Origin of the sequence: Chroogloeocystis siderophila 5.2 s.c.1 (assembly GCF_001904655.1) — a bacterium.
GTDB classification, from domain to species: Bacteria; Cyanobacteriota; Cyanobacteriia; order Cyanobacteriales; family Chroococcidiopsidaceae; genus Chroogloeocystis; species Chroogloeocystis siderophila.
In genome coordinates, this window is the sequence record NZ_MRCC01000009.1 from 1 (window position 1) to 226,564 (window position 226,564).

At 42.5% G+C, this 226,564-nt stretch carries 212 protein-coding genes, 2 tRNA genes, 1 other RNA gene, 8 pseudogenes and 1 riboswitch; of the genes and pseudogenes, 114 read left to right on the forward strand and 109 right to left on the reverse strand.

What is annotated here, in order from left to right:
• Positions 1 to 546: 546 nt before the first annotated feature.
• Positions 547 to 620: transfer RNA gene (locus NIES1031_RS11985), tRNA-Val, on the reverse strand.
• A gap of 212 nt (positions 621 to 832) precedes the next feature.
• On the opposite strand from NIES1031_RS11985, the gene NIES1031_RS11990 reads away from it, so the two are divergent.
• Positions 833 to 1,684, forward strand: a complete 852-nt coding sequence (locus tag NIES1031_RS11990; protein WP_073549610.1) for a sulfotransferase family 2 domain-containing protein — start codon at positions 833 to 835, stop codon at positions 1,682 to 1,684.
• Between the two features lie 210 nt (positions 1,685 to 1,894).
• Here NIES1031_RS11990 and NIES1031_RS11995 read toward each other — a convergent pair whose 3' ends face one another.
• Together NIES1031_RS11995 and NIES1031_RS12000 are read right to left on the reverse strand one after the other, a co-directional pair.
• Entirely contained in the window at positions 1,895 to 2,323 is a 429-nt protein-coding gene (locus NIES1031_RS11995; RefSeq protein ID WP_073549611.1) for a universal stress protein, read from the reverse strand.
• Between the two features lie 165 nt (positions 2,324 to 2,488).
• Positions 2,489 to 4,012, reverse strand: a complete 1,524-nt coding sequence (locus NIES1031_RS12000; RefSeq protein WP_073549612.1) for an alanine/glycine:cation symporter family protein — start codon at positions 4,010 to 4,012, stop codon at positions 2,489 to 2,491.
• A 204-nt stretch (positions 4,013 to 4,216) separates the two neighbouring features.
• On the opposite strand from NIES1031_RS12000, the gene NIES1031_RS12005 reads away from it, so the two are divergent.
• Complete coding sequence (locus NIES1031_RS12005) at positions 4,217 to 5,002, forward strand: SDR family NAD(P)-dependent oxidoreductase (RefSeq protein ID WP_073549613.1); 786 nt, start codon at positions 4,217 to 4,219, stop codon at positions 5,000 to 5,002.
• A 277-nt stretch (positions 5,003 to 5,279) separates the two neighbouring features.
• Here NIES1031_RS12005 and NIES1031_RS12010 read toward each other — a convergent pair whose 3' ends face one another.
• Both NIES1031_RS12010 and NIES1031_RS12015 read right to left on the reverse strand, forming a co-directional pair.
• Positions 5,280 to 6,059 carry a photosystem II electron transport protein, Sll1252 family gene (locus tag NIES1031_RS12010; RefSeq protein WP_073549614.1) on the reverse strand — a complete coding sequence of 260 codons (780 nt, stop codon included), beginning with the start codon at positions 6,057 to 6,059 and terminating at the stop codon, positions 5,280 to 5,282.
• A gap of 145 nt (positions 6,060 to 6,204) precedes the next feature.
• A complete protein-coding gene (locus NIES1031_RS12015) occupies positions 6,205 to 6,720 on the reverse strand; it encodes a hypothetical protein (protein WP_073549615.1) in 516 nt (171 codons plus the stop codon).
• Positions 6,721 to 7,074: 354 nt separating this feature from the next.
• On the opposite strand from NIES1031_RS12015, the gene serA reads away from it, so the two are divergent.
• Together serA and prmA are read left to right on the forward strand one after the other, a co-directional pair.
• A complete protein-coding gene (serA, locus tag NIES1031_RS12020; protein ID WP_073549616.1) occupies positions 7,075 to 8,655 on the forward strand; it encodes a phosphoglycerate dehydrogenase in 1,581 nt (526 codons plus the stop codon).
• A 65-nt stretch (positions 8,656 to 8,720) separates the two neighbouring features.
• Positions 8,721 to 9,599, forward strand: coding sequence for a 50S ribosomal protein L11 methyltransferase (prmA, locus tag NIES1031_RS12025; RefSeq protein ID WP_073549617.1), 879 nt, complete (start codon positions 8,721 to 8,723; stop codon positions 9,597 to 9,599).
• Between the two features lie 11 nt (positions 9,600 to 9,610).
• Here prmA and trxA read toward each other — a convergent pair whose 3' ends face one another.
• Positions 9,611 to 9,928 carry a thioredoxin gene (gene trxA / locus NIES1031_RS12030; RefSeq protein ID WP_015186722.1) on the reverse strand — a complete coding sequence of 106 codons (318 nt, stop codon included), beginning with the start codon at positions 9,926 to 9,928 and terminating at the stop codon, positions 9,611 to 9,613.
• Between the two features lie 307 nt (positions 9,929 to 10,235).
• Between trxA and fabG the strand changes: the two genes are divergently transcribed.
• The 5 genes from fabG to rnc all read left to right on the forward strand — a co-directional run bounded on the left by fabG (position 10,236) and on the right by rnc (position 15,945).
• Entirely contained in the window at positions 10,236 to 11,003 is a 768-nt protein-coding gene (gene fabG / locus NIES1031_RS12035; protein ID WP_073549618.1) for a 3-oxoacyl-[acyl-carrier-protein] reductase, read from the forward strand.
• Between the two features lie 480 nt (positions 11,004 to 11,483).
• A complete protein-coding gene (groL, locus tag NIES1031_RS12040; protein WP_073549619.1) occupies positions 11,484 to 13,142 on the forward strand; it encodes a chaperonin GroEL in 1,659 nt (552 codons plus the stop codon).
• A gap of 257 nt (positions 13,143 to 13,399) precedes the next feature.
• Positions 13,400 to 14,602, forward strand: a complete 1,203-nt coding sequence (corA, locus tag NIES1031_RS12045) for a magnesium/cobalt transporter CorA (RefSeq protein WP_073549620.1) — start codon at positions 13,400 to 13,402, stop codon at positions 14,600 to 14,602.
• Between the two features lie 35 nt (positions 14,603 to 14,637).
• Positions 14,638 to 15,057, forward strand: an RNA gene (gene rnpB / locus NIES1031_RS12050) — RNase P RNA component class A.
• A 156-nt stretch (positions 15,058 to 15,213) separates the two neighbouring features.
• Positions 15,214 to 15,945, forward strand: coding sequence for a ribonuclease III (rnc, locus tag NIES1031_RS12055; protein WP_073549621.1), 732 nt, complete (start codon positions 15,214 to 15,216; stop codon positions 15,943 to 15,945).
• On the opposite strand, the gene NIES1031_RS12060 is transcribed toward rnc, so the two are convergent.
• Positions 15,935 to 17,905: an ATP-binding protein gene (locus NIES1031_RS12060; RefSeq protein ID WP_073549622.1), complete on the reverse strand. Its 1,971-nt coding sequence runs from the start codon at positions 17,903 to 17,905 to the stop codon at positions 15,935 to 15,937. The genes rnc and NIES1031_RS12060 overlap by 11 nt on opposite strands.
• 379 nt (positions 17,906 to 18,284) lie before the next feature.
• Here NIES1031_RS12060 and NIES1031_RS12065 point away from each other — a divergent pair, with 379 nt between their 5' ends.
• Together NIES1031_RS12065 and NIES1031_RS12070 are read left to right on the forward strand one after the other, a co-directional pair.
• On the forward strand, positions 18,285 to 18,992 hold the full coding sequence (locus tag NIES1031_RS12065) for a RibD family protein (protein WP_073549623.1): 708 nt from the start codon (positions 18,285 to 18,287) through the stop codon (positions 18,990 to 18,992).
• Positions 18,993 to 19,155: 163 nt separating this feature from the next.
• Complete coding sequence (locus tag NIES1031_RS12070) at positions 19,156 to 20,349, forward strand: GNAT family N-acetyltransferase (protein ID WP_073549624.1); 1,194 nt, start codon at positions 19,156 to 19,158, stop codon at positions 20,347 to 20,349.
• A gap of 84 nt (positions 20,350 to 20,433) precedes the next feature.
• Here the strand turns inward: NIES1031_RS12070 and NIES1031_RS12075 are convergent, their stop codons facing one another.
• The 3 genes from NIES1031_RS12075 to NIES1031_RS12085 all read right to left on the reverse strand — a co-directional run bounded on the left by NIES1031_RS12075 (position 20,434) and on the right by NIES1031_RS12085 (position 22,430).
• Complete coding sequence (locus NIES1031_RS12075; protein WP_073549625.1) at positions 20,434 to 21,066, reverse strand: hypothetical protein; 633 nt, start codon at positions 21,064 to 21,066, stop codon at positions 20,434 to 20,436.
• A gap of 73 nt (positions 21,067 to 21,139) precedes the next feature.
• A complete protein-coding gene (locus NIES1031_RS12080) occupies positions 21,140 to 21,625 on the reverse strand; it encodes a tetratricopeptide repeat protein (protein ID WP_073549626.1) in 486 nt (161 codons plus the stop codon).
• Positions 21,626 to 21,722: 97 nt separating this feature from the next.
• Positions 21,723 to 22,430, reverse strand: a complete 708-nt coding sequence (locus NIES1031_RS12085) for a hypothetical protein (RefSeq protein WP_073549627.1) — start codon at positions 22,428 to 22,430, stop codon at positions 21,723 to 21,725.
• A gap of 236 nt (positions 22,431 to 22,666) precedes the next feature.
• Between NIES1031_RS12085 and NIES1031_RS12090 the strand changes: the two genes are divergently transcribed.
• Positions 22,667 to 23,383 carry a Uma2 family endonuclease gene (locus tag NIES1031_RS12090; protein WP_073549629.1) on the forward strand — a complete coding sequence of 239 codons (717 nt, stop codon included), beginning with the start codon at positions 22,667 to 22,669 and terminating at the stop codon, positions 23,381 to 23,383.
• Positions 23,384 to 23,418: 35 nt separating this feature from the next.
• Here NIES1031_RS12090 and NIES1031_RS26375 read toward each other — a convergent pair.
• Positions 23,419 to 23,913 (reverse strand): annotated as a pseudogene (locus tag NIES1031_RS26375) (ABC transporter substrate-binding protein); the annotation flags it as partial.
• 36 nt (positions 23,914 to 23,949) lie between these two features.
• Entirely contained in the window at positions 23,950 to 24,537 is a 588-nt protein-coding gene (locus NIES1031_RS23800; RefSeq protein ID WP_073549632.1) for a TonB-dependent siderophore receptor, read from the reverse strand.
• A 437-nt stretch (positions 24,538 to 24,974) separates the two neighbouring features.
• Between NIES1031_RS23800 and NIES1031_RS12110 the strand changes: the two genes are divergently transcribed.
• Positions 24,975 to 25,358 (forward strand): DUF4346 domain-containing protein, encoded by a 384-nt coding sequence (locus NIES1031_RS12110; protein ID WP_073549634.1) that lies wholly within the window; start codon positions 24,975 to 24,977, stop codon positions 25,356 to 25,358.
• 14 nt (positions 25,359 to 25,372) lie between these two features.
• Here NIES1031_RS12110 and psb32 read toward each other — a convergent pair whose 3' ends face one another.
• Positions 25,373 to 26,086, reverse strand: coding sequence for a photosystem II repair protein Psb32 (psb32, locus tag NIES1031_RS12115; protein WP_073549636.1), 714 nt, complete (start codon positions 26,084 to 26,086; stop codon positions 25,373 to 25,375).
• Positions 26,087 to 26,391: 305 nt separating this feature from the next.
• Here psb32 and surE point away from each other — a divergent pair, with 305 nt between their 5' ends.
• From surE to cobT, 4 genes are all read left to right on the forward strand, one after another.
• Complete coding sequence (gene surE / locus NIES1031_RS12120) at positions 26,392 to 27,069, forward strand: 5'/3'-nucleotidase SurE (RefSeq protein WP_073549637.1); 678 nt, start codon at positions 26,392 to 26,394, stop codon at positions 27,067 to 27,069.
• 52 nt (positions 27,070 to 27,121) lie between these two features.
• A complete protein-coding gene (locus NIES1031_RS12125; protein WP_218596789.1) occupies positions 27,122 to 27,829 on the forward strand; it encodes a Crp/Fnr family transcriptional regulator in 708 nt (235 codons plus the stop codon).
• Positions 27,830 to 28,047: 218 nt separating this feature from the next.
• A complete protein-coding gene (locus tag NIES1031_RS12130) occupies positions 28,048 to 28,761 on the forward strand; it encodes a DUF2232 domain-containing protein (protein WP_073549639.1) in 714 nt (237 codons plus the stop codon).
• Positions 28,762 to 28,811: 50 nt separating this feature from the next.
• A complete protein-coding gene (cobT, locus tag NIES1031_RS12135; protein ID WP_073549640.1) occupies positions 28,812 to 29,915 on the forward strand; it encodes a nicotinate mononucleotide-dependent phosphoribosyltransferase CobT in 1,104 nt (367 codons plus the stop codon).
• A 123-nt stretch (positions 29,916 to 30,038) separates the two neighbouring features.
• Here the strand turns inward: cobT and NIES1031_RS12140 are convergent, their stop codons facing one another.
• Complete coding sequence (locus tag NIES1031_RS12140) at positions 30,039 to 30,461, reverse strand: hypothetical protein (RefSeq protein ID WP_236738813.1); 423 nt, start codon at positions 30,459 to 30,461, stop codon at positions 30,039 to 30,041.
• A 415-nt stretch (positions 30,462 to 30,876) separates the two neighbouring features.
• On the opposite strand from NIES1031_RS12140, the gene NIES1031_RS12145 reads away from it, so the two are divergent.
• The 6 genes from NIES1031_RS12145 (at position 30,877) to NIES1031_RS12170 (ending at position 36,410) form a co-directional block, all read left to right on the forward strand.
• A complete protein-coding gene (locus NIES1031_RS12145) occupies positions 30,877 to 31,518 on the forward strand; it encodes a phycobiliprotein lyase (protein WP_073549643.1) in 642 nt (213 codons plus the stop codon).
• Between the two features lie 10 nt (positions 31,519 to 31,528).
• Positions 31,529 to 32,665: an extracellular solute-binding protein gene (locus tag NIES1031_RS12150; protein WP_073549644.1), complete on the forward strand. Its 1,137-nt coding sequence runs from the start codon at positions 31,529 to 31,531 to the stop codon at positions 32,663 to 32,665.
• A 199-nt stretch (positions 32,666 to 32,864) separates the two neighbouring features.
• Complete coding sequence (locus NIES1031_RS12155) at positions 32,865 to 33,665, forward strand: DUF4394 domain-containing protein (protein WP_073549646.1); 801 nt, start codon at positions 32,865 to 32,867, stop codon at positions 33,663 to 33,665.
• A 1,160-nt stretch (positions 33,666 to 34,825) separates the two neighbouring features.
• Positions 34,826 to 35,050 (forward strand): hypothetical protein, encoded by a 225-nt coding sequence (locus NIES1031_RS12160; protein ID WP_143167765.1) that lies wholly within the window; start codon positions 34,826 to 34,828, stop codon positions 35,048 to 35,050.
• 23 nt (positions 35,051 to 35,073) lie between these two features.
• Positions 35,074 to 35,658, forward strand: a complete 585-nt coding sequence (locus NIES1031_RS12165; protein ID WP_073549649.1) for a sigma-70 family RNA polymerase sigma factor — start codon at positions 35,074 to 35,076, stop codon at positions 35,656 to 35,658.
• 8 nt (positions 35,659 to 35,666) lie between these two features.
• A complete protein-coding gene (locus tag NIES1031_RS12170; protein WP_073549650.1) occupies positions 35,667 to 36,410 on the forward strand; it encodes an anti-sigma factor in 744 nt (247 codons plus the stop codon).
• A 39-nt stretch (positions 36,411 to 36,449) separates the two neighbouring features.
• Here NIES1031_RS12170 and NIES1031_RS12175 read toward each other — a convergent pair whose 3' ends face one another.
• The 3 genes from NIES1031_RS12175 to NIES1031_RS12185 all read right to left on the reverse strand — a co-directional run bounded on the left by NIES1031_RS12175 (position 36,450) and on the right by NIES1031_RS12185 (position 39,471).
• A complete protein-coding gene (locus tag NIES1031_RS12175; RefSeq protein ID WP_236738814.1) occupies positions 36,450 to 36,965 on the reverse strand; it encodes a hypothetical protein in 516 nt (171 codons plus the stop codon).
• Positions 36,966 to 37,306: 341 nt separating this feature from the next.
• The gene (locus NIES1031_RS12180; RefSeq protein ID WP_073549653.1) at positions 37,307 to 38,713 is read right to left on the reverse strand and encodes a hemolysin family protein; all 1,407 of its coding nucleotides are present in this window, start codon (positions 38,711 to 38,713) and stop codon (positions 37,307 to 37,309) included.
• Between the two features lie 65 nt (positions 38,714 to 38,778).
• Positions 38,779 to 39,471 (reverse strand): hypothetical protein, encoded by a 693-nt coding sequence (locus NIES1031_RS12185; RefSeq protein ID WP_073549654.1) that lies wholly within the window; start codon positions 39,469 to 39,471, stop codon positions 38,779 to 38,781.
• A gap of 209 nt (positions 39,472 to 39,680) precedes the next feature.
• Here NIES1031_RS12185 and NIES1031_RS12190 point away from each other — a divergent pair.
• Positions 39,681 to 39,753: transfer RNA gene (locus tag NIES1031_RS12190), tRNA-Ile, on the forward strand.
• 13 nt (positions 39,754 to 39,766) lie between these two features.
• Here the strand turns inward: NIES1031_RS12190 and NIES1031_RS12195 are convergent.
• Entirely contained in the window at positions 39,767 to 40,291 is a 525-nt protein-coding gene (locus NIES1031_RS12195) for a hypothetical protein (RefSeq protein ID WP_143167766.1), read from the reverse strand.
• A 96-nt stretch (positions 40,292 to 40,387) separates the two neighbouring features.
• Here NIES1031_RS12195 and pyrE point away from each other — a divergent pair, with 96 nt between their 5' ends.
• Positions 40,388 to 41,005, forward strand: a complete 618-nt coding sequence (gene pyrE, locus NIES1031_RS12200; protein ID WP_073549657.1) for an orotate phosphoribosyltransferase — start codon at positions 40,388 to 40,390, stop codon at positions 41,003 to 41,005.
• Between the two features lie 153 nt (positions 41,006 to 41,158).
• On the opposite strand, the gene thiC is transcribed toward pyrE, so the two are convergent.
• On the reverse strand, positions 41,159 to 42,532 hold the full coding sequence (thiC, locus tag NIES1031_RS12205; protein ID WP_073549659.1) for a phosphomethylpyrimidine synthase: 1,374 nt from the start codon (positions 42,530 to 42,532) through the stop codon (positions 41,159 to 41,161).
• Positions 42,533 to 42,539: 7 nt separating this feature from the next.
• Positions 42,540 to 42,636, reverse strand: a riboswitch (TPP riboswitch).
• Between the two features lie 104 nt (positions 42,637 to 42,740).
• Here thiC and NIES1031_RS12210 point away from each other — a divergent pair.
• Positions 42,741 to 42,986, forward strand: a complete 246-nt coding sequence (locus NIES1031_RS12210; protein ID WP_073549660.1) for a ribbon-helix-helix domain-containing protein — start codon at positions 42,741 to 42,743, stop codon at positions 42,984 to 42,986.
• On the opposite strand, the gene NIES1031_RS12215 is transcribed toward NIES1031_RS12210, so the two are convergent.
• The 5 genes from NIES1031_RS12215 to NIES1031_RS12235 all read right to left on the reverse strand — a co-directional run bounded on the left by NIES1031_RS12215 (position 42,940) and on the right by NIES1031_RS12235 (position 51,102).
• Positions 42,940 to 45,756, reverse strand: coding sequence for a hybrid sensor histidine kinase/response regulator (locus NIES1031_RS12215; protein WP_073549662.1), 2,817 nt, complete (start codon positions 45,754 to 45,756; stop codon positions 42,940 to 42,942). The genes NIES1031_RS12210 and NIES1031_RS12215 overlap by 47 nt on opposite strands.
• Before the next feature lie 118 nt (positions 45,757 to 45,874).
• Positions 45,875 to 48,754, reverse strand: coding sequence for a methyl-accepting chemotaxis protein (locus NIES1031_RS12220; protein ID WP_073549838.1), 2,880 nt, complete (start codon positions 48,752 to 48,754; stop codon positions 45,875 to 45,877).
• 37 nt (positions 48,755 to 48,791) lie between these two features.
• Positions 48,792 to 49,283 (reverse strand): chemotaxis protein CheW, encoded by a 492-nt coding sequence (locus NIES1031_RS12225; RefSeq protein ID WP_073549663.1) that lies wholly within the window; start codon positions 49,281 to 49,283, stop codon positions 48,792 to 48,794.
• A 5-nt stretch (positions 49,284 to 49,288) separates the two neighbouring features.
• Complete coding sequence (locus tag NIES1031_RS12230) at positions 49,289 to 49,651, reverse strand: response regulator transcription factor (protein WP_073549664.1); 363 nt, start codon at positions 49,649 to 49,651, stop codon at positions 49,289 to 49,291.
• A 56-nt stretch (positions 49,652 to 49,707) separates the two neighbouring features.
• On the reverse strand, positions 49,708 to 51,102 hold the full coding sequence (locus NIES1031_RS12235; protein ID WP_073549666.1) for a response regulator: 1,395 nt from the start codon (positions 51,100 to 51,102) through the stop codon (positions 49,708 to 49,710).
• 863 nt (positions 51,103 to 51,965) lie between these two features.
• Here NIES1031_RS12235 and NIES1031_RS12240 point away from each other — a divergent pair.
• A complete protein-coding gene (locus NIES1031_RS12240) occupies positions 51,966 to 52,766 on the forward strand; it encodes a PP2C family serine/threonine-protein phosphatase (RefSeq protein ID WP_073549667.1) in 801 nt (266 codons plus the stop codon).
• 9 nt (positions 52,767 to 52,775) lie between these two features.
• Entirely contained in the window at positions 52,776 to 54,887 is a 2,112-nt protein-coding gene (locus NIES1031_RS12245; RefSeq protein WP_073549668.1) for a tetratricopeptide repeat protein, read from the forward strand.
• Positions 54,888 to 55,042: 155 nt separating this feature from the next.
• Here the strand turns inward: NIES1031_RS12245 and NIES1031_RS12250 are convergent, their stop codons facing one another.
• Positions 55,043 to 56,698: a TolC family protein gene (locus tag NIES1031_RS12250; protein WP_073549670.1), complete on the reverse strand. Its 1,656-nt coding sequence runs from the start codon at positions 56,696 to 56,698 to the stop codon at positions 55,043 to 55,045.
• A gap of 574 nt (positions 56,699 to 57,272) precedes the next feature.
• Between NIES1031_RS12250 and NIES1031_RS12255 the strand changes: the two genes are divergently transcribed.
• The 4 genes from NIES1031_RS12255 to NIES1031_RS26040 all read left to right on the forward strand — a co-directional run bounded on the left by NIES1031_RS12255 (position 57,273) and on the right by NIES1031_RS26040 (position 60,984).
• Positions 57,273 to 58,613: a pentapeptide repeat-containing protein gene (locus NIES1031_RS12255; protein ID WP_073549671.1), complete on the forward strand. Its 1,341-nt coding sequence runs from the start codon at positions 57,273 to 57,275 to the stop codon at positions 58,611 to 58,613.
• A gap of 192 nt (positions 58,614 to 58,805) precedes the next feature.
• Positions 58,806 to 59,798, forward strand: coding sequence for a glycosyltransferase family 2 protein (locus NIES1031_RS12260; protein WP_073549673.1), 993 nt, complete (start codon positions 58,806 to 58,808; stop codon positions 59,796 to 59,798).
• Between the two features lie 124 nt (positions 59,799 to 59,922).
• Complete coding sequence (locus NIES1031_RS26035) at positions 59,923 to 60,405, forward strand: helix-turn-helix domain-containing protein (protein WP_269086010.1); 483 nt, start codon at positions 59,923 to 59,925, stop codon at positions 60,403 to 60,405.
• 99 nt (positions 60,406 to 60,504) lie between these two features.
• Positions 60,505 to 60,984, forward strand: coding sequence for a transposase (locus NIES1031_RS26040; RefSeq protein ID WP_407919498.1), 480 nt, complete (start codon positions 60,505 to 60,507; stop codon positions 60,982 to 60,984).
• Between the two features lie 163 nt (positions 60,985 to 61,147).
• Here NIES1031_RS26040 and NIES1031_RS12275 read toward each other — a convergent pair whose 3' ends face one another.
• Positions 61,148 to 61,990, reverse strand: a complete 843-nt coding sequence (locus NIES1031_RS12275; protein ID WP_073549674.1) for an acyl-CoA desaturase — start codon at positions 61,988 to 61,990, stop codon at positions 61,148 to 61,150.
• A 164-nt stretch (positions 61,991 to 62,154) separates the two neighbouring features.
• Between NIES1031_RS12275 and NIES1031_RS12280 the strand changes: the two genes are divergently transcribed.
• Entirely contained in the window at positions 62,155 to 63,390 is a 1,236-nt protein-coding gene (locus tag NIES1031_RS12280) for a TetR family transcriptional regulator (RefSeq protein ID WP_178378123.1), read from the forward strand.
• Between the two features lie 3 nt (positions 63,391 to 63,393).
• A complete protein-coding gene (locus NIES1031_RS26045; protein WP_269086011.1) occupies positions 63,394 to 63,519 on the forward strand; it encodes a hypothetical protein in 126 nt (41 codons plus the stop codon).
• Between the two features lie 566 nt (positions 63,520 to 64,085).
• Here NIES1031_RS26045 and NIES1031_RS12290 read toward each other — a convergent pair.
• The 6 genes from NIES1031_RS12290 to kdpA form a co-directional block, all read right to left on the reverse strand.
• Positions 64,086 to 65,282, reverse strand: coding sequence for an anhydro-N-acetylmuramic acid kinase (locus NIES1031_RS12290; RefSeq protein ID WP_073549842.1), 1,197 nt, complete (start codon positions 65,280 to 65,282; stop codon positions 64,086 to 64,088).
• Positions 65,283 to 65,405: 123 nt separating this feature from the next.
• Positions 65,406 to 66,584 (reverse strand): universal stress protein, encoded by a 1,179-nt coding sequence (locus NIES1031_RS12295; RefSeq protein ID WP_073549675.1) that lies wholly within the window; start codon positions 66,582 to 66,584, stop codon positions 65,406 to 65,408.
• A 40-nt stretch (positions 66,585 to 66,624) separates the two neighbouring features.
• A complete protein-coding gene (kdpC, locus tag NIES1031_RS12300; RefSeq protein ID WP_178378124.1) occupies positions 66,625 to 67,242 on the reverse strand; it encodes a K(+)-transporting ATPase subunit C in 618 nt (205 codons plus the stop codon).
• Between the two features lie 2 nt (positions 67,243 to 67,244).
• On the reverse strand, positions 67,245 to 67,466 hold the full coding sequence (locus NIES1031_RS12305; protein ID WP_073549677.1) for a potassium-transporting ATPase subunit F: 222 nt from the start codon (positions 67,464 to 67,466) through the stop codon (positions 67,245 to 67,247).
• Between the two features lie 93 nt (positions 67,467 to 67,559).
• The gene (gene kdpB / locus NIES1031_RS12310) at positions 67,560 to 69,656 is read right to left on the reverse strand and encodes a potassium-transporting ATPase subunit KdpB (protein ID WP_073549678.1); all 2,097 of its coding nucleotides are present in this window, start codon (positions 69,654 to 69,656) and stop codon (positions 67,560 to 67,562) included.
• Positions 69,657 to 69,726: 70 nt separating this feature from the next.
• The gene (kdpA, locus tag NIES1031_RS12315) at positions 69,727 to 71,412 is read right to left on the reverse strand and encodes a potassium-transporting ATPase subunit KdpA (protein ID WP_073549680.1); all 1,686 of its coding nucleotides are present in this window, start codon (positions 71,410 to 71,412) and stop codon (positions 69,727 to 69,729) included.
• A gap of 281 nt (positions 71,413 to 71,693) precedes the next feature.
• Between kdpA and NIES1031_RS12320 the strand changes: the two genes are divergently transcribed.
• Positions 71,694 to 72,854, forward strand: a complete 1,161-nt coding sequence (locus NIES1031_RS12320; protein WP_236738815.1) for a sensor histidine kinase — start codon at positions 71,694 to 71,696, stop codon at positions 72,852 to 72,854.
• Between the two features lies 1 nt (position 72,855).
• Positions 72,856 to 73,551, forward strand: a complete 696-nt coding sequence (locus NIES1031_RS12325) for a response regulator transcription factor (protein WP_073549681.1) — start codon at positions 72,856 to 72,858, stop codon at positions 73,549 to 73,551.
• Positions 73,552 to 73,563: 12 nt separating this feature from the next.
• Here NIES1031_RS12325 and NIES1031_RS12330 read toward each other — a convergent pair whose 3' ends face one another.
• The 3 genes from NIES1031_RS12330 to cysS form a co-directional block, all read right to left on the reverse strand.
• Positions 73,564 to 74,094 (reverse strand): pentapeptide repeat-containing protein, encoded by a 531-nt coding sequence (locus NIES1031_RS12330; protein WP_218596790.1) that lies wholly within the window; start codon positions 74,092 to 74,094, stop codon positions 73,564 to 73,566.
• A 382-nt stretch (positions 74,095 to 74,476) separates the two neighbouring features.
• Entirely contained in the window at positions 74,477 to 75,571 is a 1,095-nt protein-coding gene (locus tag NIES1031_RS12335; protein ID WP_073549682.1) for an AI-2E family transporter, read from the reverse strand.
• Positions 75,556 to 77,001, reverse strand: a complete 1,446-nt coding sequence (cysS, locus tag NIES1031_RS12340; RefSeq protein WP_073549684.1) for a cysteine--tRNA ligase — start codon at positions 76,999 to 77,001, stop codon at positions 75,556 to 75,558. The genes NIES1031_RS12335 and cysS overlap by 16 nt, the downstream gene beginning before the upstream one ends.
• A 135-nt stretch (positions 77,002 to 77,136) precedes the next feature.
• Here cysS and NIES1031_RS12345 point away from each other — a divergent pair, with 135 nt between their 5' ends.
• Positions 77,137 to 78,213 (forward strand): CobW family GTP-binding protein, encoded by a 1,077-nt coding sequence (locus tag NIES1031_RS12345; protein ID WP_073549685.1) that lies wholly within the window; start codon positions 77,137 to 77,139, stop codon positions 78,211 to 78,213.
• A 116-nt stretch (positions 78,214 to 78,329) separates the two neighbouring features.
• Here NIES1031_RS12345 and NIES1031_RS12350 read toward each other — a convergent pair.
• Positions 78,330 to 78,477, reverse strand: a pseudogene (locus NIES1031_RS12350) (Rpn family recombination-promoting nuclease/putative transposase); the annotation flags it as partial.
• A gap of 83 nt (positions 78,478 to 78,560) precedes the next feature.
• Here NIES1031_RS12350 and dtd point away from each other — a divergent pair.
• From dtd to NIES1031_RS12365, 3 genes are all read left to right on the forward strand, one after another.
• Entirely contained in the window at positions 78,561 to 79,019 is a 459-nt protein-coding gene (dtd, locus tag NIES1031_RS12355; protein ID WP_073549687.1) for a D-aminoacyl-tRNA deacylase, read from the forward strand.
• A gap of 140 nt (positions 79,020 to 79,159) precedes the next feature.
• Positions 79,160 to 79,495, forward strand: coding sequence for a photosystem II reaction center protein Psb28 (gene psb28 / locus NIES1031_RS12360; protein ID WP_015186511.1), 336 nt, complete (start codon positions 79,160 to 79,162; stop codon positions 79,493 to 79,495).
• A 158-nt stretch (positions 79,496 to 79,653) separates the two neighbouring features.
• Entirely contained in the window at positions 79,654 to 80,166 is a 513-nt protein-coding gene (locus NIES1031_RS12365; RefSeq protein ID WP_073549688.1) for a MogA/MoaB family molybdenum cofactor biosynthesis protein, read from the forward strand.
• A gap of 29 nt (positions 80,167 to 80,195) precedes the next feature.
• On the opposite strand, the gene mraY is transcribed toward NIES1031_RS12365, so the two are convergent.
• The gene (gene mraY, locus NIES1031_RS12370) at positions 80,196 to 81,290 is read right to left on the reverse strand and encodes a phospho-N-acetylmuramoyl-pentapeptide-transferase (RefSeq protein WP_073549689.1); all 1,095 of its coding nucleotides are present in this window, start codon (positions 81,288 to 81,290) and stop codon (positions 80,196 to 80,198) included.
• A gap of 312 nt (positions 81,291 to 81,602) precedes the next feature.
• Positions 81,603 to 81,836 (reverse strand): DUF3134 domain-containing protein, encoded by a 234-nt coding sequence (locus NIES1031_RS12375; RefSeq protein WP_073549690.1) that lies wholly within the window; start codon positions 81,834 to 81,836, stop codon positions 81,603 to 81,605.
• A gap of 268 nt (positions 81,837 to 82,104) precedes the next feature.
• Here NIES1031_RS12375 and NIES1031_RS12380 point away from each other — a divergent pair, with 268 nt between their 5' ends.
• Positions 82,105 to 82,686: a PAP/fibrillin family protein gene (locus tag NIES1031_RS12380; RefSeq protein WP_073549846.1), complete on the forward strand. Its 582-nt coding sequence runs from the start codon at positions 82,105 to 82,107 to the stop codon at positions 82,684 to 82,686.
• 21 nt (positions 82,687 to 82,707) lie between these two features.
• On the opposite strand, the gene NIES1031_RS12385 is transcribed toward NIES1031_RS12380, so the two are convergent.
• Together NIES1031_RS12385 and NIES1031_RS12390 are read right to left on the reverse strand one after the other, a co-directional pair.
• Positions 82,708 to 84,573: a putative bifunctional diguanylate cyclase/phosphodiesterase gene (locus NIES1031_RS12385; RefSeq protein ID WP_073549691.1), complete on the reverse strand. Its 1,866-nt coding sequence runs from the start codon at positions 84,571 to 84,573 to the stop codon at positions 82,708 to 82,710.
• 271 nt (positions 84,574 to 84,844) lie between these two features.
• The gene (locus tag NIES1031_RS12390) at positions 84,845 to 85,675 is read right to left on the reverse strand and encodes a 2OG-Fe(II) oxygenase (protein ID WP_073549692.1); all 831 of its coding nucleotides are present in this window, start codon (positions 85,673 to 85,675) and stop codon (positions 84,845 to 84,847) included.
• A 351-nt stretch (positions 85,676 to 86,026) separates the two neighbouring features.
• Here NIES1031_RS12390 and NIES1031_RS12395 point away from each other — a divergent pair, with 351 nt between their 5' ends.
• From NIES1031_RS12395 to NIES1031_RS12415, 5 genes are all read left to right on the forward strand, one after another.
• Positions 86,027 to 86,809, forward strand: a complete 783-nt coding sequence (locus NIES1031_RS12395) for a PD-(D/E)XK nuclease family protein (protein WP_073549693.1) — start codon at positions 86,027 to 86,029, stop codon at positions 86,807 to 86,809.
• Positions 86,810 to 86,831: 22 nt separating this feature from the next.
• Positions 86,832 to 87,467, forward strand: a complete 636-nt coding sequence (locus NIES1031_RS12400) for a GNAT family N-acetyltransferase (RefSeq protein ID WP_015186503.1) — start codon at positions 86,832 to 86,834, stop codon at positions 87,465 to 87,467.
• Positions 87,468 to 87,544: 77 nt separating this feature from the next.
• Positions 87,545 to 89,911 (forward strand): single-stranded-DNA-specific exonuclease RecJ, encoded by a 2,367-nt coding sequence (gene recJ / locus NIES1031_RS12405; RefSeq protein WP_073549694.1) that lies wholly within the window; start codon positions 87,545 to 87,547, stop codon positions 89,909 to 89,911.
• A 262-nt stretch (positions 89,912 to 90,173) separates the two neighbouring features.
• Complete coding sequence (ctpB, locus tag NIES1031_RS12410) at positions 90,174 to 91,484, forward strand: carboxyl-terminal processing protease CtpB (RefSeq protein WP_073549695.1); 1,311 nt, start codon at positions 90,174 to 90,176, stop codon at positions 91,482 to 91,484.
• Positions 91,485 to 91,640: 156 nt separating this feature from the next.
• Positions 91,641 to 92,330: a response regulator transcription factor gene (locus tag NIES1031_RS12415; protein ID WP_073549696.1), complete on the forward strand. Its 690-nt coding sequence runs from the start codon at positions 91,641 to 91,643 to the stop codon at positions 92,328 to 92,330.
• Between the two features lie 394 nt (positions 92,331 to 92,724).
• On the opposite strand, the gene NIES1031_RS12420 is transcribed toward NIES1031_RS12415, so the two are convergent.
• The 4 genes from NIES1031_RS12420 to dnaA all read right to left on the reverse strand — a co-directional run bounded on the left by NIES1031_RS12420 (position 92,725) and on the right by dnaA (position 96,374).
• Positions 92,725 to 93,417, reverse strand: a complete 693-nt coding sequence (locus tag NIES1031_RS12420) for a PHP domain-containing protein (protein WP_073549697.1) — start codon at positions 93,415 to 93,417, stop codon at positions 92,725 to 92,727.
• A 360-nt stretch (positions 93,418 to 93,777) separates the two neighbouring features.
• Positions 93,778 to 94,425 (reverse strand): hypothetical protein, encoded by a 648-nt coding sequence (locus tag NIES1031_RS12425; protein WP_073549702.1) that lies wholly within the window; start codon positions 94,423 to 94,425, stop codon positions 93,778 to 93,780.
• Complete coding sequence (coaD, locus tag NIES1031_RS12430; RefSeq protein WP_073549704.1) at positions 94,404 to 94,886, reverse strand: pantetheine-phosphate adenylyltransferase; 483 nt, start codon at positions 94,884 to 94,886, stop codon at positions 94,404 to 94,406. Before coaD ends, NIES1031_RS12425 begins: the two co-directional genes overlap by 22 nt.
• 117 nt (positions 94,887 to 95,003) lie before the next feature.
• Complete coding sequence (gene dnaA / locus NIES1031_RS12435; RefSeq protein ID WP_073549705.1) at positions 95,004 to 96,374, reverse strand: chromosomal replication initiator protein DnaA; 1,371 nt, start codon at positions 96,372 to 96,374, stop codon at positions 95,004 to 95,006.
• Between the two features lie 299 nt (positions 96,375 to 96,673).
• Between dnaA and NIES1031_RS12440 the strand changes: the two genes are divergently transcribed.
• The 7 genes from NIES1031_RS12440 (at position 96,674) to NIES1031_RS12475 (ending at position 104,222) form a co-directional block, all read left to right on the forward strand.
• Complete coding sequence (locus tag NIES1031_RS12440; protein WP_407919500.1) at positions 96,674 to 97,969, forward strand: HhoA/HhoB/HtrA family serine endopeptidase; 1,296 nt, start codon at positions 96,674 to 96,676, stop codon at positions 97,967 to 97,969.
• A gap of 11 nt (positions 97,970 to 97,980) precedes the next feature.
• Positions 97,981 to 98,517, forward strand: a complete 537-nt coding sequence (gene def / locus NIES1031_RS12445; RefSeq protein ID WP_073549707.1) for a peptide deformylase — start codon at positions 97,981 to 97,983, stop codon at positions 98,515 to 98,517.
• Positions 98,518 to 98,601: 84 nt separating this feature from the next.
• Positions 98,602 to 99,204 (forward strand): IS607 family transposase, encoded by a 603-nt coding sequence (locus NIES1031_RS12450; RefSeq protein WP_073549708.1) that lies wholly within the window; start codon positions 98,602 to 98,604, stop codon positions 99,202 to 99,204.
• A complete protein-coding gene (locus NIES1031_RS12455; protein WP_073549709.1) occupies positions 99,185 to 100,375 on the forward strand; it encodes an RNA-guided endonuclease InsQ/TnpB family protein in 1,191 nt (396 codons plus the stop codon). The genes NIES1031_RS12450 and NIES1031_RS12455 overlap by 20 nt, the downstream gene beginning before the upstream one ends.
• 17 nt (positions 100,376 to 100,392) lie before the next feature.
• Complete coding sequence (locus NIES1031_RS12460; RefSeq protein ID WP_269086013.1) at positions 100,393 to 101,463, forward strand: amidohydrolase; 1,071 nt, start codon at positions 100,393 to 100,395, stop codon at positions 101,461 to 101,463.
• A gap of 1,103 nt (positions 101,464 to 102,566) precedes the next feature.
• Positions 102,567 to 103,298: a DUF1995 family protein gene (locus NIES1031_RS12470; RefSeq protein ID WP_073549710.1), complete on the forward strand. Its 732-nt coding sequence runs from the start codon at positions 102,567 to 102,569 to the stop codon at positions 103,296 to 103,298.
• 228 nt (positions 103,299 to 103,526) lie between these two features.
• Positions 103,527 to 104,222 (forward strand): gamma-glutamylcyclotransferase, encoded by a 696-nt coding sequence (locus NIES1031_RS12475; RefSeq protein ID WP_178378125.1) that lies wholly within the window; start codon positions 103,527 to 103,529, stop codon positions 104,220 to 104,222.
• A gap of 41 nt (positions 104,223 to 104,263) precedes the next feature.
• On the opposite strand, the gene NIES1031_RS12480 is transcribed toward NIES1031_RS12475, so the two are convergent.
• The 6 genes from NIES1031_RS12480 to NIES1031_RS12505 all read right to left on the reverse strand — a co-directional run bounded on the left by NIES1031_RS12480 (position 104,264) and on the right by NIES1031_RS12505 (position 108,802).
• Complete coding sequence (locus NIES1031_RS12480; RefSeq protein WP_178378126.1) at positions 104,264 to 104,962, reverse strand: FkbM family methyltransferase; 699 nt, start codon at positions 104,960 to 104,962, stop codon at positions 104,264 to 104,266.
• Positions 104,963 to 105,236: 274 nt separating this feature from the next.
• Positions 105,237 to 105,611, reverse strand: a complete 375-nt coding sequence (locus tag NIES1031_RS12485) for a hypothetical protein (RefSeq protein WP_073549713.1) — start codon at positions 105,609 to 105,611, stop codon at positions 105,237 to 105,239.
• A 176-nt stretch (positions 105,612 to 105,787) separates the two neighbouring features.
• On the reverse strand, positions 105,788 to 106,156 hold the full coding sequence (locus tag NIES1031_RS12490; protein ID WP_236738818.1) for a hypothetical protein: 369 nt from the start codon (positions 106,154 to 106,156) through the stop codon (positions 105,788 to 105,790).
• 37 nt (positions 106,157 to 106,193) lie between these two features.
• Positions 106,194 to 106,463: a hypothetical protein gene (locus tag NIES1031_RS12495; protein WP_073549714.1), complete on the reverse strand. Its 270-nt coding sequence runs from the start codon at positions 106,461 to 106,463 to the stop codon at positions 106,194 to 106,196.
• A 191-nt stretch (positions 106,464 to 106,654) separates the two neighbouring features.
• Positions 106,655 to 108,220 carry a phytoene desaturase family protein gene (locus NIES1031_RS12500; protein WP_073549715.1) on the reverse strand — a complete coding sequence of 522 codons (1,566 nt, stop codon included), beginning with the start codon at positions 108,218 to 108,220 and terminating at the stop codon, positions 106,655 to 106,657.
• A gap of 399 nt (positions 108,221 to 108,619) precedes the next feature.
• Positions 108,620 to 108,802, reverse strand: a complete 183-nt coding sequence (locus NIES1031_RS12505) for a hypothetical protein (RefSeq protein WP_084544328.1) — start codon at positions 108,800 to 108,802, stop codon at positions 108,620 to 108,622.
• 176 nt (positions 108,803 to 108,978) lie between these two features.
• On the opposite strand from NIES1031_RS12505, the gene NIES1031_RS12510 reads away from it, so the two are divergent.
• Positions 108,979 to 109,974, forward strand: a complete 996-nt coding sequence (locus NIES1031_RS12510) for an L-lactate dehydrogenase (RefSeq protein ID WP_073549717.1) — start codon at positions 108,979 to 108,981, stop codon at positions 109,972 to 109,974.
• A 12-nt stretch (positions 109,975 to 109,986) separates the two neighbouring features.
• Here the strand turns inward: NIES1031_RS12510 and NIES1031_RS25655 are convergent.
• From NIES1031_RS25655 to NIES1031_RS26385, 4 genes and pseudogenes are all read right to left on the reverse strand, one after another.
• Positions 109,987 to 110,694 (reverse strand): annotated as a pseudogene (locus NIES1031_RS25655) (IS701 family transposase); the annotation flags it as partial.
• Between the two features lie 27 nt (positions 110,695 to 110,721).
• Positions 110,722 to 111,195: pseudogene (locus tag NIES1031_RS26050) on the reverse strand (pentapeptide repeat-containing protein); the annotation flags it as partial.
• Positions 111,196 to 111,502: 307 nt separating this feature from the next.
• A complete protein-coding gene (locus tag NIES1031_RS25660; protein WP_236738819.1) occupies positions 111,503 to 112,273 on the reverse strand; it encodes a hypothetical protein in 771 nt (256 codons plus the stop codon).
• 80 nt (positions 112,274 to 112,353) lie between these two features.
• Positions 112,354 to 112,788 (reverse strand): annotated as a pseudogene (locus tag NIES1031_RS26385) (pentapeptide repeat-containing protein); the annotation flags it as partial.
• Between NIES1031_RS26385 and NIES1031_RS25665 the strand changes: the two are divergent.
• Positions 112,739 to 113,068, forward strand: a complete 330-nt coding sequence (locus NIES1031_RS25665; RefSeq protein ID WP_073549720.1) for a hypothetical protein — start codon at positions 112,739 to 112,741, stop codon at positions 113,066 to 113,068. The pseudogene NIES1031_RS26385 and the gene NIES1031_RS25665 sit on opposite strands and share 50 nt — an antisense overlap.
• A 29-nt stretch (positions 113,069 to 113,097) precedes the next feature.
• Here NIES1031_RS25665 and NIES1031_RS26390 read toward each other — a convergent pair.
• Positions 113,098 to 113,163 (reverse strand): annotated as a pseudogene (locus NIES1031_RS26390) (pentapeptide repeat-containing protein); the annotation flags it as partial.
• A gap of 309 nt (positions 113,164 to 113,472) precedes the next feature.
• On the opposite strand from NIES1031_RS26390, the gene atpD reads away from it, so the two are divergent.
• Positions 113,473 to 114,921 carry a F0F1 ATP synthase subunit beta gene (gene atpD, locus NIES1031_RS12555; protein ID WP_073549721.1) on the forward strand — a complete coding sequence of 483 codons (1,449 nt, stop codon included), beginning with the start codon at positions 113,473 to 113,475 and terminating at the stop codon, positions 114,919 to 114,921.
• 88 nt (positions 114,922 to 115,009) lie between these two features.
• Positions 115,010 to 115,423, forward strand: coding sequence for an ATP synthase F1 subunit epsilon (atpC, locus tag NIES1031_RS12560; protein WP_073549854.1), 414 nt, complete (start codon positions 115,010 to 115,012; stop codon positions 115,421 to 115,423).
• Between the two features lie 22 nt (positions 115,424 to 115,445).
• Here atpC and NIES1031_RS23350 read toward each other — a convergent pair whose 3' ends face one another.
• Together NIES1031_RS23350 and NIES1031_RS12570 are read right to left on the reverse strand one after the other, a co-directional pair.
• Positions 115,446 to 115,940, reverse strand: a complete 495-nt coding sequence (locus NIES1031_RS23350; protein WP_084544330.1) for a hypothetical protein — start codon at positions 115,938 to 115,940, stop codon at positions 115,446 to 115,448.
• A gap of 127 nt (positions 115,941 to 116,067) precedes the next feature.
• Positions 116,068 to 117,381, reverse strand: a complete 1,314-nt coding sequence (locus NIES1031_RS12570; RefSeq protein ID WP_073549722.1) for a M28 family peptidase — start codon at positions 117,379 to 117,381, stop codon at positions 116,068 to 116,070.
• Positions 117,382 to 117,978: 597 nt separating this feature from the next.
• Here NIES1031_RS12570 and NIES1031_RS12575 point away from each other — a divergent pair.
• On the forward strand, positions 117,979 to 118,785 hold the full coding sequence (locus NIES1031_RS12575; RefSeq protein WP_073549723.1) for a hypothetical protein: 807 nt from the start codon (positions 117,979 to 117,981) through the stop codon (positions 118,783 to 118,785).
• A gap of 196 nt (positions 118,786 to 118,981) precedes the next feature.
• Here NIES1031_RS12575 and NIES1031_RS12580 read toward each other — a convergent pair whose 3' ends face one another.
• The 4 genes from NIES1031_RS12580 to minC form a co-directional block, all read right to left on the reverse strand.
• Positions 118,982 to 119,305, reverse strand: a complete 324-nt coding sequence (locus tag NIES1031_RS12580; protein ID WP_073549724.1) for a hypothetical protein — start codon at positions 119,303 to 119,305, stop codon at positions 118,982 to 118,984.
• A gap of 71 nt (positions 119,306 to 119,376) precedes the next feature.
• The gene (gene minE / locus NIES1031_RS12585) at positions 119,377 to 119,655 is read right to left on the reverse strand and encodes a cell division topological specificity factor MinE (protein ID WP_073549725.1); all 279 of its coding nucleotides are present in this window, start codon (positions 119,653 to 119,655) and stop codon (positions 119,377 to 119,379) included.
• A gap of 27 nt (positions 119,656 to 119,682) precedes the next feature.
• Positions 119,683 to 120,486 carry a septum site-determining protein MinD gene (minD, locus tag NIES1031_RS12590; RefSeq protein ID WP_015191143.1) on the reverse strand — a complete coding sequence of 268 codons (804 nt, stop codon included), beginning with the start codon at positions 120,484 to 120,486 and terminating at the stop codon, positions 119,683 to 119,685.
• Positions 120,483 to 121,274, reverse strand: a complete 792-nt coding sequence (minC, locus tag NIES1031_RS12595; RefSeq protein ID WP_073549726.1) for a septum site-determining protein MinC — start codon at positions 121,272 to 121,274, stop codon at positions 120,483 to 120,485. The genes minD and minC overlap by 4 nt, the downstream gene beginning before the upstream one ends.
• A gap of 262 nt (positions 121,275 to 121,536) precedes the next feature.
• Here minC and NIES1031_RS12600 point away from each other — a divergent pair, with 262 nt between their 5' ends.
• Positions 121,537 to 122,646, forward strand: coding sequence for an AI-2E family transporter (locus NIES1031_RS12600; RefSeq protein ID WP_143167767.1), 1,110 nt, complete (start codon positions 121,537 to 121,539; stop codon positions 122,644 to 122,646).
• 4 nt (positions 122,647 to 122,650) lie between these two features.
• Here NIES1031_RS12600 and NIES1031_RS12605 read toward each other — a convergent pair whose 3' ends face one another.
• The 18 genes from NIES1031_RS12605 to NIES1031_RS12685 form a co-directional block, all read right to left on the reverse strand.
• Entirely contained in the window at positions 122,651 to 124,000 is a 1,350-nt protein-coding gene (locus NIES1031_RS12605; RefSeq protein WP_073549727.1) for a four-carbon acid sugar kinase family protein, read from the reverse strand.
• Positions 124,001 to 124,105: 105 nt separating this feature from the next.
• Entirely contained in the window at positions 124,106 to 124,696 is a 591-nt protein-coding gene (locus tag NIES1031_RS12610; protein WP_143167768.1) for a hypothetical protein, read from the reverse strand.
• Between the two features lie 192 nt (positions 124,697 to 124,888).
• Entirely contained in the window at positions 124,889 to 125,539 is a 651-nt protein-coding gene (locus NIES1031_RS12615) for a sugar transferase (RefSeq protein WP_073549729.1), read from the reverse strand.
• 320 nt (positions 125,540 to 125,859) lie between these two features.
• Positions 125,860 to 127,215, reverse strand: coding sequence for a cytochrome P450 (locus NIES1031_RS12620; protein WP_073549730.1), 1,356 nt, complete (start codon positions 127,213 to 127,215; stop codon positions 125,860 to 125,862).
• An 18-nt stretch (positions 127,216 to 127,233) separates the two neighbouring features.
• Positions 127,234 to 128,274: a methyltransferase gene (locus tag NIES1031_RS12625; protein WP_073549732.1), complete on the reverse strand. Its 1,041-nt coding sequence runs from the start codon at positions 128,272 to 128,274 to the stop codon at positions 127,234 to 127,236.
• A 15-nt stretch (positions 128,275 to 128,289) separates the two neighbouring features.
• Positions 128,290 to 129,399 (reverse strand): methyltransferase, encoded by a 1,110-nt coding sequence (locus NIES1031_RS12630; protein WP_084544331.1) that lies wholly within the window; start codon positions 129,397 to 129,399, stop codon positions 128,290 to 128,292.
• 94 nt (positions 129,400 to 129,493) lie between these two features.
• On the reverse strand, positions 129,494 to 129,841 hold the full coding sequence (locus tag NIES1031_RS12635) for an antibiotic biosynthesis monooxygenase family protein (RefSeq protein ID WP_073549733.1): 348 nt from the start codon (positions 129,839 to 129,841) through the stop codon (positions 129,494 to 129,496).
• A 61-nt stretch (positions 129,842 to 129,902) separates the two neighbouring features.
• A complete protein-coding gene (locus NIES1031_RS12640; protein WP_073549734.1) occupies positions 129,903 to 130,976 on the reverse strand; it encodes a methyltransferase in 1,074 nt (357 codons plus the stop codon).
• A gap of 14 nt (positions 130,977 to 130,990) precedes the next feature.
• Positions 130,991 to 131,527, reverse strand: coding sequence for a type ISP restriction/modification enzyme (locus NIES1031_RS23355; RefSeq protein WP_084544332.1), 537 nt, complete (start codon positions 131,525 to 131,527; stop codon positions 130,991 to 130,993).
• 574 nt (positions 131,528 to 132,101) lie between these two features.
• Positions 132,102 to 132,827, reverse strand: a complete 726-nt coding sequence (locus NIES1031_RS12650) for a DevA family ABC transporter ATP-binding protein (protein WP_073549736.1) — start codon at positions 132,825 to 132,827, stop codon at positions 132,102 to 132,104.
• Positions 132,828 to 132,837: 10 nt separating this feature from the next.
• The gene (gene devC / locus NIES1031_RS12655) at positions 132,838 to 134,004 is read right to left on the reverse strand and encodes an ABC transporter permease DevC (RefSeq protein WP_073549737.1); all 1,167 of its coding nucleotides are present in this window, start codon (positions 134,002 to 134,004) and stop codon (positions 132,838 to 132,840) included.
• Positions 134,005 to 134,038: 34 nt separating this feature from the next.
• On the reverse strand, positions 134,039 to 135,238 hold the full coding sequence (locus tag NIES1031_RS12660) for an ABC exporter membrane fusion protein (RefSeq protein WP_073549738.1): 1,200 nt from the start codon (positions 135,236 to 135,238) through the stop codon (positions 134,039 to 134,041).
• Positions 135,239 to 135,683: 445 nt separating this feature from the next.
• Positions 135,684 to 135,821 (reverse strand): hypothetical protein, encoded by a 138-nt coding sequence (locus NIES1031_RS24370; RefSeq protein WP_178378128.1) that lies wholly within the window; start codon positions 135,819 to 135,821, stop codon positions 135,684 to 135,686.
• Positions 135,822 to 135,842: 21 nt separating this feature from the next.
• Positions 135,843 to 137,171, reverse strand: a complete 1,329-nt coding sequence (locus NIES1031_RS12665) for a ferredoxin reductase family protein (RefSeq protein WP_073549740.1) — start codon at positions 137,169 to 137,171, stop codon at positions 135,843 to 135,845.
• Between the two features lie 402 nt (positions 137,172 to 137,573).
• Positions 137,574 to 138,716 (reverse strand): DUF7453 family protein, encoded by a 1,143-nt coding sequence (locus NIES1031_RS12670; protein ID WP_073549741.1) that lies wholly within the window; start codon positions 138,714 to 138,716, stop codon positions 137,574 to 137,576.
• A gap of 262 nt (positions 138,717 to 138,978) precedes the next feature.
• Positions 138,979 to 140,046 (reverse strand): glycoside hydrolase family 5 protein, encoded by a 1,068-nt coding sequence (locus tag NIES1031_RS12675; RefSeq protein ID WP_236738820.1) that lies wholly within the window; start codon positions 140,044 to 140,046, stop codon positions 138,979 to 138,981.
• A 66-nt stretch (positions 140,047 to 140,112) separates the two neighbouring features.
• On the reverse strand, positions 140,113 to 141,111 hold the full coding sequence (locus NIES1031_RS12680) for a glycosyltransferase family 2 protein (RefSeq protein ID WP_073549743.1): 999 nt from the start codon (positions 141,109 to 141,111) through the stop codon (positions 140,113 to 140,115).
• Between the two features lie 9 nt (positions 141,112 to 141,120).
• Entirely contained in the window at positions 141,121 to 142,140 is a 1,020-nt protein-coding gene (locus NIES1031_RS12685; RefSeq protein WP_073549744.1) for a glycosyltransferase family 2 protein, read from the reverse strand.
• A gap of 423 nt (positions 142,141 to 142,563) precedes the next feature.
• On the opposite strand from NIES1031_RS12685, the gene NIES1031_RS12695 reads away from it, so the two are divergent.
• Complete coding sequence (locus NIES1031_RS12695; protein WP_073549862.1) at positions 142,564 to 142,974, forward strand: YjdF family protein; 411 nt, start codon at positions 142,564 to 142,566, stop codon at positions 142,972 to 142,974.
• Positions 142,975 to 142,984: 10 nt separating this feature from the next.
• Here NIES1031_RS12695 and NIES1031_RS25670 read toward each other — a convergent pair.
• From NIES1031_RS25670 to NIES1031_RS12710, 4 genes and pseudogenes are all read right to left on the reverse strand, one after another.
• A pseudogene (locus NIES1031_RS25670) lies at positions 142,985 to 143,350 on the reverse strand (pentapeptide repeat-containing protein).
• Between the two features lie 12 nt (positions 143,351 to 143,362).
• On the reverse strand, positions 143,363 to 143,680 hold the full coding sequence (locus NIES1031_RS25675) for a hypothetical protein (RefSeq protein ID WP_178378129.1): 318 nt from the start codon (positions 143,678 to 143,680) through the stop codon (positions 143,363 to 143,365).
• A 154-nt stretch (positions 143,681 to 143,834) separates the two neighbouring features.
• The gene (locus NIES1031_RS12705; protein ID WP_073549746.1) at positions 143,835 to 144,731 is read right to left on the reverse strand and encodes a tetratricopeptide repeat protein; all 897 of its coding nucleotides are present in this window, start codon (positions 144,729 to 144,731) and stop codon (positions 143,835 to 143,837) included.
• Positions 144,732 to 144,754: 23 nt separating this feature from the next.
• Complete coding sequence (locus tag NIES1031_RS12710) at positions 144,755 to 147,118, reverse strand: NACHT domain-containing protein (protein WP_073549747.1); 2,364 nt, start codon at positions 147,116 to 147,118, stop codon at positions 144,755 to 144,757.
• A gap of 1,030 nt (positions 147,119 to 148,148) precedes the next feature.
• Here NIES1031_RS12710 and NIES1031_RS12715 point away from each other — a divergent pair.
• The 20 genes from NIES1031_RS12715 (at position 148,149) to NIES1031_RS12810 (ending at position 168,291) form a co-directional block, all read left to right on the forward strand.
• A complete protein-coding gene (locus NIES1031_RS12715; protein WP_073549748.1) occupies positions 148,149 to 149,057 on the forward strand; it encodes a methylenetetrahydrofolate reductase in 909 nt (302 codons plus the stop codon).
• 203 nt (positions 149,058 to 149,260) lie between these two features.
• The gene (locus tag NIES1031_RS12720) at positions 149,261 to 150,535 is read left to right on the forward strand and encodes a beta-ketoacyl-[acyl-carrier-protein] synthase family protein (RefSeq protein WP_073549750.1); all 1,275 of its coding nucleotides are present in this window, start codon (positions 149,261 to 149,263) and stop codon (positions 150,533 to 150,535) included.
• The gene (locus NIES1031_RS12725) at positions 150,528 to 151,736 is read left to right on the forward strand and encodes a beta-ketoacyl-[acyl-carrier-protein] synthase family protein (protein ID WP_073549752.1); all 1,209 of its coding nucleotides are present in this window, start codon (positions 150,528 to 150,530) and stop codon (positions 151,734 to 151,736) included. Before NIES1031_RS12720 ends, NIES1031_RS12725 begins: the two co-directional genes overlap by 8 nt.
• 73 nt (positions 151,737 to 151,809) lie before the next feature.
• The gene (locus tag NIES1031_RS12730) at positions 151,810 to 152,046 is read left to right on the forward strand and encodes an acyl carrier protein (RefSeq protein ID WP_073549753.1); all 237 of its coding nucleotides are present in this window, start codon (positions 151,810 to 151,812) and stop codon (positions 152,044 to 152,046) included.
• Between the two features lie 29 nt (positions 152,047 to 152,075).
• The gene (locus NIES1031_RS12735; protein WP_236738821.1) at positions 152,076 to 152,489 is read left to right on the forward strand and encodes a holo-ACP synthase; all 414 of its coding nucleotides are present in this window, start codon (positions 152,076 to 152,078) and stop codon (positions 152,487 to 152,489) included.
• Entirely contained in the window at positions 152,486 to 154,033 is a 1,548-nt protein-coding gene (locus NIES1031_RS12740) for a benzoate-CoA ligase family protein (RefSeq protein WP_073549755.1), read from the forward strand. Before NIES1031_RS12735 ends, NIES1031_RS12740 begins: the two co-directional genes overlap by 4 nt.
• 15 nt (positions 154,034 to 154,048) lie before the next feature.
• On the forward strand, positions 154,049 to 154,447 hold the full coding sequence (locus tag NIES1031_RS12745) for a cupin domain-containing protein (RefSeq protein ID WP_015191113.1): 399 nt from the start codon (positions 154,049 to 154,051) through the stop codon (positions 154,445 to 154,447).
• 1 nt (position 154,448) lies between these two features.
• A complete protein-coding gene (locus NIES1031_RS12750; protein ID WP_073549756.1) occupies positions 154,449 to 154,778 on the forward strand; it encodes a carboxymuconolactone decarboxylase family protein in 330 nt (109 codons plus the stop codon).
• Positions 154,762 to 155,556 carry a cyclase family protein gene (locus NIES1031_RS12755; protein ID WP_073549758.1) on the forward strand — a complete coding sequence of 265 codons (795 nt, stop codon included), beginning with the start codon at positions 154,762 to 154,764 and terminating at the stop codon, positions 155,554 to 155,556. The genes NIES1031_RS12750 and NIES1031_RS12755 overlap by 17 nt, the downstream gene beginning before the upstream one ends.
• Before the next feature lie 55 nt (positions 155,557 to 155,611).
• Positions 155,612 to 156,094 (forward strand): SRPBCC family protein, encoded by a 483-nt coding sequence (locus NIES1031_RS12760; RefSeq protein WP_073549759.1) that lies wholly within the window; start codon positions 155,612 to 155,614, stop codon positions 156,092 to 156,094.
• A 33-nt stretch (positions 156,095 to 156,127) separates the two neighbouring features.
• Positions 156,128 to 157,450 carry a salicylate synthase gene (locus NIES1031_RS12765; RefSeq protein WP_073549760.1) on the forward strand — a complete coding sequence of 441 codons (1,323 nt, stop codon included), beginning with the start codon at positions 156,128 to 156,130 and terminating at the stop codon, positions 157,448 to 157,450.
• Between the two features lie 41 nt (positions 157,451 to 157,491).
• Positions 157,492 to 158,292, forward strand: a complete 801-nt coding sequence (locus NIES1031_RS12770) for an alpha/beta fold hydrolase (RefSeq protein WP_073549762.1) — start codon at positions 157,492 to 157,494, stop codon at positions 158,290 to 158,292.
• Positions 158,293 to 158,448: 156 nt separating this feature from the next.
• Positions 158,449 to 159,465 carry a putative 2-dehydropantoate 2-reductase gene (locus NIES1031_RS12775; protein ID WP_073549763.1) on the forward strand — a complete coding sequence of 339 codons (1,017 nt, stop codon included), beginning with the start codon at positions 158,449 to 158,451 and terminating at the stop codon, positions 159,463 to 159,465.
• 204 nt (positions 159,466 to 159,669) lie between these two features.
• A complete protein-coding gene (locus NIES1031_RS12780; RefSeq protein ID WP_073549764.1) occupies positions 159,670 to 160,638 on the forward strand; it encodes a WecB/TagA/CpsF family glycosyltransferase in 969 nt (322 codons plus the stop codon).
• Between the two features lie 50 nt (positions 160,639 to 160,688).
• Positions 160,689 to 162,116 carry a GumC family protein gene (locus tag NIES1031_RS12785; protein ID WP_073549768.1) on the forward strand — a complete coding sequence of 476 codons (1,428 nt, stop codon included), beginning with the start codon at positions 160,689 to 160,691 and terminating at the stop codon, positions 162,114 to 162,116.
• Positions 162,117 to 162,351: 235 nt separating this feature from the next.
• On the forward strand, positions 162,352 to 163,377 hold the full coding sequence (locus NIES1031_RS12790) for an O-antigen ligase family protein (RefSeq protein WP_236738822.1): 1,026 nt from the start codon (positions 162,352 to 162,354) through the stop codon (positions 163,375 to 163,377).
• A gap of 84 nt (positions 163,378 to 163,461) precedes the next feature.
• Positions 163,462 to 164,601, forward strand: a complete 1,140-nt coding sequence (locus NIES1031_RS12795) for a glycosyltransferase family 4 protein (protein ID WP_073549772.1) — start codon at positions 163,462 to 163,464, stop codon at positions 164,599 to 164,601.
• Between the two features lie 80 nt (positions 164,602 to 164,681).
• A complete protein-coding gene (locus NIES1031_RS12800) occupies positions 164,682 to 165,650 on the forward strand; it encodes a glycosyltransferase family 2 protein (RefSeq protein WP_073549773.1) in 969 nt (322 codons plus the stop codon).
• Positions 165,651 to 165,687: 37 nt separating this feature from the next.
• Complete coding sequence (locus tag NIES1031_RS12805) at positions 165,688 to 166,917, forward strand: glycosyltransferase family 61 protein (RefSeq protein WP_218596791.1); 1,230 nt, start codon at positions 165,688 to 165,690, stop codon at positions 166,915 to 166,917.
• A gap of 105 nt (positions 166,918 to 167,022) precedes the next feature.
• Complete coding sequence (locus NIES1031_RS12810; RefSeq protein ID WP_073549774.1) at positions 167,023 to 168,291, forward strand: lipopolysaccharide biosynthesis protein; 1,269 nt, start codon at positions 167,023 to 167,025, stop codon at positions 168,289 to 168,291.
• Between the two features lie 7 nt (positions 168,292 to 168,298).
• On the opposite strand, the gene NIES1031_RS12815 is transcribed toward NIES1031_RS12810, so the two are convergent.
• The 13 genes from NIES1031_RS12815 to NIES1031_RS12875 all read right to left on the reverse strand — a co-directional run bounded on the left by NIES1031_RS12815 (position 168,299) and on the right by NIES1031_RS12875 (position 179,391).
• Positions 168,299 to 168,775, reverse strand: a complete 477-nt coding sequence (locus NIES1031_RS12815) for a 2TM domain-containing protein (protein ID WP_218596792.1) — start codon at positions 168,773 to 168,775, stop codon at positions 168,299 to 168,301.
• 55 nt (positions 168,776 to 168,830) lie between these two features.
• Positions 168,831 to 169,655 (reverse strand): creatininase family protein, encoded by an 825-nt coding sequence (locus NIES1031_RS12820; protein ID WP_218596793.1) that lies wholly within the window; start codon positions 169,653 to 169,655, stop codon positions 168,831 to 168,833.
• A gap of 9 nt (positions 169,656 to 169,664) precedes the next feature.
• Positions 169,665 to 170,180, reverse strand: coding sequence for a 2'-5' RNA ligase family protein (locus NIES1031_RS12825; RefSeq protein ID WP_073549776.1), 516 nt, complete (start codon positions 170,178 to 170,180; stop codon positions 169,665 to 169,667).
• Positions 170,181 to 170,305: 125 nt separating this feature from the next.
• Positions 170,306 to 170,455, reverse strand: a complete 150-nt coding sequence (locus NIES1031_RS24975; protein WP_218596794.1) for a hypothetical protein — start codon at positions 170,453 to 170,455, stop codon at positions 170,306 to 170,308.
• 2 nt (positions 170,456 to 170,457) lie between these two features.
• Positions 170,458 to 170,649 (reverse strand): hypothetical protein, encoded by a 192-nt coding sequence (locus NIES1031_RS26395; RefSeq protein ID WP_218596797.1) that lies wholly within the window; start codon positions 170,647 to 170,649, stop codon positions 170,458 to 170,460.
• Between the two features lie 84 nt (positions 170,650 to 170,733).
• Positions 170,734 to 172,086 (reverse strand): FAD-binding oxidoreductase, encoded by a 1,353-nt coding sequence (locus NIES1031_RS12840; RefSeq protein ID WP_073549777.1) that lies wholly within the window; start codon positions 172,084 to 172,086, stop codon positions 170,734 to 170,736.
• Positions 172,087 to 172,129: 43 nt separating this feature from the next.
• Complete coding sequence (locus tag NIES1031_RS12845; protein WP_073549778.1) at positions 172,130 to 172,960, reverse strand: ABC transporter permease; 831 nt, start codon at positions 172,958 to 172,960, stop codon at positions 172,130 to 172,132.
• Positions 172,957 to 173,751, reverse strand: a complete 795-nt coding sequence (locus NIES1031_RS12850; RefSeq protein WP_073549779.1) for an ABC transporter ATP-binding protein — start codon at positions 173,749 to 173,751, stop codon at positions 172,957 to 172,959. The genes NIES1031_RS12845 and NIES1031_RS12850 overlap by 4 nt, the downstream gene beginning before the upstream one ends.
• A gap of 127 nt (positions 173,752 to 173,878) precedes the next feature.
• Positions 173,879 to 174,943 (reverse strand): ABC transporter substrate-binding protein, encoded by a 1,065-nt coding sequence (locus NIES1031_RS12855; RefSeq protein ID WP_073549780.1) that lies wholly within the window; start codon positions 174,941 to 174,943, stop codon positions 173,879 to 173,881.
• A complete protein-coding gene (locus tag NIES1031_RS12860) occupies positions 174,922 to 175,395 on the reverse strand; it encodes a tetratricopeptide repeat protein (RefSeq protein ID WP_073549781.1) in 474 nt (157 codons plus the stop codon). The genes NIES1031_RS12855 and NIES1031_RS12860 overlap by 22 nt, the downstream gene beginning before the upstream one ends.
• Before the next feature lie 764 nt (positions 175,396 to 176,159).
• The gene (locus tag NIES1031_RS12865) at positions 176,160 to 177,725 is read right to left on the reverse strand and encodes an alpha/beta hydrolase (protein WP_236738824.1); all 1,566 of its coding nucleotides are present in this window, start codon (positions 177,723 to 177,725) and stop codon (positions 176,160 to 176,162) included.
• Between the two features lie 186 nt (positions 177,726 to 177,911).
• Positions 177,912 to 178,802 (reverse strand): alpha/beta fold hydrolase, encoded by an 891-nt coding sequence (locus NIES1031_RS12870; protein ID WP_073549783.1) that lies wholly within the window; start codon positions 178,800 to 178,802, stop codon positions 177,912 to 177,914.
• Between the two features lie 313 nt (positions 178,803 to 179,115).
• Positions 179,116 to 179,391, reverse strand: coding sequence for a Calvin cycle protein CP12 (locus NIES1031_RS12875; RefSeq protein ID WP_073549785.1), 276 nt, complete (start codon positions 179,389 to 179,391; stop codon positions 179,116 to 179,118).
• 410 nt (positions 179,392 to 179,801) lie between these two features.
• On the opposite strand from NIES1031_RS12875, the gene NIES1031_RS12880 reads away from it, so the two are divergent.
• From NIES1031_RS12880 to NIES1031_RS12905, 6 genes are all read left to right on the forward strand, one after another.
• Complete coding sequence (locus NIES1031_RS12880; protein ID WP_073549787.1) at positions 179,802 to 180,299, forward strand: DUF2231 domain-containing protein; 498 nt, start codon at positions 179,802 to 179,804, stop codon at positions 180,297 to 180,299.
• The gene (locus NIES1031_RS12885) at positions 180,296 to 180,892 is read left to right on the forward strand and encodes a DUF2231 domain-containing protein (protein ID WP_073549789.1); all 597 of its coding nucleotides are present in this window, start codon (positions 180,296 to 180,298) and stop codon (positions 180,890 to 180,892) included. The genes NIES1031_RS12880 and NIES1031_RS12885 overlap by 4 nt, the downstream gene beginning before the upstream one ends.
• An 82-nt stretch (positions 180,893 to 180,974) precedes the next feature.
• Positions 180,975 to 181,961 carry a cytochrome c oxidase subunit II gene (locus NIES1031_RS12890; RefSeq protein WP_073549868.1) on the forward strand — a complete coding sequence of 329 codons (987 nt, stop codon included), beginning with the start codon at positions 180,975 to 180,977 and terminating at the stop codon, positions 181,959 to 181,961.
• A 43-nt stretch (positions 181,962 to 182,004) separates the two neighbouring features.
• Positions 182,005 to 183,714: a cytochrome c oxidase subunit I gene (ctaD, locus tag NIES1031_RS12895; RefSeq protein ID WP_073549790.1), complete on the forward strand. Its 1,710-nt coding sequence runs from the start codon at positions 182,005 to 182,007 to the stop codon at positions 183,712 to 183,714.
• Positions 183,711 to 184,340, forward strand: coding sequence for a cytochrome c oxidase subunit 3 (locus NIES1031_RS12900; RefSeq protein ID WP_073549791.1), 630 nt, complete (start codon positions 183,711 to 183,713; stop codon positions 184,338 to 184,340). Before ctaD ends, NIES1031_RS12900 begins: the two co-directional genes overlap by 4 nt.
• Positions 184,341 to 184,349: 9 nt before the next feature.
• Complete coding sequence (locus tag NIES1031_RS12905) at positions 184,350 to 185,852, forward strand: GMC oxidoreductase (protein ID WP_073549792.1); 1,503 nt, start codon at positions 184,350 to 184,352, stop codon at positions 185,850 to 185,852.
• Between the two features lie 219 nt (positions 185,853 to 186,071).
• On the opposite strand, the gene NIES1031_RS12910 is transcribed toward NIES1031_RS12905, so the two are convergent.
• Positions 186,072 to 186,254 carry a hypothetical protein gene (locus tag NIES1031_RS12910; protein WP_073549793.1) on the reverse strand — a complete coding sequence of 61 codons (183 nt, stop codon included), beginning with the start codon at positions 186,252 to 186,254 and terminating at the stop codon, positions 186,072 to 186,074.
• Positions 186,244 to 186,441, reverse strand: coding sequence for a hypothetical protein (locus tag NIES1031_RS12915; RefSeq protein WP_073549794.1), 198 nt, complete (start codon positions 186,439 to 186,441; stop codon positions 186,244 to 186,246). Before NIES1031_RS12915 ends, NIES1031_RS12910 begins: the two co-directional genes overlap by 11 nt.
• Before the next feature lie 310 nt (positions 186,442 to 186,751).
• Here NIES1031_RS12915 and NIES1031_RS12920 point away from each other — a divergent pair, with 310 nt between their 5' ends.
• Complete coding sequence (locus tag NIES1031_RS12920; RefSeq protein ID WP_073549795.1) at positions 186,752 to 187,660, forward strand: DMT family transporter; 909 nt, start codon at positions 186,752 to 186,754, stop codon at positions 187,658 to 187,660.
• A gap of 446 nt (positions 187,661 to 188,106) precedes the next feature.
• Positions 188,107 to 188,907 (forward strand): hypothetical protein, encoded by an 801-nt coding sequence (locus tag NIES1031_RS12925; protein WP_084544336.1) that lies wholly within the window; start codon positions 188,107 to 188,109, stop codon positions 188,905 to 188,907.
• Here NIES1031_RS12925 and NIES1031_RS12930 read toward each other — a convergent pair.
• The gene (locus NIES1031_RS12930) at positions 188,904 to 189,815 is read right to left on the reverse strand and encodes a LysR family transcriptional regulator (protein ID WP_073549797.1); all 912 of its coding nucleotides are present in this window, start codon (positions 189,813 to 189,815) and stop codon (positions 188,904 to 188,906) included. The two genes, NIES1031_RS12925 and NIES1031_RS12930, sit on opposite strands and share 4 nt — an antisense overlap.
• Before the next feature lie 178 nt (positions 189,816 to 189,993).
• On the opposite strand from NIES1031_RS12930, the gene NIES1031_RS12935 reads away from it, so the two are divergent.
• The 7 genes from NIES1031_RS12935 to NIES1031_RS12960 all read left to right on the forward strand — a co-directional run bounded on the left by NIES1031_RS12935 (position 189,994) and on the right by NIES1031_RS12960 (position 196,606).
• Entirely contained in the window at positions 189,994 to 190,278 is a 285-nt protein-coding gene (locus NIES1031_RS12935; protein WP_073549798.1) for a hypothetical protein, read from the forward strand.
• A 23-nt stretch (positions 190,279 to 190,301) separates the two neighbouring features.
• Positions 190,302 to 190,451, forward strand: a complete 150-nt coding sequence (locus NIES1031_RS24390) for a hypothetical protein (RefSeq protein ID WP_178378131.1) — start codon at positions 190,302 to 190,304, stop codon at positions 190,449 to 190,451.
• Positions 190,452 to 190,976: 525 nt separating this feature from the next.
• Complete coding sequence (locus NIES1031_RS12940; protein ID WP_073549800.1) at positions 190,977 to 191,795, forward strand: N-formylglutamate amidohydrolase; 819 nt, start codon at positions 190,977 to 190,979, stop codon at positions 191,793 to 191,795.
• A 119-nt stretch (positions 191,796 to 191,914) separates the two neighbouring features.
• Positions 191,915 to 193,231, forward strand: a complete 1,317-nt coding sequence (locus tag NIES1031_RS12945) for a glutamate-cysteine ligase family protein (protein ID WP_073549801.1) — start codon at positions 191,915 to 191,917, stop codon at positions 193,229 to 193,231.
• A 76-nt stretch (positions 193,232 to 193,307) separates the two neighbouring features.
• The gene (locus NIES1031_RS12950; RefSeq protein ID WP_073549803.1) at positions 193,308 to 193,700 is read left to right on the forward strand and encodes a hypothetical protein; all 393 of its coding nucleotides are present in this window, start codon (positions 193,308 to 193,310) and stop codon (positions 193,698 to 193,700) included.
• Between the two features lie 73 nt (positions 193,701 to 193,773).
• Positions 193,774 to 195,705, forward strand: a complete 1,932-nt coding sequence (dnaG, locus tag NIES1031_RS12955) for a DNA primase (protein ID WP_073549804.1) — start codon at positions 193,774 to 193,776, stop codon at positions 195,703 to 195,705.
• A gap of 163 nt (positions 195,706 to 195,868) precedes the next feature.
• Positions 195,869 to 196,606, forward strand: coding sequence for a calcium-binding protein (locus tag NIES1031_RS12960; protein WP_236738825.1), 738 nt, complete (start codon positions 195,869 to 195,871; stop codon positions 196,604 to 196,606).
• A gap of 261 nt (positions 196,607 to 196,867) precedes the next feature.
• Here the strand turns inward: NIES1031_RS12960 and NIES1031_RS12965 are convergent, their stop codons facing one another.
• Positions 196,868 to 197,374 (reverse strand): pentapeptide repeat-containing protein, encoded by a 507-nt coding sequence (locus NIES1031_RS12965; RefSeq protein WP_073549806.1) that lies wholly within the window; start codon positions 197,372 to 197,374, stop codon positions 196,868 to 196,870.
• 38 nt (positions 197,375 to 197,412) lie between these two features.
• Between NIES1031_RS12965 and NIES1031_RS12970 the strand changes: the two genes are divergently transcribed.
• Positions 197,413 to 197,895, forward strand: a complete 483-nt coding sequence (locus tag NIES1031_RS12970) for a YraN family protein (protein ID WP_073549807.1) — start codon at positions 197,413 to 197,415, stop codon at positions 197,893 to 197,895.
• 50 nt (positions 197,896 to 197,945) lie between these two features.
• Here NIES1031_RS12970 and NIES1031_RS12975 read toward each other — a convergent pair whose 3' ends face one another.
• On the reverse strand, positions 197,946 to 198,335 hold the full coding sequence (locus tag NIES1031_RS12975) for a hypothetical protein (protein ID WP_041918745.1): 390 nt from the start codon (positions 198,333 to 198,335) through the stop codon (positions 197,946 to 197,948).
• 285 nt (positions 198,336 to 198,620) lie between these two features.
• Here NIES1031_RS12975 and queA point away from each other — a divergent pair, with 285 nt between their 5' ends.
• From queA to NIES1031_RS12990, 3 genes are all read left to right on the forward strand, one after another.
• Entirely contained in the window at positions 198,621 to 199,706 is a 1,086-nt protein-coding gene (queA, locus tag NIES1031_RS12980) for a tRNA preQ1(34) S-adenosylmethionine ribosyltransferase-isomerase QueA (RefSeq protein ID WP_073549808.1), read from the forward strand.
• A 108-nt stretch (positions 199,707 to 199,814) separates the two neighbouring features.
• The gene (locus NIES1031_RS12985) at positions 199,815 to 202,883 is read left to right on the forward strand and encodes a tetratricopeptide repeat protein (RefSeq protein WP_073549809.1); all 3,069 of its coding nucleotides are present in this window, start codon (positions 199,815 to 199,817) and stop codon (positions 202,881 to 202,883) included.
• 141 nt (positions 202,884 to 203,024) lie between these two features.
• On the forward strand, positions 203,025 to 203,246 hold the full coding sequence (locus tag NIES1031_RS12990; RefSeq protein ID WP_073549810.1) for a hypothetical protein: 222 nt from the start codon (positions 203,025 to 203,027) through the stop codon (positions 203,244 to 203,246).
• Between the two features lie 9 nt (positions 203,247 to 203,255).
• On the opposite strand, the gene NIES1031_RS12995 is transcribed toward NIES1031_RS12990, so the two are convergent.
• Positions 203,256 to 204,326, reverse strand: a complete 1,071-nt coding sequence (locus tag NIES1031_RS12995; RefSeq protein WP_073549869.1) for a spore photoproduct lyase family protein — start codon at positions 204,324 to 204,326, stop codon at positions 203,256 to 203,258.
• A 175-nt stretch (positions 204,327 to 204,501) separates the two neighbouring features.
• Between NIES1031_RS12995 and NIES1031_RS13000 the strand changes: the two genes are divergently transcribed.
• Positions 204,502 to 206,061: a phytoene desaturase family protein gene (locus NIES1031_RS13000; RefSeq protein ID WP_073549811.1), complete on the forward strand. Its 1,560-nt coding sequence runs from the start codon at positions 204,502 to 204,504 to the stop codon at positions 206,059 to 206,061.
• A gap of 36 nt (positions 206,062 to 206,097) precedes the next feature.
• Positions 206,098 to 206,733, forward strand: coding sequence for a transaldolase family protein (locus NIES1031_RS13005; protein ID WP_073549812.1), 636 nt, complete (start codon positions 206,098 to 206,100; stop codon positions 206,731 to 206,733).
• Positions 206,734 to 206,824: 91 nt separating this feature from the next.
• On the opposite strand, the gene NIES1031_RS13010 is transcribed toward NIES1031_RS13005, so the two are convergent.
• Both NIES1031_RS13010 and NIES1031_RS13015 read right to left on the reverse strand, forming a co-directional pair.
• Positions 206,825 to 207,520, reverse strand: coding sequence for a potassium channel family protein (locus NIES1031_RS13010; RefSeq protein WP_073549813.1), 696 nt, complete (start codon positions 207,518 to 207,520; stop codon positions 206,825 to 206,827).
• Between the two features lie 118 nt (positions 207,521 to 207,638).
• Positions 207,639 to 208,973 (reverse strand): TrkH family potassium uptake protein, encoded by a 1,335-nt coding sequence (locus NIES1031_RS13015; RefSeq protein ID WP_073549814.1) that lies wholly within the window; start codon positions 208,971 to 208,973, stop codon positions 207,639 to 207,641.
• A gap of 107 nt (positions 208,974 to 209,080) precedes the next feature.
• On the opposite strand from NIES1031_RS13015, the gene NIES1031_RS13020 reads away from it, so the two are divergent.
• From NIES1031_RS13020 to coaE, 5 genes are all read left to right on the forward strand, one after another.
• Positions 209,081 to 209,959 (forward strand): methyltransferase domain-containing protein, encoded by an 879-nt coding sequence (locus tag NIES1031_RS13020; protein WP_073549815.1) that lies wholly within the window; start codon positions 209,081 to 209,083, stop codon positions 209,957 to 209,959.
• 3 nt (positions 209,960 to 209,962) lie between these two features.
• Positions 209,963 to 210,895: a homogentisate phytyltransferase gene (locus tag NIES1031_RS13025; protein ID WP_073549816.1), complete on the forward strand. Its 933-nt coding sequence runs from the start codon at positions 209,963 to 209,965 to the stop codon at positions 210,893 to 210,895.
• Between the two features lie 24 nt (positions 210,896 to 210,919).
• Entirely contained in the window at positions 210,920 to 211,411 is a 492-nt protein-coding gene (locus tag NIES1031_RS13030) for a tetratricopeptide repeat protein (protein ID WP_073549817.1), read from the forward strand.
• 70 nt (positions 211,412 to 211,481) lie between these two features.
• Positions 211,482 to 213,014, forward strand: coding sequence for a uroporphyrinogen-III C-methyltransferase (cobA, locus tag NIES1031_RS13035; protein ID WP_073549818.1), 1,533 nt, complete (start codon positions 211,482 to 211,484; stop codon positions 213,012 to 213,014).
• Positions 213,011 to 213,637: a dephospho-CoA kinase gene (coaE, locus tag NIES1031_RS13040; protein ID WP_218596795.1), complete on the forward strand. Its 627-nt coding sequence runs from the start codon at positions 213,011 to 213,013 to the stop codon at positions 213,635 to 213,637. Before cobA ends, coaE begins: the two co-directional genes overlap by 4 nt.
• A 192-nt stretch (positions 213,638 to 213,829) precedes the next feature.
• Here coaE and NIES1031_RS13045 read toward each other — a convergent pair.
• Positions 213,830 to 214,561, reverse strand: a pseudogene (locus NIES1031_RS13045) (Uma2 family endonuclease).
• A gap of 29 nt (positions 214,562 to 214,590) precedes the next feature.
• The gene (locus tag NIES1031_RS13050; protein WP_073549820.1) at positions 214,591 to 215,988 is read right to left on the reverse strand and encodes a TldD/PmbA family protein; all 1,398 of its coding nucleotides are present in this window, start codon (positions 215,986 to 215,988) and stop codon (positions 214,591 to 214,593) included.
• 263 nt (positions 215,989 to 216,251) lie between these two features.
• On the opposite strand from NIES1031_RS13050, the gene NIES1031_RS24395 reads away from it, so the two are divergent.
• The 6 genes from NIES1031_RS24395 (at position 216,252) to NIES1031_RS13070 (ending at position 221,293) form a co-directional block, all read left to right on the forward strand.
• Positions 216,252 to 216,395 carry a hypothetical protein gene (locus NIES1031_RS24395; RefSeq protein ID WP_178378132.1) on the forward strand — a complete coding sequence of 48 codons (144 nt, stop codon included), beginning with the start codon at positions 216,252 to 216,254 and terminating at the stop codon, positions 216,393 to 216,395.
• A 409-nt stretch (positions 216,396 to 216,804) separates the two neighbouring features.
• Positions 216,805 to 218,379 carry a DUF2079 domain-containing protein gene (locus NIES1031_RS13055; protein ID WP_236738826.1) on the forward strand — a complete coding sequence of 525 codons (1,575 nt, stop codon included), beginning with the start codon at positions 216,805 to 216,807 and terminating at the stop codon, positions 218,377 to 218,379.
• A 270-nt stretch (positions 218,380 to 218,649) separates the two neighbouring features.
• Positions 218,650 to 218,844: a hypothetical protein gene (locus NIES1031_RS24400; RefSeq protein ID WP_178378121.1), complete on the forward strand. Its 195-nt coding sequence runs from the start codon at positions 218,650 to 218,652 to the stop codon at positions 218,842 to 218,844.
• The gene (locus NIES1031_RS13060; protein ID WP_073549824.1) at positions 218,819 to 219,112 is read left to right on the forward strand and encodes a response regulator; all 294 of its coding nucleotides are present in this window, start codon (positions 218,819 to 218,821) and stop codon (positions 219,110 to 219,112) included. Before NIES1031_RS24400 ends, NIES1031_RS13060 begins: the two co-directional genes overlap by 26 nt.
• A gap of 243 nt (positions 219,113 to 219,355) precedes the next feature.
• Positions 219,356 to 220,543 carry a glycosyltransferase family 4 protein gene (locus NIES1031_RS13065; protein WP_073549826.1) on the forward strand — a complete coding sequence of 396 codons (1,188 nt, stop codon included), beginning with the start codon at positions 219,356 to 219,358 and terminating at the stop codon, positions 220,541 to 220,543.
• Positions 220,544 to 220,750: 207 nt separating this feature from the next.
• On the forward strand, positions 220,751 to 221,293 hold the full coding sequence (locus NIES1031_RS13070; RefSeq protein ID WP_073549828.1) for an alpha/beta hydrolase: 543 nt from the start codon (positions 220,751 to 220,753) through the stop codon (positions 221,291 to 221,293).
• Positions 221,294 to 221,356: 63 nt separating this feature from the next.
• Here NIES1031_RS13070 and NIES1031_RS13075 read toward each other — a convergent pair whose 3' ends face one another.
• Both NIES1031_RS13075 and NIES1031_RS13080 read right to left on the reverse strand, forming a co-directional pair.
• Positions 221,357 to 222,577: a hypothetical protein gene (locus NIES1031_RS13075; protein ID WP_073549829.1), complete on the reverse strand. Its 1,221-nt coding sequence runs from the start codon at positions 222,575 to 222,577 to the stop codon at positions 221,357 to 221,359.
• Positions 222,578 to 222,872: 295 nt separating this feature from the next.
• Positions 222,873 to 223,619, reverse strand: a complete 747-nt coding sequence (locus tag NIES1031_RS13080; RefSeq protein ID WP_073549830.1) for a DUF3891 family protein — start codon at positions 223,617 to 223,619, stop codon at positions 222,873 to 222,875.
• Between the two features lie 342 nt (positions 223,620 to 223,961).
• Here NIES1031_RS13080 and NIES1031_RS13085 point away from each other — a divergent pair, with 342 nt between their 5' ends.
• Together NIES1031_RS13085 and NIES1031_RS13090 are read left to right on the forward strand one after the other, a co-directional pair.
• Entirely contained in the window at positions 223,962 to 224,828 is an 867-nt protein-coding gene (locus NIES1031_RS13085; RefSeq protein WP_073549831.1) for a class I SAM-dependent methyltransferase, read from the forward strand.
• Positions 224,829 to 224,843: 15 nt separating this feature from the next.
• Positions 224,844 to 225,560, forward strand: coding sequence for an HAD family hydrolase (locus NIES1031_RS13090; protein WP_073549833.1), 717 nt, complete (start codon positions 224,844 to 224,846; stop codon positions 225,558 to 225,560).
• 89 nt (positions 225,561 to 225,649) lie between these two features.
• On the opposite strand, the gene NIES1031_RS13095 is transcribed toward NIES1031_RS13090, so the two are convergent.
• The gene (locus NIES1031_RS13095; protein WP_073549835.1) at positions 225,650 to 225,886 is read right to left on the reverse strand and encodes a hypothetical protein; all 237 of its coding nucleotides are present in this window, start codon (positions 225,884 to 225,886) and stop codon (positions 225,650 to 225,652) included.
• Between the last annotated feature and the right edge of the window lie 678 nt (positions 225,887 to 226,564).

Sequence of the window (226,564 nt, forward strand, 5' to 3'; positions counted from 1 at the left end):
GTTCATCCTTTTTTTCTAGCGCACCAACGCTTTTTTCTCAACTGCGTAACTCCTGTTAGGATATGAATTTGCCCCTAGACAAACAAAGTCCACCTGCGTGGACTACATTTAAGGTCGTTTGTAATGACGCGATTGCCAGCTTGTAGGTCAGTAAGGGTTAATTTACTGCTAGCAGTACACACAAGTCTGTGCGTTTTTGCTTGCCTTGATGACTAGCAAACTTACCTTTGGTACCATACCATTGAGTCACTTCTTGACGAATCTGCGTGTCAAGATTCCAACTGCGCTTGACGAAAGTGGGTGCGATCTATATTTGTACAAAATATCACGTTCGCTCAGTGATTTTTGTCAATTTTCACCCTGAAAGTTAACTCAGGCAACACTCAGTAACGCCTTTTATATCCGCAAAGTGCTAATTGCGTTTGCTTTCACTTGTTAATGCTTGGCTTTAAGTAACTTTATTTACTTAATTGTTTCCCTTTTTGCAGTTAAATTCTTGTCATCAAAAAAAACTATTAACTGAATGTACAGAGCAGCAAGCAAAAGTGGACGTAACTGGACTCGAACCAGTGACCTCTACGATGTCAACGTAGCGCTCTAACCATCTGAGCTATACGTCCATTGAATCATAAATATAGCACAGCGCCAGCTTGAAGGTAAATATTTTTTTAGAGTATCGCTAATAAAAAGATAGCTAAGGATAGCTGACCAATTGCAACCACCATAATAAAATAATATAGAATGCAAACATCTTTGTCTACATCTTAACAGAAGCACTTTATCTACCGTATAGCCCCTTTCACATAAATAAAACTCATAAGAAAACTCACTTATGGTCGTACATTCTTATCAAAAGCACACTATAATATTTCTCCATATTCCTAAAGCTTCTGGTAGTACACTGCATCGAATAATTGAACAGCAGTATCCGCCTGTAGTTATTTATACTATTGATGGCTTGAATGTAGTTGAATCAACCAATGAATTCAAAAGCCTACCTCAAGAACAAAGACAAAAAATTAAGGTTTTGAAAGGACATATGAGTTTTGGATTGCATGAATATCTAGCACGTCCATCTACTTATATTACGATTCTACGCGAACCAGTAGAAAGAGTCATTTCTCAATATTATTATATATGTCATAATCCCAAGCATCGATTACATGCTCACGTAAAAGGTCAAAATCTCAGTTTGTCTGAGTATGTCAGTAGTGGTATAACTACAGCAGTTGATAATAGTCAAACGAGAATGTTAGCAGCAATAGATAAATCAATAGTAAAGTTTGGTCAAACTCCTACGGAAGCTTTAGATATTGCTAAACAAAATTTAAAAATATATTTCTCAGTTGTAGGACTCACAGAAAAATTTGACGAAACTCTCATTTTACTTAAGAAGAAGTTTGGGTGGAGATTACCTTTTTATGTAAGAGAAAATGTAACAAAAAATAGACAATTAAAGGAGAACATACCACCGGAAGCTATAGAAATTATACAACACTACAACCTATTAGATATTCAGTTATATCATTACGCACAGCAAATCTTTGAGCAGCAACTTACCCAGTATGCAGGTAACTTTGAAGCAGAACTCAAATTGTTCAGGTTAATCAACCAACAATATGGAAAAGTGTATCCTATTTACCAATCAACTTTACACAAGTCTCAAAGTCTTATCAAAAAATAATATAAATTCTTGTTCCACAACGTACTTAGTTGTGTTTTAGTAGAGACTCTTTTCCATAAAAAAGTTGATAAAAAATATTAAAACAATTATCATAATTAATACATAACATACAGCATCAACTCTGGCAACCTATATCAGTTCGCCAAAAACGTATTTTCTTCTAAATTCTGCTTTTAAAGAAATTCAAGACGAAAACTCAGCTCCCAAAACTTATTTCCTCAAAACCATCACGGGACAATGAGCAAATCGAACGACTCTTTCTGCTACAGAACCAAGAAAAAAACGACTTAAGCCAGTCCGTCCGTGCGAGGGGATGACTATTAAGTCAGCATTAATTTCTTGAGCGTAATCAATAATTCTAGAACTAGGATCGCCGACTAAAATACCGATATGAACTCCTTGATATTCTGAATCTTTCAAGCGTTCATGTAATGCTTCTTGCACGTGTTTTATGCGTGTTTCATCATCTATCGTTTCCCATACAACTCCTGGTTCAGCAGGATGGAGATGAGAGAGAACATGCAATACGTGTAGTTGAGAAGGATCTTGGACAAATTCTCGTGCTGGTTCAAGTGCGGCGAAGGATTCTTCAGAAAAATCGATTGGGACTAGAACACAATTTTTTTGTAACCAAGTCATAATAATTGTCCTTATTAGTAGTCATACCTTTTTAAGTTGGTGGGTAATGGGTTGTCGATAATGGGTAATTCTTAATAAGTATTCTTGCCAATTACCAATAACCAATTACCAACCTTTAAGTTAAATTTTTGCACTCATTGCTTAAAAGTACTGTGCAAATTTAGATTAACGATAAACTGGCATTTGTCCAGTATTCAATCGTTTCATATAGCTTTCTAAATCTGCTGAGACTTTTCCAGATAACAGGTAGCACCCCAGAATATTAGGAAAAGCCATAGAGAGAATCATCATATCGCTAAAGTCGAGAACCGCCCCCAAATTAACAACAGACCCAATGAAGACAAAAATGACGAAGATAACTTTGTAAATCATTGTAGAGCGATCGCCAAACAAGTAAGCCCAACAACGTTCGCCGTAGTAACTCCAAGAAATCATCGTTGAGAAGGCAAACAAAAACACAGCGATTGACAGAATAATGGGAAACCAACTAATGGCTGAAGCAAACGCCGTATTTGTAAGCTGTACCCCACTATCGGTTTGATCGGTGTACACACCAGTAATGACAACGACTAACGCCGTCATATTGCAAATGATTACAGTGTCAATAAATGGTTCTAATAAAGCAACGATTCCTTCGCGAATCGGTTCCTCTGTACGCGCTGCGGAGTGCGCGATCGCTGCTGAACCAACACCAGCTTCGTTAGAAAAAGATGCGCGTCTAAATCCTTGGACAAGTACTCCAATAAATCCGCCTGTAACGGCTTGCGGGACAAACGCTTCGCGCACAATTGTGGCAAAAGCAGCAGGAACTTGCGGTAAATTCGTCAGAATAATCCACAACGCGGCTAAAACGTAAATCAAGCACATTGCCGGGACAAGCTTCTCAGCAACTCCACCGATACGACGAATACCGCCAATAATTACCAAAGCAACCATTGCGCCTAGAATTATTCCATAAAGCCAGCTGCGTCCCACAAATAAGGGAACCACACCAGCGATCGCCGAGTAAGATTGGTTGGCTTGAAACATATTACCGCCACCAAACGAGCCACCAATACATAACACCGCAAACAAGCCAGCTAGCAGCCTTCCTAAGGGGCGTAATCCAAGTTCTCCCAAACCGCGTGATAAGTAACGCATTGGACCGCCGGAGACTGTACCATCAGGTGATACCAGGCGATATTTTTGACCAAGCGTACACTCAACAAATTTACTGGACATTCCCAGTAATCCCGCGATCGTCATCCAAAACATTGCGCCAGGACCACCCAATTGAATGGCGATCGCCACCCCTGCAATATTTCCTAACCCAACTGTTGCTGAAAGTGCTGCGGATAAAGCTTGAAAGTGAGTAACTTCTCCAGTTTCCGCCGGATTGTCGTAATGTCCTTGCACAACAGAGATCGCATGACCAAAAGCCCGAAAGTTGACAAATTTCATGCGCAGTGTAAAAAAAACTGCGCCGACAATTAGCCATAAGACGATAAACGGTAGACCTGCAACACTGAAAAACAGTACCTGCGATAGTGCATCTACCAAACCAGAAAAAACCGCATCAATTCCTGCAACAAAGCCATTGTCTGCTGTTGTCTCTTCGGCTGCTAAAGCTGTTCCTGATACAATCAGCAGCAACAATACTGTAAATACAGGAGATTTTCGCAGTACCCTTATAAGCGAATATTTTCTCATCAGATATTATTGCAATCACTAGATACAGAATGTCAAAAAAACTATAAATTTATTTGATGATAAAACTGTTAGCAAGGAAACATTTTGTTGCGTTTTGATGAAAATCCCTTAGCCTTATATTCCTAGCGAGATAAAACTCTTGCTTAGCAAAACCTAAAATAGAGTTAAGTCTTGTTAAGAATTTTAAAATATTTGGGAAAGCGCATGACAACAGCTTTAATTACAGGTGCTTCTGCGGGGATTGGTGCGGCTTTTGCGCAAGAATTAGCTGCACGTAAGACAAATTTAGTGTTAGTAGCGCGATCGCAAACGAAACTTGAACAACTCGCAACACAACTACAAACACAATACCAAATTCAAGTAGAGATTATCCCTCAAGACTTGACCGCACCACAAGCAGCGCAAACTGTATTTGATACTCTCAACAGTAAGAGTATCGCCATCGACTTGTTAATCAACAACGCTGGCTTTGGGGAATACGGTGACTTTCTTGAACTTGATCGCGAAAGACAGTTAAATATGATACAGTTAAATATTCTGGCGCTCGTAGATTTGACACATCTATTCTTATCACAAATGCGGCAACGCGGTTCAGGCAATATTATTAATATGTCTTCGGTAGCGGCGTTTCAATCGATGCCTTACTTTAGTGTCTATGCTGCAACCAAGTCATTTATCCTGAGTTTTAGTGAAGCTTTGTGGGCAGAGAATCGTAAATACGGTGTTCGTGTCATCGCAGTTTGCCCTGGACCAACTGACACGAACTTTTTCACAGATGCAGAATTTCCGCCAATTTTAGTTAATATTGCCGAAAAAAATTACACTTCCACAAAAGTTGTTGTCCGTGAAGCTTTAGCGGCTATAGAACAAGAGCATCCTGTCATTGTTCCTGGAGATTTGCGAAACCAAATATTAGCCAATATCCCGCGATTTTTACCAAGAGAAGCTATTACAACTTTTTGGAAAACAGTTTTAGGAAGTAGAAAGTAAAGTGTTGTTAACTGGTAATCGGTAATTGGTCATTGTGAGATATTAGCTTTTTCTGTTAGCTGTAGCTGCTGGCGAATAAATTTGCAAGCTAAATAAAAGAAAGTCTACCTCCGTAAACTTACCCGTAAAAATCTTGTTTTAGTGTACCTTCGTACACTTTGCTTGGATAGCCCTGACGAAAGTCGGAGGGCGGCTGTGATTCATGCAGGAGGTCTACTAGATATTAACTGCAAGCGTACAAAAGTATTTTCTATTACCTAATTACCAAAACTTTTAGTTATACATACCGAGTCAACTGCACGCGGTAGCGTTCCTTTTTAGTAACAGCAACTTCACCGACTTCTAGGCGTCCTTTACCACGAATTGCAATTAAATCTCCAGGTTTAACTTGTGCGCTTGCTTGAGTTACCTCTTTCCAGTTAACACGCACATCGCCAGCATCAATCATATCAGCCATTTTGCTGCGAGAAGTGCCAAAGCCAGCGGAAGCGATCGCATCTAACCTTAAAGAAGCTTCAACCGTTGTTAGTTCTTTTTTCTTAGGTTCGCGAATCTTGAGTTCACTTAACTCGATTCGTTGTAGTTTTACCGGAACCGAACGCACTTGCTGAAGATTCATTTCTAAAAATTCGACAAGTTCAGGAACAACAATCGCTTGTGCGCCACGTTCACCCAAAACAATAATGTCACCTGTTTTCTCGCGAACAATACCAGTACCCAGCATTGCCCCCAAAAAATCGCGATGAGTTGCGGTATCAAATAAAAAATTCCCAGAAATATCAAGCGCCGCAACAGCGACGTGTGATAAATCCAGTGGTATTTCAGGACGCGTGATCGCCAGACGTTGCCTTTCTGCTTGCGGATATCCACCCCAGGCGATCATTTGTACCTCAGTTAAACGGCTAAAAACTTGTTGTGTTTCCGCTAATACTGGAGGAGACAAAAAATCAGTTAACACAACTTCCCAAGTTTTAATCGCCTGCTGTGCTCGATCAATTACCTGTGCGACACTGTCTCGGTTTTCAACACCCTTTAAAAGTTCTTCTCTCGGTAGCATTCTAAATATATTTGATGTCTTAAACTAATGATGCACTAGGCTGAGCGACTGACTACAAAACTGCTCTAGTCATCTCAGACAATCCTCTCTTTCTCCCTCTCTGCGTTCTCTGCTCCGAATAAGGTTCGTTAAAACACGGACCACATCACACCTCAGCAGGATCGACATATCCTTGCAAATTCTCTGGTTCAAACTGACGTAGAACCCGCGTCGCTTGACGAGTCAAACTTTCTGAACCGCGCACCACAACCAAATATTTACCCGCATCGAGGCGATTGCGATAAGGCAAAGCGTCACCACTTCCAAAAGCTATCCCTGCTGCACCACCAACAAAAAAGCTTCCCATATAGCCAGCCGCAGCCCCTAATAACCCACCGATCAACTGATTACCAATATCCCCAGCCCAAGGGAAAGTATTCAACCCTGTTAGCAAATTGAAGGCAATTCCGGCAACAAAGCCAAACGGCACAAGCCACAGCATCATAATTCGCGATTGCTTTCTAGCCTGCTCTTTCGGGTCAATTAACCCAAACTCATCAGCACTTTTGTATCCTCGACCAAGAATACTGACTTTATCAGTGGGAATACCTTCTTTTTCGAGCGCTAAGTAAGCAGCTTCGGCTTGGATGCGATCGGGGAGTACAGCAACAAGGTAATTCATCTTAGCAAGTTTTATTGATTGACAGTTGTGCTTGAGATACAAGTCTCCATTTTCAATGTACCAGTGGTAAGCACGCGGCGGGTTCTGTCGGAATTATGATTTGTCCAACGCCATCGGATTTTGTCGGTATATTAATAAAAGGTATAGCCGGAATGCAGAAATTATTTTGTTAAATGTTCTGGCGCGGACGCCTTTACAGTTAAAATAACCTACTGCGGAAGCAACTGCGCTGTATCATAGAAGTTTTGTAAACTTACAGATTGTGCCTACAGTTGTGTCAATGATAACAATCGCTGCTTAAGAGCATTTTGCTATCATGAATCGCGTTTTTCTACCTAGTCTTGCTTGCTAATTATGGCTAAAGTTCTCGTCTCCGATCCGATTGACCAGGCAGGAATTGATATCCTGTCTCAAGTTGCTACCGTTGATATTAAAATTGGACTATCGTCAGAAGAACTGGCGCAGATTATACCAGAATATGACGCGTTAATGATTCGCTCTGGCAGCCGCGTTACGCAAGAAATTATTGAAGCGGGAACGCAGTTGAAAATTATTGGCAGAGCAGGCGTTGGAGTTGATAATGTAGACGTTAACGCTGCTACGCGCAAGGGGATTGTTGTTGTCAACTCACCCGAAGGCAATACGATCGCCGCCGCCGAACACGCACTAGCGATGATGCTTGCTTTATCGCGCTACATTCCTGATGCAAACGCTTCGGTGAAAAGTGGCAAATGGGATCGCAAAAGTTTTATTGGTGCAGAAGTTTATAAAAAGACGCTAGGAATCGTTGGTTTAGGTAAAATTGGCTCGCACGTAGCCACGGCAGCGAAAGCCATGGGCATGAAACTGTTAGCATACGATCCGTTTATTTCGACAGAAAGAGCCGATCAGCTAGGCTGTCGCTTGGTAGAAATGGATGTTTTACTGCAAGAATCTGACTATATTACCTTGCACATCCCCAAGACACCAGAAACAACGCACTTAATCGACGCCGCAGCGATCGCCAAAATGAAACCTAACGCACGCATCATCAACTGTTCGCGTGGGGGAATTATTGATGAAACAGCCCTGTATAATGCGCTTAAAGAAGGTAGAATCGCAGGCGCAGCGCTTGACGTTTATGAAACTGAACCGTTGGGAGATTCGCCGTTAAAGTCATTAGAAAAACAAGTCATTCTCACTCCTCACTTAGGAGCATCGACTACCGAAGCACAAGTGAATGTGGCGATCGATGTCGCTGAACAAATTCGTGACGTTTTACTCGGATTACCCGCGCGATCAGCAGTTAATATCCCTGGGCTAGGTCCTGATATCCTTGAAGAACTTCGTCCTTACATGCAACTTGCAGAAACCCTCGGCAACTTGGTAGGACAATTAGCTGGAGGAAGAGTAGAACAACTCGTTGTCAAACTACAAGGCGAACTCGCAACAAATAAAAGCCAGCCTATCGTCGTCGCTGCACTCAAAGGTTTACTATCGCAAGCGCTACGCGAACGCGTTAATTACGTCAATGCGTCGATCGAAGCCAAGGAGAGGGGTATTCGCGTCATTGAAACGCGCGATGCAGGAGAACGCGACTATGCAGGTTCACTGCATTTAGAAGCCAAAGGCTCTTTAGGCGACCATTCCGTGACAGGTGCTTTGCTGGGTGACAGTGAAATTCGCATTACAGACATTGATGAATTTCCTGTTAACGTTCCTCCCAGTCAACATATGCTATTTACGCTACACCGTGATATGCCAGGAATCATCGGTAAAATTGGTTCGCTCCTCGGTAGTTTTAATGTAAATATTGCCAGTATGCAGGTAGGACGCAAAATTGTGCGTGGCGATGCTGTCATGGTTTTGAGCCTTGACGATCCCCTACCCGATGGCATTTTAGATGAAATTACCAAAGTGTCAGGCATTCGCGATGCTTATACGGTGACATTGTAAGGGTGAGGGGTGAGGGAAGAATAAATCATTCTTTAAAACTTGCCTCATGCTTATTGGGCTGATTTATGGCTAATACTTGGTGTGAATTACAGATTATTTGCGATCCTGTGCTAGAAGAAACTGTTTTCTGGCAACTCGAGCAATTTGGTTTTCGGGGAATGGCAAGTGAGAAAAAAGGAGACTTTCGCTTGATTCGCTCGTATTTACCCTCACAAGAGGTGCAAGCAGTCGATTTAGAAGCGTTGTTGCAAAATTTGAGCAAAAATGCTAAACTTATGAGCTTAGCTGCGCCAGAAATACATCAGCAACAGCTTGATGAAGAAGATTGGGCAAATAGTTGGAAACAATACTGGCATCCTCAGGAAATTGGCAATCGCGTCTTAATCAATCCTGCATGGCTACCAACGCCGGATACTGATCGCATTATCATCCATCTCGACCCTGGTGTCGCTTTTGGTACAGGCAACCATCAGACAACGCAATTGTGTCTCGAAGCCTTAGAAGATTGTATCAACAGTGACGCTGTGATCGCAGATATTGGCTGTGGCTCTGGTATTCTATCAATTGGATCGCTACTTTTAGGCGCAAGTCAAGTTTATGCAGTTGATGTTGACCCCCTTGCAGTACAATCTACGGCTAGCAACCGTGAACTCAATGCAATCAAACCAGAGCGCTTAATCGTCGAACAAGGCAGTGTTGAACGGCTGGTATCGTTAGTATCAGCACCAGTAGATGGCATTGTTTGTAACATTTTGGCAGAAGTCATTATCAAGTTAATTCCGCAATGGAATGCGATTACCCATACCTCAACTTGGGGTATTCTGAGCGGAATTCTTGTGAACCAAGCTGAAGCTGTCAGCGATACATTAACTCAGCATGGCTGGCGCGTGACTAGCCAGTTGCAAAAACAAGACTGGTGCTGTCTCAATATTCGCCGTGTTTAAATACAAACAACTTACAGCAACGTCTGTAACTTTTGAATCAACGCATCGGCTGGCATCACACCTTCAATGCGTTCTACAGGTTGACCGTGTTTGAAAAACACTAATGTCGGTAAGGCTTGAACTTGATACTGACTAGCAATTTCAGGATACTTCTCAGTATCAATTTTTACAACGCGCAGTTGCTGCTGAAACTGTGCATTGACTCGCTCTAAAATTGCCGCCATCATCTGACAAGGACCGCACCAGTCTGCATAAAAATCGACTAAGACTGGAACATTCGATTGCGCTAATAATTCTGCAAAGTTTTTGAACTGTTGCTTAGTTGCCATAAAACAGTAGTGATTATTTACGCTTGCTTCTCTATCCTAATTTTTTCAGAGCGCGATCGCATCTGTTTCTAGAGGTCAGAGGTCAGAGAATACTGACGCAGACCCTTTTGTAGAAACAAATTTTTCTATCTTCTCCATCGCGTGTATCGAGTGACAATCCTCTTTTTTAAAATTCTAGTTTTTCCTACATCCCTGACCTCTGATCTCCGACCCCTGACCCCTAGTTACGGGACACAAATCAACTTACAATCATTGAGCGGTTAACCGTCATTGCTTGAGCAAGATAGTTAGTTTTAGAGGTGTTTTTATGGAAGTATTGCCTGAAAATTTGCAGCGATTACGAGAGCGAGTCGCGATCGTAACTGGTGCTTCGCGGGGGATTGGCAAAGCGATCGTACTGAGTTTAGCAAGCGAAGGCGCAAATGTTGTTGTCAATTATGCAAGTTCTAGCACCGCAGCAGAGAAGGTAGTTGAAGAGATTACGACAAGTGGGGGAAATGCCATCGCGCTGCAAGCTGATGTATCCAAAGCCGATCAGGTTGATGCGCTGCTGAATGCGGTTATGGAAAAATGGAATCGCGTTGATGTACTCGTCAACAATGCTGGCATTACACGCGATACGTTATTGTTGCGCATGAAGCCAGAAGAATGGCAAGCAGTCATTGACCTTAACCTGACTGGTGTTTTCTTATGTACCCGCGCTGTTAGTAAAGTCATGCTAAAGCAACGTAGTGGACGGATTATCAGTATTACTTCTGTTGCTGGTCAAATGGGTAATCCAGGACAAGCAAACTATAGCGCTGCCAAAGCTGGAGTTATCGGCTTTACAAAAACCGTTGCGAAAGAATTAGCACCGCGCGGAATTACAGCTAATGCAGTTGCACCAGGCTTTATTACCACCGACATGACAAGCAATCTCAGCAATACCGAAGATATTCTCAAATTTATTCCTCTCGGTCGCTACGGTCAACCCGAAGAAGTTGCGGGAATGGTACGCTTCCTCGCTACTGATCCTGCGGCTGGTTACATCACTGGGCAGGTGTTTAATGTCGATGGTGGCATGGTGATGGCGTAGAAGTCTACAACTACTTGGCTTGGCAAATGAATTCGCAGCTAAAAAACTAAGTCCACCTTCGTGGACTCGTTATTAATAAAAATCGAATTATCGAGTGTGCTGCCTTGCGTGCTTGGTTTTGGGTAGCCTCAACTTTAGTCGAAAGGCATCTACGATTCATCCACTACGTCTATATAATGGATTCATCTCACTCATTTTTTGCGTTAACTCCAGAAGTAGTCGCTAATCCTACGACATTCGCCCAAATTCGCCCAAAGCACAGAAGGGCTAGCGATCGCTGATATTGTATCAATTCAAAAAACGCAATTCTTCAAGAACTTATTGACATCAATGCGGTTTGCAATCAGCGATCGCACTACTGACCTACAGTTCTGGCTATTGTGTCAATACCTTGCTTTTCACCTGATTTTTTCCTGAGAGTTAGCACTCCATGCTAGAGAGTGCTAAATTGGAAAATTGGAAGCGCTAGGAAATCTAAATATGGCAAAAATCGTTGCGTTTGATGAAGAATCGCGGCGGGCGTTAGAACGCGGTGTTAACGCTCTTGCTGATGCTGTCAAAATTACATTAGGACCAAAAGGGCGTAACGTCCTACTTGAAAAGAAATTTGGTACACCCCAGATTGTTAACGATGGAATTACCGTTGCTAAGGAAATTGAACTTGAAGATCCGCTAGAAAATACTGGTGCGCGCCTAATTCAAGAAGTCGCATCGAAAACAAAGGACGTTGCAGGCGACGGAACAACTACCGCCACCGTTTTAGCCCAAGCAATGATTCGAGAAGGCTTAAAGAACGTTGCAGCCGGTGCAAATCCTGTTGCAGTACGGCGTGGGATGGAAAAAACCATCGATATGTTAGTCGCAGAAATTGCCGCAGCAGCCAAGCCAGTAGAAGGCGGTGCGATCGCGCAAGTCGCAACCGTTTCTGCGGGTAACGATGAGGAAGTCGGCGCCATGATTGCCGAAGCAATGGAGCGCGTGACGAAAGATGGTGTAATTACCGTAGAAGAGTCTAAATCGCTGACGACTGATCTTGAAGTTGTTGAAGGGATGCAACTTGATCGCGGTTACATTTCACCTTACTTCATCACCGACAACGAACGGATGGTTGTCGATTTTGAAAATCCGCGTATTCTAATTACTGACAAAAAAATCAGTACAATTCAAGATTTAATTCCTGTTTTAGAAAAAGTCGCGCGCGCAGGTCAACCGTTATTAATCATCGCAGAAGACGTAGACGGCGAAGCTTTGGCAACCTTGGTCGTGAATAAAGCCAGAGGAGTCCTCAACGTTTGCGCGATCAAAGCCCCTGGATTTGGCGATCGCCGTAAGGAAATGCTACGCGATATCGCGGTTCTCACAGGCGGACAAGTCATTTCCGAGGAAGTTGGACTAAGTTTAGACGATGCTTCCTTAGAGATGATGGGCGTTGCACGCAAAGTCACAATCGATAAAGAAGCAACAACCATCGTTGCTGGTGGCGACAACAAAGACGACGTGCAAAAACGAATCGCGCAAATTCGTCGGCAACTCGAAGAATCTGACTCCGAATATGATAAAGAAAAACTCCAAGAGCGAATTGCGAAACTCGCAGGTGGAGTTGCTGTGATTAAAGTCGGCGCAGCGACAGAAACCGAACTCAAAGATCGCAAACTGCGGATTGAAGACGCGCTGAACGCGACAAAAGCAGCGGTAGAAGAAGGTATTGTTCCAGGCGGCGGTACAATGCTGATTCACCTTTCGACCAAAGTCGAAGACATCAAAAATAGCCTCAACGACGAAGAAAAAATTGGAGCCGATATTGTCAAGCGATCGCTCGAAGCCCCCCTGCGCCAAATGGCGGATAATGCAGGCGTTGAAGGCTCTGTCATCGTCGAAAAAGTTCGCGAAACCGAATTTAATATTGGCTACAACGCTGCAACAGGCGAATTTCAAGACTTAATTGCGGCTGGAATTCTTGACCCTGCGAAAGTTGTACGTTCAGCACTGCAAAATGCTGGTTCAATTGCTGGAATGGTACTCACAACCGAAGCACTCGTTGTAGAAAAACCTGAGAAGAAAGCTGCTGCTGCTCCTGACATGGGCGGTATGGGCGGTATGGGTGGTATGGGCGGTATGGGTGGTATGGGAATGATGTAATTCCACCACTACGATTAAATTAATTGTTAGCAGTTTGTTATTTTCAACAAACTGCTTTTTTTAGCAAAGTAGAAAGTAGCAGATAAGATCGTGCAATAGTAGCTGCTCAACTTAAGAAAACTACTCTTTCATACTATTTGGCAAAAAGCATAAATAATGAATATCTCAATGAGAAATACAATGTAGTTTCTCTTCTGCCCCTCTGCTTCCTTACTTATATCAGCGTTAAATTAAAACAATCTCAACCCTCCTGTTGCATGATCAAAACATCAATTCAATCTTCTGCTTCTGAGATAAAGTCCGCCCGTGAAGATTTCTTCTACGAGCAACCTGGAAGTTTACCAGGGACTTTGAGTATCGAGGAAGATGCACCGCCACCAGTTATTGTGCTAATTGACTATAACGAAACTCATGCTACACGTAAACAAGTAAGTACACCAGAAGAATGCATTCCTTACTTAGATAGTAAGTCAGTTTCCTGGGTTGATGTCCAAGGCTTAGGCAATGAAGATATCTTACAAAGATTAGGTAACGTGTTTAAGCTACATCCATTGCTGTTAGAAGACGTTGTTAATGTTCCGCAACGCCCCAAAGTTGAAGATCATGAAAACCAGTTGGTTATTATTGCACGGATGGTGATTCCTAAAGAACACAAGATTGGTTTTTACAGCGAACAAGTGGGCTTTGTCTTAGGCAAAAATTATTTATTGACAGTCCAGGAAGAACCGGAACATGATTGTTTTGAAACTGTAAGACAACGCATTCGCCAAAATAAAGGTACACTGCGCAAACAACAAGCAGATTATTTACTTTACACGCTCTTAGATTCCATTATTGATGGTTTCTTTCCTGTGTTAGAAGATTATGGCGAAGTCATTGAAGATTTAGAAGAAGAAGTTGTTAGTAAACCAACACGTAAAACGTTAGAAAAAATTTATCGCGTCAGAAGAGATTTGTTAACGCTGCGACGCGCAATTTGGCCGCAGAGAGATGCAATTAATTCGTTAATTCGCGATGGTAGTACACAGATTAGCGAAAGCGTCAGAATTTATTTGCGTGACTGTTATGACCATGCAGTACAGGTTTTAGATATGGTAGAAACTTACCGCGAATTAGCAGCAGGTTTAATGGATGTTTATTTATCTGCTGTCAGTAACCGGATGAATGAAATTATGAAATTGCTCACCGTGATTTCATCCATATTTATTCCGTTAACGTTTATTGCTGGGGTGTACGGGATGAATTTTAATACCGAGCGATCACCCTGGAATATGCCGGAATTAAATTGGTATTGGGGCTATCCGCTATGTTTGATGGCTATGGGCGCGATCGCGGCTTTACTTGTCGTCTTTTTCTGGCGACGCGGCTGGTTTGAGAATTATTCCACAATTGCCGATGATACTAATAACAAAAATTACGGTAGCAAAATAAATCTTCTTTGGCGGCGATCGCGTAGATAACAAATCGCTTCAACGATTACACTAGATCTAGGGAAAGAGTAGGCGTAGCGGTTGCGGAACAGTTCAAAGCAGCTGTTCTGAGGAAAGTCCGGACTCCCGAAAGACCAAACTTGCTGGGTAACGCCCAGTACGAGTGATCGTGAGGATAGTGCCACAGAAACATACCGCCGATGAATGAGGAGCGAGGTACAAATTAAACCCTAGCCCCTAGCCCCTCTTACAGGTAAGGGTGCAAAGGTGCGGTAAGAGCGCACCAGCAGCGTCGAGAGGCGCTGGCTCGGTAAACCCCAGTTGGGAGCAAGGTCGGAGGAACTATGGTTGGTCTTTTACCAGTTCCGCTATTGGAGAACCGCTAGAGGCGTCTGGTAACAGGCGTCCCAGATAGATAACCGCACTTCACTTTTGCCAATGCGCAAGCGTGAATAACAGAATCCGGCTTATGTCCTGCTCTTTCCCCACTTCATCTCCAGTACTAGATAAAGATTTATTTAACAAGGATACGAACAAAGGAAGATGGGAAAATGCAGAGAATCAGTAGAAGATTAATTATGATACGCTATCGTATTCTTTGTCTTACTTATCTCCCTACTGCTGAACCCTAACTCCTAATAATGAGCTTAAGTTACCCACGTCGTCAGAAGCAATTACAAAACCTTGTACAAAAATTGGGGTTACCAACACAAGCACCAGTACAATGGCACCTTTTAGACTTGGCGCTAACGCATTCAAGTGTTTCAGCGCAAGCGAACTACGAACAGTTAGAATTTATTGGCGATGCGGTGGTACGACTTGTTGCAGCCGAAGTGTTGTGGGAAACGTATCCAGAGTGTCCGGTAGGAGAATTTGCGGCAATTCGTTCAGTTTTGGTGAGCGATCGCATTTTGGCAACTTTAGCTGACCAATACGATTTGGGAATGTACTTGTTAGTTGCAGGTAGCGCGACGGGAGATAAAGCTGGAGAAGAATCGCGCTTAGCCGATGCTTTTGAAGCAGTACTCGGAGCTTTGTATCTTAGCACTCATAATTTAGAGTTAGTACGCCCTTGGCTAGACCTTCATTTTAAACAGCTTGCTGCTCAAATTCGCTCAGATCCTGCGCGACTTAACTATAAAGCTGCTTTACAAGAATGGACGCAAGCCCATTATAAAATTTTACCAGAGTACCGCGTACAAGAAATCCCTCATCGCGGCAACATTCACGATCGCTTCATGGCTCAAGTGTGGCTCCAAGGACGCAAATTAGGGCAAGGTACAGGCAGATCGATCAAAGCTGCGGAACAAGCTGCGGCACAGGCTGCGTTTTTAGCACTGAATAGTCAAGCGCCAGAAATGGTTAAGAGCTAGGAAGATGCAAGTGGTCAAACACTTGTGGTTCTTCGCGTACTTGGTGCGAACGAAACGGCGCTAAATCCATCATAGGCATCGTAATTGCAACTGTTGTCCCTTGACCAGCACCTGCACTGTGTAACGTAATACTTCCCCCCATTAACTCGATTAAATTGCGCGAAATTGCTAGTCCTAAACCAGTACCGCCAAATTTGCGCGTTGTTGTGCCATCTACCATCACGAAGGGACGAAATAGTTTGTGTTGTAGCGCTGGATCGATGCCTACGCCTGTATCTTCTACAGTAACAATTACGCGTGATTTACTACTATTAGGCGACGACTCCGTAACAGATTCTAGTCGCGTGCTAATCGTAATTCTACCTTGCTCGGTAAACTTAACCGCATTGCCGATAACATTGAGTAGGACTTGTTTCAGCTTTGCGGGATCGGCTTGTACAGGAATTGGTTCGATTCCTTGAGATGCAACAAGCTGTAAACCTTTTTGTTGAATATGAACAGTTTGGAGATTGATTACCTCTTTGAGCAGTTGCTGTAAATCGGTAGGTTCTAAAACAACTGATAGTTTACCTGCTTCGATTTTGGCAACATCAAGTAAATCATTAATGATACTTAACAGGTGAATTGCGGCTTCATCGGCGCGTTGTAAAAACTCCATCTCCTCTTCGCGATCATCGCAACAGCCATCGCGGATAAGGCGAACACATCCGATAATCGCGTTCAGAGGCGTTCTCAGTTCGTGCGATGTTGTTGCTAAGAACTCACTTTTGAGTTGGTTTGCTACTTGAGCTTCTTCCCAAGCTGTCTCAATTTCTTCTGCTGATGCGGTTAATCGCTCTACCATTCGTTCGAGTGCTTCTGCAAGTTGTTGAAACTCGCGAATTTTGAAGTTATGCGGGACTCGTTCTACAACATGGTGGCTTTGCAGATTTAAAGCATAGTCGCGTAATTTTTCTAAAGGTCGTGCTAAATCGCGTGCTAGATATCGTGTTGCGAGTAAACTAGCAGCCAGTAACCCAATGGTTAGTACAAATAGAATAATTTTAATTTCGCGTAGACCATACAATGCGCTGTCTAAGTGCGTGACAGCTAAAATGGTCCAGTACTGGTTCGGCTCATTTGCAATCGGGCTAGAAATTGCACTATACCCTGCTAGAAATTCAGCGCCATTTTTAGTAAACGATACATTTTGCGTATCTTGAAGTCCAGCGATCGCATTTTCAACAATTCTTTGCAATCGAACTGCATCGGGTTCTTGTTGAATATTTTTTCCAACGCACTCGGCGAGTGGATGTGCCAAAATTGTACCATCTTGCGCGATGACGACAGTATAGCCTGTCAGTGAGCCACGCCGTGTGTGTTCTTGTGATTCTAAGGCTGCTTGAATACTTAGGATGTAGCGCGGCTGACCTGTGGGAGTAAACACCGAAGTGGACAAACGTAAGGACAATTGACCAAGCGAATCGCTACCTGATGTTAAGTTTTGCGCTCCTGTAGGTAAATCAGCAGGTAATAAAGCCGTCACCTTAATTGGGGTATCTAACGGCGATCGCGTTTGGGGAGTAGGTAGTAAAGCCTTTGTGTTAGCCCAAACATTTCCACAAGTACTCGCGATTTGTTTTTGAGATTGTGCTTCTTTTAAGTGGACACACTGAACGTAATCAGGAAGTTGTGACGCTAATTGATCGAGATACTGCTGCTTTTGTGCGGCTGTTCCTGCTTGTAGAATTTGCGTTTGGCTTGCAGTAATTGAGATAGCTTTAAGCGCAGCGATCGCATCTTCAATACTCTCTCCTTTTCTCACCGCGCTTTCAGTGAGGTTTTGGCGTGCCGTTTCCAGTAGGATAGAGCGTGCTTTTCTAAAGGCGACAGCCTCGCCGATGAGTAGTACTGGTACGCTTAATAATAAAATTCGCGACAGCAAAATGCGGCGAAATGATGATTGACCTGGCTTAGCCATAATAATTCTCACTGGGAAGCTGGAAAACCCAACCGCGCAATAACTACCTACAGATCGGCTGAACAAAGCGTGTTTTTATTAGTGTAAAAACATTGTTCTGCGGGAAAAGCATATTTGTACACCACATCAGATGTTTTATCGCATATATTGGCTAAAGCACAATGCTTTACACTATGATGGCTCATCACTCATTCAGCTTTGGCTACACGATCAGAATAAAGTCGATTTTGAACTAACCAATGTATAAATATTAACTTTATATTTGCGGCAAATAGGGAATTTACTCGCGCGAAGAGCCGTTATAACTAACGTAGTAGCAATATGGTAGTAAGGGCAATCGATCATAGTTGCCAAAGCAATTCTTAACTCAGTAGAAGTAATGGCGGATAACAGTCAAAAAAGACCTCACACTACAGTAGTTTTGGCGATGAGTGCGGATGGCAAAATTGCTGATATCAAGCGATCGCCTGCCCGCTTTTCCTCATCAGTCGATCAAGCACATTTAGAAAAGCAACTCGCAACCGCTGATGCAGTACTATTTGGTGCGGGGACTCTCAGAACTTACGGCACCACTATAAGTATTTCGCATCCTCAATTACTCCAACAACGCTTAGAGCAAAATTTACCACCCCAGCCCCTGCAAATCGTCGCTTCTTTATCCGCTGATATCGATCCGCAAATTCGTTTTTTTCGCCAACAAGTCAGCCGCTGGTTACTCACAACAACTCCTGGTGCTCGACACTGGCACGAAGGTGCAGAATTTGAGCGAATTTTGGTTTGCGAAGCGCCTGCGGCAAATGGTATCGATTGGGTCAGCGCGTTACAACAACTTGCCGACTTGGGGATATCGCGTCTAGCAGTAATTGGTGGTGGCGAACTGATCGCTTCACTCATTGCAGACGATTTGATCGACGAATTTTGGCTGACGATCTGTCCGCTGATTTTAGGTGGTGTTCATGCTCCTACCCCCGTCGAAGGAACAGGGTTTCCTTCAGAGCAGTTAGCGCCTCGTTTAGAGCTACTCTCAGCTGAAGTCATCGAGCAAGAAGTCTTTTTACACTATCGACGGCAACGTACAGAAGATTAGATTAACCTATTTAAGAGGGGTCAGAGGTCGGGGATCGGAGATCAGGGAAAGAAATTGTCATTCAACTCATTACCGATATTGAGAATTTACCTCTGAACCGTATAACTGCGCAAAGCGCGACCTCTGACCTCTGAACTTTGAACTCCAAACTTTTATTTAACTAATGGTGGAACAACTCAAACCCCGCTACTTATCTGTTGCTTGGATTAATCATATTGCTGAAGTTCCTCAGACTGAATGGGATGCCCTAGCAATACCGTTAGCGACACCATTTTTTGAGTGGGATTGGCTACACAATCTCGAAAGTTCCGGTAGTGCAGTTGCCCAAGCGGGTTGGTTACCTAATCATTTAACGGTGTGGCGCGATCGCTCGTTGATTGCCGCCGCACCACTGTATCTTAAAGGTCATAGCTACGGTGAATTTGTCTTCGATCACCAATGGGCAGATTTAGCACAACGAATCGGCGTACAATACTATCCTAAACTCTTGGGAATGTCACCTTTTACACCCGCGACAGGCTATCGCTTTTTAATCGCTCCAGGAGAAGATGAAGATGAAATTACTGAGTTGATGGTGCGGGCAATTGACACTTTTTGCGCCAAAAACCGTATTTCTGCTTGTCATTTTCTCTACGTCGAGCCTCAATGGCAAAGTGTTTTAGAACGTCATGGTTTCACAACTTGGATTAACCATAGCTATGTCTGGCAAAATCAAGGTTTTCAAACCTTTGATGATTATTTAGCTGTATTTAATGCAAATCAACGGCGGAATATTAAACGCGAACGCAAAGCTGTCGCAACTAATGGCTTGCGATTGCAGCCACTTACTGGTGATCAAATTCCCAAATCGATGTTTCCGTTGATGTACAATTTTTATGCTGATACCTGCGACAAATTTGGTTGGTGGGGTAGTAAGTACCTGACAAAAAAGTTTTTTGAGCAACTACACGCGAATTATCGGCATCGAGTTGTGTTTTTTGCTGCGTATAGCGATCGCGATCCGCGTCAACCTTTAGGGATGTCGTTTTGTTTAACGAAAGGCGATCGCTTGTACGGGCGCTATTGGGGAAGTTTCCAAGAAATCGATTGCTTGCACTTTGACGCTTGCTACTATGCACCCATTGAGTGGGCAATTTCCCGTGGTATTCAAATCTTTGATCCTGGTGCGGGGGGACGTCACAAAAAACGTCGTGGCTTTCCTGCAAGTCCAAATTACAGTTTGCACCGCTTTTATAATTCTCGTCTTGAGCAAATTTTGTCTTCTTATATCCGCGAGGCAAATGAGTACGAACAACTAGAAATTGAGGCGATTAATGCCGAGTTACCTTACAACCAAGTGCGGGAAGGAGACAAATAAGTATAGCTGCAAAACATAAACCAAATATAAGAAACAGGTGCTTTTTTGCTTTTTTTGAGATTCTCCTTATCTTAATTTTTGCAGTTACTGTTGTGCTAGGTAATCCATTCGTTCCACCTCATGAGGCATCAAGTTCTCAAAGCTTAGAGTTGTGCGTTGACCTGCTCTTAAATCTTCTCTCTGAACTATATTTGGAATATAAGCGTCCTGCTCGCGGATGAAGTTCATCGTAAATGTGTAGGCATCCCTGATATCCTTGGCTTCAAGGGAACGCAGCTGAGACTGAAATTCCAGTGAGACTTCCTCTTCAAAGAAGAGTTTTTCTTGCAAAACACCATTTTGGTATAGCTGGTATTCAAGCGTGCCACAAGTGTCGCTACCCGCGTAGTAAATAGCAGCAGTACCTAGTGACTCGGAAATCCTGCAAGCATCTTCTTCTGTTAAGTCTATTCGCATCGACCGCACATAAAGTTTAAAAACTATACTCCAGGAATGACCCCGCAATTGAAAAACAAAGGTGCTTTCATTGTGAATATCTATTGCGCGCTCATAAGCATCACGTACCCAGACATTCATCTGCCTTAAAGTACTAAAAGCTTGTGCGACTAGTTCAACAGATGCTTGAACTAGGACAAATAGAATATTTCTATCAATTGTTTCCAGCCCTCTAAGTTGCTCTAAAGGAACACCTTCGGCTCTGAGAAAATATATTGGCATTGTTTGAGATCCTGTTATATTAAAGCCTTCTGGAGCACCGTACTCTATTGGTTCTGCCTCCAGAAGTCAAAATTCACCATTCACCGTCTTCAATGCCTTGCCGAATCATTTCTGCATGTTCCCGCATCGCTGCTGCCCCTTCTAACTCTTCTCTAGATTCAAGGATAGCCGCAGCTTTTTGTGCATCCTCAATTGCCTTTTGAGGTTGTCCTCCTAATGCCAGAAGATTACTTCGGTAAAAATAAGCCTGCGCATAGTTAGGATCGATCTGAATTGCCTTAGTGTATTCAGCAATTGCCTCTTGGGACTGACCTTTTCTATCCAATTCACGCCCACGCTGGAAAAATTCTTCGGCTTTAGCCATAGTTCCTAATTCTTGTCCTTGACTACTTGGACTACACAAACCATTTATAATCGTGACCTGTCCTGATGGTTCAACTGTAAGGCAACCTGAATTTTCTTGAGCTTTCGCTACAGAATAAAAAATTGTGGGGCAGACGATAGCCACAGAACATAAGCCGAATATAAAGTAAAGGCGCTTTTTTGTTTTTGATTTCATTTGATATTGTTCCTTATCTTAATTTTTGCAGTTAGTGTTGCGCTAGGTAATCGATGCGTTCTAGCTCACATCAGGCATTAAGTTGTTGGAGATGCTTTTAGAGCCTGCCAATGCTGCCAGGTCCACCGTAACTGGTGGGTAATCTTCCATCCCAAAAATAAACACTGCGATTTAACAATCTAAAGCCACCCATCTGAAGATCGCCCGATTGTGGTGTAACTTCACATGCTATAGAATGCCAAACCCCAATATCTCTACGATTAGCTTCAGCAATTGTTTTTTTACTGATCGTACGCACGTCAGATGTGGTAAGGAAAAAAATTGCTGGATTTTCACCTTCAGCACGCGCAGGACTCCTATCAAGAACATCTAGGAACCCAAGAATTTGATAGTTCTCATAACTCGGAGGCAACAAAGTACCTTTGACTGCCTTTGACTCGTAAAAGACGCTATCTGCGTAGGTTTGAGGGTTAAGAAAAGGAATTATATGAACTACGAGCGGTACTACTCCATCTGGTTCTACATTACGTATACCAGCTTTGGCTTGCCTTAGTGGTGAAGGAAAAAGTCTGTTATTCTGAGGTACTGGATTACCTGCTCTGATCGTATTTAGTGCAAATTCTTCAAATTCTACTCCCACACGAGATAGGGATATGCCTTGGTTAGTAGCAATTTGGTCGAGTCTACTTTTAGTCAATGGTGTCTGGCTAGGATTAGCACAAGTCTGAGCTTGAGCAACACAAGGAGCCATAGCAACTGTAGCAGCTACCCCGAAAGATAGTGCTGCGTTTCGTAGTTGATTCATAATTGGAAACTTAACTGAGACCTGGATGGCTGCAAAATTTTGTTTATACAGTATTATGTGTTTGTTTTTTTACTGCAAACACAATATTTTTACGGTAGTTATAAGCCTGATGCGGGGAAGGTCACAAAAACTGGATAATTATGATTTGTAGCAATAAATAACGATAGAAAACACGGCAGCTCTCAAACTAAAATTTGCTACAGTAAACGGTATCCAGCAATGCTGAGGATGTGACAATGGTAAAACACTTACCTCACCTGCAATCGAGTTCTACACAGAACCTACCACCACTTGAAAGTGGCGATCGCCTCACTCGGTACGAATTTGAGCGGCGCTATCATGCCATGCCACACTTGAAAAAAGCTGAACTGATTGAAGGAGTCGTATACTTGCCATCGCCGCTACGATTTGAACCTCATGCTGAACCGCATGGAAATTTAATCACTTGGCTTGGAGTTTATAAAGCAATGACTCCAGGTGTGCGGATGGGGGATAATCCCACAGTACGGCTTGATTTAGATAATGAACCTCAACCTGATGCTGTACTTTTAATTAATGAAGTTGCAGGAGGGCGATCGCGCTTAAGCGAGGATGGCTATATTGAAGGCGCACCAGAACTCGTCGCAGAAGTTGCTGCTAGTAGTGCAGCTTATGATTTATATGACAAGAAAACCGTTTATCGCCGCAATGGCGTTCAAGAATATATTGTTTGGCAAGTGCTAGACCAAAAATTAGATTGGTTCGTGCTACAGGATGAAGAGTATATCCTACAGGAACCAGATGATGGCATCATCCAAAGTAAGGTATTTCCAGGTCTATGGTTGGCAGTTTTATCACTACTTGAAGGAGATATGGCAACAGTGCTGACAGTAGTGCAGAAGGGATTGCGATCGCCCGAACACGCAGCGTTTGTGGAGCAGTTGAAGCACCCCTCTACCGAGTGTGACCTATGATGGCTCTCACTGCGGTGACTAGAACTTTGGCTTTGAGTTTTGAAGTCATTTAAGCGATTAAAATAGTCTGTTATTAATTTGTTGGCTATATCTGTTTTACCCAAGACATCGGCGTTTTGCATCAGGATTTCTTGCCATTGCCTGCTTGTTTCACAATTGAGTAAAACAGTAGGGGCTATTTGCGTTAGCTGTCGATAGACAGCTTGAGATTCAAGCTCAAGACCTAAAATTAGGTCAGGATTTAAGGTGAGAATTTTCTCTATGCTAGGTTGAGTATGATCGCCAACACTTTCAATACCGGATACGCGATCGCGCAAATATTCGCGCTTTTCTAACCAATCGGGAGAAATAGCAAACTCGACAGGCTCGACTCCAAGTGCTAAAACATTTGCAAAAAATAGCCCCACACCAAATCCTAAATCCTGCAAATCGCTGCTTTGAATTTCATAGCTTGTCCACAGGCTGGCTGCGTTGCGAGGGACATCGGCTAATCTATTGCCCTCTAGTGGACTTCCGCCATCTTCAGTCACTTCAGCATCCGTATGCGCATAGGATGCAATAATGTTCTAACCAGGCGAAATCTCGCCAATGACATCTAACTCAATTCCTCGGCTTCGTTGTTCTCCGACGGCAATGCTGAAATCAGTATTATTAGGGTCAGCTACAGCAATATTGCGCTTGCTCAGGTTGTAAGCAGCTAAATTTGCGGTTAATCTACCGTCAAACTGAGTCCCGCGTTCAGGTGAGAGCAACTCACCATCTACAGTTGTGGCGGAATTGGGCGTAAACGATTGGCTAAAACTAGCATACAAAGACAATGGTTCGAGCGGTTGATACACAACGCCAAGGCGCGGGGTAAAGGCTTGATCTTGCTGCTGTGACTCTACACCGTTGAAGCTAGAGTTTTGATTGATAATATCAAATCGTCCACTGAGCAAAAACTTTAAATTGTTGGTAATTGCGATTTGATCCTGAAGATAGATGCCCAAACTATCTATCTTGTCTTGAAACCGAAATATATCCGTCATATGCGGATACAAAGCATACGTTTGAAACACCATCGCCAAGCCGCGTTTATCCAGCGGGACATCATTTACTTGCTGACCATCAATCAGCAATTCACCAGCAGTGATTTCTTCAAGTCCAGCCATCATACAAAGTACAGTAGATTTGCCACAACCGGATGGACCAACGAAAATGACAAATTCGCGATCGCTAGTTCTAACCCGTCTCGCAAGTTAATCTCGCGCACAAAGCCCTGACCAAGCTTTGATGGATACTTCCAGGTAATGTCATTATCAGCAAGATTTCCACTTTTTTGATCGAGAAGCGTTAATGGAGGATCGCTTTGCTGTATTTCTTGAAATAACTCCCGATACAGCTTGCTGTGAGATCGTTATGGTCATCGGCTTGAGTCAAATCAGCAGTCGAGTAAATGAGCTTGTAGCGCAATTGCAAATAGTTCTTAATGTATTTCACAAAATTTGCATTGATCCAGCCCCTCTCAAAACTCGCGTATTTAGTTAGTACTCCTGTCAGAAGAATTACACTGGTTATAGGGTAAAAAGTTGGTATAAGCAATTAACAAACGATGAATCAAACGATTGAATCTTTAGCAGCAATCGATAACAAACTTTCACAGCGTCACATTGACCTTGATCAATCAGGATACTTCATTATTTATGTGGATCGCGAAGCTCAGTTAATTTGTGCTAAACATTTTACGAACGTGATCGATGAGCGCGGTTTAGCCGTTGACCCCGAAACAGGTAAAGTTATCCCCGCACGCGGTAAAGTTGAACGCACTCACACAACAGTTTATTCTGGTAGAACTGCAAAAGAGCTTTGCGTCAAAATTTTAGAGCAAACTCAGCCTTGTCCAGTGACTCGGTTAGACCATGCAGCTTATCTTGGTCGCGAGTTTGTTCGGGCTGAGAATGCTTTAGTATCTGGGCAAGAATATATTCAGGATTAGTTGATGCTAGCTAACTACCGAACGTATAAGTAGTAAGTTGCCATAGGAATAACTGTTGCAGCAAGTAATAAACCAACAACCCAGATTGTTGCGTTACCTGTATCGGTTTCGTCTTTGGCTTTGAATGTCCCTTCGACACTCACATTTTGAGCAAGTTGTGGTGGTCCTGGATCTTCTTTGCCAGACAAAACGGCGACTAGGCGATCGCTCGCATCTAAGAAGGCTTGGTTATATTTCTCACCTTCGCGCAGCGGTGCTGGCACGGTTTCTGTTACTACACTTTGAGCCGTATCATCTGATAACAAGGCTTTCACTTTGTCACCAGTACGAATTGCGGTATTGTTTGTGAGCGTGTCAATCACAAGTAAAGTTTGATTCGCTTGCGCTTCTAGTGTTGGGAACCATTTGCTAAACAGCTTTTGTGTAAAGCTATCGATGGTTTCCCCGTAGTCAAGGCGGCGGATGGTGACGAATCTAACTTCGTTACCTGTGTCTTTCGCTAAATCTTCCAAAGCGCTACCAATTTTGCCTTCATTAATCCGGCTGATCACTTCAGCTTGATCGATTACCCAAGTGCGATCGCCTGCGGTAACTTGTGGTATCTGATAGATGCTAGTGGCGTTTACAGGTGCTATCCACAATGTCGATGCGAGTAACATCACCACGAAAAACACCACTAAACGCGGTAAATAGTTTATTCGATTAAACAATGGATTGAGGAGTTTCATCGGAACTAAACCGATAGACGACGAATAAAAAAGCAATTAGCCGTTAGCCTTTAGCTTAAGCAAAGGCTGACATAAACTAAATTTAAACGCAGAAAGCTTTACTTAAGCGAGTTTATATGTTTTGTTTAAGCTATTCACCAACGAATAAGTGCTTTTATCCCAAAATACTACCGCAATCGAAGGGATCAGAGGACGCGCCGAAGCGCAGAGCTACGGTTTGGAGGTCAGGAAGTTAAAAATTGCTCATATTATTGTGAGAGACTACGAATGCCAAAGATTTCTCTAAACTCTGACCTCGGTTAAAAATGACTCTAGTCCTGACAAATGATGACGGTATTGATGCTCCTGGAATTCGCGCTTTGCTCAAAGCAGTGAACGGTCAAGGCATTATCGTAGCACCAAAAGCACATCTTTCTGGTTGCGGTCATCAAGTGACAACAACGCAGCCAATTCATGTTGAGCAAAGATCTCAAGTGGAATACGCGATCGCCGGAACTCCTGCTGATTGTGTTCGAGTAGCCTTGTCACATCTTTTTGATGATGTCAAGTTTGTATTATCCGGCATCAATGCTGGGGGTAACATGGGGGCAGATACATATATTTCAGGAACCGTGGCAGCGGTGAGAGAAGCGGCATTTCATCGAGTTCCAGGGATTGCAATTTCGCATTATCGAAAAGGAAAAAGAAACGTTGATTGGGATGTTGCCGCGCGTTGGACAGCCCATGTGCTTGCGGATCTTCTACAACGCCCGTTCGTGCCAGGAACATTCTGGAATGTAAATTTACCGCACTTAGAGCCAGGAGAACCTGACCCAGAGGTGGTATTTTGTGAACCGTGCACGCAACCATTACCATTAAAATATCGTGTCGAGGGAGAAAATTTGTTTTATGTAGGCGAGTACGCCCTGCGCGATCGCACTCCAGGCACCGACGTTGATGTTTGCTTCTCAGGACGCATCGCCGTTACTCAGATCAAACTTTAATTGCCAAGATAGATATTTATCAAATGCAAATCCACAGCAAGCTGTTCGCAAAATGCAATTTATGGATGACCAACACACTGCGCCTACATCTGTCAATCCATCAATCTACTTGGCACCTTTTTTTCAAGGATTGCCAGCAACAGCGGTGGAAAAAGCGATCGCGCATCTTGTCACGCGATCGCATCCAGCCAATCAAGTGATTCTCTTAGAAAACGATTGGGGGAATTCAGTCTATTTCATTCTTGAAGGTTGGGTAAAAATTCGTACTTATAATATCGACGGCAAAGAAGTCACGCTCAATATTTTGGGCAAAGCAGAAATTTTTGGTGAAATGGCAGCGCTAGATGAAGCACCCCGCTCGACTGATGCAATTACACTCACTCCTACTACGATTGGTAGTGTGCCCGCGCAAGATTTCATTACATTAATTCAAACTGAACCCTTGGCAGGAATTCGATTAGCGCAACTCATGGCACGCCGCTTACGTCAAGTCAATCGCCGCCTCCGGCTACGTGAATCGGATAGTGTGTCGCGCGTTGCAGATACGCTGCTATTTTTGGCAGAAGGACAAGGAATACAAGATGAAGCAGGAATCCAAATTCCTAACTTACCGCATCGCGAATTAAGTAGTTTGAGTGGCTTAGCCCGCGAAACGGTGACAAGAGTCTTGACAAAATTAGAGAAAAAAGGCTTGATCCTGCGTCAACACCAAATACTTTCTATACCCGATTTCAAAGCACTAGAACGACTAATAATGTAGGGTCAGAGATCAGTTGACAGTGAAGAGAGTGTGGGAAGACTTTGTCAACTATCAACTGTCAACTTAGCGTGTTCGATGTTCTAACTACCTCAACGAGACTGCTATAAATAATAATTGCCAAGTGCTAAAAGCTTTTCTATTGCCCATTACCAATTACCGACTTCAACAAGTGTGATATTGAATCATGTCCACCTACTTAGTTTTTAGATAAAAATTACATGAGTGATTTCGTCAGCCGTAACGAGGAATACCCTTCACCGCATATAGAAACACCTGTGAGTCATCCTTTAGCCGCAACAAGCAAGAGTGCTACGCCTTTAAAGATGGTAGAAACCGCATTTCTGGCGAGTACTGCTAGCTTGATTTGGTTTATCAATTACTATTTATCGCTAGGACCGCTGTTGCGAGTTTTCTTTCCTGTACCGATCGCATTAGTTTACCTGCGTTGGGGTGCTAGGGCGGCTTGGATGGCGACTGGCGTTTCCGGATTGCTATTATCGGTACTTTTAGGACCTACACGCGGTATTTTGTATATTATGCCGTTTGCACTAATGGGCGTGTTACTCGGTGCAACATGGCATCGTCGCGCACCTTGGATTGTCTCAATTATTTTAGGTGCGCTCTTGGGTACAATCGGTTTTTTCTTTCGCTTTTGGGTACTATCAGTTTTATCGGGTGAAGATCTGTGGGTATATACGATAACCCAAGTTACAAGATTTGCGGAATGGGCTTTTTTGCGGCTTGGATTGCTTGCACAGCCGAGTGTTTTATTAATTGAAGCAGCCGCGATCGCGCTTGTTTTTGTACAAAATATTGTTTACTTGTTTGTCGTCCACTTAGCATCCTGGTTCCTCCTTGATCGCTTAGGCAATTCGATTCCGCGTCCGCCGCACTGGGTACAAGTTTTAATGGATTACGAAGGAGATGCTTAGTAAGGAGTGAGAACACCCCATTACCAATTACCAATTGCTAATCGCTATTCATGATTCATGTTTATACCCAAGAGAAACAAGGTAACGAATGGCTGCGACGGTATCGCGGTGCTTCGGCGGCGTTAGCTTGTGTTTTAGGTTTTACCGAAACAGGATTAATTCCTGGAATTTCGGCGGCAGGAAGTACGCCCCAAGCGCGAAGATATACCGCGATCGCCGATGCCGAGTTTCTTTACAATGGTCCGCAGCCGCAGCCGCAATACCCTTTACCACCACTCCAAGCAGGTGCTTCACCAGTCTTTATTTCGCGGGCGGTTGTCGAAGCACTGGCTTTACCAATTTATCTTTTTAATGCAGGATTACCTCAACTTCCAAGCGTACCGACGATTGATTTAGGTGGTACGGCGGCGCAATGTTTAAGTCTAGGCTATGCATTGGAACTCGCAACTGTTAAACATCTGTGGGCGCAAGGTATTCTCTGGGGCGAACAACTAGCGCGTCAGCCGCAGGATTATATTATTTTAGGCGAGTGTGTTGTCGGCGGCACAACAACTGCACTCGCGGTTTTGACAGGGTTGGGAATTGCAGCCGCAGGAAAAGTTAACAGTAGTCACCCTGTTTGCAATCACGCACAAAAATGGACACTTGTCAAATCAGGATTGCAACGCGCGCATCTTTGGGACAAAATACCGCTGCAAGATCCTTTGGCGCTGATCGCTGCGGTGGGCGATCCGATGCAAATTGCGGTAGCGGGAATGGCGATCGCACTGAGTCGTTCTAAAGGCGTACTTCTTGCTGGTGGTACGCAGATGCTGGCTGTTTATGCCTTGATGCAAGCCTTAGGCAAAGTTTTTGAGATTGCATGGCAACCAGAAGAAGTTGCTGTGGGAACGACTCGTTGGGTTGCAGAAGATCCCACAGGTAATACCGTTGAGTTAGCACGACTGATTGGGGGAGTACCTTTACTCGCTACAAAATTAAGTTTTAAGAATTCTCGATACCCTCAACTACAGGTTTATGAACAAGGTTATGTCAAGGAAGGTGTAGCCGCTGGCGGTTGCTGTATTGCTGCTTGTTTGATGCAATACTGGCATCAAGCTCAACTCTTACAGACAATCGAAACTTTACTAGATCGTTATTCACAAAGTTGTTAGCTTCTAGTAGTCAGCACTATTAGCACTAATTGTCAAGATTTCGTTCATACGTCAAAGGTCATCGGCGTTTAGGTTCAACTTCCATTACCTATTCGCGATTACCCATTACCACTGCATAACTTGTTAGTGAATTCTTTGCGCTAGCAGTTGTTCTTCCAACGCTGCAATTCGGTTATACGCAGCCGTAAGCTGTGCTGTCAGTCGTTGAATTTGAATTTCTGGTGCAAGTTCCTTCTCACCACTTTGACGCTGGTTTTCAATACTGCCGTTATCTTCTAGAACATCTTTATGTCCCATCGTTGTTTTAGCAGCTTTGTATCCTTGAGTTGCATAACGTCCTCCAGTATTTTGTAGCGAGTAACTAGCCTCTTGTGTAGGCGATAATCGACACTCTGACAAGGCTTCAGAAACTCTGCCGTTAAGTTGTTCAATTGCTTGATATAACGTATCCACCTTGTGGCTTAAAGTGATGACTTGCTTTTGTAGCGGTTCCATAGAATTAATTGCCTCATTGCCCGAAGGAATATCTCTATCTATGCTAGGCAACAAAATAGCAAAGTTAACTCTACTTATGAAACATTTAACTTTTGATAATCTTACTTTTAAAGCGATACATTTATTTTTGCTTCTCAATAAAGGTAAATAATTGTAGTAAGTAGCTACAGTGTGATTTATGTAGATTGATTAAATATTTTAGCTAATTAAGCTAGGAAAATCCTGATAAATACTGATTTTTGTTGCTTTATCAAAGATGAGAACTGGCAACTAGATAAGTAAAATTTTAAGAAGCGATCGCCACAACAGCTTAAGTTATCCGGTAATAATACTCATTACATTGGGTTAGTAACGACTAAAAAAATATATCATCGATAAAAATCAATACAACAATTTTTAGCTAACAAATCCTCTATCTATAGCTTGTTAAGCGAAAATAGATAGGCAGCGTTTCACTTAGGAAATAATGCTTAGTTTTCCAGATTTTTTTACAGCTTGTAGCGGCAAATGGACGACCGAACGTATTTATCACTCAATGCCGCAAGGTAGTATCGAACGGTCTTACACTGAGTATCAAGTCAAACCAATCTCACCCACAGACAAACAGCGAATTTTAACTTTATCAACTCAAGCAGGGATAAAAGTAGAAGTACAACTAGCAACTGTGCAACAAGAAGATTTACCAGGCTTTGCGATTTCATTCAATACTCGCTCGGAAACGGGTGAAACGGTATCAATGAGTTTGCAAGCTTTATTTGTGCCAGATACGTATATTTCTGCGGAAAGTACTGCTGTCAAGTTACCGCCACCTGTAGCCGCACAAATTGCCACCCAACCGGAAGGAGAAGTAATTCAAGGTTTTTATCTGCGTGATGAGGGTTACTCAGAAGCGGGAACCGCTGTAGGGCGATTTACATATCAACCCACACGCCAAACGTTAGAAATGACAACTTACTATCGACGCTCAGTCGCAGTTGATCAGATGCGTATGGTAGCACCAAACTTACGACTGCGGACAATTGTGACTTACCAAAGACCCGACAATACCAATGAAATACCGACGATAATTGATTTGGTAGGGTTTGGTGTAGAGCAGCGAAGCGTGTAACGATTTAATTATGGAGCGACGGACTTTTTTATTCGGGACAGGAACTTTAGCACTGTCACAGTTATTATTAGGGTGCAATCCACAAGGAGACTCGTTGGAGATCGAGTTTTTGCGGGGTTCGATACCAGCGATTGTTGTTGATCGCTTTCGTCAGCAGGTGCAATCACAAGCAAGGTTTACACCTGTTGCCCAACTTCAAGAGTTATTTGAGCAACTACAAACTTGGCGTCAGCAAGCAAGTACTACACAGCAACCGCGATCGCTTCCCCTACCGACTCGCCAATCGCAATCACCAAACCCATCTGCGTTGATTACCTTGGGAGATTACTGGCTATCGACAGCGATTCAACAGCAACTGATTCAACCGCTCAATATTACTCAACTCCAAAATTGGAATGCGTTACCCAGTCGCTGGCAAGAACTTGTCAGACGCAATAATCAAGGGGAAAGCGATCCACAAGGACAAATATGGGCAGCGCCTTATCGCTGGGGCAGTACAGTTATACTCTACAACCGAGAAAAATTTAATTCCTTGGGCTGGACACCAAATGATTGGAGTGATTTATGGCGTCCTGAACTGCGATCGCGCATTTCCATCGTCGATCAATCGCGGGAAGTCATTGGGTTAACTCTCAAGCGCTTGGGTCAATCCTACAACGCCCAAAATCTCGATCAAATCCCAAATTTAGAAGAGCAACTACAGGCTTTACATCAACAAGTACGACTTTACAGTTCTAATCGATACATCGAACCTTTGATTATTGGCGATACTTGGGCAGCAGTAGGTTGGTCAACGGACGTGCTACCAATCTTGCGGCGTTATCGAGAAATTGCTGTTGTCGTTCCGCGATCAGGAACAGCACTTTGGGCAGATGTGTGGGTTAATCCTATTAATGCAGCGTTACCGCCTCTAGCCTCACAATGGATTGATTTTTGCTGGCAACAGCCAATCGCGCAGCAAATCTCACTACGCACTTATGGCACTTCGCCTGCAGCAGTACAACTACCACCAGCAAGCGGACAAAATCCGACACGAATCGAATTTACGGATGCCCAATTACAACAAAGTGAGTTTTTGCTACCACTTTCTGCAACTACACAAAAACAGTATGAGGCATTGTGGCAGTCAATTAGAGCATCAACTTGATTTTTATATAGTTCATTGGAAATCCATTCCTCAACTTGTCTTCAGAAGAAGCTTCAAGAAAAATATAGATTTTTTTTGAACTAAATGCATCCAATTTGTTGTTGATGACGTACTAGAGTCGTGCAAACCAATTGAACTTGCAATTGGGAGTATCGACGATTTCACTTCACTACGACAAAGACAAGTTGATGGAGGTCTAATGAGATTTAATCAATTAGGTAAAGCCGCATTAGTCATATCTTTGACCGCTGCTTCTCAGATTTTTGCTTTTGCTCCAGCACTCAGTAGACCAGTATATAAAGTTATTGGATTAAAAAGCGATAATACGTTAGTTACATATGAGTACAATTCTCGCCGTTCAAATAAAATCAAAATTAAAGGAGTTGATGGAAACGTTTTAGGAATAGATTTTCGCCCTGCAAATAATCAACTCTATGCAATTACAGATACTGATAAAATATACACAATTAATAGTGATAGCGGTGTTGCTACATTGATAAGTTCTTTATCAGTAAGCTTTAGTGGAGGATTTCAATCCGGTGTAGATTTCAATCCAGTTGCGGATAGGCTGAGGTTAGTAGCAAACAATGGTGAGAATTTTAGAATTAACGTTGACACCGGAGAAGTTGTTGTAGATAAACCACTTAATTACAATCCTCCTCAAGCGATTGGGGTAACCGCTGCTGCATATACTAACTCTAGACCTGGAGTCAGCAATACCACACTTTATAATCTGGACTATGATTCTGATAGCTTAGTCATTCAGAATCCACCGAATGATGGCACTCTAACCACAGTAGGATCGCTGGGTTTTAACTTACCGCCGATCGCAGGATTTGATATTGTCACTAACCGCAATGGAGAGAATATTGGATTTATTGCATCTGGTAGATCTTTGTATACTGTAGATTTATCAACTGGACGAGCTACTTTTATAGGTAACTTTCGTGCAGGTAATTTAATTGGAATTGCTGCTACCCTAAGTTCTAAAGGTAGATAACAAGTTTGAGGTGAAGTTGTAATTAATTAAAATCACTCGAAGTAATGCAATCGAAATCTATAACTTTTTTAAAGGATAACTATAATAGTAGTTCCTTCCTCAAGTTTAAAAGCTAGATAAAGATTGCTATTTGACACTTCAACCACTGCTTGTGTTAGATAGGACAATAAACTAGTTGCATTGATTATTCCTCCTGCATGAAGAGAATCACGAATTTGTTCGCTGCTAGATAACCCTGTCCACCTCCGTGGACTTAATCATAAAACTCTTAATTTTAGTATGCTGCTTTGCACGCTTCGTTTGGGTAGTTCCGAAAAGAGTCGAAGGAAGAGTGCGATTCATGCAGGAGGTCTATTTATTATGTGCGTTATTACAATAAGTTTATTAAACTTATTAAACAGTTGAGTGTGAGTGAAAAGCTTTATCCAAGAAAGACTGCTTCTAAACCTTTGTTGTGTTCAAGTTTTGGGTATTACTATGCTACTACATTAGTTAACTATTAATATTAAATACAGTTAATTAGTGATGATAAACATGATAAGGGCTAACTATTAATTAGTAACTAACTACCAATCTAATTATTTAACTAACGATAGATACAAACAAGGTTTTTATTTTTTTGTTTTTTCTAATATTATAATGCTCACTGAGTGAATCTAATTCATAAGATTATTGCTAATTCATTTCTGTGACAAAGATAGGTTAATTATTTAGTAGCAAATAAAAGTTTTTATCTTATTAGGAAATATGATTTTGTAGCATAAATTTTAAAGTACTAATATTTTAAATAATAACAGAAAAAGTAATTTGAAGTTTACGTTGAATTTAACTAATTTAGTGGATTTTAATAAGTTTTAAAAAGTCAATTTTATGCTAAAAGTTCATTATTTAGTAATGACAAATTCAACAGATAATAGTATCTTGAGAATAATTGATTATGAAGTGTAAGAAATATTCTCTATGTTATTGAGGACACTGTTCTAGATACGAGGTTTTTAATGCCGAGTAAATGTAGTAATCAGAAAAATGCTCAGCGGTTTTATTGCCCTAAATGCAATCGCCGATTATGGCGCGTAGGTAACTCAAAGTACTTTCTATCTTACACAGAAGTATCAGAAAGCCGAAGACACGTCAAAATGCTTCATCAGGAGGCATTATTATTGACTGCGAAAGGCACACACAATAGTTGTCATTCCTGGGTTGAAGAATTTGTTTGTGGAGAGCATGGTAAACTTTGGATGAAGCTGAGTAAACAAGCTGATGGTTCGCTTTACACTTCACTAGCAACAACGAATGATTATCGTCCTAGAGATAAATATACTTACCGTATGAATTGTCCATTTCAATTAGATTTAGATGCGATTAATCGTACAATCACCTCATAAAGTAAATCTTCTTAGTAGGTACAATGCCTTCTGAGCAACCTGGCAACACTGACAAATTCATCCAAACAGATGTAGAGTTATACCTCGCGCTAAAAGCTGGTCAGGATGTTGCTTTAGGCATTCTTTATGATCGCCATGCTGGATTAGTTTATGGAATAGCACTCAAAATTCTTGGTAATCTGCAGGAAGCAGAAGATCTCACGCAGGATATTTTTCTCAATCTTGCTCAAGCGTCATCCTACGATCCAACACGAGGCTCACTGAGAACATTCTTAGCGATTTTGACGCGATCGCGTGCGATTGACCGAGTGCGATCGCGTAGTAAAGCCCGTGAGTTGTTTGGACAGTGGAGAGATAGCCAAGCACAGCAAACTGCTACCGATTCTCTTTTTGAACAACTTTCTCAAAGTGAGCAATCTCAGGAAGTACGAGCAGCACTCTCCCAATTATCAGACACTCAGCGGCAAATTCTCCAGATGGCTTATTATGATGGTTTTAGTCAGTCAGAAATTGCCAAGCGACTAGAAATTCCTTTGGGGACTGTGAAGGCTAGAGCGCGGCGGGGTCTTCTCAAACTGCGTCAAACTCTCACAGATTACATTGGATAGCCCCAACTATGGTTTGGTCGATGCCGTCAGAACAGTTACAGTTACTCATTGCTGGGTATGTCCTTGGCGATCTAAGCCCAGAGGAAATGACAGAATTTGAACAACTTCTGGCAAATGATGCTGCGATCGCCCAAGAAGTCGCAAAGATGCAAAAGGCATTAGAAATAACATATGCTCCACCAGAAGTAGCACCGCCAAGATATCTGCGTACATCCATTTTGGATGCAAATAAGCATCAGAGTAAACGCTTGAGCCGCGCGCGCCCACAGCGCTCATTCTCCTGGTTTCAAGCCATGGGAGTTGCCGCAGCCGTGTTGATTGTCGCTTTGGGTATGAGTAATTATCTTCTGTGGCGATCTCTACAAATACAAGCTGAAGTCCAGCAATCGGAACCTTTAACTTTTGCGCTGCAAGCCCAAGATGCAAATGTTTCTGCCTCGGCTACCCTAAAAGTCAATCCCAGTACACTAGAAGCTGAGCTAATCGCGCAAAACTTGCCTGCTTTACCGCCTGGAAAAGTTTATGCATTGTGGACAGTCTTGCAGCAAGGTGCGCCCGTTACAACTGATGACAAAAACGCTGTCTTAACAGCAGTATTTCGAGTCGATGCTAACGGCAATGCTTTAGAAAATATTGAGGTTCCTCAGATATATCGCAATAAAGACTTGGTGGCAGCAGTCGCTATAACCGTAGAAGATGCTAGCGCGCCTCAGCGACACGAAGGCACACCCGTTTTGATCGTAAAAGTGTAAAGTTAAAGACCGCCAATAATTCGACAGTTTGTATGATCTCTACTCAGATTCTGTATCGAGTTGTCGCATCGTACCATTTTGACCTTCACCAATTCGCCGCAATCCTGGTCTTCCTGTGGTATTGAGATGGTCGATTTGGCATTGAAGATTTGCGGTGAAATCACACGTATAGGTTGCTAAAAGTTCTTGTTGATAATTAAACACGCGGATGTTGTAACCGAAATCTCTCGCTACTGTACCAAAATGATTGACAAATTTGTAGCGTTGTAGGTAGTCAAGTGCATTCCAAAGGTGTTGTTTAACAATCAAGTCAATGCGTCCAGCATTAGTACCATCCGCCGGATATGCAATCCAATTGTCTAAAAGTTGACCCGCAAACTGTTCTCTTGCCCACCACAAACTAGGAACTGTGAGGTCGCTTTGAGAAATTGTATTTGCGGTAATTACATATCTATTGTTTAGCGGTGCGCCTGGATCTAACAAGCTCAATTCCAATGGCTCGGTTGAGGGTTGCGGTACTGCTTGTACTGTAGAAGATAACAATGAAGCAAGCAAAGTACTTATACTTAGAATAGTGAGGAGAAGCGATCGCATTTTAAGAATATTTTTACTAATAGCTTCTTGGCGATTTATTGTAGTCTAAAATTAAGGCAAAAGGCAGAATGTATAGCAGGAGTCAGAGGTCAGGGTTAAACCCCCCCTCAAGGACATCAATACTAGCTTCAATAATGTCCTAACTCTATTGACTATGGTTATATAAAAATTTTAGGTTCTAGAAAATAACTCTTTGTATCTTCATCTATACATCTCCAGATGCATCGCGCAAAAAAATACGGCGTCAAAAGCGATCGCTTGCTAAAGTTATTGATGATAATTTCTTCTTGCCCTTCACCTTCTTACTCTTGATACTCATTAGTATGCATCGCTTGCGGACAGTGAATGCGGATATGCTGTAAACGAGGACCTTGCGCTGAGACGACGGTGAATTCTAAGTTCTGATAGTGTAAAGTTTCCCCGATCGCGGGGATTTTTTGAAGTTGGTAGAGAACAAACCCCCCCAATGTTTGATAGTCGTCGCTTAAGGGTAAATTTAACTGTAATAATTCGTTGAGTTCTTCGAGGTTCATTTGTGCTTGAACCAAAAAAGTTTGCTCATCCAAGTTTTGGACGAGTAACTCGTTTGTTCTTGCGAGTTCACCAGCATTGCCAATGATTTGAGCAATTAAATCTTGAATGGTCAATAAGCCGACAGTACCACCAAATTCGTTGACAACGATGACCATTTGTAAATGCGATCGCTGCATTAATGGCAATAGCTCGCTTAACGGAGTATATTCGGGGACAAATCTAGCAGGCTGTATCCAAGGTTGAATTTTTGTATCAAGCGATAATTTACCTAAAACGAGTGGCTTTGCCAGTTCCTTAAAGTGAACAATCCCGCGAATATCATCTAACGATTTACCTGCGATAGGATAGCGCGAATGCCCTGTCGTTGCCATTTCTTTGAGTAAAGTTTGAAACGTCGCTTCTTCGGATAAAGCCACAATTCCCGTGCGCGGTGTCATAACTTCTTCAGCGGTGACATCGCCAAATTCAAAGATGTTATTTAATAGTTCGCGTTCTTCGGCTTCTAAGCCGGTTGATTCGCGTTCGGTGGCAATAATTAACTGTAACTCTTCTGAAGTCACTGGAGATAGCCAAGCTTGTCCCGTGTATTGAATTCCGACAACGCGTAGCAGCAAGCGTGTTGATTGATTTAAAACCCAAATAAATGGCGTAAAGAAACGCGCGATCGCTTTTACAGGAAGTGCTAGCAACCTTGCTAACCGTTCCGAGTAAAGCAATGCGACTGACTTGGGGCAAAGTTCCCCTAAAACGATTTGGAGATAAGCGACAAGGAGAAAAGCTAAGGGAATTGCGAGTGAGTGCGCCAACCGCATCCGCAGCGCATCTGAAACGGGTAACTGTGCTAGCCCCGTAGCGACAAGAACAGCCATCGTACTCTCGCCAATCCAACCGAGTGCCAAACTCGATAACGTAATTCCTAATTGAGTCGTAGACAGCAAGCGCTCGATACTATGTTGGAGTGATTGGAGCGTGATCGCGGGTGCGTCTCCAGCTTCTACCAATTGGTGGATGCGCGATCGCCGCACGGACACCATAGAAAACTCTGCTGCCACAAAAAAGGCATTAATTGCAATCAGCAACAATACCGAAAGCAGGCGCAGCCATATATCTGAGATAAACAACGGTGATACAGCCAAAAGCAGAACAAAACAGGCAACTATCGGCAAGTGAGACATCAATTTGGTTTCAAAATTCTGCCTCGTGGCATTGTTGTCCGCCTTGCCCCAATAAGATACAACACTTAAATTTTGACAGGAATTTCCGATACTTGCAGTTTGAGTTGCTGCTGAGGATAGTCGGTTAAACGTAGCGACAGGTTTTCCACATCATCAAGCGCGGTTGCGGGAATGCTTACTACGCCGGATACCGGTTTGCCATCGGGGGCTAACTTTTCGGGTAAATCTTCAGCATTTACTGTTAACGCGCGTCCGTGATTATCTGTAATATCCATAAAACTTGACAAAAAGCGCACCGTGCGATCGCCTTCGTTTTTGAGGTTCAGTTTGATTTGTAATGTTCCACCTACATATTGCGCGGATAGAACTTCTAAAACAACGTCGCGATCGCGATTGACAATCGGAAATCCTGGTTGACTTGCGTCTACGACTAACTGCGCTTTTGGTGTTGTGTTAGATGATTGCGTATCAGGTTTTGGCGACTGTGGTTTTTCTGGTTTGGCGTTTTTGCCTTTGCCTTCAATTCTGGCGCGAACGTTGGTGAGGATATCTTGCTCTTTTAACATCACCACTGCCCGTTGCTGTTGCGAGGCTCTTTGAGCAATTTTACCTTTATTCACTGGACGCGTATCCGGTTGAGTTACACTTTCGAGGGCTTCACTACCAATACTAAATCCCCATACTGCACTTACATAACCTGCGATCGCCATAAGAACTAACAAGAGCAAACTGAGCGCTACAGTAGAGTTTATTTTCATTGGTTATTTAAATATACAAGTTGCTGCTCAACATATCGTTTGCTGTGCCTATTGCATTATTTTATTGTGATTCTCACAATATCAACAATGACATCGACTATATTAAATAGGCAATAATATAGTATAAAAATGATATGTTAATATGTCAGCGGTAACAACACATTTTGTCCACACAAGTGCGTTGTCGTTGATAATATAAAAGAAAATTCCGGCAGTTGGCCGAGCGGTTGAGGCAGCGAACTCATAATTCGCCTTAGGCAGGTTCAACTCCTGCACTGCCGACTTTTTATAAAACCTACTCAAAAGGTATAATTTCGGGATTTTCCGTTTCACCTTCCAAATCGTTTTCGATTGGGATGTCTTCGGCGGGAACTTCTACCGGTGGGCTATCGCTCTCGTTTTGGTTGCTATCTTCTGTATCAGTTGGAGTAATGTTCGTTGGTGTCACCTGTGCGGGGGGTTGTGAGAATAGCGATGAGTCATAAGGATTTTGTAAATCCGGCGTACGCAGCGTTGTGTTACCGATTTGTTGTTGGAGCGTATCTTGGTACAAAGTATTGATAAGCCGCGCGTCGCGTATGTATTCATTTTCAGGATAACTGTTGCGCGTGAAAGAACCAATCCCAAACAATGAGTTGAGTTGCCGTAGTAAAGAACGATTGCGATAAAAATCAGGTGCGTTTGTAAAAAAGGCGCGGTAGAATGCCTCCGGTACTGTTTCGCTGCGTGTTGGCTCTACGGGTGCTGTTTGGGCGATCGCCGCAGTCGGGATAGCTGCAAGAAGAATTAAACTCGTCAAACATTTGTACGCGAAACGCATAGATTCAACCTCACTTTCTAACGCAGTCTTCATTTATGCTGAAACTTAAACTCTTTTTAGCTTAACTTTCGCTTAGCCACCACCGTTGACACACTGATGATTAATCAAACTGCGTCGCAGCCAGCATCTGATAATTGGGCAATAACTGCTGATCTCACTAGTCTTCGCCAACACCTTTTAGATTTATTCTGTCGGTTAGCTTATCGCGAAGGAGATTTTGTGCTTTCTTCTGGGCAGCACAGTTCATACTATATTAATGGCAAGGAAGTCACGCTACATCCTCAAGGAGCGTTAGCGATCGGGCGGATTGTTGTTTCTTTGTTACCACCTGATACTCAAGCTGTCGCTGGTTTAACCTTGGGTGCCGATCCAATTGTGACAGCTGTTAGTGTGGTTTCAGCGTATGAAAATCGCCCAATACCCGCGTTGATTGTCCGCAAAGAAGCAAAAGGACACGGTACAAGAGCGTATATTGAAGGTCCAAATTTACCAGAAAACGCGAGCGTTGTCGTGTTAGAAGATGTCGTGACAACGGGAGGATCGGCATTAAAAGCCGCAGAAAGGCTTAAAGATGCGGGTTACAGCGTCAACCATGTTATTTCGCTCGTTGATCGCCTGCAAGGAGGTGCAGAACTTTATGCATCAGCCGGATTGCAATTTCAATCAGTACTGACAATCGCAGACATTCAACAGCGCTTTCAGGAACTAGAGTAGAGGGAGTTAGGAGTGGGGGGTGAGAGGTGAGTTTTGAATTGTTCGCTTTCCAAAGGTGCCGGAGGCATTAGAAAATAACTCATAACTCAACACTTCACGACTCATAACTTCCTCTACACCTCTGCTCCCCCGCACCTCTGACCCTTGCTATAACTAGCTTTGAGTTACAGTTTCTTTTGCCAAGAACTTCTCTAATTCTGTCAGCGCATCGGCGTCAACTTTAGTTTGCATTGGACAGAACTTAGGACCACACATTGAGCAGAATTCGGCAGTTTTGTAAATATCTGCGGGTAGAGTTTCGTCGTGGTATTCTCTGGCGCGTTCTGGATCGAGCGCTAACTCAAACTGACGGTTCCAGTCGAAGTTGTAACGCGCGCGCGACAATTCGTCATCGCGATCTCTAGCACCAGGGCGATGACGCGCGATATCGGCGGCATGGGCGGCGATTTTGTAGGCGATTAAGCCATTACGGACATCTTCAGCATTAGGTAGTCCTAGATGCTCTTTAGGCGTGACATAGCACAACATTGCCGTGCCATACCAGCCTGCCATTGCTGCGCCGATTGCCGAGGTGATATGGTCATAACCAGGCGCAATGTCGGTTACTAAGGGTCCTAAAACGTAGAAGGGTGCTTCGGAACACTCTTCCATTTGCTTTTTGACGTTAAACTCGATTTGATCCATCGGTACGTGACCAGGACCTTCAACCATCACCTGCACGTCATGTTCCCATGCTTTGCGTGTGAGTTGTCCTAAGGTTTTAAGTTCGGCAAGTTGCGCCGCGTCGGATGCGTCGTGCGTGCATCCAGGACGTAACGAATCGCCTAAACTGAAAGAAACGTCGTATTTTTTGAAGATTTCGATAATGTCACGGAAGTGCGTGTAAAGCGGATTTTGCTTGTGATGATGCAGCATCCACCGCGCAAGAATACCACCGCCGCGCGAGACGATTCCGGTGATGCGATCGCGCACCAATGGCAAATGCTCGATTAAGATTCCAGCGTGAATCGTTTGATAGTCTACTCCTTGCTGTGCGTGCTTTTCAATCACGTGCAGAAAGTCATCAGGAGTCAGCTTCTCGATTGTGCCGTGAACCGATTCGAGTGCTTGGTAGACGGGTACTGTACCAATTGGTACGGGTGAGGCTTGGATGATGGCGCTGCGAATTTCATCTAAGTTCCCACCACCTGTAGATAAGTCCATCACGGTATCCGCGCCGTATTTAACTGCGAGGTTGAGTTTCGCAACTTCTTCATCTAAGTTAGAAGAGTTAGGACTTGCGCCAATATTCGCATTAACTTTGCACTTCGAGGCAATGCCGATACACATCGGCTCTAAGTTGGTGTGGTTAATATTAGCGGGGATAATCATGCGTCCCCGCGCAACTTCTTCTCGAATCAGCGTTGCTGGTAGATTTTCTCGTTGGGCGACATAGTGCATCTCTTCGGTAATTATGCCTTGACGAGCATAGTGCATCTGTGTCACATTAGCTTGCCCGCGACGCTTCGCGATCCATTCTGTACGCATTATTGAGTTCCTCTAGTAACAGCTTCCCTCCGCCGGTATGAGCCGGTCTCAGGTTCTCAGGGTTTGATCTCAGCCTGGACATCCAGACACCCCTAGCTTGGTTGATAATTGTATCACTTGAATTCGCAGCGCAGGCGATTAGGGAAATAATTCTTGAGGCGATCGCACTCAAGTGATAATAGAATAATCATCAGTTAAAAGTTGCTGTATGGATCGTTTAGTGCGTACTACATTAAGTGTGCCTACTGAGCTTTTAGAAGCAACTGATCGCGCACTTCAGCAAGGACACGCTCGCAGTCGTAACGAATTTGTTGCTATTGCCTTACGACATGAACTAGCAGCGCAGAAAAGGGTAGAAATTGACAGTGCTTTTTCTGCTATGGCTGGTGACAATGAATATCATATCTTCAATTTAAAACCAACTGTAAACTTTGGAGTAATTCTTGCTCATTAAAGGGCTTAGAAAAATAAGCTGCTGCACCTAAATTGAGCGCCAGTTGACGCTCTCTTTGTCCTTGACGCGAAGTTAACATTACAAAAGGTATTTGCTTGAGATTCGCAATTGATTTAACTTGGGCGAGTAAGCTGTAACCATCAAGGCGAGGCATATCAACATCAGAAATCACAGCTTTTACTTGCAAACCACTAAAAAGTTTTTCTAGCGCATCTTGTCCGTCGATCGCTTCTTCAACACGGTAGCCAGCTTTTTCTAGAGATAAAGTTAAAAAACGACGTACATTAATTGAGTCGTCTACGACTAAAATCGTGTTTTTATGACTTTGAACTTTTGGATTAGTTGTCTCGGTTTGTTCTAATTTTGCTGATTTCTGACAAGTAGAAATCCAATGCAGTAAAGCTGATGGATTCACTAAAGGAACAACGCGACCATCACCTAAAATTGTACAGCTAGAAAATCCAGGAGGCATGGTGATCGTGCCTTCAACTTGGCGAATTGCGACTTCTTGTTCGCCCCAGCAACGATCTACTTGCACAGCGACTAATTCATGACCTTGGATAATTTTTAAGACTGTGGGAACACTCATAATTGGTACAGTCGCTGCATGAGATTGTTTGTGTGTTGAACCACGAAATATCAGCCATTGCCCCAAGCGAATTAAAGGCATTGTATCGCCTTCCCAACTAAACATTTCGTCACCCGCGATTGTGGTAACGTGTTCAGAATTAAGTAAAAGCATTCCTTCGATCGCGTCTGTCGGAAATGCTAAAAACATACCGTTACTTTCAACAAGAACAACTTTCGCGATAGAAAGTGTTATTGGTACATTAAGATGAAAAGTTGTCCCTACACCAAGCTGCGTATCAACTTTAATATCTCCACGAATTTTGCTTAAGTTCGTGCGAACAACATCAAGTCCGACACCTCTACCAGATAAATTTGTGACTTGTTGGGCGGTACTAAAACCTGGTTCAAAAATCAGTGTTAATAGTTCTTGTTCGCTAGCTGTTGTCAGCGCCTTTGCGTCTAAACCGAGTTGCTGTGCTTTAGCACGAATTGCGTTTAGATCAATTCCTCTACCATCATCGCTAATGCTGATGATCGTTTGATTACCGCGTGTGGTAGCTTTAATTTCAATTGTGGCTTGTTCGGGTTTACCGTGCGATCGCCGCGTTTGCGGAGCTTCAATTCCGTGATCGAAGGCATTACGTAATAAATGCATTAAAGGATCGTTTAATGCTTCTAAAATATTCCGTTCAATTAAAGTTTCGCCACCTTGAATTTTTAAGTCAACTTTTTTGTTGTACTGTAATGAAAGTTCGCGTAAAAATCTCGGAAATTGATTTAATAAATCAGATAAGGGACGCATTCGCACTTGCGTCAAGCTGGTTTGCATCTGCTTTGCTGTGCGATTAAGTTCGCTGACAGTTTGTGTAGTATCTTCAATACTAAGACTAATATCATCAGCGACTTCTTGAATACGAAAAATGTTTTCCATAACCTCATCGGTTAAAGCTCGGAGGTTATGACCTTCAGTGGAAAATCTAGCGCTAGAATTAGGTTCTTGTTCTATGGTATAGCTATTAAAGCTATCAGCAGCGTCTATGTGCGAATAGTTGTTTCTTTCATAAGCTGCGGACAAGCGAGTATCAAGGTTTTTTAGCGTCCGAACTCGACCATCTAAAATTTTAACTAAATTTCTTAAACGCTCCAAATACAAATTAATTCCGTTACGCTCGATTGTGAGTTCTCCAAATAAATCATTAAGGTGTTCGAGGATATCAATCGATACGCGAACTGTTTTATCTTGCTCTTTGACAAGAGAACCTGAATCGATTTCTGAAGCTAAATGAACAGATTTTTTTTCTGATTCTTGCGGAGGTTGGAGAGTAATTGAAGCTAATGTTTGGTGGAATTCTTGAGGATTTGCCTCGGTTTCTGGATCGGAGAGTAAATCAAAAAGGGCTTCAAGTTCGGCTTGTGCGGTTTCTATATCGTTATTCTTAACGTCATCAAAAGGAATTGTTGCTGGTACAGTGTCTTGGTTAAGTAGAATTGCCGCTTGCGATCGCCGCCATTCTTGCAAAGCTAAACTTGCAATTTCTGTAACGCGATCAGGGGATGCTTCAAGATTGCGACTAATTGATTCGCACAAGCTTTGAAACGCAGAAAGTTGAAACATTTGCCCTAAGCTGGCAAAATCCTGCGCGATTGTGAAAGTTTCTTCAAGGAGTCCAGGGTGTTGCGGGTCTGCTAAGATAGCTTCTAATCGTTGCAGGCATTCTTCGACTTCGGTTTCAAAGACTAAAGTTTGCATATCTTGCGTATCTTCTGGCAAGAGCAACTCATTGCTATCAACCGCTGTTGCATTTCCTAGACGTTGCTGTAGCTGAGAAAAGACCGGATCGACGTTGTTTTGTTGCCATTGTTTGTCAAGCGTTGTTCCTTGATGATAGATAGCGATCGCTTGTCGCAAGCAACTGACACCTGCCAATAATAAACTTTCCAACTCAGCATCAATTGGCAGTTGCTGTGTTTTTAAGACTTTGAAAAAATCTTCTAAACGATGCGCGAGATCGCTTAATACAGGAAACCCCATCATCGCCGCGCCACCTTTAATCGAATGTGCAGCGCGTAGCACCGCATCCATTTGTTGACGATCTTCGCGTGCAGATGCAACCATAATTCCGGTTTCAATCGTGTTTAAATAGTCTTGAGCTTCCTCAAGAAACGATAGCCGGATTTCTAGTTCTTTATCCTTTACCATGTGATTAAGCAGGGGTCAGAGGTCAGAGTTTTATTAAGGTAGGAAAACATGGGTAAACTGTGTACGAGAAACTTTTACAATGTCCTAACTCTATTGACCGTTGCTATAAATGAAAGACTCAACTTTCATTATCGACTTTGAAGGCACCAACGGAAGCTTGCAATTGCTGGGCGATAGTGGTTGTCTGTTGTAAAGAACCAGAAACTTGCTGTGCAGAATTTGCGGTTTGCTCAGAAACTGTTGCAATTTCTTTCATTAATTGGGTAACTTGTTGTGAAGTTTGGGCTTGCGCAATGGTTGCGTGAGAAATTGATTGAACTAATTGATCGATCTGGCGCGAGACATCAAAGATCTTCTTAAGATTTTTCTTCGTATCTTCAACTAAATTTGTTCCTTCAACAACTTGATTTGTACCGAGTTCCATCGCGTGGGCAACTTCAACCGTTTCGCGTTGAATATTTTCCACAATTTGCTCAATTTCTTTTGTTGCAGCACTCGACTGCGAGGCAAGTTCGCCGATTTCTTCTGCTACCAAAGCAAAGCCTCTACCTTCTTCACCTGCACGATTTGCTTCTATGCTAGCGTTAATCGCTAAGACGTTGGTTTGCAGCGCAATTTGGTTAATCAAAGAAACGACTTTAGAAATTTGTTGCGAGGATTCGCTTAACTGGCGGACTTTGCCCGCGGTTTCGGCAACAGTCTGGCTTAGGTTTAAAATACTATCTACCGTGTGGTTCATAGCGACTCCGCCCACTTGTGCGGTTAGCGAAGCTGTGCGCGTAATTTCTGCGGCTTGGTGGGCGCTGGCGGCGACGTCTTGAATCGAATCGGTCATTTGTGCTAAAGAGCCAAGACTATGCCTGATCGCCTCGGCTTGTTGTAAGGCTTGATCGGCTAATTGATGCATCGCGCCTTGGTTTTCGGCAACTGCAACATTCACTTGAGTTGCGGCTGTTTTGACATCGGTTGCGAGTTGGCACAAGCTTTCAATGATTGAGTTAAAAAAGTCGGCTACAGTACCAATTTCGCCTGCGGTAACTTCTGCACGTACTGTAAGATTGCCTTTGGTTGCTTCTTCGACATCACTGAGTAATCCTAGCAATTGCTGCTGAAGTGCTTCTTTTTGCTGTCGTTGTTCCTGCGAAATTTCTTCAGCAACTGCGCGCGCTTTTTCTACTTGTTCTAGAAGATAAGCTTGATCGAGTGCAAATCCGATTTGAGTTGCAAGCTGCGTGAATAAATCAATTTCAGCTTGTTGCCAAGCGCGGGTTGTTGCACAGTGATGCGCAATGAGTAACCCCAGTAATTGGTTATCTTTGAGGATAGGCGCGACTAAGTTGGCTTTAACGTCAAATCGTTCTAAAGTCTTGATATGACAGTCGGTTAAACCAGCTTGATGGATATTATCAATAGCGCGCACGCGACCATTTTTGTATTGTTGAATGTGTCGGTCTTTGAAACAAGGATCGTTGATGCTTTCTGCTAATGCTTGTGTCCAGCCAGGTGCGACAGATTCAGCAACAACGGTACCACTGTAGTCAGGATTAAATCGATAAATCACAACGCGATCGCATCTGAGAACTTTTCTCACTTCTTTCACCGCTGTCTTGAGAATATCATCGATATTCAATGAGCGACGAATCCGAAATGTGACATCTGCAAATAGTTGCGCTTGTTCGGTAACTTCTTCTTGCTGTTGCAGTAAACCTTGCAGTTGGTCTGCCATGTTGTTGATGTTAGCACCGAGCATCGCTAATTCATCTTTGCCATGTACGCTCAATCTTGTGTTGAGATGTCCGTTTCCGAGTTTTTGGACTGCTAGCGAAGCGTTGACGACGGGACGTAAGGCACGGTTAACTAAGTAAGCGGTGATCGCACCAATAAGTAGTGCGATCGCACTCGTTCCCAAGAAGAAGGGTAAAAATAATCCTTGATGGGCGGCAAAAACTTGCGCTGTGGGTAGAGCAACCATCGCACTCCAATTCAAGTCGGTTTGACTTTCAATTTGACGGATAGGGGTGTACGATACTAAATACTGTTGGCGCTCAACGCGATCGCGGTCGATGATACTGCCGACGGACGTATTGTTCGCTAATCGCGGCGCTACACGGGGAAATACGGCTTGCGCGTCTTCACCGATATAGTCTAGGTGTTCGGTTGGAGCCACAACAATTTTGCCCAAGTCATTAATGGCAAAGTATTCTTCAACGCCGAAACTGTTTCCGGTTCGGGCTAAGGTTTTCGCTTCAGCGTGCAGAATTTCATTAAAGTATTGCACTGGAGTCCGCGATCGCACTACCGCAAAGACTTCTCCAGTTGTTGTATCAATCACGGGGGCTGCGGCATAAATTGAATACTCGCCTGTTAATAACGACTTTCTCGGTGGTGTAACTACGGGGCGCTTGGTTCTAATACTTTGTTGAAAATAATCTACATTGCTATAGTTGGCGATGCCTTCTCCCGCAGTTTGCAGAATTACTTGACCGGCAGGATCAATAACAACAATATTGTCGTAGCCAGGATTATTTTTAATATATTGCTCTAAATTAAATTGTTTGGCTTGCGTCGGTACGATTGCCCGCACGGCAGGATCGCTTAACATACTCGACTGCGCCAAGTTTTGAATATCGAGATAGCGTTGTGCAATAAAATTATCAAATTGACCAGCTAAAGCGATCGCGCGTGCTTGTTGCTGTTGCGTAACGTTATTTGTAATGCCTTTATTTGTGATATAATAAGCTGTTGCACCAATAATGACGATTGGTAGCGTGCTGAGGGCGATCGCGAGGGTAGTCGCTTTAGTTTTTAAACTGAGTCGCTGCCAAAAAGGTAAACCTAACTTACGCAACGGTTGAACTGACGACTGATTAACATCTAACCCTGATTGAGGTTGAACGCGGTTGGAGATATCATCAATGCTATGGCGATCATTGTCAAGATTCGTTGCAGTTTTGTGTTGATGCCTACTCGTTGATTCCTGTTTAAATCGGGTTGCCATATGCGCTCCAATCAGTATTTGCTCGACTACCATACAACTAGTAGTTATGTAAACTGGGAGAATTTGCAATTGCTTTTGCATCTAACACCAGCAATTTCTCTTGTTGTTGCCAAATATATCCTTCGAGGTAAGGAAGTAGCGCGCTGCTTTCTTCGGCGGAAGGTTGTAAATTTGCTGTAACTCTAGTGACTCCTTTAATTTCTCGTACAATTAAGCTTAGCGGAGTTTCACCAACTCGCATAATCAGAATGTGGTATTGTTGACTACTCGCATCAATCGGTTGTGCAAGCAACATCAGTGCTAAATCAACTGCCCACAGAATACGATTGCGGCGATTAAATAATCCTAATATGCACTCAGGCATATTCGGCATCGGCGTTATCCGTGTAGTAGGTACAATTAAGACTTCTTGCACATACTTCGTCGCCAGAAGCGCTGGAGTATCCGCGTTGATCTGAAATCTCAAATAAGAACTACCCACATTGGTTTCTGGCTGATGCGGTTGTGGTGTCAGAATAGGAATATCCATAAGATTTAAGCAACGACTGATTTGACAGCACGAACTAATTCTTCGCGAGTAAAAGGCTTTGTGACATAAACAGCCGCGCCTTGTTTCATCCCCCAAAAGCGGTCAATCTCTTGATCTTTGGAACTACAAATAATAATTGGTAATTGCTCTGTAGCTGGATTATTTTTTAGTTTACGGCATAATTCAAAGCCACTCATACCTGGCATAACGATATCTGTAACAATTGCATCAGGTTTTTGTTCTACAGCTTTATGCAATGCTTCTTTCGCGCTGGTAGCACCAATAACACTGTAGCCACTTTCGCGAAGGAAATTACTTATTAATTCTAATTCTGACAAAGTATCTTCAACTACTAAAACTGTAGCCACTTGTATTTTCCTCAAATTTTAATAATTGATATTAATTTAATCATACTAAAGATGACTCAAGATAAATGCCGAAAGATTATTTTAAATAATTCTGATTGAGTAAACGGCTTGGTGAGATAGCCAGACGCACCTACAAATCTAGCTTTGACTCTATCAATAATTCCTGTACTTCCTGTCACCATAATAATTGGTGTACTCTTAAATAAAGAATGATTGCGGAGAAGGCGACACAACTCATAGCCATCAATTTTAGCCATTTTGATATCTAATAAAATCAAATCTGGCTTGATTCTGACAACTTGCATAAGTGCTTTGACAGGATCGTTAATTGTAAATACATCAAAACTTTCGTCATCCAAAAAATGATCTAGTTCGCGTAACATTGCCTGACTATCATCAATACATACGATTTTGTATGCTGCTTTTTTGGTGTGCGAAGTGATAATTTTCTCTAACGGTTTAGCCGATCTTTCAATAGCTTTACTGGGAGCCACTACAAATTTCTCAATTGGTTTATTATTCCGCTGCGTGATTTCAGGTAGTTGGTTATTAGGTGTAGCTTTAGTTAACGAAGTGGTTTGTTTATTATCGCTATTAATATTTTTATTGATATTATGTGTGGTTGAAGGTTTATTTTCAACCCTCACAGGGCTAGCAAGTTGAACGGCAGGTTGACTTTCTACTGGAGGTTTATATGTTCTTGGGAGTTGCTCAAAAGGTGGTTGAGGCTCGTGTAAGATGATACTCCCCATTTTGATATAAGGGTATAAACTTTGTGCTAGCTGTAGTTCGTCTTGATTGAGTAAAACAGCTAAGTGACGAATACTAAAACCTTTAAGGATCGAGCTTAGCTTATGTTGTGTTTCTGGGGTGAGTTGTTCTTTTATATTTGGTTGATTATTTAAGTAAGGACGTTGATAGGGAGACCAAAGTTGAGGTGCTAAAGATTGCCAAGATTTGATTCTTGGTTGGCAATGTTTGACTATTGATTGCAAATCAAGTTGGCAAAATTCGGCTGGTAATACATCATACTTTTCGTCAAGTTCGTAGCTACCTTCTTGAATCAAGAGAAAGGATTCGATAACCTCTTTTACGAGATACTCAATCAAAGCTGCGGCTTGATTTTGGTTGAGGTATTGATTGTCAACTAACCAACAAATCGCTTGATATTCGGGATGTAATTCTGATGCATTGTCAAACCTTAAGCGCAGTTGCGAACGGATTTCGCTGTTGAGTGTAGCAGTATGATAACTAAAGCGTCGCAAATAACAATCAAGGCGATCACAAGGATCTACCGTATGCGAAACATAAAGAATTTTGCCTTGTTTCACATAAATAAACCAAGTAACTGTATTACTGGTTACTTTTAGACAGACGCTATCGTAACTACTACATAAATTGGCGAGTAAGCTTAAAGGACGTAGTTTTTGAAACGTGCCATGAATAGCCATTTACAACTGAAACCTTGATGAAGTATACAATTTTATTAAGTAATAACTTTAAATTTAAAATCTTATTTCAAGCAGTATAAGATGTGAAGAACAATCTACTTTATTTTTCAATTAAGAGCATTTAACCGTCTCATAAAAAAATTGGTGAATAAAAAACAAAGGCTTTCTATGCGGTAAAAAATGTTGACTCACCTCTATACTATTAGTTCATTGAGTTACATGGATTTTACATGAAATCTCCAGGCTTTGGCGAACTGAAAATGAGGTTAACCATCTATATTAGCAACCTTTAGTCTATGAATCATTTGACGCAAGAGAATGTTTGTCTTTGCTCGTCAAAAAAAGATGGCAATGTGTCCTCTACACGGCTACTTATCGAAACTGTAAGCTGTTTAACATCAACAGCAAGTCCACGATCATACATGACGATCAGACTGATAGCACAAAACCTACTGAATCGTGAGGTGCAAATTGCCTGCTGTAGATTTTTGAGAAAAAGCGACGAAAAATATTGTTGTGGAATTTTGGCGGAAGACTAAGCGACGCGCAAGGCTGGCTATCGGTTAATCAAACAATCCTAGACTTATTGCAGGAATTATGGCACAAAAGCACACTGCTGTAAGTCCACTGTATACGCGATGCGTCGCACTATGCTAATGAGCAATAGTCATAAACTTGTATGAAGTTAATTAAATTATTTGTGAAGTCAAGATGAAGAAGGTCGAAACCATTGCAAAGTAGAGCTTAGAGTTACACCAGCCGAGTAATATAAAAAGAATGAAGACTTCTTGAAATAATACTAAGTACAATAGTCAATTGCCTTGGTTAACCGAATGATTGATTTAGTAATTGAGTGAGATGCAATGAATGTAAATGACTTCTTCAAACAAAATAAGACACTTGAAGAAGTTCATTGGCGTGTGGCAGCAGCGTCAGTGTGTGGTAGGGGTCACGAAAAAGTAGGGCAACTGTGCCAAGATGCACATTATTGGCAAAAGTTACCTACAGGAATTTTAGTTGCTGCGGTTGCGGATGGTGCTGGTTCAGCAAACTTAGGCAAAGTCGGGGCAATTGTTGCGGCACAAACAGCCGTCGAAACAATGTGCGATCGCTTAACAACCTCACCCTTGCCTGCGGATGACAATGAATGGCGTAGCGTGTTAAACAATGCCCTCGCCGCAGCAAGAACAACCGTAGAAGCCGAAGCCGTTGCGTGTCAGTTATCAGCCCGCGAATTAGCAACAACTTTGATTATTGTCGTAGCTACACCGAACTTGGTCGTTGCAGCACAAATCGGCGATGGTGTTGCTGTTGCTAGCGATCGCCAAGGTAATCTGATTGCCTTAACAGCACCGCAATTTGGCGAATACATCAACGAAACAACTTTTCTTGTCTCACCACAAGCACTCGATACCGCACAAATTACGCTCTGGCAAGGAAAAACCGCTAAGATCGCTTTGTTATCCGATGGACTGCAAATGCTAGCTTTAGAATTAAATCAAGGAAAACCCTATGTGCCGTTTTTCTCGCCATTGTTTCATTTTGTCGCTCAGATCAAAGATGAAACCGAAGCTAAAGACCAATTGGTAGCTTTTTTGCGTTCTCCAAAAATTACTGAACGTACAGACGACGATTTAACGCTTTTGTTAGCAACATTGAGTTAATATTGGGCCATGCGGTTGCAACGTCAATCGAACAAACAAAAAATTACTATAGACCCCAAGTTAGTTGTAGGACATGGGGGCGAGGCGCGAGTTTTTATATTACCAGAAGATGACCAACTTGTTGCCAAACTCTATCACAAGCCAACGAAGGCATACGCGCAAAAGCTGCTGGCAATGCTTGCCAACCCTCCAGAAAATCCGATGGCAGCAAAAGGGCATATTTCGATTGCTTGGCCCACCGATTTATTAATCAAAGACAGCGGCGTTGTTGGCTTTTTAATGCCTCGCGTCCACAAGATGCACTCAATTGTTGAATTTTATAACCCAAAAACTCGCCGCCAAACGTGTCCTTTCTTTAACTATCTTTATCTACATCGTACAGCGCGAAATCTTGTAACCGCGATGGGGGCGTTGCATTCGCGGGGCTATTGTATCGGAGATATCAACGAGTCAAATATTTTGGTAAGTGATACTGCCTTGATTACACTCGTAGACACTGATTCATTTCAAGTCCCAGACCCAAAAAGTGGTTATGTCTATCGTTGTGGAGTCGGTAAGGCAGAATTTACCCCGCCTGAGTTGCAAGGAAAAAACTTTGCGCACTTTGAGCGTAAACCAGAACACGACCTTTTCGGCTTAGCGGTACTGTTGTTTCAACTTTTAATGGAAGGAACACACCCGTTTTCGGGAATTTATCAAGGAATTGGCGATCCTCCTTCGTATTCAGCGCGAATTAGTGCAGGACACTTTGTCTACAGCAAAACCAAGCGTGTCCCTTATGTACCAACACCGATCGCACCACCTTTTGAATTGCTGCATCCCACTTTACAGCAACTTTTCTTGCGTTGTTTTGAGGAGGGTTATCATCATCCTAAAGCGCGACCGAATACTCAAGCATGGCAAGCTGCATTAATTGAAGCCGAACAAGCACTGACGACTTGCGCAACGAATAACCAGCACCGTTACAGCAACCATCTCAGTTCGTGTCCTTGGTGCGATCGCGCGGTAAAGCTTGGCGGACGCGATCCTTTCCCCTCGGTACAAGCTGTGCGCGCAGGACAACACCTCCAACCGCTAAAGCGCAAGCATACGGTCTTACCAAAAAGAGATTATCAGCAGCAAGTGCTATCAGCTTTTAATGCAGCTGCGGCTACACCAACAGCGAAGCTAGTAGCAAAGAGTAAGGCAAATAGTAAGAAGAAAATTAAGCCTTTGATGTGGGGCTTGATTGGCACAGGCGCGTTAGTGTTCCTGGAAATTATGGTAATTGCCTACGACCTCAGAATTTCCCCACAAAGCTTTGCTAATCTGTTTCCCGATCGCAGCGAAGCACAGCCTGCGGCACCACAACCAACACTCAATGGTAATCAAATTTCCATCGCTTACTACGACCAAGGCAAGTTTCACTACAAACTCGGTGACTATAAAGGAGCAATTGAAAACTTTAATCGCGCTCTACTTTACAATCCTAATGATGCCAACGCCTACGTTAATCGTGGTAATGCGCGTTACGAGATAGCCCAACACAGTAGCAATCCGAATCAGGAATACCAAGCGGCGATCGCAGACTTCGATCAAGCGCTGCAAATCAATCCAGCCGCTGAAAAAGCGTATCTAAGTCGTGGTATTGTCCGTCATGACACTGCTAAATACAGTAAAGATGTCGATAGAAGTTATTTGGCCGCGATCGCTGACTTTGACCAAGCTGTACGGCTAAATCCAGCAAATGCCGAAGCCTACGTGAAAAGAGGCATTTCATATCACAAACTGGCACAAAACAGCAAAAATATGCTGCATCCAGGTTATCAAGAAGCGCTCAACGACTTTAATCAAGCTTTGCAACTCGACTCGCAGGCCGCTGAAGCGTATATGAAACGGGGCATTGTCCGCTATGAAATCGCCCAAAGTAGCAATACCGATACTAAAGGTTATTCCAATGCGCTGACAGACCTCAAGCAAGCCGCAAAACTCTTCTTAGAACAAAGCGATATTGAACGCTACCAAGAAACTTTGAGCAATATTTGTGTGGTGTTAGAAAAAAACTGCCAATCGTTTTTACAAAATCCAGAAAAGTTTATCACGTCTAAAGTTGATGCAACGGCTCCTAAGGTAGGAAATTAGCGGGATCAGGGATCAGAGGTTGGAGGTCAGAGATCAGGAAGCTTCAGGTGTAGGTGAGCAGGGAAGCAGAGGAGAAATGATTTGTTGTTTTTATTTGGTGCAGATGATACAACTCAATACTCATAACTCCCCAGATCTCTAACCTCTGACCCCTACTAACGTGGTTGACCTGAGCTAATTGCCCGTTGTAGCCTTGCCAAAGCGCGATTATAGTCCAAAATCGCGGTGACTCGGTTGCCTTCGGCATTTGTTAAGTCATTTTCTGCGTCAATGACTTCGGTTTGCGTTCCTACTCCAGCTTGGAAGCGTAGCCGTGCTAATCGTAGGGCTTCTCTCGCTTGTTCTAGGGCAACCGAAGCTGTTTGAATATTGGCTAAGTTTGACTGTAAGGTATTGTAGGCCTCTTCGACCTCAAAGCGGACTTGGTTACGCGTATCCGCGAAATTTGTTTCGGCGATCGCAATATTTGCTTCTTCTTGCCGAGCGCGGGCGCGGGCGGCTCCTCCATCGTACAAGTTCAGCGACACATTAGCGCCTAACGAATACCCATCGGCAAGACCCGAACCGTCATCAAAAACGTCAAGCACGTTGTAATTTATTGAGACACCTACGCGAGGTCCAAGTTGTGATAGTGCGATCCGTCGCTGTGCTTCACTAATGTTACGTTGCGCTAATTGCTGTTGCAGTTCTGCACGGTTACGAAACGCCAGGACAATACTATCCTCTAACGGTAAGTTCCATAAACCAGCAATTTGAACTGGCTCGGCTGCCGCAAGACTCACCGACTGTGCTAAACTCAACCGTGCAGCTAACTGACGGCGACTATTTTGCTGTTGGCTCAAAGCGTTTGTCAATTCTTGTGTTGCGTTGGCAAGTTGAACCTCAGAGCGCAGTACATCAAATCGCGTCCCCACTCCAGCCTGTTCTAAAGCTTGGGCATCGCGTAAACTTGCTTGTGCGTTTGTGACAGCTGATTGATTGATGCGGACTAACTCATCAGCTGCTTGCAAATTATAGTAGTCGTTGGAAACGTCTAAGCGCAGTTGTTCTGCTGTTTGCTCTAGCTGCAATTCGTTTAAGCGGATTTGTTCTTCTGCGGCACGAATTCGAGAGCTTCTTTCGCCGGATGTATAAATGTTGTAGCTCAATTGTGCCGTACCATTAAAAGCTGTACTAGCACCAACTTCTTGCTCAGGAAAACCTTGGTTAGGTTGCGCCGACTGAGAGCGACTTAGCCCTGCATTGAGGCTAGCATTGGGAAGCAAAGCAGCTTGGGCTTCGCGTAAACTTGCGCGACTCCGCTCTAAATTGAGCCTTGCGACTTCGAGTTGACGATTGTTTCGCTGTGCGAGTTCCAGTGCTTGTTGCAGTGTAATTGGTTGAGTTCCTTGAATTCGGACTTCTTCTGGACGAGTAGGAAATTGTAGTGGATTCGGACTAGGATTGAGATAATTAGGCGTTTGCGCTGGAGGACGCACCGCAGGCGCAGTAGGTGCAGCCGTTCCTGGCGTCGCCGGAGTAGGAACAGTAGGGACAATGATGTTGCGATCGCCTGTCGGCGGAACATTATTTTGTGCCACAATTTCCGTCATGGAGACTTCTTTTTGAAGGCTAGACGCGGCAGTCTTGCCTACAGGTTTGATAGTCGGAGTTAAACTGAGTAACGAGCTATCGTAACTGCTATTATGCTGTCGCAAAAATGTGTTCTTGTCTACCAATCTGCTTTGGGTGGTATCAGCTTCAACCGGCTGGGATATTGTCATCACTACGGTAAGGCTCAACCACAAGCCGTTACATAATTGTTGTTTCACCACGATTCCTCACACGAAAATCAACTTGATTGCAGCAGGAATGACTCGATATCTACCTATTTCTTAATCCATTAATACTTTAAGCTACACTGCTCACTATATTGGGGGCTACTATTTTAGCCCTAGCTTTTACTCACGTTTGACTGTAGATTATGCACAAGTTGCGATCACAACCAATTCATCGCTAACTAACGCTAATTATAGTTAAAAATGTAATAAATAAAACACACTTTTGTAAAATTTATCAGTATATATAACGATGTCGCCAACCAGAAAACTTATGAACAATAATACCTAACTAAAGACACTTGACACACAAGACTAAACGACTAGTATCTACTCCACATCTTTGCTCAATCTGTTCTAAAAACCTAATCGCTCTGTAAGCCAATCCATGTTAGATGGAACACATTCAAAATCAAAACTAAATCAACATTGCTCATTATGAAGGATTTATCGGCAGAAGAACATATCACGATTAGCACTCTTTTTGCCAAAAGTAATGATCACCGAGAGTGTCGCACAGTAGTTACGATAAAACAGCTATTGTGCTTAAGCTTAGTGACGCAAGATCATGTCGCTTGAACCAGATTCCCCCCAGCCCAATTCAGTTTCGCCTCCTCCAGCCGTTGAGTCGCAGCCCGACGAATTGTCTGATCACACGCAAAATATCGAACTTGCGCCCAAAGGTTCACTCTCACAACAGGCATTAGCAGCACTTGCCTCAATGCAATCATCGCAGCAGGAAGCAACTGTCAACCGTCTGACAACCGCACAGCAGGGAAACCGCATCCCTGATCTCAAAGCCGCTGGAATTACGCTCATCGCGATCACCATTATTATGATTGGGCTTGTGTGGGGTAATGAGTTAGTTGCTTGGTTTGGAGTTGTGCTAGCCCTATTGCTATCGATAGCCGTACTATTACCGTGGTTACAAGCTGCGATCCGCGAATTGTTGTCTGCGCAAGAGCGATCGCTATTTGTTGCCATAGCAGGAATTATTGCAGCATTGTTCGCTATTGTCGAACTGACTGGTATCAATCGCCATCTGCTAGTTTGGGGTAGCCAGATCAACTGGGAAGCTTTTGGCACGCTTGCGGAATGGGTTGGGGCGTTAGGACAAATTTTAATTGCGGTGCTTGCAGTTTTTGTCGCGTGGCGACAATACGTTATTTCTAAAGATTTAACAATTCAACAGAACTTGCTTACTGTTCAGCAAAACTTGATCACGCAGCAGCAAACAATTGATAGCTACTTTCAGGGAATTTCTGACCTCGTATTAGATGATGAAGGATTGTTAGAAGATTGGCCGCAAGAACGAGCCTTAGCCGAAGGTCGAACAGCAGCAATTTTAAGTAGCGTTGATCGCGATGGTAAAGCAAAAATTTTGCGGTTTCTCTCTAGTTCTAGATTACTCACCCCGCTCAAGCGCGACTCGCGTTTAGGTAGAGCAATTCTCAATGGTGACGGTGGCTATGCCGAAGACCGTGTTTTTGGAGTGCGCGTTATCGACTTAGGAGTCATGCTTGCTGGTGCAGATCTATCCGGTACTGATTTACGGTGGACAGACTTAAGCGATGCGAATCTCATTCGCGTGAATCTGAGTGGTTGTGACTTAGTACGCGCCAACTTCGCCCGCACGATTCTAGCAGATGCTAAGTTCAATGGTGCAGATTTCAAAGGAACTCGTTTGTTCTACGGTGCTGCTGAAACCGCTAGCCCGCGCAGCCGCACTGAACCACCAAATTACAAAACAGGGGAATACACCGGCGCTGTCATTGAAGATGCGGATTTCACAAACGTGCAGCGAATGTCCGAATCAGCACGCTACTATTGCTGTGCTTGGGGTGGAGAAAAAACTAGAGCAACAGTTCCTGGTGGTTGTAGTGGAATTCCGAATAAGCTGGGGCGGTGAAAGAAGGGGTCAGGAATACTATTTTCTTAGTCCCCGCAGGTAGACTTTGTGTTTAAAGCCGCGACTAAAGTTGCTAGGCTCCAGAAAAAAAGTTAAAGAGTCCCCACTCTAAAGACAAATATATCAGAAAATTGCGTTGATTTTCTGTGAGAGACTTTACAATATTCATTCAACACTCACAAATTGAGAAAGTTGCCTAAGTATTCAATAGTCGTTCCCATTTTCAACGAAGAAAAAACGATTCCAGCCCTGTATCAACGCCTTTATAGAGTGATGGAGCGGCTAGATGGGGATGTCGAACTAATCTTAGTCAATGATGGTAGTCGCGATCGCTCGTTACAACTTTTGCGCGAACTCCACGATCAAGACTCGCGCGTTTGTTACCTGAGTCTCGCGCGTAACTTTGGTCATCAAATTGCGGTGACCGCAGGTTTAAACTTTGTACGCGGACAAGTAGCGATCGTACTCGATGGCGATTTACAAGATCCGCCCGAATTGATTCCTGACATGATCGAGAAGTGGCGACAAGGATATCAAGTTGTCTACGCGCAACGCACGCAACGCCGTCAAGAGAGTTGGTTCAAAAGGTTTACAGCTTATTTCTTTTATCGTCTACTGAAGCGTTTAGCCGACGTGGATATTCCCACCGATACGGGTGATTTTTGTTTGATGGATCGCCAGGTAGTTGATATACTCAATGCCATGCCTGAACGAAATCGCTACATTCGCGGATTGCGATCATGGGTAGGTTTTCATCAAACAGCGATTTGCTTTGAACGCGATCCGCGCTTTGCGGGAGAAGTGAAATACACATTCACAAAATCTTTAGCGTTAGCGGTCAACGGCTTAGTCTCTTTTTCTAAAGTACCGCTGCGATTGTCTACTTATGTTGGATTACTTGCGGCGATCATTGCAATTTTGATGGCGCTTTTAGTACTCTATTGGCGACTTTTTGTGCCAAGTTCGCGTTTAGAAGGCTTTGCTATTATTCTCGTTGCCATCTTTTTTATCGGCGCTGTTCAACTTGTCAGTATCGGCATTTTAGGCGAGTACGTCGGACGTATTTACGAAGAAGTCAAAGGAAGACCGCTTTACACTTTGGCAGAAGTCGGCGGATTGAACAACGAAAAAATCACAACTCCAGACAATCATACTAAGGCTCAATCCCGTTCTGAAAATAGGTAATTGGTAATTGAATTTATTTACTAGGATTTAGGTTGATATAGCGAGTCTAAACAAGTTGTGAACAGAGGTTGGAGATAAAAAGGTAAAATGAAGCTCTAGATGTCAGAGGTTGCTGAAAATTAGCGTGAGTTCAAATTCTTTAACCAAATCACAACAAATTCAACTCTTAAAAGATTTCATTCAAAGTCATCCAAATGAAAAAGAGATGAGAAGAGCTTTAGCCGTAAAGCTGGCTATGGAAGGTTATGTGTATCGACAAATTAGCCAAATTTTAGAAGTTTCTGTCGGATTTATTAGCAAATGGAAACAAGTCTTTGAGTCTGGGGGATTAGCTGCTTTAAAATCTTCATACAAAGGCGGGAAAGGTTACTTAACTCAAATGGAAAGGCAAGCGGTAATTCAGTGGCTAGTCGAACAAAAAACTTGGGATATTTCAGACTTGGAGATTTATCTAATCGAGCAGTATGATGTAGTTTTTCAATCGCGACAAAGTTATTATCAACTGTTGAAGGAAGCGCGAATTACTTGGCAAAAAGGAGAACAAATCAATCCACGTCAGGACCCAGAAGCAATTTCAAAAAAAACCGAGAAATTGCCGATATCCTAGAGAAGCATCAGACCCAAATCGAAGCTGGAGAGGTAGTTGTGTATATCATAGATGAATGCCATCAGCTAAAGGCACGATCTAGTTGGCTATATTTGGAATTTGATAAAAGAGCCTCGAAAACTTCCAATTCTCAATCCCAAAGAACGGCAAACATATTATGGCGCGTTAGAACTTTTCACGCAAGAGTTTATTCTGATTCTTGAATTAACAGCTAATGGAGAACTAACAGTAGAATTTGTCAAAAAATTAATCGCCAAACATCCAACTTCTAAAATTTTCTTGATTTGGGATGGAGCTAGTTATCATCGAGGACAAGTAATGAAAGATTTTCTCACTGCACAAAATCAAGGAGTTCCTCCAGAAAATTGGAAAATTACTTGTATTCGATTTGCTCCTTATGCTCCTCAAGAAAATCCAGTTGAAGCTATTTGGTTACAACTGAAAACTCTGCTTAGAAGATTTTATCGTTTTGGAAAAAGTTTTCAGAACATTAAACGCCTGTTTCTGCTTTTTGTTGACTTGAAACTCTTTAATCTTCCAAATCTCAGCAACTACGATGCTTTTTCACGATTCGCTTAGACTCGCTATATAACTATTAAAACTATATTTGTAGCTCTTTTTTAAGGAATTGGCATAACTTTAATTGCTAGGCTGATCCAAAACTTGATTTGAGAAGTCATCTAGCACAAAAAACAATGCCCTAACTTCAATTCTTGGCTATCAAGTTAGGGCATTTTAGGCTTTAAGCTTTAGTTACTGGCATAACAACTTTTTTAGCTAAACCAGCAGTTTGTAAAAGTTTTATTGCCCACCAAGTCATATCAACTTCCCACCAGCGCTGTCCCGCTTTTGCCACATTGGGGTAAGCATGATGGTTGTTGTGCCAACCTTCGCCATAGGTTAAAATTGCTGCCCACCAAAGATTTCGCGAGTTGTCATCGACTGGAAAGGTTTGATAACCGCGCAAATGCGTTGCTGAGTTAATTAACCAAGTTGTGTGCCAAAGTAATACTGATCGCACAAAAATCCCGTAAAGAACAAACGACCATCCGCCGCAAAGATATAATACGATACCGAGCGGAATTTGTAAGAGGAGAAAATTGCGGTCTAACCAATTGTAGTAAGGATCGCGGGCAAGTTCTGGGGCAAATCGCTTGTAGTTGCCATATTCAAAAAACTCTCGGCGGGGATAGAAGATCCATAGCATATGACTCCACCAAAAGCCACGCCCTGAAGAGTAAGGATCTTTGTCGTTATCTTCTGTGTGTGCGTGATGCAGTCGATGACTTGCTACCCAAAAAATTGGTCCTCCTTGAATGGCTAACGCGCCGCAAGTTGCAATCGCGTATTCCACCCACTTAGGCGATACTTGCAAGCTGCGGTGGCTTAAAAGCCTGTGGTAGCCTAAACAGATACCAATACTGCCAAATAACCAATGGAGGAATAGAGTCACTCCAAATGCAGACCACGAAAAATTCCAAAATGCGGCGATCGCCACTGCATGAACTGTACCAAAAAATGCCACGTTAATCCAACTAAGAGCAAGTGGCTGCTTACTCTCAGCATTGACAGCTGATGTTGTCATGAATGTTACCTTTAAATTTTTGTTAGTCTAGTGCCGACAACACTGGTTGTGGTTTGTAACGAGCGATCGCTCATTACCCTAGAAGAATATGCAAGTGTTACTTACATTTCTACTTTAACAACAATGCTGTAAAAATGCAAGTATTACTTGCATAGTTATAACTAATGCAGTATTCCCGCTTATTGACACTAGCCCGTATGCCCACTCAAAATACTTCGACTCGACAACGATTAATTAATGCAGCGATTGAGTTGTTCGCGACTCAGGGAGTTATCGACACAACAACAAAAGCCGTTGCTGAGTTAGCCCAAGTTAATGAAGTAACGCTATTTCGGCATTTTGGGAATAAGCATGGTTTACTGCTTGCAGTTATTTCCGAGTCAGCGGTGTTTCAAGAGTTGGGTGAAACATTGCGCCAACAAGCCCAACAAACGCATAGTCTTTCAGAAGCGATTAAATGGTACGCGGGCGATCGCTTAACGGCGATCACGCAATTTCCCGAATTAGTGCTGTCTATTTTAGGAGAAGCACGGCAATACCCAGTAGAAAATCGCCGCATCATTGGCAAATACATCAATCAAATCAGTCACGATGTTGCCGAATATCTAGCAACTGTGATGCAACGCGAACAGTTACGCAGTCAATTACCTGTTGAAAAGCTTGCCAGCTTACTTAACTATATTTTGTTAGGCTACGCGATTATTGAATTGGCAACTGAATCTGACGAAGAACATGACAGAGAAGCGTTTTTGAGTGACTTGGTTCAACTATTTTTAGGAGAAAACATAGTATCTACAAATTTAGAAGCAATTACTTCAACTGAAAATGTGGCAGATCTACCAGCAAATTTAGTGCATACAATTCTGCAACAAGCTAAAAAATCAGGACTACGAGATTATGCGCTTGTGTATGTTTTATTTGCAGCGGGCTTATCTCCAATAGATATTACTAATTTAGAGCGAAGTCATCAAATCAGCGATCCTCATCAACATTTATTACAAATTAATCAAGGTTCAGTAAGACAAGTTCCTGTTAATCAATGGATTATGGGCAAGCGCTACGGTTCTTACACTCGTAATCCACTGACACAATGGCTTAAAAGTCGTAAAGATAATTCTTCTGCCTTATTTCTTAATGATAACGGAATGCCAATCACTGAGCAAGAAATAAAAGCACTTTGGCAAGAACTAGCCGAAGGGTTATTGACACCACAAGGAAACCCTCCAGTGATTGAGCAAGCGCAGCAGACTTGGTGCGTTGAGATGCTAGTGAAAGGAATCAGTATTGAAGATTTGAGTATTTTAACAGGGTGGAGTTTAACGAGATTACAACCTTATGCACGTAGAGCAAAAGAAAAAGTAGCTTTAGAGCAAGCGCTACGCCTCGATCAAAAATCTTAATCGATGGATTTTTATCCGCTAGACTACATTCAATTTGCACTGGAGCGATCGCACGATACTTTTGATATTAAAAATCGTAAAGTTGCCAGCAGGATCAGCACTTGGAAAGACTTGACGAACCTCAGCTAAATTTTTTCATTCGGCTGATTTTGCAATCCTGTACCAGTTATCTAAAGGAGTCTCTGCGTCTGGATGAATTTCATAAAATTCTTTTAGCTTTTTATTATTAATAGCGTGCATGAATATCATAAGAAATAGCCGCTTTAATTCAATTAAGGCTAAGATAAATAATCTAATATACCTTTTTGTTCACAAAATGTGAACAAATTGTCAATACTAATAATTGATGACTTTTTTGGAATTTTGACGCTTTTGGTGAACGGTACACCGCATTCCGCGGTCAAAAGCCCCCTAAATTTAATTAAATTATGTCGAGATTGCTTGCCACAAGACATAATAAGTCAATATTTCAATTTCCTACGTAAACGTATGGGGTATCCCTCGCTCCTCTTGACACAGATGCCCTCTCAAATTCGAGCCTTAACTCTTGACTATTGGTGACCTCATCCACATGCTCTCAAAACTGGATAAACTGTCCTTTTCTAAATGGGCTATTTACCTCGGATTTGGTATGACGAGCTAGAAGTGAGTGGATAGTGGATAGGGGCTAGTGTTCTCTGCACCCTTTACTATTTTTATATTGGTAAATGCATTTCTCCGAGGAGTACTGGTTGCGTTGCACCAGTTGCTTGCGGTAAGTTACCAGGGAGGTTGAGCATTCTCCAGTACGCAAGAACAGCGAAGGCGATCGCTTCTTTAAAATTGGCACTTAGCCCGATTTCGTCTGTCGTTTGTACGGGAAGTGGTGCGAGTAATTCTTGTAATCGGCGTTTTAAGTAGAAATTCCGACTACCGCCACCGCATAATAGTACGCGATCGCTTTGCTGTGGTAAGAAAGTTTGGTAACTGTGGACAATTGAGGCAGCAGTTAATTCGGTAAGAGTTGCTAAAGTATCAGCAGCGCTTAAATTTAGTGCAGTCGTGTCAGCTAGACAAGCTTGTAAATAGTCCCAGCCAAAAAGTTCTCTTCCTGTCGATTTTGGTGGTGGGAGTTGAAAGTAATCTTGACTGAGCCATTTTTCTACTAATGTATGACAAGGACTGCCGCTAGATGCCCACTCACCGTTAGCATCGTAAGTTCTACTACCATTGGTAAAATGCTGTACTGCTAAATCTAACAGCGAATTTCCAGGTCCTGTATCCCAACCGCGCACTTTTTCCAACCAGTCGGGATGCGATCGCGGTGGTAAATAAGCAACGTTAGCGATTCCGCCAATATTTTGTACACAACGCGATTCGTGAGGATGGCTCAAAAGATACGCATCGACGCGGGGAACTAAGGGCGCACCATGACCTTTAGCAGCAATATCACCTGTACGAAAGTTACTCACTGTTGGAATTTGAGTTAATTCCGCAATGACAGCACCACGTCCTAATTGAAGACTATATCCTAGGATGTCAGGAAACCCCTTTAGTGCTGGTAAGGCACTGCCTTGCCCCTCATGCCCCTCGCTCCTTCTTTGGGGTGGTCGATGATATACTGTTTGACCGTGCGAACCAATGAGTTCTACGGAAGAGTGATTGATTTGCAAGTGTTGTGCTGCTTGGGCAAAAGTTTGGGCGATCGCATCGTCTAATTCTGCCAATTGTGCCATCGAAAGCGCTTCCCCCGCACAAACTGCGAGGATCTGTTGCCTTAACTTTGTCGGATAAGGATAAGTTTCTCCTGCTAAGAACTCAACTTTGATATCGCTATCTGTACCAGAAATATCAACTAAGGCAGCATCAATGCCATCAACTGAAGTACCGCTGATTAAGCCAATTACAAGCATTAATTTATCGACTAAGTAAGAGGGTAAAAATAAACATAGCTTAAGGGTTGGTAATTGGTAACTGGTAAGTGGTAATTGGTGAATATCTTTTTTCTGACTACCCATTACCGATTGCCTATATCGTTATCTTACTGGAGCCACACCATTAAACTCAGCGTTTTTCTCCGAGCTAATAATATGAATATCAATATTTTTCAGCAACCGTACTAATTGTTGCGTCAGAGAACCACGCAAGAGAATTTTCCAGCGCGATCGCTGACTTTCGCCGATGACAATTTGGGTAATTCGGTATTGTTTAGCAACATCGGCGATCGCTTGTGCGATATTGTGACTTGTGACGCGGATAAACGTCCCGCCAAATTCTTGACACAGATGTTCGCAAGTTTCGAGGTGTAAACTTTCCACTTTAGTTAAAAAGCGATCGGGATTCGCCACAAAAACAGTGTACAAAGGAGCATTCATATAACCTGCTAGCCGCGCTCCACGACGTATTAATTGCAACGAATTGGGATAGGTAGAGACGCAGACTAAAACACGCTCGTGAATATTACAAGTTTGTCCGGCGAGTTGCTTGTTTGGGGAATTAGCGGTGAGTGCGATTGCATCTTCTTCGACATTATCAGCAACTTCGCGCAGTGCAAGTTCGCGTAAAGCAATTAAGTTGCGGCGTTGAAAAAAGTTAGCGAGTGCTTGATGAATTTTTTCGGGAGCGTAAATTTTACCTTCAACTAAGCGTTCTTCTAAAGTTTCTGGAGTCACGTCAATAACGACAACTTCATCAGCTTCCTCAATTAAGCGATCCGGCACGCGTTCTCTAACAACGACACCTGTAATTCTTGCTACCAAGTCATTGAGACTTTCGATGTGTTGAATATTTACAGTTGAGTAAACGTCAATACCCGCAGCTAGAATAACTTCCACATCTTGATAGCGCTTTTCGCGTTCAGAACCAGGGACATTTGTATGTGCTAATTCGTCGATGAGTGCGAGTTGTGGCGATCGCGCTAAAATTGCCTCTGTGTCCATTTCTGTGAGCGTCAACCCGCCCCGAACAACTTCTTTACGCGGAATTAGTTCTAAGCCATCAGCTTTTTGTGTAGTTTCCTTTCGCCCGTGAGTTTCGAGTAACCCAATAACAACATCAATACCTTCTTGTTTGAGTGCGTGGGCTTCTTCGAGCATTCGGTAAGTTTTACCAACTCCTGGAGCCATCCCAATAAAGATTTTGTGCTTACCTCTATGCGCTGGGCGAATCGTCGCGTTGTTAGCAAGCGGTTCACTTGTTATCTCATCTGAAAACATAGTAATGGGTAATTGGGGGGAAATCTGCAATCTAAAGAAATCACTCTAGCGGAGCTTGTAAAACGTCTAGCTCGCGATTTAAATTCAACACATTGACTCCTGGTTCGCCAAAAACCCATAGAAATCTGCCTTGCGTGTGTTTAGCAATCAAAGGAGCAATTTCATCAGGAGATAAATTACGTGCCTGGGCAACTCGTTCTAGTTGATTAAATGCGGCTTCTACTGTAATATGCGGATCTAAACCAGAACCCGAAGCATAAACGAGATCCGCAGTCGGGGGAATTCCGCTTTCCTCTAGCTGCGACACAGTTTCATTAATACGTGCGAGTAAATCGGGATTACTCGGCGCCAAGTTGCTTGCACCCGATACACCTGTTCTTTGTCCAATATTTTCTGGATCGCGTTCTTGTTGCGTAAAGCTGCTGTAGTTTACCGAACTAGGGCGACTTTGGAAATATTGCGGTGACGTAAAGACTTGTCCAATCAACGCTGAGCCGACATTTTGTCCTTCCAGGTTTTGGACGATGCTACCGTTAGCTTGAAACGGAAAGAAAACTTGACCAATAACTATCATAATTGCAGGATAAATCACCGCTGTCAGTAGCCACAGCACAAAAGTGATTCGAATAGATCTTGTAATATCGCGCACTATGGACATAATTAATAGCGCTCCGGTCGAAAAACAACATCAAACAAATAAATTGTTAACCCCACAGTAACCAACACAAGTAAACCAATAGCCCAAGCCTGACGACGCTGTACACCATCAACCGCAGCATACACCGTAGGTGCGATCGCCAAATTCAAACACAACGCAAAAAACAGTTGTAAAGGCAACCTTTGTCTACACCATCGCACCCAAACAAACATCAAAATCTTCATATACTAGCCCCAACTCATTGACAAAAACCTCTCACAATCTCTTCTCTCTGCGTTCTCTGCGTCTCTGTGGTTCGTTTAATATAATAGTTACCCCTACCCTAAACCCACCGCCACAATAACCACATCAATCAGCTTAATCGCAATAAACGGAGCAACAACACCACCCAAACCATAAAGTAAAATATTTCGCTGCAAAAGTTGATTTGCCGTTAAAGGTCTAAATTTAACTCCCGTCAACGCCAAAGGAATTAACGCTGGAATAATCAATGCGTTGTAAATAAGTGCGGATAAAACCGCCGATTGGGTACTTGCCAAACCCATAATATTCAACCTACCAATACCCGCAGCAGTAAAAATAACCGGAATAATCGCAAAATACTTAGCGATGTCATTTGCGAGCGAAAAAGTCGTCAATGCGCCGCGCGTAATTAATAGTTGTTTACCAATAGCAACAATATCAATCAACTTCGTCGGATCAGAATCCAAGTCAACCATATTCGCGGCTTCTTTTGCCGCTTGAGTCCCCGAATTCATTGCTACACCGACATTGGCTTGCGCGAGTGCTGGAGCATCATTTGTTCCATCCCCCGTCATTGCGACTAATTTGCCTGCGGCTTGTTCGCGTTGAATGACAGCGATTTTATCTTCAGGAGTCGCTTCGGCAATAAAGTCATCGACACCTGCTTCTTGGGCAATCACCGCCGCTGTGATCCGATTATCACCCGTTAGCATAATCGTTCGTACGCCCATGCGTCGTAGCTGGTCAAAACGTTCTTTAATGCCAGGTTTGATAATATCCTTAAGATAGATGACACCATAAATATTGCCATTGAGCGCGACAGCCAGCGGTGTACCACCCAAGCGAGAGACACGTTCATAAGCAGCATCGAGATCTAAAGGAATTTGACCGTTACGCGAACGCACAAAACCTTTAATTGCTTCTACCGCACCTTTACGCACCTCTACTCCATGCGGTAAATTTGTTCCACTCATGCGCGTTTTGGCAGAAAAGTCAACCGCTTCAGCCTTACTCCAGTCAAACTCCAGTGATGCTCCGAGTTTATTCGCTAACCGGATGATAGACTTACCTTCGGGTGTTTGATCGAAGACACTGGCTGCAAAAGCAACTTTAGCAACATCATCTACAGAATGACCGTTGACCGGAATAAATTCCTCAGCTAGACGGTTTCCTAGCGTAATAGTCCCCGTTTTGTCCAAAACAAGCGTATTGACATCGCCACACGCCTCTACCGCCCTTCCAGAGGTGGCAATGACGTTAAATTGAGCGACGCGATCCATACCTGCAATACCAATTGCGCTCAATAACCCGCCAATCGTTGTTGGAATGAGTGCGACTAATAAAGCAATTAGAATCGCCACACTTACCGGACTTTGGACATAATTAGCGAGTGGTGGTAGCGTTGCCACAACCAACAAAAACACCAGTGTCAGCACCGCAAGTAAGACGGTGAGTGCAATTTCATTTGGGGTTTTACTGCGTTCAGCACCTTCTACAAGCGAAATCATGCGATCAATAAAGCCTTTACCAGGATCGGCGGTAATTTGAATCGTGAGTTCATCAGATATGATCCGCGTACCGCCTGTTACCGAACTCGCGACATCGGAACCAGGTTCTTTTAATACGGGTGCTGATTCTCCGGTAATTGTGGATTCATCAACCGAAGCAACTCCTGCTATCACTTCGCCATCTGCGGGAATCAGATCGCCAGCGACGACTTTGATGCGATCGCCCCGTTGTAAAGTAGTAGAAGACACTTCTTGCATTGAACCATCATTTAACAGTTTCCGCGCTACGGTATCCGATTTTGTTGAACGTAACGCATCAGCTTGCGCTTTTCCACGCCCTTCGGCAACGGCTTCGGCAAAATTGGCAAACAAAACTGTAAAAAACAAAATTAGCGTAATCAAGCCATTGAACACCCGTAGATTTTCACCTGGTACAAATCCAAACAAGTAAGGATCAATTGTCAGCAGTGCGGTAATAATCGTACCTACCCATACTAAAAACATTACTGGATTCTTTACCATTTGTCGCGGATTTAGTTTGACAAAAGCATCACGGATAGCTCGTTGGTAAAGTCCTTTTCTGCTCACTTTTGGTGTATGCTTGCGCCCTTCGCGAGAACCACTAGGACGCAGGCTTGTTGGTGAAGAAGTTGTAGAATCCATAATGAGGAGCGAGGAGCGAGGGGTGAGGTTGTTAACTCAATTCTTTTAATACAAAACTCAAAACTCAGTATTAGTTCCTTAGCAGTTGAAAGCCTTCGGCGATGGGTCCTAATGCTAGAACAGGGAAGAAAGTTAAGACTCCTAAAATTAAAATGACTCCTGCTGTGACGCTAGTGAATAATAAAGTATCGGTGCGCAAAGTTCCAGCAGTTGCGGGTACAGGTTGTTTACGTGCCATACTGTCAGCTAAAAGCAGTAAAGCAATAATAGGAATATAGCGTCCTCCTAAAAGGCTAATACTAGTACTCAGGTTCCACCAAAGCGTGTTATCTCCTAATCCTTCAAACCCAGAACCATTGTTGGCACTTGCAGAGGTGTATTCGTAAACAACTTGCGATAAGCCATGAAACCCTGGATTACTAATACCAGCTAATGTATCAGGAAAAGATAGTGCGATCGCACTTGGAATTAGAACAAAAATTGGGTGAACGAGTAGCACAACACTCGCTAAAACAATCTCTCGTCTCTCAATTTTGCGACCTAAAAATTCTGGTGTTCTACCTACCATTAACCCTGTAATGAATACTGTTAAAATCAGATAGACAAAAAGATAAGCCGTGCCTATTCCTTGTCCACCCCAAACGATTTGTAAAAACATACTAAATAAGGTTGAAAAGCCGCCATTAGGCATTAAAGAATCGTGCATTCCATTCACTGCACCGCACATTGTCGCTGTTGTACTGACTGCCCATAATGCTGTTTGTGCCCAACCAAAGCGAACTTCTTTACCTTCTAAATTTGGCTGTTCTCCACCAAAAATTGTATTATTTATAAGTGGATTACCTTGATACTCACCAATTGCAGTTATACATATCAAAATGCAAAATATAATAAACACCATCCAAAAGAGTAGCCAAGCTTGTTTCATATTATTAGCAAATACACCATAGGTAAAAATTAATGCCATAGGAATAGATAGCATGGCAATCGTTGCTAATAAATTAGTAAAAGTATTTGGATTCTCGAATGGATGTGCAGAATTAATTCCAAAAAAGCCACCGCCGTTTTCTCCTAACTGCTTAATGATCTCAAAATGAGCAACAGGGCCTCGTGCGATCGTCTGTGTTGAACCTTCGAGTGTTGTTACTGTTGCTGGGGAGGCTAAAGTTTCTGGTACGCCAGCAATTAATAATATTAATGCTCCAATCAGTGATATGGGTAATAAAATTCGCGTAATTGCTAGGGTTAAATCGACGTAAAAGTTACCTAATGGTCTACCAGTTAGACCTCGAATAAATGCAATTCCTACAGCTAGCCCAGTAGCAGCAGAAGTAAACATTAAAAAGCCTAGTGCTAGCATTTGACTGGCATAACTATATGTCGTTTCTCCAGAATAATGCTGCTGATTTGTATTGGTAATAAAAGAAATAGTGGTATGTAGGGCTAAGTCCCATCTAGGTGGATTTAACCCAGTGGGATTGAGAGGAATAACGCCTTGTAGCATGAGTATTGAAAAGACAAAAATACTCATAACTAAATTACTGATAATTACGGCTTGAATGTACTGCCTACCAGTCATATTATCTTTAGATCGAGTCCCATTAATAGCAAAAATAATTCGCTCTATAGGATTAATGACTCGATTCAGTAGTACGCTCTTTTCAAGAAACACGCGCGCCATGTACTTACCAAAGATTGGTGTAATGGCAACTAATATGACGAGTGTCAACGCAATTTGAAAGAATCCTTGTAGCATATGTTGCTAAATCAGTTTACTTTTAATTTGTTTTAATACAGTTTCAGGAGGAATTAATAGTTTCTACCTTTTAACAAAAATTATCTCGATTGTGGTCATAAATCGGCAACTAATTAAATATATAAAGTCGTTAATAAAAATGGCTAGGCTAAACTAGCTGCTAGATATATACATAATGCGTAAACTACTATATCAAGCGGTATATTTTTAGCTAAACGGTATATAAATTTATGTTTATAGTCAAAGTGTATTGGGGTTGCTGTCATCTATGAGGATTTGTTTTGAAATCTAAAGTAAAATTTGCTCAAAACGGAATGATGTTGCGGTCGCTACAGTACCAAATCAACTTTTCTTACAAAAATGTACGCACAAGATCGCTGTGGTGGATTGCTTGTCTATTTCTAGTGGTCTTGATTCTAGAGTTTGCAACACCTGTAGAATACGTATTTGGTTATCTCTACACAGGACCAATCTTGTTAACGACTGCGTATTTGGGTAGAACAGCGACGGTTTATGCAACTTTACTAGCGGTATTTCTGACAATCTTGAACTTGTGGTTTCCGGTAAAAGAAACAATCGAGCCTTCTATTGTTGCTAGTCGTTGCATTGCTGCAATGGCATTAATCGTAACCGGAATTTTGAGCGATCGCAATCGTTGTTATGCGCAGGCGATCGCGCTACAACAGGCGAAATTGCAAGCACAAACACAGTTAATGCGCGTCAGAGAAGATTTTGCTTCTACCTTAACGCACGATCTGAAAACGCCGCTGTTAGGTGCGATTGAAACGCTGAGGGCTTTTGAACAAGGAAAATTTGGTACAGTCACGCCAACGCATCAAAAGGTGTTAGTAAAGATGATTCGCAGTCATTGGTCTACGTTACAGCTTGTGGAAACGCTGTTAGATGTATATCGCAATGATATTGAAGGATTAAAACTCCACCTAGCACCCGTAGATCTCGTCACTATCGCTGAAGAAACGATCGCAACACTCATAGATTTAGCCTTATCGCGCCAAGTTTGTATCAGCTTAAGCTTTGGAGAATCAGAATTTCGGCGATCGCTTTGGGTAAATGGCGATGCGCTGCAACTTCAACGTGTCTTTGCGAACCTGATTACAAATGGAATTCATCATTCGCTGCGGGGTGGTAAGGTAGAAGTTGTATTACAGTCACAATCTGACTATCACATTGTTAAAGTGTTAGATAATGGCTTAGGCATTACATCGGAAGAATTGCCGCACTTATTTGAAAGATTTTATCAAGCACACAGCGATCGCCATGTCTTCGGTTCTGGATTAGGATTATACTTGACTCGCCAAATTATTGCGGCGCATGGCGGTACAATTTGGGCAGAAAATCGTGTTGCGCCAAAAGATTCTACAGGCGCACTCTTTGCATTTCGATTACCAGCCTTACCATTTCAACCGCTTGAGAAGGCGTGATATGTTACCTGTAAAGACATTGCGGATTTTGCTTGTTGAAGATGATGAACTCTTTCGCCTCGGTTTGCAAGTAAAGTTGCAACAAGAATCAGACATAGAAATTGTCGCTGAAGCTGAAGATGGCGAGACAGCGATAGAAATCGCCAAGCATTCTCCACTTGATGTTGTGCTATTAGATATCGGATTACCAGGAATCGGAGGAACCGAAGCTTGTCGTCAAATCAAGCAGCTAAATCCTGATTTACCAATCTTAGTGCTAACTTCGCATTCGCACGAGTCTTTAATTAAGCGATTGATTGCAGTAGGGGTGCAAGGATATTGTTTAAAAGGAATCGCTGCCGAGACTTTGATTTTAGCACTGCGTTCAGTAGCCGCAGGCGCATCGTGGTGGGATCGGACTGCGACAACCCAAATTCGTGCTACGTTTGACAGCGTAGCAACCGCAGAGGCTACTAAAAATGAAGAAACGTTGGATTTACCTTTGACGCGACGCGAACAAGAAATTCTCGCTTTAATTGCTGCTGGAAAATCAAATCCAGAAATTGCCGCAGCGCTTTATATTACTCCTGGTACTGTGCGAGTACACGTTCATACAATTATTCAAAAACTAGGAGTGAGAGATCGCACGCAAGCTGCTGTTTTAGCAATTCAGAAACACTGGGTAGCAGCTTCACTGCTTGCGCAACACGATAGTTAGATACTTCTATAATTAGCGACAACCTAAGCTTTCGCGCGTGGATACGCCTGTAACAGGATTGACACCATCAGCGCGATCGCACAACAAAGAGACTTGATAGCGATCTACTAAGGCATCGGTAAAATCAGCACCCGTAATATCCGCATCAAAAAGCCGCGATCGCGTTAAGATTGCCTCTTGCAAGATAGCATTTTTTAAATTGGCTTCATCTAAAGTAACGCGGTCAACTAATGCACCTGTGAGGTTAGCGCCTTCTAAATTAGCGCGGAGTAAAACACCTTTGGTAAGAATTGCGTTTGTGAGATCTGCACCTTGAAAGTTTGCTTCGCGCATTTCGGCTGCAACAAAGACTCCACCTACTAAGTTAGCGTTAGAGAAGTCACGATTTTCTAGATGTGTATTACTGTAGTTGATTGTATTGTCTTGAGCCAGGGCTGGCTTTGCGGCTAAAAGTACCCATAACCAAGCAAGGCACAACATCAATACAATACCGAGTAGACGCATTAGACTTTTTTGAATGAGTTTGATTGTTGGCGATCGCATTGTTATCACTAACGTAAATTTTTCTTCGTACTTTGATTAAAAGCCTTTAATCGCCATATTGGATACTATTTCGAAATTTTACCAAAGATGAAGCCATGATGCGATCACGCGTTAATCATTGCAAAGTTTTGTACAAAAACTCCTTACGATGAATGAGACTCAAAGTCATGTAAAACCGAGACAACAGAATAACAGTCATTGGGCAATTAGGACAAAATAAGTATTAGCTGTGATGACTTTAAATGATTCAATGGATGGAAAGAGATTTAAAGTTTTTATTCAAAAATGTTTACTATCGCAGTTCTACTCGGCTGCTGTAGTAATTATAACGAAAGAAATTGAGTCTTTAATTCAATCACAGGACGCAAACATTCTTCATCAGTTACCCTATTTCCCTGACTTTGATATCACTCGCTTCTTTCTTTTCAGCTAAACGCTTTGGTTGCAAATAAAGGTTTTCTAATAGTACTGAAGCCCCAGCTATCCAAGGGGGAACTATGACAGCGCCGATAATACCTAAAACTTGAGTTCCTCCCAGTACTGCTAATAGTTGATACAGTGGGTGAACTTGTACTGAAGAACCTACTAGCAACGGATCGAGTACGTAAGTTTCTAAATTTTGAATAATGACAAACAAAAGTAGCACCCAAATAAACGTTAAACCGCCTTGAGAAATTGCTACAATTAACGCAGGAACTGCACCTAAAATAGGTCCAATAAAAGGAATTAAATTAGTAAAGCCAGCAATGACACCTAAAGCTAGGGCAAACTCTGACAAGCCTAAAATTCCTAAACCCAGCGTTATAGCAACTCCTAAAATTCCAGATACTAAAACTCGACCTTGAATGTAACCACCCATTCTTTGACTAATGGGGATCACTTGCGCGTCAAGGCGTTTATCCCAAGGTTGCGGAAATAAGTTAACAATTCCTTTGATTAAGTTTTCTCGCCCAGCAACCATATAGCCAGAAATCAACAGCGCTAAGATTAAACTCAGTAGGCCATCAATAATGCTGCGCGTGAAGCCATAAGAACGTACGATAAGTTGTTGACCTGAACCAATAATCCAGCTTGTTAAGGCTTGCGTATCAAAAAAGCGGTCAATAAATTCAGGTTGTTCAGTTCCTAATCTCAAAGCAACATTCTCTGCTAAAGTGCGGAGATTATCGAGGTAAACTGGAATTAAGCTCACTAAAGTTTGCAGTTGTTCAGCTACAGTAGGACCAATAATTAATCCAGCTGCAATGATGATCGCAAGTAATGTTAGATAAACGCTAATAACTGCTAACCAGCGTGGTACTCGGAGTTTTTCTGCTTTTTCGATAACAGGTGCGATCGCCGCCGCAATCACAACTGCAATCATCACCGTTACAAGCAAACTCCGCAATTGCCACAACAGCAATATGAGAAAACCTGTCGCTACAATCAGTAGCAGGTTCGTGACAAATTCACGATTGCGATTTAGTTGCGATGCCATCGCGTTACACCACCAGGCTGGTCAATTAACGTGATCCCCTGATTTTGCAGTTCGTTACGAATTCGATCCGCCTCCGCAAAATTCTTCGCTTTTTTTGCTATGAGTCGCTGTTGAATTCGATTCTCAATTTCTGTATCACTAATACCATCGACGATTGTTTCTACTTCGGGTTCAGCTTCAAACCCTAACACTTGCGCCAAAGTCACCAGCGTATGCCATTGTTGTTTTAATTGTTCTGGTGGAGTTTCCGTTTTGCCTTGATGTACCAAAACATTTCCTTCGCGGCGCAATTCTTTGGCTAACTCAAATAGAACTGCTAACCCTCCAGGAAAATTAAAATCATCATCGACTTCTTCCTCAAAGCGCTGCACAACTTCCGGTATTAAAGCACTTCCTTGTTCCTCAAATCCTAATTGCTTACCATACTGATACCCGAACAGTAGCCCCTCTTTGAGCGTGTGCCAACCATTTGTCGCGGCGGCGATCGCTTCATCGGTAAAATCAATCGGTTTGCGATACTGCGCAGTTAATACAAATAACCGCACCGCCATTGGGTCTGTCGGGCGGTCTAACAATTCCCGAATCGTGATAAAGTTACCTAAAGACTTGGACATCTTTTCGCCATCTACTGTTACCATGCCATTGTGCATCCAGTAATTGGCTAACGGTTTACCTGTCACAGCTTCGGATTGGGCAATTTCGTTTTCATGATGCGGAAAAATTAAATCTGCACCACCAGCATGAATATCAATCGTCTCGCCCAAATTGTCGCGCACCATCGCGGAACATTCGATATGCCAACCAGGACGCCCTGCACCCCAAGGTGACTCCCACGCGGGTTCTCCAGCTTTTGCGCCTTTCCATAACGCAAAATCAAACGGATCTTTTTTCTTTTGATATTCTGGATCTTCGACGTTGACGCGATCGCTTTTCCCCGCTTGCAAATCTTCTAATTTGCGCCCCGAAAGCTTACCATATGTATTAAACTGACGCACCGCGTAGTACACATCGCCATCAGCGGGGTAGGCGTAGCCTTTTTGTTCCAACTCGTATACCAAGCGCTTAATACCATCGAGTGTATGCGTTGCCCGAGGATAAGCATCGGCTCGTTTAATATTCAACCGATCCATATCCTCAAAATACGCTTGGATATAACGCTCGGCAACTGCTTGCATCGTCGATCCTTCTTCTCGTGCCCGATTGAGAATTTTGTCGTCAATATCTGTGAAATTTTGGATATACTTGACTTCATAGCCACGCCATTGTAGGTATCGACGAACGACATCCCAAACAATACACGCCCGTGCATGACCCAAGTGGCAGTAATCATAGACTGTGACACCACAGTAATACATTTTTACCTTGCCTTCTTGCAGCGGCGTAAAGGTTTCTTTCCGACGGGTAAGCGTGTTGTACAGCGTTAGGGTCATGACAAAATGGTGAAATGAGCTTTTCGGCAATAATAGAAGTTAGTGGAATGTGTCAGCTAGCAATCTTAAGAAAGTAGCTTTGATCGCCCTGTAACTCTATATTCCTATTTTTTGACATTTTCTTTCCTCACAGCTATGCAATCTACAGCAACTTCCGATCATCAAGCAATGGACGCTCCAAAGCGTGGCTTGCCGGTTACTATTATTACGGGTTTTTTGGGTAGCGGTAAAACAACTCTACTCAATCATATCCTGGCGAATCAGGAAGGATTGAAAACTGCGGTTTTGGTCAATGAGTTTGGTGAAATTGGCATCGATAATGAGCTAATTATCCAAACTGGCGATGATATGGTGGAACTCAGCAACGGTTGCATCTGCTGCACCATCAATAATGACCTTGTAGAAGCAGTTTATAAAGTTCTCGAACGCCAAGACAAGCTTGATTATTTAGTAGTAGAAACAACTGGACTCGCCGATCCTCTCCCTGTAGCGTTAACCTTTTTGGGAACTGAGTTACGCGACTTAACTCGCCTAGATTCCATTATTACAATGGTAGACGCAGCAAACTACAGTCTAGATCTATTTACTTCGCAAGCCGCGCATAGTCAAATTGCCTATGGTGATGTGATTATTCTCAACAAAGTCGATTTGGTAGAAGAAGCCGAGTTAGAGCGCTTAGAAGGTAAAATTCGTGAAGTCAAAGAAGGTGCTAGAATTTTGCGAACGACGCGATCGCAAGTTCCGCTACCATTAATTTTGAGTGTTGGTTTGTTCGAGTCTGATAAGTATTTTCATACCGAAGATCATCACGATCATGACCATGACCATCATCACCACGACCACGATTGCGAACATGACCACCACGATCATCACCATCACTCGCACCACCTAGAAAACGATGGCTTCACCTCAATATCGTTTCAAAGTGATAAACCGCTATCGATTCGCAAGTTTCAGTATTTCTTAGATAATCAATTACCCGAAAATGTATTCCGTGCTAAAGGTATTTTGTGGTTTGAGGAAAGCCCCAAACGCCACATTTTCCACTTGTGCGGTAAGCGTTTTAGCATTGATGATGAAGAATGGAATGGTGAACCGAAAAATCAGTTAGTGTTGATTGGGCAAAATCTTGACCATGACACGCTGCGCACGCAATTAGAAAACTGCGTTACTCTTCCTTCGGTATCGCGTGGTAGAGGTTTCGGGAAGTAAACACAAGAGAGTTAAGTTTTTCTTAGAAAGAATTCTTAACTCTCATCTCTAGCTGGCTAGAATCGGGCGATCGCCCTTTATTCACTTCGACTCAGATCGCTTGCCAACTGCTGCGCTACTTCTTCTGCCTCTAGTAAGATCAACACATCAGCGCGAATCGGTTCTAATGATAGTTCTGAAAGACTTAACTCGGTGTCCGAGTAGCCAGCTAGCAAAGTTGCTAGAAAAATTCTCGACTAAAAATTTACAGATATTATCAAACATGAAGCGATTTTATCAGGTGATTTGTGCAAATCTCGCTTGCTAGAAGCTAGTATTTTGCAAAGTAGTGGAAAACTTTAATAAATATGCGTGTTGTCATTCAACGAGTCAAATCTTCGCAAGTTGCCGTTGATGGTGAAATTGTCGGTAAAATTGGACCAGGACTAAATTTACTTGTAGGGATTGCTGATACCGATACAGAAGCCGAACTCGATTGGATGGTACGCAAGTGCCTAGAGTTGCGCATTTTTCCTGACAAAGATGCTAGTGGCGATCGCTTTTCCAAATCTGTACAGGAAATCGGCGGTGAATTATTAGTTGTGAGTCAGTTTACGCTTTATGGCGACTGTCGCAAAGGTCGTCGTCCTTCTTTTGACCGTTCCGCATCGCCCAAAGTAGCTATAGATTTATATCATTTGTTTGTGAGTAAGCTACGGCAAAGTGGTTTAACAGTGGAAACTGGCATATTTGGTGCAATGATGCAAGTTTCAATTGAAAACGATGGTCCAGTAACTCTTTTGCTTAACAAGGAGCATACTGAGTGATAGAATTTACAGTAAAAATGATGGCGCTAGTCCTGACGCACGTACATTAAACTCATGCATTACCAACGACCAATTACCAAAAAAAAATGAGAAAATATGAAGTTACGATGAGATCAAACCAAGCTTAGTCGCAAAGTATTATGGCTCAAATTCAGTTTTTTAGAGGCGTGGATGAAGAAGTTGTTCCTGATGTGCGGTTAACGCGATCGCGTGATGGAAGCAACGGTACAGCAACTTTTTACTTCCAAAATCCCCAAGCGCTTAGCAGCGAAGCGACAGAAGAAATTACCGGAATGTACATGATTGACGAAGAGGGGACAATCACAACTCGCGAAGTCAAAGGTAAATTCGTCAACGGTAAGCCAGAAGCCCTAGAAGTATTCTATTTGATGAACTCTCCTGATGAGTGGGATCGTTTCCTGCGCTTTATGCAGCGCTATGCAGAAACTCATGGCTTAGAATTTAGCAAATCGTAATATTATCTCCGGTTAAATAACCAAATTATTATTGAGTTACTAGTTGCTAGTAGTTAGTTGCTAGTCACTCTTTCGCGAACCACTAACTACTAATCACTAGCCACTTGAATTGTGAGTAATTAACCGGATTTGATCTAAATTTATTCCTTTTAACTGGAATGGCACATCAGCCACACCCCGATACAACAAGCATCGCAGTTAACTGTGCTGTGATTACAGTAAGTGACACGCGCACGTTTGAAACCGACAAAAGCGGTCAACTTATCCAACAGCTACTTTTGGATGCGGCTCATAAGGTGGGGGCGTATACGATTATTTCAGATGAGCCAATGCAAATTCAGAAGCAACTACAAAGCTTAGCGAGTAACATCGATTTGGATGTAATTATTTGCAATGGTGGTACTGGAATTGCCCCCAGAGACACCACTTACGATGCGATCGCCAACCTCTTAGAAAAAACTCTACCTGGCTTTGGTGAGTTGTTTCGTTATTTAAGTTACCAAGAAATTGGTTCGAGAGCGATCGCCTCACGAGCGATCGCTGGTGTATATCAAAATAAACTTATTTTCTCACTCCCTGGTTCTTCTAACGCAGTCAAACTAGGAATGCAGCAGTTAATACTACCAGAACTGGTACATTTAGTGAGCCAAATTAGAAAGAATAAAGGTTAACGGTGAAAATTGAAGATAACCTTTATTGGCTAACTACTCAGCCACAAACATACTCCAACTAAAATAACGTTTATCAAGTAAAAAACAGCAACAACTTGTAATTCTGACCAGCCGGAGAGTTCTAAGTGGTGGTGTAAAGGTGCCATTTTAAATAAACGTTTGCCGACACCGTTGTTATCTTTCGTTGCTTTATAGTAACCGACTTGCGCCATAACAGAGAGCGTTTCCACAAAAAAGATACCACTGAGAACGAATAATGCCCAAAGCGTGTTACTCAGTAATCCAACAGCAGCTAAGGCACCGCCTAAGGCAAGCGAACCTGTATCTCCCATAAATACGCGGGCTGGGTTACGATTGTGTACCAAAAAGCCTAAACAGCTACCACTCATACAAGCACAGAAAATCATTAATGCAGACGCTGTAGGCGCAACTAAGGCACCTAATCCTAAGAAGGCGATCGCAACTGTTCCCCCAGCTAAGCCATCAACGCCGTCTGTTAAGTTAGTCGCATTACTCTCTGCTACCAGCACAAAAACTGCCAACAGCCAAAATAGCAAACCTAATGGCAAAGTATAACCAAAAGGTAAGCTGACTGTAGTAATACTAGCTTGACTCCACCACAGCCACAAACAAAATACCCCTGCAACCCCAATTTGCAAAGCCAACTTCATCCGTGGCGAAATTCCTTTATTCGATTTGCGTCGGAGAATTTGCCAATCATCAAGCCAACCAATCGCCGCATATCCCAATGACAACAAACATACTGCAACGACGTTAGTTGCAAAACTCGATAAAATTACCGCACAGACAATCCCGACAGGTATAAAAAACACGCCTCCCATAGTTGGCGTGCCTGCTTTCTTTAAGTGCGCTTGCGGACCATCCTCACGAATGACTTGCCCAGTTTTTAACTTAACTAGCAATGGCACGACACCATACCCTATCCCCGCAGTTATGACTCCACAGGTAATCAAAGGTAGACTGAGCGAAGTCACTTGCCAAGGCAATCGATTTGCGCTCCAATCTAAAACGAATGTGGCAACGCTTAGTGCCACGCTCAATAACACAAGTAAATTAGTACCAGATAAATAAAATGAAGATTCCGAAGATGATTTAGCTTCCACGAAAATCCCTCACCACAGCACATTTTTGGGCATTCACACCTTGGTTTCTCGATGGCGATCATTTCACCAAAAAACTAGAGTAACCAGCATAGAGTTTAAGGGGTGTTTGATTTGCCGTCAAACGAAATTGCTAGGAAGGTTTTCCGGTAATTCATTCGTATTGCCAAAAATAACTCTGTTGAAGTAGTCTTTTGCCCCCCAACCCTCACCAGTTCCTACAGTGGGGAATTAGGGATAGGGGTTCCCAATCTGGAGGTGTCCTCATTGAGGCGGAAGCTATGTGTATACACCGCAGGTTTTAGCGGCATAATGTTAATCTTCCACTTCGACGATATCATCGTCATCCTCAAGGTCGTAGGACATATCATCAGGGTCCATCAAACCTGCAATCTCTTCTTCATCATCCAAATAATTTGGTTCTTGGTTGTCACGCGCTATCAAGCGACCTGATGACTCTAACCAATCGAGTAACGAAGATTCATTCTTTAAAGGAATCACACCAGCTGGTTGATCGCGAGGTTCTTCACGCAGAGCAGAGTTACGCATAATGCAAGTCTTGTGAAACTAAATTGACTATTCTATCTATACACTTCAAGTTTATCAATATCAACAAATCGTTGAAAACCTACGTTGATTACAGTGGCGGCACATCTACCTAGTGCAATCTTGGTGCTGACAATTGTCAAAAAACTTATTAGCCGTCAGCGACGCAATCGACTGAGAATAGTTAGCATAGTTCGCCAAGTGAGTTGGAGTGAGGCTCATCAACCTCGATACTCTAAAAGTTGATGTTGTAGAAATAGGCAAGGGTGCGATGGTAGACAAGGCAACATTATTAGAAGCGATCGCCGGCAAGAATCGGGGATTACTCGCAACGGAACAAGACAAGCAAGCGATTTTAATTGCGATCACTCAATTAGAAGACCGTAACCCTACTCCTCGCCCCGTCGAAGCTGGAGAATTGCTGGAAGGTAACTGGCGACTTCTGTACACTACAAGTAAAGGTTTACTAAATATTGACCAATTGCCATTACTCAAGCTTGGTCAAATTTATCAATGTATTCGCGTCGCAACAACCAGCATATACAACATTGCAGAAGTTTATGGCGTTCCTTTTTTAGAAGGCATGGTAGCAGTTAGCGCGCGGTTTGAGCCAATGAGCGATCGCCGCGTAAAAGTCAAATTCGAGCGCTCGATTCTCGGATTACAACGTCTAGTAAGCTATAAGTCTCCAGGTGAGTTTATTTCGCAGATTGAAGCTGGTAAAAGATTTGCAGCAGTTGATTTTCGGTTGGATAGCCGCGAACAACAAGGATGGTTAGATATTACTTATCTTGATAATGACTTACGTATTGGACGCGGTAACGAAGGTAGCGTCTACGTGTTGAGTAAATAGCGATCGCAATTTTGTCAATAACTATATTATGGACGCGATTAATGCTGCCGCTGCATTTTTATCTAAAGGTTTAGAAAATAGGTATCCTTGTCCATATTTACACTGTAGCGTTTTCATTTGCATCATTTGTTCGACGGTTTCTATTCCTTCTGCGATCGCGTCCATACCTAAATTCTGAGCCAGTGACATAATAACCTGAACAATCTTTGTTTTCTCATCACTTCTGTTGATAGTGTTAATAAAAGAACGATCAATTTTGAGGACATCAACAGGAAAGCGGTGTAGAGAACTCAAAGATGAATAGCCTGTACCAAAGTCATCGAGATATATTTCAATACCTAAATCTCTTAATTGCAGAAGCATTGCAGTTGCAGATTCTGCATTCTCCATAATTGTACTTTCTGTAATTTCCAACTTTAAGCTATGTGCATCAAGATTCGTTGATTGCAGAATATGTACTATTTGCTCAACTATATCTGGTTGTGAAAACTGTTTGCTAGAAAGATTCACGCTCATTGTTAAAGATTGAGCAGAAAATTCTAACTGCCATGTACGCAACTGACGGCACGCCTCGAAAAGTACCCAATAGCCAATCGGAACAATCGCTCCAGTTTCTTCTGCTACCGAAATAAAATCTACTGGGTTAAGCAAGCTACGCGTTGGATGTTGCCAGCGGATCAGCGCTTCAAAACCAGTAATTTTTTCCGTTTCCACTAAGACAATCGGCTGGTAGTAAACCTCAAACTCTTGACGTTCAATTGCGCGTCGTAGATCGTTCTCTAGTTGCAAAAGCTTGACAACCGAGTCGTGCATTTCTGTATCAAAAACTTCGTAACGAGCCTTACCAAGAACTTTCGCTCGATACATTGCCGTGTCAGCATCGCGAAGCAAATCTTCAGCTTGGCGATCAGCTGTTGTGCTGAGGGCGATGCCTGTACTAATGCTAGTAAAGACCTCGTGTCCCGTCAGGTTGAATGGCAATGACAGTTTAGCTTGAAGCCGCTCCGCTACATCAATAGCGTCATTAATATTCTTAATATTATCAAGCAAAATAACAAACTCATCGCCTCCAAGGCGAGCCACCGTATCCTCAGGGCGCAAACACGCCTTTAATCTACAGGCAGTGGCAATGAGTAGCTGATCGCCAACCATATGCCCAAGGCTATCATTAACAACCTTAAACCGATCTAAATCGATAAAAAGCACAGCAAACAAATAGTCTGTCTGCCATTTTGCCTTTAAAATTGCCGACTTCAACCGCTTTATAAACAGCGATCGATTTGGCAAACCTGTTAATTCATCATGAAAAACATGATGCCGTAGTTTCGCTTCTGATTTCTGGCGTTTAACAATGTTTTGTTTCAAATCTTTTAAATTGCGTCGCAACTCTAATTGCGCTACGACTTGATCAGCTAGAATTCTTAGAAATTGTATTTGTTCGCAACTTAATTCGCGTGGTACATGATCGAGTACACATAAAGTTCCTAATATAAAACCGTCAGGAGTAATTAAGGGCGCACCCGCATAAAATCGAATTCGAGCATCGCCAACGACAAAAGGGTTGGTGGCAAACCGCTCATCCACTAAAGTGTCTGGAACAACGAATAATTCAGCTAGCTCGATAGTATAAGCGCAGAAAGTAATATCGCGGGGTTCTTCTGTTGCCATGAACCCTATTTTTGATTTGAACCACTGGCGCTGGGCATCGACTAAACTAATCGCTGCAATTGGAGTTTTGCAGATGTAAGCAGCCAAGCGAGTGATGTTATCAAAGTGTGCTTCAGGAACAGTATCTAAAATCTGGTACTGACAAAGCGCTTTCAAACGCTTGATTTCTGTCTCAGGTAGTTTACGCTGCCAATAAGAGTTGGTACGACTCGGAAGCATAGCAAGCTTGGTACACGAACTATGATCGGTGTTTAGTCAATTTTTCCGGCAATAAAGTGATTATACTTGTTTGCTCTGCTGACAATACCAACCTATGCTTGATGCATGGGTAATATTCTAAAAAAGGATATCACCCATGTCCATAAATAACTCAGATCGCTACAACAGCATTTGTAAGTATAAGTTTTGTCACACGCCTAATTAAGCATTGTGAGTCAAAACTCAGCTTGTCGTCACTATCGTAAACAATAACTGATGAAATGAAGAGCTACTAACTCCAATATGTAAGAGGTACATTCTGACCGCGATAGCCTACAAAGCATGACATCGATACTCGCGGACCTTGTTTTGATGGACGTACGGCATGAATTCGCCCTGAATCAAACAGAACTAAATCACCGGCGCGTGGTTTGTACAGCACTTCTGACGATGGGAGCTTGTTTTGATCAAAGTGTAGTTCGTCACGAGCAAGTTCGAGAAACTCTTGATAAGACGGTTTCATTCCCCAAATCTCTAACTCTCCACCGAATTTTGCTTCGCGTAAGTATATATTTGCAGAAAGCTGAGACAAGAGCAGCCCATCGCTGCAGTTATCTACAATATCGCGCGCTAAGACGTCTTGATGCGGGGGAAGTTCAAAGCTATCCTCGAACATCCGTGCAATACCCACCATCATCGGTCGTCCGTGGATATTTTCAAGCCGAGCGCCTGCTGACCATATCTCTTCAAGTTCAACTCGTAGCTTATCGATTGGGGAAAGGTAGGGAAAGCAAGTATTCCTGATGGTATTACGCATACGCTGAGCTTCTGCATAGTAACGCTCTAGGAGTACTGGATCTCCTTTGGTCTCAAAAAAAGTTATTCCCGTTCTTTGAACACCAACATTTTGCGCTCTTATGTAACGGGAAAACTCTGGAAGCTTTAGCAATCTTTTGCACAGATGCTCGCAAAGCCACTTTGGGTAGTAGTTGGAAACACATAAGGCAATAAATTTACCTTGCACTAAATCAACTAAGTCTTGTCGTGTGAGAACTTTTGTCGTTTTAATCGGTAATGTTTTAATGTCTTGAGCCAACTCTTTACGAGCTATGCTGAGTTTCATATCAATCCTCCAAGAAAGTAAATTTGGGATGAAACTAATTTAGTTACAGAAAGCCCATAAACTCATCAAAAACATACCTGAAAGTTTCAACAACATCCCTAGAAGTTATGGAAAACTGAGAAAAGACTGAATCGGTTACTAACTTGTGAGGTGTTGACCTTCATTCGAGCAATTCGTTGCTAATGATTTGAGTATGAATTGTGGATGCTCTGCGACTCGCTGGGGGTGCTGCCAATTAACAGCCTTGACAAGATGTTTATAAATCAAATAAAAAGGCTATATACAAACTGCATTTATCTATAAGCCTCTTGAATAAATTAAAATTGAATAAAGCTAGTCATTAATAGCTCTATGCGTTTATCTCAAGGGCAGCTAAACTTACTTGAACGTTGCCCGCGTCAGTTTCAGCATACTTATTTAGAGCAACTTGCGTCACCTGCGAGTTTAGAACAACAAGAACGGCTGATGTGGGGAAGTCGATTTCACTTGCTCATGCAGCAGCGCGAACTGGGTTTGCCAATTGCATCTTTAGTGCGAGAAGATACTCAATTACAACGCTGGATCAGTTCTTTGGCAAGCGTTGCACCAGACATCTTAACACCAGATATTGCGAGCCAAGCCTTCCGTGAAAGCGAACATTGCCGCACGTTGCAAGTTCAAGATTATTTATTAACGGTGATTTATGATTTATTGATCGCCGACGATCGCCAAGCCCAAATTCTTGATTGGAAGACTTACCCCAAACCTCAAAACCGCCGCGCTTTGCAACAAAACTGGCAAACACGTCTTTACTTATATGTGCTAGCAGAAACGAGCGAATACGTACCCGAACAGTTGTCGATGACTTACTGGTTTATTCAATCTGAGGATCAGCCACAAAGTCTGAAGTTTACTTACAACAATGTTCAGCATGAAAAAACAGCCCAACAACTAAATGACCTATTAAGTCAACTTACACAGTGGTTACAACGTTACGAACACGGTGAACCATTTCCCCAAGTCACATCAGGTAGTAAGTTTTGTGATCTTTGTCAGTATGCAACACGCTGTAACCGCGATCGCTACGATGAAGAAGTCACTTCTTTACAGCACTTGCTGCCAAATCTTGTAAATATCCAAGAAGTCCCTTTGTAAAGGACTGAATAGGAAATGAGTTATGACGCATGATCCGAGCGATTCGGTAAATACATCCTCAGTTTATGTCCGCGAGCTAGAAATTGATGACCTTGCTCCTGTCTATCACTTGGGAGAAAAGTTATTTACCAGTGATTTATATCCTTACTTGTACCGTACGTGGGATAAGTGGGAAGTGATCGGACTTTATAACACCGATCCTGAATACTGTCTCGTTGCAGAAATCGACGGTGAACTCGCAGGATTTATCTTAGGAACTGTCATTACAAAAGGTTCTTGGACATACGGTTACATTATCTGGTTAGGAGTTAACCCCAATTTTCAACGCCGTGGTGTCGGTGACACGTTGGTAGACAAACTTATTGAACGCATGATTGAAGATGGAGCGCGGTTTATGCTCGTTGATACCGATCCTGCGAATGTACCTGCAGTGAAATTTTTTCAACGCAAGGGCTTTGGTAACAGCCGTCAGCACATCTTCTTATCGATGAATTTAAGTAAAAATGAATACTATGGTAGGCTCATTGCTTACGAACGGCAAAAAGCAGAAAGGGCAGGTTATAAGCGATCGCGTCCTGCTGCACTATCACGCAAACCCGAAGGTATTCCTGGTGAGGTTGCCCTCAATTCTCTAGTAGACGAAAATAATCAGCAGTGAAGGGCTTGTTTATTTTACTTCTCTAAACTCTATGGGCAAGGCAAGCCTTGCCCTTCTGACCCCTGACCCCTCAGTTTATGCCTGAACAACCGCAGTGGCTTATACCATCTTTTGCATCACCGCCTGAATGGTTTATCCAGGCTGTCAGTAATTACTGTCCTAGCTCATCAGGTAAATTTGCTGCACAGCTACTTTGGCAACGCGGAATTCAAGACCAAGAAAGCTTAGATACGTTTGTCAATCCTCAAGCTTACAAAGCTGCAAGCCCGTTTGAATTTGGCAAAGAAATGCATCAAGCGGTAACGCGATTGCAGCAAGCACGCGATCGCCGCGAAAAAGTCGCGATTTGGGGAGACTTTGACGCCGATGGGATTACTTCAACCGCCGTACTTTGGGATGGTCTAGGACAGTTTTTTAACCAAAATGCTGACTTATTTTATTACATACCCAATCGCATTACAGAGTCACACGGTCTTAACTGCCAAGGAATTGATATTCTTGCCCAACGAGGTACGCAGTTAATCGTTACTTGCGATACAGGTAGCACAAATATTACAGAAATTGAATACGCCCAACAACTTGGTATCGATGTCATTGTCACGGACCATCATACATTACCGCCAGAGCGCCCGTCGGTTGTGGCAATTATCAATCCCCGCTATTTACCAGACGAGCATCAATTATTTCATCTTTCTGGTGTTGCTGTTGCGTATAAACTCGTAGAAGCATTATATCAAGAATTACCTAACATTCCTCAACAACCATTAGAAGATTTACTCGATTTAGTCGCAATTGGTTTGATAGCAGACCTGGTGCAACTTTCAGGAGATTGTCGCTATTTGGCGCAGGTGGGTATTGCCAAGATGCAGCGCGACTTCAAGCAGCCAGCCGCACAACGGCGACGTCCAGGCGTTGGCAAGTTATTAGAATTGTGTCAGAAAAGCGGCGATCGCCCGACAGATATTTCCTTTGGTCTTGGTCCGCGTATCAATGCTGTGAGTCGGATTCACGGCGACGCGAGTTTTTGTGTCGAATTACTCACAAGCCGTGACTTAGAACGTATTGAGCAACTAGCACAAGATACAGAACTTGCAAATTCTCGGCGTAAATCTTTACAAAAAGATGTTGCACAACAAGTTACAGCCAAACTACAGCAGCTAGATTTATCGACGACGAGCGTCATTGTTTTAGAAGATCCTCAGTGGTCTGCGGGTGTTCTTGGTTTAGTCGCAGGACAAGTCGCGCAAGAAACAGGACGCCCGACAATCTTATTAAGTACCGAAGGAATCAACGAAGTTACAAAAAACACCTCTACCGCCTTAGCACGTGGTTCAGCACGTTCGGTCAATCAAATTGATTTGTATCAGTTAGTCAAAGATCAAGCACATCTATTACATCGTTTTGGCGGACACCCTTTCGCCGCTGGATTGAGTTTAGCAGTCGAGAATATTCCTTTATTTTCTGAGGCGATTAATCAAAGATTACGACAATCTTTAAGTAGTAACCTGACATCACCAACAATTCAAGCGGATTTGGTGTGTACTGTTCAAGACTTAGGCAAAGACCTCTTTTGGGAATTAAAATTACTCGAACCGTGCGGAATGGGAAATCCTGTACCTAAACTGTTGATTCAAAACTGCTGGTTTGAAAATGCTTGGCATCGTAACATTCGAGATGCACAAGGTAAAGAAGTCAAATATATCAAAACAGAATTCATCCTGCGTGATGATTCGACTAGAAAAGGATTTCCTGGTATCTGGTGGGGGCATTACCGTGAAGAAATTCCTCCAGGGCGGTGCAATGTCATCGTAGAACTTGATTACAATTCCTACTCAGATCCAATAAAAGGTAAAAAGCCACAGTATGAGGTACGGTTAATTGCAGTTCGCGCTACTGAAACTACGGTTAACTCTACGGTTCAAAGTCATCTAAGCCAGATTATAGATTGGCGAAATCAAGATAGTATAACGCATCTAGCTACTCAACAACCAATTTTGCTACTGGAGACTTGCCCAAATAGTTGGGATGATTTACGTACTTGGTTTAAGCGATCGCTTGGCGAAAAAAAACAGCTAGTGCTAGCCTGGAAAAAGCCACAATTTCTTTCACCCAATCAAATTTGGCTTTCGTTACTCGGAATTGCAAAATATATCAGTCGCACTGGTCAAACTGTTACGCGGTTTCAACTATGTCAAAAACTAGGGGTCAGCGATCAAACTCTCAAACCAGGATTTCAAGCTCTCAGTAGTATAGGTTTTAGTATTAGTTCTGTTGATCGAGGTTTTATCATTACTTGGCAACCACAAGCCATTGTATCTGAAGCGCAATGTTTGCAAGTTATTGAAAAATTCTTAATGGCTGTGCAAGAAGAACAATTTCAACAACAATACTTTTCAACTGTTCCGTTAGCTACTATTCAAGCAATTGTACGCGGCTCAAGCTGATAAAAAAATTACCACTACTAATGCCTCACTCCTCATCCATCTCAATGACACTGCGGAAACTGGCACAAAATAATAGATAGATACATGAGTAATCTGAGTATGGTGAAAACAATATTGTTTAAAACTACAACGAAAGTTTATCTGTTTTTACTGTCACTACAGACTTACCAGGTGTATAGTCGATAGCAACAACCACTCAGTGTAAAGATATAGACGCTGAGTAAAAATAAGTCTAACCGTAAAAATTACTTCGCCAATTCCAATGCATCAATATACCAAACGCTTCTCGTTGCTCCATTTTGCTTTATTTAGCGGCGCGATCGCCACGACGTTAACGATGTCTGTACTTCCAGTACGTTCTGTCCGCGCCGCCATGCAAGACAGTCCAAAAGCCTTAGTAGACGAAGTTTGGCAGTTGGTAAACCGCGAGTATGTCGATAGCACCTTCAACAAAGTTAATTGGCAACTCAGCCGACAAAACCTTTTAAGCAAGAACTATACCTCTAAGGAACAAGCCTACAATGCAATTCGTGCAGAACTAGAGAAACTGGGCGATCCTTACACGCGCTTTCTCGATCCGCAACAGTTTGCAGCCCTCACAGATCAAACTGCCGGAGAACTCTCTGGCGTTGGGATCCGCATGGAAGTCAACGAACAAACTAAGCGTCTGACTGTGGTAGAAGCTATCGAAAATTCTCCGGCACTCAAAGCTGGGCTTAGATCAGGTGACGAGATCCTCGCGATTGATGGCAAACCAACCCAAGGGTTAGATGTTCAGCAAGCTTCTAACATGATTCGCGGTAAGGCGGGGACGCCTGTCAATTTAAGAATCGGACGTTCTGGGCAACAAAATTTAGACGTGAGAATTACGCGGGCTAAAATCGAAGTACCGACAGTACGCTATTCTGTCAAACAAGAAGGCAAAAATCGCGTTGGTTACATTAGCTTAAGAGAGTTTAATGCGCACGCCGCAGAACAAATGCAACGGGCGATCTACGATCTCAACCGCCAACAAGTAGATGGCTATGTCTTAGACTTACGGGGTAATCCTGGCGGGTTGTTGCAAGCGAGTATTGAAATTGCGCGGATGTGGCTGGATACGGGTGATATTGTTCGTACTGTAGACCGACGCGGAAAAAGTGAAAAAATTGCCGCTAATCGGTCATCCTTAGTAAAGCAGCCTGTCGCGGTTCTTGTCGATGGCAATTCGGCTAGCGCGAGTGAGATTTTGGCAGGAGCACTCAAAGATAATAATCGAGCCGTTGTTGTCGGTAGTCAAACTTTTGGTAAAGCATTAGTGCAATCGGTGCATTCACTTTCTGATGGTTCCGGCTTGGCAATTACGATCGCACATTACTACACTCCCAAAGGTACAGATATTAGCCATAAGGGAATCACGCCTGATGTCAAAATTGACTTAACTGAAGCACAGGTACGTCAGCTAGCAACTAACCCAAACTTAGTTGGTACTCAAAACGATCCGCAGTATGCCCGCGCGATCGCGGTTCTAGGGACAAATTCCTTGGCTCAAACTGCACCCAATCAACCACTAAAACCAATCAGCATTCGCTAGCAAACTAAGGGTTAGAGGTTGGAGGCTGGGAAATAAAATACTTCTTTGAAATCGCGAGCGCAATTTCCAAGTTTTATTTACTCTTAAAGCATACCAAGATTACCTTTACCCCTCATTTTCGCTACATTGAAAAAGATAGCGTCAAGGGAAACGTAGATGTCCGCACAACTTTTACTGGTAGACGATGAACCAGGCTTGCGAGAAGCTGTAAAAGATTACTTGCAAGAAAGTGGTTTTACGGTGCAGGTGGCTAGTAATGCGCAAGAGGGATGGGAATTGCTACAGCAAACTACCCCTGATTTAGTCATCTCTGACATCATGATGCCACAAGTAGATGGCTACCAATTTCTAAAACAAATGCGGGACGATCCTCGTTTCCAAACTTTACCCGTTGTGTTTCTCACGGCAAAAGGTATGACTACAGATCGCATTCAAGGCTATCAAGCAGGGGTGGATGCTTATTTACCAAAGCCCTTTGATCCCGATGAATTGATCGCCATTGTGGAAAACTTAATTGCGCGTCGTACCGCCACACACTCAGGTGAATTGGGCGAAACACCTGATATTGCCGATTTAGCCAATCAAATTGCTCAAATTAAAGCACTGTTGACTCAGCGTCAAGGTATTACAACAACTCCGGCTCCGATTAAAATTGACTTAACGCCGAGAGAACAAAGTGTTTTAAATCTCGTTACCGAAGGGCTAATGAATAAGGAAATCGCCCGTCGTTTACAAACTAGCGTGCGTAATGTCGAAAAGTACGTTAGTCGCTTGTTTAGCAAAACAGGTACAAATAGTCGCACTGAACTAGTACGCTTTGCGCTAGAACATGGTTTGACGAAATAACTGAAATATTGTTTTCTCAGCGAATAAATTTGGGGTAAGGTCTCCTTTGCCCCATTAATATGCTGTGGCGATTTTGTTTCTGTAGCCCTGAAGTAAGTTACACAGCCTTCTTATTCTGAGCCATAGATTAAGAATTATTGTGATGCTTTAAGTTTTCCTCATTATCTGTTGATAAATGCAAGCTTAATGATAAACTAAGCGCTATAGCTCACTTAATAAATAAAAAGCATGAAAGTTACTAAACACTTAGGCGAATCAATTGCTCTAGGTTTCGTTTTCGTATTGACAAGTGCTGGCATTATCACAATTATGTCAGTGTTTTAAGCGCTATCATTTAATATCTTTTAATAACTCATTAATATTACCCTGTTTCAGTGAGAACAGGGTATTTATTTTATAGACGTTTTAATAAGCTTAAGCCGTGAGTATCAGTGCCACAGGTACTTAATAAGTTATGATGTCTTGCTAATTGTTGCACCCGTTGGGTTTCAGTAGCACTAGGACGCCAAGGCTGAGGATTGTCGTATGCGTAAAAACTTTCTACGCCATCGATTCCTAAAAAAGCTGCTGCGGGAATTAAGTCTTGCGGCGATCGCTTATAACGTGCGGGATGCGCAAGTACTGCTAACCCACCTGCTTGATGAATTGCGGCGATGACATTATTTGCTTGATACGCCTTACCAGTCGTGGTTTTTCGTTGTAAATAAGGCGCGATACTCAAGTGTTTATGATCAAACGCGTACCCCAAGATGTGAACGTCTACATCCAATAAGTTGGCATTAATTTCTACACCCTTCCAGATTCGTGGTGCAGTGTACTCTAAGTGAGGGTTGCTTAACTTTAATTCATTGAGGTAGCGCTGCGCGACTTGATAACCACTAACAGTGTGATGATCGGTAATCGCTAGGTCTTGTAAACCAATTGCGATCGCCTGTTGAATTAACTCTTCTGGGTGCAATCGACCATCCGAGTGGACTGTGTGCAGATGAAAATTAAAATGTCGCGGACAACTTTGGGCATTAACCTTTTGGAAGACCTGCTTTAAAGCCTGCGACGATGCATGAGTTTGGGCGAATTCGACAGCCATAACCGCCTCTCGTACCTGTGTACGTTTCTTGACTATCTTTATAGATACTTTACCCAAATAGTAATAAAAGTATACACGAAACGCGAGTTACAGAAACAATTACAACTTTAGGGCAAAGTTTTATTTCGTTATGTTAAGACTGTAGCAAAATAAAACGTTAATAGTCATGCAAATTAGTTATCAGAATTTTAAATGAAACAAATGTATTGGAAAAGAAAGCTTCTTGCTTATGTTGACATAATTAAATATCACACTTATTGGGGGTTCGTAATTAGGTAATAGGTAACGGGAAGTTGCTCGGTGTTCTTGCCAATCATTCGTTATCTATATCTATCACCAAATAAGTATTATTACTTAGCATCAATCACCGATAGCTCGTCCCTCGTCGCGTATTCCTATTGCTTTTCCTGGCGGTTGTAATTGTTGCCTGCCGTTACGAATAATGCGGAGCATATCGTTAAGTTGCTGCTCGATACTTCTAAGAACGCTATCAGCATACTCATCTGCGCCATTTTGAATGTCTTCAGCTTCCGCGATCGCCGCTTGTCGAATTTGTAGCAATTCTTCTTGAGCCTGACGGCGCATTTGGTCGATTTCTGCTTGAACTTGCTGTTGGATAGCAATGCAATCTTGCTCTACTTGCTGGCGAATTTCTTGTGCAGCGGCTTCGGCTTGGCGCACAATTGTTGTTTCATTGAGTAATTGTGCTGCTTTTGCTTCTGCGGCTTGAATAATTTCTTGCGCGTGTTGCTCACCCTGCAACAAAATTTCTTTCTTTTGCTCGACAATCGCTTGCGCTTCTCGAAACGCCGTTGGTAGACTAAAGCGAATTTGGTCAAGCTGATCGAGCAACACTTCCTCATCAATTAAAGTTTTGCGCGTTAGTGGAATGCGAGGACTGGCAAGAATAATTTCTTCCAGTCGGTTCAATGCCTCCTGGATATCTATATTTCTAGCTTCCTGAGGAATCTGTTCAGGAGGGGTTTTTAAGGGGTCTTGGTGTGACATCGGTAGATATCTAGGGCAACGTGCTGAGGAACAAGATGATCGACGGAACCACCAAATTTGGCAATTTCTTTCACCACACTACTACTTAAGAAACTATGCTCATTAGAAGTTGCCAAAAAAACTGTCTCGACATGCGCAGCAAGCGTTTTATTCGTGTGCGCCATTTGCAGTTCCGCTTCAAAGTCAGAAATTGCGCGTAAACCCCGTAGGAGAACTTGTGCTTGCCGCATTTGGGCGTACTTTACCGTCAAACCGTCAAAGCTGTCTATTTCTACATTCGCCAAATGAGATGTTGAAATCCGGATCTGCTCTAACCGTTGTTGTACTGAAAACAATGGCGTCTTGTTTGGGTTACGCAACACAGCGACAACGACGCGCTCAAAGAGGCGACAGCCACGCTCAATGATATCAAGGTGTCCCAAAGTAATTGGGTCAAAGCTTCCAGGATAAATAGCAATCACGCTGTTAGCAGTGTCGGAGTTACTGAGAAATTATACCTGTTTAAGAAGGAGTCAGGGATCGGGGATCGAGGGTCAGGGAGGAAAAATGAGAGTTATTGATGATAAATAACTAAATAACTAAGAAGAATGACGGCTAGCAAGATTAATGCGATCGCTCAACTCTCTTAATGTTTGTGCCAAGTTTGTATCATTTTCGCGTAGTTGCGCGATTTTGTCACAGCTATATATTACTGTTGTATGGTCTTTGCCGCCAAATTCTTCGCCAATTCTTGGTAAGCTCAAATCCGTATGTTGTCGCATCAAATACATCCCAATTTGACGCGCCCAGCTAATTTCCCGGCGTCGCGAGTTTCCTTTAAGGTCTTCGACAGAAACATCAAACTCATCTGCGACTACCATGAGTACAGCATCGGGAAAAGCTTCTACTTTTTCTACGGGTGGATTGAGAACTGGAGCAATATTTTCGACATTCATCGATAATCCAGAAATAGAAATATAAGCAACTGCTCGAATTAAAGCACCCTCTAGTTCGCGAATGTTCGACTTATAGTTAAAAGCAATGTACTCAATCACCTCCCTTGGTAAGCGCATATTCTCGTACTCGGCTTTCTTTTGCAAAATTGCCATTCGGGTTTCTAAGTCTGGTGGTTGAATATCTGCGATCAAGCCCATCGAGAAGCGCGAACACAATCTTTCTTGTAAGCGCGGGATTTGATTTGGTGGACGATCAGAAGCCAAAACAACTTGCTTACCAGCTTCGTGTAAAGTATTGAATGTATGAAAAAATTCTTCTTGCGTGTACTCTTTCCCTTCAATAAACTGAATATCATCAACTAACAGTACATCTGCCGCGCGATAATGTTCGCGAAAGCTTTGCATACTATCTTTCCGAATTGAAGCGATGAGATCGTTAGTAAATTGCTCGGTCGAGACGTAAAAAATTCTGGAATTAGGACACATTTCTAGGCGGTAATGCCCGATCGCCTGCATCAGATGCGTTTTACCTAATCCGACACCGCCGCATAAGAATAATGGATTGAATTCGCGCCCTGGGGATTCAGCTACGGCTAAAGCTGCGGCGTGCGCCATGCGACTATTTGCACCGACAACAAAGCGAGAAAATACATATTTGGGGTTCAATTCGATTGGTTTAGGTCGGTTATTCAGCAGTGCTACATTTGGTTCAATCGGTACTGGCCAAGCGACTTCAGGTTCGCTCACCGAAGTTACGCCATTATCCTTGGCTACGGTAATCTGAACCTCGACAGGATGACCGAGAATTTCCTCAACTACGCCGACAATCGTTTTGATGTAGTACTTTTGTAACCAATTACGCGCAAACGGGTTAGGGGTACAAATAACCAAACAATTATTTTCGAGTTGCTGCGCGCTAGCCGTTTTAATCCAAGTCTCGAAGGTGGGTCGAGTTAACTTCTCCTGTAGACGTTCTAGTACCTGACTCCACAGACTTTCAAGCGAAAGTTCCACTGTTTACCACCTCTACCGCTAGCAAAAAAACGCATATAGGCAACCAATTTAGCATCTACTCTACTGAGCTTGGCAACTATCTCTGGTAGCTTGTAAGATTAGCCATATAGCTATTCAAGAATATCGTAGTGCCTCGCAATAGCTAAAAATAACTATAAAATTACGATACTTAGGTAAAATGTTTTGCTCAAGTTATGCTAGCTGTTTCTGAGTTTTTCTACACTAAATATATTGAGATATTAACAATCATGCCGCAAGGTACTCCTAAAAGCGGAAATTTTAGAAAACTGCAAAAAAAAATGACCATAAACCGCCGCAATATTGACCCACAAGCTACAAATATTTACACTAACTACGCTCAAGATGACACATCCCACAGAAAACGTAATTTATTAGCACTATTGCAGCAGCAAAATGTTGGTTATGTTTTAACATTACTAACAGGAATTGGGTTAGTGAGTCTTAGTGGGTGTGCGCGACCTGGAAATATGACGCAGACCGAACAATCGAACGCGCAACCCACTCCACAGCAACCTACTGCAAATACAACAGCGGCGATCGCCCCGACAGACCCGAATTTTGTTGTTGCAGCCGTGCAAAAGGTAGGACCTGCGGTGGTGCGAATTAATGCGGCGAGAACAGTCTCACGACAGCTACCCGCAGAATTTGATGACCCAATTTTACGCAGATTCTTTGGAATTCAACCGAACCCAGCCCAACCAAGGCAGCGAGTTGTTCGCGGTACAGGGTCAGGATTTATTATTAGTGCGTCGGGTCAGATTTTAACAAATGCGCACGTTGTCGATGGTGCTGATCGAGTCAGTGTCACGCTCAAAGACGGTCGTACGTTTGAAGGCGAAGTGGTAGGACAAGATACGGTGACAGATGTTGCTGTTATTCAAGTTCAAGCTAACGACTTACCTGTAGTTCCTATGGGTAACTCAGAAACGCTACAACCAGGTGAATGGGTAATTGCGATCGGTAATCCGCTAGGGCTAGATAATACGGTAACAGCAGGTATTATTAGTTCTACCGAACGTTCTACAAGTGATATCGGTGTTTCTGATAAGCGCGTTGATTTAATTCAAACTGATACCGCAATTAATCCAGGTAACTCAGGCGGTCCTTTGCTCAATGCGCGGGGTGAAGTTATCGGTATGAATACAGCGATTATCAGCGGTGCTCAAGGATTGGGATTTGCGATTCCTATCAACACAGTACAAAAGATCTCCCAACAACTAATCACCACTGGCGAAGTACAACATGCTTATTTGGGCGTGCAAATGGTAACACTGACACCAGAAGTGAGGCAACAACTTGAGATTGAATCTGGTGGTGAGATCGATGTCACTGCAGAGCAGGGGATTTTAATTATTCGCGTTGTTCCTAATTCTCCCGCCGCACGCGCTGGATTGCGTGCTGGTGATGTCATCCAAACAATCAATAATCAGCCTGTTACAACAACCGAGGAAGTACAACGCTTGGTCGAAGGTAGTCAGGTAGGTAGCCAAATGCAAATTGGCGTCCAGCGCAATGGACAATCTCAGCAAGTAGCCGTGCGGCTGGAAAATCTTCCTGTACAAAGTGAAACTTAACTTAAGGACTTATGGCAGAAATACGAGAAGTTGTACAGCTTGGTCATCCCTTACTTCGTACCAAAGCACAAGACGTTGAAAACATCGAAGAGCAACGTATCCAAACTCTAGTTGATGATTTAATCGCAACCGTTGGGCAAGCCCAGGGTGTAGGCATTGCGGCGCCGCAAGTTGCTGAGTCGTTTCGCTTATTTATTGTGGCTTCTCGCCCGAATCCTCGGTATCCTTATGCTCCGACAATGGAACCGACCGCGATGATCAATCCCAAAATCTTAGCGCACTCGACAGAAGTCGTGAAAGGTTGGGAAGGTTGTTTGAGTATTCCAGGAATTCGGGGGTCAGTACCACGCTATCAATCCATCGAAGTGGAATATAGCGATCGCAACGGTAAGAAACAAAAGCAAGAGTTAACAGATTTTGTCGCCCGCATCTTTCAACACGAACTCGATCATCTTGATGGCATTGTCTTTTTAGATCGCATGGAAAGTACTTTGGATCTTGTCACTGAGCAAGAGTATCAAAAGCGGATTATTGCTACTTCTTCATAAATACTTGTTGGGGTTAGAATACTGACGCAAAATATTTAGGCAAGGCTAGGTTAAGTTAGTCATTTTATATGCCACAACGAGAGTATGACTAAGTTAACAATATCTGAAGCAGCAAAATTAAAAGGAGTTTCCACTGATACATTAAGACGGTGGGAAGAAGAAGGTAAGCTCACACCGGAAAGGACTAGCGGCGGTCATAGGCGTTATGAACTTTCAGAGCTACTAGGCATCAAAGGTGAGTCGTCATACACAATTGCTTATTGCCGTGTGTCAAGCCCTGACCAAAAGGAAGACATGAAAAGGCAGCGCCAAGTGTTAGAGCTATTTTGCGCTCAACATGGTTGGCAATTTGAAGTAATAGAAGACTTTGGTTCAGGCATGAACTACAGCAAGCGCGGTCTACAAAGGCTGATTAGGATGATCGCATCCAACCAAGTAGAACGGTTGGTTCTGACCCACAAAGATAGATTGCTGAGATTTGGCTCAGAGCTAATATTCAGCCTATGTGAACATTTTGGTACTGAGGTAGTGATAATCAACCGCACTGAAGATAGCTCTTTTGAGGAAGATTTGGCTAATGATGTACTTGAAATAATCACAGTGTTTTCAGCACGTTTGTATGGCAGCAGAAGTCACAAGAACAAAAAGATTGTGGAGGAATTGAGAGATGCCGCTCAAAGGATTTAGAACCCAACTCAATCCAAACAATCACCAGAAGACTTTGTTTGCCCAACATTGTGGTGTGGCAAGGTACGCTTACAATTGGGGGCTGGATGTATGTTTCAAAGTAATTGAAGCAAGGAAACTCGCTAAGGAAAAGGGCGAGGAACTACCAAAATTCCCCACGGCAATAGACCTTCATAAAAAGCTGAATGCTGAGGTCAAGAGCCAACATCCTTGGTTCTATGACTCAAGTAAATGCGCTCCACAGCAAGCCTTGAGAGACTTAGAAAATGCTTGGAAGCGCAAGATGAAGGTCAAGAATAGCGGTACTCCAAAACGTAAGAAGAAGTTTGTTAGAGATAGCTTTTACCTAGAAGGCAATATCCAAATAAAGGATGGCTTCATAAAACTTCCCAGGATTGGATTGGTCAGACTACATGAGTCAGTGGCTAATCAAACTATTAAGAATGTGCGTGTTAGTAGGAAAGCTGATAAGTGGTTTGTCAGCTTCAAGGTTGAAGTTGATATTCAGCAAACAGTAAAATGCTTTGGCAAGGTAGGAGTTGACCTTGGAATTAAGACCTTGGCAACATTGAGTGATGGTAAGGTATTTACAGCCTTGAAGCCCTACCACACCAATAAGCAAAAACTAGCCAGGCTGCAACGCAAGGCAAGTAGGCAAGTAAAAGGCAGTAAAAACCGCGCTAAGACCCAACAGAAGATAGCTAGGCTACACGCGCGTATAGCCAACATTAGGAATGATGCAACGCACAAGTTGACCTCACATCTAACCAAGAACCACAGTGAGATAGTGATCGAAGACTTGAACGTTCGCGGCATGATGAAAAACCATAGACTGGCAAGTGCTATTGCTGATTCTGGTTTCTATGAGTTCAGACGACAACTTGAGTACAAAGCAGAATGGTACGGCTCAAAGGTCACGGTTATAGACAAATGGTATCCTTCCAGTCAGCTTTGTTCTGGATGTGGTGCCAGACAATCAGTGCCGTTACAAGTACGGCAATATGATTGTCCTAGTTGTGGCTTGTCCTTAGACCGTGACCTAAACGCGGCTATCAACATACGTGACTATCCAAAAAACGCCCCAAGCTCTGAGGTGTTAGCTTCCGGACAGGAAAAGGCTCGAGCGTCCTGGTTGAAGGAAGAAGTAGACAGCAAACCTAAGTTTGCATAAGTTCTACAGAGCGGATTCTGCGCAATGGTGATGGTCCTAAAGTGATGTATCGAGCAGATCTAGATGCGCTGCCTGTACAAGAGACAACAGGACTTCCTTACGCCAGCACTAAGCGGGCGGAGATGCCAGACGGTAGCGAAATGCCTGTTATGCACGCTTGCGGTCATGATGCCCATACAGTTTGGATGTTGGGACTGGCAAAAGCAATGGTAGATCTAAAATCCAACTGGAAAGGAACGCTAATTTTAGTCGGACAGCCTGCGGAAGAAGGAGTTGCAGGAGCAAGGGCAATGGTCGAAGATGGTCTCTACACGCGTCATCATGTTCCTGTCCCTGACTTCTTGCTGGGGGTGCACACTGCCCCTGGTCCCACAGGAATAATCGCCAGCGTACCAGGAATCCGAACAGCAGGAAGCGATCCAATCGATATTGTTTTTAAAGGTGTGGGAGGGCATGGCTCCTCACCTCATCTCGCAAAAGATCCGATTCTCATGGCTGCTCACGCAATTACACAGTATCAGTCAATCGTGGCACGGGCGATCAATCCTCAAGAAGCAGCTGTAATTACGGTGGGATCAGTTCAAGCAGGAGAGGCGAATAACGTAATTCCAGGAGAAGCATTACTTAAACTTAGCTTGCGCTGGTTCAACCCAGAAGTACGCAAAACAATGGTGCAGGGAATTCAGTCGGTCAATGAGTCGATTGCGCGTGCCTATGGAATGCCAGAGGATCAATTGCCAACCATAACTGCAAAGGGTGGTACAACTCCACTGGTGAATGACAAAGCAGTGATTGATCGCATTAATCCTCAATTGGTAAATTTAGTTGGAGCTAACAAACTGATCACTGACTTTCCAGGGACTACAGGCTCAGAAGATGTTCATCTGCTTAAAGGCGACAATAAAAATATCCAGGTAGGCTTTGTCTTCGTCGGTACCGCTGAACCGGCGCTCTTTGCTAAAGCCAGGGCAGAAGGTAGAATGGTTCCTTTCTCAAACCATAACAGTAACTTTCAAGTCGATCTCAACGCCATTCCATTTGGAACAAAGGTCGCGTCGGTTATGACGATGGAATTACTCAATCGGTAGACTTTCTGCGTGAGTCCGAAATGTCTCTGAATAGAATTCACCTAATACAGCGATTCATATAGGATGTCTATTTTTAGGCGATCGCACTAAGAAAGCTATTTAACAACTTTTCCTCTAGTTGCTTCAATCTGCGCTTGTGTGCTTTTACGAGCAAGCAACTTATGAAGGATAGTGTTGCGGTTCAGTATGATATATGAAGTATTCACGCAGAAGGTTTATTATATAGCGAGTAGGCAACAACTAATTTGAATACTCGCTAAAGCTATATACTTTAGTGCCATAATTGTTCACTGGTTACGGTTCGCATACCCTAAAAAAGCAATTCAAACTAGCCAACCTGGTATGCCTTGATGTTCAAAGGAGAACGCAGCAAATATTATCTGTTCTCAGCGATCTATTCTTTTTCGCAGTACAAGTTTTTATATGCCTGAGAAAACTTATCTGAAAGTTCCTTTTGTTTGGGAGCCTAAGCTGTTAACGACATCACAACGGTTGACTTGCGCAGTAGTCAGCACAATGCATGATCATCTTTTAGTTTCAATCATTGCACGTGCTATGAGTTCATCAGTAGATGCAAGCAATCGCGCAAAAGTGTCAGAACATGGTGCTTACGCAGTAGCTGAAATGTTTTTGTATTCAGCAACAGAAGGCTTTTCGTACCGAGACGAGTGATGGCAAATTAGAGGAACGAAAACCAAGATATTGTCGGGTTTGTTCTTCCCGTCGTTCTTGCTGAATGTGCTGGAGACGGTTTAGAAGAAGGTTCAATTTACCACATTGAAATTTTACCAGAATATCAAGGTCTTGGTTTGGCAAGTAATTTCCTATCAAAAGGAACGCAAATATTACAAGAAATAGGAGTATAGCGAGTATTTTGTGATACTGCTGTAAATGATGTGCGGATGATTTCTACGTTCAAACGAGTTGAGTATCAGCAGTATAGTGAATCCTGGGAACGTCTCATATTTAAGAATTATGTTTGGTGCAATAACTGAAAAGATTCTTATTATAGGTTTGAGAGGCTAGTCGCAACGGCTGACATCAATTAAATTGCCTATGCGTCTCGATGTAAGCTAGAGGATAGCAGCATGAAATACGAGATCATGGCAGAAATTCCGAAAACACTGGAACAGGCGATCGCCCAAGCCCAAGGTGCAACACAAGCAGCGATCGCAGATGGTTATTCTTTACTACAAATTGAGATTCTCATCCCAGAACTTAACCCCATGCCAGTTGCTGAGCAATTTCTGCCAGCATTAGACTCTTTTGGCAATCAACTCAAAGTTTTCTTTCCTGATGCTGGTGCTGCGGCGCTGGCGCGTCGTGATTGGGGATCAGTACCATTTAAGATTCTAGATATTGGAACTGGAAGAGTACCTGTCGATCAGCAAGTTTTGCCTGAAGATGAAGCATTCTTATTAGTTGCACCTTCCGCAGTTGAAGTTGCGCAGGTAGAAAAGTTGCATCAAGCTGTGGGAGAAAGACCTTTTATTTTACTGAATCCTCGCCTAGAAGATGTTTCGATTGTTGGTATTGGCTATGCAGGGCGACAGTTGCGGGCGCGTTTTCTCAATACGATTGAATCTTGCTATCATTTACGCCCACTCGATGGCGCAGCCGTATTTCGCTGCTATCCTTCCCCTTGGCAAGTTTGGCAAGAAAATAAAGATGGTGAATATCAATTAATTGCTGAACAACCAAAGAAACCCATGGGTGATGAAGTTGATTCAATTTTGTCTGGGAATAGTCCGCAACAGGTTAGTAATTCTGTACAGGCGAAAAAACCTGGAATATTTGCAAGTATGCAACGATTTTTGCGCACCTTGAGTCGATGAAGCTTAGAGAGTTTTGAGTAATGAGTGGTTAGTGAATAGTACTGAGCTTTGAGTTATATAAATTCTTCCTCTGCTCCCCTGCAATATATTTTCTCAAATTCAAAATTTATAACTCTGCTTTGATACCGTTGCTACTGCGTTAAAAGTTCTAATAAACGACAATAACTGAGGTTTGTTGGTTAAAATGCAGTGACGATCGCGCTGAAATAATTGATTGATGGATGTGTCATGAGTGACAGTCAAGGAATGATTGCCCTAACGCGTGCTTACCTGGAATCACGAAAATTACAGGAGCTAGTTTTACAATCGGGGTTGGATCTGCGTGTTTTAAATGAAACTGAGCTAGAGCAATCGATACAAGATATTCTCAAGGGGCGATCGCACTCAGATGTCTGGATTTTTGCTTATGGTTCGTTAATTTGGAATCCTACAGTGAAATTTAGCGATCGCCGTGTTGGTACAATCTATGGATGGCATCGCCGCTTTTGTTTGTGGACGCCACTTGGTAGAGGAACACCAGAAAATCCAGGGTTAATGTTAGGACTTGATCGGGGTGGTAGCTGTCGTGGTATTGCCTATCAAATTCCCGCCGAAGATGTGCTTACAGAATTACTCATTCTCTGGCGGCGAGAAATGGTAGTTGGTTCGTATACTCCTCGTTGGGTAAAAGTTGTAGATGGCAAAGAACGCTGGGATGCGATCGCTTTCACTATCAACCACAATCATGTTATGTATACAGGAGATATCTCTTCTGAAGTTGTTGTTAACAGTCTAGCAACAGCTTACGGAAAACTTGGTAGTTGTGCTGATTATCTTTCACTAACTATTGATGGTTTGATGCAGTACGGAATTCAAGATAAACAACTATTGAAATTACAAAAATCAGTTGTTGCTAAACAGCAATTATCAACTACATTCTTATAAAACTTTATAAGTTTATATCTTTACGTATGTACTGATACTTTCTATGTATTTTGAAATAGGGCATTACAATATTTCAAGCCACCTTTTTTTGAATAGCCAAAATCGTAAGAACCAAGGAACTCAAAATTAAAGTTTTCCAAATATGATTTGAGTTTAAAGAAATTAGTGTGTAAAGTATCTGAAGGATTGAAACTAACTTCAGACAATATAAGTAAAACCCGAGCTTTTTTAAGTAAAGCCTCGGCTCCTTGAATAACTTGTAAATCGAATCCTTCATTATCAGTTTTTAAGATATCAATTTTTTGTATATTATTTTCTTGATAAAACTCCTTAACTGTTTTAACAGCAACTTTTTCAGAATTGCTTATGCTGCTGTTGGAATCAAACACAAAAGAGTTGCATTGAGAGTTTGACTTTAAAAAAATCTCATACTTTCCTGATGCAGCACCTAAGCCTATTTGAAAGCAACTAATACTAGAATTTTTTTGTGTGTTTTCTCTTAGCTGCTTAAATGTTGCAGCGACTGGTTCAAAAGAAAAGATTTTTGCTTTAGGAAAACTTTGAGCAAATTTGATGGCTGTTTGACCTATGTTAGCCCCTACATCAAATATTACTTCAACTTGTAAAGATTCTAACTTAGAAGTATAAATATACTGGTCAGTTCTGGTTGGTATTTCTTTTGTTGCGCTTGCTCTTGTCCTATATTTTGCCTTATTAAATAATGATATTTTTTTTAACAACACTTGCGATATAGAGCATAGAATATCTCTTCAAATATAAATAAAAAGTCTGAGATTTGTTATTGGAAATTTGTATTTCTCTTTTTATTTAGGTAGTTCAAATTGAGCGCTTTTAAGCTTGACAATATTTGTACTACTCAAGCGCTCAAGGAATTGATCCTACGCTAGGAAACAATTGCTCATACGATATTCATCACAAAAGAAACACCTGTCGATACATAAAAATTAAGGTGTTTCGCAGCTTTTGAGCAGATAGTTATCGAAGTATCAACTCTTAAGAGATAGTGTCGAGTGGTTCACAAAAACTATCTACACCCTGCTGTAGTACATACATCAATACTGGAGTAATTAAAAGCGGTGGGCAAATTTTTGTTGTCGCTAAGGATCTTATGACAGCAGCGTAGTCATCGCTAAGTAGGGCGTTTCTATTTTCTTCGCGGCAAATAATCGCCCGACATTTCTTCGCTAAGCTTTCTAACCATTCTGCATTGGCGATATCGGGTTGTTGCCCAACTCGAATTGCTAGCACCATTGTGGCATCTTCGAGATTACCCTCACAATCTTCGATTTCTGCAAGTGCGGTTGCGGCGTCGGGATCTTGTAGTTTTTCCCGAAATTTGGCAATGTCTTCTGGTGTAACTTGTGTCATGAAATAATTACAACTAACTTATTCCATTGTGATTGAAGGAAAGCTCACTCAACAATTTCTCATTCTGAAGAATGTGAACAATAAATGCCAAAAAAAAGCAGTGAAAAGATATTCACTGCTTGAGAAATTATTATGACTAGACTGTTGGCAACATGACAAGCAGTTTGTACTTAAAGTTACAAACCTACTAGTTCTCGCGATTCAAAATCGGTAAGTTGTTGCGCGATCGCTCGCCGACACTCTAGTTTAGCAACGCTGAACTGGTTGCGCAGATATTCTAAGTGCGCCAGCGCGTTGGCTTTTTCTGCATTTAATTGAATTAATGTATTGAGTGCGGTTTGGTATTCTTGATTGACTAATAGCAACTCGAAGCGACGCGATCGCCGTTGCGTGTCATTTTTCAAGTCTGGGTCGAACGCTGAACGCGTGTCAGCATTGCCTTCTTCGCGGTTAATTAGTTGCTGCACCGCCATCATTTGCGAGTCAAGTTCGTTTACCCGTTGTGCAGCTTGGGCGATCGCCGCAGGGTAATGACTCAGTTGCATTGTCATCATACGAGAGGTCAGGGGTTAGCGAGGTAGTTTATGCAGCAAGTTCTTTGAATTGAGCGTGGTTAGATGAACGCTCTGTCGAGTTAATCGGTAGCTGCTCGGTTTGATACATTGGAGCCTGCTCCAACACTTTCACTTCGATATTCACAGACACAAGATAAGTGCCTGGTTCTGCGCCAACAGCTTCGGCAATCAATTTTGCTAGCTCTGGGCGCTTAGCGGTAATCGGATCGCGTAAAGCGCAGCGATCCCAGTCATGCTTGGCTGTTGGATTAAGGCTAAGAAGATAGTGTTTCGTCATAGGGCTGGAGTCCATCTTTGGTTAGTACGCCGTAGAGCCATTGATTGCTGATGCTGAGGCTCGATGAATCTACTTCATCTATTATAGTACATCTGTACTGACCTGGGAAAAATTGAACGCAATTCAATTTGGGCTTTTTGATTAAAAAAGCTTATAAATAAAGAGTTTCAGACACTTACAATGATCGCAGTTTATTGGTACACTAACTCCTCGGATGCGATCGCCTTTGGATGATTCCAGACAGATTGCCCTGTCAGCAGTTCCACCACATCCATGCCATTACCAATCACGCCAGGTACACTGGGATAGCCTGCACTAGCTCCCACTAAGAAAAGATTTGGCAATTCGGTGCGATATCCCAGACGATTTAAGCCTACCTGCCTTGGTGTAAGCTTTGCACCATAGATGTTCCCCTGCGGTTGTCCTAAATAATATTCACTTGTTGTCGGAGTACCAGGAACTTTCATCCGAGCGTAAGTATCAACATCCGGAATCAAATCGCGCACACTTGCCATAATTTCTTGGTAAACTTCGCGCTTTTTGGCTTTGTAAGCTTTTGCATCAGTTTCATGCAACTGTTTAAATGGTTCGTAAGGACAAACAGTCGCTATTTCTAAAACATGATGACCAGGAGGAGCCATTCCTAATTCACGGGATTTCATCGTCGGACACGAGAGGAAAATCCAAGGATGACGCAAGTTGCCTAATAATTGTTGTTGATACGCTTGATTGAGGTCGCTGTTCGGGTAATACCAAATATTCCAGTTTCCAATACCATATTTTTGCGGATCAAACCTGGAATCTAACCCTAGGTAAACGTTGAAAGCACTCGCTGAATATTCATAACCCGTAAGACGTTTCAATTCTTGCTGACTTAACGCATGGGTGTTATGCATCAGCTGTACAGTTAATTTTGGGTCAAGGTCGCTGATGTAAGCAACGCTTGCTTGATAAGTTCTCCCTCCAGCAGTAACGCTTTCGACTTGGCGCTGTTTGACTTCGATGTGTTCGACTGGTGTAGATAATTGCACAACACCGCTACCGGCTTTAATCGCTTCGACAATTGTATCAACGAAGTGTTTAAAGTGATGCTTCGGATAATAAGCACCTTCAGAATAGTCCCAAACCAGCGCAGTATGCGTTAGTAAGGCGATTTCATTCGGTGGAAGGGCATAATCGCCACTTTGACCTGCTAAGATAGCTTGCAGTTTTGGCGATAGCCCGACGCGATTGTAAAGGTCTTGCAGTGTCCAATTACGCTTTGTAAATAAGTTCCAGTATTTCGGTAGTTTTAACCAATCAGACCATTTTTGATCGAACCAACTGATCTCGCGCACTAAATTGTGCATTTCTTGATGTAATTGTTTAATGGCATCGCAATAACGGTTGATCGCGTCCGTTTCTTCGGGAAAAGTTGCTACAAGGCGCGATCGCAAGTTCTCCCATCCTAAAGGAATTTTAAAATCAGCTTCGGGTGTAATCACTCGGTCAATACAGTCAGGATCGAGCGAGTTAAATTCGACATCGCGTTCAATGTAATTGAGAAACTGCGCGATCGCTTGTCCCGAACCGCATTGTGAAATGTAGTGTACATCAGCACAAAAGCTATATTCGCCGTAATCGAAGGTATGGCAGCATCCACCAGGTAAGTAGTGTTTTTCTAGTACTGCTACTCGATGTCCTTGCCGAGTTAAACATGCTGCTGCTGAAAGTCCACCTAATCCTGCTCCCAGAATCACAAAATCGAAGCTTTCCATTTAAGCCTCCTGTCTCTGGCAATAGTGTTAAACGATACTACTAAGTCGTAGAGCGATAGTATGCAGTATGGCTTGAATCAAGTTGTCAGCCAGTATTTGCCATGTTTATTCCAGCAGACTGAAGTATTCTATTTTACCGATTCAATTGACTCTTCTTTCCACAACCAAGTTCTGGCAATGATGTCGCCCTCAACAAGGTTGCTCTTAATTTGGCTTGCTTCTGGCTGAGGTTACTTAGGTTCGTGCCACTTCAAGCTATAAACTGATTTAAGTTTACTGTAATTCTGACGCTCAAGTCTAGCGGCTAGATCTGTAAGTTATGTCAACAATAAAGGCATACAACTTATTTAATATCATGCAGAGTGATGCTGTGCGATCGCGTCGTTTGGTGCTGTCTAACTACTCTTGTTCAGTTTCTGGAGTTTCAGTTGGCGGACGGGTAATTTCGCCTTCACTATAACCTAGGTCATACATACTTGCCGATTCAGCATCTTCTGGTGGCGTTTTAGGTTTTCCCGCATAGGCATCAGATTTCCCTACATTGAACCAATCTTCGTGCGTTGCTTTTGTATTGTTCATCATTGCACTTCTCCATAGCTATAGAGTTGCAGCCATAATTTATGATGTTTGCACTACGGTTTGCCGAAAATCCTGTACCCTGAGAAAGATGAAGTTTAGGATCTATATAACAATATTATCAAAACTTATATTTGCCCTAAACAGAGCGCACAGATGTACTCAATACAGCGGTTACTTATATGGTTTTTGACAACTTATTTACATCTTCATCAGAAGAAAAATTTTCACCAATTGTTCGCCAACCTCGTAAAGGAGTCATTATTGGTGCAGGTCAAGTAGGAATGGCTTGTGCTTATTCTCTACTTATTCAAAATCTCCTTGATGAAATGATTATCGTTGATGTCAATCAGCATAAATTAGAAGGGGAAGTCATGGATTTGAATCATGGATTACCTTTTGTTGAACCAACACTCATTAGAGCGGGAACTTTAGCTGATGGTGAGAATGCAGATATTGTGATTATCACGGCTGGAGTCAAGCAAAAGCCAGGAGAATCTCGCTTAGATTTAGTGAATAGAAATGTAGAAATTTTTCAAAGCTTAATTCCAGAAGTTGTTAAATTCTGTTCGACAGCAATTTTGCTGATTGTTACCAATCCAGTAGACATTATGACGTATGTCTGTCGCAAAATTTCTGGGCTACCTAGTTCTAGTGTGATTGGTTCGGGAACCGTTTTAGATACGGCACGTTTCCGCTATTTATTAGCTGAAAAGTTACAGATTGACCCGCGTAGTTTACACGCTTATATTATTGGCGAACACGGTGATAGCGAAGTACCAGTTTGGAGTAAGGTGAATATATCGGGAATGCATCTTGTTGATGAAAATTACGAAGCAGGTAAACCAATCGAGCCACAGCTACAAGAAATTTTTGCACAAGTCAAAAATGCTGCCTACGAAATTATCCAGCGTAAAGGCGCAACTTCTTACGCGATCGGTTTAGCAGTCGCCCAAATAGTACAGTCAATCTTACGCAATCAAAACCGAGTTTTAACTGTCAGCAGTCTGATTAATGGTATTCATGGTATTAACGATGTGTGTTTAAGCTTACCTGCTGTAGTCAATCGCCAGGGTGTAACGCGGGTTGTGAATCTAGCGTTAAATTCAACTGAATTAGAGCAGTTACAACATTCGGGTAAAGTTCTTCGCCAGACTATTGAGCAGTTGGATATTTAATATTTTCAGGACTTACGCAAGGGACATTTGAACAGATGGATGCTTGAGTTGCTCAATCAAGTAGTCCGACAACATCCCATGCTTAATCTGATAAATTGTCCTGCCGCTTTGATCAGCCATCGTTTTGAGGCGACTCCAAACTAATAGGGCACAGGCAATATGATTGCGCTGAATGCGGGCTTTGCGGCACTGGCAAGCTTCCACACCTGTGAGTTGCTTTAACTCACGGTGAAACTCCTCAATCTTCCAGCGGATACCGCACACATCTTGCACGACATCGGTGTCAGCTTGAGATAAGTCGTTAGTAGCGACAAACTCCGTTCTGTTGGTGGAAACAGTAACCCGGAACAGTTTCACCTTTTTGTCTTTAGGAAAGCCTCGAATTTTGACCAATTTGCCCTGCTGCAAGTCTTCATCACTCCAAACCAGTTCAACAACCCGCATGTAGGGCACAGCACCGCCACTATCGTCAACTCGACGATTTGTTTTGAGCGGGCAGTAATACAGCTTCTCTAGCTGGTCAATTTGCCCCATCAACTTCTGCGTCGCATACCAGCTATCCATCAGTACCATTGTGAATGGCAATTGCTTGCTATGTATCACACCATTGAGCATCGCTGCTACATGATCCAACTTGCTTTGCCCATCCCCATCAGGGTCGTAGAGTCGATAGTCGATGACCCAGAACTGTCCCGTTTCGCCGTTGACGTACACACAGCTATCAGGCATGGTTGCTCCACTTAAATTCGTCTGACTCAAAATCACGCCACTCAAAGTCGCACCACTCAAATCTGCTTTACTTAAGTTTGCTTGAGCTAAGTTTGCGCCACTCAAATTCACGCCACTCAGATTTCCCTGGCTTAAGTTAGCCCCACCCAAGTTACCTTGTGTTACATTCGCTTCCGTCAAGTTCACACCCAGCATAAAAGCATCGTATAAATCGTATAAATTGACGCGGCTAAGTTCGGCTTCGGTTAAAATTGCGCCAGTTAGTTTAGCTTTGGCTAACACAGCTTCGGTTAAGTCTGCTTTTGTCAAAATTGTCCGGCTGAGATTTGCTTCACCCAACTCGGCTTGAGTTAAAATTACTTCGCTTAAAATTGCTTCACTCAAGTCCGCTGCATTGAGCGTTGCTCTTGTCAAATCTGCAGAACGCAAATTAGCGTTACTAAAGTTTCTTTCTCCTGCTGCATACTTTGTGAGAAGTTCCTCAGTATCCATAGTGGCTGCTTTTTAAGTCAACTTTTTGTCAGTTTCGAGGATTTTCAAAGTTGATGCCATCTTCCGTGCGACGGAGGAAAGATGCTAGAAACGCCAATTCGTCAAGATGTGATCGCATAATAGAATCTGTTGAGCACAAAATTAGCAATTTGGCAACGATTGGCAATAATTTATTACACGCTTCAACGAGAGCAGCTGCACTTGGTAAACTAGCGGCACTACCTTTAAGGATTTTGATTGCAGTTTTTGCGGCATTTTGCGTTTCTGCTTACGGTTTTTGTCTTGTCTCTGCTAACATCTTTACCTGTTATGGTGCCTCGGTTTTATCTTCTGAGTTCAGGTTTACCTCATCTTTAATCGCTGCTTTTAACTGCGCAAGTAACTTTGCCAGTTGCTTTGCTTCAGGAGTCTCAGCTTGTTGCAGTTGACTAATTGTATTTGTAACAGTGCCGCTAATTTGACCGATCGCGACTCCTGTCATATTTTGGTTTTGACCCGCCGCAGCAACACCGCTAACGCTACCTTGAACGCCACTGATATTAACACTTCCTTGATTGTCTGACATGGTATCTCCAAAGTTGTAGTAAGTTTCTGCGTAAAATTTATGGCTTTGAATCGCAGTCACAACCATATTTTCTAGGCTGCGAATGCGTTGATCTTTCTCGGCAATTCCTGCAAGTAGTGCTTGCATATCGTTATAAGGTAAAGCTTGAATTTCGCTGTAGTTGGCGAAGTATTCGGCACTCAGTTGCGCGCGATCGCTATTTCCTGCAACTTTAGCTTGCAAGCGAATTTTGTCTTGCCCGCGTCCTTCTAAGGCTACGACTTCCAACCCAGCATGCGGATGATTCTCGGCTAATTGCTGTAGCGCAATCGCAGCTGCATCAGGATCGATTCCTTGATGATGGTATAAGTCAAGCGTCTTAAACGTAATAGCACGCGGATCGATGTTTTGCTGGCGATAAAGATCGAGAGTTTTGATGATTGGTGCAATAAAATCAGAAAAGTCTCCAGGTTTAAAGTTTTCCGATTTGTTATCTGGTTTACGACAAGGATCGGGATCGTCTTTTGTCGGCAATCGCGTGTAGATGTATTCGCTTCAACTTGCTCTAGCTTGGTATCAGTAGCGATCGCCCAGTCTTGAATATAAGCGCCAGTTAAACAAGCCGAGGTCAAGTCTGCATGATACAGTTGTGTTTGCACGAGCTTTGCTCGGCAGAGATTTGCCTTTTGTAAAGTTGCTCCACTCAGATCCGCAGCGATAAAGCTTGCATCTTCTAAATGACCATCTTGTAAATTGATACCCTGTAGCGCCAGGCGATCGTAGTTTTGATTGCTACCATCTTTGGAAACGACTAACTGTCGGACTTTTGGTGTTGCGAGATATGTTCCTGCGACGTCAGCAGAGTCAAGCTTCCGTGATTGAAACCAACACGTACGCATTAAGACGGCACGGTTAAACTGTACAGCTTTCAGCGTGGCTTTAGTAAAATTAGCATTGGTTAAATCAGCCCTACAAAACTGAGTCCCACGGATCGCGGCGATGGTGACAGCAACTTTGCGAACTAAGTTATATTGTTGCGCACTACGCAGCGCCTGTCAGCTAGCGTACGCGCTTAAAAATATCACAGCCCAAGCTATCCATACAGTCCACCACGGTTCGCTATTCGTTACTAAAATGAACGTACCAACGAGAACCGCAACAACGATATGTAGGATTACGGCGATTGAGCCAGCAACGATAACTGAGGTTGCGATCACCACAGCAACTGCGATCGCTCCATTAATCGCACCAATTAAAGACCATAACCGAAATTGTAGACCTGCTTTAATGTTGAGAATTAGAACAATCGCAAATACTAAAACTCGGTAGTTTTGTAATCCTGCGAAAGCATGGCTAAAGTTAGCTTCTTTTAGGATCGCATTTGTGAAGATTGTTCCCCGAATGTCCGCACGGCTGAAATTAGCACCTGTTAAATCTTATCCCTTAAACGAGTGTCCTTGGAGGTTTTGACCAGAGAAATCCTGGGGTATCAACACACTGTAAGAAAGGAAGTATGCTCTATCTACAAATGCAATTTTGAGGTTTCCAGAATTAAAGCAGAGTTGAAAGGCAATTCAAAACTTGACCTGCATCACTCCACCTGAAATGAACCATAATAGATTTTGCAGAAATACCACTGAAAGTGCAGTTCGCTACCTATTCAGTGATAATCTTAAAAGCAGTCTATTGAACTGTATCTCCCAGATAGCTGAATTACACTCCGAGGCGAGAGAATGGTCACTACCGCAGAAAAAGCAAATATTGGCTACATTACGCAAATTATTGGTCCTGTTGTAGACGTTAAATTTCCCGAAGGCAAAATGCCGCAAATCTACAACGCTTTGATCGTCAAAGGAACCAACGAATCGGGACAGGAAGTTTCCGTGACCTGCGAAGTGCAGCAGTTGCTGGGCGATAACCAGGTACGTGCCGTTTCGATGAGTTCTACTGATGGTTTAGTTCGCGGTATGGAAGCGAGCGATACTGGCGCTCCAATTAGCGTACCTGTTGGTAAGGCTACCTTGGGACGGATTTTTAACGTACTTGGCGAACCCGTTGACAACATGGGACCTGTCAATACAGAAGAAAGGTTTCCAATTCACCGCGATGCACCAAAACTAACTGAATTAGAGACGAAAGCCTCAGTATTTGAAACTGGTATCAAAGTAGTAGACTTACTTGCTCCCTATCGTCGTGGTGGCAAGGTTGGCTTGTTTGGTGGTGCTGGTGTTGGTAAAACTGTCATTATTCAAGAGTTGATCAACAACATCGCGAAAGAGCATGGCGGCGTATCTGTGTTCGGCGGTGTGGGTGAGCGCACGCGTGAAGGTAACGACCTTTACAACGAATTTAAAGAATCTGGGGTAATCAACGCAGAAAACCTCAACGATTCTAAAGTGGCGCTGGTTTACGGTCAGATGAACGAGCCACCTGGGGCGAGAATGCGCGTCGGACTCGCCGCCCTGACAATGGCTGAGTACTTCCGCGATGTTAGTAAGCAAGACGTACTTCTATTTATTGATAATATTTTCCGGTTTGTGCAAGCAGGTTCAGAAGTATCAGCACTTCTCGGACGGATGCCATCAGCGGTAGGATATCAACCAACACTAGCAACCGAAATGGGCGCGCTGCAAGAGCGGATTACGTCAACTAATGAAGGCTCAATCACCTCGATTCAAGCAGTGTACGTACCTGCGGACGACTTGACTGACCCTGCACCTGCTACAACATTTGCGCACTTGGATGCTACCACGGTACTATCGCGTGGTTTAGCATCTAAAGGAATTTACCCCGCTGTAGATCCACTTGATTCAACTTCTACGATGTTGCAACCTAGTATTGTAGGAGATGAGCACTACAATACTGCCCGTGCAGTTCAAGCAACGCTACAGCGCTATAAGGAACTTCAAGACATCATCGCGATTCTTGGTCTAGATGAACTATCCGAAGACGATCGCCTAACCGTAGCGCGCGCGCGTAAGATCGAGCGATTCTTGTCGCAACCGTTCTTTGTCGCAGAAGTCTTTACAGGTTCTCCTGGTAAGTACGTAAAACTTGAAGAAACTATCAAAGGCTTTCAGCGAATTCTCTCTGGCGAACTCGATGACCTACCTGAGCAAGCATTCTACATGGTCGGCAACATTGATGAAGCGATCGCTAAAGCTGAGAAGATGAAAAGCTAATGAGTCATAGGTAATGGGTAATCGGAGTAAAGCTATTACCTATTACCAGTTACCTCTATTACTGTTTACTATTTTCTTATTCGCAAACATGGCTTTAACTGTTCGTGTCGTCTCACCTGATAAAACTGTTTGGGATGCAACAGCGCAAGAAGTAATTCTACCAAGTACCACAGGTCAACTGGGTATTCTTAGCGGTCACGCACCATTATTAACTGCGCTCGATACTGGTGTCATGCGAGTTCGTCCAAGCTCGACTGAAGATTGGGTAGCGATCGCACTCATGGGTGGCTTTGCTGAAGTTGAGAGTGATGAAGTGACCATTCTCGTTAATGGTGCTGAACGTGGCGACAAAATTGATTTAGAAGCTGCTCGTGCTGCTTACAACCAAGCTGAAGCAAAAATCAATCAAATTCAAAACGCCTCGCGTCAAGAGCAAATTCAAGCTACTCAAGCCCTGAAAAGAGCGCGCGCACGCTTCCAAGCTGCTGGCGGAATGCTGTAAAGAGTGCTGAGGGGTTCGGCTCTTATCTACCGCCGCGATCGCGTTCTAGGTCGTAAATTGCCTTTTCAATCGCCCAGTTTGTCGATTGCTGCGGATGGTTGAGTTTAATATTTGCGATCAGACGGCTGGCTGCTGCTTGGTCATTGTGTAGCAGTGTCATAAGTCGCTTCTGGAGTTTAGGACTTGCTTTGTCAAAACTACCCTGCTTGGTCGTTGTTCCGGCGGGGAGTTTGTTTTTTGTACTACCGGCGATCGCCACCGCAGCCGTAGCACCAATTGCGCCTAGTACGACTAATGTCCCAACTCGACCAGAGTCGTCGGTTTGTTGAGGTGTGCGGTAACGCGTTTGCGCGATCGTGTTAGGTAGGGTACTAGCTATGATTGGTTCTGGCTTGACAACCAATGCTGCTGTTGTACTCGTGTTTTTCTGTGCAGTGTTTGCTGCTGATGGTAGTGTTTCAAGTTGAGCAGTAATAATAGTAGCTAGGGCAGCGCCTATAGGTAACAATTTCAGCATGGCTTTGCAAGAATATCTACAATTTAATGAATTGATAAACGTTCTGACTGCCCCTCACATCTCGAATTAACACGTTAAGTAACATTTATATAAATCATACTCGTTATGGCTTTGTATTTCTAGCGTTTCAAAGTACGGATCGCCGCATAAGCGAGATGCGATCGCTGGTATCAGAACCAAGCAACTGCTGGAGGACATTGAGCGCCACCTGAGTTGTTTCATCAAGTAACTGCGGCTCGACAGCTTTATCGTTGGGAGTATGGTAATTTGGTTCCTGTCCTCGATAGAAGAATAGTACAGGAACGCTGGCTCTAGCAAAGGGAGCGTGATCGCTACCACCTTGACCGCCAAAGATAGAAACATCAGACTGAGTTGCTTGTGCCAGTTTAGCTAGTGACTGACTTCCACCCACAAGCAACTGATCGTTGACACCAACCATATCAAAATTGAGCATAACATCAAGACCTTGCAGCCAATCGGGTTGAGCTTGACTAACGAAAGCTCTAGAGCCGTGTAAACCATCTTCCTCGCCGTCAAAGGCGACAAACCAAGCTTGGCGGGCTGACGGTGTTTGCGCAACGTTGCGGGCAATATCTAAAACAACAGCCGTACCCGATGCATTATCGTTCGCGCCTGGTGAACCTGGAACCGAGTCATAATGTGCGCCAACAACAACGCGCGGTTGCATAACGCCAGGAAGGTGCGCGATGACATTCGTACCAGTCACCGTGCGCTGGCGAGTATTGACGGTGAGTGTTCCTTGTGAAGGTTGCGACTCAATTAAAGAGTTACCTGCTTTTCCAGATAGTGCTAGTACCGGAACTTGTACTTCACCACCAAGCGTACCGTACAACTCACCAGGTTCATTATTAACGATAACGACACCTACTGCACCAGCATTTTCTGCATTTTGGGCTTTTTGCAGAAAGGGAATTTCACCGCGTCGAACGAGTGCGATCGCGCCTTTGACATCAACCGCCGCAAAATCTGATCGCTGTCCGACATTCGGGACGACAACAAGCCGCGCGCTAGGTTTTCCTGGTATTGAGCCATTGAGTGCGCGACCATTAATAGTTTGCCCATTGACTGTAATATTCGAGCCGAGATCCTCAAATTTTGGATACGTAAACGTTTGAGTTCGTGTTTCGTAGCCAGCACGCGTATACTGTTCAATCAGATAAGCTCTCGCCTGTTCCATAACGGGTGTTCCCGTTACCCTAGGACCTAATTTCACTAAAGCTTGGACATCGGCGATCGCCTTTCTAGATGCGACGGTACTTTCGGTTTGGCTAAGTAGCCTACCACGCTCAGCTTGTACCTCAATAGCGGGAGTACACCCAACAAGTCCAACGCTAACAACGCTTGCGCCTGCAATCAGTAACCTAACAATTCGTTGTAACTGCACTAGATCGCTCTCTTCTGTTCTATAAAAGCTATTCATTAACTAAGGAAACTATTTAAAAGTTGATCTTTCAAATATAGTTGTGTGTAGACAAATACTTTAACGTTTTATTGCTGTAAAGTAAATTATTTCAATTTATCTTATTTCCTCTCATAAGCTTTTAATGCAATCTAGCCATAATAGGGAAATATTTCTTGTTTGAGGGTTTAGTCACTCAACTATTTTATTATATTCATTTTTATTTCATAAATTCATATGTTGTATTTCACTAATTTAAAATAGCTATTTGAAATAAAGTAAACTATTTTCTAGTTCTTATGAATTGCTAAGCTAGCTCTACCAGAAAAGTATTCCCAAACAAATCGTTACTAAATCTTCTTTAATAAGAACAAAATAATTCTAATATAATTGATTTGATTAATAATTACCTTGATTACTAAGTATAAGTAACTCAAATTTTTAGAATAAATAAGTAATTTCAAATAGTTAAATTTTGTAAAAAAAATATTCAAAACAAAAAAACTTTTAGTAGATAATTAATTGTCCGAGACACGACATAAGTTTAATCGATAACTTATAGAGATTAAATTTGTCAGAAATCTACCTTTATTCTAGACAGGAATCTACGTTTCACAGATGAACAGCAAACCAGTTCTTTTACTTACAGGAAAATGTGCGGTAATAGCAGGACTAATATTATCAAATTCAGCAAGAACTATAGCAGACCAATCATTTAAACTAACTCAAGCTGCTCAAACTTCCCAATCAGCACTTGAGCAAATGGATGTTTCAGAAATTGCTAAGCAAATAATGGCACTTCAGAAGTATATGTACATTGACAACAAAACAAAAATAGTTACATTCGACTCAAAAGCAGCACGGCAAGGCGGTTTTTCTAAAGAAATATTGGAACTAGCATCAGAATTAATAGAATCTCAAAATATACTAATGCGGCAAGCCGCACAAGAAAAAATAGGCAATGTTACTCAACTTCAAGTTGCAGAAGACAATTTTCCTAAACTTAAAAGGTTTCATGAAAGATTAAAAGAAAGAGATAGGAAGAAAAATAAATTACCCTCTTCTACAATCGAATTATCACAGCTTAGCTATAAGGTAGTTATAAATATTTTAAATAAAAGTATTTTACCAAATTCAAATGTGCAAAAGCTAATTAAACATACCAATTCTCATATTTTAATTGCAGAGCTTACAGCACGAGCCTGTGGTGATTATAGTCATTATATTCCGAATTACACACCTTATACGACAGGCTGGACTACTACTGCTGATCCTCATGGAGCATTGAGAAGATTAGGCTATCATAAAACTGCATATTATGCCTCATTCCAAGGCTCCTATGGCTCAAGCTATACAAAAGAACGGTCTTACACTTCTTCATATGGAACTTGTAATTTTCCGTGTTTAGAGATGAAGGCAAAGTAAATACTACCAGTACAGCTTACAGGATTCAATATGGAGAACCCAATCCAGAAGTATTTAACTATAACTGGCCTTACCCTGCATGGGCTGATTACTGTAAATATTGGCACTCTCTCTATTAAAAAAACTAATAAAAAAGCTCTTTATTAGTAGAGAGCTTTTCTTTAGCAGCAAATATTTTGATATGGGAATAAATCTATTATCCATTAATTAATATATAAGGAATACCAAAAAATGTTTTACCTATTGTTTGCTTGATTGGCTCGCAAGCACTGTCACCTCCATACTCAATTTTAATGATTGCTTTGTTTGGACATAAAGGTGTTTTATATAGGTCTATAAAAAGTAGCCTTTGGTTTTCTTTTTCTATCTTCTCAATAAATGCTCTGTGCTTATGTAATAATTGTTCAGCTTCTGCTAATTGTGGCAGTTCACTACAACGTTTTAATGTTGTGGGTAGTTTTATGATAGACTCATCACACGAAGCTAATAAAAGTGGTTGTACAACATTACATCCAGTCACTAGTGAAAGAGCAAAAAAAAGTGAAAAACTGCTTTGCTGTTCTCATCGTTTTATAAGCTAACTTGTCTTGTTCAACTATCGACATCTTTAACGCGCCGAATTGGTAAGTTAGCAATCAGTGCGGTGGTGCGTTGATTATTTTCTAGACAAAACTCTAATCCATCGGGTTCGAGTTCGACATAGCGCGAGACGACTTCTAAAATTTCCTGTTGCATTTTTTCAAGCGCCTGCGGGTTTATATCGGCGCGATCGTGGGCAATCACTAATTGCAGTCGCTGCTTAACTGCATCACGGCTTGTGTTATCATTGCGCGACACCGGAAAGAATCGATCGAGGAATTCGGTAATCATGACAGTGGATGCAGGGGTAGAAATCGTTTAGATAATAGAAAACAGCAGCTTACGCAGGCGAGTAAAGAAGTTGTCTTGAACAGGTTCCAAATCAAGAAATTCTACTTTTTCCCCTTCTAATCTACGGGCGATATGCTCAAACGCCATTCCGGCAAGCGAAGCTGTTTCGGATAATACTAAAGGTTCGCCTCGGTTCGTCGAAACGATGACGCGTTCATCTTCTGGAACAACGCCAATCAGTGGAATTGAGAGAATTTCTTGGACATCTTTCACCGACATCATGTCATTTGCCTGTACCATTGCGGGGCGCAGGCGGTTGAGAATTAAATGAATGTTTTTGATTCCTTGTGCTTCGAGTAAGCCAATAACGCGGTCAGCATCGCGGACGGCTGCTATTTCTGGTGTTGTGACGATTAATGCTTCTTTCGCGCCGGCGATCGCATTTTTAAAGCCCATTTCAATCCCTGCCGGACAGTCAATGACAACATAGTCATACATTTCTGTCAAGGAATCAACAAGCTGCTTCATCTGTTCGGAGGTGATGGCTTCTTTGTTGCGGTTTTGGGCAGCCGGAAGCAGAACTAAGCCTGATTCGCGTTTGTCTCTTACTAAAGCTTGTTCTAAACGACACTCGCCTGAGACAACCTCCATTGCGGTGTAGACGATGCGATTTTCCAATCCCAGGAGCAAGTCTAAGTTTCTTAGACCAAAATCGGCATCTACCAAAACGATTTTACGCCCCAAGCGGGCTAATGCCATACCCAGGTTGGCGGTGACTGTGGTTTTACCTACCCCTCCTTTACCAGAGGTAGTAACAATAATACGCTTCATGACGGTAAAGAAAATTGGGATTTAGAAAAATCAGCAGCTTTAGCGATCCGAATGCCTTCAGGCGTGACGTAAGCTACCTCAGGATAAAACTGAGATGGAATATTCGTCGGTGCCCTAGCGACAAATTCCGCAATCCGCAACTGCGTTGGTTCCATTTGCAGTGCCATAATCAGACACTTAGAATTACCGGCTGCACCTGCATGGGCAACTCCGCGCAAACGACCCCAAACTAGAATATCGCCATTTGCCACTACAGTACCACCTGGATTAAGGTCTCCTAACACAATAACGGAACCAGCATGACGAATTTCGATGCCAGATCGTACTGTCATTTGCAGATATAGTGGTTCAGCAAGGGGCGTAGCGGGAGCATTTAAAGTTTGATTAATTCCTGTGACAGGTGCTTGTTGTTCTACGCTATAGCCCGCAGTTGCGGCAGCGACAGCAGTTTGGCGGCGGCTGGTAAAAACATGAGTTAACTGAAGTTGTGCTTCGGCTAAAGCATCCGCGATCGCTTGTAGTTGTCGAGTGTCTAACAACCGATCTGTTGCCATGAGATGGACTATCGTGTTAGCTTGCCAAAAGCGATCGCCACCGTTAAGCCGCTGCTTCAATTGTTGCCAAAGATCCGACCAAGTTGTTGCTGTAGTAGAAGCTTCAACTTCTGTCGGCAAAATCAATAACAGATTTTCTCCCTCACTCTTGAGGCGAACTTGTAAGTTACTGTTCGCGATATCGGTGGGAGGAGTCAGTGTTGTCTCTATTTCTGGCGGGGCAGAATCACTCATGCAGTACTGGTCTAAGCAGCGAACCAACTTTATATCATCTTAGATTAGTTCTAGTCTAGAACTATATTTTCTTATTTAAGTAATTAGCCGTTAGTAATTAGCTAATACCATTTCAATTTCACTGAACGAGAACTACAATTAATTTCTCCTCTGCCCTTGAAGTTCCCTATTCGTACAATCTTTACGGTGAAATGGTATAGCCGCCAAGTCTTAGGGAGGACGACACTTAAATTTCCACAGACTACATTTACATCACAACCTCATGCAGCCAAGAGATGGAGGCGATACTGTGAAGTTCGGGCAATGGCTTGGTTTAATCGTCCTGGCGATCGCGCTTTACATTTTATGGCAGATCCGGTACGTGGTTTTGCTCATCTTTGCTTCTGTTGTTTTAGCAACAATTTTAAATCGCGTTGTGCGCGGCATCCAGCGACTTCGCGTCAATCGAGGTATTGCTATTGCCATCACCATGACTGTCTTATTGGCTTTAATTATTGGCTTTTTTGCGGTGATTGTGCCAAGGATCATTGACCAATTAAAAGAATTTGTAGTGCTGATACCAGCTATCTCTGACCGATTCAGGATATGGTACAACTGGCTGCAAACTGTGGTTCCTGGGCAATTTTTTGAGGATATCAATTTACTTAATAATCTGGCTGGGCAACTGCAATCTTTACTAGCCCAAATTCTCGGCAACGTTTTGCTTTTAGTCAACACTTCACTGACGGCTATTTTGGGCTTTTTGCTGTTTTTTGTTGTCACGATCATGCTACTTGCCGATCCTGCACCGTATCGCCGCATCTTGATTCTGACTTTTCCAGCTTTTTATCGGCGGCGTGTCGATCAAATTCTGTGCGAGTGTGAGGCTGCCCTGATTGGCTGGATTAAAGGGACTCTAATTACGATGTTTTTTGTCGCTTTATTAAGCTTTGTTGGTTTATCGGTGTTAAGAGTACCACTACCACTCGTTAATGCGGCTTTGGCAGGCTTACTTGAATTTATTCCGAATGTTGGACCTACTTTGAGTGTCTTTCCACCAGCTTTACTTGCTTTACTCGATGCGCCTTGGAAGGCGGTTGCTGTGATTGGCTTGTATGTTGTCATTCAGCAAGTTGAAAGTTTAATTTTAGTGCCGCTGATTATGCAACAAGAAGTTTCGCTACTGCCAGTGTTTACGATTTTAGCGGTGGTAGTATTTGCTAGTTTTTTTGGGTTTTTGGGTTTATTTCTCGCCATTCCCCTTTTGATTGTGACGCAAATTTGGCTCAAAGAAGTTTTGGTTAAAGACGTGTTGAATAAATGGCGAGGTAAAGTGCCGCGCGATCGCAAAGCCTACTTAGCTAGTGTCGATGACACTAAACTTGAATCTTGAATTGCTAATTACTTTTTTGCAGTCTGCGGTAAATTGTCGCCAAGGCATTCGCATCACCAACATTACCAGGAAACAGAACTATAGGTAAATCGGGAAACTGCGGATGATCCGATGGAGTGCGGACGATCGAACACCCTGCTAAAATTTGACCGAGGAGGCGTGCAGTCTTCAAAGCTAAACCTGTACTCAAGACATCGTTGGAGGTAATGCCTCCTTTACTGATTAAAAATCCGATATCGCTGGGCAAACCCTGCACAATATCCATCAATAATGAAGATACGGAAAAACCAAACTGTAATCGTGTTTGAACATCCGCAAAAACAAGTTCTTGACGGCTTGTATAGACTACAGGAGTTTTACCAGCTTCGTGCGCGGCGTGAACTTTTTCTAGTGTTGTTGTGAGTAACTGATGCGGTTGTTCGAGCGAGTCATCTAATAACTGGGCGACATCGACTTCGATTCCCGCGATGTCAGGTTCTTGTAAGAGGTTTTCTAATTGTTCGGTTGTCTTTCTAACGTGCGAACCAACAAGCACAACACCTGGTTTCCCTTGGCGTACGTATTGCGACATTTCCTCTGGTGGTACTGGTTGTGGTGGTAGTTGCGCTAAAGCGGTGAGTAAACTCGCGGCGCTACGAAATAAAAAGCGTTTACCTTGACTTACTGCTGTGAGAACATCTTGGGCAAAGCGGTTGAGATCGTCTTGTGTTTCGGCATCAACCGCAACGCATTGATTGTCTGTCAAGTTTTGTAATCTTTCTAGTGTGGAAAGATTTCCCGCAACATCTGTACCGCTACGAATGTCGTTTAATAAAAATCGTTCGACTTGATTTGCGCGGATGCGTCCTTGGGTTTTTTCGGCAACGTAATCGGGTAAGTAGCTGTAAGTGTAGCCAAAAACCGAATCGCGAGCAAATTCAGTTTCGTGGACGGGGATCGGAATTCCATCAACGATCAAGTAATGAATGCTATCGCGAGTAATGCGTCCACCTTCGATAAAGGCTGGTACGAGAAAATGCGCATCAAATGGACCAAGTTCTGCGGCGATGACATCGGCTTCGATAGGGTAATGTCCGCGTAGCGTGGAATCGGAGCGACTAACAATCAGAAAATCGGCAATTTCTGTGGCGGCGATCGCGCTTTTGAGATTATGACAGACTTCTTTTGTAACCTTGGCGGCTTGATCGGGAGGTAGCGATCTCGTATTCGTCAGCACAAAGAATATTGGTGATTCATCGGTTAACCCTAGTCGCAGTGTCTCTTCATCCCAGCGTGTCAGGAGGAGACAACTATGAACGGTTTGCGAACCTGTCGGGTCATCATCGAGGACAATAATTTTGGGTTGAGTTGCCATCTTTAATTTATAGCCAAAGTGTAGGTTGGTACATTACAGAAGCTCAGAGCTATTGTCTTAACCAGCTTTTAACACTGAACTCTGATCACTGATCCCTGACCCCTACTATAGAATCTGCGCTTGTAATTTTCGCACTTCTGCTTGCACGCTGCTGCTAATTTGCAACAGAGCATTTACAATTGGCGCGTACTCCTGAGTTTGAATATTCGTTAGTTTTGGCGGTGAAAGTAAGTTTGGTGTGTCGATTGGTTGTGATTGTCTTAAGCTTCTTTCGATTTGTAAAGCTTGCACTAAATCGGATCTTAAGTGTTGTAAAGCTTGTAAAAGTGCGTTGCGATCGCTTTGATCGGTATTCGCTTTAGCTTCATCGAGCATAGCGATATCATAAATGACGCAATGGTAGCGATCAACGTTATTTAAGAGGTTCTTTAGCGGTTGCGGGTAAATTTTTTGCCGCCAAATCCAGCGTCCTAGGGTGATGAGAATGAATGTAATAATAAAAAGTGCGATCGCTGCGGCAATTGATGTACCGATTATTGTTCTAATAACAAGCGTATAAAGTAGACCAACAATGATAACGGTTGGCACAAAAACTTTGACGAACTCGTTTGATAAAAAGCTGAATCGTTTTTCTCGATTTTGCCAAATTGACCTGCGCAATACACTATCTGGATTGACTCCAGTTAATCGCTTCAATTCTCCCTTTGTAAATTCTAAGCCTATCAAGTCAGGCTGCACTGCACATTGTTTGTATCTACTGAGTCTATATTAGGATATTTTGGACTGGGTGCATGAATCGGATGTTACCCCCAGAATTGGAAGAGCCTGGCGACTAAAGTCGCGGCTTGAAAGACGAAGTCCACGTAGGTAGAGTTTATGATTGAAGATTTAGTAAGCGCCTTTGCCTGTAATGACCACAATCAAGGTTTGCCAGATAATTCGGAGGTCGAGCCATAAAGACCAGTGATCGCGATAAATGGCATCGAGATGCAGCATATAGTCAAAGCTTACCTCACTACGTCCACTGATTTGCCACAAACCTGTTACACCAGGTAAGAGTTCTAAACGTTTAGTAAAAGCATTTTGATACTCTTTGAGTGCTAAAGTACAGTCGCGCAGTTGTAGGGGACGCGGACCTACTAAGCTCATATGACCTTGAATAATGTTAAATAATTGTGGTAACTCATCTAAACTCGTACGTCGCAAGAATTTACCAACGTGAGTGACACGGGGATCGTCTTTCATTTTAAAGAGGATTCCGCCGTCGGATTCGTTCAAGTGTTCGAGATCTTGCAGAAGTTGCTCGGCATCGACTACCATAGTACGAAACTTCCAAATCAAAAAAGGTTTTCCACCACGCCCTAAACGTTCTTGACGAAAAAAGATGGGTCCTTTTGAGTCTAGAGAAATCGCCAACGCGATCGCCAGCATCAGAGGGCTAAGCAGAAGTATCCCTACACCAGCGCCTAAAATGTCAATAATGCGTTTACCGACAAATTGCAGCATGTAACGTGGTTGACTGACAAAACTAAGTTGCATAGCAGAGGTCAGGGGTCAGGGTTAGACTAGGTTTAAAACCTTTGACAGTCCAATTAACAAAGCTTGTGCCAAACAGTGTGTCAGCACTTAGTTATATTTTTAGAGAGCCATTCTAAAAATTTGCGTATTTTGTACCTACGTAGTTCAATCAAATCAATCACAAGTCAATAGACTTCTTGTATGAATCACAAACACCCTCTGACTGAAGTCAGGGGCTACCCAAGCAAAGTGTACTTTCGCACACTTAAACAAGATTTTTATCAGTAAGTTCACAGTGGTAGATTTTCTTGTGTTTGGCTGCAAATTTATTTGTCAATCATTCATGCAGGAGGTTTAATATATGCTTGGAGACTATCTTGAAACTGAGAAGGCTGACGCACTGGGAAAGCGGTACTTGGTTCAGGAGATATACTCCAGTCGTAGCGCAATAGCTTGGAGAGGATAATTTTCATTTCCATTTGGGCAAATTGCCAGCCTAAGCAACTGTGCGGACCACTACCAAAGCCGACTAAGGCAAAAGCGTGCTTTTTATCTTCTTCGCGCGGTGGTGCAAAGCGGTCAGGATCGAAGCGATCGGGATCGGTGTAGATTTCTGGAAGACGATGCGTTAGCAGTGGGGAAATATCGACATACCAGCCGGCGGGGATACAGTAGCCTGCGTAATGAATATCTTTGACAACGCCACGCGAGATATTTTGTACAGGAGGATATAGGCGTTCTACCTCTTTCAGCGCGTAACCCATTTGCGAAAGTTGTTTGAGATGCGATAAGTTTAGGGGTTCATTTCCGACGACTTGGGCGTATTCGTTGCGTAGGCGATCGCGCCACTCTGGATGTGCCACTAATTCAAACATTAACCACGAAAGAAGTACTGCCGGATTTTCATGCCCTGCAAACAGTACCATTAGCAGTTGGTCAACAATGTCCGATTCACTCAATGAGTTGCCATTTTCATCAACAGCCGCGAGTAATAATCCGAGGAAGTCGCGTGATTCTTGTAATGAGCCTTGTTGTTTGCGTTTGGCAATTTTGCGCCGTAAAAAAGCTTGTAAATTTCGTCTTGCTTGCTGCGATCGCCCATACAAAGTTTGAGGAATATCAATTTTTAACTTGGCGCGCCTTCCAGAAAGCATTTCGAGAAAATACTGCGTTGCTTCAGCAAATTCGCTATCGGTTTCAGTTCCCAAAATCAAGCGAATTGCAATTGTTGTTGAAAGATGAGTAAACTCTTCAATAAGGGAAATTGTCTTTCCTGGTCTCCAATCTTCAAAAAATTTGTCTACAATTTCTTGGATTGTGTCGAAGTAATTTGTTAGCGATCGCCCGTGCATTGCAGGATACATTAAGCGGCGCGTTGCTTGATGTTCGGCACCATCTTGTAAGAGTAAACCTTTGCCAAAAATAGGTTCTAAAAAAATCCAACCTAACCGCGCGGAAAGATGATCCGCTTTTTCTCCTAATACTAAGCGGTTAGCATCTGGACCAATTAAAAAAGCAAAATTTTTACCAAAGATCCGCGATTTGAATATTGAACCGTAACGCTGAAAGTGTTCCCAGTAAAAAAGTTCTTCGTCTCGAAATAGCTCTTTTGTCTCACCTCCAAATAGCTTACCAAAGCTACCAGGCATCTCCTCTGCCGATTGAAATTGTGATGCTGGTTTTGTTTGAACAACCATTAAAAATAGCTCCTTGATTTAAGCGCGTACAGCTTCGATGATGCTATTGGCAGTTTGTGTAGGGATAAGGCGTGTTACTTTAAATCCAGCGGCTTCTAAGAGCGATCGGTATTGTGCTTCAGTACGTTCGTAACCGCCAGGAGTTGTGAGTAACGATTCTAAGTCGATTAACTTACCAACAAACGGCGCATTACCAGGAGGCATAATCATTTCTACGATTAAAAGTTTGCCGTCGGCTGTCATCGCCTCGCGACAGTTTTTTAGCAGTTTCACTGCGCGCTCATCGTCCCAGTTGTGAACAACAAACATCAAAATGTACGCATCACCATCACTAGGTACTGAATCTAGACAATTACCTGCAACAAGTCGAGCGCGATCGCCAATTTGGGCGGATTCAATTGCTGGAGTCGCCGCTGCGATCGCCGAGGGAAAATCAAAAAGTACCCCTTGCAGTGTGGGGTTTGCTTGCAAAAGTGCAACAATTGTGCTAGCACTTGCATAAATTCCGATGTCAACAACCTTGGTCATTGACGAAAAGTCATAATTTGCGAGGAGTGACTGCGCTGCACGCTGCGAAATACTCGCCTTAGACTCGCTAGAAACTCGCGCAACTTCAGGGTCTTGGTAATATTCAAATAATCCCTGCCCGTAGAGATGCTCAAACGCGGGTTTTCCAGTTTTAACACTGTAGTACAAATTTTCCCAAACATTCCAGTGCCAATCTTGTCCAAAAAACTTGACCGCAGCGCGGACAGAATCAGGTGTATCACTTTGCAGGAACTCAGCGAGGGGCGTTAAGCTAAAATAACGCTCGTACTCAGAAAAAATGCCTACACTGGCGAGCGATCGCATGAGTCGATACAATGACGGTGCATGAGTGTCAGTTGCTTGCGCTAACTCATCAATGCTTTTTGAACCATCGGCTAACAAGTCTGCAATTCCCAATTCAGCAGCAGCGTAGATTAATCGCGCTACCCGCAAACCCCCTAGCATTTGCATCATTGCCACTTGTGGAGGTAGATCTGGTGGCATACTGGTATTTGGTTTAGTCGTTGTCATTGTTTTATTTCCTAACTAACAGCCAACGCCTTCAATAACTTTCCAAGGAGAGGCTGTAGCAAAAACTTTTGTGAGTTTGAAACCTGCGGCGTCAAAAAGTGTGCGATACTCTGCTTCGGTGCGTTCGCGACCACCAGAGGTCGTGAGCATTTCTAGGTCAAGAAGTTTGCCGAAATAAGGCGTATTTCCTGGGGGAATAACGGCTTCAACTAGCAATAGCTTGCTGTGTTCTGCCATCGCACGGCGACAGTTTTTGAGAATTGCGATCGCTTGGGGTTCGTCCCAGTCGTGGATCACGGTTTTAAGGAGGTAAGCATCACCGCCAGATGGTACAGATTGGAAAAAGTCACCAGCAACTAATTCACAACGATCTGCTAGTCCATTGACTTCGATGAACTCTTGCGCACCTGTAATCACGGATGGTTGATCGAATAAAACGCCTTTGATTGCAGGATAGGCTTTGAGAATTGTTGACAAATGACTGCCATAACCACCGCCAATATCAACTAATGTAGAGATACCTGAAAAATCGTAACCTGTGGCGATCGCGCTGTTGTTCATTGAGGCTAAATTGGTCATTGCCTCATCGAAGTTATTGCCTGCTTGCGGATTCTGAACAAAATACTCAAAGATATTCGGTTTGCCAAAGGTATATTCAACGGCTGTTTTACCTGTCTTGACACTCTCAATTAAGTTTCCCCACAAGTCCCAGTGCCACTTTTCACCAGACATAATCGCCCATGCACGTACTGAGTCGGGAGTATCAGTTTGTAATGTTGCGGCTAGTGGTGTTAAGCTGAAGCGCCCATCTTCGTTTTCAGCAAATATGCCGAAACTTGCGAGCGATCGCAACAGTCGATAAAGTGACTGTTCGTGCATTCCAGTTAGCTGTGCTAGTTCTTTGCTGCTTTTGGCTTGATTTCTCAGTAAATCAGCAATTCCCAGCTTTGCTGCGACATAGATTGCCTGTGACACTTGGTAAGCGTTGATCATTTCTACCATTGCCACTTGCGGTGGCATTATTTTGGCTCTGAAATTCTGCAATGAACTGGTGATGTTCATCATTGCTTGAATCAGGGCTACAGGAGGCTTTTTTGGTTTTGTTTTGAGATTAGCTTGAGACATCGCATTGCGCTTTACTAATAATGTGGAAGTTTGCTCCCTAAATTTTCCATAAATGAAATAGGGACTTTCATTTCAACTTTAAGATTGCCTAGCACTAAGACTTTTTGATGTAGCAAATTTCGTAAAGCGTGGGATCTGATTGCGCGATTTTGCCGATTGCAGGCATATGTGCTACGGCTTCGGGATTATTGAAAATGCCGCGAAAGTCTTCAACGCTGCGCCATTGCGCGTAGTTTGTGACTCGTTTACCGTCTAAGCTTTTGTGGATGTTGGCTGAGATGAAACCAGGAAGTTTACACATGACTTCCTCTGTCGCTTTGATTAATAAGTCGACGAGTAGTTGCTGGTTTTCTGGTTCGACGATGAAGACGTTGATCAGGGTGACAAGATCGGCGTCTTGGGAAATTGTTGTTTGTTTTTCGTTGTTGATGAGTGTAGTCATGTTAATTTTTTTGGTAGTTTTTAGATTGTGGTGAAGAGTGAACGGACCACTCCAGACAAGGCTATGCTGGTATAGACTCGATGATGCTCATTGGGGAGCGTGAAGAGATAATGTTGGTGAGTTGAAAACCAGCGGCAGCGAGAAGTTGTTGATATTGTTCTTGGGTGCGTTCGACCGCGCCTGCACTCATTATGAGTGCTTCTACGTCTAAAATTTTGCCTAGGGATGGCTCGTTGCCTGGAGGAATGACCATCTCGATGAGTAGTAATTTGCCATGCGCGGCGATCGCTTGGCGGCAGTTTTTAAGAATTGTGATCGCGCGATCATCGTCGTAGTCGTGAATGAGGTTTTTGATGATATAGATATCACCATTGGGGGGGAATGATTCAAAGATATCTCCGGTGACAAGTTCGCAGCGATCGCTTAATCCTGTGACTTCAATGAGTCTCTTTACTTGTTCGATGCGTGTTGAAGTGTCGAAGTAAACTCCTTGTTGTGCTGAGTTGTTTTTCAATATCGAAGCAATGAGTTTGCCATCTCCTTGCCCTCCTGTGCCAATATCAATGACGCGATAAAATGATGTGAAGTCATAATTAGCTAAAATTGCGACATCGGTCATTGCTAACGCGCTGACCATCGCTCCATCAAAGTTTTTGGCAACTTCAGGATTTTGCTGGTAGTATTCTTGAAACTCCATCCCGAAAATCTGGTCAAACGCAGGTTCGCCGGTTTTAATACTGTGTAGGATACCTCCCCACATCCGCCAGTGCCACATTTCACCAACGACGATCGCGTAGTCTCGTAATGAATTAGAAACGTTAGTTTGCAGTAATGTGCCTCTGGGAGTCAGGTGAAATAAACCATTTTCGTCTTCGGTAAAGATATCAAAACTAACAAGTACTCTTAACAATCGATATAGTGACTGTTCGTGAGTTGCGGTTGTTTGGGCTAGGGCTGTAACACTTTGCGGTTGTGTTAATAAGTCTGCAATACCTAGCTTCGCCGCCACAGAAATCGACTGCGCAAGTCGATAAGCATTCATCATTTGCAGAATTTTGACCTGTGGTGGTACGCCTTGAGCAACTGGCGGACGAGGTATTGTCACATCTGAAGTTTTGTGTTGCGATGAAACCATGCTTTAGCCTTGCCTTATTGATGAGCGGCGATAAATAATTGTTCTTTGCTAGAGCCAAGCTGAAATACTGCCTCAATTCCTGCCATTAGCTCGATCATCTCGTTTAATGCGGTTATAATCCGTTGATATTGTCGAATATCTTTCTGGCTGAGATAACAACCTTCACGATCTTTGATCCATTTTTGACAAATTTGATAGTTGCCAACACTGTAGTTCCAAACTTGTGGAGGTACGTTTTTGAAATATTGTTTTTGATTAATCCAAACTCGTCCTTTGTCGTCACTTTGCTGTGGCTGGGCATAGCGCACTGCTTCAACAACGTTACTACCTATAACAGGGTAATCAGCAAGGATTGGTGTTAGCTGTTCGTCGTTTCGTTTTTGTGAATATATACGCAAAATTCCCCGAATTTGAACATCTGCTACTAATCTTCCTTGGCGCTGTGAATGAACTTCATGCCAAGCTGATTTTCGTAGTGTGGGATAAAGCTTACTATCTTGTTTGTTAGGTAAGTGACGATGCCGAGGATGTTCTATTAAGACTGTATTCATGACTTTTAAATTTGTAAAGATTACAGAGTATTGAGAAAAAGTAAAATAGCTGCTTGCAAATAATGCTAAATAAGAAGTTATTCTTAAGTGGTTGATATTTACGAAATCCGCGAGTATTTTTATTCCTGGTTTAAATAGTGAAATGATTTTAAATTTGCTATTGAGATGTTTCTCAAAAAAAAACTGTATTAAATGCTGCGAAATTAGGATTTTCTAAGGTTTGAAGTGAAAATGTGGATAAACGCCTTTAACAGGTAAGTAAAAGGGTAAAAATAAACGTAATGTAAGGGCTGGTAATTTGTAACTGGTCATTGGCAAGAGTCTCTATTACCCATTAACCATTACCTGTTACCTGACAAACGTTATGTGTGATATTTAATTATGTCCGCCTACTTAGTAGCTTTTCAAATCTTTGTAGATAGTTTCTCACATAAATACAAAGAACAAGTTTTTAAAAAGGGTAATTAGTGTATATGTTATGTGTAACTTCTTGGTAGTTGTAGCGGTGAGTATAATTGCGGATCGCACTTTTTTAGATGAATGAACGTTTAGCTGAAGAAGGAGACTTTTGTCTTTATGAATCAAAATGAATTAATTGTTGCGTATTTTGTGTGAAGCGATGATCGTCACTTAAGCGACCATCTTCCATATGAATAATGCGCTCTGCAACGTCTAAAATACGATTATCGTGTGTCACCATGACAATTGTGCAGCTTTGTTCTTGAGCAAGATGCTGCATCAATTCAACAACAGCACGACCAGATTTGCTATCTAAAGATGCTGTTGGTTCGTCAGCTAAGACAAGTTTAGGTTGATTAACTAAAGCCCTAGCGATCGCAACGCGCTGTTTTTGTCCGCCAGAGAGATTTTCGGGGTAGTAATTGAGGCGATCGCCTAAACCAACGGCTTGGAGAATTGTTTGCGATTGCGATCGCGCAGCTTGCAGCGAAATGTTATTGTTGACTTGCGCTGCCATTTGCACATTTTGCTGTGCTGTGAGAAATCCTAGTAGGTTGTGTGATTGAAAAATATAACCGATTTGACGTCGCAGTTTGGTTAGCTTTTGTTGACTAGCACCAGCTAATTCTTGACCGAGAAGCTGAATACTTCCAGATTGTACAGAACGCAAACCACCAATCAAACTTAGTAAAGTTGTTTTTCCCGATCCTGATTGTCCTGTAATAATAACAAACTCTCCTGCACCTATTTCTAAATTAATATTGAGTAAAGTTTGCTTTTGCAAAACGCCTTTACCGTAGTAGTGATTGAGAGATTGGATTTTAAGTGCTGGGTGTTGCATAGATTACTGATTAACTAAAAATATCTGCTGGATCAGCCGCCCGCAGTTTACGGATAGCGATCGCACCTGATACGCAGCACATCACAACTGTCAAGAGTAGGACTAACAAAGCGCGGCTGATTGTCATTGCAATTGGTAAGAGCGTTTCTTTTTGCACTATATTATACTGAAATAGCGCAAAGGCAAATCCAGGCAGATAACCTAAAGCAGCTAAGATTAAAGCTTGTTGAAAAACAACAATTAATAAGTAAAGTTGAGTATATCCTATTGCTTTGAGTGTTGCGTATTCTGGCAAATGATCGGCAATTTCACTGTACAATATTTGATAAACAATCACAGTCCCGACGACAAATGCCATGATTGTTCCTAAAGTAAAGATAAAACCGATTGCTGTACTACTTGCCCAATAATATTTTTCAAAATCAATAAATTCTTGCTTAGAGAGAAGTCTGATATCTTTTTGCGTTATAGAATTCCGCAGCTTTTCAAGAACAGCTTCGGTATTTGCTCCTGGTTTGAGCTTTACTAAGCCTAAATCAATAAGTCCAAGTTTGCGTCCGTCTTGATTAAATAGCCGGAAAAAATTCAAATCGCTTGTGATTAAATTACCATCAGCACCGAATGACGTTCCTAACTGAAATAATCCACCGATTCTGATGGTGCGTCCTCCTACTTCTGTTGCGATCGCCTTTCCTTGTAAAAAGTCAGCAGCAACTGTACCAAATTCCTGGCGCGAACCTTGGTCGAACAAAAACACATCTGGTTGCTTAATTTTATCGAGGTTTTGTTGGACTCCTGGTAAGTTGACGATAGAAGAATCGGGGTCAAATCCAATGACTTGAATACTACGCAGCTTGCGTGTTTGAGGGTTTCTCCATGAAGTAAAACCTATATAAATAGGATGAACGGATTCCACTTCCTCAAGTGCTAAAACTTGGTATAAACGCCGCTGCGAAAAAGTTTTCAGAGAAAGTAATGCATCCGATTGAGGATTGATGACAACAATTTCGCCATTCAAGCTTTGGTGAAACTGAACATTACCATCAAACAATGCTTCTCGAAAACCTAATTGCATAAACATTAAAATATTGGCAAAAGCAATTCCAGCTAATGCCACAATTAGCCGTGTTTTTTCACGCGTGAGTTGTAACCATGCCAAAGGAATTTTACGAATCATTTTCTTGGCATTAATTTAGTATGGTTTATCAAAGTTAAACACTAATTTCTACAACCACTTTGGCATAAGTGAAACCAGAAACTAACTCGCTAGCTGCTGCGGGTAAACTAATTCTGACTTCAACGACTCTCGCATCAACATCCGCAGCGGGATCGCTATCTAAAACATTTTGTTTACCGATTTGTCTACCAACTTGTGTCACAGTTCCTTGAATTTTTTCAGAAAAAGCTCGGTTTTCGCTAGTGATACTCGCGGTTTGACCAGTACGCACTTTGCTAACATCTTCTTCAAGAACTTCTGCAACGACAACCATTTGATTGGTACGCGCGAGTTCCGCTATTCCGTTCGAGCTAATTGTTTCTCCAGAACGCGTGTGAATTTTAATGATTTCCCCATCAATGGGAGCTTTAATGTAGCTTAATGCTAAATCGGCTTGAGTTAATTTAACAGCCGCTAGCATCCGATTTACTTGAGCTTGGGCTTCGCGCACGTCGGTTGGGCGGATTTCGGTAATGCGGTTGAGATTGGCTCGCGCTTCCTCAATTTGGCGTTGTAGAGTTGCGATTGTTTCGTTACGAGTTGCTTGGCTTTCATTAAGTTGTTGTTGTGCGATTTCTGCATTCAAGCGTTTTGTTTCCAGTTCTTGAACAGAGATAGCACCCTCTTGATACAACCGTTGATAACGTTCGTAGTCACTTTGAGTGTTACGCTGCGCTGCTACTTGACGCGCAACGGTTGCTTGGAGCGTCTCTTGTTGTCCTGTAAGTTCGGCTTCCAGACGGGCGATCGCGGCTTTTTGCGCTTCGATTTCTCCGGTTTGCGCTCCTGCTTGGATTTTTGCGAGTGCAGCACGTGCAACTTGTACATCGGCTTGAGCGCTTTCTAGCGCGGCTTGTAAACGAGTATGCGTATCTAAAATCGCAACGGTTTCACCTGCTTTCACCCAATCGCCTTCTTTTACCAAGATTTGCTCAACTCTCGCGCCTTGTGCTGAACTTGGGGGAGATAATGCTACGACTTCTCCTTGTGGTTCTAAGCGTCCTAAAGCAACAACATTGCGAGTCACTGGCGTTGGGTTGGTGACTACTGTAGGCGTTGGCTGATTTGTTTGGTGAGATCGAATGAAAGCAACAGTACCAACAACAACAGTCGTAGCAAGGATAAACGGAATGCGCCACTTATTTGGCTTGAAGCGTGACTGTTTTGACCCTGGCTTCTCTGTAACAATTGACATAGTAGCTGGTTTGTAGATCTGAATGTTACTGCTGTGGTGTAAAGTCGTAGTTTATGTTTGACACCACAGTTTGGTATGACGCTAACTGAGGAGAAGTAGGTCCTAAATCCACGCCATGTGTGGGAAACTTCAAATGTAGGGCGCTCTCAAATGGGAAGTTTATTCTTTTTTAGATGTCCTTTGAGAGTTGATTTTATGTTTGGCACCTATGCTAAGAGTTGCAAACTCTTAAGCTGCTCGTTGCAATGATTCCGATAACTGAGATGTAAGAATTTATCAACCTGCCAAAAATGTTCCTATTTGATTTACTATGACACGTTGTACCTTTAATCTAGTTGCGATAAAGGTGTAAAAGTGTGGAACTTGTGTTTCTTTTATGTTCACAAGATAAGATGCGCGCAAGTTTGGGGTTTTCTATTTCTGCGATTAGCGGCGAGGATATTAATTACTGAGTAGGTGCAACTAAATCAGAATCAATGCTTGGCTTGACTGGATGTCTTTGGATGTAAGCGAATAAAGCTGATGTCAGTACGAGGACAACAGAGACAAACACGACTACTTCAATCATGATGTTGAAACGCATAATTCTTAGTGGTTACCTCCATCAAACAAGATTGAAGTGTTCTATATGGATGTATTTGGCGGGAACTTCTAACTCGTGTAAGGCTTTTTCGACTTCAGCTAAAAAGCGGGGCGAACCACAAAGAAAATAGCGCCAGCCTTCGCGATCGCGCGGAATATGTCGTGCTAGTAGATCCTGATTGATATAGCCTGATTCCCCTACCCAATTTTCAGGAGGCTTTTTGATTACATGAGTTACACTCAAGCTCTCTAATTGCTTGTTGAGATATTCTAATTCTTCGCGGAAAGCCACATTTTCCCAGGAAGCATTGGCGTAAATTAAGTGAATTGGTCGGCGATCGCCGCGTTGAGCAAAGGTAACGAGAATGCTAAACATTGGTGTAACACCTACACCGTTGGCGATGAGAACTAAGCCACTGAAGCTGAAATGATCTGGAGTAAAAGCACCGTGGGGACCATCAAGAAAAGCTTTTGTCCCTGGTTGAATGTGTTTGATTTTGTTTGTAAAATCACCAACAGCTTTGATTGTGAGTGCGACTTGATCGGTGCGATCGCCGTTAGAAGAAAACGAAAACGGATGCTGTTGAATGTGATAAGGAGAGCGATCAAGCGTTAACCAAGCAAATTGTCCTGGAGAAAAACGAATACCTTCATGTCCCTGCGGACGCAGTACGAGTGTCCAAGCGTTACCTCGTTGTGGAACCACAGTTTCTACCCGATAGGGTTTTTGCATCATCAACCACGGCTTGAGCAAACGGACATAAATCAATGAACCAAACGCCACAAGCGCTAATAGCGTCCACAGTAAAGCTTTCCAAGGAAGGACAAGATAGTAGTTCACGCCAAAAGCGTGAGCTAGCCCTAGCCCTACCGCAGTTACAGCAAAAATTCCGTGACTCACCCGCCACACTTCATAGTTGAGCTTGAGTTTCTGTCGCCATACCGAAGTGACAACAAGTAGTATTAAAGCGATCGTCGAAATAATAGCGAATTTTGCTCGCCAAGGAGTCGCAAAAAAGTTGAGCGCTTGTAGGTATTGACGATCGTGAAAAAATAAAATGATCGGATGAGCAAGGATTAAAGCAAATGCGACTTGGGTGATATAGCGATGGTATTGCAGAACAATATCAATACCGTAAGGAGCCGCGATCGCATCAAAACGCGCTGTCAGTGCAAATTGCAGCATCATCATTGCCAAGCCTACATATCCAAAAGCCGCAGAAAACTCAATCCAAAAGCCCCTCCCGCTTGGCGCTGGCTGAATCAACAGAATCAACAACGGAGAAAGGGTTAACAAAAGATGTAAAGCTATCCAAAATATTCCTACAACCCAGATTTTCTTTTGAAACATCTTTCTCTTTCCACTTATTTTGAGGGTGGTGCGATCAAGTTGTTGTTAGACATTTCAACCAAAATCGTAGTGATTAAAATCATCTAACAATTGGGTTAGGCATTTTTTGAGATTTAGAAAAACATATTGTCTTTCTAGCCGAACGCTTAATTTTTAAACTTAGATGTTCCGTTCAATCCTCTGAGTTTTTCTCTTATCTATCTCATTTGATTCAGGTAGATACTCCAGTTTGGAGAGTATTTCTTAATGCCAAATAGCTGTAATAACTTTTTGAACTTGAAAAATGTCTTCCAAGTGCATGGGCTAAGACTTGTTTTGTCAAGTATTTATTGCTAATTTAACTCTTTCATCGAGGTCAATTCTTGACGCTGTTTTTTGTTTCAGCGCCTTCGTTTAATAACCCTATCTATTTCGCCTACGCCAGCATAAACCTAATATAGCAAACATACTTAAAGCCAATACTGAAACACCCCCAACATTAGCATTAGAGACAGGATCGGCGCGAAAAACTGCGGTTTGACCATTTTCTAGAAGGGCTTCAAACGTAACTTGACCAGTATTATTTAATCCGCGTCCATCAATCACCAGATCCACGACTTTAGAATTAGCAAGAGGATCGCCAACAGCAATAACTTTGTTGGTTACAGGGTTTTTCCCTGTATAAATGCCACTACCACCTCCTGCATGAAGATAAGCTAAAAAGGCAATCTGACCTTGATCGTTAAGTGCAGGAATTGATTGAAAAAAGCTAAAAGGACCACTATCGTCAATATACGTTTCTATTTCTTGATCTCGTCTCTTTTTAAAGATACCGTGCTTACCATTATTTAACTGAGCTAAGAAGGCAACCGTGCCATTATTATTGATAACTGGTGAACTGAAAGATCTAAATCTACCAGTACTGTCAGCAACTTTAACAGTTCCTTTACCTCTACCAAGAAAGATTCCAGTTGCTCCTGTATCTAAAGTAGCGTGAAACGCAACCGTGCCAGCGTCATTAATAGATGGTACACTAAAAGCACTAGCAGGACCATCAGTTCCTACGGTTCTAAAGCCAACGTTAAAGTTACTAAAGCGATCGCGGCTAGAAGCAATCTTTGTTGTTTTACCATTTTGATTAACAAAAATTCCTGCTTCTGTTGTATCTAAAAGCGCATTAAAAACTATTGCGCCTTGATTGTTTAACTTGGCATGGCTAAAGTAACCAAATTCACGATTACTATCAACAATAGTAGTAATTTTTCCATTTTTCTCAGTAAAAACACCTGTATAAGATTGAGCGTAATCTGGACTATAAAAAACGCCAATAAATGACTTGGTGTTGTTGTTATTGATAGTAGAACTGAAGAAAATGTGATTAATAGGGCTACCATCAACAACTTTTGTATTTCCGCCTCCTGAACCTGTGAAGATTCCGCTTGGTGGAAGATTTTGATCGACAAAACCTTCAAAAATTACGGTTCCTTTATCATTGATAGCAGAACCTCTAAATACGCTATGGGAAGTACTAATTTGACTGATTTGGGTAAACTTGTACCGAGACATTGTATTGCTTGTGTAGTTAAAAGTTTAAAAGCGTTACGCTGCGAATGAAATCGGAGTTACTTGAAACGAATGTGACAGAAGTACAATTTAAGCAGTTGCGATCGCAATGTTTACAAATTAGCTGCGTAAAGATGAATCGTGACTGAGTAGCTGCACCCAAAAGCTACTTGGCTAGCTTCTCAAATTTTTCCACAGATTCACGACAAGTGCATTCAAATAACTGAGTAGATGTGTAGATTTTACGTGTGATATGCGTGTAACTTTAATGGCGAATTGGTTTTAATCCAAGTGCTTGCATGATTTCTGCATCATACACATCTAACTCAAACCATTGTCCCCAGCCAATTCCCAACGATTCTAAAACTTGTCGCACATCTTTGAGGTAGCGTAGTAGCGAACCACGCGGAACTGTCCAAGGAATTGCACCAAATTCATTGCATAAAACTGCGACGTTGTGAGTTCTTGCCCAATTGGCAACTGGAAATAGAAGCGTTATCAGTTTATCTCGATTCCATTGTTGTTGAGCGTAATGCTCCACTGCTTTTTTCGCCTCAGTGTCTTGAATTGCATGGAGTAGAGGAGTCACTGTAGTAAGATTTGCAGGATAGGGGATATTTTTCATAAATTGTGTAGCACGCCATCCCCAGGAAGCACCTTGGTGGGTAAAAACAAATGGTTCGTAGAAGTGGAAGTTATAGACTACATTTTTATCTGCAACAATGCGAGTCAGAGGAAGTGATCGCGCGTTGTTCCAATCGTTTGCAGTCGCACTCACATTGGAACTGGCAATAATTGTGTGGTGGGGTGCGCCTGTGCGCATAGCTTTAATTAACTCAACTTGTACCCGATCCCAAGCTTGAGGTGTTTCTGCATTCGGTTCGTTCATCACTTCCAAAAACACCTTTTCGGGATCGGTATTGCGCAGATGAGTTGCAAAAGCTTTAAAGAATGCAACAAACTTAGCAAGTACAGCAGAATCAGAATACAGCGATTTGGGATGATTAAATGGCGATAAGATGATTCCTAACCCTACTTGAGCGTGGAGACGCACAATCGCATCGAGAGTCACTAGCGAATCAGTCTTTAAAACACCAGGATTCTTGTTATCGAAAAATGTTGATAAAACAACAGGTAGGCGCGTGTAAGTTAGTCCTAAGCGCTTGTACTGCTGCAATGTTGCTAATGTATAGTATCCATCAGCGAGGTTGTGTCGTTGCCAGTGTCCGAGGTTAAAACCTTTAGATAAAGTCTGTAATCGGCTTGGTTGAACTGCGGTAGGTGATGCAGCATGGAGGCGATCGCGCGCAATCCCTGTTAGCCCAGAAGCCATTGCGAGTAGACCAAACCGGATAAAATGAGAGCGAGAGCAAGAACGAGTATATTGCATAAAATTTATTTATATAGATGGTCTCGCGTGTCGAATGCGGTATTTTTGCACAGTTCCGATCATGCGTTGCGCAATAGTTTCAATCTGGTGATAAAAAGATTGCGGTAGAAACCACAACAAATACGCAGCAACTAAAGTCATCAGCGTACGACGAGGTTCTTTCCAAATACTCCAATGAGTAACCAAAGCTTGATGCATCAAATTTACCGCGACTGTTCCCGAGTGCATCCGAATCGCACTTCGCGCCAGCGATTTGAGTTGATAAGCCTTCGCGGGGCGATCGCACTGTGCAACGAGTTCAGGGGCATAAGTACGAGTTTTTGCGAGAACCTTTTCTAATGACTCAAACTGCTTAAATAAATTTTGCGAAGCCCCTTGAGGATGCACGCGATATAATGTGAGCGCTTCAGGAATTCCCTCGATTTGCCAAGACGTTTGAATCGCAATGCGCAGCCAATATTCTAAATCCTCAGCATGATGCAATTGCTCGTCAAAATAACAACCCTGCATTGCACTATCTTCTATCACTTCTCGCCGCATGACAGCTGCCGAACCATTCCCAACGACACTATCGATTAAAAGATACGACGGTGTAATATTTTTGAGTTTGGGCATCATAAATGTACCGAGGAAATTGCCCGATTCATCAATAAAAGCCGAGCGACAAAAGCTCACACCCACACTGGGGGATGATTCCAGATGCGCCAGATGTTTTTCTAGCTTTTGTGGTAGCCACACGTCATCGCCATCTAAAAACGCGATAATCTCACCTTGCGCATGACGAATTCCAGTGTTGCGTGCTGCGGATACGCCACGATTTGCTTGGTGAATAATCTGAATTCTCGGATCGTTAAACTGCTGACAAATCGCCACACTCGCATCCGGTGAACCATCATCGACTATTAACAATTCCCAGTTTTGATATGTTTGTGCTACCACCGATGCTACTGCTGTAGCGATATACTTCTCGACTTTGTACACCGGTACGATCACTGTTACTTTTTTCATCTTCAAATACTATGCCAATTGTCTAGATTGCTCTTGATGAATGCGACGCTTTTGACTGTTTGCTGTCATTCTTAAAGCAATAGCTTCGATTTTTTTGTGGATTGAGTCAGGGAGAAACCACAGCGAGTAAGCTGCTGCTAAGGTTAAAAGTGTCCGACGTGGTTCTTCAAATAAGATTCGCCAATGAGTCGCGATCGCTTGATGCACAAGTCGTACAGCTTTTGATGTAGCTTGTACGCGGATTGCTCTACGAGCTAAAAACCTCAACTGATAAGCCTTCGCAGGACGCTCCCACTGTGCAATAAATTCTGGGGCGTAGCTTCGCGTCTTTGCTAGTACCTTTTCTAACGACTTTAGTTGTTCCAATTCATTGGTAGAAGCTCCTGTTGAATTGACGCGATATAATGTGAGCGCTTCGGGAATTCCTTCAATTTGCCAAGACGTTTGAAGTGCAATGCGCAGCCAACATTCAATATCCTCAATATGATGCAGTTGCTCGTCAAAATAACAGTCATGTTGAGCATCTGAATATTTAATCGCTTCTAAAACTTCACGCCGAATTACCGGAGCCGAGCCGTTACCGATGGGATTGCGATAAAGTATGTACGATGGTGCGATCGCTTTTAGCTGCGATAACTGATAAATTCCTAATAATCCTCCCGATTCATCAATAAAAGCCGAGCGACAAAAGCTCACACCCACACTGGGGGATGATTCCAGATGCGCCAGATGTTTTTCTAGCTTTTGTGGCAGCCACACGTCATCGCCATCTAAAAACGCGATAATCTCACCTTGCGCATGACGAATTCCAGTGTTGCGTGCTGCGGATACGCCACGATTTGCTTGGTGAATAATCTGAATTCTCGGATCGTTAAACTGCTGACAAATCGCCACACTCGCATCCGGTGAACCATCATCGACTATTAACAATTCCCAGTTTTGATATGTTTGTGCTACCACCGATGCTACTGCTGTAGCGATATACTTCTCGACTTTGTACACCGGTACGATCACTGTTACTTTTTTCATTTTGAGATGTATTTTTTAGAAATATATAAATTCTTCTTTGGGTAATGTTTCAGGATTAATAAAAATGCTGCAAATAGCCCCCATAATTCTCATGTTTGAGGAAATTACAACGCTAAAATCTTCTAGGGTGGGGGAAATAGAAACTGCTATTATTCTTCTAGTAAATATCAAACTAGATTCTCCCAATTTCAAAAAATTATATGATCGAAAACCAAAAAGTATGTCTTATTTAGGTCTATATTATGGTGTATTTATGTGTAAGAATTGTCTCTATTTAGGAATTTAGATAAAGTAGAAGTGTTTGCATTAATATAGAGTTCTATTAGGTATTCAGATATCTGAAAGTTTGGTATATATTCTATATGCATATAGAATTATTTCGCTTCAGGCAACGCAGAATTTTTATGATGATTGGAGTTGGAATTGAAGCTGACAATTTTATTTAACGGTCAATTTTGGGAAGGCGTAGTTGAAATAAACTACGAAGGTTGTTTTAAAGCCGGAAGACATATATTTGGTTCAGAACCTAAAGATCCTGAAGTTTTGAACTTTGTAATCCATTCCGCACTGAGAATTTTAGAAAATACCACTTCTTCAATAGAATTAAATGTATGTGAAGAAAAGAAAGTTAATCCTAAGCGTCTTGCAAGAGAAGTTGCCAAAGAGTCTGTCAGAGGCGTGTCTACAATGGCACAGGAGGTAATTCAACGCGAGTTAGAAACTCGAAAAAAGGAAAAGAAAGTGGTTTCTAAAGCTCAGAAAGAAGCCGAAAAAGAGCAAAAACGTTTACTTGCGCAGCAAAAAGCAAAAGCAAGACATCGTGGTAAAGGTTAAGCAATCTACCTTAATAAGATAATAAGATCATTCCTGCTACTTGAGGATTAAAATGACTAAGAAAGATAGTAGGGCAAGAATGACTTAGAAAATATTTTTGACAAAATTCAGGTGTTGTATTATTGTCTGTATATTTTGCTCTTTGTAAATTATCTATTTGCAGATTTACTTGATACAAATTAGTTCCAATTAACACTGATTTCTGTAAGTTGACTTCTGCCAATTCAGCGTTTTGTAGATTAGCTCCTATCAAATTAGCATTTTGTAAGTTAGCTTATTCCAAAATATATTCTTGGAGATTGGCTTTTAATAAAGTAGCATTTTATAAGTTAGCTCTTGCCAGAATAGCTTCCTGTAAATTGGCGTTAATTAAAATTGCATTAGAAAGTTAAATATTAACCAAACAAGCTTTCTGGGACGCTAAACCTGCTAAACTTTGTTGTTCCCACTCTAGCCAAAACCAAGGAATTCTTCTAGGTGTACTATTTAAAAACTCAAGGGCTTGGCTCCGCCTACCACTTCCAGGTTGATCGTATGCTGCGGTAATTACTTGCCATACTTGATAAATTTCTGTATTGCGCTGTTGGTGTTCGTTAAAAATAACGAAAATTGCAGTAGAAAGAATTGATAAATTACTAACGAGTTGAATAATTTCTAACCGTCTCTCCAATGAGGCAAATGTTGCTAAAATCTTAGCTTGCTTCATTGGTAAAATATGATTCCTGCAACGCTTGCGATGTTCTCGTTCTACTTGAGATACTTGCTTAATTAGGTTTTTCATGAGAATCTAGCAGCCTAAATAATCAATCTCCTGCATAAATTTCAGATTTGCACCTGAAATCGGGAGTATGTTTCGCAAGCTAAATTAATAATGCATCGATTAATCGTCTCCACGCTACGAGATCGCCATTTTTAAATGTAAGAAGATCAGTCAAATCATCAAAATCTCGATGAATTCCATCCTTATACTTTTTAACTTTATCTTCGAAAGAATTTACTTTTACATTATCTGTCTTACCCTGAAGCAAAAAATTGCAATAATAGTCAAATAAATCTATCAGTATTTGGAAGGGAAGGACTAAGTCTTCATAGTTTAGGTTTTGACAATACTCGTTGTATTCCTCTAGCATTCCTCGAATGATCAGATATTCTAAATAGTTGAGTTTGACAAAAGGATTGTTAGGAAATTTCTGTAATGCATCTTGCATAAGCTGCATCGACCGAGTAGGTTCATTTTGCTTTAATAAGAAAACTGCGTACCGTTTCACTGCCCAAGTGTAAGCAGGATTTTTAGTCAAAACCTCATTGTAAACTTGTTCTGCTACTTCTATACGGTTGTACTTTTCTAAGAAATAAGCATAATGCGAGAGTGTCCACAAGTCCTCACCATAACCATTCTGTAAAGCTTTTTGATACCACTCATAAGCGCGATCCATCAGAAAGTTTCGCTCTAAAACGTAAGCGTAGTAGTTGGCTCCTTCACTTCGATTTGTGGTAAATGCTTGTTCAAGATGATGCAGCGAGGTTGCGTAGTCGTAAGTTTTACCATAGCATTGACCAATTCCGTAATGAAAGTCTGCTGTTTGTTGGTGCTTCAGCAAGTGTTGATAGAGTTTGGTTGCTACTTTGTAGACATCTTCTGTACGTAAAAAATCTGCAACTTCAGCAATTGATGCGATCGCATATTCTTGATATTGGTTAAGAATCTTTTCATACTCATGATTTCGAGCAAGATTCATCAACTCGTTTTCTATCATTATTTGTACCTATTCAATATTGTTTAACTTGCTTGAAAAGCAGTTTTGTGCCAAAGTGACAATGCTTTAATTTCGGTAAGTGGTAGTAACAAATTGTCTTGAATTTCTTGCCGCACTCGATTGCTGAGATAACAGCTATCGTTCAGACAATCTATCAATAATTGGTTGGCATCGTAGTATTGTTTAAGTATTTCCATCTGCTGACGGCTAAACTGCCAATCGTAACCAAAATCGCGGTAGGAAATAGAGATGACCTTTAATTGTTCTATCCAAGAATTACCGTTAGCTTCCCACCACAGGTCAAATTCACTCTCGTTAAGTGAGCCGAATACTTGTGATTTGAGTTGTTCCAATTCTTGCTCAAGCTTAGGATCGACAATACTAGCACGGTTGATTGCTCGTTCAAGAACACGCTTGAAAGTCAGGATGCGCTTGGGAGTATCTTTAATGACATGATTAAGCGCCAGTGTCCGATCAAGCGCCAGGTCAAGTGCAAGCTCGTCATTTATTTTACGAGTCATTGTCGGCTCAAGCGCACGCGATAAATCTAAAGTACTACTGAATAGATTAGAAGTTCGTGATACGTCAAGGTCAAAATAGAAAGCTCGTGCGAGTACCAACTTTTGTAAACACATACTACGAGCTTTTTGGCTAACCCAAGTGAGAAACGCTTGTAATTGATCATCTGTTGCTAGGAGTTGATCGACATGTTGCTTCATTAACAGCAGCAGATAGTCAGCATTTCGTAGCATACTAGCGCTAAACAAAAATACTTCTCGCCAGCGCTTCTGTGTGCTATGACTAACCAGTTGTCGTAACCCTCGCTCTAAAGCATCAGGATTGGGATTGTCAACAATTTTCTGCGCTGTGAAATACTCATGAAATGTCAAGTGTGAAAACGAATAAATTCCCCTAGCGCGTTCCACTAACAACCCATGTTGAGCTTCGATTGATTTGAGAATGACTTCGCTATCGAGTTGGAATGCTTGAGTTGCCGTGACGCTAGTCGGTAAGCTACGAATATAATCAGCAATGTACTGTTCTAACTCTTGCTGACGGAAGAAGTATTCACCTTGTTCAAACGTCTGAAAAGCGATTTGGCTAAGTAGATCTTCCTTGTGTTTCACTGACAAGTTTTTGTAGACTTGCTCGCGTTCAATGTTACGCTTAGCATCCCATTTTTTGAGCAGTAGATTAATTCCTTCTTTGTAGAACTGCGTGCGATTAGTAGGAAAACTCGATGTTTCTGCAAATACTAGACATGTTAGCGTTAGTAATAACGGATTAGTCGCGATTTCGCGGATTGTAGCGTTTTGTTGGAGCTTTTGTAGAAAATTTGTACTTTCCTCGTGCGAAGCAAACCAGTTGTAAGCAAAACTGGCGATTTGCTCTGCATCAAAGTCAGCAATTTCTACCTCAGTAAACTCTTCAAAGGTATATTCGCGGGTTGCAATTCGACAAGTCAAGACAAAATGGCAATGAAGAAACTTCGCTACAAAATTTCGGATTTCTTGAACAACGCGATAGCAATCTTTCTCCTGGACCTCGTCAAGTCCATCGAGTAAGACGAGCGCCCTACCATTAATTAATATTTGAGTTGTGATCGCGCTATCTATAATTCCACAGGTGGTAAACTGCTCGGCTATGTACTCAAGCAAGCTTGGCTGTTCGGGTGTTTCTGCAAAGTCTTTGAGCGCGATTAGGATGGGGACTCGATTGGCTTGTAGCTTTCCGTTGATGCATTGTAAAGCAATGTGCTTCAAAAAAGTCGTTTTACCTGCACCTGGTTTACCCAATATGACTAACTTGGTATGCTCTTGGAGTGCTTCTAAACCTGATATTGAGCTTTGAGTCACTTCCCCTAAGTTTGGACGCTCAAATTCCTCTGGAACGCAAACTTTGAGTAAATCGGCGAGTTCTAGTCGGCGTCGCCCCGTAATTTTTTTGAGTAGGTTAATTTTGGTATAAATGTTGTTTAATTCAACGGGCTGAGACATATCTAGTACTCGCATTAGCCCGTACCTTTGTTCAATTGCGGTACGTAGTTTGTTGCGTACCTCTTGTACTGCTATATCTATGTCACACCGGCTACTGAAGTTAGTTAACGCTATCTGAGCAAATTCAACTTCCTCTCTTAAGTCCGCAGTTTCTTCCTCCCAGGTTTCTAGTTCAGCAACATCTTGCCAAGGTAATTCCAACCTTTGACAGATTTTATGAAAGTTTTCTCGCCCTACTGGTTTGCCAGCAAAGAACTTTTGCACTGTCGAGCGCGAGACTTCTAACTCATCTGCCAAGTCAAGTTTGGTTGCAAACATCAACATAGCCCGATTGGCGCGGTTAAGTCCTTCCGGTGATGCTCTTAGCGATCGCCCTGCCTGTACTTTCATATTTACAATGAGTAAAACCCTACTGATGGTATTTAGAGTTAATTTAAAAAGTTGGAAAACTAGCCTGGAAGAACACTCAAATTAGCTAATTTTTCTTAATTATATACTTACAGACTTATTCAGTCTGTATTCGCCACAACAATCAATATTTTCTAGTCCTTATCTAGCTTGCCACTTTTACCAAAATATATCTGAGGTAAGCCCACCTAATTAACCAAGTTCTTTGTGACCTATAATTTCAATGACCCTGGTATTTTTTTACACTAGATATATGTCATTGCTTATCCCTTAAAACTGCTAATAGTAATAAATGACTAATTATTGTTTGCATCAGAGTAAAAATCAAAACTATAATAATCCTTCCTACTTTAGCGTTGTTTTTCTTCTTCCTTAAGAGAGATTAGAATGTAAATGGTACATATAACAGAAGAAACAGTTTATCAATATTAAAAAAAACTTAAGTTGTATTAAAAGCAACAAACTATTAGAAAAAACTTACCAAATTGATTATATACAAAAAAAACACATAAAATACACATCTTTAAACCCTGATAAGGCTTGATTAATTTATGAGATATGCAAAACTATAAAGCAACTTGTAAATGATGCGCCTTGCATCAAACTTGATAGAGGAAGCACTGGTGACTCTCCTTTGCCTAGTTCTAATGACAAATCGCTAGAGAGCCGATCGAATATTTGTTTTGGAGCTAGAGCTTTTATTGTTTATCAGTCAACTCTATGTTTTAGGATGCTTGTGAAAAATTGATTATATGTTTTCTAGTAATTCACATTTCTTTTTAGCATCATTAACTGAATTTCTGGTAGCTTTTACAATTAGTCAACAGGAGTAATCAACGTAATTTGCTTAAATTATCATTTGAGGAGATGATAATCAGCATTGCTTTTATTAATGACTGGAACGCGGAGTGATTTAAGTCATCAAAGTAATAGCCAAACTGAAAATAAATTAGGTATTGAACAGACGAATAACTATCGTGGCATATTGATATCTAAGCATTAAATTTAACCAATGATTGCTGTAAATAGGTTAAAAACATTGTTAAATGCTGGTTATTTTGTTGTGTCAGCTGAGTTAACACCACCGCGACATTACAAAATAAAGCCATTAATTAGCAAAGCAGAAAAAATTGCTGATTATGTAGATGTAGTGCATTTAAATGACAACGCGCTGTCACAAGCACGGTTATCTAATGTTGTAGCCGCACATTTAATTCAGCAAATAGGAATTGAACCTGTTGTGCAGCTTACACTACGTCATAAAAATCGAATTGCTTTGCAGAGTGACTTATTAGGGCTAGCGGCACTGGGAATTCGCAACGTGATGATTTTAGGAGGCTATCCCTGTTCAATTGGTAGCGATCCAGAAGCAAAGGAGGCAAATGATATATCTGCAATTGATGCGATCGCCGCAATCCACAACTTAACAACCTATGGAAAAATGTTTAATGGAGACGCGATCGCGCCCGCACCTGACTTTTATATCGGAACCATCGCCCTTCCCTATGCCACGCCGGATAAATTGGATGAGAGTATGGCGCTTTTGGAGGCAAAAATTGCTCGCGGCGCACGTTACATTCAACTACAAGCAACTTTCGATCTAACTGCAATGCAGCAATGGATGGCAGAAGTTGTGAAACGAGGGTTGCATCAGCGAGTTCATTTTATTGGAGCAGTCTTTCCTTTTAGTAGCTGGAAAGGACTTGAGTTTTTACAGAAAATGCCAGGCTTCTACATTCCTAATGAAGTTGTCGAGCGCATCCGCAGGGGTGATTGTAAGTCAGAAAGCCTAAAAATTACTTTAGAGCTAATTGAAGGTATGCAAGCAATCGAAGGCATTCGCGGCATTCATTTACGATTGATTGGTTCGAGTGATTGTTCTCAAATTGTCCAGTTAGCAGGGTTACGGCAATTCGCTTAGAAACAAACCACATTGGCGAAGCCTTCTTGAAGGCTAGAACACAGGGAATGTTTCTGCACAATTAAAGATTGCTATATCTACACGGTGAAAGTGACTATCGATATTTGTAGTTAATCTGATTGCCTCATATCTGCATTGTCATTCAGATCACAATTAGCTCGATGGAAGCTATATTAAACAGTTTTCTTACTAAAAATTAAAGAATGAAACGAGTAGTAATTACAGGTATTGGTGTTGTGGCTCCTTTAGGAATCGGTAAGGAGCAGTTTTGGAAAAATGCAATTCGCGGACAATCGTATTTACAAGCCGATCCAGAAATGGAGGCGATGGGGATTAAAAGTAAAGTGGTTTGTCGAGTTGCTGATTTCGATCTTTCCGATTACTGTTCGGGAGTGGAGTTTGACCACTTAGTTGAGCAAGATCGAGTTGTGCAATTTGGGGTTGTTTCTGGTACGGCGGCGATCGCGGATTCAGGTTTAGATTTGAGTCAAGAAGATCCTGAATCTTTAGGAATTATCTTTTCATCGGCGATCGGTGGTACGCCCACAATCCAAAAAATCTTTGAGCGGTGCAGCGAAAAAGGTAGCCAGCCGTTAAGACACGTCGCCACGGGTGAGAATTTCTACAACGCAGGAATGTTTAATTATCCTGCGGCATTACTCGCACGGAAATACGAATTTCAAGGACCGTGTACCTCGCTATCAACAGGTTGCACGGCGGGGTTAGATGCATTGGGCTTGAGTTTTGAACTAATTCGTTCTGGTGAATGCAAGGTAATGCTGGCTGGAGCATCAGAAGCGCCGCTCACAAGCTTGACATATGCAACACTTGATGTCATAGGATCGCTTTCAGTAGCAGATTGCGAACCAGAAAAGGCATCGCGTCCATTTGATGCCAAGCGTGGTGGATTCGTGATTAGCGAAGCTGCTGCGGTACTCGTACTAGAGGAACTCGAACACGCGTTGAATCGTAACGCGCATATTTATGCCGAAGTTGTGAGTTACTACAGCGTCAGTAATGCCTTTCACATGACGGATCTGCCCGATCATGGAGTTCCAATGGCAGCAGTGATGGAACGGACGCTCCATCTAGGTAATGTTGAACCAGAGGAACTTGATTATATCAATGCGCACGGTAGTTCCACACCGCAAAACGATTTATTTGAGACGAATGCTTATAAGCAAGTACTAGGCGATAAAGCATACCGCTTGCCAATTAGCTCAACCAAGTCGATGATTGGTCATTCGCTCTCTTCTGCAAGTTTAGTAGGAGTTGTAGCAACTTTGGGGGCAATTGAACTTTCGGTTATTCATCCGACTGCCAATTACGAGTTTCCCGATCCCAATTGTGACCTTGATTACGTACCTAATGAAGCGCGTTCCACAGAGGTCAACACCGCGCTGCTGACAGCGAGTGGTTTCGGTGGTATCCATTCGGCAGCAATTTTTAAAAAGTATCAGGAGTCGTTAGGTGAGTAAACACGATGTGGTAGTTACTGGTATTGGTATTATCAACCCTGCTGGTATTGGTAAAGATGAATTTTGGCACAATATTAGTACAGGTAAGTCGGCAATTCGCGAGATTAGCCGCTTTGATTCGACAGACTTTCCCACTAAAGTTGCGGGTGAAATTGCGGAGTTTGAGCCAGCCGATTATATCCCGCGTCGCTTTATTGTTAAAACAGATCGATTTACGCATTATGCTCTAGCCGCAACCGAATTAGCGCTGCAAGATGCCACACTTGATTTAACTCAAGAAGATTCGTATCGCGTTGGTGTTTGGTTTGGTAACAATGCAGGCGGTTGGGATATCTGCGAACGTGGATTTTACGAACTGTATAACGACGGCGCAACAATGGTCAATCCTTGGCAAGCAACCGCGTGGTTTCCAACAGCCGCCCAAGGATATGTGACGATTCGCTATGGAATTCGCGGGTATAGTAAGAGTTTTGTTTGCGATCGCGCCAGTGGTGCCAGTGGATTGTACTTTGGCATCAAGTCAATCCAAGAAGGATTCAATGATGTCGTTATCGCTGGCGGTTCAGAAGCACCGATCACGCGGTTTGGGATGACGTGCTACTACGAAACCGGAGAAGTCAGCGCCGCGACTGACCCAGAAAAAGCTTATTTACCCTTCGACCGCAATCGCACAGGCTTAGTATTAGGTGAAGGAAGTACGGTGTTAGTGCTAGAGTCTGAAGAACATGCCCGTAATCGGGGTGCGAAAATTTACGGTAAAGTCGTCTCAGGTTGCATGACGACAGATACCGATCCTACCAGTGGCGTTCACTTTGAGCGCTGCATGTCACGCGCAATTCAATCCGCACAACTTCAACCCAAAGATATTGATGTTGTTTTAGCCGAAGGCTGCGGAACACAACAAAGCGATCGCATCGAAGGCGAAGCTATTTCTACGGTTTTTGCGCAAGCGCCAAACGTTGCAGTTTCTGTTCCAAAAGCACTTTACGGACATCTTTATGGTGCAAGTTGCGTTACTGAGGTCGCTTGCAGCCTCTTAGCAATGGAAACCGAACAATTACCGACAATGAGTCAAACCGAGCCAGATGCAGACTGTCGGCTCAACTTTGTGACGCAACCGCAGAGTCATCCGGTACGCCACGCACTCGTCAATTCCCGCGCCCGCGAGGGAGTGAATGCATCGTTTGTGATTGCTAAGTGACGCGATCGCGCATGGCAGCAATTACCAATTACTACTAAAGTTACGTTTTTGATTGAGGTATCTACCTATGGTCATGGATGCGCTAAAAGACATCTTAGTTGATTTAGGAATTCCCGAACACGAGATTACAGAAGCAGCACTGCTGCGCAAAGACTTGCAACTCGACTCGACAGAAACCGTCGATATTTCCCTTGGACTCAAACGCCGCTTTGGTGTCAATGTCAAACTAGAATCCCGCAAGGACATGACATTAAAAGATGTTTGCGAGATGGTTAACAGCGCGATCGCGGCTACCGCTACGGCGACATGAGACCCTCCGGGAAAGGAATACAAAGTTTCATGTATCTACAACTTGCCCAACCAAGACAAGCCGAAATTAAAGGCATCGGAATTGATATCGCACCCGTTAGCAAAATTGCCTCTCTAGTCAGTCGCTACAACAGCGAAACGCTGACTTTGCTATTTACTCCTCGCGAAATTGAACAATGTCAATCTGCACCGCATCCTAGTCGGTATTATGCTGTATGTTTTTCAGCGAAAGAAGCTGTAGGAAAAGCCCTAGGAACTGGATTAGTTGATATCAACTGGAACGAGATTGAATCGACAATATCGCAGTCAGGACTAACAATCAAGCTACGCGGCGCAGCAAAACAGAAAGCATTGCAGTGTGGAGTGAAAGCATGGCTCGCAACTTGGTGCTACTGGGATGATTATGTGATGGTTCACGTTCTTTCAAAGGGCGAACAAGCATGAATCAGTACGAACAACTACCTGACATTTTCAATGTTGCAGCCTACTTTATTAAAGGTAATTTGCATAAAGGCTATGGCGAACGAATTGCTTTGTATCATCAGGACGACACATACACGTATCGCAAAGTCAGTAACGAAGTTTGTGCTGCTGCTGGATTACTTGCGGAGTTAGGTTTAGAACGCGAAAATCGATTCGCGATTCTCTTACCTGATAGTCCAGATTTTGTCTTTGCGTTTTGGGGGGCGATTTGGTTAGGTGCTGTCCCAGTGCCAATCAATACTGCATGTAGCCTTGATGATATCAAGTACATTCTGCAAGATTGTCGCGCTAAAATCTTACTCACAACTCAAGAGTGGCAAGAAAAACTTTCGCCAATTCAATCTCCGTTCTTACGGAATATTCTCTTGACGGATGGAGATAACTCCTTTAGGACACTTGCAAGCTCATTTCCTCAAGAACGACCACCCGCACAAACATCTCCCGACGAACCAGCGTTTTGGCTTTATACTTCCGGTAGCACAGGTAGACCCAAGGGCGCGATTCATCTTCATCGTAGTATGGTCTTCTGTGCAGAACAGTACGGTAAAGCAACGCTTGGTTTGCATCAAGACGACATCACGTATTCGATCGCCAAGATGCCGTTTGCCTACGGTTTAGGAAACACCTTGTATATGCCGATGGCGGTTGGGGCAGCATCAATTTTGTCGGATGCGAATAATGCGTTTGACATCATTGCCGATATTCATCGCTATCGACCGACAATTTTGTTTGCGATTCCTGCGACCTATGCTAGTATTCTGGCAGTGCAAGATATTGCGCCTTTAGATGCTTCCACATTACGCTTGTGTGTATCGGCGGCAGAGCAATTACCGAAAAGTATTTGGCAAAGATGGCGTACTACCTACGATATAGAAATCTGCGAAGGTATTGGTACAACTGAGTTTTTACACATCTTTCTTTCCAATCGTTTAGGCGAGTGTCGTCCTGGTAGTTCCGGTAAACCTGTTGTTGGCTACGATGTCCGCATCATTGATGAAAATAGCGTACCGATGCCTACCGGCGAAATTGGTAACTTGCAAGTCGGTGGCGATAGTTTAATGCTGTGTTATTGGAACCGTCATCAAGAAACGCGCCAAGTCATTCACGGTAATACGATGCGTACTGGAGATAAGTATCTTTGTGACGCAGATGGCTATTTCTGGTTTATGGGACGCAAAGATGACCTGTTTAAGGTTAACGGACAATGGGTGTCGCCATTTGAAATCGAAGATGTGTTGCTGCAACACGAAAGTGTTCTTGATGTTGCAGTCGTACCAGAATCTGAAAGTGGTGAAAATTTAACACAAGTTGTGGCGTACATCAGCCTCAAAGCTGGCTTCTCCGAGTCGGCTGAACTCGAAGAAAGTATTCGTAGATTTGCCAAAATGCAACTACCGCGATTTAAAGCTCCGAAAAAAATTCAATTTCTAGAACGCTTACCGCGTACCTCAACCGGAAAAATTCACCGCAAAGCATTACTCAAAGCCAGTCAACTGGTTCAATAACAAAGGATAACTTTAATGGTAACGCAGCAAAAAAGACGCTTGGTAATGGGACCAAGTGACGTACCGACGATTGATGACCGAGGTGGTGAGATTCATGTCTTGATTTCTCCCACCAGCGTACAGTCCACTAAGTTGATTATGGGGACAGCAACTGTACCAGTGGGTGGCAGAGTATTATGTCACGCGCATCCGCATGGTGAGGAGTGCTTTTATGTATTGCAAGGGCAAGGCGAAATCGAAATTGCAGATGTGGGTGTTGTTCCGTTTCAAGCTGGACAAGCAGTGCTGACTCCCCAAGGTGCAGCGCATTCGATTGTCAATGTTGGCAATGAAGAAATTCGCGTTGTTTTCGCCTCAGCCCCTTTAGCACCTTCCCCCAAAGACGGACACATTATTCTTGAAGGAGAACATTAAAATGAAGAACATGATGCAAGAAGCACCGGATGTTGCCCAGAGTTTCTTTGATCTGGCAAAGTCGGTGAAGCAGTATTCTCCGCTTGATGAAAAGGTCAATGAATTAATTATTATCGGTATCTTCAGCGCGCATCGGGGTTTACGAGGCATTAATACTCATGTAGAGCGCGCTATCGCAGCGGGTGCGACTAAAGAAGAAGTGATCGCCGCAATTCTTTTGGCATTACCGATTGTAGGCATTACCGATGTCAATATGGCGTTGGATCAGGCAATGGAGACGATCGCAATGACAGCCGATAAGAAGGAGGTTGCAGGTGCGGCGGCTGGTTGATTTGAGCGTATTGGTCGAAAACTCGGCGTCAGAACCGATGGAAATTCGCGTCGAGCGACTCGATCATATTGCTGGTGCTAAGCATTTTTGTGCGGAAGTAGCGACACGGAATGCTGCGAAATCTGATTCGCGTCGTCTTGAACCGGAAGATTTTCCTGATGGTGCGTTTATTACTTTAGATACTGTCACTTTACCCACACACATGGGAACGCACATTGACGCACCGATTCATTACGGATCAGATTGTGAAGGTTCACCAGCGCGTTCGGTCGATCAATTGCCGCTAGAGTGGTTCTATAATGATGGTGTACGCCTCGACTTACGCCACAAACAGCCTCAAGAGTTTATTACGATCGCAGATATCAAAATCGCCCTAGACGCGACAAAACACGCACTCAAGCCGCTTGATATTGTTCTAATTTGGACGGGAACCGATAAACTCTGGGGGAAACGCGAGTATTTTTCCCATGCACCAGGGATGAGTCGCGAAGCTACCGAATGGTTGGTAGAACAAGGAATCAAAGTTATTGGAATTGACACTTATGGTTTTGACCGTCCGTTTGTGACGATGCTAGAAGACTTTTGGCGGACAGGCGATCGCAGTTATCTTTGGCCGGCACACTTCTACGGTCGCGAACGCGAATATATTCAAATCGAACGTCTTGCTAATCTCGATCAGCTACCCGACACAGGATTTCAAGTTGCTTGTTTTCCCCTGCGTGTTAAAGGTTTAGATGCTAGTTGGGTACGGGCAGTAGGGATAGTTAATGAGTTTTGAATTAACTATCCAACAACTTTACAACAGTAATTTATAGCTTTCAAGGAGTGCTAATATGACAGGTTATACCGAAAACAATATTGTTATCTTGCGAGATTTTGATACTGTCTTTGAGCTAACAAACGATATTGAACTTTGGCCACAATTATTTACTGAGTACGAAAAAGCCGAAGTGCTAGAGCGTAATGGTAACGAAGTTTTGTTTAGCTTGACGACTTACCCTGAAGGCGATCGCCCTTCGCGGACTTGGGTTTCGCGCCGACTCATTGACAAGCCTGGAAAACAAGCTACCGCTGAACGTGTCGAAAAAGCCTTTCCGTTCAAGGATATGAAAATCCATTGGACGTATGAAGAGTTACCGCAAGGCGTGGGTGTGGTGATGACTTGGATGCAAAAGTTTGAAATCCACGATGATTGCAAGTGGACAACCGAGCAAATGGAATCTTTTCTCAACCGCAATACCCGCGTTCAAATGCGAGCAATTAAAGAAAAAGTTGAAGCTTGGTCTGTGAAGTCTCTGACAACAAACGCTGTTTAATTCTTACCGCAACAACCCTAAGGAGTCATATCAATGTACCAGCTAGCAACTGATTTTTTAACCTATCACGAAATGTTTGTTCCAGGTCAGAAAGACCCACTTGTTATTTTGCAAACACTATTGCAAACGGGGATTTTTTCTGAATATGTGATGTACGAAAGTGAAAGTGAGGTACGGATTGCGGGTAATGCTTTAGCTGAGGTTACAGTCAGTGCTGAAACTGTTTCTAGTCGATTTATGAGCCAGAAGCACTCAGAAAGTTGTACCGATCCGCTTAAGCAAGTTGAGGCAATTTTTGCGTCTTTACCAGTAGAAAACTGGACGGCTTATGGTTACGTTGGCTTTGATATTGCGCGCTTTTATTACTCGTATTCTAAAGCAATTGATCAGCCATTACTATACTTTTTAGTTCCTGAAACCGAACTTTATATCACTACCAAAGGTGTACATATTAGAAGTATCAAATCGCCTGCTAAAGTTTTAGAAGTCTTATCCGTTGATAGCAAATTAGCAGAATACGTGCCGACTCCTCCGACGGTGGCTGCAACGGAAAATCAACAATATGAAAAACAAGTTGCAACTTTAATCGATGCAATTCAAAATGGTGAGTTGCATAAAGCAATTATCTCGCGATCGGTGAAAGTAAAAGGGAATATGGATGTTCTTGGTACTTATGTATTAGGAGCCAAGAGCAACAACGCGGCGCGATCGTATTGTATGAACGTGGGAGATGTGTCCGCTGTCGGCTTTAGTCCTGAGATTTTGATGGAAGTTAGCACCGATGGGTTTGTTGTTACCAATCCGCTAGCAGGAACGCGTCCGCGTAGTTCTAATTCAGAAGAAGACACGCGCCTAAGTGATGAATTATTTATTGATGCTAAAGAAGTCAAAGAACACGCGCTTTCAGTTTGGTTAGCACAAAGCGAGATTAGTACAGTTTGTTCGCCCGAAACTGTGCAGATTTTTGACTTTATGCAAGTTAAGCAATATCGTTGCGTGCAACATTTATCGTCGCGGGTTGGGGGACAACTCAAACCAGGGAAAACGCTGTGGGATGCATTGAAAGTATTATTTCCTGGAATTACAGTATCTGGAATTAACAAGCATGAAGCTTTAGCATGGATTGACCGCTTGGAAGCAGAACCACGAGGCATTTATGCAGGTGGTATTGGGTGGATCGATAGCAGCGGTACAGCAGATTTAGCGATCGCAATTCGTTCAGTTTATCAATACGGTGACTCGGTTTATCTCAATGCCGGTGCAGGTATCGTTGCTGAATCAGTTCCACAAAACGAATTTGTTGAATCAGTTAACAAGATGAATACGATGCTTACCAATCTAGTAATGGAGTCCTAATTAGTCATCCAATTACCAATTACACATTACCCATTGCAAGTATGTCTTTTATTCAGGTTGCAAATCGCAAAGTTCATTACCATGCGCCTTTGGGGTTGCCGTCACTGGGCGATCGCATGATGTTGCTAGTACACGGTGCGGGAGGAAGCTGCCGTCATTGGGAACCAGTACTTGCTCAACTCGATGCGGCAGAATGCTTTCCTGTCGCGATTGATTTACCAGGACATGGGGCTTCAGATGGGTATGTCCCTGAGTCGATCGACGCTGTGGCTGAGTTCCTCAATGCCTTTTTGGATAGCTTAGGAATTGAGCATCCGATTTGTTACGTGGGACAATCTATGGGCGGCTTGATCGGATTGCAATTTGCGCTGACTTACCCAGATCGCGTTGCGCAGTTGGTTTTGATGGCAACATCCGCACGCATTCAACTTCATCCTGATTTTCTTCAGCAGGCGATAACTGGGCAATGGAATCGCGAAACTCTCTGGCAAAGCTTTGCGCCTGAAGTCCCCGAAAATCTCAAAGAACTTGTTTTAGGTGAGTTTCAACATACTCGCTTAAAAGCCAATGCCTCAGATTTTATGGGCGTGAGTTCTGTCGATCTGAGTAGCGCGGTGTCAGCTTTACGGCTTCCGACTTTGATTCTCACCGGAGATGATGACGTGATTATCTCGCCGCGCAAATCTAAGATGTTACACTCGCAAATTGACAACTCTCATTTAGTCACTATAACTGGCGCGGGTCACTATTTGCACGTCGAACAACCCGTGAAAGTGGCATCAGAAATCTTGCAATTTGTCAAGGGCGATCGCTTGCTGTCAGGTTTACAAATTCGTAACTAATCTTCTTTCCTGATCTTTGATTGCTGCTATAGCAGTCTCTTTGGGGTAGTTAGGACATTGAAGGTACGAATAACCATTACCCTAACTCATTTTAAACCCTGACCTCTGCTATATATTTTTTGCGTTTTTACTCAAGATCTTCAGTGAGGGTTGAATATGGAAGTACGATTTGACTCTAATTTCAATTCTTCGGCTAGGCGATCGCTGAGCGAAAACCGCAGCTATGCAATTCTTGGTACTGGCGCATTAGGTGGCTTCTATGGTGCGCGACTACAACAAGCTGGAATTGATGTTCACTTTTTGCTCCGCAGCGATTACGAGTACGTCAAGAAACATGGTTTATTTATCGAATCTCCGGATGGTACTTTCCGCCTCCCGCAGGTGAACGCCTACCGTAATGTACATGATATGCCATGTTGTGATGTCATCGTTGTTGCCTTAAAAACAACGCAAAACAATTTACTGCGACAAATGCTACCGTGTTTGGTCAAAGATAATAGTGTTGTCTTGGTGTTGCAAAATGGTTTGGGTGTAGAGGAGGAAGTTGCTGGGATTGTCGGATCAAATCGCGTGATGGGTGGGCTGTGCTTCACGTGTAACGATAAAGTTGCTCCAGGTCACTTCCGACATCTCCATTATGGTGTGATTACGCTCGCCGAATACGCTTATGACTATCTAGCTTGTGGAATTACCAAACGAATGCTTCAGGTCAAAACTGACTTTGAACGTGCTGGTATTCTCATTCAATTAGCGGAAGATCTGCTTTTAGCACGTTGGAAAAAACTTATCTGCAATATTCCCTTTAATGGTCTTACTGTCGTACTTAATGCAACTATCAAAGACTTGATAAGTGACGTGCATACGCGGGCTTTGGTCGAGGAGATGATGCAAGAAATGGTAACAGTTGCAGCAGCTTATCATCGAGCGATCGCAGATGACTATATCGAGAAACGACTCAAATATATCGCCAAAATGGGACCTTACCGCACAAGTACAAAAATTGACTTTGACTACAGGCGATCACTAGAAGTCGAGGCAATTTTCGGCAACCCGTTACGTGCGGCGCAACAAGCTGGTATCGATACTCCACAACTTGCCATGCTTTACCGACAGCTAAAGTTTTTAGATACCTATTACTGTACAGATAGAGCGATCGCGGTTTTAGCTCACTAAGTTTCAATAATTCCAGCACGGCACTAAGCATTAGGGCATTGGGGCTAAATGTTTACGCAATGTATTCAAGTAAGAACTGTTGTCTAAAAAAAACTGTGCTATGGCAATTCTCTGTACTGAATACACACAAATGAATACTCACAATTATTCAAAGTCTTAAAGCAATAAGCATAAAAGGTTTGAATAATAGCTCGGAGGGATAAAATGAAAAAGGTAAATTTATTGAATGTTGAAATTGACAATTTACCCAAATTAGAACTATTAGAAAAACTAAATAGCGGAGTTGTTTTCACAACTAATGTAGACCACCTTGTCAAGTTACAAAAGGATAGAGATTTTGTCGAAGCTTATAATATAGCTGATTATAAAGTTTGTGATAGCCAGATTCTCATGTATGCTGCTAAGTTCTTAGGAACTCCCATCAAAGAGAAAATATCGGGTTCAGATTTTTTTCCTAACTTCTACAATTATCATAAAAACAATGAAAATATTAAGATATTTCTCTTAGGCGCAAGTCAGGGTATAGCTAACAAAGCGCAAGAAAATATTAACAGCAAAATAGCAAGAAATATCATTGTAGGCGCACATTCTCCATCATTTGGCTTTGAAACTAATGAACAAGAATGTCAAGAAATTATCGATAAAATTAATCAAACAGATGCAACTGTTTTAGCAGTAGGATTAGGCGCGCCAAAACAGGAAAAGTGGATTTATAAACATAAAAACAAACTATCAAATATCAAAATATTTTTGGCTTTGGGGGCTACGATTGATTTTGAAGCAGGTAAATTAAAAAGATCTCCAAAATGGATGAGTAATCTTGGTCTAGAATGGTTTCATCGATTATTATGTGAACCACAAAGACTTTGGCAAAGATACTTGATAGATGATTTACCTTTTTTCTGGTTACTTTTGAAGCAAAAGGTTTTTGGTAATCAAGCTAATCAGAAGTTAAACGTCAAAAAGCAAGCAGAAATTAATAACTTTTCTAGTGATTCTCATCAAGAAAGATTGCAAAGCATTAACAATTTAAAGCGAACTGAAGTAAAACGTTCTGCAACTTGGCTCAAGCCAACTTCAGCAATTAGCTTAGGAATAAATTTCAGACGATCGCCACAATACAAAATAGAGAAAAATCAACCTCAATTCACTCATAGATTCTCTTACCGCTAGGAGAAATCTGGATCGAGTAGTTTAATATCTTACAGAGCAGAGGATTTCTCATGGCTGGTTCTGTCATCATCCCTAAATCTTTTCCTAAATCATCCCTAAAGCAAAGCTATTGGCTACGTTATTTACTATTAGGACTATTAGCTAACGCAGCATTTGGAACTTTAGCTTTGCTTTATTTAAAGCTCGTACCACCAACTTACACAAGCCACTCTGCGATTACTTTACCAGAAGCAGGCTCGGCAGCAAATGTCAACTTACCAAATATTGGACAAGCTTCTTACGAAAATTCATCACCCTACGCAAGTTCAACGCAAGATCCAAGAGAGAATTACAAATTTATTGCCCAAAGTGAACCTGTCTTAAGTGCAGCAGCAAGTCAGCTAAATATACCTTTAGCAAAGTTTGGCACACCGCGAATTAGAATTATTGATGGCACTACCATAATGACAGTCGATTTTAGAGGTGCAACCCCCGAAGAAGCGCGGAATAAATCTTTAGCTTTTTATCGCGCCTTTGAAGTCAAACTCAACGAGTTAAGGGGTGAAGAAGCGATTCGCCGAGAAGCAGGTTTTCAAACAGCGTTGAGTGACTCGTGGAAGAAGTTAGAAACTGCGCAGCAGCGACTTTCTAGTTACAAAGCTGATTCAGGTTTAAACTCTAACGATCAACTCAAAGACCTTTCTAATAATATCGAACAATTGCGTAAGCAGAGAGTAGAAATTCTAGCTCAACAGCAGCAAGCCAATGCTCGTTTAAGTCAACTTTCAGCAAGTTTAAACTTATCAGATCTAGAAGCTGTCGATGCCTTCACGTTACAAACAGATCAAATCTTTCAGCAGAACTTAAAAGACTATAGCGAAGCTAGTGCTAGCTTAAGCGTTTTGGAATCAAAATTTCTACCTGATAACCCACAGTTAGTTACAGAAAAGGCTAAACAAGACGCCGCACAAACAGCACTATTGAACCGCAGTCGCTATCTTTTAGGAAAACCTGTTAGCCAAGCAGTTTTACATCAATTAAGTCTTAATAGTACTAATTCTGATTCAGCCCGCGAGAGCCTTTTTCAACAATTAGTCACAACTCAAGCAGAACAAAAAGGATTTCAAGCACAAGCACAAGCAATAGATCAACAAATTGCTCAACTTCAAGATAGACTCAATAAATTAGCACAAAAAGAATCAGTTTTAGATGCTCTAAAGCGGGATTTACAAGTTACTGAAGCTGTGTTTTCCTCTACGCTAACTCGCCTAGACATAGGTAAGTCAAATGCTTTCGGTTCTTATCCACTCGTTCAATTTATTACACCACCTAATTTACCGCAAACCGCAAGCTGGCCTAAAAAGGAGTTTGTTGTACTCGGTGCAACCTTAGGAGCTTTTTTTGCAACTACAGGAATAGCATTACTTGGACTAAACCAATATTATCAGAAATTAGCGAGTATCCAACCTACTTCAAAAGCTAAAAAATCAGAGGTCTAAGCTATTGATTTCATCAAAGTTTAGTATGAAACCACAAAATTTTGCAGAAAAAGTAGTTTGGTATTCTGCAATAGGAACTTATGGGCTTTATTTCCTGGGCGCACAATATATCTTTATTCCGGCGATCGCTTGGCTCTTGACACTCTATCTGTGCAAGCAAATTTGGCAACAAACACAAAAATCGTCGGCTAATAAAATAACAATTCCGTGGTCAATCTGGGTATGGATTGTATCTATGTTGATCTTAGAGCTTGCTTTAATTATGGGTCATATAGACTTTGATTTAGGATTGACAAAAACTATTTTTTCATCAATTAACAATTGGGCTAGACAATATGCGCTTCTAGCATTGTTTCCCTTAATTGGCTATCTCAATATCCGACCTCAAATTCTTTATCGTGCTGCTTGTATTATTTGTTTACAAAGTTTGATATTGGCTGCAATTTCTTGTTTGATTTTTGCACTTCATTTACCTCATATTGAATACGTTTCTCCTTTGGCAATTCTAGGAGGTGGCTCGGATGAGCTATACTCTGTAGACTTTTATGAAATTGAATATGGAACTAATCTGTTGCGGTTAAAATTGTTTGCGCCTTGGTGTCCTGAGTTGGGAATGATAGCCAATATCTACTTTTTCCTTGCGTTTCAGGAACACAATTATAAATGGAGAATTATTGGTGTAGTTGGTGCGATCACGATGATTATCGGCTCCTTCTCACGCGCAGCTATATTATGTTTACCGCTTGTTATTACGCTCGTTTGGGTTATAGGGAAGCTGGCTCAACCTATTACGTATATTACTCTAGCGATCGCAAGTTTCATAACGAGTATTTTTACTCCTCAACTCATTAATTTTATCCAAACTTCTCGCGAACAATTTGATAGTTTTCGCAGCAGTTCTTCAGAGGTAAGAGGTCTTTTAGTTAATTTAGCACTAGACCGCTGGTATGAAGCCCCTATTTGGGGTCATGGCGTTGTTACTCCTTGGTTAAATACTCCAGGAATTGGCACTCATCATACGTGGGTAGGTCTTTTATTTATTCGTGGAATAGTTGGTTTCTTTGCTTTTGCAACTCCTTTATTTTGTAGTTTTATAGATTTACTTTTTAAGGTTCAAAAAAGTATAACTGCAAAAGTTGGCATGAGCATAATCTTAATTTTATTTATTTTTAGTTCTGTTATTGATATTTCCTACATAGTTCACCTTTATTGGTTGGGACTAGTAATGCTTGGTATTTCTCTCAAAGAACAATATATTTGACCATTTTAAAAGTACATATTGACTTTATAAAAGTTAATTTAACCAAAGCACTTCAGCACAAGTAACATAATTGAGGCTCACTGTATGCACATTATCGTTTTGGAAAATCAACCCTCTTCACAACGCGGTGGACAAGAGTTAATTTTATTAGATGTTTGCCGAGGTTTGGCTGCGCGTGGACATGAAATTAGCTTACTGTATTTAGAAGAAGGCAATTTGATTAAGCAGTACCAAGAATTTTGCAGCCACTTAATTAAAATTAATAGCTTTCTACTTGACCGCAGTACGATTAAACACAGTTTGAAGTTTTTTAATGATATTTGGAAAGTACCTATATGTAGAAACACCGTAGTCTACAGCAATCGCTATCATGATGTTGTTTTTGGTTATTTATTGTCTTTGATCAAACAAGTTCCTTTTGTTTGTTATTTGCAATTACCACCGCATACCAAAAGCTTTGGTCGTCCCCATACGCTTGGCTTAAAAGGTGTAAATAAGTTTATTGCGCTTTCACAGCAAACAAAGCTAGATTGGCTAGATACTGGTTTGCAAGAAGAAAAAATTGATATTGTTCATGTGGGCATTAATCGCGAAACATATCAACCTTCTGAAAATTTTTCTGCGACTAGACAACAGTGGAGTATTCCTGAAGATACTAGAGTTATTTCCTATGTAGGTAGACTTGATACAGAAAAGGGAATAGAAATATTGATCAAGGCTTTTGCTTTACTTGTGAAAAGCGGAGTGAAATCTAAACTATTAATTGCCGGAAAACCTGTAGCTCACGCTAGTATTGAAGCGGGTGAAGAGTATCAACAATCTTTAGAACAGTTATCAATCGACTTAGGTGTAGCAAGCGATGTGAAGTTTCTAGGTCATGTAACGAATACTACTGCTGTATATCAAGTGAGTGATGTTACAGTTGTGCCTAGTTTATGGTCTGAACCGTTTGGAAGAGTCATAATCGAGTCGATGGCTTGCGGAACTCCTGTTGTTGCTAGCCGCACTGGAGGAATCCCTGAAATTTTAACAGCGGAGTTTCAGAAAGAACTTTTTCAGCCTGGAAATGAACAAGCTTTATTAGAAACTCTAAGCCAAATAATTGATTGGCGCGATCGCGATCCTGCATTCGGTAAAAGGTGTCGTCAACACATTTTATCTAATTTTAGTTTAGACAACATGATTAATGGAATTGAGAAGTCGTTATTGAGTGTTGCTAATTAAAAATGACTTCCGTAATTAGCTTTGATTAAAAGCTTGTTTAAGGCATTAGCTCCAGTACTCTACAATTTATAAAAGTTACAATGCCAAAAGTAACAGTAATCATACCAGCATACAACGCTGAGCAAACGATCATTGCAGCGATCGCGAGCGTCCAACAACAAACATATCGCGATTGGGAAGTGATTGTCATCGATGATGGATCATGCGATCGCACGTGTGAATTACTCAATCGCATCCAAGAACCACGAATGCAAGTGCATCGTTACACCAATTCAGGAGTATCATTAGCACGCAATCGCGGGATCGCACGTGCCAAAGGCGAACTGATTGCGTTTTTAGATGCTGATGACTTGTGGAGTCCGGACAAACTAGAGTGTCAAGTTGCAGCGTTAGAACAACACCCCAGCGCCGCAGTCGCGTACAGTTGGACGTACTTTATGAATGATACTGCGACGATAGTTCATGCTGCACCACCTGTGTGGTGTCAAGGAGATGTGTATGCACAGTTGTTAGTGCGCAATTTCCTTTATAGCGGTTCTAATGCGTTGGTACGTCGTGATGCACTCGCAGTTGTTGGAGGCTTTGACGCGACACTGACGCATGGTGAAGATTGGGAGTTGTTTGTACGTTTAGCCGCAATTTTTGAGTTTGTCGTTGTACCGAAAGCACAGGTTTTCTATCGTCACTCACCAACTTCAGCGTCAGCACAGGTTGAATTGATGGAACCGCGTCTTCAACAAGTCATTGATCAAGTCTTTGCGGCTGCACCTCCTGAGTTGCAATCTTTAAAAAACGAGAACTTGGCCACTCTTTATCAGTATTTAACACAATTACTTTTAAAGCACATTTCTAATCCTAATAGTGTTAAACAAGCGCACCAAATGTTATGGAAAGGAATTTGTATATATCCACGAACTTTATTAGATAATCAGACCCAAATTTTGTTAATCAAAATCATCTTTTTCAGAATTTTTTCATATAAGCTTGCAATTTATTTTTTAGGATTTGTTAGTAAAAAGCGCGCCACCGCAGTCTTTTTTAACTACTAGGTAATACTTTTAACTGCATATAAAAAGGAATTTAAAGGTGATAATTTTTATCTCGTTTCAAACACAAATAGATAAGTTTACAAATCGGCTGAGAATGCTTTATCGAGTTCAGTTAAAGTCTTGGCTTCGTAAACCATTTTTTTATTTTTGCAAAAAGCTAGGTTTAACTACTATAACACGAGAGACATTAGTAAACAATGCAGAGCAATATCGCCTTTTGCACTTTAAGTGTGAAGAATTGGTGATTGCTAATGAACCAAAAACATTAGAAAAAGTAGTAGATATTAAAAATAGAATTCATCCTTTTGTTATTAAAATTGAGTCACCTTTTGTTTGTGAAATTAATAATACCTACTTGGCAGGGCCAGCAGCCGTTGGCTTTGATGTAAATCAGAATATCATCTTAGAAACAACAACGCCGTACCATTGCCAGGAAAACCATTTAGAAGGAAGTGTAGCTATACGGGCTTTAGCCTTGAAAAGTTTATTAGCTGATAACACTCCTCAAATCGATACAGCTTTTTCATTAATAAATGCTTGGAGCCAAAATTATTGGCACTGGATTATAGATTGTTTAACACGATTAGAAGGAATTGAATTTTATCAACAACAAACAGGGATAAAACCTAAGTTGATTATTGATGCTAACCCTACTTCATGGCAAATAGACTCTCTCAGACTTCTAGGATATCAACCACAAGACTGCATTCGATGGAATAAATCAAGGCTGCGAGTAGAAAAATTAATCATCTCGTCATTTCGACGGCATTATGATGAGGTATATAGCGTAGAATCCCCTTTAGCAAGTCGTTGGATTCGCAAACGAATGCTTAGTAACCTTTCTCAGACAGAAAATAAGCATTTTTCATCTAAAATATTTATTTCTCGTCGTCAGGCAGAAGGAAGAAGAATTATTAATGAAAATGATGTCATTGCAACATTGGCAAATTTTGGTTTTGTTGCTTACATTCTTGAAGACATGAACTTCGAGGATGAAGTGAGATTGTTTTCACAAGCAACAATGGTGGTTGCTCCGCATGGTGCAGGTTTAACTAATATCATTTTTGCACAAAATCTTACTTTAATTGAACTATTTGGTGTATCTATATCACCGTGTTTCGCTAACTTAGCACGGGGTTTAGGTTTTCAATATGGATATCTTCAATGTCACTCGCCTTATACCGCACTTCGTTATCATGATAGCGACATGGTAGTTGACACAACGCAGTTGAAAAGACTTTTAGTTCAAATGCTTGCTTCTAGCTAGACTTATACGCGATCGCACGACTCAATATGCCAAAAGAAACAGTAACTGTTATTAGTTTATTTATTCGATTCAAGAGTGTAAGAATTTCTGGAGGTTGTGAATATAGTGAGTTTTATTGAACAACCGATTAATAAGCTAAGAAAAAAGTTATCTAACCAGTTTATTTCTAATCTAGGCTGGTTAAGTAGTGCAGAAATTATTACACGAGTTTTTCGTATAGGTATTACTGCGATCGCTGCTCGTTTTTTAACACCTTATGATTACGGCTTAATAGCCATTATTACAACAATTAATGAGTTGGCACGCATACTCATGGAAGTAGGAATTGGTGCGAAAATTATTCAATCTGATAGAGATGTCAATCAGTTGTGTAACTCGGCGTATTGGTTAAATTGGATTATTTATGTAGGTATATTTATTATCCAGTGTCTTGCTGCTTTTCCTATTGCTTGGTTCTACAAAGAGACTCGCTTAATTTTTCCAATTTGTGTAGCAGCAATTCCCTATTTGATATGGCCTACAGCCGCAATTCAATGTATTATGATCCAAAAAGAAAATAAGCTTAAAGTTTGCGCTATTAGCAATACACTCAAAAACTTTACTAGCTATAGCCTGCTGGGAATCTTCGCAGCTTTAGGGATGGGAGTGTGGTCATTTGTCTTATCTTGGGTTTTGGTGGCTCCGATTGATGTTTTTGTCTATTACCATTATCATTCATGGCGTCCAACGAAAAATATTACAACAAAGTATTGGAAAGAGTTCTTTGTTTTTGGTAAAAATATTTTTGGCACGCATCTCCTAAAAACACTCAGAAATAATCTGGATTATTTAATAGTCGGTCGCTTTTTAGGAATTAAAGAATTAGGGTTATATTTCTTTGGTTTCAATGCAGGATTAGGAATTAGTTTGAGCTTTATCAATGTTCTGAATACAGCGTTATTTCCGCATTTATGCGCTGCAAGAGTAAATCAGCTAGAACTTAGAAAACACTATGCGCACAGCCGCAAAGCGATCACTACAATTATTATCCCTTTAGTCATTCTACAAACAAGCTTAGCTCCTTTATACGTGCCAATTGTTTTTGGTCAGCAATGGGTAGTGGCAATTCCAATTTTAATGTTAATTTGTTTATCTGCAATTCCACGCGCGTTTGCTGATGCTGCTTCGCTATTACTCGTCGCGATAGGCAAGCCTAATTTAGATTTATACTGGAATATCTTATTTACAACTATCTTTAGCGTAGCATTGCTGATTGGAATTCGTGGGCAAGCTTTAGGAGTAGCTACGAGTGTTTTGTTAGTTCACGTTGTCACTATCCCCTTATTTATCTATTGGACAACAAGTTATGTTTTTCGTAAACGACAGAATGCCTAGCAATGCATCATATTTGCCATGCTTTAAGACAGCGATCGACTAAGGAATTCACAGATTGTTTGATTTGGCGGCTACGATACCAACGACGATAAGCTTTTTCGTATTCTTCGCCTTGAGTTTGGAAAGTGTTCCAGGTATTCAAAGCAAGCCCTACACCCCAAAATAAAGCAATATATAATGACCAAGAAAGTTCACCTGCACTGATAAAATTGAGGAGCAGGAAAAAAGAGTTAACAATCGCATAATTACCGAAACTCTTTTGTAAGTTGCGGCGACGATGCATATTGAAAGCTTCGCGTTTGTGCAAATCAGCTTGTTGCAATTGCCATTCTCTTTCAGCAGCTTGCAAGCACTCAGGGGTAATTTCTAACTCAGCAGCAATTTCTACTAACTGTTCCCGCGTAAATTCGCCTTCATGCGCTTGGCGAGAAATCGCGATTTGCAAAATTTGCTGAATATCTTCTTGATGATATACGCAAGTCATTTTGTTGTCTGATATGTTCATTTGGGAAGTTTTGATAAAGATATAACAAACAACCCTAAAGGGTACTGTCTCTATTATGCCAAGCCTGGGGCTGACGAAACTTATAGATGTCTGTGATCGCTTTTACCCAACCATCCGAGACAGATTCCAAAATGCGATCGCCCTTTTCTTTCGTCGCAATGGTAGGATCTCCCAAAACACCACTCCGACTCAAATCGCGAGTTGTCCACGCAAAAGGTAACTTACCTTCGATTGAAAGTAAACTATCTTCTGGTAATTCTGGGTACTCAGCGATCGCGGCTTGCATTTTCACCTGTTCGGGCAAAATCGATAGCATCAAACTCGTTTCTGCATCGCCTGCATGAATTCCTAACTGCTGTTCTTTGAGTGAAAGTAATTCATTAACAGCGTGCGGAACGCGCCAGGTAAATAACGGAAACACCAGAAAATCTTCATACTTGACGTGCAAATCGCGCGCTGCAATTTCCATTACCTGTGGTTGTCCGCCGTGCGAGTTCATCAATACAAGTTTACGAAATCCTGCGCGGTAAAGGCTTTCGGCAATTTCAATTAATGTTGTTAGTAATGTTTGGGCGCTAAGAGCGATCGTGCCAGGGAAATGCCAATGTTCGTGTGATTTGCCGTAGTACAATGTTGGTAACGCATATGCAGGAATACTTGCATCAAGTTTTTCTAATGCTTTTCCCAAAACTGCCGCACCAATTGCAGCATCGACGATCAAAGGTAAATGCGGACCATGTTGTTCAATAGCGCCGACAGGCTGAACTAAGACGACATCCTGTTTATTTGGCATTGCTTGAATGTCAGTCCAAGTCAGATAAGGAAAAAATCGTTGTGGTGGAATGAAACTGTGCATCATTTCTATAATTTAAGCCCCACCGTACTCAAAGTTAAATTCACCCGCCAACTCCCAAGGTCCACCTTTGTAATACCAGAGTAACAGCCCTTCGCCATATCCGTTAATAAAGTCCCAATTACTAACAAGCTGGTTATAAAGTTGACGCGCTTCCTCAGATGTCACTTTATTTTGAATTGTGACGTGCGGTTGATATCGCTGCTGATCTTGCTGACTTAACCACATATTCCAAGTTGCCGCAAGCTGTTGACGCAGTTGAACCAATTCAGAACATTTTACTTCTATGGCGACACCCTTACCCAAAAAGCGCGGCTTTGAGAAAAGTAGTGGTAAGGATGCAGTGTCTGTAGAAAGGCTTTGTAAAGTTTGCTGAATTGATAGTTCTTCTTCGCCTGGTAGTGCATGAAAAAGAGTAATATGTGCGGGAAGAAAGTTTCTTTCCGGTGGAAAGTGCTGCTGACGCAATTCATTGAAAACTTCAAAGGTTATGCGATCAAGCTTGAGTGTCAAAATAAGCGGTGATGACATATGGTTGGTAACAGGTAATTAAATAACGATTAGTGATTAGCGGTTGTTTGATTGCTAAATGCTTTTCGCGTTCCCCATTACCCATTACCTAATCTAAAAAATATATTTTCATTCTCCAGCTAAGCTTAAAATTTGGGCTGAGGTAGAGGTGCGATCGCAACTGCCTTCTCGCTTGCATTAATATTCACTCGCGCTACACCGAATTGCTCAATTACCCACGCATTCGTTGTTAAATGAGGGCTAATTCCTGCAACTCGATATTGACTCGGTTGCATAGCTAACGCTGCAATAGTAACTGATCTGCTAAGTGAACATCAACAGGTGCACTTGTGTCGTGGAAATTTAACAACTCTACACACGCCATTTCTGCGACTTTCTCTGCGGCTAAACCTATACGCCCCAAAGCACCAAATCCAGTCCGATTGTGTGCATATTCAGCAGTGAGAAAAATCCCTGCACCAGTAGCAATTCCCTTTTCGCGTGACGATTTTCTTGTCGCTTTAAGACGCGCTTAACGTAACAAATTTTCAATGTTGTTGCGTACGCAAGTTACCTAACTCGCCATCAAAGCTTTGATCTTACCAGGATTCATTAGTCCATAGGGATCGACCATTTGTTTAAACTTTAGCTGTTCGGGATCCATTTGTTTACGTCCGCCGTCTTCAATAATGTATGTATGCGGATTGGCAATAAACACTCCGTTAGCTTCGTGATAGCGAATAATCTCATTTAAACGTTCTTCGGTTGTATAGCGCACAAGTTGCAACGCCGCCGGAATGACTGCACCATTAACTCGAATAAATTCTAAATGCATCATCACCTCATCGCCGAAATAATGATACATCTGCTCGACAGTTTGTAATGATTTATCGAGAGGAAACAAACTTTGTAAATAGGTAATCGACGAATCAACGCTACGCGCGTGGAGTGTTGTGTGATTCCACGTAAATTCCCATAAATTCACTCCTTTATTTGCATCCTGCGCTGACTTTTGATAAGTTAGCTTTCCACCATACTCTTGAATCAACCCTGGCAGTACTTCTAAACTCGATTCAGCAACGATCAAAAAAGCTGCGTGAGATTCTTCAGGAAGATACTGACGCAACGCCGCAAAATAAGTTGGAATTGGCGCGGCAAAAACTGTTATCAATTTTTTAACGATACCATCCGCATCACCCAAAGCTTGCCCAAAACTCGCAGCGGTCATAAAATCATCAAACGTGACAATTAATTCCACCCAAGGATAAGCAGGCGCAAGTGGAATTTCTAACTCAGTAATAATTCCATTCACACCCCAGGCGTGATTCACCTTCTGCACGTCATCACCGCGTAACTCAATCGCACGCGGTTCATCTTCTAGCGTCACCACTTTTAGTGCCAAAAGATTACCGCGATCGCGTAATTGTCCATACGTAATTGAACCGATTCCCCCACTACCACCTGCAACGAATCCGCCAAGGGTTGCTGTACGATACGTAGAAGGCGCCATGCGAATTTCCCACCCGCTTTCCCGTGCCTTTTTATCCAACGCCGCCAACTTCACCCCCGCTTCTAAGCGCGCCACACCCTTCTCAATCCACCCAATTCGCTGCATCCGCGACATATCCAAAATCACACCACCATGCAACGGTACGCATTGCCCATAATTACCCGTTCCTGCACCTCGTACCGTCACAGGAATACGATACCACGCACACACCGCCGCCACCCGCAAAACTTCTGCTTCTGTCGCAGGGCGTACAACAATATCCCCCACCTTCCCCGCCAAATCGCGTTGCAAAATCGGACTAAAAGTATGATAATCCTGCGATAACTTTGCCACCTGCGCCGCATCAGTAATCACCTCTACCCCCGCCAACGCAGCGACAAAAACCTCCCAATTAACCTCAACCTCCATACTCGTCATTTCTACTTACCTCTCTCCTCTGTGCGCCTCTGTGGTTCATCAATCAATTCTCATGCTTCACCGCACTTTCATGCCATTTCCCTAACACCCAATTTGACAACACCGTCAACCCCACAAAAATCACTACTCCCAACCCCGTCGTCAACAACAACGCCGCAAACATGCGCGGAATTTGCAAATTGTAACTCGATATCAAAATGCGATACGCAATCCCTGATCGCGCCCCACCTGTTCCCGCAACAAACTCCGCCACCACCGCACCAATCAACGCCAAACCGCCACTGATACGTAACCCTCCCAAAAAATACGGCATAGCACTCGGTAAACGCAAATACAGCAAAGTTTGCCACTTTGAAGATTTATACAGTTGAAACAAATTGACCAAATTGCGATCAACACTGTTCAACCCTAGTGTTGTATTAGAAACAATTGGGAAAAACGCCACAATCCAAGCACAAACAACCAATGCCGCAAACGTGTTGTTTTTTAACCAAATAATAATCAACGGTGCGATCGCTACGATCGGAGTTGTTTGCAAAATCACCGCATACGGAAATAAACTTTTCTCAATCCACTTACTCTGCGTAAACAAAATCGAAATCAACAACCCTGACACCGCTGCGGCGACAAACGCAACGACAGTAATTTGCAGCGTGACTAACAACGAAGCAAACAGTTCATTCCAATCATTAATTAATGTTTGCAATACTAATAGAGGTCCAGGCAGTAAATACGGTGGTAAACCTGTTACCCGCACAAAAATTTCCCACGCCACCAACGCCAGAATTCCTACTACAATCGGTGCGATAACATCAATCGATACGCGCTGATTTGCGTTAACTGAAGAGGATTTGTGGCGACGGAGAATAGTCATGATGTGCTCGTTTGGGCGATCGCAGTGCGATTAAGTTGTAACGGCGATGCATTCATAGCTGCTTCAAGGCATTGCGAAACTTCGCGGCAATATTCGTTATACAGCAAAGAAGTGCGAAATTCTTCACTACGCGGATACGGTGCATTGATAGCTATATCTGCAACAACGCGTCCTGGATGCGCCGCCATCACAATGACGCGATTAGAAAGATAAACCGCTTCATAAATATTGTGCGTTACAAACACTACTGTCCATCGGTGCTGACTCCACAAATCAAGCACGTCGCGATTCAGCTTACTCCGCGTAATTTCATCAAGCGCACCGAAAGGTTCATCCATTAATAATACGTTTGGTTTTGTAACTAAAGCACGTGCGATCGACACTCGCATTTTCATCCCGCCAGATAACTCGCGGGGATAGCTGCGTTCAAATCCACTCAACCCAACCCTTTGAATTGCTTGCTGTACTAAGACTTCCGCATACTTTTTCGATGTCCCAGCTAATTTTAACGGTAGACGCACGTTTTCTTGCACCGTTGCCCAAGGCATTAATGCAGCTTCTTGAAAGACATACGCCAGTTGGCGATCGCTAATTCCCCACTCGATACTGCCAGAATTTATTTGTCCCAAGCCAGCAATCATCTGCAATACGGTACTTTTACCACAACCAGATGGACCTACTAAACTCACAAATTCAGCATCCTGAATTGCTAAATTCATATTTTGTAAAGCTACAGTTCCGTTACTGTAAACCTTACTGATCTGATTTAGCCGAATTGCGGGAAGAGTCATTCGCTATCAACTGATCGATAATTACTTACCATATTCTATTCAGCGTAACTCTACCGTAAGCAGGAATACTGAATCATCTTTAGGAGTTGATATTTGACAGTTGAACATCTTCGCTGTCCACTGTCCACTAACCGCGATACGCCTGTGCGCCTTTATTGACAAATTGCAAGGTAAATGCTTGTTTGTACTCGATATTCGGTTTAAAAACTCCTGCTTGAGTCATAGTATTAAAAAAGGATTGCCATCGTTCCTCACTCATCGCCCCAATTCCGAGTTGTTCGACTTCACCAGAATTGATAATCCCGTATTCTTGGAGTTTATCAAGTCCATAGGCGATTTGTTCGTCGGTCATTTCTGGGTTAGCTTGTTTAATCAATTCGTTTCCTGGCGCTGGGTTTTCTAAATAACTATACCAACCTTTAATCGATGCATCGACAAAGCGTTGAACTAAATCAGGATTATTTTTGACTAATTCGCGCCTGGTTTCGATCGTTGTTGAATAAGGAATATAACCATAATCTGCTAATAAAAAGACAACGGGTGTAAATCCTCCTTGTCGCTCGATCGCGAAAGGTTCAGACGTGATATATCCTTGCTGTGCCGATTGCTTATCCGCAAGAAATGGACCTGGATTAAAATTATAAGGACGCTTTTGATCGTCGGTAAACCCAAATTTTGCGGCTAACAAAGGCCAATACGTTACATTCGCCGCCGAAGATATATAAATCGGTCTACCTCTGAGATCTTCTATTGAATCAACTCCTGTGTTTGGATGCGCAATAAGACACTGGGGATCTTTTTGAAAAATTGCCGCTACAGTAATTTTTGGTATTCCTTCTGCAACCGCGTTAACTGCATCAACACCATATCCCATAAAGAAATCAACCGCATTTCCCATTAACAATTGCGTACCTGTTGGAACTTGCGGTCCACCCATTTGAATTGTGACATCTAAGCCGTGTTCTTTGTAGATGCCTGTCGCGATCGCTTGATAAAAGCCTCCGTGTTCGGCTTGGGCTACCCAGTTTGTCCCAAACGTTACGCGATCAAGGTCGTTGGATTGCGAAGTATCAACTTGAGACTGATTATTTGTACAAGCGGCAACTACACTACTACCAATAAACAACAAACCATATTGCAAAAATTTTCGACGATTTACCTTATCATTTTTTAGCTGAGTTGTGCAGTACATTCTAGAATTAACCTTTGGTTTTCTATTGCATACGGTTGAATTTCTAAAGCACGACGCAAAGCCCGAATCGCCTCACCATAATTTCCCAAAGCAATGTAGCATAAACCCATACCATGAAGCGCCCCAAAATGAACCGGATTGAGTTTAACTACCATTTCGCAATCTGTTAGTGATTTTTGATATTGACCGTTGATGTAATACAATACAGCACGTCGGTTCCACGCTTCAGCAAAATCAGGTTGAGCTTCAATAACTTCTGATAATAACGCTTCGGCTTGTTCGGTTTTACCCGCTTGAACAAGTGCTTGACTTTGTTCTAACAGCTGCAACCCGTAAACGCCCTTTTGTCCAAACCAATGCTTCCATAACTCCTGAGTCGCCCAGTTGCGCACCTTCTCGTCAGGATTTTTTAAAGCTTCTAGTAGTGGATCAATAATAGATGCGTCATCCATAATTCCTGCTTGAACTTATTGAGTTGTCTTACTATGCCATATGAGTCTTAAAGATAATGATATGATATTTACCCCCTAAATCCCCCACAGTTGAGAAGTAGGAAGGTCTTGAATTAATACTATCCTCTTTCGGATACCCTATAAACAAGCCAACTGAATTTTGCTTAGAAATTAACAACTAACTATATAAGAATTAAGCAAATAGATATATGTTTGTTGTATTTCAATATACCATTTCTCAAAAACAAAAGAACAGAGCTGTTCGTACTCCTCTGCAACCTTTGTGATGAGGAGAAATTCACTCTAGTTCAAACCATTGCTAAACAAACTAACTCTTTTTACTAGGCTCACCAAAAAGCAGCGTTCTTAGTATCCTCCAGACGATGCCCGCAAAAGCTGAAATTAATAGAAAGAACATTAACAAAGCTAAAGCAGAAAAAGGTGAGGAAATAGTAACAAGTAGTAAAGCTAAAACAAGCATTGCAATTAATATATTGTTCATTTCTATAGTCTCATATGATATAGCAGTTAGCTGTTAGCTGTTAGCTTTTTTAAAAGCTTTATCGAGTAATACACTTACTCAATATACTTGTCCTAAGATGAATGCGTTTTGCTATGGTATATAGCAATTGAGAGATTAATTAGGACATTATAGAAGCAGAAAACTATCACTATAGGTAGCTTTTATTCCTGACTTCTGCTATTAATAGCTAAAGTTAAGATTAATAGCCGTTCTGATTTTTCGACATCTAACCGCAGTAACATTAGCGGAGAAATTGTTCTAGAGCGGTATTTGAGAGTGATCGCACTAAACTCAGCGGTAACGAATTCTCACTAATTGCTTGCGCATACGCTGAACTAAGATACGGGCGATACTGCTGCGAATTGTTGATGTATAATTGAAAAAACGGTACGCTCAAAGTACTCATATATAACCGTGCAACTTCTGGAGTAGGACCAATAACTTGTGGTGGTACGACGATAGGTTCAGAACCAGGCGTAGCTTCGCCAATGGTTGAGAAGTGCGTAGCACCGACAATCACAGCTAGATACTTATCAGGAGTCGTCAGCCAACTAAAAGGACGAATTTGTTCAGCTAATGTAGGTGCAATCGTATCTGCACTACCACTGACAATCATCACAGGGACAGCAATTTGACGAATACTCGCTTCACCGAAAATACTACTTGTAATCGGGTTGATAGCGATCGCAGCTTTGACACGCGGATCGCGTAAAACATAGCCTGTCTTTGGTAACTCCAACGCGCGACATTGCAGTAATAACGAAACATTCCACAAAGGCGAATCGCTTAACCCTGTACAGTCTTTTTGTAATTGTTCAAAGTTTAATTCTGCGCCTGCGAGTGCTAATGCAGTATAACCGCCAAAAGATTGCCCAATCACGCCAACGTGCTGAACATCGATATTTCTAAAACGGGCGTCAGAGATGCGCAAACGTTCCAACTCATTAAGTAAATACCTGATATCCAACGGACGGTTGATAAATTCGTTTGGTTGCGCGACTTCCGCAGCGACTCCTGACAAAAGCGATCGCAGCTGTTCTGCATTACTTCCAGGATGTTCGGGAACCGCCACCGCAAAGCCATAGGATGCGAGTTGAGTTGCTAAATAAATAAAACTCGTTCGATCCGAACCCAAACCATGCGAAATCACAATCACTGGTGTTGGCTTTGCCAAATTCAGTGGTAGATACATATCCACCAGAAATTGGCGATTGCGTCTTGGATCGGATAATGTGAGTGTTTGCTGATTCCAACTCAATGAACCTCGTTCGCGCAAATCAGGTAATTGCCAAACATCCAGTGGTTGCGCGAACGCAGCATTCATGGCGTCTTTTTGCACAAGTGCGATCGCTTGTGCAGTTTGACTGACTAATCTGTCTAATTGTTCTGCTATTTGTAAACTGCGTGTTAAATTGATACGAATACTACGTGTGGGAAACTGACGTAATACATTAAGTAGAGTTAAACCATCCGGCGTTGCAGCAGCTAAAATCAACGCCGAGCGAATTGCATAAAAACCTGGTTGACGCGCTTCGGTTTGAATAATTTGCCCCAATCGCTCTAATAAAATGATTCCTTGCGGTGTGTAAAGAAACTGTGCCACTGCTACCGGAGTTAACTCAATTCGTGTCAGCAGTACCCGTCGTAATTGTTCTAGCTGTTGTGGATTGATGTATTGCGCGTAAACCGCAAGTTCGTCATCTAAAATCCCCTCACGTGCATACCTTTCTAGCGCTGCTACCGAAATTGACCGCTCGACAACCGAGTAAGACGCATAAATTCGCTCTGCTGTCAAGGATGGTCGCATGATTCCTAGAGTAGAGATGAGGCAAAACCCCAAGGAAGATGCAACCAGCCCAATTTGCCAAAATACGCGCTGATACGCATATGAATTTTGTCTGTGAGGTTTGGATATCAAAGCTACCAATTCCAAAAATCCAGCTACTTATAAACTAGCAACTTTGAGAAAGTTAAAAGTGTAGCAAACAGTAGCTTAGGGTAATTTATCTAACCACTCAACAATCACAGGATTGACTTTATCGGGAACTTCATCATGCGGACAATGACCTGCGTTTGGAATTGGGACAACTTCAACAAATTCACCGCGATCGCGCATCGTTTCATAAATTTTTGCGCCACTAATCGGCGTCCAAGGATCGTCCGCACCCCATACCACGAGTAAAGGACGCTTCACCTTCGGTAATAACTCGGCTGGGCTAGGACCTGGAGGCGCGGTAATAATCGAAGCAAATACTTGTTGCGCGCCAGGATCGCACGCTGGTTCGTACAGCATATCTACGAGTTCATCGGTGACAGCATCAGAATTGCGGTATACTTGCAGCAACGTGCGGCGGATTTGCGATTTTTGGCGAATGCGGTTAAAGATCGTTTTTCCTGTAATTCGCGATCGCACAAGCCGATTAAACCCCGCCATGAAGATGCGTAACGGCGGATTCAGTTCATTTGGACGATGGCTTAAACCACCCGCGCTGTTAATCAAAACCGCACCTGCGGCGATTTCGGGATGATTTGCGACTACCATTAGACTCAATAGCGCGCCGATCGAGTTACCAATAAATATTGCAGGTTCCTGAATATGTGCTTCCGAAAAATCTTTGAGCAAAAGTTCCCAAACGTCTAAAGTGTAATTCAGCGGCGGTTTACTCGATCCACCAAAACCAAGCAAGTCTAAAGCAAACACACGATAGCCCGCATCGGCTAGTACAGAAATATTCTTGCGCCAGTGTCCGATACAAGCACCAAATCCATGCACCAAAACTAAAGGACGTCCCTCGCCTTGAACGGTGTACTGAATATCGTATCCTTGCCAGTTCCAAACGTACTTTTCTAAGCTAGAAGTATAAGGTATTTGCTGTGTAGTCACAGGTCTTTATTAAAATTTGTTAATCACCACTCTTTTATTAAATAACATTTTTGCTGAGAGGCAGCTTCAGGTGCAGAGGAGAAATGATTTGTAGTTTTTATGTGGTGAAATGGTATAAGTTCAAGCTTTTGAGTAGTGGTCTCAGTCAAGTTCTTTTATCAGTAAAGGTTTTTAGTGTAGGTAGAAAATCGCTATTTGAGCAAAACCAGTTTGCCTGAAGGTGCTAGTCTAGACGCGGCGAGTGCACTACCTACGCTCTTGTAAGCACAAGCAACTTGGGGTAGTGCAAACTTCCTAACGAAGCAACTGCTGCTTAAACATCATAAAAGCGACATTCTGGCGCGTCTGGATGCAAGTTGCAGTAGTGTTCAAACGCAGAAAGAGACCTTTTTGGCTGGCGAACCAACGCAGTTATCAATTCTTCGACTGTATCCCAAGCTACAGCAACCTCAGTTGATCCAATGCCATACATTTGAGTGAGGCGACGAGCGTGTTCTAAAGCGGCTTGGAAAGATGTCTCCAAACTTTTGCTTTGAGCATGAGAAATTGCAGTTTTTGTGACTAATTGTTTTTCAGGTGTGTAAACCATTGAACTTCTCCAGTATGTTGTTGGTTTCGCAAACCGATCCGAGTTTAGCAATAACTAAATTCAATAACAATATAAAAAACATATAAGTTTTTACTATCCCTGATAGGATTTACTTAACTGCGACGTCCTCAGGTGCGCATTGCGAACTTCTCAAATGGTTTAGAGTCAAAAGATCGCTAAACCAATAATTACACTCCGCGTATCACACCAAAGCAAAAACGCGCTTCTCTCTTAGGAGAGATTTTGTAAAATAAGCAATGAAGATAACCTGCAAACAGAAACTCTTGAAACTCAAAAGCTTATGGCTTTATAGTCTATCAGACTTCAAACACGCGTTCAGTTTAATTGCTTACATCACATTTCTCAGTACTACCTCTATATTCACTCTTACTGCATTATTCTAAAAACCTGTGTTTAAGTATCTTCCACCGCTCAACGAGCATAACCTTCCTTATCCTGATACGATTCACCCAATTGTGGTGCATTTCGTGATTGCGATGGTGCTATTTGCAGTGTTTTGCGATATCCTTGCGTATTTTACAAAAAATGCCAAGTTGTATGAAGTTAGTTGGTGGAATCTAGCCTTTGCTACGGTTTCAATATTTATTGCGATTATTTTTGGACAGATTGAAGCAGGTTTAGCAGAACCTTACGCTGCATCGGTTTCAACTCTCAATGCTCATACAATTTTGGGCTGGTCGCTTTCGGGAATTCTGGCGATCATCACCGCCTGGCGCTATGTAATTCGGTTACAAGAAAGACCACAGCTACCCATTCCTTATTTGGCGGTGAGTGTGTTGCTAGCTGGGCTAGTTTGCGTTCAGTCATACCTCGGTAGCTTACTTGTGTGGGTTTATGGCTTGCATACAATTCCTGTAGTAGAAGCAATTCGAGGAGGTCTGTCATGAATCCAGACCTGCTGAAACAGTGGGATAGTTTGGGAGTTAATGGATTGCCTTACATCATTCCTATTCATCCCAATTTAGTGCATCTCACTTTGGGGTTATTTATTGTTGCGATCGCCTTTGATATTGTCGGGGCGTTGTTTCCCGTCGAGAAAGCAATTTTTAAGTTTCTGGCGATCCCCGTTACCCGCTCATCACTGTTTGATGTCGGTTGGTACAATCTTTTGGCATCAGCCGTCATTACCTTTTTTACGGTCATGGCTGGTTTATTTGAAGTTTCATTAGCTGTACCGCTTGCAGATGTCAAGAGTGCGTGGGGGCTTCATGCCTTGGAAACGATGATTCTCCACAGCGTCGGGGGAGTCCTCATTTTGACCTTGATCGTAGGAATGACTGTTTGGCGTGGCTTTCAACGCTATCAATGGCGCAAAGACATGGCAAGACAAGTACAGTGGAGTTATCTTGCAGCTGGTTTATTTGTTTTTGCTCTGATGTTTGTACAAGGAACACTGGGCGCGCATCTGGGTGCTGAGTTCGGCATTCATGTGACAGCGGCTCAAATGCTGCACTTAGGCGAAAATCCGAATCAATTATGAGGCAGTAGTAAGCATTGCGTTTGTCTGCCACTTGTACAAAATTATCGTATTTGCAGTTCTCATTTATGGTGCGATCGCTGTCATGATGAAACTCCGTGCAATTATAGTTATAAGTATCTATGCCATCCTGGTGGCGCTGGCTAGCTTTTGGATGGCGAAACAATCATATTCTTGGTTTCCGCCAGAAGCAGCAGCCGAAGCAAAGTTACTTGATGATTTATTCAGTCTCTTCACTGGATTAGGCACGTTCATTTACTTAGGTGTAATTGGACCTTTTCTGTACTCATTGGTCTTTCATCGAGCCGGTAAGTATGATCTCAGCGATGGTCCCCCCATAGAAGGTAATACCTGGCTGGAGATTGTCTGGACGGCTGTCCCCTTAGTTTTGGTATTAACGCTTTCCTTCGTTAGCTATCGGACTTACGAGAAAATGGCGGTGCGCGGCCCAATGGAACTAGTACACTTACATATGCCGCAGATGATGCAACCTGCTTACGCTGAACCTTTTGATAGCACGCCGCAGCAGGAGATTCAAAAAGCAGTAGAAACGGCTCCGATTGAGCAAATTAACGTAATTGCTAAACAATGGGCATGGATTTTCCACTATCCACAACAGGATATCACTAGCACCGAGTTACATTTACCTGTTGATCGCCGCGTACGGTTCACATTACGCTCCGAGGATGTGTTGCATGGTTTTTATATACCAGCTTTTCGCCTCAAGCAAGATGTCGTTCCCAATCACGAAATCGATTTTGAACTGACTCCGGTGAAAACTGGAACCTATCGCCTGCGCGATTCGATGTTTAGCGGTACTTACTTTGCGGCAAATCAAGCTGATGTCGTTGTTCAACCATTCAACGAGTATCAACAATGGCTTGCCGATGCTGCTACTGCGTCGCCTAGCCCTGCGTTTAATCAGGCTGCTTTTGAATACAGCAAAGCTAATGACCGCGAAGGTGCAACAAAAGATAAAGTAGCCGTTCGCGGTTGGGAGACAATCCCACCAGCAGCACCACCTGTAGTGAATTATGCTCCCAAGCATGAACCTGATAGCCCGCCTGCTTAAAGTGGCTTGCTTTGATTAAGAGCGATCAAGGATGAGTAATTTTATGACAAACATTTCGCTTGAGGCTCCAGAAGTCGTTCGCGGACAGCCCTACCCTGGTGCGCCCGATAACTGGAAGCGATTTTTTACCTTCAGCACCGATCACAAAGTCATCGGCATTCAATATATCGTCACATCGTTCTTCTTTTTCTTGATCGGTGGTACGTTTTCGATGATTATGCGAGGCGAACTGATTACCCCCGATGCAGATTTAGTCGATCGCACTGTTTATAATGCGCTGTTCACAATGCATGGCTCAATCATGCTGTTTATGTGGACATTTCCCGTTTTGGTCGGACTCGGAAATTATTTAGTACCGCTGATGATCGGGGCGCGCGATATGGCATTTCCCCGACTTAACGCGGTTTCTTTCTGGATGATTCCTGTAGTAGGCATTCTCATGCTATCCAGTTTTCTCGTCCCAGGAGGTCCATCGCAGTCAGGATGGTGGGCTTATCCGCCAGTAAGTTTGCAAAACCCGACAGGAAATCTCATCAACGGACAGGTGTTATGGATTTTGGCAGTCGCAATTTCCGGCGTATCTTCGATCATGGGCGCGGTGAATTTTGTCACCACCATCTTTCGGATGCGTGCACCAGGAATGACCTGGTTTAGAACACCTGCGTTTGTATGGTCGGTACTAGCGGCGCAGTTGATTCAACTGTACGGGCTACCAGCGCTGACAGGCGGTGCGGTGATGCTGTTGCTCGATCTTACGATCGGTACGAGTTTTTTTGCTCCAGAGCGGGGGGGTAATCCTATATTGTATCAACATTTTTTCTGGTTTTACTCGCATCCGGCAGTTTATGTCATGATTCTGCCAGTATTTGGGATGTATTCTGAAATTTTGCCCGTTCATGCGCGTAAACCGTTATTCGGCTATCGCGTGATCGCAGCGTCATCAATTCTCATCACAATCATTAGTGGCTTTGTGTGGGTGCATCATATGTTTGCTAGTGCGACTCCTGGCTGGATGCGGATGTTTTTCATGGTGACGACGATGCTAGTCGCAATTCCCTCTGGTATCAAAGTTTTTGGTTGGGTAGCAACGATTTGGGGCGGCAAAATTCGCTTCACGACACCAATGTTATTTGCACTTGGTGGCATTAGTAACTGGGTATTTGCCGGAATCACAGGAATTTTTCTTGGATCAGTGCCGATTGATATTCATGTCAATAACACTTACTTTGTCGTGGGACATTTCCATTACGTGCTGTATGGCGCGATCGTCATGGGGATCTATGCCGGAATTTATCACTGGTTTCCTAAGATGACTGGACGTATGTATTACGAAGGTTTGGGCAAGCTGCACTTTGCGCTAACTTACCTAGGAACCGCGTTAACCTTCGTGCCGATGCATCCCCTAGGATTAATGGGAATGCCACGTCGCGTCGCCTCCTATGACTTAGAATTTGCCTACTGGAACGTCATCGCGAGTATTGGCGGTTTTCTGTTAGGACTGTCTACACTACCATTTATTCTCAACATGGTGAGTTCCTGGATTCGCGGCGAGAAAGTGGGTAACAATCCTTGGCGAGCCTACGGCTTAGAGTGGCTTACCTCATCACCCCCAACGGTGGAAAACTTTGAAGAACTGCCAATTGTGGTTTCGGGTCCCTACGGCTACGGTAGAAATCAACCACTCGTAGGAAATACTCCTAATCCAGAGTTGACTGAATTTCCTGAATCTCTCACACAGCAGCAAACATCATGACAGTAGAAAGAGCGAACCCCTCCGGGGAGCTACGCAACGCACAAAACGTTGAAGCTAACGTTCGACAGCACCAGGAACATGACGCAGCAGGTAATAGTAAGTTCGGCTTTATCGTGTTTCTGCTGTCGGAAAGCGTTATTTTTCTGAGCTTCTTTGCAGGTTACATTGTCTACAAAACCACGACTCCTGATTGGTATCCACCAGGGGTAACAGGGTTGGAAACAAAAGAACCACTGATTAATACGCTCGTACTGGTATCGAGTAGTTTTGTGATCTACGTCGCTGAGCGTTATTTACACGATAAAAAACTGTGGGGCTTTCGCCTCTTTCTCTTAGCCACTATGGCAATGGGCAGCTATTTTCTATTCGGACAAGCTGTGGAATGGCAGGGTTTACCCTTTAGCTACCAGTCAGGTGTGTTCGGCGGTACATTCTTTTTATTAACAGGATTTCATGGCTTGCACGTTCTCACTGGAATTCTCCTGCAAGCATTGATGTTGGTGCGATCATTTATCCCTGGTAATTACGACAACGGTTTTTTTGGTGTTGAAGCAACGTCTTTATTCTGGCACTTTGTTGATGTCATTTGGATTGTGTTGTACACGCTAATTTATGTTTGGCAGTAGGAGAATCCCATGATCGTTGACGACCAATACTATGACGTTATTATTGTTGGTACGGGCGCAGGTGGTGGAACATTAGCACGCAAGCTAGCACCCACAGGGAAAAAGATCTTGCTGCTTGATCGCGGAGAATTGATCTATCGCGAAAGCTCAGAATTAGTCGATACAGAAATTTTCAAAAAAGAGCAATTTCACGCGCCTGAATCTTGGTATGACAATACAGGAGAGCCATTTTATCCGCAAACGTACTACGCCGTTGGTGGAAATACAAAGATCTGGAGTGGCGTTTTGCAGCGAATGCGCGAACGTGACTTTGAGGAAGTAAAGCATCAAGGCGGAATTTCTCCTGCATGGGCACTGCAATATCAAGACTTTGAGCCTTACTACACTGAAGCCGAGAAGTTATATCAAGTACACGGTAAACTTGAAGATGACCCCACCGAACCGCCGCATAGCGAACCTTATCCTTTTGCAGAAGTGGCGCACGAGCCAATGGTGCAACGCATTGGTGAAACGCTCACTGATCAAGGGTTGCATCCTTTTTATTTACCGCTAGGATTAGGCGATCGCGGTAGAACTGATGCGGAAGATACCGGAGTTAGCCCCGTTCTCAAGAACGAAAACGTGACGCTCAAAACCTCTGCACAGGTTGTTTGTCTACATACCAACCCATCAGGTTCGGAGATCAAAGCTGTTCAAGCAAAAATTGGCGAACAGTCCTATTTATTTTTGGGTGATATTATCGTGCTTGCCTGTGGTGCAGTGAACTCGGCGGCATTGCTGCTACGGTCTGCTAATGAAAAACACCCGAACGGAATTGCCAATGGTTCTGGTTTGGTAGGACGAAATTTGATGAAACAACTGCTATCGGTTGTAGTGCAGTTAACCGCTACCTCTAATTCTGGTACATTTTCCCGCACGCTGGGGCTAAATGATTTTTATTGGGGTGATAAAGATTTTCCGTATCCGATGGGTCACGTGCAAAACTCTGGGGGCATTTTTCAAGATGTCATTTTCGCCGAAGCACCACCGATTTTGTCTGTATTGTCGAGGCTGATGCCAGATTTTGGCTTGCGACAGTTAGCAACGCATTCAATCGGTTGGTGGCTGAAAACCGAAGATTTACCCCATCCCGACAATCGCGTTCATTATGTGGGAGATAAATTACGAATTGACTATACTGCAAACAATGTAGAAGCGCACGATCGCTTAGTCTATCGTTGGGTTGATGTGTTGAAAAGCGTTGAACAGTCGCAACCTAATGTATTCAATCGCACAACACATCCGCGCAGTGATATGCCGATCCAGGTTGTTGCACATCAGTGCGGTACGTGTCGCTTTGGCGAAGATCCAGCCACTTCGGTATTGGATCTTAACTGTCGCGCCCACGAAGTCCACAATCTTTATGTTGTCGATAGCAGCTTTTTCCCGTCTCATGCTAGCGTGAGTCCTGGTTTAACCGTCATCGCTAATGCTTTGCGAGTGGGCGATCGCTTAATCGAGCAGTTGAAGTAATGCGTTAATTGCATCAACTCATCGCTTAACCCCGCTTGGCGTTCAAATACATTCTTAAATAATTGCCGTAAAAACGGCTGAACTTCGGGTAATTGTTGCCAAGCCGATTCCCGAAAAAAGGTTTCTTTCGTTCTTTTTCGTTTGTTTCTAACGAATTTAAATACTCTTGCTGTAAACAGTGCATAAGCAATAGTCTGAGCATAGTATATCTACAAAGCTCTAATTTTTGTTATCTGCGGTCAGTTGTAGTGTAAGCAGTAGTTCTGTTGTAGAACTTTTTAGCAGTTTATGCAAATCTTCATCTGTCTTTTCAGCTACATAAACTTGAGTCATTGCTTGTTTGATCTGTCGCGCGGCTTCTATATGGCGGTTAGCGATTTCTTCTGCGATATCAGCAGTCAATATCTTTTCTATGATTGCTAAGATTTTGTTGCAAAGCCACAATTTGTATTGCTAACGGTGAAGGTTGATATTGAATAGTAGGAAACATCCAATTAGCAAATTGCGATTGTGTCTGCCTTAACTTTAAAGCCAGTTCGCGCATCATGCCAATACATAGTTGATTTACAATTAATGTCTTGAATAGCATCTTCTTGCACCTGAAAACACAAGATTTGATATAGCAAATGACCTCAGTATAGCCACGGAGAGGTGTAAAAACTAGAAGAATTGCACAGGGATCGTGAAACCTTTAAAATATCACCGAGGTAAAAGTAAAAAATCTGCTGAAAGTGAGTCGGTAGTGAATAGAAAATTATCAATTGTTAATTTTTTAGTGCTGTGCCAAGTAATGAATAACTCTGTACTTGGTTTAAAGCACGCAAAATAAAAGTTTTGCGCGAAAGACAAAATTCAAACCTCAACAAATACGGGTAAGATACCCCTTACTCAAAACTCAAATGTCATTTTTATCTTTAGACTTGAGCTTAACAGGTGAATTAGCCGCTTTATCTGCTGCTTGCTTGTGGGCGGTGGCTTCAGTTATCTATAGTCGCGTTGGACAAACGATTCATCCTCTCGAACTCAACTTGTTCAAAGGTGCGATCGCAGTTGTTCTTTTGCTATTCACTATATTCATTAGTGGCGATGTTCTCCCTCCATTGGCATTTAACGATTATTTATTCTTCATACTAAGTGGAATGCTGGGCATCGGTTTAGGCGATTCTGCGTTCCTGACTGCCTTAAAATACCTCGGTGCGCGGCGAACCTTGCTCATGGAAACCTTAGCACCGCCAATGACTGCAATTTTGGCGTTGCTCTTTCTTCAAGAACAGTTGAGTTTTGCTGCTTGGTGTGGTATTATACTCACTATTGTGGGAATAGCGTGGGTATTAAGCGAAAGAACTCCTAATATTGGCACGCACCACCCAACTCATTTACTACGCGGTATCAGTTTCGGCATTTTAGCCGCGATCGCTTTAGCAACAGGTGCAGTACTTTCTCGCGCTGTGTTTGCCACAACAACTGTTAGCTCATTGTGGGCGGCACTTTTGCGCTTGAGTGGTGGTTTATGCATACTCATACCATGGGTAGCGCTGAAAACACGTAGTTCTGGGCTAAAATTGCCCTCACGACGCGCGATCGCTGCAATTTTCATCGCATCTTTTACCGGAACTTATCTCGGAATTTGGCTGCAACAAACTGCTATTAAATTGACAGCGGCAGGAATTGCGCTAACACTGACTAATACAAGTCCTTTATTTGTCTTACCACTTGCAGCAGCGATGGGCGAACGAATTAGCTTCCGAGCGATCGCCGGTGTAGCAATTGCGATCGCGGGAATTGCTGTCTTATTTTATTTGCAATAGCTGAGTGCATGACTTAGCGGTTAGTTACTACTGACTAGTCACTAGCCACCATTTTGCCACCATTTTTATCATCACTCAGCAACGGATTGCAAATCATGGGAAGTGGATACAGTTTGCGGAACCGCGAATAAATTCGCGATGCTATCAAGCAAATTTCCTCAAAAATAACGATGTTTTAAGGTTCATGAGGATTTTCTTATCATTTTTACGCTTTACTTACAAAAGCGCTTGATTTACCAATTTTCTTCAAAGATTTCGTTAAAGATATGGCATTTTAAGAAGAATTACTTAGGCTAAACAACGTAAGTATTTTTTCTAAAAATATGTTTTTGATAAATCATCGACTTAGGCGCAGTCATGATAAACTGCAAGACTTACTATTGAGAGCCAGGCTTAAAGTAAAGCCTTACTACACGTATTCTGTTAACAACCCGAAATGGTTATTCATGTTTTTGTTCTCGCGATTTCAAGTCATTCGCTCTCATATACAGATTTTTTATCCAAAAGCATTCATTGAGGACTGTTCAGAATCTATCTTTGAAGAGCTTGATGTAGAAACTGTTGTTCAAGCACTACAGAAAGACGGTTTGTATTTAGGTATTCAGCTACCACCGACCATTATTGAAGAAATTGTAGCGTTTACAATGCGCAAGCCGTGTTATGCAAATCTCAATCCACAACTGATGTTTCACATTGATAGTAAAGAACTATGGCAAGAAGAGTATAGTAGTTTTTTTATTGTTAGCGACTACGTAGATCCTGAGCGACATTGCTACGCAATTGAGAAGATTACTCAAGATCCTAAGTTACTTAAAATTGCTGCGACTTACTTCAATGCCAAACCGGTATTTACCGGATCGCGACTTTGGTGGAGTTTTGCAACAAACGCCAATTTCCAAGAAAGACTTAACTTTGCTCAAGAGTTATTTCATTACGACCCGATTGACTATCGTTCGCTAAAATTTTTCTTTTACTTAACCGAAGTTGATGTAAGTACTGGACCGCACGTTTGTGTTCGCGGAAGTCACAAAAATAAGAAAATAACGCATCAATTGACTTTCTTTATAGGTCGTAGCGATCACGATATTAGTCAATACTATCAACAAAAAGATATTTTAACAATCTGTGGCAATATTGGTTTTGGGTTTGCTGAAGATCCGTTTTGTTTTCATAAAGGAACACCCCCCCAGCAACGCGATCGCCTGATGTTACAGATTGAATATTGTTTAAATAACTATCATTTCTAAACCACTGCTTTAAGTGCAAATCGCTTTGATTTCATTAGAACATCCAGAAACGCAAAAACTGCGGGTGTTTGCAGTGTATTCGCCAACACTGCCACTCCGATGATTCTTTCAAGGGGAATCGGTAAAGTACACGCTTGTACTCCTGGTGGTACGGGTTCGGCGGCTAGTCGTGGCAAAATTGCTGCACCCAATCCTTGAACAACCATGCTGACAATTGTTGAATCTTCGCGAACTTCATACGCAATGTTGAGCGGATAATCGGAAAAGCGTAGATGATTGCGAATTCTAATTGAACAGGTATTTGTTGACGGGACAATTAAAGGATATGCGGCTAATTGCTTCCAGTTGATTTGTTTCATCGTTGTTGGAGCAGTTGGCGGTAGCAACACTATATAATCGTCACGTAATAATTCCCAAGTCTCAAATTCATCACTTGCAGGGAGATAAGTAAAGCCAAGATCCGCATGACCTTCCCGCAAAGCTTGTTCAACGTCAATATAGTCGTAATGTTCAGTAATTGTAACAGCAATTTTAGGAAAATGGTTGCGAAACTCGGCAATAACTGCTGGTAAGATGTGCGTTGCAACACTCCGAAAACAGCCAATTCGTACTTGACCTCCGTGCAAACCTTTTTCGAGATTTGCTTCTTTAGCGATTGTTTCGAGTAGTTGTAGTACCTGGCGTGCGTGAGTAATGATCCTTTCGCCCACAGGTGTCGGATGCGCCCCATGACGCCCACGCGCGAGTAAGACAACGCCTAAATCTTCTTCTAACGCCGCGATCGCATGACTAACCGCAGACTGCGATATATCCAAATGTAGCGCAGCCGTACTAAAGTTTCCGTGTTCCGCGACTGCAACTAACGCCCGTAACTGCGAGAGCTTAATTTTACTAGTAATGTCACTCATAGCACTCCATACAAGCAACGTCTATTCTCGCAATCATTTGTAAGTCATGCCATACCCTAAATATGAATTTTATTCATATTTACCATACATAATTTGCTTGGATTGTCAAGAAAAAGATTGTTAGAGTGAGATTGTTAAGAGAAGTGAACGATGCGATGTGAGGTCGTGAAGATTTGGTATGAAGAATTCGATTAGTTCCTTTGATCGAGAAAAACTAGAATTTCTCTATCATCAGCCGACAAGAGTGCAAACCAAAAAAGCTGATTCTTTAGCACCTCTAAAAAGAGTTTGGCAGCGATTTATCAACTATCTCAATACGCAGAACGAACTACAAGTTTGGCAAAGTTCAGACCGCGGTGGTCATACATGGTGGAATGCTTACGATCCAATAACAGGGCGCACGACAAAACGTAATTCTGAAGCAGAAATGCGCGCTTGGATTGAAGAACGATATTACCAATAATAATTAACCAAGGAGAAAGAAGCATGATGTTTTCTGAGCGTAATCAATCATCGCTTAAAGTAGAGCAAAAACAGCAAAAATCACATCATCCCTTACTGCGTCCGCTGATTAACTTCTGGAAGTTTAGCTGTTACTATGCAGATTACAAAGCACGCATTTGGGATGTTAAATAGAGTACTTAACAGCAACTCGCCCCCAGACCGTACTGGGGTTTTTATTTATAACCTTATTCAATAAACCTCCTGCATGAATCACTGATGCCCTCCGACTTTCTTCAGGGCTATCCAAGCGAAGTATACCTTCGTACACTAAAACAAGATTTGGCATTGCTTAGTCAATGTAGGGAATGTATGGATCGTTAAGTAGTTGCACTCTATATAAGCCCCCTAAATCCCCCAGGCTTGGGGGGCGAGGGGGCAAATCATACTTATGTTCAGCAACGCCCAAGATTTTTATGGATAAGACTAGGTCGAGCGAATTTATTCGCGATTCTCTTTACGCAGAAGGTCTAATCGAGTTAGGACATTATAAAAGCTTGTAGTAATTTCCCTGAGGAAAGTTTAATACCATTTAACGAAATAAAAACTACAAATCATTTCTCCTCTACACCTCTGCTCTACAACTTGTTACCGTCATTACATTTATTTACCTCAATTCAAGCGACAATAAAAAGCTTATATAGTTCCGTGGGGTAGTAGATGACATCAAGTAGCTGGGCATTAACACAAGGAGATGGACCAACTGTTGCTGTGGCGCTGCACGATGGTCACGATATCCGCGAAGAAGTCGCCCCGTTACTCAGTGTTACCGAAGCGGATCGCTGGCGCGAAGAAGATCCGTACACTGCTCATTGGACAAAGATTGCCGATACCAGAATTGTTGCACGGCGATCGCGGTTTGAATTTGACCTCAATCGTAGCCGCGATAAATCCGTCTATATTAAACCTGAAGATGCTTGGGGATTAAAGGTTTGGAAAAAAAGACCACCCCGCGTGATCGTGGAGCGTTCTTGGGCAGAACACGACGCCTTCTATGCGATGTTAGAAAAAGTTTTGAGCGATATTGAACGTCGTCATCGTCGCTTCGTTGTATTTGAACTGCATACTTACAATCACTTGCGTTTTGGACCTGATTCACTACCCGCCGATCCGCGCTACAATCCACAAATCAACATTGGTACAGGAACGCTCAATCGTCAGCGCTGGGCACCTGTTATCGACCGCTTTACGCAAGATTTGCGAGCTTTCAACTTTTTGGGTAGACATCTAGACGTCCGCGAAAATATTAACTTCTCCGGCGGTTACTTTCCCCGCTGGGTGCATCAAACCTTTCCTGATTCAGCGTGCGTTTTGTCGATTGAAGTCAAAAAGTTTTTTATGAACGAATGGACAAATGAAGTAGACATCGTGCAATTAGATGCGATTCGTCAAGCGTTGCAATCTACTGTTCCAGGTATTCTAGAAGCTTTAAATCAAGTTGATACGGATGTCGTCAACAACACTTATCAATTTGTTTAATTGCGGTGTTCTTTAAGTAAGAACATTGAAGTACGAACGTTGAACAGTAAAATTAAAACAATACCACCCATAAGCAGAGGACGCGAATCTCGCAGACCTACGGTTTAGAGGTTTGAGGCATGAGTGTAGAAGATCGGCGGATCGGGCTTGAGCAAGAATTTTTTCTTGTAGATGAACTTGGTGTCATTTCGCATTGCGGTGATGAATACTTACAGCGCTGTCAAGAAGTCGCAGTAGCTGAAGGACGTAACCCGCAACATTTTGCACCGGAATGGGTAAAAAGTATGGTGGAAATTAACACACCACCTGCTTACAGCGTGACAGAGTTAGCAACAGAATATCTAGGTAATCTTAAGGTGGCGCTCAAGGTAGCTAAGGAAATGAGTCTCAGACTTTACCCTTTGTCTACATACCCGCTGCACGTCATGCCGACAATTCGCAATAAGCTATGGTATCACGTGCAAGTTCGCACAATTGGCTTTGATCGCTTTATGCACGCGGCGCGGTGTACAGGAACGCACATTCATTTAGATCTCCCAGCAGGAATCATTGACCGACGCGTAGGCGTGTCTTACAACTCTACACCCCAAGCACGCGAAGAACTGTTGAATATTTATAACTTGGCAACAGCGTTAGATCCATCGCTGATTGTACTATCGCGGGCGTGTCCTTTTTACGAAGGACGCGTCATGAAATTTGCAGCGCATACCGTACGTTATCGCGGTAGTGACGTTTTTGGTTGGGAAGGAGTGTATACACATTTGCAATCGGTTGGTGGATTACAGCCGTATGCAGCAGATATTGAAGAATTAGTCGAGTTACAGTTTGCGCGATACTACTCTTGGTTAGCCGCAATGGATCGGGCTGGAGTCGAACGACATTTGTTTAAAGAAGCTGGGGGAAATCTCCTCAAAGCGGCGTGGAATCGCGTGCGACTAAATGGAATTGGTACGGTAGAAATGCGCGGAACCGATAGCAACTACCCCCAAGTGATTTTAGCGATCGCCACGCTACTTTATCATGCAGCACATCGCGTGCGCACTGAACATCTAACTGTTAAACCGACTGAGGGATTACGCATCTTTGAGTTGAACGGCAATATTCTTGCTGTACCAGACTTTTACTATCTTGATGGTGACTTGCTGTATGCTGCGGTGACGGAGGGCGTACAAAGTGCTGAAGTTGTAGCGTATTTAGATTCAATTCTTGATTTTGCACTCCAAGAAGGTGGGGAAGGATCGCACTATCTCAAAACATTAAGATCTGCGCTAGGAGAATATCAAACTACCGAAGCCGAAATTTTGCAAGACTTTTTCCCCACCACAGAAGAAATCTCGCAAGAAGACGGGTTACGCTTGGTACGTCAGTGTTGCGACAAATTAGAACAGCAAGTTGCCTTTCTAGAACAATCGCATTTGGAGATGCTTGCGGAGTAAAGCTAGCACAAAGTCGATACAATCTCTGATGGGGTAGTTACAGGGGCAATACGTAACCCGTGCTAGAGGAATGGATATGGTGCTTCGATTGATGGCGATCGCGATTTTATTCGTTTTGCTGACAGCCTGTAGTAGTGGAATGCAACCAAGCAAAAAACTTGTCCAAAGCGCGATCGCACTGCAACTAGAACAAACACAACAGCAACTCAGTAAACAACTCGGCGTCGATTTCCAAGGCTTAAAAGTCGAACACATTAAGATTGAGCAACGCGAACCTACAGAAATTCAAAGTTTACCATCCTATCACGTTCGCGGTACGTACGACCTTACGCTTAAACTACCACACACATTGACGCAAAAGCAAAATGCTTTTGATGTTTACTTGCAACGTCAGCAAGAAGGTAAGACATGGCGGCTGTTGATTCCGCAAAAAGATCCATCAACTTGGTTGAGCTATTTAATTCGATAATGGTAATAGGTCATTCTTAATCAAGATTTTTACCAATTACCAGTCTCGCTCAAACACTGCACTAATTAGATCAATGCAAATTCCGCGCCTGCATCCAGACACAATTGAAGAAGTTAAGCAACGAGTTGATATCGTCGATGTGGTATCAGAACACGTTGTTCTGCGCAAGCGTGGTAAAGATTATGTAGGTTTGTGTCCTTTCCACGACGAAAAAACTCCGAGTTTCAGTGTTAGCCCAACGAAGCAGATGTATTACTGCTTTGGCTGTAACGCTGGAGGAAACGCCATTAAGTTTTTGATGGAAGTCGGGAAAAGTTCGTTTAGTGAAGTTGTTTTAGATTTAGCGCGGCGCTACCAAGTACCCGTACAAAGCCTCGCACCCGAACAACGCCAAGAACTACAGCGTCAATTATCGTTACGCGAACAGCTTTACGAGATTCTAGCGATCGCTGCTCAATTCTATCAACATGCCTTACGTCAACCACAAGGAGAAGCCGCGCTAGAGTATCTGCAATCGACTCGCAAACTCAGCCTAGAAACCATTCAGCAGTTTGGGTTAGGTTACGCACCGACAAGCTGGGAAACGCTTTATCGCTACTTGGTAGAACAAAAGCACTACCCTGTGCAACTTCTAGAACAAGCAGGATTAATTCGCCAACGACAATCAAAAAACAGTTATTACGATTATTTTCGCGATCGCTTGATGATTCCGATTCATGATATCCAAGGACGGGTCATTGGTTTTGGTGGCAGAACTTTAGGCGATGAGCAACCCAAGTATCTTAACTCGCCAGAAACTCAATTATTCAACAAAGGAAAAACGCTGTTTGCCCTCGATCAAGCCAAATCGGCAATTTCGCACGCAGATCAAGCAGTCGTCGTCGAAGGCTATTTTGATGCGATCGCCCTCCACGCCGCCGGAATTACGAACGCAGTAGCTTCGTTGGGTACAGCGTTGAGTTTAGACCAAGTACGCCAATTATTACGCTACACCGAATCAAAACAACTTGTGCTGAACTTTGATGCTGATGCTGCGGGAACGCAAGCCGCAGAACGCGCGATCAGCGAAATTGCAACTCTTGCGTATCGTGGTGAAGTCAGTTTGCGGATTCTCAATTTACCTGAAGGTAAAGATGCTGATGAATATCTACATACCTACACGCCTGAACACTATCGCGAGATATTACAAAAAGCTCCATTGTGGTTAGACTGGCAAATACAACAAATCGTAGCAAACCGCGACTTGAAGCAAGCGGATCAATTTCAGCAAGTCGCCCAAAAAATGGTGAAGTTGCTTAAATTAATTGATAACAGCGATACGCGCAATCATTATATTTTTCGCTGCGCCGAGTTATTGAGTTTAGGTGATTCGCGCCTGATATCCCTACAAGCTGAAACTCTATCGCAGCAAGTCACACCTGTTCAAAGCAACCGCAAACCCCAACCATTTAAAAAGCAGCAGCAATCATCAGCTTTTCCCCTGACAAGCGATCGCAGTCTCCTCGAACAAGCCGAAGCTTTACTACTACGCATTTACCTACATTGTCCCGAACATCGTCAAGCAATTACTGAAGCTTTACAAGCGCGAGATCTACAATTTAGCCTCTCGCATCATCGATTTTTGTGGCAACAAATCTTAGCAGAAACTGCATTAGAAAATAACCCAGTATCATCTGACGCATCAGATCCCTTATTCTCGCGCCTCCAAACCCGCTGCTTACAATTTGAACGAGAGATGACTTCAATATCACACTTATTTTACTTAGATGAGAAAACTGAACACGATCTGCTGCGTGCGACTCAAGGAGTACAAGCAGCGATCGCGTGCATGGAACGCGTCATGTGTGAAAAACGCTATCGCTTATACCTCGAACTTTGGGAAGCAATCGATCCAAAAGAAGATCCAGAGCGATCGCGATCATACTATGAACTCCTCTACACCGAACAGCGCCGCTTACAACAATTAGATCGACAACGCCAATTTTCCCTCACCGATCTCATTTAACAGCACCAGATTAATGTACGGGCAAGGCAATGCCTTATCTTCTAATCTCTACGACACCACTGCATAAAACTAGAAAGCTACTCCTATATACCTACAGAGCATACGAGATAACCAAAACGTATCGCTCATAAACTACAGCATTTATGAATTAGGAGTAAAAACAATGGCGAACATCAATGGCACCATTTTCGATGACAGCATTAATGGTACAAACTACAGCGACAGCATATTTGCTAATGATGGTAATGACTATGTAAACGGTAAAGACGGCAAAGATGTGATCGATGGCTGGAATGGTAACGATACTCTAGATGGTTGGAAAGGGAACGATACGCTCTATGGTTGGTATGGCAATGACGTACTATACGGCTATGATGGCAACGACAAGCTATACGGTGAAGCTGACAATGATACCCTTTATGGCGAAGCTGGTAACGACTTACTCGACGGTGGTTCCGGTGCTGATGCGATGTATGGCGGCACAGGTAATGATACATACATTGTCGATAGTTTTTACGATACCGCTATCGAGTACCAAAATGGTGGAAATGATACCGTTAAGTCTTCTGTCAGCTTTACCCTCGGCTCGTATGTCGATAATCTCACCCTCACAGGCTACGACGCAATTAACGGCACTGGCAACAGCTTGAATAACAAAGTTGTTGGTAATACTGATAACTTCATTGATGGCTTGTCTGGTAATGATAAACTCTATGGAGATGCCGGAAATGATACTCTACTAGGCTACTACGGCAACGACTACATTGAAGGAGGCGCAGGCAACGATCGCATTGTCGGTGAATATGGTTACGATACGCTTGTAGGTGGCGCGGGCGCAGATACCTTTGTTTTCTACTCTCCCTTCGTAGGAGTTGATACAATTAAAGACTTCAAGTATTGAGAGGGAGACAAAATAGAAGTCTCCGCTTCTGGATTTGGTATCACTCCAGGTGTCAACCAGTACAATGGTTTCAATTTCAACGGCGATACGGGTGCTTTATCGTTCAACGGCACGCAGTTTGCCACACTTCAACTCGGTTCAGGCTTTGTTCCTAGCTTGGACATTACCATTGTTTAAACATAATTGTTTTAATGACTTTAGGCAATCCTTTATGTGGATTGCCTAATTTTTATGTCTTCGTTCAGCTATAAATAAGTCACTTTAAAAACACATCAAAGTTTCCCGTGTTTCTCGCCCTGTTGTTGGGTTAGTTCCTTTCGCTACTTTGCACAGCTTGTCTTGTTCGTCTCGGCGCAACAACACGTCAGTAAAGTCAGCCCCATCAATAATCGCCTTGTCAAATTTAGCATTTGCCGCAAATGCACCTTCTAAAACCGCATCCTTTAAATTAGCATTACTCAACCGCGCTGAATCTAACGTTGCATTCGTCAAATTTGCGCCTTCGAGATTAGCTGACTCTAAGTTCGCTGCAAATAAACTGACACCTTCTAAATTTGCGTGGCTGAAATTGCTGTTACGCAAATTGGCATGATTAAAACTAGAGTCGGTTAAATCACGCCCTGAAAAATCAGAGTTCAGTAAAATTTCTTTGTTGTAATCAAGTGCGATCGCACTGGGAATACTTATATACAGTGGAGACGCGATCACACTCACAACTAGCACCCAAAATGCTATCCAGCGACATACCCTGAATATAGTCTTTACCATCCAATCCTCTCGCCTATAAATCATTCTTATTCCAGCCAATGACAAACCCTCCTGCTTCTTATTATCCCGATATTGGTGTATTAGGAGAAGACCTCGTTGCACAATGGTTACAATTACAAGGTTGCAAAATTCTGCATCGTCGCTGGCGCTGTCGTTGGGGCGAACTCGATATCGTTGCCCAACAAGAAGCTACCACACCATTCGTTACTTTTGTCGAAGTTAAAACTCGTAGCAGCGGAAATTGGGATGAAGGCGGGTTATTATCGCTCACACCACAAAAGCAAGCTAAACTTTGTCGAGCAGCAACTTTTTACTTGACTCAATACCCCAACTTAAACGACTTTCCCTGTCGCTTTGATGTTGCTTTAGTCTACTGTCAACGCTTTAACACTCACTCACCACCACCAATAAATAAGCCAGCAATCTTTGAATCGCTGGCACTACAAGTTAGAAATACTAAATTCAAATTACTCTTGCAAGAATACATTCTCGCAGCATTTGAATTTTATTCAAAGTTGTGAATCCTCAAGAGTTCTGACTAAAGGTGTCTTTACTCAACATTCATCACTCTTTAAGCCAAAGTTTCTGGGCAATAACCTAATCCTCGTACAAATTGCTGGCGGAAAGCTTCAATCTCTTCGCGCTCTGGGCTACCATGAGAGACTATGGCAACTTGATAGCGACGCATGACATCAATCGGTGATTGTCCAGCTTCTAAACTCCAAAGCGCCATATTGACACGCATGGGAGGTTCGTAGGGAATTCCCAGTTCATTGAGAAATGCCCGAAAGTCTCCATCATCTTGAGCATTTAAGGGCGAGTTCATTTTGACTTTTACCACCCAGCCATCAATTTGATGGATCACGGTTACAAATCTGACCGATAAATGCTGCACTTTGTGTAGATATTCAACAATTCTCAAAGTGAGGCTGGCGTTTGCGAGGTAGTAAAGGTATTCCATTTCCGTGGTTGGGAGACGCACCAATCCGACACTTCTATTGTGCCGAAGATAGGCGCTTCATTAATAGGGGAAAACCACCCAATTTAACCTGGGTAGATTCACCCAATTAAATATGTAAGTATGAATTGTAAAAAATTAGCGAAAAAAATCTGCAATCCTACGGTATTTAAAAAGAACAAGATGTGCCTATAAACAATGTAAAAGCTGCGATGGCTTGGCGAAATCAGTAATAATACGGATTTTCGAGTTGAAAACGGCAATACTGTAATATTTACACTCAAGACTATGTTGCGTCAATTATCTGCTCAAGAACAAGACAGCTTATTATCTGCATACGATTATGAATTACCCGAAGAGTTAATTGCCCAAAATCCCGCAGTCCCTAGAGATAGCGCGCGCTTATTAGTTGTTGATTCCACACGCCATCACCATCATCGATTTTACGAGTTACCACAACTGCTGCGATCAGGCGATTTACTGGTGATGAACAATACAAAGGTAATACCCGCACGGCTATATGGGCGTAAGCAAAGTGGTGCAGATGTTGAAGTGTTACTCTTAGAAGAACGCCAGCACAATCAATGGTTAGCCTTAGTCAAACCAGGAAGGCGTTTACCGCCAGGCGCAACGATTGTATTTGCAGGAAATGCAACCGATCCTTTAAGTGCAACTGTATTAGAAATCGACGCAGCGACTGGGGGGCGGTTGTTGCAATTTGATGTTCCGCCAGCAATGTCTTTGCTTCAAGTGTTAGATCAATACGGGCAAGTGCCTTTACCACCTTACATTACAAATTCTCAAGCCACCAGCGAACAATATCAAACAGTATATGCCGAGCAACCTGGTGCTGTCGCCGCTCCGACGGCTGGGCTGCATTTTACTCCAGAGTTACTCACGCGCCTCAAAGGTAAAGGAATCCGTACCGCTTTTGTGACACTACACGTCGGCGTGGGAACCTTTCGCCCTGTAGAAGTAGAAGACATCACAACGCATAAAATGCATGGGGAATGGGTAGAAGTCAGTGCAGATACTGTTGCGCAAATTCGCGAGACACAAGCCCAAGGCGGGAGAGTGTTTGCAGTGGGAACCACAGTGGTACGCTCATTAGAAGGTGCCGCAGTTTCAGGAGAATTACAACCTTTTTGCGGAAAAACCAACTTATTTATTTATCCTGGTTATCAATGGCGCGTTGTCGAAGGATTGATTACAAACTTTCATCTACCTAAATCAAGTTTGCTGATGCTGGTAAGTGCATTAATTGGACGTCAGCGCCTTTTGGCATTGTACCAAGAAGCGATCGCCGAGCGCTACCGCTTTTACTCGTTTGGTGATGCGATGTTGATTTTACCGCAATTTGAATCGATGTGTTGAGTTGCTTTCTTGACAATTGAGCGTAAAAATCGAAAATAGACGTCAATTTTGATTAACCTGGAAAAGATACCACGATCGCGAAAAGTGGATCAGCAGGCAAAGGGAACTATGAAGCGCAAGCAAAAACAGATTTTAAAATCTCTATCACACGGCAGTGGTGTTTTTCTGTCTACTTTTTTACTGTCGGTTGGTGCTGTTGGTTTTGCTAACGCCGAATCCGTTATTCCCGATGCTTCTGAATCCAGGGCGGAAACAACTGTTTTAGCGCAACTTCAGCCACAATCTCCGCCAACAGCACAGGGAAATGTGCAGTCAATATCGCTGACGAATATTTTACTTGCCACTTTAGTTGTGCTACTAGGTGCCGCGTTAGTTTCACTATTTTTATTACGTAAGTTTATCATTCGCGGTGTAGCTGATATTGTGATTATACGGCTGAAAGAACTTGAAGACGTTCAAAATGAAATTGCTAATGCCGATCGCAAAATTCAGGGTATCTTACAAGATGCGGAAGAAATCTTAGACGAGATTAACCACGAAGCCGAAGAGTTACAGCAAGAAATTACTGCCCAACGGGAAAATTTATCTCAAGTACTCGCTCATCTTTCGCAGTCACAGCAACAAGTAACAGCAAAATTAGAGAATCAATTCAAAACTTCAGCACAAGCAATTAAAAAGCTAGAAAATGAGTTTGCAGCGCAATTAGCAAGTCTCAAGCAACAAACGCAGCAGCAACAAACTTTAATTTTACAGAATCTCAAACAGCTACAAGATGACTTTTCACCGCATCTTTTAGAAATTAGAGCCGAAGTTCAAACGCAAAAAGATACAGTTCTACAACATCTAGAACAATCCCGCGTAGAGTTAATCAATCAATTAACACAAATTCAACAACAAACCGAGCAACAACGTAATGCAATTTTTCAAAACCTAGAACAAATTGTATCTGAATTTACTCCTCAAATTTCAACATTACACACCGAAGTTCAAGCACAAAAAGATACCGTTATTCAAAATTTACAACGTTCAGAAACCGAATTTGCTGAACAATTAGCACAAATTCAAGAACAATTACAAACACAACGCCGTAATATCTCGCAAGATATTGAACGATTGTTAACAGAGTTTAATCCGCAAATTTCTGAAATTCAATCAGAAATTCAAAGCCAGAAAGATGTTGTACTAGAAAATATCCGACAATCAGAAGTAGATTTAGCTGAACAGTTACAACAAATTCAGCAACAAGCTCAACAACAATACGATGAAACGCTAGATAATTTAGAACAACTAGCATTAGGTTTTAGCCCAGATATATCAGAAATTCAAGCGGAAATTCAAGAGGAAAAAGACGCAATTATCCAAAGCTTACAGCAAGCAAGAAAAGAATTCGCTGTGCAACTTGCACAACTTCAACAACAAGCACAAAAACAGCGCGATTTCTTATTAAAAAATTTGAAAAAACAAGCATCAGAATTTGTCCCGCAACTAACAGAAATGCAAGCTGATGTGCAAGATGAGAAGGATGCAGCTATACAAAGCATCAGACAAACAGAAGCTGAATTTGTCTCGCAAATTTCCGAATTACAATCAGAAATTCAAGAACAAAAAGGTGATGCTGTCTATCAACTAGAAGGTATAGAAACTGAGATAGAAGAACGAATTGGAAGTTTGCAAGATGAAGTGCAAAAACAACAAGAGCTTATCAGAAAAAATCTGAAGCAGCTAGAGGAAAATTTAGCACCCTATTTATCAGAAATTCAAACGGATGCTGTAGAGAAGTTACAGCAACAAAAAGATGCAATGTTAGAGAATTTGCAGCAACTCCAGACAGAAATCGCCGAACAAATCAAAGAATTTCAAGCGCGGATGCAAGCACAAATCGAGCAAGAAATTCAATCGCTGCGATCGCAAGCAACCGAGTTTGCAACTCAAGTCAGCGATTCGCAATCAGGAGTAAAATCGCAGCAAAATGCAACAATCGAAAATCTGGAAAAATTAGCTTCCGAGTGGTCTAATCAACTCACAGCACTTCAATCAGAAATCACGAATCGCAAGGAATTAACGCTAGAAAACCTTGATAAATTAGAAAATAGACTAGAAACAGAACTTGCAGAAGTTAAATCGGACGCACAAGCGCGAAAAGAGCAGATTCTTCAACAATTGGCAGAAATAGCTCCAACATCAATCGCCGAAGCTGCATTAGCTGACGTATCACAGCAAATTCAAGCGCTATCCGAACAATTGGAATTGCTCAAAACCAACTATCCGCAGTTATTCATGCGCCCTGATGATTATATTAATCAGGGAAATGCGTTATTCGCTGAAGGACGTTATCAAGAAGCGATCACCGCCTACGAACAGGCGCTAGAAATTCAACCGAATAACCCAGATGTGTGCTATCAGCAAGGTTTAGCTTTGTGGGAACTCAAGCAATACGAGTCAGCGATCGCCGCGTTTGACAAAGTCCTCGAAATCAAGCCTGATGACGCAGCAAGTTGGTATCATCGCGGGCTAGCGTTGAAAGAACTAAAAAGATACGAAGGCGCATTTGCAGCATTTAGTCAAGTGATTCAAGTTCAACCAGAGAATAGCGATGCGTGGTTTAATCGCGGGATTGTTCTCAGTCGGATGAAACGCTATAAGGATGCGATCGCATCGTACGATAAAGCGATCGAAATCAATCCGAACCATCATCTCGCGTGGGTTGATCGCGGGGTAGCCTTAGGCAAACTGCAAAATCACGAAGAAGCTTTTCAATCGTTTGATCGCGCGGTACAAGTCAAACCAGACGACGCGGTAGCTTGGATGAATCGCGGTATGGCGTTAGAAGTTCTCGAAAGATTAGAAGATGCGATCGCATCATACGATAAAGCGATCAAATGCGATCCCGACTACTACAAAGCTTGGAACGCTAAAGGCTATTTACTCGTTCAACTAGAGCGCGATCCAGAAGCTTTAGAATGCTTCGATCGAGCTTTGCAAATTCAGCCAGACTATCCTAATGCTTATTACAACAAAGCAATTTGCTACGCCTTCCAAGGACAAGTCAAATTAGCCCTAGAAAACCTCCAAAAAGCAATTGAACTCAATCCCAAGTATCGCGCCGAAGCCAGCAGCGATCCTGATTTTGAAAGTATTGCCAATACTCGCAGTTTTCGACAGTTAGTTGAAGGGTAATAGATGAAGCAGCTTCAGGAGCAGAGGGGCTTCAGGAGAAATGATTATTACCTATTTTATTAGTCCGCGCACCATCTAGAACTTTGTTTATCAAGCTGCGACACGAGTCGCCAGGCGTTTTCAGTAAGGATGATACCGTAAATGCAACGAGACAAAATGTTATGGCTAACCAAAGGAGTCGCAGGGTTACTCTGCGTTGGTTTTGGCTTGAGTGTCTTTGGAGAAGCTTTAAGCCGCAAAATCAGTGGTGAAGGTTGGTTTTGGATTGGGACACTCAGCCTTGTATTATTCAACTTTGGTTTATGCTTAATGTTTGATAGCCATAACCACCAACTGCGCATGCAGCAGCGTAGAAGTGATTAGCTTCACGCATTATGTCCAATACAGTATCCGCGCTTCAGGAAAACGGCGTGCAATTTCGCGCTCAAAAAAGCGACGTAGCGTTTTCATGTCGTCGGTATCATAAACATACTTTGTACCGCCAAACTTGTTACGCTTAACGCTTCGCTTTTCTTCTTCCATATCAAGCTTCGAATGCGGATACCAAGTTTGTAAGACTTCTTTTGACTTAGGCGTGAACCGATGCGAAATTAACTCAAAAGTCAAATCGCAACTAAAGTCCAAAGTTGTACTCATTTCATCGAATAGCTGCGTGTAGTGCAATTCCCAGTCATCAATGAGCATAATTGGTGCAATAACGATACCAACGGGATAACCACCACCGCCTTGACTGTGTGGTAAAGCTAATTTGCGCAAGGCTTGCAGGCGCGATGCGACAGATGCGGTACCGCCTTCAAACCGCCCTGAAACAGGTGCAGCATTAACACTGACACGACACCGAGTATGTCCATTGTGCGGCAAGTCGATTAACTCATCAACCGCATCAAACTTAGAAACCCAGCGCAGGTGAGCATTACGACGCGTACCAAAGTAGCGAATACACTCAGCTAAACTACCTGTAAGGTGTTCAATACCGAGTGGATCGGTATAACAACTCACTTCAAATGTTGTTGCAGTACCAGGGCGTTCGTAGGTTGCCAAGTTTTCTAGAATTTGCGGTAAGTTAGCAAATACGCGAATTACTGGTGGACCTTGGAGACTACCTGCAAGATAACAATATTGACAATGTGCTGGACAACCCTCTGCAAGGTGAAATTGCCAATCGGCTGAAGGGGGAATTGGGCTTAGCTTGAAATGACTCGGTGGCGCGGTAACGACTGCAAGTGTCCGCTTAGCGATTTGATACGTCTCGCGTTCAGAATCACCGCGTAAACCGGAAAGGCGATTTTGCGGTAGTTCCTCGATGGGTAAGTTAAGTGCCTGTACGCGTGATAAAATTTGTTGTCCCCACGGTTGATCAAGTGCCGCAGGTGTAAATAAGACACGTTCTGGCATCCATAAGCGCGAAGAGTGTGCTGCTGGTTTAGTTAAAAGACTTGTCATTACGAAGCTTGTCGCTGTGATTGACATACTTCGATCTTAATTGCTGGACAATAGACTTGTAAGCTAATTCTGTAGCGGGTTTTACGCTATTTTTTGTCGCGATCGCTCCCTAGATCTGGCAGACACTAATGGCAATTACAATTATTGTCAGCAGTTACCCCAGGAAGCGCCCAAAATGTTTTCTCATGCAAATGCTGATACAGATGTGATTATCATTGGTAGTGGTATCGGTGGTTTAAGCTGCGCCGCATTACTCGCACGCTATGGCTTTGCGGTGACAGTCTGTGAAAGTCATTCGATTCCTGGGGGTGCAGCCCATGCGTTTGAGCGTCAAGGCTTCAAATTCGATTCAGGACCATCGCTCTACTCTGGTTTATCTTACTCACCTTCGCCGAATCCTTTACGTCAAGTCTTAGATGTGATCGCTGAAGAACTTCCGTGTACTAATTACGATACGTGGGGTTGCTGCTTACCCGAAGGTGATTTTGATACGACTGTTGGTGCTGAGCAATTTTGTGAAGTTCTAGCAAGGTTGCGCGGCAATCAGGCTGTTGCAGAGTGGCGCGAGTTACAGCGCGTCATGGAACCGCTTTCGGAAGCGGCGATCGCTTTACCGCCAGCGGCGTTACGTTTCGATCTCGGTGCAGTACTTACTGTGGGGCAATTTCTTCCGGCGATCGCTCCTCACGCTACAAATATTTTTAAACTCACTGGACCATTCTCGCGCATTATCGATGATGTGATTCGCGATCCTTTTATTCGTAATTGGCTAGACTTACTATCCTTTTTACTTTCTGGACTTCCTGCGGATAGTACTAGCGCCGCTGAAATGGCGTTTATGTTTGCTGATTGGTATCGTCCTGGTGTCAAACTAGATTACCCCATTGGGGGTAGCGGGGCGCTGGTTGCGGCTTTGGTAAGGGGATTTGAACGTTACGGCGGTAAGTTGCAGTTAAACGCACACGTTGAGCAAATTCTTGTTGAAAATAATCAAGCTGTAGGAGTGCGACTACGGGGTGGGAAACAACTGCGATCGCGTCGTGCGGTAGTTTCCAATGCCTCGATTTGGGATACGCTCAAACTGTTACCGCTTGAAACTTTACCAAAATTCCGCAAGCAGCGCCAAGCAACTCCTGAATGTGATAGCTTTATGCATCTTCATCTAGGAATTGATGCAACAAATATTCGCTCTGATTTAGCTTGCCACTACATTGTCGTTAACGATTGGGAATTAGGAGTTACTGCACCGCAGAACGTTGTGCTGATCTCGATTCCATCATTACTCGATCCGTCGCTTGCACCCGCAGGAAAGCACGCCATTCACGTTTATACACCTGGAAACGAACCGTATGCAATCTGGGAGGGAATGGATCGTCGCACGCAAGCTTACACGCAACAAAAGCAAATTCGCGCCGAAGTGATGTGGCAAGCTTTAGAACGCATTATTCCTGATATTCGCTCGCGTTGCGAAGTCACCTTAGTAGGTACGCCCCTAACCCACGAACGCTATTTACGGCGACATCGCGGTTCGTATGGTCCGGCAATTTCTGCCAAAGAAGGTTTTTTCCCAGGATCGACAACGTCACTACCAGGCTTATTGTGCTGTGGAGACTCAACGTTTCCTGGAATTGGTTTACCTGCAGTCGCGGCTAGCGGTGCGATCGCTGCAAATACACTCGCCCCCGTTACCAAGCATCTCGAATTTCTGCGGGATATCAGGGTTAGCAAAGCTTAGGCTAGGTTAAGAGAAGTAGTCGATAAGAGAGAAAATATGGCAATTTATCTTGATTCAGCGTTAGTATCTGAAGCTGAAATAGCCAATAAAATCGGTTGGGTGAGAGGAATTACGACAAATCCAACATTGCTCTCAAAAAGTGATTTACCGCCAGAAATCGCACTCAAAAAGCTCACAGCGTTGACTTCTGGACCTGTTTTTTACCAAGTTATGGCACATGAACTCGCAGATATGCTTAGCGAAGCGAGAAAGGCGCGTGAAATTATTGGCGAACAAACTATTTTAAAAATTCCCGCAACATCTGTAGGGTTTCAAGCTGTAGCGCGTTTGTCTTCCGAAATTGATTGTTCTGTAACGGCAATTTATAGTGCAGCCCAAGCCGTGATTGCAAGTGAAGCTGGTGCGAATATGGCGATCGCCTACGTTAATCGTGCAACTCGCTTATTAGGTGACGGTATTGCCTTAGTGCGCGATATGGCAAGTGTCCTAAAAAATAGCAAGACTGAAATTTTAGCAGCGAGTATCAAATCGCCGCAGGAAGCCGCTGCGGCGATTCAAGCCGGAGCAAATCACCTGACGCTACCTTTAGCGATGTTACAAGCAATGACAATCCATGAGTTTTCTGAAATAACGGTCGAGGAGTTTACTCAAAATGGTATTGGCTTAAATTAAAACGAGGCTTTTGGCAATCTGATCAGGTTGCTGGACTTTGTTTATATAACAGCGAATTTATTCACAATTCTTTTTTCTGACCTTTGTGATACTATATCGGCAAACGATTGATATCTCGATTAGAGCCAATGACAACCATTGCGCTTCCTTTTTCGAGGCGATCATTAGGTTCAGGATTGATGACAAACTTGCCGTTATGGCTGACGGCGATCAAATTTAACCCGAAGCGACTGCGAAGTTTCAAGTCAGCGATCGTTTTGCCGTGAAATTCATCAGGAACAATGATTTCTACGATACTATTATCTGGGTCAAGGTCAAAGCGGTCTAAAATTGATGGTTTTGTGAGCGATCGCGCTAGCGCACATCCTGCTTCATACTCTGGAAAGACGACGTGATCGGCTCCCACGCGCTGAAGTAACTTGTAGTGCACTTCCGAAGACGCTTTCGCAACAACGTGAGGAACACCACCTTCTTTCACGTTTAGTGTCGTCACGATGCTCTCTTCAAGATAGTTACCAATCGCAATAATTACCGTATCAAATTCAAAAACTCCCGCTTCTTTTAGTGCTGTGGGTTGCGTCGAATCGAGTTGAACAGCATGGGCAGCGATCTGATCAGTCAAGACTTGAGCAACTCTTTTTTCATCAATATCCGTTGCTAACACATCATAACCCAAATGATACAGTGTCGAACATACCGCTCTACCAAATCGCCCTAGCCCGATCACCGCGAATTGATGATTACCTTGGCGCAGACTGCGGAAAAAACCTAAAGAAGATAGATTCACGCTTGATCCCTTAAACGAGAAAACTCTATACGATTCAAACCATGTTTAAAATGCTTGATTTCTACCCTAGCAGTGTATGGTTCGCTTCGTAACTAGACAACAAATAATTCTTCTATAACTATCCTACTAATAGGTTTTCTTCAGGGTAGTGAATTGCCCGCGGGCGCGGATCTCCTAACAGTGCAGCCATCAGTAGCAAAATTCCGACTCGTCCTACATACATTGTCGCGATTAAAATGAGCTTACCAGCGCCAGAAACACTCGCAGTGATTCCGGTTGACAGCCCCACTGTGGCAAACGCAGAAACAACTTCAAACAAGATTTGGATAAAGTTTACCGTCGGATCTGTGATCGAAATTAAAATGGTTGCCAAAATCACTGTTATTGTTGAGCCAACGACAACACCAATAGCCTTTAATATCAATGATATCGGAACTTGCCGCTGATACATTTCGACTTCTTCTTTACCTTGTAAAATTGCTTTAGTACAATTTGCTAATACTCTGGCTGTGGTTGTTTTAATTCCGCCGCCAGTCCCACCAGGACTTGCACCAATAAACATTAAGGCAATCGTTAAAAAGAGTCCAGCAGTTGTCATGCGACCAATATCTATGGTATTGAAACCTGCGGTTCGCGTTGTAACTGATTGAAACCAAGCTAAAACTAATTGGTTGCCAAAACTAATATTACCAAAGGTGTCAGGATTCCTAAGTTCAATAAATAGAAAAGCGATCGTTCCCATAACAAGTAATGCTAACGTTGTACTTGTTGCTACTTTAAAGTTGAGCGAAAAGACCGCACGATGTGGTTTTTTCAGAAAGCGATCGCGCATCCATAAATACATCTCAAAAATGACTGGATAGCCGATACCACCGAGAATAATCAACAGCGAGACAGGAATAATTAGCGGTAAATAAAACTGATATCTTACATAACTATCAGGAAATAAACTAAATCCTGCATTATTCCAAGAATTAATGCTATGAAAAATTGCTAGCCATAAAGCTTGGTTGAATCCATAATCAGCGTTGAATATTGGTAGTAGTAATAAGACTCCTGTAATTTCCATAATCGCTGTTAAAGCAATTATAGAGCGTAGAATTTGCGTACTACCGTGAATTCCTGGGCGATCTAAAGATTGTTGAATCGCAATTTTATCTTTAAGGCTAAATCGCCGTCCCAAGAGAAGTAAAAGAAAGGTGTTGGCTGTCATATAGCCGAGTCCACCAATTTGCACCAACATTAATAAAAAAAGCTGACCCCAGAACGAAAAATAGGTTCCGGTGTCTTCAACAGCTAATCCTGTGACGCAAACCGCAGAAGTTGCTGTAAACAAGGCAACAATGGGGTCATTCCACGTTCCGCTGCTAGTCGAAAAAGGCATCATCAACAAAAGAGTTCCGACAGTAATCACAGCGAGAAAACCGAAGCAAATCGAGCGAGAGACAGTCATAGGTTGGGAAAAAACAAGGGAAAAATCGCAAAAAAGCTCAACTCAATTTAAACCACACATGGTAGCCTACGAGTATCATTTGCTAGGCTAATTGCTTTTTTGAGTTCATGAGTGCAACACTAAATCAACGAATTCAGCAATTCTATGACGCTTCGTCGGGACTGTGGGAACAAATTTGGGGCGAACATATGCATCATGGCTATTATGGTGCAACAGGCAACGACAAAAAAGAGCGCCGACAAGCCCAGATTGACTTAATTGAGGAATTGCTCAAGTGGTCTGACGTGCAGCAAGCCGAAAAAATTCTAGATGTAGGCTGTGGAATTGGTGGTAGTTCTTTATATTTAGCAGAAAAGTTTCAAGCTCATGTGACAGGAATTACGCTTAGCCCTGTACAAGCGGCAAGAGCCACCGAACGCGCCCAAACTGCCGGATTGAGCCAAAATACACATTTTCAAGTTGCAGATGCCTTAAATATGCCATTTGCGGATGCAACTTTTGACTTTGTGTGGTCCTTAGAGAGTGGCGAACATATGCCTGATAAAGTGAAGTTTATGCAGGAGTGCTGTCGGGTACTCAAGCCTGGTGGTAAGTTGCTGATGGTAACATGGTGTCATCGTCCAACAGATGGTGTTGCAGGGGAACTAACGGCGGATGAACGTAAACATTTAGAGGAAATTTACCAAGTTTATTGTTTGCCTTATGTGATTTCGTTACCTGAGTACGAAGCGATCGCCCGCAATCTTGGCTTACACGATATTCGCACGGCAGATTGGTCTAAAGCTGTTGCGCCGTTTTGGAATGTGGTGATTGATTCTGCATTGAATCCTGGTGCGATTTTGGGGTTGCTGTTTTCAGGTTGGGGAACAATTCAAGCGGCGTTGTCTTTGGGATTGATGAGTCGCGGTTATGAACGCGGATTGATTCGGTTTGGTTTATTGTGTGGTCAGCGGGGCAAGGCACTGTCTTGCCCATACAGAGGTTGATTGATGAGTCAGGTGTTTGAGCCAGAGTTAAAGCAATTAGGGTGGCGTGGCTGGTTATATGCATTGTGGAAATTTGCCCGTCCGCACACGATTATTGGCACGAGTTTGAGTGTGTGGGGCGTGTATCTCATTAGTTATGCGATCGCTTCTGCCTCACGTGTAGATTTACTCGCGCCTTTGGGGGCTTGGATTGCTTGTTTGTGTGGCAATGTCTATATTGTCGGGCTAAATCAGCTAGAAGATGTGGCGATAGACAAAATTAATAAGCCACATTTGCCGATCGCATCGGGTGAGTTTTCGCAACGTACAGGTCAGATTATTGTCGCAGTCACAGGAGGGCTGGCGCTACTCTTGGCGTGGGTGTTGGGACCGTATTTATTCGGGATGGTGGCGATTAGTTTAGCAATTGGAACTGCGTATTCTTTACCACCAATTCGCTTGAAGCGGTTTCCGTTTTGGGCGGCATTGTGTATTTTCTCAGTACGTGGTGCGATTGTGAATTTGGGGCTGTTTTTGCATTTTAGCTGGGTGTTACAGGGCAATCGCTCGATTCCTCCTGCTATATGGGTATTGACAGCGTTTATTTTAGTGTTTACGCTTGCAATCGCAATCTTTAAAGATATTCCAGATATCGAAGGCGATCGCCAATATCAAATTACGACTTTGACGATCAAGCTAGGACAAAAAACTGTCTTTGATTTGGCACTTTGGGTACTCACCGTTTGCTATTTGGGAATGTTGCTGGCGGCTTGGCTACCGCAAGTGAGTACCGTATTCCTGATTAGCACGCATTTACTTTTACTGGGGTTGATGTGGTGGCGAAGTAGACAAGTTGATTTACAAGATAAAAGTGCGATCGCGAGTTTCTATCAATTTATTTGGAAACTCTTTTTCCTGGAATACCTAATTTTCCCTGCTGCTTGTCTGCTAGCTTAAAAAAAACAGGCTACTTTTCTGCAAATGACTGACACGCCTCAACTTACTGTATTTGCAATTACCGTCGTCGGAATTGGTTTAACGATCTTGGCTTTCTTTATCCGCGAGGGAGTCATTACCTCCAACATTTACAAGCAGGGAGTTAAACTTTATCAAGACAAAAATTACAGCGCCGCCGAAGCCGCATTTCGTCAAGTAATTGCGCGTCACCCAAGTAATGATTTAGCGCGGTTATTGCTAGGAGATACTCTACTACAGCAAGATCGCGTAGAAGATGCGATCGCCACTTGGCAAGAACTAACAAGCCGCGCACCAAAAAATGTTGACGCGCATCTGCGTTTGGGAATGGCGTTGCTAAAATCGAATCAATTAGAAGATGCGATCGCCTCTCTCGAAACTGCTAAAAACTTATTTCAAGCCCAACGCAATCCGCAAAAGGTCCAAACCGTCACCCAACTTCTCCAAGAAATTCATCAGCAACAAAGTCCCCCAAAATTAGGGGATTTAGGGGGCTAGTTAATTATTCGCGCAAGAGGTTTAACCACTCACCTTGTCGTGACATTTCTTTATCTACTTACTTTCAAGCATGAATGCTCAAGGCAAAGTTTATCTTGTCGGTGCAGGATTAGGTAATGTCGGCTATCTTACGGTAAAAGCGCTACAACTTTTAGCGCAAGCCGAAGTTTTGATTTATGATGCGCTTGTTGATGACCAACTATTACAGTTAGTCCCAGAAAACTGTCTTAAACTCGATGTGGGAAAGCGTGGCGGAAAACCGAGTACACCACAAGCAGAAATTAACCACCTATTAGTAAAACACTGTCAACTTGGCAAACAGGTTGTTCGACTAAAATCTGGAGATCCGTTCATTTTCGGGCGATCAGCGGCTGAAATGAAGGTTCTGATGGCACATAACTGTCGATTTGAAGTTGTCCCAGGAATTTCCTCAAGCTACGCAGCCCCCTTACTTGCAGGAATACCTTTAACCGATCCGAATATAAGTAGCTGTTTCGCGGTTTTTACTGCGCACGAACCGGAAAAACTCGATTGGGAAGCACTAGCGCGGTTAGAAACCCTCGTAATTTTGATGGGAGGGAAACAATTATCAGTAATTGTACAGCAATTATTACACTACGGGCGATCACCGCAAACTCCTATAGCAATTGTTAAGTGGGCTGGAACTCAAAAACAACAAATTTGGACGAGTGACTTAGCAAATATTCAAATAGTCACAGCAGGTGTTTCACTTTCACCGGTCGTGATGATTATTGGTGAAGTTGTTGCGCTCCGAGAGCAGTTAAATGCAAAGATAGAAATTGAATTTCCGGCTCTTGATATGTTACCTGACCAACCTCTGCTCGGCAAAACAATTCTCGTGACACGATCAGCAGGACAATCTAGCAATGCACGCGATCACCTCGCGACGCTGGGTGCTAATGTAATTGAAATGCCCACACTAGAAATTAGTCCGCCTTCGAGTTGGGAAGACTTAGATCAGGCGATCGCTCATATCGCGGATTTTGATTGGTTAATTCTGACTTCTACGAACGGTGTAGAGTACTTTTTTGCAAGATTGGCAACACAAGGCAAAGATGCACGGGCTTTAGCAGGAGTCAAAATTGCTGTCGTAGGTGAAAAAACTGCCCGAAGCTTAGCACAACAAGGTTTACAGCCAGATTTTATTCCCCCAAATTTTATTGCTGATTCTTTAGTAGAACACTTTCCCGAACCTTTACAAGCGAAAAAAGTATTATTTCCGCGAGTTGAAACCGGAGGCAGAGAAGTTTTAGTCAAAGAATTTACTATGAAAGGTGCAGACGTTGTCGAAGTCGCTGCATATGAGTCGCGTTGTCCGCAAACGATTTCCCCAGATGCGTTAAAAGCTTTACAACAGCAAGCCGTTGATGTGATTACATTTGCAAGTTCCAAAACTGTTCAAAATTTCTGTCAGTTGTTAGCAAATCATGGCGGTGCTAATTTAGACTCTGTTTGTATTGCATCAATTGGACCTCTCACTTCTAAAGCGTGTCAGCAACAATTTGGGCGAGTCGATATTGAAGCTAGCGAATATACTTTAGAAGGGCTTACACAAGCAATTGTGCAGTGGGCACAGCGATGATGACTCACCGTCGTATTATTGGGTTAACAGGTGGCATTGCGACAGGAAAATCGACCGTTGCACATTATTTAGCGACGCATCACCATCTACCAATCTTGGATGCAGATATTTATGCACGAGAAGCGGTTGCAATGGGTTCTCCGGTTTATGATGCGATCGCCCAGCGCTATGGTTCAGATCTATTCCTCAATGATGGTTCGCTGAATCGCAAGCAGTTAGGAGACATTATTTTTAATAACGCAGAAGAACGAACTTGGTTAGAACAACAAATTCATCCTTATGTCCGCGATCGCTTTGCTGAAGCAATGCAACAACCGTATCAAACGATCGTATGTGTCATTCCATTGTTGTTTGAAGCAGGTCTTACTCATTTAGTGACAGAAATTTGGGTTGTGGTTTGTTCTCCACAACAGCAACTTGCAAGATTGATGCAACGCAATCAACTCACCCGCGAACAAGCACTAGCCCGTATCAATAGTCAAATGTCGCTAGCAGAAAAAGCATCCCGCGCTGATGTTGTTTTAGATAACTCCTCTACACCAGAAGCATTACTACAACAAGTTGATGCAGCTTTGTCATCAACTATAGATCTTCTCCAGGAATCGCAGACGCCTTCCGACTAAAGTCGAGGCTATCAAAACGAAGTCCACCTTCGTAGTACTTCGTTTGTCTAGCGGTGAATTCATTCGCCAAGCTTATATAGTAATCTCGTTGGGGTAGTTAGGACATCGAACACGCTAAGTTGATAGTTGACAGTTGATAAAGTCTTCCCAGACTCTCTTCACTTTCAACTGATCTCTGACCCCTGACCTCTGCTATAAAATATCTGGATCTTCACCCAATTCGCATAATCTTGCTGCAAGTCTTTCAGATTTTTGACGTTCAGCTTCGGCGCGTTGGCGTTCAGCTTCTTCCGGTAACAACACGAGCCCCGATGAGTCATAAAACCGCAACCATGTAGCGTTATCATCTTCGACGACTCCAGTCCACGTACCCAACCATAAACCTAATGTGTGACTCCACAATAAGTTTTGCTCATTAGCTGCAATAGGTTGATAGCCCCGGTCAAGATCTAAATGCCATCCTTGTAGTGAGTTAGCGTCAAAAGGATCGAAAACGAAATAGTCGCGTGTTCTAAATACCTGCTTGTATAAGGTTTTCTTTGCTCCTAAGTCAACTTCCTTAGTGCTTGCCGACAGTAATTCAACAATCACATCAGGATAACGTCCGCCTTCTTCCCAGACAACCCAACCAAGACGAGAAGGATCGTTATCAACTCCTAAGACAACAAAAAAATCAGGTTCGCGAAAATCGCGATTTTTCGCTTAGCGGCTACTGTAGTAGATGAACATATTGCCACCTGTAAAAAAATCCGTGCGTTCAGCCCAGTGGTGTTTTAACGAACGGATCAAGACATTCATAGCAATTCGATGACGATTCGTTTCCAAGGGTTCTCCATCGTCGAAAATTAAGTCTGTAGGTGGCATAGGAGGCTGCCAATCTACATCATCCCAAGTCTGGTTTTCGGTTGTCGTTTCTATGGACATCCCGTTAGCCTCCCGATACAAATTAATATTTATACTGCTTCACCACCAACAACAACATCGCGAATCCGCAAACTAGGACCACCACAACCTACAGGTAAACCATTTTGCCCGCCTTTACCGCAACCGCCAGATTCATCCCAATAGAAATCATCACCGATCGCTTCAATATCTGCCAAAGTTTGAAACACATTACCCGATAACGTCACATCGCGTACAGGTTCGGCAATTTGCCCGTTGCGAATCATCCAAGCTTCACCGGCACTGAAGGTAAACATTTCACCGTTTGTCATTCCTCCTAGCCAGTTACGCGCATAAACTCCTTCTTTAATTCCAGTAAATAAGTCTGCTACAGAAGTCTTCCCTGGTTCAATCCAAGTATTCGTCATGCGCACAATTGGCGCATAGTGGTAATTGAGGCACCTTGCATTACCCGTTGCAGTTTCCTCTAATTTGCCAGCCGTTTCGCGCGAGTGCAAGCGCCCAACTAATACGCCGTCTTTAATTAGTTGCGTTGTTGTTGCAGGCGTACCTTCATCATCATAAAAATAACTTCCACGATGTCCCGCAGGTGCCGCACCATCAAAAATTTGCAATTCTTCAGGTCCAAATCTACGCCCAAGACTCATTGCTTCTAGCAAATCGGGATTTTCATAAGCCATGTCTGCTTCCGAAAGATGACCAAAGGCTTCGTGAACGAATAAACCGCTGAGAATGGGATCGATAACGACGGTGTAAGTGTTACCTTTGACCGATGGTAGGGATAAAGCAGCGATCGCGCGTTGTGCTGCGCCAATGACTTGTTCGTCTAGACTTGTGAGATCTTCGTAGGCTTTGCGCGAACCTGTCGTTTCTCTTCCAGTTTGTACCGTATCGCCGTTTCTGGCGGTAGCTGCAAAGCGCATTTCCATATCTACCCAAGCTTGTTCGATGAGAGTCCCCTCGGAACTTGCGAGGACAATTCGTTGGGCGCTATCGCTGTAACGGACTGAAGTTGTGGTGATGCGCGAATCGATACTTTTGAGCATTTCGCTGTAGCGATCGCACAATGCTTTTTTTGTCGCTAAAGAAACGTCTCGCGGATCAGTACCACTTAAAGGAACAAAACAGCTATCTTGTACAGGTTCCACATCAGCTAAGCGCGTTTCTTCATCACCGACGAGCCGCGCGGCTGAAACGGCTTCCTCGATTCTTTCCGTAATGGTTTCTAGCTGATTAAAGCTACTTAAACCCCAACCACCTTTGTAGCAAGCCCGCACTTGTCCGCCAATCGAAATTCCTTCGCTGAGGGTTTCTACCTTGTTGCCACGCAGTAAAATATCAGTACCTTCCGATTCTTCAAGGCGAATCATTAGATAATCAACACGGTGAGCATACCGCGCGATCAACTCGGTTAATAAATTTTGAGCATCAGCGAGTGGTGAGGGCATAGTCAACAGCTTTTGACGAACTGCTTCTATTGTGCAATTAATTTGGGCAGTTAGTGCTATTTGTATATAGTAATTCTAGTTGAGTTGTCAGGTTTTCTTGGAAACGAACCAATAAGTACACCTAGTATGCAAAGGAAAGACTGAGAAAGAGTTTTTCAAAATAATTTAAAATTACTTCATTTATCTACTTGATTTATAATAGAAAATTATGAAATACTGCTATTTATTAGAGATTATATATATACGAAGGTAGCGACGTTAGTGTGGTAGGTAAATCAGGAGGTTGGTTGAGAATTACTTATCCCTACAATGGCTGGGTAAGTGGAAATATGATTGGTACAGATTGTCGTCAAGCGCTCCTACGAATTCTGGAGGTCGTTATCCATGCACAAGAACAGTTAGCCTGAATAGTAAAGGAATTTTGAGTACCATTAGACAAACACCTACTTGGGCCGAATTAACCAAACAAGAACGCAAAAGTATTAGAGAAAATATATGGTGGGACTATCTTAACGAGTATGGTTCTGAACCGTTAATATTAGATTTTTATACTTCTCGTGGATATCATATTGCGCAATATAGTATTCGTTGTCGAGGGCGTTGTTTTCCAAAAGAATAATTTCAGCGATCGCACATACGCTGCTATGAATAAGTATAATTAATAAATCTTTTAAATAGACGAGCTACTATCAAGTTGCGATCGCGCTGATTATTAAGCTTACAATACTCGCTGACGCTCTTGTACATATTAAGTGTGAGCGTGAGTGAGTCATGTTATTTAAATTACAAAAGCCAGGATTCAGATTATTGATTAGGGTGGCAATCGCATTTTTTGTGCTTAACCTCGTGTTAGGCTTGCATCGCTACTACAGCTTTTACGCGACGTTTGACCAAGGCATTTTTAATCAAGTATTTTGGAACAATCTTCACGGCAGATTTTTTCAAAGTTCGCTTTCCTCAAGTTTGTCTACGAATGTCGTGCATAGTGGCGAAATTCCCGAAGTTTACTATCACCGTTTAGGACAACACTTCACCCCAGCCTTACTGCTGTGGCTACCGATTTACGCCTTGTTTCCTTCGCCAGCGACTCTTACAGTTTTACAAGTGTCTTTTGTGACTGCGGCGGGTTTAGTGTTATATGCGCTAGCGCGACACTATATTGCACCACCAATCGCAGCAATGATTACTGCTAGCTTCTACGCCGCGAATGCAGTTTTAGGTCCAACGCAGTCGAATTTTCATGATATCAGCCAAATTCCTTTATTTGTCTTTGGGCTACTTCTAGCAATGGAAAAACGCTGGTGGTGGCTATTTTGGCTGCTTGCAGTTTTAACTTTAGCTGTGCGGGAAGATAGCGGGATTGTGTTATTTGGAGTTGGTTTTTATTTAATCGCTAGTAGACGCTATCCGCGCGTGGGACTTGCCGTGTGTGCGCTTGGTTGTGGTTATATTCTGGTACTAACCAATGCGATTATGCCTCTATTTTCACAAGATATTTCTCGCCGCTTCATGTTAGAACGATTTGGACAGTATGCAGATGGTCCAGAAGCTTCGACATTAGATATTATTTGGGGAATGATTAGCAACCCCTGGCGGTTGATTGTTGAATTATTTACGCCGTTTTTTGGCACAATTAAATACTTAATCGGTCAATGGTTGCCGTTAGCGTTTGTACCTGCTATTGCGCCTGCATCGTGGGCGATCGCAGGGTTTCCGTTACTTAAATTATTCTTAGGTCAAGGACAATCAGTATTAGCGATCAACATTCGCTATGCAATGACGGTTGTACCAGGTTTATTTTATGGCGCAATTCTTTGGTGGTCGAGACATCCTAGAAAGTTTAAACCTGTATTTCGTCGCTTTTGGGTAGCTTGTATTTGTTTATCGTTGTTTTTCTCTTTTACTTCTAGCACTTCAAGTCTCAATCGCAGTTTTTACTTTTTATTACCTGATTCATTTAACCCTTGGGTTTATGTTTCGCTCCCGCAACAATGGCATCATGTCAGACAAATGCGATCGCTGCTTGCGCAAATTCCGGCTGATGCGAGCGTGTCTGCAACGACATATATCGTACCTCATCTTTCGAGTCGTCGCGAAATTCTCCGTTGGCCTATGCTACAACTACGTAACGATGCGCGAGAAGTGATTGAGATGGAGTATGCGATCGCAGATTTATGGCAATTACAGCAGTATCAAGCCGCGTTTGACGAAGAACGGCAATTATTACAAACTAGCATCGCGGCGATCGATCAACTTACCAGTAACCAGCAATACGGAGTTATTGGTTTTCAAGATGGTGTCATTTTGATGCAACGCGGTGTAGTTTCGCTACCTCAAGCCGTAACAGCGTGGTTAACCTTCCGACAACAAATCGTCAAAACTATGATTTGAAGTTGATATCTTTGAATAATGGTAGTAACTTATGGCTTATTGCTACCCATGACCAATTACCAGTCTTCATCAACAATCCTAACGCTTACGTTTAAAGTCTGTCTCAGGGAAGAAAAATACTTATATCTATTGACAGATAATTGGATATACCGTCGTTGGACTGAACTCAGTTATTAGCCAAATTAATTAATAGCGCTGACTTAGAAATATTACGCTGGAATTTAACAGCTTCGCAGGAGATTCATCGCAGAAACGGTTAGAAGGAAGAATATGGCATTGGAAAGTGGATTTCTACCTGACGAAGCGCATTCACTGTCGCAGATGGAGATGTTAAATGCAGATTACTACAAACGTTACTTAGAAGTAGTCTGCAACAACGCTACGCTTGCGATCTTCATCATGGACGATCCGTTCCTCGTGTATCTTACAATTGCAAGGCGTGCGCGTTCTCGTCGTAGACGATGAAGTTGATATGCAAGAGTTGATGCTAGCAATCTTAGAACAGTATGGAGCCGAAGTGCGTGTCGCTGCATCCGCCGCTGAGGCATTGCTGCTGGATGCGTTCCAGCCGGATATCTTCATTAGCGATATTGGTATGCCAGGTGTTGACGGCTATATGCTGATGCGACAAATTAGGCAGCGATCGCGCTTACCGCCTATGCCGGAGAGTATGACCAACAACAAGCACTCACCGCTGGATTTCAGAATCATCTTGCCAAGCCTGTCGAACTAGAAAAGTTAGTATAAGCGATCGCCAACTTAATCAAATAAATTGGTAATGGGGTAATTGCGAAGTCTGACAACTAACTACCAATTACCATTAAGTATGAGAATCTTAACATTTTGCAGAGCTAATACATCACTATACTGTTAAGATACATTAAGATTTCCGTAATTCCACGAATTAAATTTATAAATATATGTCTTTAGATAGTTGTATATATCTTGAAATAATAAACTGGTGGGATTGAGGTAGATGAAAATTCTCGTTTTGACTTGGGAGTTTCCACCTCGAATTGTTGGGGGAATTGCCCGCCACGTAGCGGAGTTGTATCCAGAACTCGTCAAGCTAGGGCATGAAATTCATTTAATGACAGTAGAATTTGGGCAAGCACCTTTGTACGAAGTTGTAGACGGAATTCACGTACATCGCGTACCTGTAGCACCAGCCAACGACTTTTTTCACTGGGTTGTCAATTTTAACGAAAGTATGGGGCATCACGGCGCAAAGTTGATGCTCGAAGACGGTCCTTTTGATATTATCCACGCACATGACTGGTTAGTGGGAGATGCAGCGATCGCGCTCAAGCATAACTTCAAAGTCCCCCTCGTCGCCACAATTCATGCAACCGAACATGGTCGTCACAACGGTATTCATAACGATATCCAGCAGTATATCGACGGTAAAGAAAAGCTATTAGCTTACAACGCTTGGCGAGTGATTGTGTGTACCGACTATATGCGTCGAGAAGTTGAAGGGGCGCTACAAACTCCCTGGAACAAAATTGATGTTATTTATAACGGTATTCGCCCTGAGAAAAAGCGTCGTCAAGATTTTGATGCGATCAACTTTCGCCGCCAGTTTGCCGAAGATGGTGAAAGTATCGTTTACTATGTAGGACGCATGACTTACGAAAAAGGTGTGTCAGTTTTACTGAATGCGGCTCCCAAAGTGTTGTGGGAAATGGGCGGTCGTGTTAAGTTTGTCATGATTGGTGGTGGTAACGTTGACCACTTAAAGCGCCAAGCGTGGGATTTAGGCATCTGGGATAAGTGCTACTTCACAGGGTTTATGAGTGATGAACCACTCGATAAATTTCAGACGATCGCAGACTGTGCGGTATTTCCCAGCCTGTATGAACCTTTTGGCATTGTCGCCCTTGAAAGCTTTGCCGCACGCGTTCCCGTTGTAGTTTCTGATACAGGTGGTTTACCCGAAGTCGTCCAGCACACCAAAACAGGTATCGTTACTTGGACAAATAATCCAGACTCACTGGCTTGGGGAATTTTGGAAGTCTTAAAAAATCCTGGTTATAAGCAGTGGTTAATTGATAATGCCTACGAAGATTTAGAGCGGCGCTTTAATTGGTATAAACTAGCACAACAAACTGAGAATGTCTACACTCAGGTAATGCAAGAGCGATCACGCGTTGTTTGGCTGTAAAGTTTTCCATGCGCAATGCTAATGAATGCCTAGTAGCTAAAATCATAGACACACGCCAGCAATTGAGAAGTTTAAGGTATCACAAGGCAAGGATACGCAAAATTGCGCGAAATGAGTTTTATTTGTCGAGATCTCATCTGTCTATTGAGGGAGACTTAATGAGAAAATGACTGGCAAAGTAAAAATAAGTATTTCAGAACCTAACAGATGAGCCTACGTTTTTGGTTGCAGCGTCTAGTGTTATTTTTATTGGTAAGCTTCAGTGTGATGCTTTTCAGTACCACTGCACTTGCTGCTGATCGGGTTGTTCTTAAGTACCGCATCTTTTCAGAATCAATTTCTGTTAAGGATCTATCTAATTTAGCTGCAACTGGTGAAGCCTCAATGTTACTGCAAGCTAACTTAGCTTTGGCGCAGCAAGATAAAGAAGTTATGCGTCGCTATTTGTCAACTCCCATAAAAATTAACCCAGTTTTGTTAGAACGCTTGCTAGATAGTCCGATTGGGAGCGTTGCACTCGATAAAATAAGTCAAGCGGTTCATGCACCCTCTGATCAAGACGATCGACAAGCTTTGTACTCTGCTTTAATGAATTCTATGCGTTCCGATGGTAATCTTAGTTTGATAAATATAATTCAAAACTATCCAACCACTATAGTACAGGTGGAAGGAGACAAGCTAGAGAGTGCTTACCGTCAACTCAGTGAAATAGAAGGGCGCCTGCGGAACCTCCGAGATAAACTTTCTTAATGAGAAGGAAATGTCTCTTTCCTTAGCGATCGCCCAACTACAAGCATGTCCCGTTTTTTTGTTCTAAAACTGGTAGGAAACTCCAATTGAAACCACTGGATATACGCCAAGCCAGCTTACGTTATCTTCAATTTGCTGTTCTTCTTGTGCGATCGCCTCTTCTAACAAGTTATTCAATACTGGAATTCCTGTAATAATATCTACACCAGGACCTGTGGCTTGCAAATCAGCTTGCGGCGAACCTGCGAATAAAACGCCTAAATCGATATTAAAGCTAAAATCACTACCACGCCTGACAGGATTACCATAACCAATGCCGATATAAGGTGCGATAGTATTAGGAAATGTTAGCGAACCTTCGAGTTGACCAACGGCAGCTAGTGGAAATTCAAAACCACCAATTTCTAATACTTCTGTGGGGCGTGCGATCGCATCCACTCGATTATTTTGATATACTAAGCCGCCAGTCATCCGAAAACCACTGCTACTTGAAGGAAACCAATCAAGCATTCCAGTTGCGTTTAATAGTTGCACATCTCCGTCGTACTCAATTTGATTTTGTGTAAATCCGGCACTAAATCCTAAGTAATTGAATCCTATTCTGCCATTAAAATTAGGCGAAATCGCCCCAATTCCTTCAACACCAACGCCTAAATTACTCGCTTTAGCCGCAAAAGCAAAACCGCTGCGTGTAGGATTTTCTGGTGCAAGCGCTAGTCTTTCTAATAGACGTGTTTCCAGGCTTTCCCTTTCTGATTGCGATAGCTGTTGTTGATTTTGCTGTTCAGACGTTGATTGATAATTAATACAACGTGAATTCAGCGGAAAGGTACGACAGAGTGTTTCCAAATCAACTTCACTTACTAATAGCTGCTTTTCCAAACTACTTTCTGCTAATAAATCTGCTGCATTCTGAGAAACTTCTATTTGTTGAAAGTTGCTGTTAAGTGTATCCTGCTTATGTTCATTTATATCGTTGTAATTAAAATTTGCTAATTTGTTTGTGTCTAGTGTCGTCGATACATTCTTATGAATAATCTGATTTGTAAAATTTGTTGTCCCTGTTTCGAATTTATAAGTTTGAAAGTTTTGTAATCTCCAGTTATTGGGAAAATTTTTATTTTGTATTAGTTGTAAGCGATCGCCAGCTTCGATCTCTGCTATTTTCTCTGTATTTATACTGTTTTCAGCTAGTATTTTTTGCGGTAGGGCAGCAACAAAAAAGAATGCTAAGCCGCTAGCTATCAAGACTTTGAGTTTTGCTACATTGCAATTATCTACCATTTTTATACTCCACTATACTAAATACTTTTTAACTGATATTATTTTTTAGCTCATCTATCATAGTGAATACTACTGAGAAATTACTGAAAATAGCACCTGCTAAATCAGTAAGTATTTCACTTTAGATAAAAATTAGAGCTATTATTCTTTAAGCGTATTGTTTATATAGTATTTCTATTTGAGTATTGTTCTTTACTCTTGCTATTAGCCAAGAGAGTATTATATTTATAGACCATACAAGCAATCAATTTTACTCAGACGATTAACCTGGAATTAATGTATTAGAAATACTTACCTATTTTGCATTATTTAATGTCTGACGCATTAAGATTTCATTTGTAAATTTATCTTCCAGCAGCCGCCCTTCATAAACAAGTGTTACTTTATCTTGATGAAACACCCAAGGAGAGACTTTTATAATGTCATTGCCTACAGGAGTTAAAGTTATTGTAGTTTCACCTAACGCTGTAGGAATGTGGTGAAAATGCCTTGATTCATCTAGCCCCATACACAACGCTAACGAAAGTGTATCCCAGATAGCTACTAAAGAACGATTACGTTGAATATTTTCTGGAGTTGCATACGCTGCATAATACGAATCTTGCTCTAAATTAGCGATTAACTGTTCTTGAAAAGCATATTCTTGGTCTAAATAGGCTTGAACTAAGCGAGAAGATTCTAAAGTCTTTTGCCAATTGCGAAAGCGCTCAAATAATCCTGTACCATGCAGTGAGACGAGGAGTGTTGCATATCTTCCAAATGGTAACGCTAGGTGTTTTGCACCTGACCAAATGTTTGTATGTATTGCTGTTGGTAATTCCATAAAGTTGTAGGGGTAGCCTGTTTTGGTATTTAAAGTAGGTGCAGTTTCCCAAACTACCCAGCCGATATCATGCTGTTCAGCACCAAGACAAACTTCTTCTCTAGGCACAAATAAGCCGAATTGTTCATTTCCCCATACTCTTGCTATACAACCCGCGACCCAAGAGTGTGTAGGTTGAGTGATGACAACAAGTCCGGCTGATTCCTGGCGATGTAGCATGATGCGCTCCAAGGAGTTAATAATAAACTTATTGTCTAACTAAATAATTGGAATATTTGTAATTTTCTATTTTAATTTAACTTAGTATTGCTATTAATTTTATTAACTGAGAAATTCATAAACTGATAGTATCCCTTCAAGGAAAGATAATATTATTTTTATGGATACGTTCAACAATTTAAACGATGATTTCTTATTGTTAAAACTTCAGACTCATACTTTGATGAGTACAAAAAATACAGCAAGATACTCCCAATTCTTTGCAGATATATATTACAATTTGTAAAGGAAAGGGATTAACCTTGAAGCGATCGCCATCCACTCCTACTTATAGCAACTCTTATGTCGAGTCAAGATACCATTTGGGAACGTTTTCTCGCACCTGTTGTGCGTTTCTTTATCAATGAAAAAGAACTACAGCAACTTTACGAGAGTATCGATTGGCAGCAAGAAGCGACAAGATTTCAGCGGGCGGATGTAGAAACACCTTCATACTACAGCAGTCAAAACTTTCACGGTATTAAGCATGGGTATCTCAATCCTGGCGCAGCAGTATCATACGATCCAATTACACAGTACGTGTTATTACCTAATGAAAAACTCGTACGGCAAGAATTAATTGAGACAATTCAAAGTCAGCCCCGCCGAATTCTTGATTTAGGCTGCGGTACAGGATCAACAACATTAATGCTCAAACAGGCGTTTCCTGCGGCTGAGGTGATTGGTTTAGATTTGTCGCCATATATGCTAGTGATGGCGGAACGTAAGGCACAAGCTGCTCATCTAGATATCAAGTGGTGTCATGCTAATGCGGAGTATACAGGTTTTCCTGATGCTAGTTTTGATGTGGTGACGGCTTCTTTATTATTTCACGAAACACCGCCCGCAGTTGCTCAATCTATTTTGCAAGAAAGTTTTCGTTTACTGAGCGTTGGTGGTGAAGTATTAATTTTAGACGGCAATCAAAAAACGCTACGCCAACTTGACTGGCTAAATAACGTATTTGAAGAACCTTACATCCGTGACTTTGCAGCAAAAAGTGTTGATGCAAGTATGGTTGCAGCAGGGTTCGCGGCTGTGCAGACAACAGATTTATGGTTGATTCATCAAGTCACTCGTGGGGTGAAGCCGTTAATACACAAGTCAGGAGTTGGCGAGTCTACCGAGGAAGTCATTCCACTTGAAGGTTGGATACCTTCTCCGGCTTAATTGAGGCAGTAACGTATGACACTAAAAGCAGTTTTGTTTGATTTCAATGGCGTAATAATTAACGACGAACCAATTCATCAGCAACTAATCGACCAAGTTTTAATTGCCGAAAATTTGCGCCCCAAGCCAGGAGAATACCGCCAAGTTTGTTTAGGGCGCAGCGATCGCGCGTGTATTCGAGAATTATTACAGCGTCGGGGTCGAGTTGTGAGTGAAGACTATCTGACACAAATTATTAAACGCAAAGCCGAAGCGTATCAACAAGAACTAGCAAAACTTGAGAAGTTACCAACTTATCCTGGTTTAGAAAATTTAATTTTTCAAGTGCGATCGCGCAATCTTAAATTAGCAGTAGTCAGTGGTGCATTACGTTCTGAAGTAGAACTCGTGTTACAGCGCCTTAGTTTAGCTGAATACTTTTGTGCGATCGTCGCCGGTGATGATATCACCACGAGTAAACCTGAACCTGATGGTTATCTTCTCGCCGTAGAAAGACTGAACAAGATCGAACCTAGCTTAAACTTACAACCAGCAGAATGCCTTGCGATTGAAGATACCCTAGCTGGAATTACCGCAGCCAAACGCGCCAAAATTCCTGTCGTTGGAGTTGCAAATACTTATCCATTTCATATGCTACAACGCCAAGCTAACTGGGCAGTAGATTACTTGTCTGATTTAGACTTAGAGTACGTACAACAAGTTTATACGCATCAAAATCAATATGTAGCTTAGATGGTGAGCAACTAAAATATTTAGAGATTTATGTATTATAAGGGTTTATCGATAGCGATCACACCGAACACTTATCCCTAAATTAAGAGCTAATTCTTAATACTACCTAGATCTCGTCTTTGTGGGTATGTATAGATAATTCTTGGTGGTTGTGGTAGCATCCAATCCTGATGCAATTGCCAAGATGGTAGTTGTTGCACAGGTTTAAATAAATCTGCTGGTAGTACTGGCGTGCGGAGGTCAGGCTCTATTTCAGGCAAAATAATATTTGGCTCAGAAGGATTTAATATTGTTTCTGCTAAGCTATTTTCGTGAATTTGATACATTTGTGCCTCTATCCTTGCAGGGATAAAAAATAATATTATTATGACAAATAAACTATTAACTAATTGAGATTCACTTAGCATCGTCTTTCTCTCTGATTAGTTTGTAAAAATCCATTTGAGTTACTATTACTTTCAGTTTATTGGGTACTTATTACATTGAATTTAGACGTTTGTATTAGCAACTGTCTAGAATATTTAGTAATGAGCGCTGAGCGATCGCCAGCAGAAGCAGGCTTTGGGATAAACCGCGCCAGTCTACTACACCAGGAATAAAGCGATTGAGACGCTAGCGCAATTGCCAAACAAAAATTAACTGACTATCTACTAAAATATATCAATGTTGGTGTAAGCATGAGGTAATGCTTATGAATTCGACTAAACGATAATCTCACATCGACAGCTATAGTATACTACTTCACTCAAAGAGAGTTACAAATAATTTCTCCTACATTCATGAGGCTTTCTATTTGAATCAACCTCAAAACAGCGAGTTTCATGGACGCGAAGACGGTTGCTCAAATTAGTAACGCTGGCTTCAAGAAGCACATTTGCAACCAACGCGTTACCTCATTCAGAGAAAGCTTGGAGCCGCGATCGCCAAAACCCTAAAATTGCGATTATTGATACTAAGTCGCTGTCAGATGTAGTAGAGTAATAAGCAACCTTTGTTTGTCTTCT

What these genes read in the sequence shown, in the direction of transcription:
- NIES1031_RS11990 (WP_073549610.1), top strand. Translation starts at nt 833, where the DNA reads ATGGTCGTACATTCTTATCAAAAGCACACTATAATATTTCTCCATATT.
- NIES1031_RS11995 (WP_073549611.1), bottom strand. Translation starts at nt 2,323, where the DNA reads ATGACTTGGTTACAAAAAAATTGTGTTCTAGTCCCAATCGATTTTTCT.
- NIES1031_RS12000 (WP_073549612.1), bottom strand. Translation starts at nt 4,012, where the DNA reads ATGAGAAAATATTCGCTTATAAGGGTACTGCGAAAATCTCCTGTATTT.
- NIES1031_RS12005 (WP_073549613.1), top strand. Translation starts at nt 4,217, where the DNA reads ATGACAACAGCTTTAATTACAGGTGCTTCTGCGGGGATTGGTGCGGCT.
- NIES1031_RS12010 (WP_073549614.1), bottom strand. Translation starts at nt 6,059, where the DNA reads ATGCTACCGAGAGAAGAACTTTTAAAGGGTGTTGAAAACCGAGACAGT.
- NIES1031_RS12015 (WP_073549615.1), bottom strand. Translation starts at nt 6,720, where the DNA reads ATGAATTACCTTGTTGCTGTACTCCCCGATCGCATCCAAGCCGAAGCT.
- serA (WP_073549616.1), top strand. Translation starts at nt 7,075, where the DNA reads ATGGCTAAAGTTCTCGTCTCCGATCCGATTGACCAGGCAGGAATTGAT.
- prmA (WP_073549617.1), top strand. Translation starts at nt 8,721, where the DNA reads ATGGCTAATACTTGGTGTGAATTACAGATTATTTGCGATCCTGTGCTA.
- trxA (WP_015186722.1), bottom strand. Translation starts at nt 9,928, where the DNA reads ATGGCAACTAAGCAACAGTTCAAAAACTTTGCAGAATTATTAGCGCAA.
- fabG (WP_073549618.1), top strand. Translation starts at nt 10,236, where the DNA reads ATGGAAGTATTGCCTGAAAATTTGCAGCGATTACGAGAGCGAGTCGCG.
- groL (WP_073549619.1), top strand. Translation starts at nt 11,484, where the DNA reads ATGGCAAAAATCGTTGCGTTTGATGAAGAATCGCGGCGGGCGTTAGAA.
- corA (WP_073549620.1), top strand. Translation starts at nt 13,400, where the DNA reads ATGATCAAAACATCAATTCAATCTTCTGCTTCTGAGATAAAGTCCGCC.
- rnc (WP_073549621.1), top strand. Translation starts at nt 15,214, where the DNA reads ATGAGCTTAAGTTACCCACGTCGTCAGAAGCAATTACAAAACCTTGTA.
- NIES1031_RS12060 (WP_073549622.1), bottom strand. Translation starts at nt 17,905, where the DNA reads ATGGCTAAGCCAGGTCAATCATCATTTCGCCGCATTTTGCTGTCGCGA.
- NIES1031_RS12065 (WP_073549623.1), top strand. Translation starts at nt 18,285, where the DNA reads ATGGCGGATAACAGTCAAAAAAGACCTCACACTACAGTAGTTTTGGCG.
- NIES1031_RS12070 (WP_073549624.1), top strand. Translation starts at nt 19,156, where the DNA reads ATGGTGGAACAACTCAAACCCCGCTACTTATCTGTTGCTTGGATTAAT.
- NIES1031_RS12075 (WP_073549625.1), bottom strand. Translation starts at nt 21,066, where the DNA reads ATGCCAATATATTTTCTCAGAGCCGAAGGTGTTCCTTTAGAGCAACTT.
- NIES1031_RS12080 (WP_073549626.1), bottom strand. Translation starts at nt 21,625, where the DNA reads ATGAAATCAAAAACAAAAAAGCGCCTTTACTTTATATTCGGCTTATGT.
- NIES1031_RS12085 (WP_073549627.1), bottom strand. Translation starts at nt 22,430, where the DNA reads ATGAATCAACTACGAAACGCAGCACTATCTTTCGGGGTAGCTGCTACA.
- NIES1031_RS12090 (WP_073549629.1), top strand. Translation starts at nt 22,667, where the DNA reads ATGGTAAAACACTTACCTCACCTGCAATCGAGTTCTACACAGAACCTA.
- NIES1031_RS23800 (WP_073549632.1), bottom strand. Translation starts at nt 24,537, where the DNA reads ATGATGGCTGGACTTGAAGAAATCACTGCTGGTGAATTGCTGATTGAT.
- NIES1031_RS12110 (WP_073549634.1), top strand. Translation starts at nt 24,975, where the DNA reads ATGAATCAAACGATTGAATCTTTAGCAGCAATCGATAACAAACTTTCA.
- psb32 (WP_073549636.1), bottom strand. Translation starts at nt 26,086, where the DNA reads ATGAAACTCCTCAATCCATTGTTTAATCGAATAAACTATTTACCGCGT.
- surE (WP_073549637.1), top strand. Translation starts at nt 26,392, where the DNA reads ATGACTCTAGTCCTGACAAATGATGACGGTATTGATGCTCCTGGAATT.
- NIES1031_RS12125 (WP_218596789.1), top strand. Translation starts at nt 27,122, where the DNA reads ATGCAATTTATGGATGACCAACACACTGCGCCTACATCTGTCAATCCA.
- NIES1031_RS12130 (WP_073549639.1), top strand. Translation starts at nt 28,048, where the DNA reads ATGAGTGATTTCGTCAGCCGTAACGAGGAATACCCTTCACCGCATATA.
- cobT (WP_073549640.1), top strand. Translation starts at nt 28,812, where the DNA reads ATGATTCATGTTTATACCCAAGAGAAACAAGGTAACGAATGGCTGCGA.
- NIES1031_RS12145 (WP_073549643.1), top strand. Translation starts at nt 30,877, where the DNA reads ATGCTTAGTTTTCCAGATTTTTTTACAGCTTGTAGCGGCAAATGGACG.
- NIES1031_RS12150 (WP_073549644.1), top strand. Translation starts at nt 31,529, where the DNA reads ATGGAGCGACGGACTTTTTTATTCGGGACAGGAACTTTAGCACTGTCA.
- NIES1031_RS12155 (WP_073549646.1), top strand. Translation starts at nt 32,865, where the DNA reads ATGAGATTTAATCAATTAGGTAAAGCCGCATTAGTCATATCTTTGACC.
- NIES1031_RS12165 (WP_073549649.1), top strand. Translation starts at nt 35,074, where the DNA reads ATGCCTTCTGAGCAACCTGGCAACACTGACAAATTCATCCAAACAGAT.
- NIES1031_RS12170 (WP_073549650.1), top strand. Translation starts at nt 35,667, where the DNA reads ATGGTTTGGTCGATGCCGTCAGAACAGTTACAGTTACTCATTGCTGGG.
- NIES1031_RS12180 (WP_073549653.1), bottom strand. Translation starts at nt 38,713, where the DNA reads ATGTCTCACTTGCCGATAGTTGCCTGTTTTGTTCTGCTTTTGGCTGTA.
- NIES1031_RS12185 (WP_073549654.1), bottom strand. Translation starts at nt 39,471, where the DNA reads ATGAAAATAAACTCTACTGTAGCGCTCAGTTTGCTCTTGTTAGTTCTT.
- NIES1031_RS12195 (WP_143167766.1), bottom strand. Translation starts at nt 40,291, where the DNA reads ATGCGTTTCGCGTACAAATGTTTGACGAGTTTAATTCTTCTTGCAGCT.
- pyrE (WP_073549657.1), top strand. Translation starts at nt 40,388, where the DNA reads ATGATTAATCAAACTGCGTCGCAGCCAGCATCTGATAATTGGGCAATA.
- thiC (WP_073549659.1), bottom strand. Translation starts at nt 42,532, where the DNA reads ATGCGTACAGAATGGATCGCGAAGCGTCGCGGGCAAGCTAATGTGACA.
- NIES1031_RS12210 (WP_073549660.1), top strand. Translation starts at nt 42,741, where the DNA reads ATGGATCGTTTAGTGCGTACTACATTAAGTGTGCCTACTGAGCTTTTA.
- NIES1031_RS12215 (WP_073549662.1), bottom strand. Translation starts at nt 45,756, where the DNA reads ATGGTAAAGGATAAAGAACTAGAAATCCGGCTATCGTTTCTTGAGGAA.
- NIES1031_RS12220 (WP_073549838.1), bottom strand. Translation starts at nt 48,754, where the DNA reads ATGGCAACCCGATTTAAACAGGAATCAACGAGTAGGCATCAACACAAA.
- NIES1031_RS12225 (WP_073549663.1), bottom strand. Translation starts at nt 49,283, where the DNA reads ATGGATATTCCTATTCTGACACCACAACCGCATCAGCCAGAAACCAAT.
- NIES1031_RS12235 (WP_073549666.1), bottom strand. Translation starts at nt 51,102, where the DNA reads ATGGCTATTCATGGCACGTTTCAAAAACTACGTCCTTTAAGCTTACTC.
- NIES1031_RS12240 (WP_073549667.1), top strand. Translation starts at nt 51,966, where the DNA reads ATGAATGTAAATGACTTCTTCAAACAAAATAAGACACTTGAAGAAGTT.
- NIES1031_RS12245 (WP_073549668.1), top strand. Translation starts at nt 52,776, where the DNA reads ATGCGGTTGCAACGTCAATCGAACAAACAAAAAATTACTATAGACCCC.
- NIES1031_RS12255 (WP_073549671.1), top strand. Translation starts at nt 57,273, where the DNA reads ATGTCGCTTGAACCAGATTCCCCCCAGCCCAATTCAGTTTCGCCTCCT.
- NIES1031_RS12275 (WP_073549674.1), bottom strand. Translation starts at nt 61,990, where the DNA reads ATGACAACATCAGCTGTCAATGCTGAGAGTAAGCAGCCACTTGCTCTT.
- NIES1031_RS12280 (WP_178378123.1), top strand. Translation starts at nt 62,155, where the DNA reads ATGCAGTATTCCCGCTTATTGACACTAGCCCGTATGCCCACTCAAAAT.
- NIES1031_RS26045 (WP_269086011.1), top strand. Translation starts at nt 63,394, where the DNA reads ATGGATTTTTATCCGCTAGACTACATTCAATTTGCACTGGAGCGATCG.
- NIES1031_RS12290 (WP_073549842.1), bottom strand. Translation starts at nt 65,282, where the DNA reads ATGCTTGTAATTGGCTTAATCAGCGGTACTTCAGTTGATGGCATTGAT.
- NIES1031_RS12295 (WP_073549675.1), bottom strand. Translation starts at nt 66,584, where the DNA reads ATGTTTTCAGATGAGATAACAAGTGAACCGCTTGCTAACAACGCGACG.
- kdpC (WP_178378124.1), bottom strand. Translation starts at nt 67,242, where the DNA reads ATGTCCATAGTGCGCGATATTACAAGATCTATTCGAATCACTTTTGTG.
- NIES1031_RS12305 (WP_073549677.1), bottom strand. Translation starts at nt 67,466, where the DNA reads ATGAAGATTTTGATGTTTGTTTGGGTGCGATGGTGTAGACAAAGGTTG.
- kdpB (WP_073549678.1), bottom strand. Translation starts at nt 69,656, where the DNA reads ATGGATTCTACAACTTCTTCACCAACAAGCCTGCGTCCTAGTGGTTCT.
- kdpA (WP_073549680.1), bottom strand. Translation starts at nt 71,412, where the DNA reads ATGCTACAAGGATTCTTTCAAATTGCGTTGACACTCGTCATATTAGTT.
- NIES1031_RS12325 (WP_073549681.1), top strand. Translation starts at nt 72,856, where the DNA reads ATGTTACCTGTAAAGACATTGCGGATTTTGCTTGTTGAAGATGATGAA.
- NIES1031_RS12330 (WP_218596790.1), bottom strand. Translation starts at nt 74,094, where the DNA reads ATGCGATCGCCAACAATCAAACTCATTCAAAAAAGTCTAATGCGTCTA.
- NIES1031_RS12335 (WP_073549682.1), bottom strand. Translation starts at nt 75,571, where the DNA reads ATGGCATCGCAACTAAATCGCAATCGTGAATTTGTCACGAACCTGCTA.
- cysS (WP_073549684.1), bottom strand. Translation starts at nt 77,001, where the DNA reads ATGACCCTAACGCTGTACAACACGCTTACCCGTCGGAAAGAAACCTTT.
- NIES1031_RS12345 (WP_073549685.1), top strand. Translation starts at nt 77,137, where the DNA reads ATGCAATCTACAGCAACTTCCGATCATCAAGCAATGGACGCTCCAAAG.
- dtd (WP_073549687.1), top strand. Translation starts at nt 78,561, where the DNA reads ATGCGTGTTGTCATTCAACGAGTCAAATCTTCGCAAGTTGCCGTTGAT.
- psb28 (WP_015186511.1), top strand. Translation starts at nt 79,160, where the DNA reads ATGGCTCAAATTCAGTTTTTTAGAGGCGTGGATGAAGAAGTTGTTCCT.
- NIES1031_RS12365 (WP_073549688.1), top strand. Translation starts at nt 79,654, where the DNA reads ATGGCACATCAGCCACACCCCGATACAACAAGCATCGCAGTTAACTGT.
- NIES1031_RS12375 (WP_073549690.1), bottom strand. Translation starts at nt 81,836, where the DNA reads ATGCGTAACTCTGCTCTGCGTGAAGAACCTCGCGATCAACCAGCTGGT.
- NIES1031_RS12380 (WP_073549846.1), top strand. Translation starts at nt 82,105, where the DNA reads ATGGTAGACAAGGCAACATTATTAGAAGCGATCGCCGGCAAGAATCGG.
- NIES1031_RS12385 (WP_073549691.1), bottom strand. Translation starts at nt 84,573, where the DNA reads ATGCTTCCGAGTCGTACCAACTCTTATTGGCAGCGTAAACTACCTGAG.
- NIES1031_RS12390 (WP_073549692.1), bottom strand. Translation starts at nt 85,675, where the DNA reads ATGAAACTCAGCATAGCTCGTAAAGAGTTGGCTCAAGACATTAAAACA.
- NIES1031_RS12395 (WP_073549693.1), top strand. Translation starts at nt 86,027, where the DNA reads ATGCGTTTATCTCAAGGGCAGCTAAACTTACTTGAACGTTGCCCGCGT.
- NIES1031_RS12400 (WP_015186503.1), top strand. Translation starts at nt 86,832, where the DNA reads ATGACGCATGATCCGAGCGATTCGGTAAATACATCCTCAGTTTATGTC.
- recJ (WP_073549694.1), top strand. Translation starts at nt 87,545, where the DNA reads ATGCCTGAACAACCGCAGTGGCTTATACCATCTTTTGCATCACCGCCT.
- ctpB (WP_073549695.1), top strand. Translation starts at nt 90,174, where the DNA reads ATGCATCAATATACCAAACGCTTCTCGTTGCTCCATTTTGCTTTATTT.
- NIES1031_RS12415 (WP_073549696.1), top strand. Translation starts at nt 91,641, where the DNA reads ATGTCCGCACAACTTTTACTGGTAGACGATGAACCAGGCTTGCGAGAA.
- NIES1031_RS12420 (WP_073549697.1), bottom strand. Translation starts at nt 93,417, where the DNA reads ATGGCTGTCGAATTCGCCCAAACTCATGCATCGTCGCAGGCTTTAAAG.
- NIES1031_RS12425 (WP_073549702.1), bottom strand. Translation starts at nt 94,425, where the DNA reads ATGTCACACCAAGACCCCTTAAAAACCCCTCCTGAACAGATTCCTCAG.
- NIES1031_RS12440 (WP_407919500.1), top strand. Translation starts at nt 96,674, where the DNA reads ATGACCATAAACCGCCGCAATATTGACCCACAAGCTACAAATATTTAC.
- def (WP_073549707.1), top strand. Translation starts at nt 97,981, where the DNA reads ATGGCAGAAATACGAGAAGTTGTACAGCTTGGTCATCCCTTACTTCGT.
- NIES1031_RS12450 (WP_073549708.1), top strand. Translation starts at nt 98,602, where the DNA reads ATGACTAAGTTAACAATATCTGAAGCAGCAAAATTAAAAGGAGTTTCC.
- NIES1031_RS12455 (WP_073549709.1), top strand. Translation starts at nt 99,185, where the DNA reads ATGCCGCTCAAAGGATTTAGAACCCAACTCAATCCAAACAATCACCAG.
- NIES1031_RS12470 (WP_073549710.1), top strand. Translation starts at nt 102,567, where the DNA reads ATGGCAGAAATTCCGAAAACACTGGAACAGGCGATCGCCCAAGCCCAA.
- NIES1031_RS12475 (WP_178378125.1), top strand. Translation starts at nt 103,527, where the DNA reads ATGAGTGACAGTCAAGGAATGATTGCCCTAACGCGTGCTTACCTGGAA.
- NIES1031_RS12485 (WP_073549713.1), bottom strand. Translation starts at nt 105,611, where the DNA reads ATGACACAAGTTACACCAGAAGACATTGCCAAATTTCGGGAAAAACTA.
- NIES1031_RS12490 (WP_236738818.1), bottom strand. Translation starts at nt 106,156, where the DNA reads ATGCAACTGAGTCATTACCCTGCGGCGATCGCCCAAGCTGCACAACGG.
- NIES1031_RS12495 (WP_073549714.1), bottom strand. Translation starts at nt 106,463, where the DNA reads ATGACGAAACACTATCTTCTTAGCCTTAATCCAACAGCCAAGCATGAC.
- NIES1031_RS12500 (WP_073549715.1), bottom strand. Translation starts at nt 108,220, where the DNA reads ATGGAAAGCTTCGATTTTGTGATTCTGGGAGCAGGATTAGGTGGACTT.
- NIES1031_RS12505 (WP_084544328.1), bottom strand. Translation starts at nt 108,802, where the DNA reads ATGATGAACAATACAAAAGCAACGCACGAAGATTGGTTCAATGTAGGG.
- NIES1031_RS12510 (WP_073549717.1), top strand. Translation starts at nt 108,979, where the DNA reads ATGGTTTTTGACAACTTATTTACATCTTCATCAGAAGAAAAATTTTCA.
- NIES1031_RS25665 (WP_073549720.1), top strand. Translation starts at nt 112,739, where the DNA reads ATGGTGACAGCAACTTTGCGAACTAAGTTATATTGTTGCGCACTACGC.
- atpD (WP_073549721.1), top strand. Translation starts at nt 113,473, where the DNA reads ATGGTCACTACCGCAGAAAAAGCAAATATTGGCTACATTACGCAAATT.
- atpC (WP_073549854.1), top strand. Translation starts at nt 115,010, where the DNA reads ATGGCTTTAACTGTTCGTGTCGTCTCACCTGATAAAACTGTTTGGGAT.
- NIES1031_RS23350 (WP_084544330.1), bottom strand. Translation starts at nt 115,940, where the DNA reads ATGCTGAAATTGTTACCTATAGGCGCTGCCCTAGCTACTATTATTACT.
- NIES1031_RS12570 (WP_073549722.1), bottom strand. Translation starts at nt 117,381, where the DNA reads ATGAATAGCTTTTATAGAACAGAAGAGAGCGATCTAGTGCAGTTACAA.
- NIES1031_RS12575 (WP_073549723.1), top strand. Translation starts at nt 117,979, where the DNA reads ATGAACAGCAAACCAGTTCTTTTACTTACAGGAAAATGTGCGGTAATA.
- minE (WP_073549725.1), bottom strand. Translation starts at nt 119,655, where the DNA reads ATGATTACCGAATTCCTCGATCGATTCTTTCCGGTGTCGCGCAATGAT.
- minD (WP_015191143.1), bottom strand. Translation starts at nt 120,486, where the DNA reads ATGAAGCGTATTATTGTTACTACCTCTGGTAAAGGAGGGGTAGGTAAA.
- minC (WP_073549726.1), bottom strand. Translation starts at nt 121,274, where the DNA reads ATGAGTGATTCTGCCCCGCCAGAAATAGAGACAACACTGACTCCTCCC.
- NIES1031_RS12600 (WP_143167767.1), top strand. Translation starts at nt 121,537, where the DNA reads ATGCAGCCAAGAGATGGAGGCGATACTGTGAAGTTCGGGCAATGGCTT.
- NIES1031_RS12605 (WP_073549727.1), bottom strand. Translation starts at nt 124,000, where the DNA reads ATGGCAACTCAACCCAAAATTATTGTCCTCGATGATGACCCGACAGGT.
- NIES1031_RS12615 (WP_073549729.1), bottom strand. Translation starts at nt 125,539, where the DNA reads ATGCAACTTAGTTTTGTCAGTCAACCACGTTACATGCTGCAATTTGTC.
- NIES1031_RS12620 (WP_073549730.1), bottom strand. Translation starts at nt 127,215, where the DNA reads ATGGTTGTTCAAACAAAACCAGCATCACAATTTCAATCGGCAGAGGAG.
- NIES1031_RS12625 (WP_073549732.1), bottom strand. Translation starts at nt 128,274, where the DNA reads ATGACAACGACTAAACCAAATACCAGTATGCCACCAGATCTACCTCCA.
- NIES1031_RS12630 (WP_084544331.1), bottom strand. Translation starts at nt 129,399, where the DNA reads ATGTCTCAAGCTAATCTCAAAACAAAACCAAAAAAGCCTCCTGTAGCC.
- NIES1031_RS12635 (WP_073549733.1), bottom strand. Translation starts at nt 129,841, where the DNA reads ATGACTACACTCATCAACAACGAAAAACAAACAACAATTTCCCAAGAC.
- NIES1031_RS12640 (WP_073549734.1), bottom strand. Translation starts at nt 130,976, where the DNA reads ATGGTTTCATCGCAACACAAAACTTCAGATGTGACAATACCTCGTCCG.
- NIES1031_RS23355 (WP_084544332.1), bottom strand. Translation starts at nt 131,527, where the DNA reads ATGAATACAGTCTTAATAGAACATCCTCGGCATCGTCACTTACCTAAC.
- NIES1031_RS12650 (WP_073549736.1), bottom strand. Translation starts at nt 132,827, where the DNA reads ATGCAACACCCAGCACTTAAAATCCAATCTCTCAATCACTACTACGGT.
- devC (WP_073549737.1), bottom strand. Translation starts at nt 134,004, where the DNA reads ATGATTCGTAAAATTCCTTTGGCATGGTTACAACTCACGCGTGAAAAA.
- NIES1031_RS12660 (WP_073549738.1), bottom strand. Translation starts at nt 135,238, where the DNA reads ATGTCAATTGTTACAGAGAAGCCAGGGTCAAAACAGTCACGCTTCAAG.
- NIES1031_RS24370 (WP_178378128.1), bottom strand. Translation starts at nt 135,821, where the DNA reads ATGCGTTTCAACATCATGATTGAAGTAGTCGTGTTTGTCTCTGTTGTC.
- NIES1031_RS12665 (WP_073549740.1), bottom strand. Translation starts at nt 137,171, where the DNA reads ATGTTTCAAAAGAAAATCTGGGTTGTAGGAATATTTTGGATAGCTTTA.
- NIES1031_RS12670 (WP_073549741.1), bottom strand. Translation starts at nt 138,716, where the DNA reads ATGTCTCGGTACAAGTTTACCCAAATCAGTCAAATTAGTACTTCCCAT.
- NIES1031_RS12675 (WP_236738820.1), bottom strand. Translation starts at nt 140,046, where the DNA reads ATGGCTTCTGGGCTAACAGGGATTGCGCGCGATCGCCTCCATGCTGCA.
- NIES1031_RS12680 (WP_073549743.1), bottom strand. Translation starts at nt 141,111, where the DNA reads ATGAAAAAAGTAACAGTGATCGTACCGGTGTACAAAGTCGAGAAGTAT.
- NIES1031_RS12685 (WP_073549744.1), bottom strand. Translation starts at nt 142,140, where the DNA reads ATGAAAAAAGTAACAGTGATCGTACCGGTGTACAAAGTCGAGAAGTAT.
- NIES1031_RS25675 (WP_178378129.1), bottom strand. Translation starts at nt 143,680, where the DNA reads ATGAAGCAAGCTAAGATTTTAGCAACATTTGCCTCATTGGAGAGACGG.
- NIES1031_RS12705 (WP_073549746.1), bottom strand. Translation starts at nt 144,731, where the DNA reads ATGATAGAAAACGAGTTGATGAATCTTGCTCGAAATCATGAGTATGAA.
- NIES1031_RS12710 (WP_073549747.1), bottom strand. Translation starts at nt 147,118, where the DNA reads ATGAAAGTACAGGCAGGGCGATCGCTAAGAGCATCACCGGAAGGACTT.
- NIES1031_RS12715 (WP_073549748.1), top strand. Translation starts at nt 148,149, where the DNA reads ATGATTGCTGTAAATAGGTTAAAAACATTGTTAAATGCTGGTTATTTT.
- NIES1031_RS12720 (WP_073549750.1), top strand. Translation starts at nt 149,261, where the DNA reads ATGAAACGAGTAGTAATTACAGGTATTGGTGTTGTGGCTCCTTTAGGA.
- NIES1031_RS12730 (WP_073549753.1), top strand. Translation starts at nt 151,810, where the DNA reads ATGGATGCGCTAAAAGACATCTTAGTTGATTTAGGAATTCCCGAACAC.
- NIES1031_RS12735 (WP_236738821.1), top strand. Translation starts at nt 152,076, where the DNA reads ATGTATCTACAACTTGCCCAACCAAGACAAGCCGAAATTAAAGGCATC.
- NIES1031_RS12740 (WP_073549755.1), top strand. Translation starts at nt 152,486, where the DNA reads ATGAATCAGTACGAACAACTACCTGACATTTTCAATGTTGCAGCCTAC.
- NIES1031_RS12745 (WP_015191113.1), top strand. Translation starts at nt 154,049, where the DNA reads ATGGTAACGCAGCAAAAAAGACGCTTGGTAATGGGACCAAGTGACGTA.
- NIES1031_RS12750 (WP_073549756.1), top strand. Translation starts at nt 154,449, where the DNA reads ATGAAGAACATGATGCAAGAAGCACCGGATGTTGCCCAGAGTTTCTTT.
- NIES1031_RS12760 (WP_073549759.1), top strand. Translation starts at nt 155,612, where the DNA reads ATGACAGGTTATACCGAAAACAATATTGTTATCTTGCGAGATTTTGAT.
- NIES1031_RS12765 (WP_073549760.1), top strand. Translation starts at nt 156,128, where the DNA reads ATGTACCAGCTAGCAACTGATTTTTTAACCTATCACGAAATGTTTGTT.
- NIES1031_RS12770 (WP_073549762.1), top strand. Translation starts at nt 157,492, where the DNA reads ATGTCTTTTATTCAGGTTGCAAATCGCAAAGTTCATTACCATGCGCCT.
- NIES1031_RS12775 (WP_073549763.1), top strand. Translation starts at nt 158,449, where the DNA reads ATGGAAGTACGATTTGACTCTAATTTCAATTCTTCGGCTAGGCGATCG.
- NIES1031_RS12780 (WP_073549764.1), top strand. Translation starts at nt 159,670, where the DNA reads ATGAAAAAGGTAAATTTATTGAATGTTGAAATTGACAATTTACCCAAA.
- NIES1031_RS12785 (WP_073549768.1), top strand. Translation starts at nt 160,689, where the DNA reads ATGGCTGGTTCTGTCATCATCCCTAAATCTTTTCCTAAATCATCCCTA.
- NIES1031_RS12790 (WP_236738822.1), top strand. Translation starts at nt 162,352, where the DNA reads ATGTTGATCTTAGAGCTTGCTTTAATTATGGGTCATATAGACTTTGAT.
- NIES1031_RS12795 (WP_073549772.1), top strand. Translation starts at nt 163,462, where the DNA reads ATGCACATTATCGTTTTGGAAAATCAACCCTCTTCACAACGCGGTGGA.
- NIES1031_RS12800 (WP_073549773.1), top strand. Translation starts at nt 164,682, where the DNA reads ATGCCAAAAGTAACAGTAATCATACCAGCATACAACGCTGAGCAAACG.
- NIES1031_RS12815 (WP_218596792.1), bottom strand. Translation starts at nt 168,775, where the DNA reads ATGACTTGCGTATATCATCAAGAAGATATTCAGCAAATTTTGCAAATC.
- NIES1031_RS12820 (WP_218596793.1), bottom strand. Translation starts at nt 169,655, where the DNA reads ATGATGCACAGTTTCATTCCACCACAACGATTTTTTCCTTATCTGACT.
- NIES1031_RS12825 (WP_073549776.1), bottom strand. Translation starts at nt 170,180, where the DNA reads ATGTCATCACCGCTTATTTTGACACTCAAGCTTGATCGCATAACCTTT.
- NIES1031_RS24975 (WP_218596794.1), bottom strand. Translation starts at nt 170,455, where the DNA reads ATGCAACCGAGTCAATATCGAGTTGCAGGAATTAGCCCTCATTTAACA.
- NIES1031_RS12840 (WP_073549777.1), bottom strand. Translation starts at nt 172,086, where the DNA reads ATGACGAGTATGGAGGTTGAGGTTAATTGGGAGGTTTTTGTCGCTGCG.
- NIES1031_RS12845 (WP_073549778.1), bottom strand. Translation starts at nt 172,960, where the DNA reads ATGACTATTCTCCGTCGCCACAAATCCTCTTCAGTTAACGCAAATCAG.
- NIES1031_RS12850 (WP_073549779.1), bottom strand. Translation starts at nt 173,751, where the DNA reads ATGACTCTTCCCGCAATTCGGCTAAATCAGATCAGTAAGGTTTACAGT.
- NIES1031_RS12855 (WP_073549780.1), bottom strand. Translation starts at nt 174,943, where the DNA reads ATGTACTGCACAACTCAGCTAAAAAATGATAAGGTAAATCGTCGAAAA.
- NIES1031_RS12860 (WP_073549781.1), bottom strand. Translation starts at nt 175,395, where the DNA reads ATGGATGACGCATCTATTATTGATCCACTACTAGAAGCTTTAAAAAAT.
- NIES1031_RS12865 (WP_236738824.1), bottom strand. Translation starts at nt 177,725, where the DNA reads ATGCGACCATCCTTGACAGCAGAGCGAATTTATGCGTCTTACTCGGTT.
- NIES1031_RS12875 (WP_073549785.1), bottom strand. Translation starts at nt 179,391, where the DNA reads ATGGTTTACACACCTGAAAAACAATTAGTCACAAAAACTGCAATTTCT.
- NIES1031_RS12885 (WP_073549789.1), top strand. Translation starts at nt 180,296, where the DNA reads ATGAATCCAGACCTGCTGAAACAGTGGGATAGTTTGGGAGTTAATGGA.
- NIES1031_RS12890 (WP_073549868.1), top strand. Translation starts at nt 180,975, where the DNA reads ATGATGAAACTCCGTGCAATTATAGTTATAAGTATCTATGCCATCCTG.
- ctaD (WP_073549790.1), top strand. Translation starts at nt 182,005, where the DNA reads ATGACAAACATTTCGCTTGAGGCTCCAGAAGTCGTTCGCGGACAGCCC.
- NIES1031_RS12900 (WP_073549791.1), top strand. Translation starts at nt 183,711, where the DNA reads ATGACAGTAGAAAGAGCGAACCCCTCCGGGGAGCTACGCAACGCACAA.
- NIES1031_RS12905 (WP_073549792.1), top strand. Translation starts at nt 184,350, where the DNA reads ATGATCGTTGACGACCAATACTATGACGTTATTATTGTTGGTACGGGC.
- NIES1031_RS12915 (WP_073549794.1), bottom strand. Translation starts at nt 186,441, where the DNA reads ATGCTATTCAAGACATTAATTGTAAATCAACTATGTATTGGCATGATG.
- NIES1031_RS12920 (WP_073549795.1), top strand. Translation starts at nt 186,752, where the DNA reads ATGTCATTTTTATCTTTAGACTTGAGCTTAACAGGTGAATTAGCCGCT.
- NIES1031_RS12925 (WP_084544336.1), top strand. Translation starts at nt 188,107, where the DNA reads ATGTTTTTGTTCTCGCGATTTCAAGTCATTCGCTCTCATATACAGATT.
- NIES1031_RS12930 (WP_073549797.1), bottom strand. Translation starts at nt 189,815, where the DNA reads ATGAGTGACATTACTAGTAAAATTAAGCTCTCGCAGTTACGGGCGTTA.
- NIES1031_RS12935 (WP_073549798.1), top strand. Translation starts at nt 189,994, where the DNA reads ATGAAGAATTCGATTAGTTCCTTTGATCGAGAAAAACTAGAATTTCTC.
- NIES1031_RS24390 (WP_178378131.1), top strand. Translation starts at nt 190,302, where the DNA reads ATGATGTTTTCTGAGCGTAATCAATCATCGCTTAAAGTAGAGCAAAAA.
- NIES1031_RS12940 (WP_073549800.1), top strand. Translation starts at nt 190,977, where the DNA reads ATGACATCAAGTAGCTGGGCATTAACACAAGGAGATGGACCAACTGTT.
- NIES1031_RS12945 (WP_073549801.1), top strand. Translation starts at nt 191,915, where the DNA reads ATGAGTGTAGAAGATCGGCGGATCGGGCTTGAGCAAGAATTTTTTCTT.
- NIES1031_RS12950 (WP_073549803.1), top strand. Translation starts at nt 193,308, where the DNA reads ATGGTGCTTCGATTGATGGCGATCGCGATTTTATTCGTTTTGCTGACA.
- dnaG (WP_073549804.1), top strand. Translation starts at nt 193,774, where the DNA reads ATGCAAATTCCGCGCCTGCATCCAGACACAATTGAAGAAGTTAAGCAA.
- NIES1031_RS12960 (WP_236738825.1), top strand. Translation starts at nt 195,869, where the DNA reads ATGGCGAACATCAATGGCACCATTTTCGATGACAGCATTAATGGTACA.
- NIES1031_RS12965 (WP_073549806.1), bottom strand. Translation starts at nt 197,374, where the DNA reads ATGGTAAAGACTATATTCAGGGTATGTCGCTGGATAGCATTTTGGGTG.
- NIES1031_RS12970 (WP_073549807.1), top strand. Translation starts at nt 197,413, where the DNA reads ATGACAAACCCTCCTGCTTCTTATTATCCCGATATTGGTGTATTAGGA.
- NIES1031_RS12975 (WP_041918745.1), bottom strand. Translation starts at nt 198,335, where the DNA reads ATGGAATACCTTTACTACCTCGCAAACGCCAGCCTCACTTTGAGAATT.
- queA (WP_073549808.1), top strand. Translation starts at nt 198,621, where the DNA reads ATGTTGCGTCAATTATCTGCTCAAGAACAAGACAGCTTATTATCTGCA.
- NIES1031_RS12985 (WP_073549809.1), top strand. Translation starts at nt 199,815, where the DNA reads ATGAAGCGCAAGCAAAAACAGATTTTAAAATCTCTATCACACGGCAGT.
- NIES1031_RS12990 (WP_073549810.1), top strand. Translation starts at nt 203,025, where the DNA reads ATGCAACGAGACAAAATGTTATGGCTAACCAAAGGAGTCGCAGGGTTA.
- NIES1031_RS12995 (WP_073549869.1), bottom strand. Translation starts at nt 204,326, where the DNA reads ATGACAAGTCTTTTAACTAAACCAGCAGCACACTCTTCGCGCTTATGG.
- NIES1031_RS13000 (WP_073549811.1), top strand. Translation starts at nt 204,502, where the DNA reads ATGTTTTCTCATGCAAATGCTGATACAGATGTGATTATCATTGGTAGT.
- NIES1031_RS13005 (WP_073549812.1), top strand. Translation starts at nt 206,098, where the DNA reads ATGGCAATTTATCTTGATTCAGCGTTAGTATCTGAAGCTGAAATAGCC.
- NIES1031_RS13015 (WP_073549814.1), bottom strand. Translation starts at nt 208,973, where the DNA reads ATGACTGTCTCTCGCTCGATTTGCTTCGGTTTTCTCGCTGTGATTACT.
- NIES1031_RS13020 (WP_073549815.1), top strand. Translation starts at nt 209,081, where the DNA reads ATGAGTGCAACACTAAATCAACGAATTCAGCAATTCTATGACGCTTCG.
- NIES1031_RS13025 (WP_073549816.1), top strand. Translation starts at nt 209,963, where the DNA reads ATGAGTCAGGTGTTTGAGCCAGAGTTAAAGCAATTAGGGTGGCGTGGC.
- NIES1031_RS13030 (WP_073549817.1), top strand. Translation starts at nt 210,920, where the DNA reads ATGACTGACACGCCTCAACTTACTGTATTTGCAATTACCGTCGTCGGA.
- cobA (WP_073549818.1), top strand. Translation starts at nt 211,482, where the DNA reads ATGAATGCTCAAGGCAAAGTTTATCTTGTCGGTGCAGGATTAGGTAAT.
- coaE (WP_218596795.1), top strand. Translation starts at nt 213,011, where the DNA reads ATGATGACTCACCGTCGTATTATTGGGTTAACAGGTGGCATTGCGACA.
- NIES1031_RS13050 (WP_073549820.1), bottom strand. Translation starts at nt 215,988, where the DNA reads ATGCCCTCACCACTCGCTGATGCTCAAAATTTATTAACCGAGTTGATC.
- NIES1031_RS24400 (WP_178378121.1), top strand. Translation starts at nt 218,650, where the DNA reads ATGGCATTGGAAAGTGGATTTCTACCTGACGAAGCGCATTCACTGTCG.
- NIES1031_RS13065 (WP_073549826.1), top strand. Translation starts at nt 219,356, where the DNA reads ATGAAAATTCTCGTTTTGACTTGGGAGTTTCCACCTCGAATTGTTGGG.
- NIES1031_RS13070 (WP_073549828.1), top strand. Translation starts at nt 220,751, where the DNA reads ATGAGCCTACGTTTTTGGTTGCAGCGTCTAGTGTTATTTTTATTGGTA.
- NIES1031_RS13075 (WP_073549829.1), bottom strand. Translation starts at nt 222,577, where the DNA reads ATGGTAGATAATTGCAATGTAGCAAAACTCAAAGTCTTGATAGCTAGC.
- NIES1031_RS13080 (WP_073549830.1), bottom strand. Translation starts at nt 223,619, where the DNA reads ATGCTACATCGCCAGGAATCAGCCGGACTTGTTGTCATCACTCAACCT.
- NIES1031_RS13085 (WP_073549831.1), top strand. Translation starts at nt 223,962, where the DNA reads ATGTCGAGTCAAGATACCATTTGGGAACGTTTTCTCGCACCTGTTGTG.
- NIES1031_RS13090 (WP_073549833.1), top strand. Translation starts at nt 224,844, where the DNA reads ATGACACTAAAAGCAGTTTTGTTTGATTTCAATGGCGTAATAATTAAC.
- NIES1031_RS13095 (WP_073549835.1), bottom strand. Translation starts at nt 225,886, where the DNA reads ATGTATCAAATTCACGAAAATAGCTTAGCAGAAACAATATTAAATCCT.